Genomic DNA, 230686 nt, shown 5'->3' on the forward strand with positions numbered 1-230686 from the left:
TGCCTGTTGCCAGATTGCGTCCGTAACATTTTTTGCAGACCCCGTGACGGGCACGGCAGCTCAGCACGGAACGAATTTGCAGTTTGGTTACCCCGGCGTTCACAATTTCCTCAGCTTTGTCGGAGTCAATCAGATCGTTGCGGTTAACGATAATTTCTTTCGTTTCCGGATGACGTACGGTTTCAAAGGAATACCGTCCTTCAATACGGTCGTACAGATCCTCAATAACTTCCTTGCCATCCTGAATACGGCTGACAGTGAAGCCTTTGTCAGTGCCGCAGTCATCTTCCCGGACGATAACATCCTGTGCCACGTCAACGAGACGGCGGGTCAGGTAACCTGAGTCTGCTGTACGCAACGCTGTATCCGCCAGACCTTTACGCGCTCCGTGAGTGGAGATAAAGTACTCGAGGACTGTAAGGCCTTCACGGAAGTTCGCCTTGATCGGCAATTCGAAAATCCGTCCTGACGGCGTAGCCATCAGACCACGCATACCACCCAGCTGTGTAATCTGCGATTTGTTACCGCGCGCCTTGGAGTCAACCATGAGCATGATGGAGTTGAACCGGTCCATCGATTTCAGCAGGATGTTCGTCAGATCATCCTTAGTCTTCGACCAAATTTCAATAACACGGTCATAACGCTCATCATTGGTAATCAGACCACGGCGGTATTGATTCGCAACCACATCAACCTTGGCTTCCGACTCTTTAAGAATGGTTACCTTTTCTTCAGGCACAATAACATCCGATACGGCTACTGTTACACCGGAACGAGTGGAGTACGTGAAGCCGAGTTGCTTGATTTTATCCAAAATCATGGATGTCTTGGTTGTATGATAAATTTCAAAGCAGCGGGCAATAATCAGCCCTAAGTATTCCTTACCTACAGCACTTGCGTCCGGCAGGCTCAGAATAAGTTCGCGGATGTCCGCGCCTTTTTCATAGATAAAGTACTTCTCTGGTGTGCCTTGCAGCAGGTTAGCCTTAGTTGCTTCGTTGATATACGGGAAGCTGCTCGGATAGATTTCATTGAAGATAATCTTACCGATAGTCGTAACGAGCATTGCATTCTGCTGGGCTTCGGTGAAACATGTTTTACCGAGAGCTTTTGCAGGAATAGCTACACGTGCATGCAGGCCTGCAGTTCCACGCTGGTAAGCCGAAACTGCTTCGTTCACAGTGCGCAGAATCATGCCGGTTCCTTTTTCTTCCTTGTTGTCCATGGTCAAATAGAATGTACCAAGGACCATATCCTGGGAAGGGGTAACTACCGGTTTGCCATCCTTAGGGTTCAGGATGTTGCCTGATGCCAGCATCAGAATACGCGCTTCAGCCTGAGCTTCTGCTGACAGTGGTACGTGCACCGCCATCTGGTCACCGTCAAAGTCGGCATTGTAAGCCGTACATACGAGCGGGTGCAGACGAATGGCATGCCCTTCTACCAGAATCGGTTCAAATGCCTGAATCCCCAGTCTGTGAAGCGTAGGTGCACGGTTCAACAGAACCGGATGCTCCTTAATAACGTCTTCAAGCACATCCCAGACTTCAGGGCTTACACGTTCAACTTTACGTTTGGCACTCTTGATGTTATGGGCAAGTCCCTTGTTCACGAGCTCTTTCATGACGAACGGCTTGAACAATTCAAGCGCCATTTTCTTCGGCAGACCGCATTGGTACATTTTCAGATACGGTCCTACAACGATAACGGAACGGCCGGAATAGTCAACGCGTTTACCGAGCAGGTTCTGGCGGAAACGTCCCTGCTTACCTTTCAGCATGTGGCTGAGCGATTTGAGCGGACGGTTACCAGGACCAGTTACAGGACGGCCACGGCGGCCGTTGTCAATCAATGCATCCACGGCTTCTTGAAGCATACGTTTCTCGTTCTGCACGATAATATCAGGCGCACCGAGATCGAGCAGTCTCTTCAGACGGTTGTTCCGGTTAATTACGCGGCGATACAGATCATTAAGGTCAGACGTAGCAAAACGTCCGCCATCAAGTTGAACCATTGGACGAAGCTCTGGCGGAATAACCGGAAGCACATCCATGATCATCCAGTCAGGCTTGTTGCCGGAGTTGCGGAAAGCCTCGATTACTTCCAGGCGTTTGATCGCCCGGTTGCGGCGTTGGCCCTGAGCCGTACGCAGCTCTTCTTTGAGGAACTCCAGTTCTTTATCGATATCGATATCCTGAAGGAGTTTCTTAACAGCCTCGGCACCCATGCCGGCTTGGAATCCGTAACCGTATTTTTCACGGTAGCTGCGGTATTCTTTCTCGGACAGGAGTTGTTTCTTCTCCAGCGGTGTTTCACCTGGATCAGTTACAACATAGGATGCAAAGTAGATGATCTCTTCAAGCGATCTTGGGGACATATCGAGGGCCAGGCCCATACGGCTTGGAATCCCTTTAAAATACCAGATATGAGAAACTGGTGCTGCCAATTCAATGTGACCCATGCGTTCACGGCGAACCTTGGCACGAGTTACTTCAACGCCGCAACGGTCGCACACAACGCCTTTGTAACGTACACGTTTGTACTTGCCGCAATGACATTCCCAGTCCTTTTGCGGTCCGAAAATGCGCTCGCAGAACAAGCCCTCTTTTTCCGGTTTCAAAGTACGATAGTTAATGGTTTCCGGTTTTTTCACTTCTCCGCGGGACCAAGAGCGAATTTTTTCCGGAGAAGCAAGCCCGATCTTCATAAATTCAAAACTGTTAATGTCCAACAAGGAGCAACCCTCCTTAATCTATATCCTGATTTATTACCGCATAGGCCCTCTCTTGACGGTTAGGTCAACAGAGGGCACGGTTCAATTACATGAAATTAATCTGTATCTGACTACTCTATTCCGACTTCTGCGCCTTCCAAGTTAAGGCTCAGCTTGTCGCCTGACGTCTCGTCCTCATCGTCCAGTTCTTTCATCTCAATCTCCTGCTCATCACCGCTGAGGATTTTGACATCCATACCGAGCGACTGCAGTTCTTTGATCAATACTTTGAACGCTTCAGGCACACCAGGTTCCGGCAAATTCTCGCCTTTGACGATGGATTCATACGTCTTCACACGGCCAACCACGTCATCGGATTTCACCGTCAAGATTTCCTGCAGTGTATAGGCCGCGCCGTAAGCTTCAAGCGCCCAAACTTCCATTTCCCCGAAACGTTGTCCACCAAACTGGGCTTTACCGCCGAGAGGCTGCTGGGTAACGAGTGAGTAAGGACCTGTGGAGCGGGCATGAATCTTATCATCAACCATGTGCGCCAGCTTGATCATGTGCATGACACCGACAGTTACTTCACGTTCGAAGCGTTCGCCTGTACGTCCGTCGTACAGCACAGTCTTACCATTGCGCTGCATACCGGCTTCTTCCATCGTATCAAAGACGTCATACTCGCGTGCACCGTCAAATACCGGAGTCGCTACATGAATGCCCAGACGAAGAGCAGCCATACCAATATGAACTTCCAGCACCTGTCCGATGTTCATACGAGATGGAACGCCCAGCGGGTTCAGTACTACTTGTACCGGTGTACCATCCGGCAGGAACGGCATATCTTCCTCAGGAAGAATACGGGCAACGACACCCTTGTTACCGTGACGTCCGGCCATTTTGTCACCCTCAGAGATTTTACGTTTCTGGGCGATGTAGACACGAACCAGTTGATTCACACCTGGAGGCAGCTCATCGCCGTTCTCACGTGTGAATACTTTGACGTCAACGATAATACCATCACTACCATGCGGAACACGCAAGGAAGTATCACGAACTTCACGTGCTTTTTCCCCGAAGATTGCATGGAGCAGACGTTCTTCGGCAGTCAATTCAGTTACACCCTTAGGAGTTACCTTACCTACTAGGATGTCACCGGCATTGATTTCCGCACCAATGCGGATGATACCGCGTTCGTCCAAATTGCGCAGCGCTTCTTCGCCGACATTTGGAATATCACGGGTGATTTCTTCAGGTCCCAGCTTCGTGTCACGAGCCTCGGATTCGTATTCTTCGATATGAATCGAAGTGTATACATCTTCCTTCACCAGCTTTTCACTCAGCAGGATCGCATCCTCATAGTTGTAACCTTCCCAAGTCATGAACGCAACAACCACGTTGCGGCCCAGGGCCAATTCGCCCATTTCCGTGGAAGGACCATCCGCAAGAATGTCACCCTTCTTCACAATGTCGCCTCTTTTTGCCAGCGGACGTTGATTTATGCAGGTCCCTTGGTTCGAACGCATAAATTTGTGTAATTTATATTTAACGATATCACCTTTAACTTCTTTGCCTTCAATCATTTCAACCCGGCGCAGCCAGATCTCATTGGCAGAAGAACGTTCAATAATACCGTCATATTTGGAGACAATACATACGCCGGAGTCCTTAGCGGATTTATGCTCCATTCCTGTACCGACAAGCGGAGCCTTCGGAATCAGAAGCGGAACGGCTTGGCGCTGCATGTTAGATCCCATCAGCGCGCGGTTGGAGTCATCGTTCTCCAGGAACGGAATGAGCGCCGTAGCGACCGAGACAACCTGTTTTGGCGAAACGTCCATGTAGTCAACACGGTTACTAGGCATGGTCGTGATGTTGTCTGAATCCTTGTTGTAACGGACGATAACCATATCTTCCTTAAAGGTTCCATCTTCATCGATCTGCACATTTGCCTGCGCAACTACATAGTTGTCTTCTTCATCGGCGGTCAGATAATCGATATGCTCTGTGACCTTGCCAGTCTTCGGATCCACCCAACGGTACGGAGCTTCGATAAAGCCGTATTCATTGATGCGGGCAAAGGTGGACAAGGAGTTGATCAGACCAATGTTCGGACCTTCCGGTGTTTCGATTGGACACATACGGCCGTAGTGGCTGTGATGAACGTCTCGAACTTCAAAGCCCGCGCGTTCACGAGTCAGACCGCCGGGTCCGAGTGCAGATAGACGGCGTTTATGCGTAAGTTCTGCCAACGGGTTCGTCTGGTCCATAAACTGTGACAGCTGGGAGCTACCGAAGAACTCTTTAATGGACGCGATAACCGGGCGAATATTAATCAGGGCCTGCGGAGTAATTGCATTCGCATCCTGAATAGACATTCTCTCCCGCACTACGCGTTCCATACGGGACAGCCCGATACGGAATTGGTTCTGCAGCAGTTCACCTACGGAACGCAGACGACGGTTACCCAAGTGGTCAATGTCATCCGTGTTGCCGATACCGTGCAGCAGATTAATAAAGTAGCTGATTGAGGATATAATATCAGCCTGGGTAATATGCTTAACGGATTTGTCGATATTGCCGTTGGCAATCAGCTTGATAACCCGGCCTTCCTCGATCGGCGAAAATACATCGACCGTTTGCAGCGGGATATCTTCACTGTCCAACACTCCGCCGGTAACACGGTAGGTCTTGGCGGCGACATCCTTCTCAAAATAAGGAATCAGCTCATCAAGAAGTCTGCGGTCAACCATTTGTCCGGATTCCGCCAGAATTTCTCCAGTCGATTCATCAACCAAAGGCTGTGCCAGACGCTGGTTAAACAACCGGTTCTTAATATGCAGCTTCTTATTGATTTTGTAACGGCCTACATTGGCCAAGTCATAGCGTTTTGGATCGAAGAAACGTGCAACCAAGAGGCTCTTGGCATTATCCAGTGTCGGTGGTTCGCCCGGACGCAGACGCTCATAGATTTCAATAAGCGCCTTTTCCGTGGAGTCCGTATTGTCCTTATCCAGCGTATTGCGAATATATTCATCATTACCAAGCAGTTCCAGAATTTCAGCATCACTACCGAAACCGAGAGCACGCAGAAGCACGGTAACTGGAATTTTACGGGTCCGGTCGATTCGGACATACATGATATCCTTAGCGTCGGTCTCCAGTTCAAGCCAGGCTCCGCGGTTTGGAATTACTGTGGCGGTGTAGGTTTTTTTGCCGTTCTTATCTACTTTTGTGCTGAAATAGACGCTTGGAGAGCGAACCAACTGGCTGACAATAACCCGTTCCGCACCATTGATAATAAAAGTGCCGGTCTCCGTCATCAGCGGGAAATCTCCCATGAACACTTCCTGCTCTTTGACCTCACCGGTCTCCTTATTGATGAGCCGCACCTTCACACGCAGAGGAGCCGCATATGTCACGTCCCGCTCTTTAGCGTCGTCAACCGTATACTTCGGTTCGCCTAGGCTGTAATCAATGAACTCAAGCACCAAATTCCCTGTGAAATCCTGGATTGGCGAGATGTCCTGAAACATTTCACGCAAACCTTCCTCCAAAAACCAATCATACGATTTTTGTTGGATCTCGATCAGGTTAGGGACCTCGAGTACCTCTTTAATTCTCGCATAGCTCCGCCGAGTGCGTCGACCATACTGAACAAGATGTCCTGCCAACTTTACTCACCCCTCATGTCTACTCACTTAAAAATTGATTGCGAACCCTTGTTTGGACCCGTATAATGGAACCATAACATAAGGATTCAGCCATAAATAAAGAAAAGCCCTTATCGAAATCTTCGAAAAAAGAGCGCATCTTTTCCACGGCCAAAATACTCCTTATCCGTAGATTTGCCTAAAACGTAAGTATTATACGTCACCAAGCAACAGTTTATGCGCTATTATCTATTGACCCGGCGACCTTCGCCGTGACAGGAACATAGAGAACTGAATTCGCAAAAACTTGCCGTACGGCCTGCGCTTACCGGGCGACAATATATTACTTGACATTTCAGCAAACTAAAGACATGGAGCCTAGCTTAATACTGACATTTTATAATAATAACACTATCGACAACACATGTCAACATGTTATATATTTTTATTTCTGAGCTTTAATAATTCGATAGCCCTTATCTTTGCCCACTTCTTCTACATCCCCAAACAAACTCTCAAGCTTAGCTGCCGCCGATGGCGCTCCCTGTTTCTTCTGAATAACCACCCATAGCGTTCCGCCTTCATTCAAATGGGCGTAAGCCTCTTCAAAAATCTGATGCACGACTGCCTTGCCGGCACGGATCGGAGGGTTAGTTACAATCACATCAAACTTCTGTCCCTTCACTGCAGAGAGCACATCACTCTCCATAACAGTAACGTTGACAGTACCATTGTTTCTGGCGTTCTCGCGGGCAAGCTCTACCGCCCGGCTGTTGATATCAATCATCGTGACATGTCCCTTGGGCACCAGGTAAGCTGCACTAATCCCAATGGGGCCATATCCGCAACCCACATCAAGCACAGCCGATCCTTCCGGAATCTCCATAGCTTCAATCAGTACACGGCTGCCGTAATCAATGTCTCCCTTAGAGAACACACCGGCGTCGCTGGTAAAACGGAGGCTTTTTCCTCTCAGAACCGTCACAATGGTACGTCTGTCATGACGTGCATCCGGCTGCTGTGAGTAATAATGCTGCGACATATAATCCTCCCTTTCATTCTGCTCTTTCTAACGAGACATAACTTATACAGCAACCCCCTTGAACAAGTTCAAGGGGGTTGCTAGAAGCCGGAAGTAAGCTGAACACCTGCTCCCGGGCCAAACCATAAAGCTTATATTACTTCACTTCTACAGCTGCGCCTGCTTCTTCCAATTTCGCTTTCACAGCTTCTGCATCTTCTTTGCTTACTTTTTCTTTGATTGGTTTTGGAGCGTTGTCTACGAGGTCTTTAGCTTCTTTCAAGCCCAGGCCTGTGATTTCGCGAACGATTTTGATAACGTTGATTTTGGAAGCGCCAGCGCCTGTCAAAATTACGTCGAATTCGGATTGCTCTGCTTCTACAGCAACTGCAGCGCCTCCGCCCATTGCTACTGGAGCTGCAGCAGTTACGCCGAACTCTTCTTCGATTGCTTTAACCAGGTCGTTCAGTTCCAATACGCTCATGCCTTTAATTTCTTCCAAAATTGTTTCTTTACTCATGATTGAACCTCCATTTTATATTTAAATTTGTTTGTGTTAAAGATTATAATGCTGGAAGCAAAGGCTTACGCGCTTTGTTCTTCCTTCTCAGCGACAGCTTTAACTGCAAGCGCGAAGTTGCGCATTGGAGCTTGAAGCACGCTAAGCAGCATGGACAGCAAACCTTCGCGGGAAGGAAGCTCAGCCAGTGCTTTCAGTTGGTCCGCATCGATGACACGGCCTTCTACAACGCCACCCTTAAGTTTCAGAGCATCGTTCTTTTTAGCGAAATCGTTCAGAATCTTGGCTGCTACTACTGCGTCTGTTTCGCTGAAAGCGACCGCTGTAGGACCAGTCAGAACCGCATCGAGTTCAGTCAGTTCAGCCGCAGCTGTTGCGCGACGAACCAATGTGTTCTTCAGGACTTGAAAATCAACCCCAGCTTCACGAAGCTGCTTGCGCAGTTCAGTCACTTGGGATACATTCAATCCGCGGTAGTCCGCAACAACAGTAGAAACACTGTTCTGCAGTTTGCCAGTTACAACATCAACCGCATCCTGTTTAGCTTGGATTACTTTTGCATTTGCCAATTGTATACACCTCCTGAAAATTATGTTACGACGATTCTTTCCGGGGAATGCTCGCCGTTCCTACGCAGGCATTAGAAAAGCCTCCGCAGATTCACGAAGGCTTGATAAAACGAAAGTGGTCAGGACAGCGCCATGCACTTCTTGTTTCTATCACAACACCTCGGTAGGAAATTAAGCCCTGCGGCACCTACTGTCTACGGTAAGCATATTCAAGTTCAAGAATGATCACCTTAAAGTTCACAACTGTTACAGATTATCAAAGATGACTCTAAGAGTCAACCTTTATTTATCTGAAAGCAGTAGTATTCACACGAGCGCTTGGTCCCATAGTAGACGAAACTGCGATGCCTTTCAGGTACACACCTTTGGCAGCTGCTGGTTTCGCACGGTTAAGAGCGTCGATCAGAGCTTTAAGATTATCGTTCAATTGTTCAGCATTAAAAGACACTTTGCCGATTGGCGCGTGAATTTGGCCTGCTTTATCGAGACGGTATTCGATTTTACCGGCTTTAATTTCTTGAACAGCCTTGGTAACGTCGAAAGTAACTGTACCGGCTTTAGGGTTAGGCATGAGGCCTTTACCACCAAGCAGACGGCCAAGTTTACCGACTTCGCTCATCATATCAGGTGTAGCTACGCAGACATCGAATTCAAACCAGCCCTGTTGGATTTTGTTGATCATATCCTGATCGCCTACATAATCCGCGCCAGCAGCTTCTGCCTCTTTCGCTTTTTCACCTTTTGCAAATACAAGCACGCGTTGTGTTTTACCTGTGCCGTGAGGCAGGACGACAACACCACGAACAGCCTGATCTTGTTTACGCGGGTCTACACCCAGACGAACTGCTGCTTCAACGGTTTCGTCAAATTTGGCAGTTGCTGCCTTTTTCACAAGCTCTACAGCTTCTGAAGGCTCGTAAGTTGCTTCGCTGTTAATCAGCTTAGCAGATTCCTGGTATTTCTTACCATGTTTAGCCATGAAAATGTTCCTCCTTTGTGGTATTAGCGGAAATTCCTCCCACATATTGCGGTCATGCAAGACCGGTTCACCGAAAACATATTAGTCTTCGATTGTGATTCCCATGCTGCGGGCAGTACCTTCAACCATACGCATTGCAGCTTCGATAGATGCAGCGTTCAGGTCAGGCATTTTTGTTTCAGCGATTTCACGAACCGCTGCGCGGCCCAGCTTCGCTACTTTTTTCTTGTTTGGTTCACCGGATCCTTTTTCTACTTTTGCAGCGATGCGAAGCAGAACGGCAGCCGGAGGAGTTTTGGTGATGAAGGTAAAGGAACGGTCTTCAAATACTGTAATTTCAACCGGGATGATCAGGCCAGCCTGGTCGGCAGTACGAGCGTTGAATTCCTTACAGAATGCCATGATGTTGACACCTGCTTGACCTAACGCCGGACCTACTGGAGGCGCTGGATTCGCTTTCCCTGCAGGAATCTGCAGTTTCACCATTTTGATAACTTTTTTAGCCATGAGTGACACCTCCTTGCGTAAATAGTGGTATTCGAACGCTGTATAGCGTTCTCCCACAAGAAACCCTTGCGACTGTTATATTTTCTCCACTTGAGTGAAATCCAACTCCAGCGGGGTTTCCCGTCCAAACATGTTGACATGCACTTTAATCTTGCTCTTGTCAGCCAAAATCTCTTCCACGGAGCCCACAAAATTCGCAAAGGGACCAACCATAATACGTACGGATTCCTTGATTTCGAAATCAATCTTCGCTTTAGGTTCAACCATGCCCATATGCTTCAGAATTTGTTCAACTTCTTCCGGAAGCAGAGCGGTAGGTTTGGACCCGGAACCTGTCGAACCGACAAATCCGGTTACGCCCGGCGTATTGCGGACTACGTACCATGAATCATCAGTCTGAACCATTTCGACCAAAACATAACCAGGGTAAACTTTACGCATAACGGTTTTTTTCTTTCCGTCTTTGTTTACCAGTTCTTCTTCCATAGGAACAAGAACACGGAATATTTTGTCTTCCATGCCCATGGACTCAACGCGTTTTTCCAAATTGGCCTTAACCTTATTCTCATACCCGGAATAGGTATGAACAACATACCATCTTTTTTCCATATCAAGCCACCTGGGACCTCTCTAAATAATCGCTTCAATCACAGCGGAAATACCGATGTCCAGAACCCAGAAGTAAAGAGCGATCACTACAATTGTACCGAGAACGATCAATGTGTAGTTTTTCAATTCCTTACGGCTAGGCCAGCGAACTTTTTTGAGTTCACTCCAGCTCTCAGTGAAAAAGGAAAACAAAGACTTGAAACTACGTTTCACGCCGACTACACCTCCAAAGACTATCTGGTTTCGCGATGAGGAGTTTGCTCGTTACAGAACTTGCAAAATTTCTTCATCTCCAAGCGGTCGGGGTGATTTCGCTTGTTTTTGGTTGTCGCATAGTTTCTTTGTTTGCAACTTGTACAAGCCAAAGTGATAATTACCCGCATGATGTGCACCTCCCGAAGACGTCCTTCTAATCTTAAAATTAGAAGACGCAAATATTGATCCTAAAAAAAGCCGCGAATTTAGGCCTACCTAAAACACTTTAGCATAATGTCAACTGCTGTGTCAACGAAAGAATTCCCCATCGCATTGGGTAATTTCGGGTGCTGTAGCCTAGCAGAGCGTGTTGTCTTTGGTCTTAATTTTTCACATCAATTGCTGTCTAGTAAGACCAGAATCCATAATTGCATGAACCCTTTTCAGATCCTCAAGGAGAATCTTCCGGTATAGTCTGCTGAAACGAAAGTTTTCCTTGGTTGTGCTGCGTTCGGCATGACTTATCCATCTCTACTTAACATTATGGAGCATTTGCACTGTGTGTAAACCTGCTGTCAACGGGACAACCTGCAATTCTCTTGTCAATTCAGTTGAAAAAGGCGCAAAACACTAAAAAAGACTCGAGTCCCGAGCCTTTCCTGTACATTATATCATCAATTGTCACGCACTTCCAGATATCTTTCCAATTTACGTTTCACTCGCTGCAAGGCGTTGTCAATCGATTTCACATGCCGCTTCAAATCCTCTGCAATCTCCTGATAGGACCGTCCATCCAGATAGAGCATCAGAACCTTACGTTCCAGATCACTCAGAATTTCCGCCATCTTATCTTCCAGACCGATGAACTCCTCCTGGTTGATAATGAGCTCTTCGGGATCCAGCACCTGGGTTCCGCAAATGACATCCATCAGGGTCCGGTCGGAATCCTCATCATAGATCGGCTTGTCCAAAGAAACATAGGAATTCAGCGGAATATGCTTCTGCCGGGTAGCCGTCTTAATGGCAGTTATAATCTGTCGGGTAATACAGAGTTCCGCAAAAGCCTTGAATGAAGAAAGCTTGTCGCCCTTAAAGTCACGAATTGCCTTATATAGGCCAATCATGCCTTCCTGGACAATATCTTCACGGTCTGCCCCAATCAAAAAATATGAACGGGCCTTGGCTCGGACAAAATTACGGTACTTGTTAATCAGATGCTCCAATGCGCCACTATCGCCACCACGGAAGATCTCGACAATTTCTTCATCACTTATGAAATCATACTCGGACAGCATTATTTCCTTGAGGTCGACACTCACCAAGAATCCCCCCGGCTGCAACGCAAGACACATCGTTACTTCGCGAAATATAGGATCAGTATATATTATGTTACCTTACAACGTCAACCGCAGATTGACCAAAAACAATCTTCAATAGCATTTTATGGCATTTTAACCGAAAACGCTTCATTCTTGAGCCTTTTTACTGACGCCGCCAGTCTTCTAGACGTCTGCGGGTCTCTGGCGGCAGTTTGTCTTCCAGCGAATGCCTTGTGGAGCTGATGTTTCCGGGCTCGATCACCTTTTTGACCTGCTTCTGACTCTCTTCGATTTCAAGCCGCAGCTCCCTGGCCGACAGCCGCAATGCTCCTTGAGCAAAGATGACATGCTGCTCTACAAAATCACTGGTGGCCACGTAAATCTGCCGTCTGCGGTGACTGAACTCACCAACCAGCCGCTCAATGCATTCATCCGCCGTTTCTTTTTCCTTGGTGAAAAACACCTGCACTTTCCCCTGCACAAAAGACCTGCCCAGGCCCGGCACACGGTAAGCATCGAATACGGCAATGACGCGCAGCCCGGAAAACGCCTGATAATCTGCCAGCATATCCAGCAGCCTGTCCCGCGCTCCCTGCATTCCTGAGAGTGACAATTCGGCAAGATCGGGCCAGCCGCCAATCATGTTGTATCCATCCACAAGCAGAATATCGCGCCAGTCGGCCATAACTATCCTTGCTGATGCCGGCGGCGCAGCACCTCGTACATGATGACGCCCGCAGCGACCGAAGCATTTAACGAATTGATTTTACCGGCCATAGGCAGCTTCAGCAGAACATCGCATTTCTCCCGGATCAGACGGCCCATCCCTTTATTCTCGTTCCCGATTACCACCGCTACCGGACCTGTAAATATATCCGATGCATACAGATTCTGATCGGTATCCACGTCGGTTCCTACTACCCAGACTCCCAGCTCTTTGAGGCGGTCAATGGTCTGCCCAAGGTTGGTTACACGTGCGACGGGCACATATTCAACAGCTCCTGCAGAGGTTTTGGACACAGTTGCTGTAATCTGCGCTGACCGTCTCTTTGGAACAATAACTCCATGCACACCCGTGCAATCGGCGGTCCGCAGAATAGAACCCAGGTTATGGGGGTCTTCAATTTCGTCCAGCAAAAGCAGAAAAGGAGGTTCTCCCTTGGCTTCTGCCGCTGCCAGAATATCCGCAACCTCTGCATACGCAAAAGGTGCAGCCTGTGCAACTACCCCTTGATGCTGTACTCCGGGTGCAAGCTGGTCCAGCTTTCTTTTGTCCACATGCTGAATCACAATTCCCGCTTTGCGCGCTTCGGCAATAATGGGTGCGGTCAGATGCTTTTGCGCCGTTTCGGCGATCCAAATCTTATTGAGTGTACGGCCGGCACGAAGCGCTTCAAGCACTGAATGCTTGCCGGCCAATACTTCCTCTTCTGTTTTCAATTCTTCCATGTTCATGCCTCCTGTTCTCAAAAATATATACGGGTGCAGCCTTACTTAGGCCGATTCATCATGAATTGTATGCTGCTGTCAACAAGCTCCCGGATTCTGGCCTGCTGGCCTGTGTAATACAAATGACCGATCAGGCATTCAAAAGCAGTAGCATGCCGGTACTCCAGCACATCCGCATTCTTGGGAATGGTTCCCGATTTGGCATTTCTTCCTTGCCGGGCGACATCCTTCTCCTCATCGGTAAGCTTTGGCTCCAGATAGGCCAGGATCGTGCTTTGCGCTTTGGCCGAGACCAGCCCTGTCGCTGTTCGGTGCAAATGATTCGGGCGGAGATTCGGCAGCGAGATTAAATACTGGCGTACCGCCACTTCATAGATAGCATCTCCGGCATATGCCAATACGAGCGGAGAGAGCAGCCGGGCCGGCTTGGAGGGCTCATAGGGAAACCAGGCACTCTCCAGATTAAACGGCCCGCTCATTTCCGCCGCCACCGCATTCCTTGCGGAGTATCTTCAAGCAGAATACCCATAGCATTCAGCTGATCGCGGATCTCATCGGAGCGTCCCCAGTTTTTATTCTTGCGCGCTTCGGCCCGTTCAGCGATCAGCCTCTCCACTTCCTCGCCGGCAACCTCTTCCTCTGTCTCCGTGGTCAGGCGCAGCACTGCGTTCATCTCGGCAAAAGCCTGCAGCAGTGCCGAGAAATTTGCGGGCAGTGCTTCTGGATTCGCAAGTGTATTATTCGCAAGGCTTACCCAGTCAAACATGGCCGTAATAGCATCCGGAGTGTTGAAGTCATCCTGCATTTTGGCATGGAAGTTGGCTACAATTGCGGCCAAACGCTCCGTGATCTGTCCGCTCGCCTGGCCTGTGGCCCCTTGTGGATCAAGCTCAAGACGGTGCTTAACATTGCGCTCCGCGAGTGCGATGCGCTCCGCGCTTTTTTCTGCGGACAGCATGGATTCTTCAGTGAAATTCAGCGGATTGCGGTAGTGGGTGGAGAGCATAAAATAACGGATGGCCCCCGCTTTGAAGCGCTGGCGGATATCTTTCACCAGCAGACCGTTGCCGAGCGATTTCGACATTTTTTCGTCACCGATATTAATGAACCCGTTATGCATCCAGTAGTTGGAGAGCGGTTTGCCGGTCAATGCTTCCGTCTGGGCGCATTCGCATTCATGGTGCGGGAACTGCAGATCCTGTCCGCCGCCATGAATATCAATAGTATCGCCAAGAAATTCACGGGCCATGGCCGAGCACTCAATATGCCAGCCGGGACGGCCTTCTCCCCATGGGCTGTGCCAGTGGACTTCTCCAGGCTTAGCTGCCTTCCAGAGGACAAAATCCTCGGGTTTTTCTTTGCGTGAATCCACTTCCACCCGGATGCCGAACTGCAGCTCATCCAGATTCTGGCGGGACAGCTTACCATAATCGGCAAATTTGGCTGTGCGGTAGTAGACGTCACCGCCATTCTCATAGGCATAGCCTTTATCTTCAAGCTCCTTGATGAATTCAATAATCAGCTCCATGCTCTGAGTAACACGCGGGTTCATCGTCGCTGATTTTACGCCAAGCCCCGCAAGATCTTCCTGATAGGCAGCGATAAAAATCTCCGCAACCTCAGCTACTGTAGTCTTCATCTCCTCGGCCTTGCGGATCAGCTTGTCATCCACATCCGTGAAGTTGGTCACATAATTCACTTCGTTCCCTATTTGCTCCAGGTAATTCCGGACCATGTCAAAAACAATCACGGGTCGGGCATTTCCGATATGCATGTAGCCATATACGGTGGGTCCGCATACGTACATCTTCACCTTCCCTGATTCCTGCGGAACAAATGTTTCCTTGCTGCGTGTCATTGTGTTATAGATCTGCAAAGCCATCTTGATTCCAACCCTTTCTGCGTGCTCCCGGTTTCTCCTGAAGAATCCCGGTATGCTTAAATTTCGTAATCACCGATATACTGCTGGCTTTCCAGCCGGCGCTGCTCTTTTTTTTGCTTGTCTTCCGTACCGAGCTGCTCCCTGATCTCCTCGATCTCTTTTTGCAGGAAACGGAGGGAATCGACAAGCGGGTCCGGCATCTTGGTATGGTCGAGCCTGTCGGATACCCGTTCCCCATTGCGCTTGACCACCCGTCCGGGGTTGCCTACCACCGTACTATTGCTTGGCACCTCACGGAGAACAACCGCGTTGGAACCGATATTGCAATTATCGCCGATCTGGAACGATCCCAGTACTTTTGCACCGGAGCCAATGACAACGTTGTTGCCTACGGTCGGATGACGTTTTCCTTTTTCTTTCCCTGTTCCCCCTAGCGTAACTCCCTGATAGATAATCACATCATCACCGATTTCACAGGTCTCTCCGATTACAATACCCATTCCATGGTCAATGAACAGGCGGCTGCCGATCGTTGCCCCCGGATGAATTTCAACACCAGTCATGAATCTGCTGACCTGGGAAACGATACGCGCAAGTGTAAACCATCGCCGCTTATAAAAAGAGTGGGCTATCCGGTGTGCCCAAATCGCATGAAGTCCGGCGTAAGTGAAGACAACCTCAAACCAGCTGCGGGCTGCAGGATCGTTGTCGAATACTGCCCGAATGTCCGACTTGATATGCTTAAACATCACGGTTCCCCTCTTCTTTGGCTTCCCGCCTCCTGTTTACAGGTACGCAAGGAAGGTATTGTCTGCAGCCTGCATTCTCTCTGTGTGTATGCTGTGGGCTTTGGCTTTCATGTACAACTCTCCCCATATTTCAACAAAAAACGCCTCTGCAGCATAAAGCTGCAGAGGCGTTTAACCGCGGTTCCACTCTGCTTGGACATGGTCTATTGTACTGGCCGGCATTTCCGGCCAGTAAGCGCCCTGTGTCCCTCTTGGCGTCTGTAACGGCAACGTTCCCGGCACGGTCTAACATTCCAGGCAGGAACGCTCAACCGTGCAGCTCACAGGCGCATGTTCTGCGGCAGACAAATGAATAACTTCCAGCCTGCAAAGGAGATTCCTTAGCGGTTATTCTCTCTGGCAATTGTCTTTGTACGCGTACTTTTCCTGATCCCAGCTATTATTATTATTCTTCTATCTTAGCTAAAAGACAACGGACTGACAAGGGGTTCTCCGCTTTGTTGTCCCCGCTTAAGCCCCTTTGATCTGCGATTTCAGGCGTTCAATGACCCGGCTTCGGCCAAGCAGCACTATGGTAGCGTTCAAATCACGGCCATGCGTTTGTCCGGTTAAAGCGACACGAATCGGCATAAACAGCGCTTTGCCCTTATGCCCGGTCTCTTTTTGTACTTCCTTGATCAGAACGGCCATGTTGCCGGCAGTAAAATCATCAGTGGCTTCCACTTTGGCCAGGAAAGCGGACAGGACCTCAGGAACCTGGCCTTCGGCCAGAATCTGGGCAGCTTCCGTTTCAAGCTCTACATGGCTGCGGAAAAACAGCTCTGACAGCTCTACGATATTCGATGCCGAAGTCATTTGTTCCTGATACAGCGCAACCAGACTTTCCGCCCAAGCCTGCTGTTCCGCACCCAGCGATTCCGGCAATCTTCCGGCTTTTTGCAGATGGGGAATGGCCAAAGCCGCGATCCGCTTCGGATCGGCATGTTTGATATAGTGGTTGTTCAAATGCGCAAGCTTATTCGTATCAAATACAGCCGGACTCTTGGAGAGACGGTTTGCGGTGAAGATGGAAATCAGCTCTTCCTTGCTGAAAATCTCCTCCTCGCCTTCCGGCGACCAGCCCAGCAGCGCAATGAAGTTGAACAGTGCTTCCGGCAAATAGCCGAGCTGATCATACTGCTCGATGAACTGAATAATGGATTCGTTGCGTTTGCTCAGCTTCTTGTGGTCATCCCCGACAATCAGTGTCATATGGCCAAACAGCGGCGCTTCCCAGCCAAGGGCTTCATAAATCATCAACTGGCGGGGGGTATTGGAGATGTGGTCTTCTCCGCGCAGGACATGGCTAATTTCCATCAGATGGTCATCCACTGCCACAGCGAAATTATAGGTTGGTATTCCATCCTTCTTCACAATGACAAAGTCGCCCATTTCTTTGCTATTAAAGGAAATACTGCCCTTTACGATATCATCAAAGGTATAAGTGCGGTCCTCCGGCACACGGAAACGGATGCTTGCAATACGTCCTTCCGCTTCATACGCCTTCTGCTGCTCCCCGGTCAGATTCCGGTGCTTGCCGGAATAACGCGGAGTCTCGCCGCGCGCAGCCTGCTCTTCACGTTCCGCTTCCAGCTCTTCTTCGGTGCAGTAGCAGCGGTATGCAAGACCGCGGTCAAGCAGATCCTGCCAGTATACGCGGTACAGATCCAAACGCTCAGTCTGGCGGTAAGGCCCGTATTCGCCGCCGACATCCACGCTTTCATCCCAATCCATTCCCAGCCACTTCAAGTATTTGAGCTGGCTTTCTTCTCCCTCAGCTATGTTACGCTTTACGTCCGTATCTTCGATCCGGATAATAAATTTGCCGCCCAGATTACGGGCGAACAGATAATTGAACAATGCCGTTCTGGCATTTCCGATATGTAAATGTCCCGTAGGGCTTGGTGCGTAACGCACCCGGACTTGATCTGCCATGTCAATCCCTCCGCTTCATAATGGTTAAAATTAGGCAACGTGCAGCCATCTCAAGATGATATCACATCTTGGAGCAGACAGACAATAGATTGTGCCGCAATTCCTTCTCCTCGTCCGGTGAAGCCAAGCTGTTCAGTGGTGGTTGCTTTTACGTTCACCTTCGATGTCTCGGCACCCAGTACATTCGCGATAATCTCGGTCATTTGCGGGATATAAGGTGCCATCTTCGGTTTCTGGGCTATAATCGTGGAGTCGATATTTCCGAGCCTGTAGCCGCGCTTACGGGCAAGTGCCCACACCTGCTCCAGCAGCTTCAGACTGTCCGCATCCTTAAAGGCCGGGTCGGTATCGGGAAAATGCCTGCCGATATCGCCAAGCCCCAGCGCGCCCAGAATGGCATCGCTCACCGCGTGCAGCAGCACATCGGCATCGGAATGTCCAAGCAATCCTTTTTCATAGGGAATGGTGACACCGCCAATAATGCATGGCCTTCCTTCCACCAACTGGTGTACATCGAAACCTTGTCCTACAGCAATCATGTTTGTACCTCTCCCCTGCTTCTTTGTGTAAATTCTGCGAAATCAAGATCCTCCGGTGTGGTGATCTTAATGTTGGCGTAACTCCCCTCCACAACAGCAACCGGAATACCGCTGCGCTCCGCGAGACTGGAATCATCGGTGCCGAGAAATCCGTCACGCTCTGCCGACTCATACGCCACAAGCAGTTCGGACAGACGAAAAGTCTGCGGGGTCTGAATCGCCCACAGACTTCGCCGATCCGGGGTGGACAGCACTTTGCCTGCCTCGTCCACCTGTTTGATCGTATCTTTTACCGGTACAGCAAGCACTGAGGCACCAATCTCCTTGGCATGCTCGTAGCAGGCTGTGATTTCGTCGATCTGCACAAACGGACGGACCCCATCATGCACCATTACCCAGGTTGTCTTAAGGTGTCTCAGCCCCACATGCACAGAATGTTGGCGTTCGGAGCCCCCGGTTACTACAGATATCACTTTGTTGAGTCTGTAGGTCTTAACCCATTCCCGGCAGCGGTCCACATCTTCTTTACCCGTAACCAGTACAATCTCAGAGATCAGCGGATGCCGCTGAAATACCTCCAGGGTATGCACGATAATAGGTTTCCCCTGCAGCAGCAAGTACTGCTTGCTCTCCACAGTCCCCATTCTTGTTCCTCTGCCTGCCGCCACGATCACGGCGCCTACACTGTTTGACATTCTGCCCTTCTCCTGTCTGCACGTATACCCCCATCATAACGTGTTTGACGGTCATTTCCAACCCGCTGGAGCAGCTTTCGCAGTCCTGTAACCGTTTATTGCGCTTTTTCCATCAGTTTTGGCTTGGCAAAGATCATGCGTCCCGCTGAAGTTTGCAGCACGCTGGTTACCAGAACTTCCATAGTTGTACCGATATATTCACGTCCGCCCTCAACCACAATCATGGTTCCGTCATCCAAATAAGCAACGCCTTGCCCATGCTCCTTGCCGTCTTTGATCACTTGCACGATAATCTCTTCACCAGGGAGAACCACCGGCTTCACCGCATTGGCCAGATCATTAATATTAAGAACGGACACTCCCTGGAGTTCACATACTTTATTCAGGTTAAAATCATTGGTTACCACCTTGCCGCGCAGCACTTTTGCCAGCTTGACCAGCTTGCTGTCCACTTCGGAGATTTCTTCAAAATCACCTTCGTAGATCAGGACTTTCACATCCAGCTCTTTTTGAATTTTATTCAGGATATCCAGCCCGCGCCGTCCGCGGTTGCGTTTCAGCAGATCCGAAGAATCGGCAATATGCTGCAGCTCCTCCAGAACGAATTCCGGAATCACGATGGTCCCCTCAATAAATCCTGTTTTGCAGATATCGGCAATCCGTCCGTCAATAATGACGCTTGTATCCAGAATTTTATGTTCCTCCAACCCGCGGCCTTCCGGCTCCGGTGCTTGTCCCCAGCGGCCGGTTGTCCACAGCGAAGCCAGCTCATCTTTCTTTTCCAGCCCAATCCGCAGCCCCACATACCCGAACGTAAGCGTAGCAGCCACCTGAAGCAGTTCTCCTGCCTTTCCAAGCCAGGCCATTGCAGGATACAACAGCAGAGATAACAGAAGCCCTCCCGTAAGCCCAGCAGCACCTGCAGCCAATTCATTCATCGGTATGTGCGAATAATACTGCACCGTTTCCCGCAGTTTCGAACCTCCCCATTCCGCACATAAAGTCCCCGCAAACAAAAAAATAATGGCACCCAGCACCGCAAACAAAAGACTGCCCTGCACGGGCAAGCTGTCTCCCAGTTTATCCATTCCTGCCGGGAATCCTCTTTCTGCCGCATGGTATAGCGTATACCCTGACCAAGCTCCGCATAATGCGGCAAGCATTAAAGTTAATTTTTTCCACATAACCTTAGGCACCTCCTTTTATTCATCCAAAATGATCTGTTCCTCACCAGTATGTTCCAATTTTTGGGACGATAATCCGTGAGCCTGTTATTTTTTCTGACAAGGGACTTCAACTGCAGCAAAAAGATAACCGGAAACTTCTATTATTGGTTGAAAACAGGGGAGGGCCTGACATATAATGAACTCAATTACGAACCCAGGGGTGAATGGAAAATGAGCGCACCAAGTTTACAGGCCTTCCAGGATCAAGTCTCCGAACTGCTGCTCCGTCACCGTAGTCTTCTGGATGTAATGTCCAAAAACGGGCAGAGCAGCGCTTCCGTCAATCGTGCAGTCGTCAAAGCCATTACCGAATGCGGCTGTATCCAGCTGCACGCCAAGAAGCAGGTATTTGAACCCGGTTTGGGGCTTGAACAAGCCAAGGAGCTTGCAGGCACTCATCTTCAAGGGGAACTGTGCGAGAACTGCCGTGAGGTGGTGGCCTCGGAGCTGGGGCGTGAGCTGTTCTATATGTCTGCTCTCTGCAATTTGCTTGATATTAATATGGACGAGGTTGTAGAAAAGGAATCGCAAAAATGCGCCACACTCGGTCTGTTTAATTTCTCCTGACCTGCCTGATGCGCTCTTTTCCTCCGCTTAATTCAAAAAGGCTTCGCCATCCACTGATTCCCAGGGAACGGCAAAGCCTTTTTGTGTTGGCATATTTGTAAAACCCTAATAATAACTGTGAGCCTCTCTGCCTTGCAGCAGCGGATTATCCATTTTTGGATTGATATACTTTATCTTCTGCGCGGCGTCTGCGGCGGTGGCGGCGGCGAGCCGTCAACCGGTCGATATTTTGCTTAAATCCATACAGCGCATATAACGCAAGCAGTACAAAAATCACCTTGGAGATTTGCTCCGGAAAAATCACGGCAACCGCAACCGCGATCACAATAACTACAGGGGAGCCTACCACTGCCTTTTTGGGCAAGCCAACCTTTTTGAAATTCGGATATTTAACCGTGCTGACCATGAGATAGGACAACAACAGCGTAGCCACAATCATAAATGGAGCCGATACATCTTTATGAAAGAGCGCCAGTGTAGCCAGCACCCCGCCCGCAGCCGGAATCGGAAGCCCTACAAAATATCCCGGAATGCCGGGGCGGACATTGAAACGGGCCAAACGCAGCGCACCGAATACCGGAAAAATTGCCGTTACGGTCCAGCCTAATGCAGAATTCAAATCCTGCAAGCTTGTAATATACATGATTAGAGCCGGCGCTACTCCAAACGAAACGACATCGGATAAAGAGTCCAGCTCCTTGCCAAATTCACTTTCGCATTTCAGCGCACGCGCAACACGACCGTCCAGCCCGTCTAACAGCATAGCGATAATCACCATGATAGCGGCCATGCTCAGTTTACCGTCAAACGCCATCATGATACCAAACATTCCAAGCATTAGGTTACCAATGGTAAATAAACTCGGAATTGATTTTTGTATCATTTCTTCACCTCTGTTTTCTTACTTTGAGCCATAAAGTTTTCAATATTACGTGATTGTATGTTATTTACATTTGCCTGTCAATAAGAACTTGCTTCTGCAGCCGTTTCAGTCCGTCCTGAATATTGCGGGCACGCACTTCTCCGATGCCGTCCACCTCATCCAATTCGGCGATGCTGGCCGTCATCAGGTTGGGCAGCATTTCAAACCGTTCAACTAGATTGTGGATGATCACATTCGGCAGCCGCGGAATTTTGTTCAGCAGGCGATATCCGCGCGGCGTCACCACTTCCTCTGAAGAAATCGCCGTAGAAGAATAGCCAAGCAAACGGGCAATATGATTGTCGTCCATCAGATCATCATCGCTGGTACGCTTGAGTCCGGCGATAATTTCGCGGATTTTGTCCTCCTGCTCCTCTCTGGCATAGTCTCTGTACAGAAGCCATGCTTCTTCCTCTGTATTTCCAACCAGTTCTTCCATTTGCATACTGATTAGACGCCCTTCATTGCCAAGCTCATTGATATAGCGCTTGATCTCCATCTTAATCCGCAGCACCATTTCCACACGCTGAATCACTCCGACTACCTCAGCTACAGTAACAATCCCCTCATACTCCGAAGCCGAAAGATTAGTCAGACTCTGTGTAAGAACGGCTCTATACTTTTCCAGCGTTTGAATCGCCTGATTGGCCTTGGCCAGGATCGATCCGATTTCTTTGAGCGCATACCGGATGGAGCCCTGATAGAGCGTGATGATGTTCCGCCGCTGGGAGATGGAAACTACAAGCTTGCCTGTCTGCTTGGCAACACGCTCGGCTGTCCGGTGCCGGATGCCTGTCTCGATGGAGGAGATGGAGGAATCAGGAATCAGCTGTGTATTCGCATAGAGAATCCGCTTCAAATCCTCGCTTAATATAATCGCGCCGTCCATTTTGGCCAGCTCATATAAGTAATTGGGCGAAAAATCACAGTTAATGGAAAAACCGCCATCTACAACTTCCATCACTTCAGGACTATATCCGACAACAATAAGCGCGCCTGTCTTCGCCCGAAGCACATTCTCCAGGCCTTCCCGGAAGGGTGTTCCCGGCGCCGCCATTCTGAGCAGATCATTCATATTTTCTAATTCCTTCATTGTTCAGTGCCCCCTAATCTAACGCGACCGCTAGTGCATCTGCTACGGTGCTGACGCCAATAATCTGGATATCCTGCGGATGCTTCCAGCCTTTCATGCTTTTTTCGGGCATTATGACTCTCCGGAAGCCCAGCTTAGCAGCCTCCTTGACGCGTGTCTCCGCACGGGAAACTCCCCTTACTTCTCCAGTAAGTCCAACTTCGCCAAAAAAAACATCATAAGGCTTTGTCGATATATCACGAAAGCTGGAAGCGATACTGACGGCTACCGCCAGGTCAATGGCTGGCTCATCCAGCTTCACCCCGCCAGCAACATTGAGGTAAGCATCCTGATTCTGCAGAAACATCCCCATCCGCTTCTCGAGTACCGCAATAATAAGTGCCATTCTTTGATGATCCATTCCGGTGCACATCCGCCGCGGGGATGGGAAGTGGGTGGCGGCTACCAGCGCCTGAAGCTCGACAAGCACGGGTCTTGTTCCCTCCATACTGGCAACAACGGCTGATCCGGCTACCCCCAGCGGGCGCTCCGACAAAAAGAGCTCGGATGGATTCTCCACCTCGGTAAGCCCGATTTCCCCCATTTCAAAAATACCGATCTCATTAGTGGAACCAAACCGGTTTTTGACCGCACGCAGCAACCGGTACGTATGGTGCCGCTCACCTTCGAAATAGAGCACACAATCGACCATATGCTCCAGCATTCGCGGCCCTGCAATGGCCCCTTCTTTTGTTACATGTCCAACCAGGACCGTGGCAATTCCGCGAATTTTGGCAATCCGCATGAATCTTGTTGTACATTCCCGAACCTGCGTCACACTGCCGGGTGCGCTTGTCACTTCGGGCATAAATACGGTCTGAATAGAGTCAATGACAAGAAATTGGGGCTGGATTTGTTCAATGGCTTCTTCGATGCTCTCCATATTTGTCTCACACAGCACATACAGCTCTGCGGACAACGCCCCGAGGCGGTCTGCACGCAGCTTCGTCTGCCGGACTGATTCTTCTCCTGAAATATACAGTACACGCAATCCCTGAGTGGTTAGTGCATGGGAGGTTTGCAGCAGGAGCGTCGATTTACCGATCCCTGGATCGCCGCCTACCAGCACCAGCGAGCCGGGTACAATTCCTCCCCCAAGCACACGGTTAAGCTCACCAATGCCTGTCAGGATACGCGGCTCCTTATCACTTTCTATATTTATGATCGATTGCGCCTTTTCTTTACTCTGAAAAATCGGTGCATTCATACCTTGTGTTTTAACTACGCTTTCCGTCTCTTCCACCATGGAATTCCATGCCTGGCAGCCGGGACATTTACCGAACCACTTCGGCGATTCGTAGCCGCATTCGGTGCAGAAAAATTTCGTTTTTGGTTTAGCCATGTGTGCTCCTATCAGTCCGAACTTACTAAAATTGCGGATAATTTACTCATACTCAAAGTTTACCATTTCTGCACACTGAACGGAAGGTCACTTACGATCTACTTTTACAATCTTCCTCATTAACGTGCCTGAAATACCGCTCAATTAAACATCGGTATATAACGAGAATTATATTATATTCAAAAAAGCTCCCGCTCCTCTATACGGAGGAGCGGGAGCTTTGTTTCAAGTATGCAGTTGTTATTCGGTTCCAACCTCTTTTTCCGGAGTGACTGCCACCGGCGCTTCCACTGTGGTTACCACAAGCTCACCGCTTACTTCATCAATTTTGAGGGAATCCCCCTTTTTGATGTTGCCTTTCAGCAGCTCTTCGGAAAGACGGTCTTCGATATGCTTTTGAATGGCCCGGCGCAGTGGACGGGCACCGAATGCCGGATCATAGCCTTCTTTGGCCAGGAAGGCTTTGGCACCATCCGTCAGCACAAAGTCCACATCATATTCACGCAGCCGCTTGCGCAGTTCCTCGGACATGAGGGTGACAATTTCGGCAATATGCTTTTCATCCAGAGAGTGGAAGACGATGATTTCGTCGATACGGTTCAGGAACTCAGGACGGAAGCTCTTCTTGAGCTCTTCCATAACTTTGCCCTTCATGTTGCTGTAATCCGCACCAGCATCCTGTACAGCTGTGAATCCCAGCGTCGAATTCTTCTTGATCGCCTGTGCCCCAACGTTGGAGGTCAGAATAATCAGAGTGTTGCGGAAGTCGACTACACGGCCTTTGGAATCGGTCAAACGGCCGTCTTCCAGCACCTGCAGCAGGATATTGAATACCTCCGGATGTGCCTTCTCAATTTCGTCCAGGAGCACAACAGAATATGGCTTCCGGCGAACCTTCTCGGTCAATTGTCCGCCTTCTTCATAACCGACATACCCTGGAGGGGCACCGACCAGACGGGAAGTGGAATGCTTCTCCATATACTCGGACATATCGATACGGACAACCGCATTTTCATCACCGAACATAGCTTCGGCCAGCGCTCGGGCCAGCTCGGTTTTACCAACCCCGGTTGGTCCGAGGAAGATGAAGGAACCCATTGGACGTTTAGGGTCTTTAAGACCTGCACGCGCACGGCGCAGTGCCCGGCTGACAGCCTTCACGGCTTCGTCCTGACCAATGACACGTTCATGGAGCAGGGCCTCCATATTCAGGAGCCGGTCTGTTTCTTCTTCCTTCAGCTTGCTGACAGGAATACCTGTCCAGCTGGCAACCACTTGAGCAATATCCTCTGGCGTTACTTGGGAATCGGTACGTCCCTGTTTTTCTTTCCATTGGTTTTTGGTAGTATCCAGTTCCTCACGGATTTTCTGCTCGGTATCGCGCAGTGCAGCTGCTTTCTCGAACTCTTGGCTCTGCACAGCGGAATCCTTTTCCTTGCGGATATCGTCCAGACGCATTTCCAGTTCCTTCAGATTTGGCGGGATGGTGTAAGAGTTGAGTCTTACCTTGGAACCAGCTTCATCAATCAGGTCAATCGCCTTGTCCGGCAGAAAGCGGTCAGGAATGTAACGGTCGGAGAGCTTTACTGCCTCTACGATGGCTTCATCTGTGATCTTCACCCGGTGATGGGCTTCATAGCGGTCACGAAGACCGTAGAGAATTTGTACAGCTTCTTCCGGAGAAGGCTGATCCACCGTGATGGGCTGGAACCGGCGCTCGAGCGCTGCGTCCTTCTCAATGTATTTGCGGTATTCATCCAACGTGGTAGCACCAATGCATTGCAGCTCTCCACGGGCGAGTGCAGGCTTCAGAATGTTGGAGGCGTCAATGGCACCTTCCGCACCGCCTGCGCCGATCAGGGTGTGCAGCTCATCAATGAAGAGCACAATGTTCCCCGCCTGGCGAATCTCATCCATAATTTTTTTGAGGCGGTCTTCGAACTCGCCGCGGTATTTCGTACCGGCGACCACAGAACCCATATCAAGGGTCATTACGCGTTTGTCACGCAGAGTTTCCGGAATTTCGTTGTTAATAATCTTCTGTGCCAAACCTTCGGCGATGGCTGTTTTACCAACCCCAGGTTCACCAATCAGCACCGGATTGTTCTTGGTCCGGCGGCTGAGCACTTGAATTACACGCTCAATCTCCTTGCTGCGGCCAATGACCGGATCAAGGTTGCCGTCTTTGGCGTAAGCGGTCAAGTCACGGGCCAGACCATCCAGCGTAGGGGTGCTGACATTGGCGGGAGCACCGCTGTGGCTTGAAGTAGCTTCGCTGCTGCCCAGAAGCTGAAGAACCTGCTGGCGGGCTTTATTCAGGCTGATGCCGAGGTTATTGAGCACGCGGGCGGCTACACCCTCGCCTTCACGGATCAGTCCGAGCAGAATATGCTCTGTTCCTACATAAGTGTGGCCCAGCTTACGGGCTTCATCCATTGACAGTTCGATAACCTTTTTGGCACGAGGAGTATAGGCAATGTTTGTAGGCTGTTCTTGTCCCCGGCCGATCAGTGTCTCCACTTCGTCCTGGATTTTTTCAAGACCCAGACCCAGACCAATCAAAGCCTTGGCGGCAATGCCGTCTCCTTCACGAATCAGTCCGAGCAAAATATGTTCTGTCCCAATGTTGTTGTGTCCCAAACGAACGGCTTCTTCCTGCGCCAGTGCGAGCACCTTTTGTGCGCGTTCCGTAAATCTTCCAAACATCATATCCCCTGCACCTCCACGGATAATAAATATCTATAATTAATGTTGTGATCCCAGTGTCTCCCGGAGCAGCTTCGCCCGGTACATATCGCGTTCGGTGGCCGTCATCTCGTCTCCGAACATTTTTTGCAGAAAGCCCGGCTGTGTCTTCACATTCAGCTCGTTGAGCACTGAAATCGACGGTCCTTCCAGAATCCCAAGATCAACTCCCAGCCTTAGGTCGGAGAGCCGCTGTGCGGACTCCTTCAGCTCCATCACGGCTGCATAAGACAAAATCCCGTAGGAACGTTTGATTCTGTCCGTAATCCGCAGAGCCGAATCGGCCAGCAGGCGCTCCCGTGCATTGCGCTCATGTTCTATAATCTGGGTGACTACGCTGTGCAGATTCTCAATAATCTCATTTTCAGTCTGCCCAAGCGTAATTTGGTTGGAAATCTGAAAGATGTTCCCTACTGCTTCGCTGCCTTCACCGTAAATTCCTCTTACTGTGAGTCCCACCTGATTCACTGCGGATAAAATCCGGTTGATCTGGTGAGTCATGACAAGTGCAGGTAAATGCACCATAACCGATGCGCGAAGCCCTGTGCCCACATTTGTGGGACAGCTGGTCAAATACCCTCTTCGATCATCAAAGGCGTAATTGACCGAGCCCTCAAAGATATCATCAATGGCTGTCGCCCTTACCCAAGCCTCTCTAACCTGCAGACCAGGGAACAGGCACTGAATGCGCAGATGGTCTTCTTCATTAATCATGATGCTGACCGACTCATCCTCATTCAGGATAACCGCACCGCCCCGGGAGTCATTGGCCAGATTAGGGCTGATGAGGTGCTTCTCCACAAGCACTTTTTTGTCCAGCTCATCGAGCTCATCCAGCTTCAGCAGTTGAAAACTGCCGAAATTCGAAGCTGCTTCCCCCTGAAAAACAGGAGCAAGCTGCTTCAGCACCTCTTCCGACTGCTCTGCCGAAGCCAGTAAAGGGAAGGGAAGATGCTCCAGATTGCGGGCGATCCGCATCCGGCTGCTGATGACAATTTCGGAATGACTGCCGCCGCAGCGCATCCAGTCACTAAGGGCTTGTTCGGTAAACCGGAGACTTGACATGTCTTATCCCCCCTATATATCAAAGACTTTACTCTTGTGGCATTTCTTTTTCAAGTTTTCGGATCTGGTCCCTCAGCTCAGCTGCGGTCTCAAATTCCTCTTCTACGATACTTTGCTGGAGCTCCTGCTTCAGCTCATCAATCTTGCGTTTGCACATGATCTGCGCTCCCGCCCGTTTGGGAAGCTTGCCAACATGAGCGGTGCTGCCATGCACCCGTCTGAAGAGCGGGTCCAGCGTGCTGTCAAAGTATTTATAACAGGAGCTGCAGCCAAAACGCCCAAGCTTGCTGAACTGGGAATAAGTCATGCCGCAATTCTCACACCGCAGACCCTGTACAGTCTGGGCCGCTGCATTTTTTTCCTTGCCGGCTCCTTCCAGGTCCAAGAGACCCGACAGCAGGCTGTGGATAGAGAACCCTCCAGCCGTTCCCGGAATTAGCTCACCTTTCTCACGCGCACAGCTTTCACAAATATGAAACTCCGTCTTTTCCCCATTCACAATCTTGGTGAAATGAAGTGTCGCCGGTTTGACCCCGCATTCCTGGCAAAGCATAAGCGGTGTCCCTCCTTCAGATTTGACCATTATTTGCCCAATAAGGAGATTAGCATGGCCTTCATTAGCTTGGCACGAATCTCATCCCGGTACGGCAGATTGACCGTCAGGCATTCCCGGGAAACAGCGGCGCGCAGGAGACACGCTTCACGCTTGGTTAGAAACCGGGCCTCCTCCAGCTGATAAATCAGTCCTTCGGCGGAATTTTGATCGATATCCTTTCCTATTGTAGAATTGAGATGGGCGTACAGTGCCACATTCTGCGGGAGCTCGAAACGCTGAATCCGAATGTAGCCGCCGCCGCCGCGCTTGCTCTCAACTACATAGCCCTTTTCCAAAGTAAAACGTGTACTGATGACATAATTGATCTGAGACGGTACGCATGAGAACTGGTCCGCCAGGTCATTACGCTGAATTTCCACCGTACCTTCGGGACTTTCATGCAAAATATTCTTCAGATATTGTTCGATAATATCAGAGATATTACGCATCACTCATCCTCCAGTGTTCAAAGCTTATAGTACCTCTTACCTGTGCTTCCGTCCGGTGATGATCTCTAAGAACTTAACCCAAGTGTATTAGCCCGAATCGGGGTGAACCCAGCATTAAGCTTCCTACAGCATCTAGCCGGAGATAAACCAAAAAAGCCATTCATGAAGAGCCTGCCGCCATTGTGTTGTTGCCTTTCATCAGAGACTGATTCCGAGCTGCGTTGACTTTGACTTTCTTTGACTTTTTTCATATTATAACACATTCTCACTGAATTCCAAGGGGTTGCTTTTATTTTTTACTTTTTTGGCGTATTGTATTCCGTTCTTTCTCAACTAAGCGGCAAATTAATCGATCCGCAGGGGATTGTATTGGCTATAATTTGTAAAAAGCTCCCCCAGCTTCTTCACGAAGCCGGGAGAGCCCTACACTGCAGGATCAGAAAAAATCAAACAATGCTGTTTTAGCTTGGGGAATAACCTCTTCCAGCCAATCTAAGCCAGAAGAGCTTGCATTAAGCTGTCCGTACTTTGCCAGTTCCGCAGGCCGCTTGTAACCCAGTAGTATAACTGTGAGTGCTCCAATGGTGCAGCTCAAATCAGCAGCGGCCTTCTCACTATCCAAACGCTCAAAAGTTGCCGCCCCCTCAGCATTCACACTCCATAACCACAATCCGTTATTCCAAGGGGCCTGCTCATCTTCAATATACAGAGTCCGGCTCTCAAGGCTGTTGAGGCTCTGGAAGGTAAAATTCTCTATAAAGGTCCGCGCATTCACAATCCGTGCCATAAAGTATGGATAATTCTCCTGCGGAATCCGCGGATCCGGGAGCAAATAAGGAAGGATATCATCAGAAGGCACCAGCTTGAGCGAAGCTCCGGTAATCATCGAGTCATGGTTGGCCAGAAACGTCCACAAGCCTTGCCGCGCCTGTTCGTTCAAATAGATAAATTCATCAATGATTAGTTCGTTCTGCACTATTTTATACAGCACATAGCCTTCCGGCTCACCAAGCTCTGAGTAAAAAACACCATGATGCGTTTCCGCATCCAATACTCTATGCTTCCACCACTCCTGATCGCGCTCAAGAGTGCCATTGTATTCCGTTGCGAAGCGGCTGTACAGCCTTTCCAGTATTTCGAGAGCGGCTGAGTCCCGCTTCACCCTGCCCTGAATTTCAGTTTTTCGCGGAAATTTGTCCACAGGAATAGAGTACTTCTTATACTCACAGTAGACTTCCCAGCCGAATTTACGGTAAAAGGGGATCAAAAACGGATGCAGAAAAGACAACGTCTGTCCCGACTCATTCATCGTTTGCAGCGTATGTGATAAAAGCTTGGCCACAAGCCCCTGCCTGCGGTTCTCCGGCCATGTGGATACTCCGGCTATTCCACCCATAGGAAATACTTTGCCTTGTATGTAGACCTGAAGCGGAAGCAATGTCAATTGTGCACCCAGCACCCCGTCCTCAAAGACTCCCCATACTCTTTCCGGCCTGAACTTCTGCCTGGCTTCAACTCTGTCTTCGCCCGCAACCTTATATTTAAAAGCATATTCGGACAAGCTCAAGGCCGCTTCAAACTCCTCGGATTGCAATTGCCTGATTTCCACTTCCGCTCACCTCATCAAAGTTAGTATTAGTACTCTCTAGGTGAGTATAACAAGCAAAACGCCTCAGCGCTAATCCGCCAGAGAAATTCTAATCCCCACAAGTTATCCACAGATAAAAAACAAAACAATTCACGATCAAACGACTTTATATATCTACAAAATAGTTATCCACCATTTCCGGGACATTATCCACATAATCCACTTTTTATCCACAAAAACCGTGAATTACTAGGGTTTCCGCTTGACTCATCCACATTCTTATGTATTTAAGCTGAGAATTGGTGTATAGATTGCTTGCTGCAATTGTATCCACATGTGTGCAACTTTTCTGAAGTTGCTGAAAATTATCCACAGCTTTTCCACAACCCTGCACAACGCAAAAAAGCCACTGTCAGTAACTCAACAGTGGTCATGTGCTTGGCGGCGTCCTACTCTCCCAGGACCCTTCGGTCCAAGTACCATCGGCGCTGGAGGGCTTAACGGTCGTGTTCGGGATGGGTACGCGTGGAACCCCTCCGCTATCGCCACCAAACATGATTTTTGCGCTGATTTCACTTCCGCGTATTCGCTTCCGCAAAATATCAGTCCTTATAAAGGACATGCAGCTTAAAATCGTTCAGGTCTTGATCGCCTGAAAACTGAATCCGAAACGAATCTGCGTTTTACTTTTTTGGATAAGCCCTCGACCGATTAGTATTGGTCAGCTCCATGCATTGCTGCACTTCCACCTCCAACCTATCTACCTCGTCGTCTTCAAGGGGTCTTACTAATTGGGAAATCTCATCTTGAGGGGGGCTTCACGCTTAGATGCTTTCAGCGCTTATCCCGTCCGTACGTAGCTACCCAGCCATGCTCCTGGCGGAACAACTGGTGCACCAGCGGTACGTCCATCCCGGTCCTCTCGTACTAAGGACAGCTCCTCTCAAATTTCCTGCGCCCACGACAGATAGGGACCGAACTGTCTCACGACGTTCTGAACCCAGCTCGCGTACCGCTTTAATGGGCGAACAGCCCAACCCTTGGGACCTACTTCAGCCCCAGGATGCGATGAGCCGACATCGAGGTGCCAAACCTCCCCGTCGATGTGGACTCTTGGGGGAGATAAGCCTGTTATCCCCAGGGTAGCTTTTATCCGTTGAGCGATGGCCCTTCCATGCGGTACCACCGGATCACTAAGTCCGACTTTCGTCCCTGCTCGACTTGTAGGTCTCGCAGTCAAGCTCCCTTCTGCCTTTGCACTCTTCGAATGATTTCCAACCATTCTGAGGGAACCTTTGAACGCCTCCGTTACTCTTTAGGAGGCGACCGCCCCAGTCAAACTGCCCGCCTGACACGGTCCCCGTACCCGTTTAGGGTACCAGGTTAGAACCTAGATACGATCAGGGTGGTATCCCAACGGCGCCTCCACCGAAGCTTGCGCTCCGGCTTCTACGGCTCCCACCTATCCTGTACAGATCGTACCCAAATTCAATATCAAGCTGCAGTAAAGCTCCATGGGGTCTTTCCGTCTTGTCGCGGGTAACCTGCATCTTCACAGGTATTAAAATTTCACCGGATCTCTCGTTGAGACAGCGCCCAAGTCGTTACGCCATTCGTGCGGGTCAGAATTTACCTGACAAGGAATTTCGCTACCTTAGGACCGTTATAGTTACGGCCGCCGTTTACTGGGGCTTCGGTTCACAGCTTCGGGTTGCCCCTAACCGCTCCCCTTAACCTTCCAGCACCGGGCAGGCGTCAGCCCGTATACTTCGCCTTGCGGCTTCGCACAGACCTGTGTTTTTGCTAAACAGTCGCTTGGGCCTTTTCACTGCGGCCCCCTCGGGCTATTCACCCTACCGAGGCACCCCTTCTCCCGAAGTTACGGGGTCATTTTGCCGAGTTCCTTAACGAGAGTTCTTCCGCGCGCCTTAGAATTCTCTTCTCGCCTACCTGTGTCGGTTTGCGGTACGGGCACCTTCTCCTGGCTAGAGGCTTTTCTTGGCAGTGTGAGATCATGACCTTCGCTACTATAATTTTCGCTCCCCATCACAGCCCAGCCTTACGGTGTGCGGATTTGCCTGCACACCAGCCTCACTGCTTAGACGGACATCCATCAGTCCGCGTCACTACCCTCCTGCGTCACCCCATCGCTCATAGCGGATTACGGTGGTACAGTAATTTCAAACTGTTGTCCTTCGACTACGCCTGTCGGCCTCGCCTTAGGTCCCGACTTACCCTGAGCGGACGAGCCTTCCTCAGGAAACCTTGGGCTTTCGGCGGATCAGATTCTCACTGATCTTTTCGTTACTCATACCGGCATTCTCACTTGTGTATTCTCCAGCGCTCCTTACGGTACACCTTCAACGTATACACAACGCTCCCCTACCCCAGATACATACGTATCTAGCCATAGCTTCGGTGGTGTGTTTAGCCCCGTTACATTTTCGGCGCAGAGTCACTCGACCAGTGAGCTATTACGCACTCTTTCAATGGTGGCTGCTTCTAAGCCAACATCCTGGTTGTCTGTGCAACTCCACATCCTTTCCCACTTAACACACACTTGGGGACCTTAGCTGATGGTCTGGGCTGTTTCCCTTTTGACAATGGATCTTAGCACTCACTGTCTGACTCCCGGCAAGAAGTCCATGGCATTCGGAGTTTGACTGAGCTTGGTAACCCTTGCGGGCCCCGCACCCAATCAGTGCTCTACCTCCACGACTCCATTCACCGAGGCTAGCCCTAAAGCTATTTCGGGGAGAACCAGCTATCTCCGAGTTCGATTGGAATTTCTCCGCTACCCCCACCTCATCCCCGCATTTTTCAACATACGTGGGTTCGGGCCTCCAGTGCGTGTTACCGCACCTTCACCCTGGACAGGGGTAGATCACACGGTTTCGGGTCTACGTCCACATACTTAGTCGCCCTATTCAGACTCGCTTTCGCTGCGGCTCCGGCTTCTCACCTTAACCTTGCATGTTAAACGTAACTCGCCGGTTCATTCTACAAAAGGCACGCCATCACCCATAGATCGGGCTCTGACTTTTTGTAAGCACACGGTTTCAGGTTCTATTTCACTCCCCTTCCGGGGTGCTTTTCACCTTTCCCTCACGGTACTGTTTCACTATCGGTCGCCAGGTAGTATTTAGCCTTGGCAGATGGTCCTGCCGGATTCATACGGGGTTTCACGTGCCCCGCACTACTCGGGATCCGTCTCGGAGAGAAAGCTATTTGAGCTACAGGGCTTTTACCTCTATCGCGGGCCTTTCCAGACCTCTTCGCCTATAACTTTCCTTTGTAACTCCATGTGAGACGTCCCACAACCCCAAGGGGCAAGCCCCTTGGTTTAGGCTGTTCCGCGTTCGCTCGCCGCTACTGACGGAATCACTATTGTTTTCTCTTCCTCAGGGTACTTAGATGTTTCAGTTCCCCTGGTCTGCCTCTGCATACCCTATGTATTCAGGTATGAGTAACTGTGAATTACCACAGCTGGGTTTCCCCATTCGGACACCCCCGGATCAAAGCTTGCTTACAGCTCCCCGAGGCAGTTTCGTTGTTCGCCACGTCCTTCGTCGGCTCCTGGCGCCTAGGCATCCTCCGTGTGCTCTTATTAGCTTAACCATGCGTTTTCCCGTAGGGAAAATCGCTGTATCAACTAATAACTATTTCAACTTGCTTACACAAGTTTCAGCTAAAAGATGTTCTAAAACGCATTTTCGTTTCGGTATCCAGTTTTCAAGGATCAAGGTGCTGTTTCTTAACGGGAACCCCCGTTAATCATAGCAGACATTCTAGACATAACAAAAAAGATGAAGTTTGTTGGTGGAGCCAAGCGGGATCGAACCGCTGACCTCCTGCTTGCAAGGCAGGCGCTCTCCCAGCTGAGCTATGGCCCCGCAAATTCCATCAAAACCGAACAAATGGATACGCGTTAAGTATCCGGAAGTCAAGCTTCCGATTTGAATGTTTCCATTGCAGGAAACGATTCTCCATAGAAAGGAGGTGATCCAGCCGCACCTTCCGATACGGCTACCTTGTTACGACTTCACCCCAATCATCTACCCCACCTTCGGCGGCTGGCCCCCTTGCGGGTTACCCCACCGACTTCGGGTGTTGTAAACTCTCGTGGTGTGACGGGCGGTGTGTACAAGACCCGGGAACGTATTCACCGCGGCATGCTGATCCGCGATTACTAGCAATTCCGACTTCATGCAGGCGAGTTGCAGCCTGCAATCCGAACTGAGACCGGCTTTGCTGGGATTGGCTCCACCTCGCGGCTTCGCTTCCCGTTGTACCGGCCATTGTAGTACGTGTGTAGCCCAGGTCATAAGGGGCATGATGATTTGACGTCATCCCCACCTTCCTCCGGTTTGTCACCGGCAGTCACTCTAGAGTGCCCAGCCTTACCTGCTGGCAACTAAAGTCAAGGGTTGCGCTCGTTGCGGGACTTAACCCAACATCTCACGACACGAGCTGACGACAACCATGCACCACCTGTCTCAACTTTCCCCGAAGGGCACCTAATGCATCTCTGCTTCGTTAGTTGGATGTCAAGACCTGGTAAGGTTCTTCGCGTTGCTTCGAATTAAACCACATACTCCACTGCTTGTGCGGGTCCCCGTCAATTCCTTTGAGTTTCAGTCTTGCGACCGTACTCCCCAGGCGGAGTGCTTACTGTGTTAACTTCGGCACCAAGGGTATCGAAACCCCTAACACCTAGCACTCATCGTTTACGGCGTGGACTACCAGGGTATCTAATCCTGTTTGCTCCCCACGCTTTCGCGCCTCAGCGTCAGTTACAGCCCAGAAAGTCGCCTTCGCCACTGGTGTTCCTCCACATCTCTACGCATTTCACCGCTACACGTGGAATTCCACTTTCCTCTTCTGTACTCAAGCCACCCAGTTTCCAGTGCGACCCCAGGTTGAGCCCAAGGTTTAAACACCAGACTTAAATAGCCGCCTGCGCGCGCTTTACGCCCAATAATTCCGGACAACGCTTGCCCCCTACGTATTACCGCGGCTGCTGGCACGTAGTTAGCCGGGGCTTTCTTCTCAGGTACCGTCACTCCGGCAGCAGTTACTCTACCGGACGTTCTTCCCTGGCAACAGAGCTTTACGATCCGAAAACCTTCATCACTCACGCGGCGTTGCTCCGTCAGGCTTTCGCCCATTGCGGAAGATTCCCTACTGCTGCCTCCCGTAGGAGTCTGGGCCGTGTCTCAGTCCCAGTGTGGCCGTTCACCCTCTCAGGTCGGCTACGCATCGTCGCCTTGGTAGGCCGTTACCCCACCAACTAGCTAATGCGCCGCAGGCCCATCCTCTAGCAGCAGATTGCTCCGCCTTTCATCCCTAGCCCAGGAGGGTCAGGGAATTATCCGGTATTAGCTACCGTTTCCGGTAGTTATCCCAGTCTAGAGGGTAGGTTGCCTACGTGTTACTCACCCGTCCGCCGCTAACCTACTGGAGTGCAAGCACTCCAGTAAATCCGCTCGACTTGCATGTATTAGGCACGCCGCCAGCGTTCGTCCTGAGCCAGGATCAAACTCTCCAAATTGGTATTTAGAAAGAGCGATTGCTCATTTTGAAACTGACGATTCATTATATGAATCTTTTAAAAAATTAACGCGTTCCATTTGTTCAGTTTTCAAAGAACTTGCTCCTATCATCTCAACACTTCGTGTCAAGCACAGGAATTAGATCATATCATATTTCCTTGTAACCTGTCAACTTATTTCTTCTTCGCTCACTAATTCAGCGTCGATGCCTCATAAGCACAAGAGATAATATATCATGCCATTCTGATGTTTGCAAGCTTTTTTTATAAATAAATGAACTGGCGTATAATTCGCAAGGTTAGGACACAAATTGATTTCCATAACCAAATATTTATGGCTAAAATAAAGCTTAATGAACGCCAGTATTTTCTCACATTAATAACCAGCTCGGAAAGGAGATCTGATGAATAACAATTCTATACCGGCTACCCCAACAGTAATAAATGAAGAGAAGGATGCGCGCCATCTGCAGCAGGCTACCATATACCGTATTTTGCTGGCAGTCAGCTTTGTTCATTTATTTAATGATTCTATTCAAGCGCTGATTCCGGCAATGTTTCCTATCCTGAAGGACAACATGCTGCTTTCTTATGCTCAAGTGGGGTGGATTGCTTTTGCTCTTAATATCACTTCTTCAGTCATTCAGCCTGTTATAGGTTATGCCGCTGACCGCAAACCACGGCCTATCCTGCTTCCGCTGGGGATGTGCTGCACTTTTGCCGGAGTGTTCCTGCTTGCTTTTGCCGGTAATTATGCGCTCGTGATATTTTCAGTGATGCTCGTCGGATTCGGGTCGGCTGCGTTCCATCCAGAAGGGATGCGCGTGGCTCATATGGCTGCGGGACAGCGGAAGGGATTATCCCAATCCATCTTTCAGGTTGGCGGCAACGCCGGACAGTCCTTGGGTCCACTTTTGATGAAATGGGTATTTATCCCGTTTGGACAGGTGGGCGCGCTGGGGTTCACGGTCATTGCTGCGGCCGGCATAGCTGTTCAGGCCTATGTAGCCAAATGGTACCGGCAAATGCTGAACGAAGGATATACCTTCCGCAAAAAATCTGCTGCACGGACGATTGATCCTGCACGCAGCAGAAGCATTGTGACCGCCACTGTTATTCTGGTCTTCCTTGTATTTGTCCGTTCCTGGTACGGCGCCTCCATTGGAGGCTACTATGCCTTCTATTTAATGAAAAATTATGGGATGACAATTGATGATGCCCAGATCTATATATTTATGTACCTTGCTGCCGGTGCGGTTGGCACATTCTTTGGAGGGCCGCTTGCGGACCGCTTTGGACGGCGGAACCTGATCTTGCTCTCTATGGTGGGAACAGTCCCCTTTGCACTGGCGCTTCCTTTTGTCAATCAAGCCTGGGCGCTTGTCCTGCTGGTTATCTCGGGTTTCATCTTGTTGTCAAGCTTCTCCGTGACGGTGATCTATGCACAGATGCTATATCCGGGAAATATCGGCACGGTCTCCGGCCTGATTACCGGACTTGCTTTTGGACTCGGCGGTATCGGTTCAGTTGTCATTGGTGAGCTCATTGACCGGATTGGCATTATGACAGTGTTTGTGGCCTGTGGATTTCTCCCGTTGCTTGGCCTGCTTGCACTTTTGCTTCCCGGAGACAAAAAGCTGGAAGAATGGGCAGCTGAATAAGCTCCTGAGCGCGAACTTCAAAGCCTCTTTGTAACCTGGTCCATCCTTCTCGGCTGTTGAGAACGATGGGCTTTTTGACGATTGTAATAGGCGGCAGCGGCTGCCAAAAGAGAATTATTCAACAGCTGATTTTTGCGGTACAATTAGTTAAAAGTTGAAGGATTCGTCATAGCATTAGACCTAGAGGAGGGACAGCAATGGGGAAAGCTTTGGCTAGGCTTCGCAAAGGCTACGGAAAAAAACTGGTTTCCATTCACATGTGGAATGCTTGGCTGGTATTGTTTCTGGCCGTAAGCGGATTGCTGCTGGTTGGAGGTTTCTGGCGGGAGCTGCTTGGTGAAGGGAGAGTGTGGCTGAAGTGGGCGCATATCGCATTTGGGCTGGTGCTGCTAGTACCGGTCATTTATTATTTGCTGCTTGCAGCCAAGCACTGGAAAAGGCTGAAGGGCAAGGGCCCGCAGAAGGCCAATGTGATTTTTGTGCTGATTCTGCTGATCGGCTGGATTGTATCCGGGATTGTCCTCTGGCAGTTCAGACTTGCCGGACCGAGGGCGGCTAACAGCGCTCTGCTCATTCACGATCTGCTCACCTGGGTCGGACTTCCGGTCATCATCTACCATTCCATTACCAGAGTCAAATGGCTGAAGGAGCCCAAGAAGCGCTCCATTGTGCCGGAACCGGGTTTGGAGAGCAAGTACAAGATTATAGGTGAGAGCCAAAAGTCTGCAGCAGCACAGGAGCCTCAGCCGATGTATTCACGCCGCGGGTTCATTAAAGTTGCTGTTGGCGCAGGGCTGGCTGTTACGCTCGGCCCAACCTTCGTGCGCTGGATCGGTAGATCCCTTCAGCTTCCGGGTGCTGCCGAATATGCCGCAGGCAATGCCAATGCTCTGCTTCCCGATCCTGTACCGCTGCCCGATTCAGCGCCACCCATTGGAGGTGGAGCGGAAGGCAGCTTCCGGGTGTATACCGTTACGGATATCCCTGCGTTCGATAACAGCAACTGGTCTTTTACCATCGATGGCCTGGTTGACCAAAAGTTCACTTGGAATTGGGAGGAGTTCGTCAAGCTGCAGCGTGAGGTGCAGGTCAGCGATTTTCACTGCGTTACGGGCTGGTCGGTATATAAAAACACCTGGGAGGGGCTCCCCCTCGCAAAGCTGCTTGACATGGCCGGTGTACGCGAGCAAGCAACAATGGTAAAGTTCTATTCCGGCGATGGCGTTTACACCGATTCTCTGACGCTGGCTCAGGCGCGGATGGAGGATGTAATGGTCGCTGTGATGCATGACGGCAAACCTATACCGAACCAGCTCGGAGGCCCAGTACGCCTGGTGACCCCACAAATGTATGCCTATAAATCGGTGAAGTGGCTTAACCGGATTGAGCTCATAGAAGAGGATCATGTAGGCTACTGGGAACAACGCGGATATGACAAGGATGCCTGGCTGCCAAGTGCGAAGAGGGTATAGATTGGCAGTACATCTATCGCCTCGCGCTGGCATACACTTTGTTCATCACAGCAGAAAATAATCCGGCCGCCTTTCCACTGCCGGCGGTCATGTAGTTATCCTTATCTGTACGGTCGAATCCCATCCAGACAGCTGCTGTTAAGTCCGGGGTATAACCGGCAAACCAGAGGTCGCGGTTGGCTTTGCCGGTGACACCCGGCAGACCGGCCTGGGTCGTGCCGGTCTTCCCGGCTACCGGAAGGTTCATGCGTGCCTTTGCCCCTGTCCCGTTATTAACGACGTTACGGAGCATAACGGTCATGCTTGCTGCGGTTCTCTGCGAGATAACCTGGCGGTGTGTAGGAGTATATGTGTACAATGTTCTACCCTCTGCATCAGCAATGCTTCTTACGGTATGGGCTTCGTGGAAAATCCCTCCACTCGCGAACACACTGTAAGCCTGCGCCATCTTGAGCGGAGACACTCCGGTATGCAGTCCGCCAAGGGCAATTGACAGATTATTGTCTTCCGGCGGCAGCGCCACTCCGAGCTTGGCAGCGAAAGAACGGGCGCTGGGAATGCCCACCTGCTTAAGCAGCCAAACGGCCGGAGCATTAATGGACTGCTGCAGCGCCAGTGACATGTTGACTTGTCCCCGGTATATTCCATTCAGATTATCAGGACTATAATCTCCATACGTCTCCTTTCGGTCAGGGAGCATACTATCCGGTGTAAAACGTCCGCTCTCCAAAGCCGGTCCGTAATCAATCACCGGCTTAAAAGCAGAACCGGGCTGGCGCGCATCGATAATAGCCCGGTTAATACCGCCTAAGCTTGGCTGCCGCCCGCCAGTTAACGCCACGACATCACCGGTATGATGGTTGATTATAGCCATAGCAGCCTCCACTTGCTGCGTCGTCCCGTCCGGGGGAAAGAATTCAGGATTGCCAAAAGACTCTTCCAGCACCTGCTGGGCAGCGGGCTTCATTCCGGTCACTATGGTGTAGCCTCCTGTCCGCAATTCCTCAAGCGAATGTCCGGTCAGCCGTGAAGCTTCCTTAAGTGCAGCATCAATATAGGAATCGCCTATCCGCTTCGCCTTGGCACGCTCTACAGGTTGAAACTCCTTGTTCATCGCAGTAACCATTTCCTTATGGGTAATCAACCCCTGCTGCTGCATAATCTGCAGTACTAGGTCTCTTCTCCCCTTAGAACGCTCCCCTTCCGCCCCAGGGTTATATACAGAGGGGCCTTTGGGAATAGCCGCCAAGGCAGCAATTTGCCAGATCTCCAGTTCTTTCAGTTGAGTTATACCAAAATAATATTCCGCTGCTGACTTCACCCCATATTGACCTTGGCCCATATAAATTTGGTTCAGATACAGCTGCAAAATCTCCTTTTTCGGCAGCCGCTTCTCCAAAGCCAGTGCGATGGAGGCCTCCTTCAGCTTGCGCAGCATATTTTTATCCCTGTTCAGATAAAGATTGCGGGCAAGCTGCTGCGTGATGCTGCTGCCTCCCTCTGAGGCGCTGAGCTGCAACGTATTGTGCAGCGCAGCACGAAGGATTCCCGGGTAATCCAGTCCCTGATGGCTGTAGAACCGCTGGTCCTCGACAGCTAAAAAGGTCTTGACCAGCAATTCCGGCATCTCTTCCAGCCGGGCCGTTACCCTGTAGCCTGATTCGGGAAGCGGGATTCTACGCAGTACTGACCCATCCGATGCAAGAATTACACTGGACTCCGGGAGCTTCAGCTTTTCGGGATAGCGGCCAAGTACAGCCCCCCCGTATTGATGAACATAAACCAGCATAGCGAGCAGCAGTATTGCTAAGACTACCGCAATATCAAAAGCAGTATAAAAGACATGCTGCAGCTTTCGTACGACTCTTGCATCCAGCCTGCTCATGACCGGGCCATCAGGTTCTCCAGGAACCCTTCCATCCCTATCGCCTCTCGCTGAGCCGCTTCTATCTTAGGAACCAGCCCTTCCTCCTGTTCCCCCTCTGCGGCTTCATGGAGCAAACGCAGCAGCGTTTTTGTTCTTAATATCAGAGCCATAAGCGCTTCGCTATCCAGCACCGGCTCTTCCTGCTGCCTCATCCTATAATCGTTCATTTCCTCCAGCTCCGCAGCGGCCGGTCTATTGATTCTGCGCAGATTAGCAGCCAACTGGCCCAGTTCGCCGCCGCTGTATACTTTCAGCTCCCCAAAGGAACCCCGGCTGGACATTGCTTCTGTAGCCCGCAGCAGGCTCTTGAGATCACCGGATATTTTCTGCGAACGCAGCAGAAAGATTCCGGTAAACAGGGCAGTGAACAGCAGCACCGCAAGCGGCCTCCTGCCGATATGATTCGTCATCCAGTGCAGGAGCTGAATCCAAAAAACTGTAGATTCCGCACCATAGTGCGAATACAGCAATACAACCATCCAATACGCGGCAGCGAGCAGCATCCCGCTGAGCAGCACACTTCCTCCAAAGATATACAGATAGCCGGAGCGTACTGTATTGAATTTTTTCAAATCCATTCCCTCCTAGTCACACAGGCAATAACCACCTAATGTCAACTAGACTACCGGCCAATTCTTAAGAAGCAGCGGCCAAAATACTGAAGATTTTCTTAAGAAATCTTAGGAGAGCGGGTAACGTGTAATAAAATCTGTCCGGTACATGTCGCTTGCGGCTGAGATGACTCCCTTATGGCGTTCAACGATCCCCTTAGCAATAGCCAGGCCCAGCCCGGAGCCGCCGGTATATTGGGAACGGGAGCGCTCAGCCCGGTAAAAGCGTTCAAAAATATGGGGAAGATCGCTTTCCGCAATCCGTTCACCAAAGTTGCTGATCCGTACCACAGCTTCATCACCTTCACGGGATAAGCCGATCTCCAGTCTCTTGCCCTCCCGACCATACCTTATTGCATTGGTAATCAGATTTTCGTAAGCCCGCAGCAGTTCATAAGGAGCGGCCTGAATCCATAGCGAATCGGTCTCATCCACCAGTTCGTAGCTCATGCCTGCCCGGGCTAGCTCCGGAACCGCCTCTTCCGCCAACTGGCGCATAAAGGCCTTCAAATCCAGACGTTCCGGCACAAGCGGCAGCCCTCCGCTGCTGACACGGGTATACTCGAACAGATCATCAATGAGTTTTTGCAGAACCAATGCTTTCTGGTAGGCAATATTCACGTAATAGCGCAGTTCCGTCTCTTCCCGGCAGCGGTCCTGCTCGATATATTCAAGATAACCAAGAACGGAAGTCAGCGGGGTACGCAAATCGTGGGATACGCCTGTAATCAGCTCGTTTTTGGCAGCGACCGTCTTGCGTTCTTCCAGGAGGGAGTGCTGGAGGCGTTCTGACATGATATTGATGTTCTCCGCCAGCAGACCCAGCTCATCCGCAGTCCGGACCTCGATCCGGTGCCACTCTCCCAGCTTCGTAATTTGCTGAATGCCGCGTGTGATCTCCTCTAGATACAGAACTATTTTCCGCGTATAGATAAAAAAGAAAAACAGAAAGCTCAGAATACCGGCGGCAGTCATTACGGGCACTGAGCCAATATGATTAATGATCCATCTCAGAAGCTGTGAATACGCCGCTGACGGCGGAGAAGGGTTCAAATAGACGAGAGAGTTCACCAACCGGTAACCTCCGATTAGTAGAATAGCTCCCGAAACAACGCTAAGTATAAACGCCCATATGAATTTCCAGCGGATCGTACTTACATATTTGGCATTCAACGATTCTCACCTCAGGCTTTCAGGACGGCCTGTCCAATTTGTATCCGATTCCCCACACGGTCTGTATATAGCAGGGGCGTTTCGGGTCAAGCTCTATTTTCTCGCGGATATTGCGGATATGTACCATCACGGTATTGCCGCCATCCAGAAAAGGGTCACTCCAGACATTCGTATAAATCTGCTCCATGCTGAGTACCTGACCCTGATGTCTGGCCAGCAGCTCCAGAATAGAAAATTCCCGGGGGGTCAGCTTGATCTTACGGTTATCCACACTTACCTCATGCTTCCCAATGTCTATCACCAAATCTTCGAATATCAGTTCATTCTCACTAGGTTTCACCGGAGTATCCTTATTGAATCGATGATAGCGGCGCAGCTGGGATTTGGCCCGGGCCACCAGTTCCAGTGGATTAAACGGCTTCCCTAAGTAATCGTCGGCCCCTATACTCAGCCCGAGAATTTTGTCCATATCCGAATTTTTGGCGGACAGCATAATAATCGGCATGTTTTGTTCTTCACGGATCTCCATACAGGCGGCGATTCCATCCATTCTGGGCATCATTACATCCATAATAATCAGATCAACTGTCTCTTCTCTCAGGTAATCCAGCGCCTCCATCCCGTCATAAGCCTTGAGCAGCCGGTATCCCTCATTGCGGAAATAGATGTCCAGCAGATTTACAATCTCCTTCTCATCGTCAACCAGCAGGATTGTTTCTTGTTTCATAGGCAAGTATCCTCTCTAATCCAAAAATACCATTCTCCATTAGTTTATATTAAAGATCGATATGACAAAAAGCCCTGTATCCGATATTTTCGGGTCAGGGCTTCAGGAATGCCTTTATTTTCAACTACAACGCCTATACAAAACCTAGCTCTCCAACAGCCGGATCAGCTCTTCTTCATCTTCGATCACCTGAATGCCCAACTGCTGTGCTTTGGCCAGCTTGCTGCCTGCCTTCTCGCCGGCGATGACGAGATCGGTTTTTTTGGAGACACTGCCGGAGACTTTGGCACCCAGCGCTTCCAGACGTTCTGCCGCTTCTTCGCGGGTAAGCTTCTGCAGCGAGCCGGTCAGCACTACCGTTTTGCCGCTGAAAAAAGAATTGGTACTCACTGGACGCGGAGCCTCCGGCGCTTTCGCTTCCACCCCTAGCTCAAGCATACGGTTGATACTGGTGACCACAAAGGGATCGGCAAAAAAACCGACAATGCTCTCAGCAACAATGCCTCCAATGTCCGGAAGTCCCGATAATTCCTCGGCGGTTGCCTTCATGACCCCTTCCAGGCTGCGGTAGTGATCCGCGAGCATTCTGGTGGTTGCCTTGCCCGTGTTCGGGATACCCAGCGCAAACAGGAAAGACGCAAGATCCCGTCCTTTGCTCTCCTCTAGCGCCTTCAGCAGATTAGCCGCCTTCTTCTCTCCAAAACGTTCCAGCTTAACCAGCTGCTCAAAGGTGAGCTCGTACAAATCAGCAGGCTCGCGCACGTTGAGCTCCTCATGCAGCTGTCCCGCCGTCTTGTCACTAAAGGTTTCAATATCCATCGCATCCCTGGAGGCAAAGTGAGTAATCCGTCCGATGATCTGCGGCTTGCAATTCAGCTTATTGTTGCAGAAAAGGTGTGCGCCGCGCATTTCCAGCGGGAAACCGCAAGCCGGGCAGTCTACAGGGAAAATAATCTCCCCCCCATCACTCTCTTCTGTTACTTTGCCGAGAATTTCCGGAATGACATCATTGGAGCGGCGGATGAACACACGCGTGCCGAGGGCATGCTTGAGATTCTTCCGTTCAATATCACCAACGTTGTTCAGTGTACAATTCTGGACGGTCACGCCAGCCAGCTCAACAGCCTCAACCCGGGCCAAAGGAGTGACCTTGCCGGTGCGGCCCACATTCCAGCTTACCGATTCCAGAATTGTTGTGGTTTCTTCTGCCTCGAATTTATAAGCCACCGCCCAGCGCGGGAACTTGTCCGTATACCCCAGCACCTCGCGGATGCGGAAGTCCGTTACCTTGATAACCGCCCCATCGATCAGGTAGTCAAGACCGGAGCGGCTCTCTTCGATCTCAGCCAGCTGTTCGGTGACATCATCAAACTTATCAAAATAAGTAAGATACGGGTTGACCTTAAACCGGTTGGTCCGCAGAAAATCCATCATTTCCTGATGGTCGGAAAACTGTACACCCTCAGCATAACCTACATTATAGAAAAATGCGTTCAGTCTTCGTTCCGCCGTAGTCTTGGGGTTCAGGTTGCGCAGCGCGCCTGCTGCACCGTTGCGCGCATTCTTTAGCGGTTCCGCTGCCCTTGTATTATAGTCGGCCAGCACAGAAAGATTCATAATCCCTTCACCCTGCACCTCAATAAGGCCTTCCTTAAACGGAATCGTTAGAGGAACCGATTTGATCGTCTTCACCTGGGCAAGAATGCCTTCGCCGGTCACGCCATTGCCGCGTGTCGCTGCCTGTACCAGCGTTCCGTCACGATAGGTCAGGTTCAGGGTCAAACCGTCAAATTTCAGTTCCACCGCATAGCAGGGATCCGGGAGGGGGTTGTCCGGATTTTTGGTATTGTAATCATTCACAAGCTTCAGCACCCGTGTGTTCCAACTGCGAAGCTGTTCAATATTCTGCGCCTTATCCAGGCTCCACAGCGGGGCCAGATGCCGGTGCGGGGTGAAGCCTTTCAGCAGTTCTCCTCCTACACGCTGTGTAGGAGAATGAGGCAAAATAATGCCGCTCTCCGCTTCAAGGGCTACCAGCTTATCGTAAAGGACATCATACTCTTTGTCGCTGACCTGAGGCGCATCCAGCGTATAGTAGTGATAATTATATTGATTCAGCTCAGCTACAAGCTCTTCCATGGTGTGCATAACATCCATCCGGGAACATCCCTCCATCAAATAGTGTCCTACGGTTAGCGTGGTCCAAAAACGCATTCGTTAATCGCAGCCGAATTATTCGACTTTGGTAATGGGCGCAAAGCCCGCCAGCAGCCGTTTCACTCCCACCGGCGCCGGAAAAGCAATCTGCAGCTCCGTATCGTTGCCGCTGCCCTTCACGGACACAATGGTGCCGGTGCCCCATTTGCCGTGGGAGACCTTGTCGCCGGCCTTGAAGCCGCCCGGCTCCGCTGCCCCTGCGCCCGGAGCGCGCTGCGCGCCTCCGGTGGTCACGGTCACGCGGCTCGTACCGCCCGCTGCGGACGCCATGCTGCCGCCGAAGCCGGCGTTCCCGCCGCCTGCCGGCGCGTTCCCGGCAGCGCCGCTGCGGCTGCCGAAGTTCCCCCGGCTGCCGCTGCCAAAGCCCCTGCCGCCATAGGCACCGCCTACCTCCGCGCCGCGGCGGAAGCGGTCCGATGCCCCGCCGGTATCTTCCTTCAGCTCCTCCGGAATCTCCTCCAGGAAGCGCGACGGCGGATTCGCCGTCGTCCGCCCGAACAGTGTGCGCATCCGTGCACAGCTGAGGAACAGCTGCTTCTCCGCACGGGTAATTCCTACGTACGCCAGCCGCCGTTCTTCCTCCAGCTCATCATTGTCCTGGAAGGCCCGGCTGTGCGGGAAGACGCCCTCCTCCATCCCGATAATGAAGACGGTCGGAAACTCCAGCCCCTTGGCGCTGTGCATGGTCATCAGCACCACAGCATCGCTGCGCTCCTCTTCATCATTCACGCTGTCGATGTCTGCGATCAGCGCCAGATCAGTCAGGAAGGATACCAGCGACTTATCCTCATTGTTCTTTTCAAATTCCATGGTTACCGACAGGAATTCGTCGATATTTTCCAGACGGGAGCGGGATTCCAGGGTATTCTCATTTTGCAGCTCCAGCCGGTATTGGGACAACTCCAGAATCTTCTCCGTCAGCTCCGTTACGGACAGGAATTCCACCATCCGGTGCAGCGCCTCGATCATATCGTAGAACTCTACGAGCGTATTGCGCGTCCGTCCCGCAAAACCTAGATCGTCCACCGTCTGCAGTGCCCGGAAGATAGACACGCCCTGTGAAGCAGCGGCTGCAGCCAGCTTGCCCACCGTCGTATCCCCCAGCCCCCGCTTGGGTACATTGATAATCCGCGTCAGGCTGATATCGTCATCGGGATTAGACAGAAGACGCAGATACGCCAGCAGATCCTTAATTTCTTTGCGGTCATAGAACTTGATCCCGCCGACAATCTGGTAAGGAATATCCGATTTGATCAGGATTTCTTCTATTACACGCGACTGGGCATTGGTACGGTACAGAATGGCATGGTTCTGGTACGACTGCCCCTGCTTCACATTTTTACTGATTTCTCCAGTTACAAAATAACCCTCGTCATGCTCAGAATCGCCGCGGAATACCTTGATCTTCGCGCCTTCCGCTGAATCGGTCCACAGCTTCTTGGGCTTGCGTCCGGTATTCAGCGCAATGACGCCGTTGGCCGCGTTCAGAATATTCGAGGTTGAGCGGTAGTTCTGCTCCAGCAGAATCGTCTTCGCTTCGGGATAATCCTCTTCGAAGTTCAGAATGTTCGTGATATCCGCCCCGCGCCACCGGTAGATCGACTGGTCGCTGTCGCCGACCACACAAATGCGGTGATGGCTGTCCGCCAGCATCCGGCAGAGCATATACTGCGCCCTGTTCGTATCCTGATACTCATCGACATGGATGTATTTGAATTTCTTCTGGTAGAAATCCAGCACCTCCGGGACTTCCTTGAACAATTCAATCGTCTTCATAATCAGGTCGTCAAAATCCAGCGAGTTATTGCTTTTGAGCCGCTTCTGGTACATCTTATACACTTTGGCCACCAGGCCTTCCAGATAATCGCCGATTTTCTGCTCATATTGCGCCGGTGTAATCAGTTCATTCTTGGCGGCGCTGATCATGGCCTGGACAGCCTTAGGCTCAAACTTCTTCGTATCGATATTCAGATCCTTCATGCAGTTGCGGATGACAGACAATTGATCCGTAGAATCCAGAATGGAAAAGTTGGAGGTGAAGCCAATCCGATCGATATCTTTGCGCAAAATCCGCACACTCATTGAGTGGAAGGTGGATACCCAAATATCCCGCCCCTCCGGCCCTACCAGCTTGGACACACGGTCCTGCATTTCCCGCGCAGCCTTGTTGGTGAAGGTAATCGCCAGAATGGCCCACGGCGGCGCTTTGCGGTTCGCAATCAGCCAGGCAATGCGGTGGGTAAGCACGCGTGTCTTACCGCTGCCTGCTCCGGCCATAATAAGCAAAGGGCCTTCAGTAGTTTCTACAGCCTGACGCTGTGGAGGATTAAGCCGGCTTACGGCATCCTGTATGTTAACAAGTTGCATGTGTAACATGCTCCTTTCTAATATCACGAATTAAGCAGAAACGGCTTCGCCGTCCTTATATATTACAATTCAATCTGCGGTGTTCTCTTCACCGCTTCTACGGTAAGCAGCGCCTGCTGCAAATCCTGGTAGATCACATTGCCGACCACTACAGTATCACACAGCGCAGCAGCCTGCCCGGCTTCAGCCACCCCTGTAATGCCCCCGCCATAAAAAAGCTGGCTGTGCTCCACAGTCTCTCTTACTGTGCGCACCGTGTCCATATCGCCGAATACACCGCTATACTCCAGATAAACCACCGGCAGACTCATCAGCTTGTCCGCAATTTGTGCGTAAGCTGCTGCCCCTTCCCCGCTCAGCGAGCTGTCAGCTCCTGTAAGGCGGGCTACGGACGAATCGCCGTTCAGTACGATGTAACCTTCGGTTAGCAACTGTTCCCACGGAATCAGACTCCCATAGCGTTCAATTGCCCGGCGGTGATGGCCCAATATCCAGTCGGTATCTGGACTGTTCAGTACCATAGGAATCATATACAGATCAAAACCCGGGACCACCGCCTCTAAATCCGAGATTTCCAAGGCACAGGTCAGCCTATACTGACGCACTCTGGCTAACAAAGCAACCGTATTTTCATAAGTCACTCCGGTGGAGCCCCCGACCAGTATCGCATCCGTTCCCGACAGGCAGACCGCCTCCAGCTCACGGTCCCCTAGCTCACGGTCCGGATCCAGCTTGAATACATGCCTCCACGGCTGTATCATTTGCCGCATTTCTATCATCTTCGTCCATCCTCATTATTCAACCGACATAAGTTAAGGCACCTGTTGGCCCAGGCTAATATTTCATGCCAAAAACACTTCCGCTGCCGCAAAAGCTGTATCTCTAGTCTATGTCAGCACAGAGGGGGGTGTCAATTTAAAGAACGGAAAAATACGAACATTTTTTCGCCTTTTTCCGGGTTTTAACGAAGCCCCTTGAACGTGCTCAAATCTTCCTCGGAAACAAAGTCTGTATAGAAGCCGTCCACACCAAGGCGCGAGAGCTCCACGATTTCATTCTCCTCATTAACCGTATTCACATAGACGCGGACTCCGGCCTTTTTCAGCTTTTGCACAAAGCTCTTGGTGGCCCGGTCGGACGGCATGGTAATATCCACACCGCTCTCTTTTGCAAAATCGATTACCTGCTCATCGCTGTCCTGCGATTGGTAGAGGGTATACAGCACCTCCGGAAAAACATGGACCTTATTGATTACATCCAGCATGTCCTGACTGTAAATCTGCGGAACCACCCGTTCCAGCAAAGCCGGATCAAGGCGCTCCGCAGCCTCGGTCAGCAGCGTAAACTGCTGTGTTACCAGCTCCGGCTTAATCTCCTTCGTATCCGTAACGATATAGGCATCCGGATATGCCTGCATGAGATCAAGAATTTTCTCGATATCCAGCGGAGAATAAATGTCCAGGATAGGGCTGTTCATAAACTGGGCGTATTCCAGCACAGCGCCTTGTTTGGCGGCAGGCAGCACTGTTTGCTGTCCCAGCAGCCTGCTCATATTTTTGGACCACTCGTGGCGGGCTACCAGCTGATCATCGCTCGTAAGCATCAAATCGGCCTCAAACACACGGGTTCCCTGCTCATAATTGGCCACAAAAGCTTCAAGGGTATTTGTATACGCATGCCCATTGACGCCTCCCATAGCGTGGGCAACAATCCGGTGGGACAGAAAGCCGGATGACGGCTCTTTATCCCGGTTATCCAGTGTGATCACCAGCAGAGAGAGCAAAGCGAAGATCATGACGACTGTGGCAATAATCTTTGTGTTTTTCATAGCTGCGGTTTCCTTTCCAACACTTGGAGTAGAAACAAAAAGAAACGGCTGTGTCTTTCCCGTATTCAAGGAAGGCAACCGTTTCAGGAGTCAAGATTATTAGGAAACAACCATAAGTTCAGTAAGCATTTTTGAATCCATTGCGGATGGTCTTGAAAATAATCCGGATATCGAACAGCAGCGACCAGTTTTCGATATAGAAAATATCATGCTTGATCCGCTCTTCAATAGAGGTGTCACCACGGAGCCCGTTGCTCTGTGCCCAGCCGGTAATACCCGGACGCACATGATGCTTGACCATATATTTCGGAATTTCACCGCGGAACTGCTCCACAAAGTAGGGACGTTCCGGACGGGGACCGACTACACTCATCTGGCCAAACAGCACGTTGAAAAACTGCGGCAGCTCATCCAGGCTGGTTCTGCGGATAAAGGTACCGAACTTGGTCCGCCGGGGATCGACCGGAGTACTCCAGCCCGTATCTTCCTCCCCTTCTTGCTGCATCTTCATAGAGCGGAACTTATACATCATGAAATTGCGCCGGTTCAGTCCCACCCGCTCCTGCCTGAAAATGACCGGACCCGGAGAAGTCAGACGTACCCCCAGCGCCACGATCACCATCACAGGTGACAACATAATAATGGCGAACAGCGAGAACAGAACATCAAAAGCGCGCTTGGCCAGCTTATTGCCGGTCATATCCAGCGGAATATCACGAACATTGATCATCGGCATGCCGGCAAAATTATCAAAGTACGGGCGGGCCGGCAAATAATCGAAGAAATCGGGAATAATCAGCGTCCGCACCCCAGCCTTTTCACAGGCGGCAATAATGGCCGGATACTTCGAATGGGCATCCAGGGGAAGGGCAAGAATCACCTCGTCCACCGGCAGCATTTCCAGCATCCCGGACAGCTCATCCACAGTTCCCAGAATCGGCTTGTAGCGCTGCGCTTCAATATCATCCCACGTGTGGAAATCATCCAAAAAGCCGATGGTTTCATATCCCAGCTCCGGGTACTGCACCAGGTTGTTATAAAATCTTTTACCCAACGTACCGGCTCCTAGAATCAGGACGAACTGGCGGTTAAGACCCTTTTCGCGCAGGGACTTCAGCATTTTCTTCAGCACATAGCGGTACAGCATAATAGAAAGGACGTTAAAACCCATATATATCGCAAGGTATTGCCGGGATACGTCAATTTCCTTCAGGAAAAACATTAAGCCAAGCAGCATAAAGACAGCCATGATATGGACCTGGAAAATCTTAAGGAATTCATCGACGAAACGCTTCTTGCGCTTTGGCAGGTACAATGACAGGACAATCCCGATTAATACGGAGATCGCCCCATAGACAAAGCTCCAATACGCATAAGACTCTATAGGCAGTGTATTATACGATTCCAGTAGACCGCTTCGGAACTTAAACCACCAAGCTGCTAAAAAGGACAGTTGTATCACTAAAAAATCGGCAACCATATAGAGCTGTGTTAAAAACCTCTGGTTACGGCGAATCATAATCTCACCTCAGCATTCGATTCCGTTCTTGGACCCGCTTCTGCGGTACTTGTAAGAGTCTGCGCCGGGGACAGTGCGATCCGGGGACGGATGAGAGCATTGCGCACCAGTGAGAGCACGAACTTCACGCCCACTCCGGTATAGACCGCTCCATTTATCATACTGTTGTACCGCTTGCTATAATGCTTGCGGTGAAATAAAATCATCGCCCGATGAAACTCATAGACGATCTTGAACGGCCTGCGCCGCGCGCTGCCGCCCTTCAAATGTACGATGGATGTCTGCGGATAATAATAAATCCCCCAGCCGGCCTCTTTAATCCGGAAGCACCAGTCCAGATCCTCTCCGTACATAAAAAAGTCCTCATCCAATCCGCCCACCTGGTCAATCGTCTCCCGCCGCAGCAGCATAAACGCCCCGACCAGACAATCTACCGGATAATCCTGATCAGGATCAAGATAACCTAACTGATAGCCATTGAATCTCGGCCGGTCCGGGAACAGCTTGCTGAAGCCAAAGGCATAATAGAAGGAAGCAGATGGTGTAGGAAACCCCCGTTTGCAGGCCTTATCCAAAGAACCATCCGGCAAAATCACCTTGCAGCCCGAAGCGCCAAGATCCGGCCGGCTGTCCATAAAGGAGATCATTATCTGCAGCGTGTCCTTCCGCACTACCGTATCCGAATTCAGCAGCAGCACATACCGGCCTGAAGCGACCTCCATCCCCTGATTATTGGCACGGGCATACCCGACATTCTCAGAGTTGGCGATCAGCATCACACCGGGAAATTCCCGGCTAATCCGCTCAACCGAGTCATCCCGCGAGTTATTATCTATCAGAATAATTTCATAGACAAAATTAGATTCCGAATCATACACCGACCTCAGACAATCCATCGTCAGGCGGCATGTGTTGTAATTTAGCACAATAATACTGACATCTACACTCACTGCAATACTCTCCTGACAAATATAGTAATCTACCGACAACTATTATAACACAAAAACCTCCTTGATAGGCGTCGCCTGTTTGGGAGGTTTTTGTAGAGGTATCTGTTAAGAAACTATATATGCTAAACGCAAGATTGTACTATATAAACTGAACTTGTGACTTTTCTATTTTGGGATTAGTAGCTACTCCAGACAATGTTTGGTCTTCCTGGCCGCTAGCCGCCTCCAAACTTCCTGCTTGTCACTGCTGTTCACATTAACTTCTAAAATACTCTTCCATCTGCCTATTTATATACCGTGACTAGTCTTGCCGGCTCTAAGGCTCTTAACCTTCGCTTGAATATACTTCCGTTTTTCCTTTAGATTCCTTCTTTGTGCAAAAAATGAGCTCCAAGCTTTAATTAACTTTGGTTCTTTTAATAGCATGTATCCATGCGCTGCGACCTCGTAAGGCAGAGAATAGAGTAGGGTCGAAAACAACGTGTGCGCAGGCTCGTTTTTATAGATCATTTTATAACGGTTAATATAGGATATTCTCCGGATGAACATCGGCTTGCTGTCCCGGACCGACGTTTTCCAGCCCCGCTCATGGTAGCCGACCGCCTCTGCATCATAGTAAGCCAGCCAGCCAAATAGCTCTGCCCGCCATGCCACATCCACATCTTCCTTATACGCAAAAAAATCCGCATCAAAAAACTCGCCATTCACGCTGATATCCTCAATCATCCGCCGGGAATACATCGCAGCCGCACCAGACACTCCAAACACTATCCCTGATTCCGGCCACTGCGCAGCAGGCTCTCCCGCACCGCGGTCAAACGCCCGACGTGCCCTGTTCATCCTCAGTCCTGTACTGTCTACGAGGGAGTGGTCCGCTTTTAACAAAAGCTTGCCTGTGGCACTGCCAATCCGGGGATCGGCCTCCATCCTCGCGATCAGGAGGGAGATATAATCAGGTTCCAGCGTCAGATCCGGGTTAAGGACCAGCACATAATCTGTATCCGTAGCGGATATGGCTTGATTGTGAGCGGGGGCGAAGCCGGTGTTGGTGGGATTTTGCAAAAGAGTCATTAAAGCAAATGGTACACCCGGTTTCAGGGTCCCCTCCGCACCCGCCTCCTGCTGCTGAGATGAATGGGCTTGCGCGGCGGGTGTATCGCTGAACGCTCTCACCTTGCCCGCACAGCCATCTGCAGAGGCATTGTCTACGACGACGATCTGCTCTACGGGGTATTCCTGGGCATACACTGCCGCCAGACAATCCGCAATGTCATCGGCGCTGTTATAAGTAACGATATGTACGCTTACTGTTTTGTTGTTAATATAGTTATTCATAAGTATCCTCAGTATCCTCGAATTCCGGCTTCTAACATCCTCCTCATTATACCGAAAACACGAACAAGCGGCTACGCCGTCCTACGGGAGAATATCCCCTGATTCATTGCTACAACTCGGATGATATTTTTCATTCTCTGCGGGGGCCGAGCCTCTTCTTGAGTAATACATACGCCCACAAAAAACTCCCAACCCGCTAGTTGCGAGTCAGGAGCCTGCAGAATCATTTGTGATGGTAATTACTTCGTTCTAGCTTCAGTTACTTCAGCTCAAGCAAAAAGTCTCTCAGTCCTTCACGCCACGGACGTATATCCTGAAAGCCGTTCGTGCGGATGGCCAGGTGCTCCATTACCGAATAACGTGGACGCGGCGCCGGCCGTGGAAATTGCTCCGTCGCACATGGCTCCAGCTTTGCGGTGAACTTCAGCCCCAGGATATCCTCTGCTTCAGCGAAGATCGCCTGTGTGAACTCATACCACGTACAGGACTCCGTATTCGAGGCATGGTATACGCCATACTTCTCAGTCTGAATCAGCTCAAGCAGAAAATTGGCTAAATCAACGGTGTAAGTAGGTGAACCTTTTTGGTCATCTACTACCTGCAGCAGCGGCTTCTCCTGTCCCAGCTTCAGCATAGTTTTCACAAAGTTGTTGCCATACTTGCCATATACCCAGGAAGTACGCACAATGAAGAACTTGGAGGACAGAGACTGTACCAAGACTTCTCCGGCACGCTTTGACTTGCCGTAAATGCTCTGCGGATCTGTGTTGTCATACTCGTGATATGGCTTGGTGCCCATACCGTCAAAAACATAATCTGTACTGATGTACGCCAGCTTCGCCCCTGCCTTCTCAGCAGCAAGCGCCACATTCCGGCTTCCAGTGGCATTAATCAGGTAAGCAGCATCGATGTCTGTCTCAGCAACATCTACCGCAGTATGAGCGGCACAGTGAATGACAGCATCCGGTGCGAATCCACCAATGATCTCCACACATTGATCCAGATCAGTAATATCCATCTCCTGGCGGTCGCAGCCCAGAACCTCATGACCCTGTGCTTGAAGCAAAAGCACCAAATCCTGCCCCAACTGCCCGGCTGAGCCTGTAACAAGCACCTTCATCTTTGGCATTACAGAGAATCCCCCAGACGGCTGCCGTACTGGAGCTCAGCATATTTCTGGTATTCACCGGATTGTATGCGGGTCCACCATTCCTGGTTATTCAGATACCACTGAATCGTTTCCTTAATCCCCGTTTCAAAAGTGTGCTTAGGCTTCCAGCCCAGCTCTCTCGTGATTTTCGTTGGATCAATGCCATAGCGGCGGTCATGCCCAGGACGGTCCTGAACATAGGTAATCAGCGAATCTGGTTTGCCCAGCTCCTTCAGCACCGTGTTCACAATGTGCACATTCGTGCGCTCATTATTTCCGCCAATGTTGTACACCTCGCCATTCACACCTTCATGAATCACCAGATCAATTGCACTGCAATGGTCCTCAACATACAGCCAGTCGCGGATATTCATTCCATCACCGTAGACCGGCAGCGCCTGATCCGCCAGCGCCCGTGAAATCATCAGCGGAATCAGCTTCTCAGGGAACTGGTAGGGACCGTAGTTATTCGAGCAGCGGGTGATATTCACTGGCAGACCAAAGGTCTCATGATAAGCACGCACCAGCAGATCCCCGCCCGCCTTGCTGGCGGAATATGGACTGTTCGGAGTAAGCGGCGTTTCTTCCGTGAACAGGCCCGTCGCACCAAGCGTTCCATATACTTCATCCGTGGATACCTGGACAAACTTGGTAACGCTATATTTTTTCGCCGCATCCAAAAGCACTTGCGTCCCCAGTACATTCGTCTTCACAAACACATCCGGCTCCAAAATACTCCGGTCCACATGCGACTCCGCCGCAAAGTTGACCACCACATCAACACCTTGGCTGAACAGCGCATCCATCGCCTGTACATCAGTAATATCAGCCTTGGCAAAAGTATAATTCGGATGATTCTCAATCGACTTCAAATTCTCCAGATTGCCTGCATACGTCAAAGCATCCACATTCAAAATTTGGTAATCCGGGTGCTGCTGCAGCATGTAAATTACAAAGTTGCTGCCGATGAAGCCGGCTCCGCCGGTAACTAGCAGTTTCATGTGTGTACCCACCTTTTATTCATTGAAATATAATGCCCATAGTATCGCTATATTAATAAATGGGCTTGGTGTCCATTACTGTTCAAAATTCAGTTCCGCATCCTTCAACAGCGGATGACGCTGATCTTTATCCGACAACACCGGACCAGACGCCGGCCAATCAATGCCAAGCGCCGGATCACTCCATAATATGCCGCGGTCATTCTCAGGGGAATAATATTCGTCCACTTTGTATAAGACTTGGGTGGGGATCCAGAATCCCAACAATAAATTATAAATTTATTTTGTTATAAAAATATACATGCAAAGTTAGTATATCAATGAAATGCAGGATACACCAGAGCTTAAAAGAAAAATTATTTTTTAGTAATAAATTGCTTTATCCATCACGTTCAATTTATAACATTTACCAAACCATTTAACTTGTCAAATAAAGGAGGCCAAAGTAAGATTAAATAGAATGAGGAATAGACTTAAAATACAAGTAAATAGAATAATAATATTAGTTTTCATTAAAGAAATTTATTTCACTTCATAATTCTTATTTGATCATAGCTTTTAACGATCCCTTCTACACTTCCTATTTTACGGATGGTCTTATAAAGTTTATTGCTAAGGAAGGGTGACCAGCATCTATTGAAAACCAATATACCGAAAATCACTATAATACTATATTCAATTATACAATTACATTTAGTTGAATGTTAATATATACTTAGCAAGCAATATCTGAATAGGAAGAGAAGGAGCGATAATCTTTTGGAAAGAAAAAGTGTTACACCAATTACTTTGGCACTCGTAATCCCCTGTTTTAATGAGGAGGATGTACTACCTGAAACTATTAAACGTCTAACGCTTATTTTAGATGAGTTAGTAAAATATAAAAATATCCATAGTGACAGCAAGATTATATTTGTAGATGATGGTAGTCGTGACAAAACGTGGGGTATTATTGAGGAAGCAAATATATTCAATAAGTATGTACAGGGACTGAAATTAGCTCGAAATGCTGGTCATCAGAACGCCCTTTTAGCTGGATTGAATTATGCAAAGGATTTTTCTGATTGTGTTATCTCTATAGATGCCGACCTTCAGGACGACCTAGCTGTAATCCCCAAATTCATTGAAGAGTTTAATAATGGGAATGATATCGTTTATGGTGTTAGAAGAGGTAGGTCAACCGATACTTTTTTTAAACGGACTACTGCCCAAGGCTTCTATAAGTTAATGAATTCTATGGGAGTTAACATTATCTATAACCATGCTGACTATCGATTAATGAGCAAGCGGGTTTTAGAACATTTAGGAGAGTTCAAAGAAGTCAACCTCTTTTTAAGAGGACTCATTCCGCTTATTGGTTATAAATCTACTGAAGTATATTACGATCGAAATGAACGGTTTGCCGGAGAATCTAAATATCCTTTAAAGAAAATGTTAGCATTTGCGTTTGATGGAATAACCTCTTTTAGTGTAACTCCAATTCGTCTAATTTCTGCTATAGGCTTTTTAATGTTTCTTTTTAGTTTTTTTATGGCCATTTATATTTTAATCAATAAGTTTTTGGGCCATACGTCTTCTGGTTGGTCTTCATTAATGATATCTATATGGTTTATAGGTGGTATTCAGCTTGTTGCTTTAGGCTTTATAGGTGAGTATATAGGAAAAATTTACAGAGAAGTAAAGGCTCGTCCTAAGTATTTTATTGAGAAGTCTACTCTTAATTTGCCGGATCAAAGAAACAAAGAAATAAAGGAACTTGTAGGCACAACAAACTAATATTTTTTAAAAGACTCCCATTCTTAGGAAAGGGAGTCTTTTAAAAGTTAACAGTTTTTTGGGGAATTCTTAAAAAATAAGTTCAATATTTTTAATATTTAGTACTGAATTATCTGGAGGATCAATTCTAACTGCACTAATCTCTGTGATTGCATCTGGGATTGTACAGTATATAACATTTTCACCAGACCGAATATTTTGAGTTCCGCTTAACACTTCACTATATTCTCCATTGGGTGGAAGTAAAAAAAGTTGCAGGTTTCCTTCAATATCAGAACTGAATTCTATTTTCACGAATTTATACGACTGATTTTGGGCATGTGGTGCAGTAGGAAAGGAAAAGTAAGGATCCTCGCCTCTAGAGAAAGCACCAAGTGTTCCAGTTGTCTTCTTTGCTAATTCAACATTATGTGTGTCAAAGTTCACAGAGCTTATTGCTAGTTTATTAGACTTATATTTCTCACCAAACGGTTGTATTTCTGAAATTTTCAATAGAGGTTTTCCTGTGCTACCCGAAAAATTAACTATTATCATATCCTCTTTTAAAGCGATAGATCCCTTATGTGGCCACATCGGCATAGAGGCAGCTATCTGCTTAGCCCTCTCCTTCTGCACCTCGCTTGGAGATATGTACATATAACCCAATGATTGCATGAAGTCTCCAATTCTGAGTTGATTTCCCCCATCCCACTCAAAAAAAGAATATCCCAGTACTTCTTGTTTAATGATTCCATTCCTTATTTCTTGCTCATGTTTGCCCACATACACAACAGGAAATGGGGGGGTTTCTCCTAAATCCATATTTGTGATTGCATACCCAATTTGATTAGCAAGTTTCACATCATCTTCATACCTTTGGTAATCACTATAAAATAATTGTGCGATAGAGTTTGCTTGGTAGAAAGAGATTATACATATTACAAAAATTATAAACATTCGATATTGAACTTTTCTAACAAGCATAAACAAAAATAAACATGCAGAAGATGTAAATAAAGGCCAAACAAGGTTTCCTCTTACTGGAACAGGAGATCCCGAAATAAAGTAGATTAAGAAGGGAATCAAGCAATAACCAATTAAAGTGAAAACGAGAATGCCAGCATTTCCTCTGTCCTTATTTATCAAAAACTTAACCAAGAAATAAGCAATTAAAAAAAGACTAATAAACATACTTGGTAAAAGCATTTTCGAACCATAAATCAGTTCTCCACTCAACAATTTTGAAAACGAGGATAATAAACCTAGAATTATTTCACTGGTAGGTTTCTTACCCCACATTATGAAGTTTTCTATATATCCCGAAGAGGGTATAAAGAGTTGAACAATTTTATCTGCAATTTTATATAATGCTAAACTCACTCCTGAAACCAGTGTTATTTTAACCAAAATATAGAAATACAACTTAAGATTTAATTTAGTTTTTGATTCTTCTAAGTGTAATATATATATAATTAGTTGTATGAAACACCCGATGATAAATACAGACAGAAAAGCTTGGTATATGGAGGTTGCGAATGAAACAAAAATTACTCCAAGCAGTAAAAATAATTTACTATTATTAGAAGAGATCGCCCATCTAGAAATAAAAATTGATGCGAGAGCAATAATTATCCAGCCTATGCCTAATTCAAAACTCATCATCGAAAAACCAATATTCTCGCTTAGAGCCGGAAAAGTGAGAAAAAGCAGAATAACTATACTGCCAGGAATATATTTTCCCTCTTTTCGAGGAGTTATGCTAGAAAAAGAATATGCCCATAATATTCCGGATAAAGAAAATAATGACACAGCTAGAAATGTACTAGTTATAGAATTTGTATTCCAAAAGTTAAAAAGTGTTTTTAAGATATCTATGCCAAACCGCCCTTGATTGCTCCAATTGTACTGATCACCAAGGGTCAAAGCAATCTCTTCGTCAATCGATAGTGTAAAATGTGTCATAGAAAACCCATAAGCAAATAATGAAACAAAAACAGATATATAAACAAGAAACATGTTGTTCTTGAAAAAATGTAATATAGAAAAAAGTTCCTCTCTCATCGGACTATTTCCCGTCTTTATTTCATTCATCATTTAACTCCTTAGTGATTCATTTTATATTTGTGAATATTAAATATTCTATACAAAAATTCAGTATCCTAACATTATCTATTCCTCACTACTGGTTCTCCAATAGAAAAATCCTCTTTAATCCTTGTCAAGTGAGGACTGTAGGCAGGATCATTCTCTAATAAGTGAGACCATTTTTTCTTCATAAAATTAATCTCTTTTAAAAAACGCTCCTGCTTCTCTGGAGTATCCTCATGTCCTCTACTTTTTGATTCATAATGGTATAGTTTAACATGAGGTAACCAAAGATTTCTATATCCAGCGCTCCATACTTTTAGACAAAAATCCACGTCGTTAAAAGCTACTTGTAAGTCCTCTTCTAAGCCACCTACTGCAAGGAAGATATCTTTTTTTATCATTAAACACGCAGCAGTAACAGCCGTATAATTTGAAACGATTTTCAACCTGCGAAAGTAACCCGTATGTTCTGACGGGAAATATTTATGACTATGACCCGCAACGCCACCAATTCCCAGTATTACACCACCATGCTGTAATGTATTATCTGGATAGTACAGACAAGCTCCAACCGCTCCTATCTGAGGACGAATGGCTTGTCCTACCATTTCATCCAGCCACTCTTCTGTAATGATTTCAACATCATTGTTCAATAATAGCAATAAATCACCATCAGCCTTGGAAACACCAAAGTTATTCAAACTAGAATAATTAAAGGGGATGTCTAAAACAAACATTTTAAATCTCTCTTTTTCCAAGTCGGTCCAATATCGATACAACTCATGTACTGCCGGATCATTACTTCCGTTATCGATAATAATAATCTCAAAGTTTGAATACTTCGTTTTATTAAAAATAGAGTCTATACAATTCTTTACTATTTCGAAATTATTTTTTGAAGGAATAATAATAGAAACCTTAGGATTTCCTGTTGGTTTAAATCTTGTTAGATATACATTTGAATGATCATCAATAGACTCCACTTCGGCATCATACCCTCTTCTCTCTATCGCATCCTGCACAGCTTTTAGTCCAGCCATATGAGTATAATCTTTAGAAGAGCCACTGGAGGCCGTCGAACTTTGAATCGCCCGCCAATGATAGAGAATTTTAGGAATATGATAAATATTACTTGTGAGCTCTGAAATTCTTAACATAAGGTCAAAATCTTGACTCCCCTCATAACCGACGCGAAATCCCCCCACTTGGTCTACCAAACTTTTACGATAAAGTGATAGGTGGCAAGTATACATTTGGGATAACAATAAGTCGGGGGACCAATCCGGCTTAAAAAAGGGATCAAAACGATCGCCTTTTACAGAGAGTTTATCTTCATCGCTATAAATTATATCTGCTTCAGGGAAGCTGTTTAGTAATAATACATTTTCATACAATGCATTTAATGCTAGTTCATCATCATGATCAAGCAGAGCAATATACTCTCCTTCTGCTATTTCAAGAGCAGAGTTTGATGATTTTGAGATATGACCATTTTCATTTCTGAAAATCACTTTGATTCGCGGATCAAGTTCAACATACTCTTCTAGCACTCTCTTAATATATGTCTTGGTAGATGCATCATCAGAAATACACAATTCCCAATTAGGATAATACTGATCAATAACTGAATCAACACATTTTCTTAACCAAATTTCGTCAACATTATATACTGGGACAATGACAGATATTAATGGTTTGTAACTCAACGATTTAATTCTTTCTTTTATAACTAGCACATCTTTATCATTTAAGGCGTTATTTTCAATCCATACTTTGTAGTCATCCACACTACTACTATATTGACCAATGTTTTGTTTAGCAATTACCCATAACGCTTTCATACCTCGAATTCTATAAATCTTAATTGCTTTTCTCAATATATCTCCAGACTGTCTTACACTCAGCCCCCTTTGCGAACTATATTTCTTTATGGCACTTATAAAAACGGAAAGTCTGCTTACTTTACGAATTTTCAAATTTCCGAATGTAAAATTCACTTCTTTTTCACCAGGATCTATTCTGATTTTTTTAGTATCGTCAGCAATATAGATTAATAATTTTTTTTTATTTTTCCCTTCTGAAATCTCTCCAATTACAGCACTTCTATCCTCACTGAACCCATCCCCATTATCCCAGTAAATCTTAAGCGGGATATTCTCCTCAGAGACAGACTCCCAAAACAATTCATTCCAACCGCTAATAACAGTACCCTCCACAATAAAATAAGGGTCTGACCCCACCGAGGACCACTGCTTTTTATTACCAAACAAGTCATTTGTGGGTATCAAGTTCAATTTACTTCTAAATCCAAATGTACCGATTATTAAGTAAAAGAATTTTTTTATGCTATAAAACAAAAAGTGCACCTACTTTCTTATTATTCCCCAGTTTTATTTCCCGAAAATTTTTTTGAGCTTTGTTAAGTATATCCAACCCTTGGACGAATAAATAGCATTTAGTTCATTATTATAATTTTCATTGGATTGTTGTATCTTAATCAGTTTCTGATGTAATTCTTCTGTCTTTTCTTGATATAAAATATTAGAACGCTCGTAATTATTAATTGTAGACATCAGATCTTTATTTTCACTTTCTAATATATCTATACGTTTTGAAGATTGTTCACTGATTAGTTGCATTTCCCCCTCAATATTCTCTTCTTTTTCTTTGGCTTCCTTTAATAGTTCTCTTACTGCATGTATCTCCTTCATATTAGCCTCATCTTTTAATTTAGCTTTCGCCAATTGCTTATCAAAATGTCCTATTGCAGAAATAAGAGCCTCTTCTTTTGATAAAGAAATAAGATCGAAACTTAAACTTTTCACGGATAATTGTGAAGCAAAATTCAATATAACAAATGGGTCGTCGTTAAAAAAAACAAATGTATCTTCAAATCTCAAATTCCAGTTTCCATTCATTGAGAATTCTTCCATAGAAATAAGATCACCATGGGTAGCCGTTAAACGAATGTTATTAATTTCGAATGTCCCCGTATAATTTGAAGGATCTATTCGTAGCGCTTTGATCATACCAGGCTCAAATTCTATATTAATATGCTGTCTATTATTTTGCAGTTCAACTTTAATACTGTTTAATTCTGAGTAACCATTTCCTTCATCCATAAAAATCTGCACAAAATCTTTTGGCGCATTATCATCCTCACTAATATTAAGATTAGCTAGCACATAAAAACGTTCTTCTAAAATCTCCAGCATAAAAGAATGCTGTTTTCTGAGTTGCTCATTCGTTTCAATTGAGGGGAGTGAGATTAAATCTCTTTTTGTAGTGCCAATACAAATCTTCCTATACGAATTGTCCACAAAATCATTATCGAACATGTATTGATTATAGAATCTATCTATTTCATTTCTGTATATACCTAATCTGGAATTTTGTGCAGCAATAAAATGGATTGTCATCATTTTTTCCCATATTTCCAAACTCCCGTGGCTCATTATCGTATAGTTGATGCCTCTCGAATCCAAATAAGCTGAAAGTTTTTTCAAATCTGGCAATCCATTAACCATATGTTCTTCCAACCAGATGAAATCCTTATTGAAAATAGACTTGTAAACAGCATTTACTCTTCTTTCTGCTTCAACAACTTCACTTGAATGAAAAGGGGCAGTAATCACAAAAAATTCAGAACTCACTCTGTGAATTTCACTTATAAACTTCTCTCGATTTTCTTCAGCAATATGCTCAAACACATCCAGTGCAACAACAATATCATAATATCCATCTGAAAAACCCATTGCTGTTGCATCCCCTAAAATATACTTAGGATTGTCCTTTAAACTATCTGGCAGTTGGATATCAAGATAAGTTATTTGATCAAGTGGCAAAAATTTCTCCAAATTCTGATGTTCATTAGCTCCTACTTCTAAAATGTTGAATGTCTGACCACTACTTCTCAAAGAGTTAATTATATTTGTAACGTTGTTATACCGTTGATATTGATCAAAGAGAATATCAATCATTTGAGCACCTCCCAGTTATGCTTAATGTATACTAACCCTTCGGAAAAATACTTATTGGTGATAACAAAAGATACTGCATTTTCTTTATAATGAATATTAACAATTCCTTCGTTGTTAAAAAGTCCTACATCTAAACAAAATGTACCCCCAAGTAGAGGGAGTTGAGGTATACAATAATTCACTTTATGTCTGCCCAATCTATTTGGTATAGAAACTTTTTCCAAAAATGTATTAGGACCAAATATATAATCACGGTTCGGAGTATAAATAGCCGCACCTAATAATAAATCTTCTATTATCTCTTCGTAGATCTCATATTCTATCTCTACTATTACTTCTTCAAATGTCCTAAATGAAGTTTTATTAATTTTAACATCCGTGATAAGTCCTAACACATCTGGATTCGCGGGCAAAACAAAATCCGAATCCATTTGAAGAACAGCCTCTGGTAATTGATTTTCAATTTCCCTTTCCGCTATTTCCACATCGTTTCTCATGAAGTCTTCGTATAAGTCTACGATTTCACTAGAGTCGCCTTGAGCTGCAACCTTTCCATCTTTAATCCAAACAGCTTTATTACAAAATCTTTTAACTTGTTCAGATGCATGCGATACAAACAGTATAGTTGTTCCACTTTTTTTCAATTCTTTCATTTTATCTATACATTTTGTCTGAAACCTGGTATCTCCTACAGCTAATGCTTCGTCAACTATTAATATATCAGGTTCAACGTTTATAGAAACTGCAAATGCCAGTCTTGCAAACATCCCGCTGGAGTAGAGCTTGACTGGCTGATCAATAAAATTACCTATATCTGCAAACTCTATAACTGAATCTATTTTTTCTTCCATTTTCTCTCTGCTATATCCCATCATAAGTCCATTTAGGTAAATATTTTCTTTACCTGTATATTCAGGGTTAAATCCTGCTCCTAACTCTAGAATAGCTGATATTTTACCGTCAATATTTACGGTCCCGCTGGTAGGAGTTAACACCCCTGTAATTATCTTTAATAAAGTAGATTTGCCTGATCCATTCCTCCCTAATATCCCAATGGCATCTCCCTTTTCCACAGAAAGTGTTATTCCATTTAACGCAACAAATTCTTTATGATAGTTTTTTTTAAAAGGATGTATTGCTTCTTTAAATCGATCTGCAGGTTTATTGTAAAGTTTATAACTCTTAACTATATTATTAATTTCAATTATTCTGTCCATTAATTAACACTCCTATAGCACATCAGAAAAATGCGGTTTTAGTTTCTTAAATGTTTTAAGACCTACAGTAAACATCACGAGACAAAACAACCAGAAGTAAGCCGTCTGATATGGACGATTGAAAAACAAAATATGATCGACCAAAGAGTCTCTATAACCCTGGACGATATAATACATTGGATTCAGTTTGAAAATTCTAGCCCAAGTGTCAGAGAGCATACTTACAGACCATCCAATAGGCGTAAACCAAAACCCCATTTGAAGTATAACCGCAATAATTTGATTCAAGTCTCTAAAGAATAGAAAAATAGCTGAAGTAAAAAAAGATATAGAAACAGCAAGTACAACTAAACATACCAAATAGTATAATAATTGAAAACTAAATAACGTTGGGAAACGGCCATAACCCGCATACACGATAAAGATAAAAACAATAAAAAATAATTGAACAAAAAACGCAGACATTATTTTGACAAGAGGTAATAATTCGATCTTAAATACTACTTTTTTCACAAGATAGCTGTATTCAGTAAATACATTCGTTGCACTCGAAAGAGCGTCGGAGAAGAAAAACCATGGAATGATACCCGCGATAAACCAGATAATAAATGGAACATCCCCAACATCACCATTTCGGAGTCCAATCTGAAATACGAACCAGTAGGTGGCTATAGTCAACAAAGGGTTAATGAATCCCCATAAAATACCTAGATAAGAAGAAGCATATTTTGTTTTGAAGTCGTTTTTCGCTAAATTTAATATTAACTCTCTATTCCTCATAAAATCTTTTATTAATCGTAATGAATCTTTGATATATCTGAGTATAAAATAAACGGAAATTGCAGTTAAAAAAGCCAGAGTTAAAGCAGTTCCATTAAAGCTCCATTTAGATTTCAATTGGGCTTCTTGTATGAATTTATTTGCATCAAAAAATAGAAATGGATCATTGCCAGTTGATTGTAACGAAATTCGTGCCACTTTATCGTCAATAATCTTCATTGACAATTGATTGAACGTTGGATTAGCCTTATCCAAATTTACCTTTACATCCGTATTTCTGCGAATAAAAATCTCTTTAATATCAACCTGATTTTTTGCGCTACCAGTATCAAGTCTAATATAACGGCTCTGTTCAGGAATCAGAAATTTTAAATTTTTCCAACTTTGAGTATTGTTGTAACTTATAGTACTGGAATTCTCTTCTTTCCATTCATTATTAGTGTTTGAAAAAAAGAGTTGGAACTTGATAGGAACGTCCGCTCTTACTTTCATTTGAACATACGTCTTGACGTTTTCTTTAGAGTATAGGTTTATAAAGTGATAGGACATCATCAAAACAATAATTGAACAAATTAACAACAGAATGCGCTTTACTGCTTTCATTTTAGTACTTCTCCTAACTACTGATTAGTCTTAATTTAGTTATAACTTAGTATTAGACCACCAAGTCAAATAACATTCTTTCATTTTATTTTTATGTATTCAGCAATTCAAGTGGGATTAATTGACGAAATGGCTGATTCATTAATCAAACACATTCTAAATTATCCCCTCCTAATAACAAAAACAAGTTAATGTTATCACACAAAGCGATTGGTTTACAGTAGCTTGTCCCATAGCGTTTACAGATATGTAAAAATATCTTCGTAAAAATTCTATAAGGAACTTAAGATATAAAGACTTTTTCTGTTTGAGAACAGTATTACTGAGTAAAAATGGACAGGCTGCAATAATTCAGAGTAAAATGAGTATAGTTTTCTATAGCGACACCGTCCACATAAACAGCATCAGTCATTATATCATTACTCAGAATAAAGGGAGAGTTGGAATAAAACAATGAAGGGCATTATCTTAGCGGGTGGCAGTGGAACTAGACTGTACCCCTTAACCATGGTCACCAGCAAGCAGTTACTTCCAATTTACGACAAGCCTATGATTTATTATCCTTTGTCTACCTTAATGTTAGCAGGCATTAAAGAAATCCTTATTATCTCTACTCCCGAGGATACCCCTAGATTTTCCAATTTACTCGGGGATGGATCACAGTTTGGAATTACACTGGAATATATTATTCAACCTAACCCAGACGGTTTGGCACAAGCCTTTATTTTAGGTGAATCTTTCATTGGTGATGATTCGGTAGCAATGATTCTCGGAGACAATATTTATTATGGAAACGGAATTCGTAAAATGTTACAGCGTGCTTCCAGCAAGGATGCGGGCGCAACTGTATTCGGCTATCATGTACAAGATCCGGAGCGGTTTGGCGTGGTTGAGTTTAATGAGGAGGGCAAGGTACTCAGTGTAGAGGAGAAACCAAATAAGCCTAAATCAAACTATGCCGTGACAGGTTTATACTTTTACGATAATCGTGTAGTGGAAATCGCCAAAAACGTAAAGCCATCCATTCGTGGGGAACTTGAAATCACTTCAATAAATGAAGCCTATCTCGAACTTGGGGAGTTGGATGTTGAACTTCTTGGCCGCGGTTTCACTTGGCTAGATACGGGAACACATCAGAGTTTAGTTGACGCCACCAACTTTGTAAGAACGATAGAAGATCACCAAGGGATTAAGATTGCAGCCCTTGAAGAGATTGCATATATTAATGGATGGATCACTAAAGAACATCTATGGGATTGCGGGCAAAAATTGAGTAAAACGGGCTATGGGCAATATCTTATGAAAGTAGCCACTGGCAAGATTCAATACTAATTACAGAAAGTGTGAGAACAATGAAATTCACTGAAACTGAGTTGAAAGATGTGTGGGTAATCGAACCACAAGTTTTCGGAGATCACCGGGGTTGGTTTATGGAGACTTACAGTGAAACCAAGTTTAATGATCAAGGCATTTCGCTTAATTTTGTACAGGACAATCAATCCTTCTCGGAAACAAAAGGAACGCTTCGCGGACTACATTATCAGCTAAATCCAAAAGCACAAAGCAAGCTCGTCCGCTGCACTAAAGGAGCTATTTTTGATGTCGCTGTGGATATTCGCAAGGGGAGTCCTAACTATGGGCAATGGTTTGGCATCGAACTGTCCGCTGATAATAAAAAGCAGCTTCTTATCCCTAAGGGCTTCGCTCATGGTTTTATGACTTTAACCGAAAATGTAGAGGTACAGTATAAGTGTGATGAGCTGTATGCTCCAGAGTGTGACGGAGGAATTCTGTGGAACGATCCTTCGATAGGAATTAAGTGGCCTATTGAAGTTGTGCCAGTGTTATCCGCAAAAGATGAAACAGCACCGCTTTTAAAGGATGCAAATTTAAACTTCACATATTAATTACACTATATAAAATGCTATGATTTCCAATGAAATTGGCCTAAGAACTCATTGTTTCTAATGAAACAGTAAGTTTTTAGGCCAAATATATTTACAAGCTTATATGCATCTCTTTCTCTACATATTACCTAAGGTTAATATGTGGTCGTGCACCCTTCGCGTATGTTAAAATATCGACGTACCTACAAGAAAAGGAGATTAAAACGTGTCGAAACCAGTATACGGTAAAAATGCTGTACAGTCGAGAAATGTTGAAAAGATATCCAGCCCGGTGTGGGCGTTGGTTGTTGCTTTAATTGTGTTTTTAGTATGGACCCCATTTCAGGTTGGATTGTTTAATGGGCAGCAGATCGACTATGAAAAGCCGATTTATGTGTCTTCTCTGCTTAGCGGCCTGCTGCTGCTGGTCTGGATCGGCTTGTACTATAAGAAGTTCAAGCTGGAGGAACAGCGCGACGTGCTCGCTGTGGCTTCGCTGCTGCTGCCGATAACGTATGCTCTGTCGCTATTTGGCGCTGCTTCGCATTATATGGCGATGAACATTCTCTTTATTCAGAGTATGTATATTGCAGTATTCATTATAGCGTTATATTTGCTGAAGCAAAAGCAACTAAATGTTGTCATTCAAAATGCCGTATTGGCCATTGCGTATTTTATCGTGGGCTTTGGCTTGCTGAACTGGCTGGGCGCCTGGAAATTCGCCGGTGGACTGGTTGGCTGGTTCTCCGATACGGTGAGCGGCGGTAAATATTTGGATGCGGTTATGACCGACTCCAACGGACTGCGGCTGACCTCGATTTTTCAATATGCGAATACATATGCAGCTTTCCTGATGGCTTTTCTGTTCGTAGCTGTCTTTGCACTGGTTCGCTCCAAAAAATGGTACGGGACGCTGACTCACGGATTTATGCTCGTACCGATCATTGTTTCCTTGCTGCTGACCTTGTCCCGCGGGGGATTAGTTATGCTGCCTGTAGTCTTTGTATTGCTCCTGCTGTCTCTGAAGCCTGTGAAGCAGATTCTTTGGATTATTCATCTAGGTATTGCCGGCCTAGCCTCGCTTGCGATTGCAAGCCCGGTGACCAATCTTGGGACTGAACTGAGCACGGCCTTTACATCTTCCGCTGCTTTTAAAGGCTGGGCTTATCTGCTGGGTGCCTCCGCCATTGTTGCCGCGTGTGGGTGGGTAATCCAGCGTTTTGTGGCACCTTGGCTGCAAAATAAACTGGAGGGCTGGGAATCGCGCAAGCTTGCAGGGCTGTGGCTCCCCCTCCTCTCCGTTGTACTGGTCGCCGTAGTCGCATTTTTGCTGATCGGGACAAGTGCACGCTCTATTCTTCCCGCTAATATGGAGACACGGCTGGAGAATATTAACTTCAAGCAGCACAGTGTACTGGAACGTATTACTTTTTATAAAGATGCTATGAAAGTCGTAAAAGATTATCCCATTATTGGTGCCGGGGGTGGAGGCTGGGCTTCGCTCTATGAGCACTACCAGGACTATCCGTATACAAGCCGCCAGGCGCATAATTTCTTCCTGCAATATTTGATCGAAGTCGGAATTGTCGGATTTGTTGTCTTCATGGGCTTTATCGGCTACATTTTCTATAAATACATTCGTGGTTACCTTAAACGGGACAAAGATGAATTTGATAATGGATTTATTTTCTACATCATTGCTTTGTCGGTTCTTGTTCACAGCATACTGGACTTTAATCTCAGTTACGCCTTTATGGGAATTCTGGTGTTTATCGGCCTTGCCGGAATGGGGGCCGCCATGGACAGCAAACCGCTGCGCCGGAACTGGAATAAGCCAGGTATACGTTACAGTTACCTTGCAGTCCTGGCTATCGGTATCATCTTCATGTTCTTCCTGTCGGTCAGTGCGGTCGGCTCAAGCAATTCTGTAATGAAAGCCAAGCGGCTGATCGGTGTCAGCCAGTCCTATGAGGAGCTCAAGGCACCTTTGATGGCAACTCTAAAAGGCCGCCCTTACCATCCGGAAGCAGCGGCATATCTCGCTTCTATGGATCATCAGGTTTTTAATCAAACTAAAGATGAGCAGTACTTGAACGAAGCGTTCAGCGTACTGAAACGTGCGCTCAAGGACGAACCAAATAATAAAATTTTGCTCACTCTACTCGCTTCCTCGTATGATTTGAAGGGTCAAAATGATCTAGCATTCGCTGTCTATCGTGATAACGCAGATAAGTTCAATTGGGACATTGAATGGTACGAATCTCTGATCAGCCGCTCCCAGGCGTTAGCACGTGCGGCAAATGCCGAAAAAGATGAAGCCAAAAAGCAGGAGTACCTGACCACTGGTCTGGATGCCTATAAACATGTAACGGATGGTGTAGAACATCTGAAAACTCTGCCTCCAGAGCAGCTGCAGGGCCGGCCGTTCTCGGTGACACCAACGATTGCCCTGAACGCCGGTAAAATGCAGCAGATGGCCGGACAAAATGAGGAGGCCGCTGCAACCCTCAAGCTTGGACTTGGTGATGCTTATGCGGATGTCGTAAACAGTGGAACCCTATGGGATACAAACTGGTACAGCTCGCTCATTGCCCGCTCTTATGATCTGGCTCAGCAGGCCTTTACCCAGCAGGATGCCAACAGTAAAACAACTTACCTTAATGTCGGTCTTAGCGCTTATAATCAGGTGCAGGCTGACTTACAGGTCCAATCGCTTGCCATTCCTCCGGCAATTGCGCTGAACGCAGGCAGAATCCAGCTGATGTCCGGCCAGATGCAAGCCGCTTCAGAGACCTTAAAGCTTGGCCTGAGCGAAGATTATAAGGATGCCACTAACCGTGAGATGGCCCGCTGGTATCTGGCAGCCCTGAAAAAGGCTGGTGCTGCTCAGGATCAGGCAGTTTATGACAAGCTGATTGCCGCAGATCCTGCGGAAGCTGCTCAAATTGATAGTATTGTAAATACTCAGTACCAATAAATAGGATGGTAAACAAAAAACGGTGTCGTCCTCTGAAGGATGGCACCGTTTTGCGAGAGATAAGGAATATATGATTACATCCGTGCAGTGATTCAATGGCTGGTAAAAAAGAGCGCCTTGCTGACTGTGTTCAGCAGGGCGCTCTTTTATGGCTCGCATTACCTTAGCTACTTCGGCACTTTCTGCGTTTCGCTGTTGATCACCTCTTTGAGGTAGTCAAGCAGGCCTTCCTTGAGTTCCTCATGCTGCAGGGCATAATGAATGGTCGTCTGGATAAAGCCCATTTTCTCGCCGACGTCATGGCGTTTGCCTTCGAAATCATAAGCAATAATGCGTTCCACTTCACTTAAGCGCGAGATGGCATCGGTCAGCTGAATTTCCCCGCCAACGCCTACCTGTTGTTCCTCCAGCATATCAAAAATACGCGGGGTCAGAATATACCGCCCCAGGATCGCGAGGTTGGACGGCGCTTCCTCTCTCTTTGGCTTCTCTACCAGCCGGTTGGCCTTATATACCCGCTCAGCCAGTTCCGTACCATCTACCAGACCGTAGCGGGAGACTTCCTCCCAAGGCACCTGCTGGACTCCGACAATAGACGACTTGTATTGGTCGTATATTTCAATCATCTGCTTAAGACATGGCTTATCTGCTTGGACAATATCATCCCCTAGCAGTACAGCAAAAGGCTCATTGCCGATGAATTTACGGGCACACCAGATCGCGTGTCCCAGACCTCTTGGTTCCTTTTGGCGGATGTAGTGGATGTCGGCCATTTCGGAGGATTTGCGCACAGACTCCAGGAGCTCCCATTTCTGCTTCTCCGCCAGATTAAATTCCAGCTCAAAGGAATTGTCGAAATGGTCTTCGATCGCCCGTTTGCCTTTCCCCGTTACGATGATGATATCCTCAATGCCGGAAGCAACGGCCTCCTCAACAATATATTGGATGGTAGGCTTGTCTACGATCGGGAGCATTTCTTTGGGCATGGCTTTGGTAGCAGGCAGAAAGCGTGTACCCAAACCAGCCGCGGGTATAATAGCCTTACGGATCTTCATGACAGGACTCCTTCAATAATCTTCTCTCATTTTCATTCTAGCACTAAAGGAAAATGGTATATTTACTTTAATTATAGCAGTTTTAGTTTGATTTTGGCAGTAAGGTTATTGGAGAAAGCATTCCTATATTACGAAAAAGAGCCAGTGAACTGAGAGCTTGTTTATAATCTCTTCAGTACACTGGCTTGAATAATTTGGGTTTAGCTATAGGCAACCTAGAAACTGAACCTGAGATTGTTCAATTCGGGCTCAGACGCATCTGCAGGATGAAAATCCGAACCTCCGGCTGCTATAGCGTTGTGGTCTGATTGGAACTTTACCGCAGAAGCAGGATACAGCTTACTGATGGGGATATTATCCAATACGGTTTCCGGCTTACTTTGCATTTACCAGTTGTCCGCGAGTCACTCCAAGCTGGTTGGTGGCCTTCAGGCTTTTCCATACCTGCGTCCCGGAAATCTCTCCGCGTAGTGCACGGCTGTAAAGGCTAATGACCTCTGCGACCTGTTCCGGGGTTTCTTCCAAAAACTCGACGCGGAATGAGCCCACGCCCAGCTCCCGGAAGTTGTTGAGGTATTCCGCGCCAGACTGTTCGACCGCGTTGTAGACGGTATTGCGGCAGCCTTCGTCTACACGGACAGGGTGAGCCATTCCGATACGGTCCTGCAGGGACGCGCGCTGCTCCTCGCAGGGGCGACCGCAGTTCGTATAATCTGTGCCTTCGCTCATGAAGGTGCAGTAGACGCAGTGTTCTGTGTGGAACATCGGCAGATGCTGATGAATCACGACCTCTATACGCGAGGTATCGCTGTGCTCCAGCAGATCGACCATCTGCTGGATGTTCAGGTCGTAGGACGGTGTAATTCTGTCACAACCCGCTTCCAGGAACAGATCCACTGCCCGGTGGTTCGCGATATTCAGAGAGAAGTCGCCGATCAGGCGCGGATGCACGGCATCCGGCTGCTCCATGCGGCGCTTCAGGTAGTAATAGAGCGCACCTGTATTACGCACCAGGACAGCATCCGGCTGCAGGCGCAGGATGTTGGCATGGTAGCCGTTCTCGCCGGGCATATGGATGCGCGGCGTGGCCAGCGCTATGCTGGCCCCCGCAGCCCGTACAGCGTCCACCGCTGCCGGGAACTGCTTGATGAATTCGAAGTCGGCGTAAATGTTCGTTACGCCGGCTTCGAGGGCAGCCTGCACCTGCGGCAGGCTGCGGCACAGCGCGGTAAGCTCCGCTTCACCGCGCGGCCCTGCGGCGCCCCTGCGGGAGGCGCCGCCGTAGACCTCTACCTCCCGTTTTACGTAGACGGGAGGTTTGGGGCGCTCGCCCGCAAGCAGCTCCACCGCCTGGCGGCGGATGCTGTTCAACTCGCGCATAGGCACGATCACGTCGCCTTCCAGATGCGACTCCAGGGCCTCCAGCTGGAACACGGTCCCGCCCAGGCGGCCGAATTGCTCCTCCAGCAGGGCGGCATCCATCGGACGCTTCTGCGCGGTTTCCAGCAGCAGCTCCGAATCCACACGGACGGTGACGTTCTTCTGAACATCCGTCCACCAGGTGGCCAGCGGCTCACCGGCGCGGCCCGCTACCTTCACCTGCACCGGGAAGACCCGGTAGGGCTTCTCGGTCTCGTAGGTCTGGCGCAGCGCCTTGTCCAGCGCCGGGTCATTGGTCTTCCAGATGCGGTCGCCGACATGCAGGCGGCGCAGGTCTACATCACTCCGGCCGGGCACAATGTCGATGATCCAGCCTTCTCCGGCCTCGCCCTCAAGCTTCACACCTTTGCGGCGCAGATCGTAGACGCGGCCGCCTTCTTCCCTCTTCGTCGGATCGCCGGCATCAAATACAATGCCGTCCCCGCGCTTCAGCGGAGCATGAATACGGCATACGACACCATCGCGCAAAATCTGTTCGACGGTCCCCATATAGACTCCCCGGCTTTTCGGGAAAGTGCCGTCAACCAGCTTTTTATTATTCGTCCCTTCGAGGAACCCGTGCGTGAAGCCGCGGGAAAAGCTCTGCTGCAGCTCGCGGATATCTTCCTTAGAGGTCGGCGACCAGTTCCCGTCAAAATACCGGTCAATCGCCTTACGGTACTTGCCAACCACGTTAGCTACATATTCCGGACTTTTGAGGCGGCCTTCAATTTTGAAGGAAGTTACCCCCGCCTCGATCAGCTCCGGCATCAGGTCAATCGCCGCCAGATCCTTAGGGGACAGGAGATAGGTGACATCGCCCATCGGCTTGACTTCACCATCCACCATCAGGTCATACGGCAGACGGCAGGCCTGCGCACATTCCCCCCGGTTGGCGGAGCGTCCGCCCCACATTTCCGAGGTCAGACACTGGCCAGAATAGGAGACACACAACGCGCCATGCACAAAAACCTCCATCGGCAGCCGTGCCTGCTCTCCGATCGTACGGATCTGCTTCAGGTTATTCTCGCGGCCAAGCACTACGCGCTCCAGCCCCCAAGGCTTCGTGAACTCCACTGCTTCCGGTGAAGTAATCGTCATTTGCGTAGAACCGTGGATCGGGAAGTCCGGCGAGATCTCACGGATCATTTTAACCAGCCCCAAATCCTGGACTATCACTCCATCCACACCCGCATCCACACAGGCGTCGATTAGCTCCTTAGCCTCTGCCAGCTCATTTTCAAACACCAGTATATTAAAGGTCAGGAACCCCTTCACACCATAGCTGTGCAGAAACGCCATAATCTCCGGCAGCTCGTCCATGCGGAAATTGTTCGCTCTCGCCCGCGCATTAAACTTCTCTACGCCAAAAAAGACAGCGTCCGCCCCGTTCGCCACCGCCGCACGCATGCAGTCCCAGTCACCTGCCGGAGCCAGCAGCTCCACGTCTTCTCTGCGTATTCCTTGCTCGTTCATTTATATCCTCCCAAACCGCCTTGCCGGCGGGTCATTTACAGCTTTATAACTTATTAATTGTATCAAATATCACATCTGCGCGCCATTGATTTGCCAAGATTTATATGGATCACTGTGCCAAATCGGCCGGACACCGGATTGTGGACACTATGCCTCAGGATATTTAGGAGGGGGTTATAAGTGTTGTATAAAATGCAGCAATTCAGCAGATTTCGGACCTTAAAATAAGGATTGTTGTATAAAAGACATTATTTATCTGGATTCATTGTAAGTAGCAGGATAATATCTTGTATTTCATGCAACAATCTATTAAAGACAACCTAATTTAACAGTCAAAGTTGTAAAACATGCAATATTTTATAAGAGTTCTCTACGACCACACCTCTGGAAAATCCTCAACCGGCTCATAGTAGCAAATATACGTATTTTTAAGCACCGGGCGCAGCATTCCTTTATCGGCCATCCCTTGCAGCCATTTTCGCGCCGTCCGAAAGTTCACATGATATTGGATCATGATATCTTTGGGACGAATCCCCTTCCCTGTGCACCAAGCCATTCTTAGCACTTCTCTTTCCAGTGGAGAGGTTGAAGACCCGGATGCGTTTCTGATTAATGTAGGTCCGATGACCATTTGCAGCAGCATGCGGCAAACTTCTGGACGCTTTTGTACATCGTCGAAGGAAAAGTGGATAATTCTCCATCCCATGCATGCAAGAAATGTATCCCGGTTCAAAGAATAACTGAACTTCTCTCTGTCCATGTCTTTAACATGACTCTGATAACCGTCACATTCCAGTCCGAATTTCCCGTAAGGCGGAAGGAATGCAAAATCGAGAAATTGTGATTTTCGGTTCCAATCGTACACCTCATACTCTGGATGCAGATGATCCAGGTTCCCGAACAACGGCCACCACATTTTGCAGCAGTAACTTCTCTGCATACTGGTGCCCTCTAGCCAGACGCCCCCGCCGTTCACCTGTTCGTACGCTTAAATGGCGCTCTATAAACGCTTCATGCTCTTTTTCAAAAACCCCGCCCAATCGTATCTCCTCCTTTATAGCAAAAAAAGAACGCCCCAAACTGCCAAAAATGGCAATGGGACGTTCTTCGTCTGGCCCTATTATACATCTGCACAGAGAAGGGCAGCAATGGTTTATAAAGCGGGCCTATTAAGAGCGGCTTAAGAATAGAATTTAGCTAGCGTGACCCGTAGAGAATAGCTGCCGCTACAAGGATTCATTGATTCACAGAGGAGATTCTTAAGTTTATATTCACACATGCAGCTAACACTATAACCAGATCGAAACTTAGATTCGGAATGACAATTCTGGCAGGTTCACCAAGTACAGTAACGTCTGGAACCTGATTTCTGAAGAGTGTAATTTGCTTCAACTGGTTCGTAACCTCACCCTAACAGTTCCCTCTACTCGTCTCCCGCAAGCCGGAACGACTTCAGCGTCTTATCCAGATCCGCCTGCTGTACAGAAGTGGCATTGGCGTCATTCAGGGTTGCGGTCAGGGTATAGACCAGATCATTTTTGCCAAAAACGATTTGCTGCGTTTGTACAGGGATGCCGCCCTTCGTCTGGCGGACGGTCAGCAGGGTGGCAGGAACTCCGGCAAAGGCGGTTTCCTCTACCTTGATGAGCTGCGGGCCTTTAGGGTCATTTTTGCTGTTCTTGTAATAGCTCTGCAGCAAACCTACGGCATAGTCCACTGAACCCTCCGGGCTTGCATTGATCAGGAAACGACCGCCGGTGAAGCGGTACTCCACGGTCTGGGTCTCAAAAACATCCTGGTAAGGTGTCCACAGCCGTGGAATGTCGATGCTGTAACCGTAGGTTTTGGAGCTTTTGGTTACAGCCTGGCTGCGGAGCGCTGGATAATCCTCCGTCGCCAGCTTGCCGAAATTCTCCTTGACCCGGTCAAAATCAATATCTATCGAGCTTAAGATCGTCTGGAACCTCGCCTTATCCTCGTCCTGCCCCGCCGCAGCCAGATATTCCGCGTAGTAGCGGTACCCGGATTTTTGCAGCAGGATCTGGTATTTGGTGCTCCAGCCGCTTCCTGGATTCAGCCTTGTCTCTTTCACGAGCGCCGGTTCACCGGAAACCTCCTTCTTCACTGTCTCCTGTATGGCGTAGGCATCCGTCACATAGGTATCTTTAATCTGCGAATCCAGATCTTTGCTCCAGCTCTCCAGCGTAGATCCTGACGGGGCAGAAGTAACCTTTACCCGCAGATAGCTTCCTTCTGCACTCTCGTAGTTCAGGTGCTGGTCATCCATACTCCAATCCGCAGGCACCTGCAGCGATAAGCCATAATCATCGTTGTAGCCCTCGCGCAATCCGTTTATAACTGTCGAAAGGTCGCGGATGCTTTTATCGCCGGCCTTGAATGAAGGGCGGAATGAGTTCAGCAGTGAAGCATATTTGTTCAAATCCTTGTAATTGGCTGCCGTATCGTCGGTCAGATACAGTTCATACAATATTCCGCTGCTATAATATTGCCTTCCTTCCCACAAAACACCGCTGGTGTCCTTACTGACAATACGCGCGTAAGGCACTGCCGCATCCGGAAAAGCCGTCCGGTCCAGAACGGTCTCTCCGCCTTCTTCCGCCTCACGGACCAGCCTGTCCAGCAGTTCTTCCGGATCGGCGGCTTTTTCGAGCGGTGAGGCATGAACCTCCAGATAATACTGATTCTCTGCACTCGTAAAGGTGGCTACACTTTCATTGCCGCCACTGTCACCGACCACAAGACCCGGCGGATAGTTCAGGCTCCAGTGATAGTAGCTGTTGCCTATCCGTGTTTTGCCGACATCGCTGTCAATGCCGCCGGTTTCCGGCGTGTCTTGTTCACTCGCTGAAGAGGCCAGTGTCACCAGCAGCCCACCGCCGCTGAGCGGAGAGATACGTGCTCCCAGCACTCCGGCCACAAAACGCAGCGGCACCAGCAGTGTTCCATCCACCATACGCGGCGGAACAGGCAGTGTGACCTTGACTCCATCCTTCCAGGCAGTAGTGCTGCCAATGGTCATCGCCCCGGTATGGGGTCCGTACATTACTTTAACCACATCGTCCCCTTCAAGGGAGACCGTGCTGCCGAAGGCTTTTTTGAATACACCCAGCGGGACGAGCACTACTCCGTTATCCTCGATGGGCTTTTGAATCACAGCCTTCTCACCGTTAACGGTTGCAGCGGTGCTCCCGGCCTTGAGGCTCAACTGCAGCAGCTTCGGCTCCGCTGTCTGCGCCTGTGCCTGTACTTCCCGGATAGGCAGCCATGCCAGCAGCAGCAGCACGGCCAGCAATGTGCAAAGCCCGCACCGCAACATTCTGCTAACTGTGATCTGTGATTCCGCCACCGGGGATCTGTTATTCCTCTGTATGTGCCTCAGCATCTCCATCTCCCTCCGCTTCCACTCCGCCGATCAGCGGGTCACCCTGCCCGAGCACCAGCTTGCGGGTTACAATATCCCCGCCACTCTGCATCAGGAGCTTTACAGCCGCACCCGGTTTGTAGCCTTTGAACCATTCGTTGATATCCACCAGCGACGCAACCCGGTGACCGTCAATCGCGTACAGCACGTCGCCTGCGGCAATCCCCGCCTTTTCCGCTTCCGCAGACACTACCTTTGTTACAGTCAGCGGGTCCTGTGCAGGCAGCCCGACAATCGCCGACCAGCTCTCCTCCAGCTCCAGGCCCAGACTGGGGCGTTTCACCTCTCCGTATTTGAACAGCTGATTCATGATGTACTGTACCGTATCCGCCGGAATGGAGAAGCCCATATTTTCCACGCCAACCGCGGCGTATTTCAGGCTGTTCACCCCCAGCACCTCTCCCTTCATGCTGACCAGCGGACCGCCGCTGTTCCCGGGATTAATCGCCGTATCGCTCTGGATCAGCCTGTAGGCGGCGTCTACCGCACGGTCCAGTCCGCTCACCACGCCTACTGTAGCCGAGTTCCGCAATGAAAAAGAGATGGGTGTCCCAATCGCAATCACCTTTTCTCCAACCTGAATCTTATTTGTTGCACTGGCAAACCTGGCCGGCTTCAGGGATTTGGCATTGATTTTGAGCAAAGCCAGATCACTGACCTCATCCAGATAGGAGGCGGTGATGCTGTAGCTTTTAGCTTCTGATGTTACCACGACTGCGTTCTGCAGCCCTTTTATGACATGGGCATTAGTAATAATCCAGCCGTCTGCTTTGACTACAATGCCAGAGCCATGGGTCAGATTGTACCGGTCATCCGGTCCACTGCTGGGATCACCCGTATATTTGCCTATAATGCCCACCACTGAGGGGGACACTGCCTTAATAATCTGCGGTACGGCATCGGCTGTGCCCGCTGCATTCTTTTTGCTGATGGCTGCTGCCGCGGCCACCTGCCGGATAGTCCCGTCATTAAAACTCATAACTCCACCCGCAGCCGGACTGCTGTCCGGAAATGCCGCTGCAAGCGCTGAAGGTGTACCGCCTCCCGCCCCGCACAGCAGCACCCCGCACAGCAGCAAGCCAAGGCTCTTTTTATACATCCGTTTCCCCCACTTCATCCGCCTTCACCGGCCCTCTCCCTATCTCAAAACACTAATAGATGCTTAATCCACTCCTGCACAATGATAAAAAGACGCCTTCAGCCACACAAGGGGCGGTAAAGGTGTCTTTTGGGAATTTCCGACTCTGCAATTGTCTTCTGCCTGTACCAGGGCTGATTATAATCTTTCCTAGCTTAACCAGTTCATCACCATCGCGTAGTCCGAAACCACGAATACCAGCAGGCTCACGACTCCAAAAGCAATGGCGAATTTGTTCTTCTGGGGTGCCCGCAGCAAGCGGATTACTCCAATAAAGATCAGAATGGTGAACAAAATCATAAATACATCGAAGGTATGAAATTTAGACGGCTCTTGCACGGCAGCTTCAGCAAGCAGCATGGCATTACCTCCCCGAGAGTATTGTCAAGCAAGTTCATCTATTCCATATCTCCCTCTATGTTATCGCTACCATTTCAGTGACGCAATAGAAAATGCTTAAAAAATTATGTATTTGTCACAAAAATATTTTCCGGGGTGAAAATTATGCTGCACAACAGCAATGGGAGATCTTCACTTGCGTGTGTGCATCCTTTGTCAAAGAGCGTGCTTATATAATTATTTAACGAAAATATCTCTCTTTGAATCTTATGGTGGACATGCTCTGCATATGCCTGTTCGAACTATCAGCAAGTTCTTATTTATTAATAAACAATCGTTATACCCATTGCCACAACCCTCACTGCCTGTGACTCCTGACCTGTGTTACCATCGGGCTTATGAACTTATACAGAAAGGATGCTGAATATGGCTTACGAACCGTTATGGAGCGCTGCTCCCGAAAAACTTAGCAAGTTCGAATTCGTCAAACTGCAGAAGGACGGGCTGGATGTGATCCGCACCATTATTGAAAAATATGCTTTGGAGGGCTACAGCTCCATTCCAGCCGATGATCTGGATCTGTTCAAGTGGGCCGGGGTATATCAGCAAAAGCCGCGTGAAGGACATTTTATGATGCGTGTGCGCATCAATACAGGCATTATGACCTCAGACCAGGCCAGAACACTGGCTGAAATCGCCAGACGGTACGGCCGGAATCTAATCGATGTAACTACACGGCAGGCTATCCAGTTCCATTGGCTGACGGTTGAGCATCTGCCGGATATTTTCAAGCGGCTTGAAGCCGCAGGGCTGTATTCCTTCGAAGCGTGCGGCGACTGTCCACGGACCATTGTCGGCAACCCGCTGGCAGGGATTGATAAGGATGAACTGTTTGATACCACAGAGATAGTCGGGCAGTTAAATGATTTTTTCATGCTGAACCGCGATTTCTCCAACCTGCCGCGTAAATTCAAAATATCTGTATCCGCCAGCAGGTACAATAATGCGCAAGCAGAAATTAACGATCTGGCTTATACACCCGCGGTAAAAGTCATTGATGGCGTACTAACCCAAGGGTTCCATCTGATGGTGGGCGGCGGACTCTCGGCCAAACCTCATCTGGCGCAAAAGCTGGATGTCTTCGTGAAGCCGGAAGAAGCGCTTAATGTAGCTGCCGGGGTGGTTACCCTGTTCCGTGATTACGGCTACCGGGAGAAACGCCACCATGCCCGTCTAAAATTTCTCGTCGCCGACTGGGGTGCCGAGAAATTCAAATCGAAGCTGATTGAAGCCGTAGGCGGGCTGCCATCCCGCGGAGAAGACCAGACGGTTGGCTGGCAGGCCGCTTATTTTGACGGAGTGCATCCCCAGGTCCAGGAAGGTCTCAGCTACGTAGGCCTGAATGTTCCAGTCGGCCGGATGACCAGCGATGAGCTGGAGCAGTTGGCCGGGCTGGCCGAGCAGTACGGCGAAGGCAAACTCCGCACTACAATGACCCAAAACATCATCATCAGCGGGGTGCCGGATGATAAGCTGGAAGCTCTACTGGAAGCACCGGTGCTGCAGCGTCTGTCGCCAAACGCCAGAAACTTCATCAGCCGCACCGTCGCCTGCACCGGCAATGAATTCTGCAACCTGGCCCTCGTGGAGACCAAGCAGCGTGCGGTCAGTGTTGCAGCATATTTGGATGAGCATGTCCGCCTGAATGAGAAGCTGCGCATTCATTTCATTGGCTGTCCCAATGCCTGCGGGCAAAAGCAGGTTGCCGATATCGGTCTGCAAGGCACGCTGATCAAGACACCGGAAGGCATGACCGATGCATTCGATATCGCAGTAGGCGGGACGCTTGGCTGCGGAGACCGCGGTCCTGCCGCCGAATTCGCCCGCCCGCTGAAGGGCAGGGTAAAGGGCGACCGGGTAGGCCCGGTTCTGAAGCAGCTCATTACCTTCTACACAGAGCAGCGGCAGGAACAGGAGAACTTCCATGCGTTTACGAACCGGGTTGGTGTGCCAGTCCTACAAGAACAGCTTACTGCTATTTTGGAAGCTGAACTGTGATTCTATTATCTGGATAAGACAAACCGTATAGACCGTGTGAGTTGAACCGGAGAACTTCAAAAACTTCGGGAACGCAATGAGACTCATCAGGAAATGAAGCTAAGTGGAAAAAGTAAAACTAATGAACTGAAATCCTGGCTACAAAAGGCTTTAGTTGGATTTTGTCCACCTAATTTATGTATATTCGTCCCATACCGCCGCTTTCAGCCGAATTAGTGATACTTTTTCCCACATAGACTACTCTACAAGCCGAATGAGCCCGATTAAGTTACCTTTTTCCCACTAAGGATGACTTGCTCTATTAGTTCAATAATAATATGTAAAAAAGGCCGTGGAGCATTGCCACGGCCTTTTTGGTTCTTCGAAAAGCAGGAGCAGTCCTGCTCTGCTCCATATGCTGTCCGCTTATCCGATGGTTGAAGTCTGCAGCTCCAGGGCTTTGGTCCGCTCCGTATCGCGGATCAATACGGGCTTCAGGTATTTCCCGGTGTAGGATTCCTCCACCTCGATAATCTTCTCGGGTGTCCCCGTAGCAAGCACAGTACCTCCACCGCTTCCGCCTTCAGGCCCCATATCAATGATATAGTCGGCAGTCTTGATCACATCGAGATTATGCTCAATGACGAGTACGGATTCCCCGGAGTCCACCAAACGATGCAGCACCTCAAGCAGCCGCCCGATGTCATCCACATGCAGCCCTGTTGTCGGCTCGTCCAGAATGTACAGCGTCTTGCCGGTACTGCGGCGGTACAGCTCGGACGCCAGCTTCACGCGCTGCGCCTCGCCGCCGGACAAGGTTGTTCCCGGCTGGCCGATATTGATGTAACCCAATCCAACATCCAGCAGGGTCTGCATCTTGCGGTGAATCTTCGGAATATTCTTGAAGAATTCAGTAGCATCTTCTACGGTCATCTCCAGCACATCAGAGATACTTTTCCCTTTATACTTCACTTCCAGTGTTTCGCGGTTATACCGCTTGCCTTTGCAGACCTCGCAAGGAACATAGACATCCGGCAGGAAGTGCATTTCTATCTTGATAATCCCATCGCCACGGCAAGCTTCACAGCGGCCGCCTTTGACATTGAAGCTGAAGCGGCCTTTCTGGAAGCCGCGCACCTTGGCTTCGTTGGTCTTGGAAAACAGGTCGCGGATATCGTCGAATACACCGGTGTAGGTGGCCGGATTGGAACGCGGAGTCCGCCCGATTGGCGACTGGTCGATATCAATGACTTTGTCCAGATTTTCCAGCCCGCGGATTTCCTTGTGCTGACCCGGGCGGACTTTCACCGCTTTGTTCAGCTGCCGGGCCAGACTCTTGTAGAGGATCTCATTCACGAGCGATGATTTGCCGGAACCCGACACCCCGGTTACTGCTGTAAAGACACCAAGCGGAATTTTGACGTTCACATTCTTCAGATTGTTCTCCTTGGCGCCGCGGATTTCGATCCAGCGGTCATCCGTAGCACGCCGTTTGGCAGTAACCGGAATGAACTTGCGACCGCTCAGGTACTCCCCGGTCAAGGAATTCGGGTCATTCATGATCTCCTTTGGAGTCCCCTGGGCCATGACTTGACCGCCGTGAATCCCCGCACCCGGACCAATATCAATGATATAGTCGGCAGCCATCATCGTATCCTCATCATGTTCGACCACAATCAGGGTGTTGCCCAGATCGCGCATATGCCCAAGGGTTGAGATCAGCCGATCATTATCCCGCTGATGCAGACCGATACTCGGTTCATCGAGAATATACAGCACTCCCATCAAGCTGGAGCCAATTTGAGTCGCCAGCCTGATCCGCTGCGCCTCACCACCGGAGAGCGAGCCGGCCGCACGGCTAAGCGTCAGATAATTCAGCCCCACGTTGACCAGGAAGCCCAGACGGCTGCTGATTTCTTTGAGGATCAGGTGGGCAATGGCCGTTTCCTTCTCACTCAGGGCCATGTTGTCGAAGAACTGGAGGCAGTCCCCAATCGATAAATCAGTGACATCGGCAACATTACGGTCGTTGACCGTTACAGCGAGAATTTCCTTCTTCAATCTTTTGCCTTTGCACACATGGCAGGGTTTGGCGCTCATGAAGCCTTCAATGAATTCGCGGATGCCATCGGAGGCTGTCTCACGGTAACGCCGTTCCAGATTGGGGATAATCCCCTCAAAGGCAACGAGCGCATCCTTCCGCTGGCCGAAGTCATTCTCATACCGGAAGCGGATCTTCTCGCTGCCTGTACCGTTCAGCAGCTTATTCATATGCTCTGGCGACAGACTGCTCACGGGAACATTCTGCGGAATTTTGAAATGCTCGCACACCGATTTCAGGAATTGCGGGTAGTAGTTCGACGTGCTGCCTGTCCAAGCCAGAAAAGCACCCTCTTCAATGCTTTTCCCCTGATCCGGGATCAAAAGGTCGGGATCGACCACCATCTTCATACCAAGCCCGTCGCATTCCGGGCAAGCTCCGAAGGGGCTGTTGAACGAGAACATGCGCGGTGCAAGCTCTTCGATGCTGAACCCGCATACCGGACAGGCAAAGCTCGAACTGAACAGCAGTTCCTCCTGGCCGATGATGTCAACCAGAATTTGCCCGCCGGAAAGCTTCAGCGCGGTCTCCAGAGAGTCGGTCAGCCGCGTCTGAACATCATCCTTGATCACAATCCGGTCGACTACAACCTCAATGGTATGCTTCTTGTTCTTCTCCAGCACGATATCCTCAGTCACTTCACGCAGCTCACCATCCACGCGCACACGGACAAAACCCTGTTTCGAGATATCGCTGAACAGTCCCTTGTGCTCCCCCTTACGGCCAGAGATCACCGGCGCCAGAATCTGCAGCCGGGTTTTCTCGGGATACTGCATGATCCGGTCCACCATCTGCTCAACAGTCTGGGAGGTGATTTCGATGCCATGGTCCGGGCAGTGCGGATGCCCGATCCGGGCAAACAGCAGCCGCAGATAGTCATAAATTTCTGTCACCGTGCCCACGGTCGAACGCGGGTTGCGGCTTGTTGTCTTCTGGTCGATGGATATTGCCGGGGATAACCCGTCGATGGAATCTACATCCGGCTTCTCCATCTGCCCGAGGAATTGTCTGGCATAGGCCGACAGGGACTCTACATAACGGCGCTGTCCTTCAGCGTAGATCGTATCGAACGCCAGCGACGATTTGCCGGAGCCGCTAAGTCCCGTCAGCACGACGAAGCGGTCACGCGGAATCGTTACGTCAATGTTCTTGAGATTGTGCGCTCGCGCACCTTTGATTACAATATTTTCGTTCGCCAACGGTACCTCTCCTTTATAGAAGCCTATTTCAAAGCTAATTCAAAATATTTTCGATCCCTCCCAAACCCTCCCTTAGCCAAGGGAGGGCCCCAAGGGTTGCACCCTCTGGACACCCGCAAGGCTGCTGGCGAGGGAGCTTGGAAGGAGTGGACCTAGCTGCGGTGAAGGTAGGAGCGCTTATCCCTATCGGGACCGCTGAAATGTAGGCGCTCCAGGAAAACCGCTGTCCCTTCGGGATGCGCAAACACCTCAACTGCGGGCTGTCCCTTCGGGATGCGCAAAGTGCCTCAACTGCAGGCTCCCTTCGGGATACGCAAAACGCCTCAACTGCGGGCTGTCCCTTCGGGATGCGCACATGCGACCATATATTTATTTAAAAAGAACGGCCGGGACAGCGCCGTCCTGTACTTGCGGATAAACCAAGAGGGTGGTTAGCGGAGCATTACTCGGCCCGCAGCTCCAGAAGTGCATCGCGCAGCTCGGCGGCGCGCTCGAATTGCAGGTTCTTGGCAGCATCCTTCATCTCAGCCTCCAGACGCTGCATCAGGCTTTGGCGGTCCTTCTTGCTCATCTTGCCGCCCACGCCGGTGAGATACTCAGCCTTGGATTCGGCAACTTTCGTCGCCTCGATGATATCGCGCACTTTCTTGTTGATCGTAGTTGGGGTGATGCCATGCTTCTCGTTGTAGGCAATCTGCGTTTCCCGGCGGCGCTGGGTTTCGGTCATAGCTTTTTCCATGGAATCTGTGATACGGTCACCATACATAATTACACGGCCGCCAGAGTTGCGGGCCGCACGGCCGATGGTCTGAATCAGCGAACGCTCCGAGCGGAGAAAGCCCTCTTTGTCGGCATCCAGAATCGCAACCAGGGATACTTCGGGCAAATCAAGTCCTTCCCGCAAGAGATTGATTCCCACGAGAACATGGAAGGTACCAAGCCGGAGGTCACGCAGAATCGCCATGCGTTCCAGCGTCTTGATGTCGGAGTGCATATAGCGTACCTTGATGCCGATTTCCTTGAAATAATCGGTCAGGTCCTCGGACATTTTTTTCGTCAGGGTCGTAACCAGCACACGCTCGTCACGCTCCACCCGGTCACGGATTTCGCTGATCAGATCATCTATCTGCCCCTCTGTCGGACGCACCTCAATAATCGGGTCCAAAAGACCGGTAGGACGTATGATCTGCTCAACCATAGTGTCGCAGTGTTCCATTTCATAAGGACCCGGTGTGGCTGACACATATACGATCTGATTCACCTTGTCTTCGAATTCTTCAAACTGCAGCGGCCGGTTGTCAAGCGCGGACGGCAGGCGGAAGCCATGCTCCACGAGAACGGTCTTGCGCGCCCGGTCGCCGTTATACATCGCGCGGATCTGCGGCAATGTTACATGGGATTCGTCGATTACAATCAGCATGTCATCAGGGAAATAATCCATAAGTGTATACGGTGTTGCTCCAGGCTCACGGAAGGTAAGCGGTCCGGAATAGTTCTCGATACCGGAACAAAACCCGACTTCCTTCATCATCTCGATATCGTAGCGGGTACGCTGCTCCAGCCGCTGGGCCTCCAGCAGCTTGCCGGCGTCCCGGAGTACGGCCAGCCGTTCTTCCAGTTCCCGCTCAATATTGACAAGAGCCACGCGCATCGTTTCCTCTTGGGTAACAAAGTGGGAGGCCGGAAAAATCGCCACATGGTCGCGTTCCCCGATCAATTCTCCGGTCAACACGTCAATTTCTGTAATGCGCTCGATCTCATCACCGAACAGCTCTACACGGATGGCATGCTCGCCCTGGGAGGCCGGGAAGATCTCTACCACATCACCGCGCACACGAAACGTGCCCCGCACAAAGTTAATGTCGTTGCGCTGATACTGGATGTCCACGAGCCGGCTCAGTATCTGGTTCCGCGGCTTCTCCATCCCCACCCGCAGCGACAGCAGCAGGCTTCCATATTCCTTCGGCGAGCCGAGGCCGTAAATACAGGAGACGCTGGCGACAATAATAACGTCACGCCGTTCGAACAAGGAACTGGTCGCGGAGTGGCGCAGCTTATCTATTTCTTCATTTATGCTAGAATCTTTCTCGATGTAGGTGTCCGAGGAGGGAATATATGCCTCTGGCTGGTAGTAATCGTAGTAGCTGACGAAGTAGTCTACAGAATTGCTGGGAAAAAACTCCTTGAACTCGCTCGCCAGTTGGGCGGCCAGCGTCTTGTTGTGCGCAATAACCAGCGTAGGCCGGTTCAGCTTGGAAATCATTTGTGCGATGGTAAAGGTCTTCCCTGTACCTGTCGCTCCCAGCAGCGTCTGGTGCTTCTTGCCCTGCCGGATGCCGTCCACTAATTCTTGTATGGCATGAGGCTGATCGCCCTGGGGTGTATACTCGGACTCCAATTGAAAAGTCTGCGTACTGACGACAATATCATTCATTTGCCCGTCTCCCCTCTATCGTCTAAAATATATGAATATATTATAATTGTGGCCCGATGATTCTCTCTCCATACCGCTCTGAAATATATGGAAGATAAGAATACTTGTTCCCGTTTATTATACAGTGTTGCCCAGATTCATGCAAACCATAATATATAGAAATTTAAGGAGCTTGAACTCATGGATATTACTTCAATTATCGGCCTGCTGGCCGGTCTTGCTGCGCTTATCGGCGGCTTTTTTTGGGAAGGCGGAAGCCTGTCCGGGCTGCTCCAGCTGAACGCAGCGCTTATTGTATTCGGAGGTACGCTTGCCGCCGTAATGATCAGCTTCCCGGCGTCCAGGCTGCGTTCCGTGCCAGCGGCGCTGAAGCTGGCTTTTGGAAGACATGCTGACACTACGGAGGAACAGGCAGAGGAGCTGATCTCCTTGGCAGCCGTGACCAGACGCAGCGGTGTACTTGCCCTGGAGAAACGGGCCGAAGAGCATCCCGACCCCTTTACCAGCGAGGGCCTTATGCTTATTGTTGACGGTACAGATCCCGGGCAGGTCCGGCAGATTCTGGAGCTGGAGATGGACGCCAAGGAGCTGAAGTACGAAGGTTATGCCAAAATATTTGAAGCTGCAGGCGGTTATGCGCCCACCATGGGCATCATCGGCACAGTCATGGGGCTGATCCGCGTGCTCAGCAATCTTACCGACCCCTCCAATTTGGGAGCATCGATTGCAGTCGCTTTTACGGCAACGCTTTATGGTGTAGCCAGTGCTAATCTAATATTTTTACCCATTGCCTCCAAAATCAAATCCCGCTGCCAAAGTGAACTGGGTTCGATGGAAATGCTCATGGTAGGCATTCTTGCCCTGCAGAACGGGGATCATCCCCAGCTTGTGCGCAAAAAGCTCCGTTCCTTCCTGAACCGGTCCGCTGGAGAACACAGCACCAACCATACAAGAGGCCTGTCATGAGACAGAGAAACCGGAGAAAACCCCGCACAGGAGGCCGGGAAAGCCGGGACCGCTGGATGATCACCTATGCGGATCTTATTACGCTGCTGCTGATTTTTTTCGTGATTTTGTATGCCATGAGCAGTCTGGACACACAGAAATTTAATATTGTGACCGGTTCTTTATCGGACACCTTTAAAAGTGGAAATCCGGTGCTGGAGGGGGGCAACGGCGTGCTGGAGGGTCAAAAAGGAATCGAGTCCGAGGGAACAGGCAAGGGGCAGAATGGCGGAACCGGAGGCGGTGCTCAATCCGGTGTGAATCAGGAGCAGCAGAATGGAGGCGGAACCCCGTCCGGTCCTCCTCCAGAAGGCACACAGCCAACGGCACGTGAACAGGCCTTCCGCGATCAGGAAGCAAAACTGGCTGCGCTGATGGGCGTCATTACCCAATATGTCGAAGACAATAATCTGGGCGACCAGATCTTTGTGGCGGACAAGCCGCAGGGTATCGCAATTACGCTGAGCGACCGCTATCTGTTTGATGTCGGCAGAGCCGAGCTCAAGGCGCCTGCCTTTCCCGCGCTGCGGCAGCTGTCCGGCCTGTTCCGCGGGATTGGAGCGACAATCAGCATCGAAGGCCATACGGACGATACCCCCGTAACGGCAGGCTCACGTTATAATGACAACTGGGAGTTATCCGGTGCCCGCGCCCTTTCAGTGCTGCGCTTCTTTTTAGATAAAGAGGGGCTCAGCCCCAGTAAGTTTCAGTATGCCGGATATGCCGATACCCGTCCTGCCGTCAGTAATTCCACCCCGGAAGGCCGGCAGAAAAACCGCCGCGTTGAGATTACAGTCCTGCGGCAGCTCCAGGAAGAAGAGTAGCTTCACCTGTCAACTGCAGGAGCTCAGCAGGACTTCCCTCTCTCAGTATTCCACATTAAAATATCACAAAAAGACAGACCTCACACATTAGTAACACTTAATGTGATGGGAAAGGCCTGCCTTTTTTGTGTGCCGGAAAACTGCTGTCTTCCGGGTATTTATTCTCCAATTAATTCGCGGTAAGCTGCCGCATCTAGCAGGCCGGATGCCGCTTCCGCAAACTCTCCACTGATTTCCAGTTCAAAAATCCATCCGCCGCTATATGGCTGATCGTTAATCAGTTCCGGGCTGGCTTCCAGTGTGTCATTGATTTTGGTCACAGTTCCCGATACCGGGGAATAGAGCTCCGACACCGTCTTGACGGATTCGATGCTGCCCACGCTGTCTCCTGCGGAGATGGCTGCACCAACCTCAGGAAATTCCACAAATACGATATCGCCAAGCAAATGCTGGGCATGATCCGTAATCCCGATACGCACTACGCGCCCTTCACCCTGCTGTGCCCATTCGTGCTCTTCGCTGTACAGCAGGTTGTCTAGCACTTCACTCATTCTTAAGCCGCCTCTTTTCCAAATTTGGAGTTGTAAAATTAGTTATAGACTAAGTTATCGCGCCGCTCAATGTCAATATTACTGACAGGAAAATAAAATTTGTCATCTTTTTGACGTTTTTTTGTTGACAGCGGAGTTGTATACCCGGTTTAATGGAGTCAGTAGAAAACAATACGGTTTGCGAATGATGGCATAGGGAGAGACTGCCTCACAGGAGGGCAGCGCCGAAGGAGTAAGCCCGGGAGGGTGAATCTCTCAGGCAAAAGGACCTTTGCCGGACGCATCTCTGGAGAGCTATCCGGACCTGCCTGGCAGCGTCACGGATCACCAACGGGGAAACCTGCTCGCTGGATAGCAGGGTAACTCTCAGGTACAAAGGACAGAGCGAAGGACTTATATGCGGGTTGTGCATATTTGTCTTTCGCCTGTCCTTTTTCGCGTGTAATCAGACAAGGGAGTGAGCAGATGGAAGCTTTGAAAAGAACGCCTTTTTATGATCTCTACTCCGCCTATGCGGAGTCCAGATGTATTGATTTCGGCGGCTGGGAGCTGCCGGTGCAGTTCACGGGAATCGTAAAGGAGCATGAGGCCGTCCGCCAGCAGGCCGGACTGTTCGATGTATCGCATATGGGTGAATTCATGGTCAGCGGCAGCGGTTCGGAAGCCTTCCTGCAGCAGATGACCACGAACGATGTCAGCCGTCTTCAGGATGGCGGTGCTCAATACACGCTGATGCTCTACCCGACCGGCGGAGTTGTTGATGATCTCCTGGTCTACCACCTCGGGGAAGAGCGTTACATGCTGGTCGTCAACGCCTCCAATATCGACAAGGATTTTGAGTGGCTGCAGGAGCATCTTACAGATGAATTCAGCGGAGTGACGCTGAAAAATGTCTCGGATGAGACACTGCTGCTCGCACTGCAGGGACCACTTGCCGAGACGATCCTGGCCGAAGTGACCTCAGCCCCTCTCGCTGAGCTTGCCCCCTTCCACTTCATCGAACGCGCTGTAGTCTGCGGTGTAGAGGTCCTGCTCTCCCGTACCGGATATACCGGGGAAGACGGATTCGAGCTGTACGCCCCGGTGGACACAGCGGCTGCGCTGTGGAACGGCCTGCTTGCCGCAGGTGCCCCGTACGGCTTGACCCCCGCCGGGCTTGGCGCACGCGATACGCTGCGTTTCGAAGCAAAGCTGCCGCTGTACGGCCAGGAGCTGTCGGCGGATATTACGCCGCTGGAAGCCGGAGTCCAGTTCTTCGTGAAGTTGGACAAAGCCGGTTTCATCGGCAGAGACGCGCTGCTGAAGCAAAAGGAATCCGGACTGCCCCGCCGCCTCGTGGGCCTCGAAATGATTGACCGCGGCATTCCGCGCTCTCATTATCCGGTCTATGCGGGTGGAGTCAAGATCGGGGAGGTCACCACAGGCACACAGTCCCCGACACTGAAACGCAATTTGGGCCTTGCCCTATTGGATGCTGCCTATACAGAAATTGGAACAGAGGTTTATGTGGAGATCCGCGGCAAGCAGCTTAAGGCGGCCGTGGTCAAAGCGCCATTTTATAAAAAGAGCCAAGGAGTGAAGCCGCAATGAAGCACCGTTATCTGCCGATGACCGAACAAGACCGCAAGGAGATGATGGAAGCTGTCGGGATTCAGTCCGTGGAGAAGCTGTTCGCCGATATCCCGCAGTCCGTCCGCTATCAGGGAACGATGCCGATGTCAGAGGCACTGGATGAATACGCATTGCTGCGCCATATGAAAGAGCTGTCCGACCGCAATGCCAGCTTCGACACCCACGCCAGCTTCCTCGGCGCAGGGCTGTATGACCACCATATCCCCGTGGTCATTAATCATGTCATTTCCCGCTCGGAATTCTATACGGCATACACGCCTTACCAGCCGGAGATCAGCCAGGGAGAGCTGCAGGCAATCTTCGAATTTCAGTCCTATATCTGTGAGCTGACCGGCATGAAGGTCGCCAATGCCAGTATGTACGATGGCGCGACCGCCTTCGCGGAAGCCGCGGTGCTTGCAGCCGGAGCGACGAAACGCAAAAAACTGGTCGTTTCCCGGACGGTACATCCGGAAGCACGCCAGGTGCTGCGCACCTCTGCGGGTGCATGGGGCCTGGATGTTATAGAAATAGACTACAAAGACGGCGTAACAGATCAGGCGAAGCTCGCCGCCGCGATTGACGGCGACACGGCTGCCGTGCTGGTGCAGTCGCCGAACTTCTTCGGCGCTGTAGAAGACCTGGGCGCCATTGAGCCGCTGATCCATGCCTTCAAAGGCCTGCTCGTGGTCAGCGCCAACCCGCTGGCTCTCGGCATCCTCGAAACGCCGGGCAAGCTTGGCGCTGACATCGTAGTCGGCGATGCCCAACCGCTCGGCATTCCGGCTTCACTCGGCGGACCAACCTGCGGCTTCTTTGCCGTAGCCGAGCCGCTCATGCGCCGTATGCCGGGCCGGATTGTCGGCCAGACTGTTGACCGCAACGGCAAGCGCGGCTTCGTGCTTACGCTTCAGGCCCGCGAGCAGCATATCCGCCGTGAGAAAGCCACTTCGAACATCTGCTCCAACCAGGCGCTGCTGGCACTGTGCGCTTCCGTATATCTGTCCGTCATGGGCAAAGAGGGCATGCGTGAGGTTGGAGAGCTGAATATCCGCAAGAGCCATTACGCAGCCGGCAAGCTCGGGGAACTGGCCGGTGCCGCCCTGGCGTTCACCGCACCGTTCTTCAATGAATTTGTCCTGAAGCTGCCGGAAGGCGCAAGCGTCAGCGAGATCAATGCCAAGCTGCTGAAGCAGGGCTACCTCGGCGGCTATGATCTGGGCCGGGATTATCCCGAGCTGGCCGGACATATGCTGGTTGCCGTGACCGAGAAACGAAGCAAAACGGAAATTGACCAATTTAGAGGCGCACTGGAGGGATGTATATGAAACCGGAACAAAGTCTGATCTTCGAGCTAAGCCGTCCCGGCCGCTCGGCCTATTCCCTGCCGCAGTGCGATGTTCCGCAGGAAGAAAGCATCGATACGCTGATTCCGGCAGGATTGCTGCGCAGCGAGCCGGTAGTCTTGCCTGAGGTATCGGAAGTGGATGTAATCCGCCACTATACCGCGCTTTCCCGCCGCAACTTCGGCGTCGACAACGGCTTTTATCCGCTCGGCTCCTGCACGATGAAATACAATCCGAAGATTAATGAAGATGTTGCCCGCTTCCCCGGCCTGGCCAAGATTCACCCGTACCAGCCGGAAGAGAGCATCCAGGGTGCACTCGAACTGATGCATACTCTGCAAAAGGATTTGGCTGCCCTGACCGGCATGGATGCCGTGTCCCTGCAGCCAGCCGCCGGGGCCCATGGTGAATGGACCGGGCTAATGATGATCCGGGCCTACCATGAGAGCCGCGGTGAAACCCGCTCCAAGGTCATCGTGCCCGATTCCTCGCACGGCACGAACCCTGCCAGCGCCTCTGCGGCCGGACTGGAGACGGTAACGATCCCTTCCAACGATAAAGGGATGGTTGATCTGGCGGCTCTGAAAGCAGCTGTCGGCAGCGACACGGCTGCCCTGATGCTGACCAACCCGAGCACCCTCGGATTGTTCGAGACGCAAATCGTGGAGATCGCCCGGATTGTACACGAAGCCGGAGGCCTGCTCTATTACGATGGAGCGAACTCCAATGCAATCATGGGCATTACCCGCCCCGGCGACATGGGCTTTGACGTCGTGCATTTGAATCTGCATAAAACCATGAGCACCCCGCACGGCGGCGGCGGTCCGGGTGCCGGACCGGTAGGTGTAAAAGCGAAGCTTATTCCGTTCCTGCCACAGCCGACGGTGGTCCAAAACGAAGACAGCAGCTACTCGCTGAACTACGGCGGCCCGGAATCCATCGGCCGCGTCAAAGCCTTTTACGGCAATTTCGGCATCCTGGTCCGTGCCTACGCTTATATCCGCACCTATGGGCCGGATGGACTGCGCGAGGTGTCCGAGAACGCTGTGCTGAACGCCAATTATATGATGCACCGGCTCGCACCGTATTTTGAAATCCCGTATCCGGGGATCTGCAAGCATGAATTTGTCATGTCCGGCAGAAACCTTAAGCAGTACGGTGTGCGCACACTGGATGTCGCCAAAAGGCTGCTGGACTTCGGCTACCACCCGCCAACCGTGTACTTCCCGCTAACGGTAGAAGAGTGCATGATGATCGAGCCTACCGAAACCGAAAGCAAAGAAACGCTTGACGGCTTCATTGAAACGATGATTCAGATCGTGAAGGAAGCCCGGGAAACACCGGAAATCGTCATTAATGCCCCGCATACGACGGAGATCAGCCGTCTCGACGAGACCCAGGCAGCACGCAAGCCGGTGCTGAACTGCTCCTGCGGCTAAGCTTCCGGGATTACAATCAGCAACGCAGATACGTCTTCCTTCCGTAAGAAACGTACCGCAGCAACACTTACAGCGGCTAATCCCAAAGTCATTCCCGACTTTTTGCGGATTAGCCTTTTTTCGTTTACAATAGCTTCTTGGCAAATTGGGAACGGTCACTTACATTCATTTTAATATAAATGCTCTTCACGACATTGCGTACGGAGCCCTCGCTGATGCCCAGCGTGTTGGAGATATGCAGCGCGCTTTTGTCGGAGAGCCACAGTGAAGCGACCTCCTTCTCTCTCCCGGTCAGCTTGTATTTGTCCAGCACCTTTCCCCGTCTGAATTGCTGCAGACCCGCATTGTTAGCCATTCGTTTATATGCTACATTCTCCGCTAACTGCTGTACGAAAGGAATCGCAAATTCAATATGCTGGCCCGCATCAAAAGAAATATCCACATACCCCTGCGTGCCGCCGTCCAGAATGAGCGGTGCACAGACACAATTCCAGCTCTGGAACACAGCGTCCGTATGCTCCTTTCCCCGCACCACTCCTATGCGGTTCATCTCCATAGCCAGCGAAACTGCATTCAAGCCCGAATACCGCTTGGAGAGATTAACGCCTTCTCTCAGCCCGGCACAGTCCATATTCTCCTGAAGACTCCCCGAAGAGCAGATCAGGTCGAGAATCTTCCCTTCTTCATCAGTCAGAAACACCACATAAGGAATCGGAATGAACCGGCTGATGTCCACCATCTCGGCTCTCATGGATGCCACCATGGCCGCACTATAGATCGCTTTGCTTTCTTTTACAGAGGGAACCTGTAAGGACTGGAGCGGACTATGTAGATCTGAAGCATTCGTTTGACGAAAGTATGCCGCTTGAGCTGCTGGAAGGTCCTCCACCGAACACCACATTTTCATCCCGGAATTGAAGGTTGTCAATACAAACGCCTCCTTTTTCTTTTATTAATCCGGCACCCTTGTGATCAAATTCACTACTTATAATTCATCTGCGTTGGTTACAACTATTCCCTTATCTCTACAACTCACAAATTGTAACCTTCTATACTATTAAATATATCATAGGATATTTATTGGACAATGAACAGTGGGCTAATCTTACGAATAAGAGTTGAAAAAATATCTTTTATTGGAATAAGAGCAGTGCGGAGATCTCCGCACTGCTCTTATAGTAGGATGATTAAGTTAGCTCTGCCCCACGAACTGCTTATGCCGCAGCCGAAGTCTTCTCTTGTGTCCGTTCCTTAGCGGATTTACGGAAGTACAGCAGCTCATAGATGGCCGGTACAACCACCAGCGTCAGCAGTGTAGCTGCGGTCAAACCGCCGATAACTACAATTGCGAGGCTCTGGGAGACAATGCTGCCCTGCTCGGAATGCCCGAACAACAGCGGCAGCATGGCGCAGATGGTCGCGATGGCCGTCATCAGTATCGGACGGAGCCGGGTTCCGGCGGCCTCGATAATCGACCCGCGTACGCTCATATGCTCTTCATTCTGTTTGATGCGGTCGATCAGCACAATCGCATTGGTAACGACGATACCGATCAGCATCAAGGCTCCGAACAAGGCCGTGAAGTCGGGAGTTACACCGGAGATAATCAATGCTACCACGGCTCCAATGGCCGCAAGCGGCAAGGAGAACATAATGGCCAGCGGTGCGCGCAGTGTTTTGAAGGTCAGAACCATGATCAGATAGACGAGACCGATCGAGATGAGCGCTGTCATGCCGAGGTCATTGAAGTCTCCGGCTTGCTGTGCCGAGGCTCCGCCTGCAAATAATGTTACCCCTGCGGGCAGGGTAATGCTGTCCGTTTGTTTTTTGATATCTGCGCCAATGGCCGACACTTTCTTCGGATCGGCTTCGGCGGTAATGCGCACATAAGGCTTGCCGTCTTTATGGTAGAGCATGGCTGGCTGGTCGGTGACCTCAAGGGTAGCCAATGTTGAGAGCGGCTGAGGACCCCCGGCAGTCATAATCATGATCTTCTCCAGATCCTTCTGCTCCTTCGGCTGCAGCACAGGCTCCAATACCACTCTGGCAGGCGAGCCGTCCAGTTCTATTTGCCCCAACGGAACCGGATTCAGCATCGCCGCCAGCTGCATGGAAATTTCCTGCGCATTAGCTGCAGCCGGATTCACCCTGAATGCGAACACCGGCTTGGTATCCTCCATGTTGCTGGTGACCTTTTGTACTCCGTCTACTGTTTTCACTTTGGCAGCTACGGCTTGGGCCACTGAATTAATAGACTTCAGGTCATCTCCAACGATATCTACATATTCACTGGTCGAGCCGCCACCCATCATGCTGGACTCATTTGCAGTCAGTGTTGCACCCGCATAGGATTTCTGCATTCCGCGAACCTGGTCCAGGAATACCTGCGCATCGGCATCCTTTTTCATCATCACGGTGTAATCCACCTGGGTCAGCGATGTCACACTCCCCCATTGTGCCGAGTCGGCGCTGTTGCCGGTCATCATAATCACGGTTTCGGCCTGCGGCTGTTTCATTAGTTCGGCTTCCAGCTGTTTGCCCTTCTCCAGCACTTCTTTTACCGGAACGTTATTGGGGTAAACCAGTTGCACGGTAACATTGCTGGCATCTGAAGCATCCAGCGCCCCCTTGGGCATGGTAACATAGGCGGCAACGGAGCCTACCAGCAGCACCAGACCCAGCGTCAGCGTAACCCACTTATGGCGCAGGTTCCATTCCAGAAAATGGCCAAACCGTCTGGACGGCCCATGCTCCTTCAGGGAAGAGCTGCGCAGCAGCCAGGAGCTTAACAGCGGAACCACGGTCAGCGCCACTACCAGTGAAGTCAACAGCGAGTAAGTTACTGTCAGCGCAAACGGAAGCAGGAACGCCTGCAGGCTTCCATTCAGCAGACCCATCGGCAGGAATACAGCAACCGTAGCTATAGTCGATGTAGTGATTGCCCTTGCGACCTCGCGGGTAGCACTGATAATCATGTGAACGGAGAAGGACTCCTTCTGCATTCTGCGGTGAATGTTCTCAATGACGACAATGCTGTCATCGACCAGCCGCCCGACTGCGACGGCCACACCGCCAAGCGTTACAATATTCAAGGTAATGCCGGACACGTCCAACAAATAAAGTGTAACTGCCAGCGACAGCGGAATCGATACCGCAGTAATCAAGGTGGCGCGCACATTGCGCAGGAAGATAAGAATGACGATGGTTGCAAACAAAGCCCCGAGCAGCACTTCACGCATCATGCTGTTGACGGAGGTGACGACCATATCCGAAGTACTGAAGATGACGGCGACCTCCGCATTTTTGACCGACCGGGTCAGATCTTTCGCAACTTCACGCACCTTGTCGCCTACATCGACTGCATTGGCACTCGCTTCCTTCGTAATGACAGCGAACAACACATCCTTGCCGTTCGAACGGCTGACGCTCTCCTGATCAGTCGCCGCTTCAACAGCAGCTATATTCTGCAAAGTAACACCGGGTGCGACCGGCAGCTTTTTCAGCGTATCCAAGCTGTCAATCGAGGAAACCACATTCACATTCCCCGTCTGTCCGCCAATGGTCTGCTCTCCGATCGAGGCAGATACGCTTCGACCCTGCAGCAGTCCCAGCACCTGGGCTGTTGCTACGCCCTTTGCAGCCATCGCCTGTGGATTAAGCTTCACGTTGACTTGCGGAGTTGTCTTCCCGTACAGGGCTACATTTGCGACTCCGTCGATTTTTTGCAGCTCGGGAATGATGGTCTCCTCGGCAAGCTTCAGATTGTCCTTGGTGATCCCTTCATCGAAGGCTATCGTGAGCTGTGAGATCGGAATCATCGAGGTGTTCAACTGCACGATGAACGGGTCCATGACCCCTTCGGGGAAATGCAGCGCGCCGACCGCCTTCTCCACCTCCTGTGCCGCATCCTTCATATTGGTTTTGCCGTCAAAATAAATATCCACCTTCGCATAGCCATCTCCGGAAGTGGACATTTGCTCGGTTTTGCCTTTCACAGCTGAAGTAGCCGCCTCAATCGGCTTCGTCACATTCGCCTCCATGGAGTGCGCATCCTGGCCCGGGCCGAGCACCGTAACGGTAACCTGAGGATTATCGGCCTCCGGCATAAACTCCATTGGCAGGGAGGTATAGCTAAGGACGCCCACGACAAGCGCCATGACAACCAGAAGTCCTACTGCCCCCTTGTTGCTGAATGACCACTTTGTTAACCATGTCATTTCTCTTTTCCCCTTTCATTCATCTAAAATAGGTTTTTGTATGTCTGATGCTTATGTATAGCTCACTTAGCTAAGTGTAGGGCCAGAAGGCTGTCTCCAAAACCGCCCGGCGATGGGTTTCACTCTCGGCCTACAGACCGGGGATTTCTCCGTCCTGAGACAGAGCAGTCTGGTGCAGCGTTAAATTTACACAGTACAAAAAAGCCCTTCTTCCGTGGAAGAAGAGCTTAATAAGAAAGCCGAAGGGTTGTTCACTAAATAACCTTACTCCAGATAAAACACCTCACGCAGGGGCAGCAAGTCTAAGCGCTAATCCCCGCCTCATTCGGACGGAGAATGGCCGAGCCAATCGCCAGCAGAACCGCGGCCATAAGTCCCAGAACGGCAAAGGGCAGCCATAGCTCATTCCAGCCTCCACCGGCTGCAGCGATATCCACCGCTTGAATGGCCCATTTCTGCGGCACGAAGTTGGCCGCTTTTTGCATATAGTCCGGCATCACCGAGATCGGCCAGAAGCAGCCGCCCAGCATGCAGGTCGGCGTAAGAATAAGGGCATTCAGCATACCTGCGTTGCCCGGATTGCGGACCAGCCCCGCCACCGTGCTGGCAATCCCCATGGATACAAGCATAAAAGCTGCCAGGACAAGGAAGTACAGGTACATTGGAACCTCATAATCATAACGCAGCACCCATTTTCCGAGCGTCAGCACAACGGCAATCTGGAGGATGCCCACCATACAGCTGCCCAAAAAATTGCCCAGTGCAATTTCGTAAGAACGGACCGGGGCGCTGAACATCCGCATCATCGTCCGCCCCTTGCGGTCGTCCATAATCAGGGAGACGGTGCTTGTTACCAGCCCCATGAGGAACATGAGTGTCAGTCCTGTAATGACGCCAAGGGTTTCCCTGGGATACAGATCATAATCGGTACGCGTACTTCCGACATTATGCTGCTCCGCCTGCTTCAGAATCGCGCCAAGCTTAGCCTCTGCACCGCCGGCTCCCCCGTTAACCGCGTTAACGGTCCGGGCAGTTTCCAGCATTTCACCCGCAATGGTGTTCACTTTCATTTTGACCAAAATTGAGGTTTCTGACGCTCTAAGCTCATATATGCTCAGCTCAGGCTGCTGTCCATGGGCAAGCCGGGCGGTATACTCCGCCGGAACTGATATTCCTGCAGCGCCTTCCTGCTGAATAACACCTTCTTTCAGTGCCGCTTCATCACTGCGGGCAACCAGCTTGTAATCGCCGGTATTCTCTAGTTCAGCAAGTAAATGCCGCCCCGCTGCGCCAGTGTCCATATTGCTGTACAATACAGTCGGCTTGTCGCCCTCCACCCCTCCGGTAACCGAAATAATAGCGGCGATGACAATACTCGGCAGCAAAATATACGTAATCATGCCTCTGCGGGACGCGATCGTCCGCTTGACCATATTCCAGGCAATCGCCAGTATCTTATTCATGGTAGCCCACCTTCCAATATGAGAGAATCGCTCCGCAGAGCATCACCAGACAGATGACCGATATCATGAGCAGATTCGGCGTAAGCTGCGGCAGCCCCGAATGCAGCATCATACGGATGATCGCCTGCTGCACCCAGTGGTTAATGGTAAAAGCACCTATGGTATTTACCCAGGAATCCGGAAGGGGAGCCATTCCTCCACTGATAAAGGTCATACATACCGTAATTACACTAATGATGCTTCTTGCGCTTGCTGCCGTTTTGCTGAACATGGAGACCACAATGGACAGCGTCATGGAGGCGATAATCATCAGCAGACAGAACAGCAGCAGAAGCCCCGGGCGGTTGCCCCAGTAAACGCCGAACAACCAATCGGTGAGCAGAATAATCGCCAGGCATTGAATGATGGATACAATCCCTACACCGAGCATTTTGCCGATGAACAGCTCCGAGGCTTTGACCGGCATCGAATTGATCCGGTGGAGAGTATGGTTATCCTTTTCGCTGAAAAGGGAGGTGGTGACTGTCATTCCGCTGTAGAGCAGAAACATCAGCAGCATGGATGCCGCATAGAATTGGGAAGCCGTATAGGTTCTGCCCCCGTTATTAAGATCGCCCAGCTTGACCGCTTCACGGTCCACTGCAGCTGAAGCCTCCACCGCCAGCGCCTGCGGCCCAAGTGCCGCCACTGCCGCCTGCTTATAATTCATGGTGTCCAGGAAATTGTCAAAAGCCGTTCCTGCCACCAGATTGTCCGTACGGTCCTTGCCAAGAATAAATTCGAGCTGCGCTTTACCGCCCTGCTGCACCTCGCTGTCGAAGCCGTCTGGAACAATAACCGCATAGCTGTACTTGCCGGTGCGCAGTCCACTTTCCGCTGCCTGGCGGCTCTCTGCATCCTGTGGAACAATCACCTTCTGAATGTCGGGAAGCTTCAGAAAAGCGGCAATCATAGCCGACTGCCCTTCACCTGCAGGATTAACTACCGCCACCCGTACAGGTTCTATCTTCGTTGCACTTTTGACACCGACCACCCCGGACAGCGAGGCTCCCAGAAGAAAGATCAGCACCAGCGGCAGCAAAAACATATTCAACAGCATCGAGCGTGAGCGGAACAATCTGCGCAGCTCGTACATCATAATCGTCCAAATGTTCATTTCAGCCCTCTCCCTTCTCTAGTCCCGCAAGGTCCGTCCGGTAAGGCTGAGAAACAGGGTCTCCAGATCCGGCTCTTCAATATTCAGGGAAGCAATAACCCCTTCATGCTTGGCAAAAATAAATAAAATGTCCTGCAGCTCACTTTGCGAGGAGGGTAAATACAGTTCTACTGTATCTTCATTCAGCTCGACGCGGCTTATCCGTGGATGCTGGCCCAGCTCTTGGATCAAGGCTGGCGTAATATGGGCGGCCTTTACAACAATCTTTTCTTCATGGGCGACCCGCTCCCGCAGCTCGTGTTCGGTTCCGCAGGCAATGATGTGGCCTTTGTCCATAATCGCTACCCGGTCGCATATAGCCGCTACTTCCTCCATATAGTGGCTCGTATAGATGACTGTTGAACCCAGCTTGTTCAGTGCCTTTACCGATTCCAGAATATGATTGCGCGACTGGGGATCAATTCCCACGGTTGGCTCATCCATAATAATCAGCTTGGGGCGGTGCATGATCGCACAGGCGATGTTCAGCCTTCTTTTCATTCCGCCGGAAAAGGTGGACGGTTTATCCTTTGCCCGGTCACTAAGTCCGGTGAAGGCCAGCGCTTCCTCGACCCGTTCCTTCAACAGCTTGCCGCGTAGTCCGTATAGCTTGCCGAAAAAGCTCACATTTTCAGTTGCGGTCATATTCTCATATAAGGCAAGCTCCTGGGGAACGAGGCCAATGCGTTTTTTGACCTCAAGCGGCTTGCTCAAGACCGACAGTCCGTCAATCACGATATCGCCGCCATCAGCCTTCAGCAAGCCGCAGATCATACTGATGGTGGTGCTTTTTCCCGCACCGTTCGGGCCGAGCAGGCCGAAGATCTCTCCTTCCTGAATGCTGAAATTCACGTGATCTACCGTCAGTTTTTGGTCATACCGTTTCACCACATCGCTTAGGACTGCAAATGCCATCTTTCATCTCTCCTGTTCCTGTATGCTTCTATGGATTTATTGTAGCGTAAGATGGAGGGTGCAGAAGGTACGAAAGGTCATGAATGGGAGGTGACTTAAGTCATCTCCTGAATCAGCAGGTTCTTATGCTAAGATAAACATAACAATCTTATAAAGGATGACCTCCATTTGAACAGAGAAATGAACGTCCTGCGCTATGCGCTTATTATCATCCCTGCCCTGATGTCCATCTATCTCTATGACTACGCCGACTATGAGCTGTTTACTCTCCATTTCCTTCTGCTGCTGCTGGTTGTCGCTCTTGGCGGGCGGCTGCCGGGTCCTTTCCGTATGCTGGCCTGCGCCATTGAGCTGCTTTATACGGCCTGGCTGTGCCAGCATTATGGAGATCTGCTGATTTTTCCGGCCGTTTCGGCACTGTTGTATTACTCCCGACTGGAGAACAGGCCTGTAGTGTTTGTCTTCTTCGCTATTCATGCAGCGGCGCTAAATGTGGCGTTAAGCAGCGCAGAGCCCCGGGTCCGGGTGATTATGAACCTTACCTTTTTGCTTTCCGCTGTGCTGAACAAGCTGCTTATGCGCGCAGGGCGCGGGAGAGTGGACACGCTATTCCTCTATGACGAGCTGCGCAAAAAGCATTTTGAGCTGGAGGAAGCCCGCAGCAGCCTGCTCCAATTCACCGCCCAGATCGAAGTGGCCGCCCAAGCTGAGGAAAGGGTACGGATTGCCCGTCAGCTGCATGACGATATCGGCCACCGCCTGATCCGGGTCAAAATGATGACTGAGGCCGCCATCCACACACTGCCTCATTCACCGGAGACAGGGATGGACATGATGAATCAGATCCGGGACCAGCTGGCGGCGAGTATGGACGATATGCGTGCTGCGGTTCGGCGGATCAACTATGGCTCGCAGCTTGAAGGGGCTTATGCGCTGGACCGGCTGCTGGAGGAGCTGGGCCGGGATACCGGCATTGAAACCTCCTACCAGATCTATGGCATACCGTATCCCCTGTATCCCAGCGTACGGGTCACCCTCTACAAAAACGCCCAGGAGGCTCTTACCAATGCTCTCCGCCATGGTCAAGCCACGGCTGTATGGATCAAAGTCTCGTTCAGCGAGCAGGAGGTGGCCATGGAGGTAGGCAATAACGGACAGCGCCCGAAAGAAAACCCCCTGCTGAAACTCAGGGGCAAAGGAGGGATGGGCCTGCAGGGAATGGCTGAGCGGGTCCATTTGGTCGGCGGAACGCTGGAGCTCCAGCTGGAGCCGGAGTTCGCTGTGATTACCAGGATTGCCTTGCACAGTCAGTCTGACAAACTTCCCCTGTAAAATGTTCTGCCGCATAATTGCATAAGGGGTATTCACCAGGAGATCTAAAAGTTCAACTTTACAGCAAAAGGAGACAGGCCTGACATGATTAAAGTAGTTATCGTTGACGACGATTCATTTATCCGCGAAAGCCTTAAGGTACTGGTTGCACTGGACCCGGAGATTGAAGTGGCGGGCTCCGCTGGCGATGGCCGTGAAGCTCTGGCCCTGCTGAAGCAGCTGCCTCATGCCGATGTGGTGCTGATGGATATCCGGATGCCGAACTGCGACGGTGTCGAGGGTACCAAATCCATCAAAGAAGCCTTCCCCGGTATCTCTGTGCTGATGCTGACGACCTTCGACGACGACGAATACATTATCGAAGCGCTGCGGAACGGGGCGAGCGGGTATTTGCTGAAGAATATTCCGCCGGACCGGATTATCCAAGGGATCAAAACGGTGCATGAAGGCAATCTGCTCATCCATCCCGACATCGCCCGCAAGCTGGCCGGTTTTCTGCAGCCAGCTGCGCCCCCGAAAGAGACGATGCCCAAGACTTTGGAGGCGTACGGGCTGACCAAAGCTGAGCTGGCCGTGGTATCCTTGATCGCTGAAGGCCATACCAATAAAGAAATCGCTGCCGAACTCTTTTTAAGTGAAGGCACGGTCAAAAATTACATCACCGAGATCCTCAGCAAGCTCGGCCTGCGGGACCGGACACAAATTGCCATTCTTTTTTGGAAGAATCTGCGGGAACAAGGAAATTGAGGTTTGTGGCGGTGAGACTACCTGCTTGCGAGCCTAGCTGCTTGCGAACCTAACCTACTACACAGGTAGAACTTGATATCTTAATGGGTAGGAGTGCGGAGAGGAAATACTTATGGAGCGGTAGCATCCGCCTAAAAGCTTTCCGGAGGAAAAGCTTGGATCGGAAGCTAGGCAGTCTACGGATTCCAACCGCGAACGGCAGTACAATTGAAGGAAATCTGGAGCTGGGAGCGGCCGGATGCCCACACATTCCCCGCAGTTGCGGCCAACCCCAATATGGGAATCTAAAGTTCAACTTTTGTAAGGAATCCCCCTATATGAGTTCAACTGGAGAACTTGAAAGCTTTGGGAGCGCAATGAGACCTATATGAAACTAAATCTAAGTGGAAAAAGTAAAACTACTTTGCTGAAACCCTGGCTACAGCAGGTTTTAGTTGGATTTTGTACACCTAATTCATACCTATTCACCCCATACGGCCGTTTTCAGCCGAATTAGTAATACTTTTTCCAACATAGAGTACTCCATAAGTCGAATGAGCTTGATTTAGTGATACTTTTTCCAACATAGGCTACTCCATAAGCTGAATGAGCCCGATTACTGAACCTTTTTCCCACTAGGATGACTAGGTCCGTTCAAATTTTTTTAGTTCAATCTATAAAACAAGTGGATATACACTCGGAGCTTACGGGGCCCGGATTGTTGTACATAGTGCAGGAAAATTACTATTTTGGCGTGCTTGGAGCGTATATTGTTGTACATAGTGCAGGAAAATTACTATTTGGCGTGCTTGGTGCGTATATTGTTGTTCATAGTGCAGGAAAATTACTATTTGGCGTGCTTGGTGCGTATATTGTTGTACATAGTGCAGGAGAATTACTATTTTGGCGTGCTTGGAGCGTAAATTGTTGTATAATATGCAGGATTCACGCCCACTTTAAGTGGCTAGATTCGTATGTAGAGGCTGGAGTTCATTCCGGTTCCTCAGCAGGAACATCACTAGGTTCCTCTTCTATGACATCTGCAGGAATGCGGACAGGAGATCCGTTAATAGGGCAGATCGGGTCGTTCCTTAAGCTAAACGGACTCATTTAAATGACATAACTCCCCTCGTTTTGGGCTTCAAAGAGTGATATAACGGCCCCTGAGCCCGCATAGCCAGGAAAGCAGGTTTTTTCATGAAATAAGGTCACCTCAGTCCAACTATATGCTGCGGATGAATCCCAGTGTGTCTGCACTGCGGAGCTTTCAAGTAATCCACCATTCTTTGTTTTCTATAATTCCCATACAGTAAAAAAGCCTGTGCTCCCTGAATACCAGGAGAACACAGGCTTTTGGCTTAGGCTGAATGTCATAAATTCCCATATATGGCGTGGGTGGTCGTTCCAATCATTTGCAGGGGCTCTGTCCAGTATTCTGAGCCGCAAAACTCTGTCCATACTAGACTCCGGTTGATTCCTTCTTGGGCTCCGCAGCCGCGTCCTTGGCCCGGCCCAGTCCGCCGGACGGAAGGCTCCGGCGGCTCGCCCCGGTCTTCATCGCGATAATGCTGAAGATACTGGAGGACTTGGCTTCTGCGGTGACTGAACCATCCGGCTCCGGCACCAGAATGATGCCGAGCTGATGGTGGTCGCCATCATAGATCGCGCGCTGGAGGTATTTGCTCTCACCTGCGCGGTTCTGCACCTCCAGCTTGCAGAAGGCGGGATTCATGCGCAGCGCCTCATGCAGCTGCGCGGCATCGGTCAACAGGACCCCGTTGACCTTCAGCAGGATCTCGCCCGGCAGGATACCCAGCTCCTGCGCGGGGCTGTCCGGCAGCACGGCCAGCACCTTGCGGCCGGCTGCGGGATGCACGAAGACGGGGCTTAGACTGCGCTCCTCCAGAGCGCTGTACCAGCCCAATGCTTCGTGCAGCAGCACTGCGGCGAGCGCCGCGAGCACGGTCAGCGGGCTCCACCAGGCGGCAAGCCCGCTTAGAGCCAGCAGGACGATGCTGTACAGCAGCAGCCGTCCTGCTGCGCGGGCGCTCTTCCGCCCGGGCAGCAGGCCCTGGGTCATCTCGCTGAAGCCGATGATGACCGGCAGGGACACCAGGCCCAGTCCGCCGCCCAGCAGCGGGTGCCAGGGCAGATCGCCGATTCCTGCGCCCGAAGGAATCAGCAGGAACAGCGGGAGCGGCCAGAACGCCTCCAGCTGATAGCCGCCGACCACCTTGCCGCGCTTGCCTTTGAGAAAGAGCGGCGTAGCCAGTCTGGCGCCCTGCCAGCGCGCCAGCAACGCCTCGGCCAGATGCAGCAGGGCGGCCAGCACCAGCAGGGCAGGAATATCCATCTCCCGCAGCGCGGTGGCGATAGTTCCGGCCAGCCCGCTCTGCAGCGTGTCCGGAAAGAACGAAAGAACAAATTGTAGGATGCCAAGTAACCCTATGGAGTAGGCAAAACACAAATAACGCACACGAAACAGCATAAGCACCAAACTGACAACCCAAATGCAGGCTACCGCCGTACCGGTCAGCGATATTCCCAGAGCCACAGCTGCCAGAGAAACGACCAGGCCCGCGACCAGGCCGCTCCATACCGTACGCCAGGTCTCGCGGCCCCAGCTGTGCAGCTTCACATGAATGAATTTCCGTTCCAGCGCCACCTGCCTCCGGTAGTAGAGAGCAATAAACAAAATAGCAATATAGTAATAGGGCTGAATCAGCAGATGTACGACTGCTGTGCCCCAGCTAGTAAGCAGTTCCGGCATTCCATTCAAACCGTTCGTCACACTCCTTTTAAGTCCGGGTAGTGTTGATCTGCAGCAATGCACCTACAGCCAAGCAGAAACGGCTTCGCCGTTCTTATAAAGCAGCCCATGCTTCCAGAAACAGCAATACATATTATCGCTTTCAGGTGCCGTTACAGCAAGAAATAGCAAACTCATTCATAACGGGAAACATATTAATTCAAATATGTTTAGAAAAAAAGAAGGCTGAAATCAGCCTTCTTACTTTTTCGACAACGACGCCTGAATTTCCTTCTGAACCTCGGCAATTCCCCTATTGAGCTGATTGTCGTTAACCGGGTTCTGGATGGCCTTGATTAACGCCAGCTCCAACGCTTCGGCGGTCTTGGCATCAACGATGCCTGTTGCCTGCAGCTTGGATGCACTCTGGAATTTTTTCACCGCATCTTTTGTCGCGGTATCGAAATACCCGTCCTTGCGGCCCGGTTTGTAGCCCAGACCGTCCAGCATGGTCTGTGCACTTTTGACATCCGCGTTGTTCATGTTGTATTTCAGAGATACGCTTTTGTTAATCGGCGCTACGGAGAAATAATCCGGCTGGGCCACCGCGATATCCGGCTTGATGCCCTTGCCGTGAATCCATGTGCCGTTTGGCGTCAGCCATTTGGCAATCGTAATCTTCAGCAGGCTGCCGTCGCCGAGCTGCTTGTCGAAGCTCGTCTGGACTGTGCCTTTGCCGAAGGAATTTTCTCCGATGAGCTTGGCTCCTGCAGATTGCTGCAGGGCTCCGGCCAGAATCTCCGAGGCGCTTGCGCTGCCTTTATTCATCAGCACAACGACCGGATATTTTTTGCTAGAACCCTTGGAAGGGCTGACTTCCGGCTTCTTGCCCTTTTCCTCCACCTGCACAATGGTCTTGCCTGCCGGCACGAACTGTTCAGCCATATCAATCACCACCGGCAGTACGCCGCCCGGATCGTTGCGGACATCAATGACGAGGCCCTTCATGCCCTGCTTCTCCAGCTTGCCTAGCTCTTCCTTGAAACGCTCTGCGGTATTCATGGAGAACTGGGTAACCTCGATAACACCTACGCCATCCTTTTCGAGCTTGGCATAGACAGTTTCCAGCTTCACATCATCGCGGGTGAGCACGTATTCAAGCGGTTCCGCCGCTCCGGTACGCTGAATCTTGAGTGTAGCCTTGCTCCCCTTCGGTCCGCGGATCTTAGCAACCGCATCATTCAGCTCCATGCCTTCGAGCGTTTCACCGTTTACTGACAGAATCACGTCTTTGGCCTTGAGTCCTGCCTTTTCGGCCGGTGAGCCTTTGATTGGGGAGACGATAACCACCTTGCCGTTCTCAGAGGAGACCTCAGCCCCGATTCCCGAGAAAGAGCCTTCAATACTTTCCTCAAATTTCTCAGCCGTTTCCTTGCCCATATAATTTGAATAAGGATCGCCCAGCGCTTCCATCATTCCGTTAACGGCACCGTCGATTAGCTTCGTCCGGTCTACCTTTTCGTAGTAATAGCCTTCTATGAGGCTCAGCGTGGTTCCAAGCTTCTGCGACTCCTTCTCCTGCAGGCCGCCAGGCGGCACAACCGCTGCCGCAGCACTTTCACCCGCAGCCCGTCCGAATATATCCGCATAGCCGGTGACGCCCAAGGTCAGCAGGCTTCCGCACAGCAAGGCAGCGACTATCATAAAAGCCGCTGTGCTTTTCTTCAACATGATGTTCCCACCGTCCCTTCTTGTCCAGTCATGATGCTGAGGACACGCCCGTTCTGCGAAGAACGGTATCTCTTCCAGTATATGCCGTAAATCAAATTAATATTTATAATATAATTTTTCAAGTCCATCTATGACGCCCGGAGCCTCACAGATAAGGCATCGGATCAACCGGTTTGCCGTCGATCCGCACTTCAAAGTGCAGATGCGGACCGGTGACGCGTCCGGTTGCACCCGATTCAGCAATGGTCTGACCGCGGGATACCCGGTCGCCCACACTAACCTTAATGCCACCCTCGCGGATATGGCCATAAAGCGTCCATACCCCGCCGCCATGGTCAATCACTACCGTATATCCATAGCCGCTCCACCATTCAGCCACAATGACCGTACCCGAATCGGCAGCATGAATGCTTGTCCCTTGCGGAACGGCAAAGTCCGTACCCGTATGCATCTTGCCTACTTCACCGGTCACCGGATGGGTCCGTACCCCGTATGGGGAAGAAATCCGTGCGGATCCCACAGGAAGCAGGAATGGCCCATTCCCGCCCGCATATTCAGAGTAGCTTGAACTGCTGTCCGAGTTGGAGCCGGAGCTTGAACTGCTGCTGGCAGCCCGGGCTTTCGCTGCCGCAGCAGCGGCTGCCGCTCTGCGCGCCGCTTCGGCTTTGGCTGCCGCTGCTTTGCGTGCGGCTTCTTCTGCTTTGATCTGGTCCTTCTTGTTCTCGAGCGCGGAGCGCTCGCTGGCCAGCTGCACCAGCTTAGCATCCTGCTCTTCCGTGAGGCCATCGGTCTCCTGGATTTCCTTATCGTAGTAGGCGATCAGCTCCTGCTTCTCCGCCTCCTTCTCCTTCAGCGTACTCCGCTGGGACTCCAGATCCGTATACAGCTGCTTGGCCTGGGCATATTGCCCTTCAAGCTCCTGCTTCTTGGCAATAACCGTCTGCTTGTCCAGCTTGTGCTGAACGAGCAGGTCCTGATCCTGGTCTACAATCATCTTGAGGGAATCCGCCCGGTCCAGGAAATCGGAAAAACTGGTGGATGAGAGCAATACATCCAAATAGGAAACCGCACCGTCGGTATACATCAGGCGGACCCGGGACTCCAGCAGCTTCTCACGGGAAGCCACACGTGCTTCCGCCTCATCCAGTTCGGTTGCCGTAATATTCAGCGATTTCTCGGTACTGGCGATTTTGCCGGAAATATCAGTCATTTTGCCTTTGACCTGACTAATTTGATCCAGAACGTACTGAAGATTGAGATTCGTTTTATTCAAATAATGCTTGGCTTCCTGGTTCCGTGAAGCGGCCTTGTCCTGCACGGCTTTGGCAGCCTGAACCTCCTGCTGCAACTGTTTCAGCTGCTTGTCGATTTCTGCAACCGTAGTTTTTTTGGCATATCCGTCAGAGGGTTGGAATAGTGTGACAGCCAGCAGCACAGCGGCCAGCCCGGCGGCAATCTTCTTCAACTCGCACTCCCCGTCCTTTGTCTTGTATGATGATCGTCCTGCAATCGGATAATGGGCTATACTCTGAGGAACTTGCGGATCGATACGGTACTTCCCCATACACCGATCAGCACACCCAGGCTAACAAGCAGCCCGCAGAGCAGAACCCAGATATCCTGAAACGGAATCAGCTGCAGCCCCAGCATCGGATCTCCCTGGACAGAGGACACGAGACTGCTGTAGCCTGCATAGAGCGCCCCCGAGGTAACCAGTGAGCCGATCAGCCCAATCAGCGCTCCTTCAATAAAGAAGGGCCAGCGGATAAAATAATTCGTCGCACCCACCAGCTTCATAATGCCAATCTCCTTGCGGCGGGCAAGTATCGTCACCCGGATCGTATTGGAGATCAGGAACATCGACATGAGCGCCAATCCCGCTACAAAAATAAACCCGATGTTGCGTACTGCCTTCGTTACCTTGAAGAGTGTCTCCACCGAGCCTTTGCCATAATTCACTTTGTAAATCGGTTTCTCTTCATGAGACTTGTTAAGCGCTTCTATCTTCTCCGCCACAAACGGAACCGTCGTAGGCTGAATGACCTCCACGAGCAGCTTATCCGGCAGCGGGTTATTATCCTTATCAAAGCCTTCGAGCAGCTCGGCGGCATCCGGCCCCATATCCTCACGGAATTCCTTCAGCCCCTGCTCTTTGGAGATGAATTCCACCTTGCTGACCTCCGGCATGCTGCCGATTTCATTTTCCAGCGTTTCACGCATCTTCTGATCGGTATTCAGTGTCAGATGCACGTTGATCTGCACCTGGCTGTCCGCCTTGTCGGCAATAGCGTTGACATTAAGCACAAGCAATATAAAGACACCAAGCACGAATAGGGAGACGACAATGGAAGTGATGGAAGCCACCGACATCCAGCCGTTGCGGAATACGTTTTTGAAGCCTTCCCGCACATGCCGCAAGAAGGTTTTAAAACTCATAACCATATTCTCCTCTCACTTGGTCTCTGACAATATTTCCGTTCTCGATAGCCAATACCCGCTTGCGCATTTTATTGACGATATCCCTGTTGTGAGTCGCCATTACAATGGTTGTCCCGCGAAAATTAATTTCGTCCAGCAGCTGCATGATTCCCCACGAGGTTTCAGGGTCCAGGTTGCCGGTAGGCTCGTCCGCAATAATGACAGAAGGGTTATTGACAATCGCCCGGGCGATGGCAATCCGCTGCTGCTCCCCGCCGGACAGCTGAGAGGGCTCACGGTTCGCTTTGCTGCGCAGGCCCACTAATTCGAGCACTTCAGGAACACGCTTCTTAATCACTTTCTTCGGAGCTTCGATAACCTCCATCGCAAAAGCGACATTCTCATAGGCCGTAAGCTTCGGCAGCAGGCGGAAATCCTGAAAGACCACCCCGATATTGCGGCGGACATAGGGGATTTTGCGCGGCTTCAGCTTGCCTATATTGAACCCGCCTACCGAAATTTGTCCTTTGGTGGGCGTTTCTTCTCTATAAATTAATTTCATGAACGTTGATTTACCGGCGCCGGACGGACCGACGACATAGACGAATTCATTGCGGTCAATCTTGACGGATACACCCTGGAGCGCATGGGTTCCGTTCGGATAGGTCTTCCACACATCCTGCATTTCAATCACTTCATCACTTCCCGATTCTGACATATTCCGCTGCAAACCGCGGAAGCTTCCATAAACTGCATGAATACCGCAGGCGTATCTATTGTAACAAATCCGTAACCGCTTGAGTACCCGAAAGTTTTAACGATATCGCACATATACATAAAAAGCATCTTAAAAACCCGGAAAAGAACCTCAGTACCGCCGCTAGCATCTACATTGTGGAAATTCAAAAATAACCGGCCTGTTACCGGTTCTACCTATTTATATCGGCTGGAAAAGCCATTCATTAAGTCTATAATTCCTGGCCTGCGCCCAGTCCGCGCAAATCCGCCCAACTGAAGGAGATCTTTCATGAAAAACATCCATGCCGCCCTCATTGCCCTGATCGGCCTGATTCTGGCCGGCTCCCTAGTAGCCGGAGGACTTCATTTATATGGCAGTCAGCAGACAATCCCCTCAAAAACCCTTGTCGCCGGCTGGGACGTCGGGGGCATGGAGATAGGCGAAGTACGTGCGGAACTGGCCACCAGACTGCAAGCGCTCGGAGCGGTCCCTTTGGTGCTGAAAGCAGATCCTGACGCCGGGCTCACTGTTACGCTGAGGCAGGCAGGTATGACATATGAGGCAGAGAAATTTCTGCAGGGACTGAATACACTCACTGAAGACGGGCTGCTGGAACGGGTGCGCGCACGCTGGAGCTTCCCCCGCAGCTGGGAGTTCGGGGCACATCTGGATCTTGCACAGCTCCAGAAAAGTCTTAGTCCAGACTGGGAAAAAGAAACCTTTGGCGTCCCCGTAGACGCCGTAAGGCGGATCACCGCAGATGACCGTGTAGTGTATACGCCTGAGAAAACCTCCTATGAGGTAGACTGGCGTGCATTGGAGCTTACCCTGCAGGCGGCGGTCCCCCTGTCACTCCGCAATGCCGACAGCCTTAAGGACAAACGGATCATCCTTGAAGTTCCGCTCAGCATCCGGCAGCCGGAGGTCACGCTGAAAACCCTGAAGGAACAAGGCATTGAACGGAAAATCTCCCAATTCAGCACCTCCCTCGGGGCAAGCGGCCCCGGACGCACCTTCAATGTCCAGGCTGCCGCCGAGGCCGTCAACGGCACCCTTCTGCCTCCGGGTGCAGTCTTCGATTACGGCAAAGCTATTCAAAAGGCCCAGGCTGACACCGGCTTCCGGGAAGCACCGGTTATTGTCAACGGCAGGCTGCAGCCTGGGGTGGGCGGAGGAATCTGCCAGGTATCCAGCACGCTGTACAACGCTGCCCTGCGTTCAGGCCTCGAAATCGTGGAGCGGCGCAACCATTCCCTACCGGTTAACTATCTGCCGAAGGGACAGGATGCCACCTTCTCGGAAGGCAACATCAACTTCCGCTTCCGCAACAACACCGGCAAATCTCTGATTATCCATGCCGCCGTCCAGGGCCGCACCTTAACCGTGAAGCTGTTCGGCACGTTCCCGAAGAACGTGACCTTCCAGGTCCAGTCCCGGACGGTGGAGCTGCTTGCACCCGCCGACAAGTATGTGAGCGACCCTTCACTCCCGCGCGGAGGTACACGGGTTATCCAGAACGGAAAAACCGGCTATATCGTTGAAACCTACATCACCCGGCTCGTTGACGGCAAAGCCGTTGAGAAGAAGCTGCTCTCCCGGGACACCTATTACGCGCAAAAACGCATCATCGCCATCAACCGGGGCGGTATGGGCAAGTCCATCCAGCCTGATTCCCGCAGGCAGCCTCTGGTAGAGGACGGAGTGCGGGGTTGATTTAACTATTGCGCATGGCGGCTTCCCTTCAGCACGCTCCACTCCTGCAGGCATCAAAAAGACGGTCAGGACATCCAAGTCCTGCCGTCTTTTTGACATGAATATTAACGGGAGCGTCAGCTTCCCGCCCCTGGTTTACATTGCGCTTACTTCGGCATAAGCCCTTTACGATGGAGCAGTATCCTTGAGGCACAACGGCAACAGAAAGGATGAACTGCATTGAGCACAATTGTATCAAATCAATTATCCGCCTGGCTCCGCATCATTCCACCCTTCCCCGCTGCGTCCCCCTGCGCATTCCTCGCCGGCTTCTTTTGGATTCCCACTCAGTTTGCTCCGCCCCAACTCCTGCTCTTCCGCCTACCATCCCTCTGCCAGCCTCAGCCCGCTGTTAGAACAGCGTATCCGGAGACATATCAATTCTCCAATATCCGCTCACTTTCTTCAGCTTCACCACTACGCTTTGGTTCGTCCCCTGGTCCGGTACACTTAACTCAAATACAGCAGTGGCCGCAGTCTTCGAGACCATACGCGCTGTTGCCTTATCATACTGCATTGAGTTGCCTATATCGGTATTCACTTGTGCCATTCTACCGTTCTGCTCCAAAAACTGTGTCTGTACATAAAACGCAGCGGCATTGTGCGTGTAGGCGCGTTTGACGTAACTCATCAGCTGCTGCTTGCTCCCAATATCACTGGAGAGATAACGGTATTCCGTTCCTTTATATTGAAACGTTTCTGGTTGGTACGTTACGCCTCCACGACTGGTATATGTATACAGCTTCTTGGCGTGAACCAGGAGCGGGATCACACTCTTCACCGTCAGATTGTTAATCGTTGCCGGACCTTCCTTGCCCGGCGCGGATACCGCCACCGACTTTACACCTTCAATCCCGAAAGATGGCGAAGCCGCGAACGCTCCGCTCCCCGCTGATACCAGACCCAGTGAAAGAGCGAGGGAGCTGAGCAGCACTTTTTTATTCATTATCAATTCCTCCTTATAATTGTGCGATAAGTACTCTATAACTTACTGCAGCTTGTAAGCTAAAATACCCAATTCACTATAGGGTCAAAACAGGATTGCGGCAGGATAAGAATAAAAAGCTCCGCTTCCCCACAAAACATGGAGAGAACACGAAGTTTACCGCTTCCAAGGAGTTGGATAACTTACTTATCATTCTAAAGATTTTTACAATTTATATCTGTTTTATCCTGTGCTATGATTTGGGCTGAAGGGAAAGGAGATAAAAATATGGCTTTGATTGAGTGCAGATTTTATTCGGATGTCCTGGGACTAAGCACCTCCATGACGGTGATTTTGCCGCAACAGACTACTACGCAAATTGGCATGAACAATGTTACTAAGGGAACACTGCATCCGACACTCTATCTGCTGCACGGCCTCTCGGATGACGACTCCATCTGGCTCCGCCGCACTTCCATTGAGCGCTATGTGGCACAAATGGGGATTGCAGTGGTGATGCCGCAGGTGCACCGGGGCTTTTATACGGATATGGCCGAGGGAGGCCGGTACTGGACCTTTATCAGTGAAGAGCTGCCCGCGCTGGCCCGTTCATTCTTCCCCCTGTCCCCCAAACGTGAGGATACCTTTGTGGCCGGGCTGTCGATGGGCGGCTATGGGGCGGTCAAGCTGGGACTGCGCAAGCCTGAGGCCTTTGCGGCGGCGGCAAGCCTGTCGGGAGCGCTCGATATGGCGCATCATTTCCTGAACCCGGAGGACCCAACTAAGAAGTCCCTAGAGTACGAACGGATTTTTGGCAAACAGAGTATTGAGGACACTCCCGATGACCTGCTATACCTGCTGAAAGAGGTAGACCGCTCCAAGGGCCCTAAGCCGCTTCTCTACCAGTGCTGCGGAACTGAGGATTTCCTCTATGAAGACAACCAAGCCTTCCGCAGGGCCTGCGCCAAGACGTCGCTGTCCTTAACCTACGAGGAAGGTCCGGGCGATCATGAATGGGGTTATTGGGATACCAAAATCCGTGATGTACTGGCCTGGCTGCCTCTGGGTAAATAAGGTCCGACCTACCTAAGCTGTAACCGCAAGCTTAAAGCGGAGGCGCAACAAGCTAGGATGGACACTCAACAAGCTAAGATGGACGCTCAGCAAGCAATGTGGACACACATCAAGCTAAGATGGACACACAGCAAGCTAAAATGGACGCTCAGCAAGCTAATCCAGACACGCAGCAAGCTAAGATGGACGCTCAGCAAGCTAATCCAGATACGCAGCAAGCTAAGATGGACGCACAGCAAGCTAATTCCTGAAAGAACTTAGCTTGCTGTGGAATCTTCCATACTCCGATTCGCCCGATTACGCAGAATTCAAAGGTACGTTTCTACTTGGCGCTTCTTAAGCTGATTAGGTGGAAAAAGTATCATTAATTTGCTTGAGCATCAAGCAACCCGGCTGGTTAAGTGGAAAAAGTCGCACTAAATCAGCCCATTTCGCTCCACATGAGGGAATACCCCTGAATTAAGTTTCCTTTTTCCACTTAATCCCTGCAAATGTTGATTTCTAAGGAGTTTAAGTTTCCTTTTTCCACTTCAGTGCTTCAACAACGGCAGTTCTGCTGTTGCCACATTCGTCCGTTAGACTAGTCAAACTAAAAGATTCTTTTCTCCAACTAATACCCGCCTTCTACAACCGAAGAAAGGCCATGATTTTCCATGTAATAAAAAACTGTCCTCCTCACATCTAGTGATGCGGTGAAAGACAGTCTTTTGTTGATTTCAGCAATCATCTCGGCAATCTATCCAGAATTTATCCAGCGATCTGTCCAGCGATCTGTCCTAGCCAATCCGCCTCTTTTACCGGATAGTATTTACATGCTGCGCAATCCACTCACTGGCATTGTTCAAAGCTGCCTCTGCCCGTTCAATCGCTGCCTTGACCTGCACCGTAGCGGTACCGCCATAGACGTTGCGGGCGTTCACCACAGCCTCCGGCTGCAGCACAGCGTAAATTTGGTCATCGAACAGCGGAGAGAACTGCTTGAACTCCTCCAGCGTCAGATCCAGCAGGAATTTACCTTCGTTAATGCAGTACAGCACTGTCTTGCCGATGACCTCATGCGCCTGGCGGAAAGGCAGACCTTTGCCTACCAGGAAGTCAGCGATATCAGTTGCATTGGAAAAGTCCGTGTTGACGGCTTCACGCATCCGGCTCTTGTTCACCTTCATTGTAGAAATCATTGGCGCAAACAGCTGGAGTGCCCCTGTAAGGGTGGCTACAGTGTCGAACATGCCCTCTTTGTCTTCCTGCATATCTTTGTTGTATGCCAGCGGCAGGGACTTGAGCACCGTCAGCAGCCCGATCAGGTTGCCGTAGACACGGCCCGTCTTGCCACGCACCAGCTCCGGCACATCCGGGTTCTTCTTCTGCGGCATAATGCTGCTGCCTGTGCAGAAGGCATCATCCAGCTCAACGAAGCTGAACTCCGTGCTGCTCCACAGCACCAGTTCTTCACTCAGCCGGGACAGGTGAGTCATCACCAGTGCCGCGTTGGACAGAAATTCGACGATGAAATCCCGGTCGCTGACCGCATCCAAACTGTTCTCATAGACACTATCGAACCCGAGCTGCTCTGCTACAAAATGACGGTCGATCGGGAAGGTGGTTCCCGCAAGCGCCCCTGCTCCCAGCGGCAGCACGTTAATCCGCTTGTAGCTGTCCGTCAGGCGTTCCGCATCACGGCGGAACATGGACACGTAAGCCAGCAGATGGTGGGCGAACAGGATCGGCTGGGCACGCTGCAGATGTGTGTAGCCGGGAACGATCGTCTCGACATTGTCCTTGGCCTGGCCTATCAGCGCTTCCTGCAGCTCATGCAGCAGAGCTACCAGTTCGACCACCCGATTGCGCAAATACAGATGCATGTCGGTAGCCACCTGGTCGTTGCGGCTGCGTCCGGTGTGCAGCTTGCCGCCGACCGGGCCGATCTCCTCGATCAGATTTTTTTCAATATTCATATGAATATCTTCATCTGCCACGGAAAAAACAATCTCCCCCGCACGGACTTTGTCGAGCACCTTGTTCAGTCCGTTCTTGATCGTCTCTACATCCTCCTGCGGCAGGATGCCGCATTTGCCCAGCATTGTGACATGGGCCAGACTTCCCTGCACATCCTCTTCAGCAAGTAGCTTATCGAATCCGATGGAGGCCGTATATTCCTCCACCAGTTTGTTCGTTCCTTTGGTAAAACGTCCGCCCCACAGCTTGCTCACCTGTTGTATCCTCCTCTATTGACGTTAGAAGGGCCGCCCCTGTCCTGACGGGAGGAACGGCCTTCGGCTGTCTGGTTATGTTTGCCTTATCTACATCAGTTGAACTCTAGATTTTCATATTAAGGGTCTGGTCGTAACTATGGGGAATGTTTGGACTTCCAGCCGCTGCCCTTCTGCAGATTTCATACCGCTGTTAACGGAGGAAATCCGCAGACAAAGGCGGTCGCTATCGCTCCTAGAGTTCCTAACTTCCCCTCCGTACTTCTACCTTTTTTATGTTTTCTAAGTTCAACTTATCTATAGGCCTCATGCTTATCTATTGGTTCGATTCTGCCACGCCAGCCGATACCTTCAAACGGAGGGCGTTCAGACGGATAAAGCCTGTAGCATCCCCTTGATCATAAGCCTGGGTAGGATCTGCTTCCATCGTTGCGATGTCCGGATTGTACAGGCTGACCGGAGATTTAACGCCGGCCCCGATGATGTTGCCTTTGTACAGCTTCACGCGTACAGTGCCGGTGACGTTCTTCTGGCTCTCCTTCACCAGCGCCTGCAGCGCAAGGCGTTCAGGCGCGAACCAGAAGCCGTTGTACACGAGTGTACTGTAGCGGGTAATCAGGCTGTCGCGCAGATTCATCACTTCGCGGTCCATCGTGATGGACTCCATTTTGCGGTGGGCGGTGAACAGGATGGTTCCGCCTGGGGTTTCGTACACGCCGCGGCTCTTCATGCCGACAAATCGGTTCTCCACCATATCCACGCGTCCAATGCCATGCTTGCCGCCCAGCTCATTCAGCTTCTCCATGACCTGCAGCGGAGATAGCGGCTCACCATTCAGTGCGACACAATCTCCCTTGAGGAATTCCAGCTCCAGGTATTCCGGCTGATCCGGGGCATCCTCCGGCGCGCTGCTGAGGAGGAACATTCCCTTGTTCTCCGGTGCGCTTGGATCGAACCACGGATCTTCCAGCACGCCGCTCTCATAGCTGATGTGCAGCAGGTTGCGGTCCATCGAATATGGCTTAGCCGCCGAGGCCTGAACCGGAATGCCGTTCGTTTCCGCATAGGCGATCATTTCCGCCCGGCCGGGGAACTGGCTGCGGAACTCTTCGAGCCGCCAAGGCGCAATCACCTTGATGCTTGGCGACAAGGCCGCTGCGTTCAGTTCGAAGCGCACCTGGTCATTTCCTTTGCCGGTCGCGCCGTGGGCAATAGCCGTTGCTCCTTCAGCGATGGCGATGTCCACCATACGCTTCGCAATCAGCGGACGGGCAATGCTTGTGCCAAGCAGGTATTGACCCTCATACAAAGCGCCCGATTGGAACATCGGGTAGATGAAGTCACTCGCGAATTCATCGCGAAGATCATCGATGTAGACCTTCGACGCGCCGGTTGCGAGGGCTTTTTCCTCCAGGCCATCCAATTCTTCCTTCTGGCCGATATCGGCTGTAAAAGCAATAATCTCCGCATCATAGGTTTCTTTCAGCCATTTCAGAATGACCGAGGTATCCAGCCCGCCGGAGTAGGCGAGCACAATTTTTTCTTTTGGCATGGGGGTGCAACTTCCTTTCGTGTGGGGGGGTATAAGATTCGCTAAAGTGCGCTTATAGAAATCCAGTGCCCGGACGCAACTGCGTGAAATGTTTGGACTTTCGGCCGCTGTTGTCTCCAGATTTCTTGATTGTACCGCTGTTCGCGGTTGAAATCCGGGAGACAAAGGCGGACGCATTCGCTCCTACAGTTCCAAACTTTCACTCCGTTGCTACGCACCGGAATTCTAACGTTCCGTACTTAAGTTCATCTTATATAGTGTTTTATATAATATAAGACCAAGCAAGAGCCTTGCCTGATTTGCACGGTCAATCCTGATTTACTCCAGATCGCTGAATACTCTGAACTCTTAGCTATAGCTTAGCCCGTGAATACGGTCCTTAGCCCATCAATGCCGCCATCAGCGCTTTCTGCGCATGCAGGCGGTTCTCGGCCTGGTCGAAGATGACCGAATTCGGACCGTCGATCACGCCGGTGCTGACCTCTTCCTCACGGTGAGCCGGCAGGCAGTGCAGGAACAGGTAGTCGCTCTTCGCGCCTTTGACCAGCTCCTCGTTGACCTGGTAATCCTTGAATGCGGCCTCACGCGCCAGCTGCTCGGCCTCGAAGCCCATGCTTGCCCAGACATCCGTATAGATCACATCCGCGTCCTGTACGGCTTCCTGCGGGCTGCGGGTAACCACGATCACCGATCCGGTCTCCTTGGCAATCTCACGCGCTTCCGCAACGACAGCCTCATCCGGCTCATAGCCTTCCGGTCCGGCAATGGACACATGCACGCCTAGCTTGGCACCGCCGATCAGCAGAGAATGCGCCATGTTATTGCCATCGCCGATATAAGCCAGCTTCAGGCCCTTTAGCTTGCCTTTGTGCTCGTAGACGGTCTGATAATCAGCCAGCACCTGGCACGGATGGGCCAGATCGCTCAGTCCGTTGATGACAGGCACCGAAGCATAACGGGCCAGGTCCTCTACTTTGTCATGGCCGAAGGTACGGATCATGATGCCGTCCAGATAACGCGACATGACCTGCGCCGTATCGCCCACGGTTTCGCCGCGTCCGAGCTGAATGTCATTTTTGCTCAGGAACAGCGCATGGCCGCCGAGCTGGTACATGCCCACTTCGAACGACACGCGTGTGCGGGTCGAGGATTTTTCAAAAATAAGCCCAATCGTCTTGCCCTTCAACGGCTGGTAGACCTCACCGCTCTTTTGCTTCCGCTTCAGCTCAATCGCCAAATCAATCAAATACGTGATCTCTTCCGGGCTGTAGTCGTTCAGCTCCAGCAAATCACGGCCTTTGAGCTGCTGCGCGATATGTTGTGCACCGCTTTTCACTTCCTGGCTCATGAACCTGCCTCCCACTTTCCATTGTTAGCATAAGTATGAATGAGTTCCGAAAGGATGTCCACCGCCTGGTGAATCTCATCGGCGCTTACGTACAGGTTAGGCAGCAGCCGAATGACGTTAGGTCCGGCCTGGACGAACAGCAGCCCGCGCTTCTGTCCGGCCAGTACGATCTCTCCTACCGGTGCCGCGCATTCGATCCCGATGAGCAGGCCTTTGCCGCGGATTTCCTTCACAAACGGCGTATCCGCCAGCTTGTCGCCCAGCAGTCCTTTCAGGTACTCGCCCATGTCGGCGGCACGCTGCGCCAGATTATCTTCCAGCATCGTTTCGATCGTCGCTTCCATTACCGCTGCAGCCAGCGGCGTTCCGCCGAAGGTCGTCGCATGGCTGCCTGGACTGAACGCCTCACGCAGGTATCCTTTGCCCAGCATGACGCCTGCCGGAAAACCGCTGGCGATGCCTTTGGCCAAGGTAAAGATATCCGGCTCAATGCCGTAATGCTGATGAGCGAACAGCTTGCCTGTGCGTCCCATGCCGGTCTGCACTTCATCTACGATCAGCAGCAAACCATGCTCCTTGCACAGGGCCACAACCGCATCCAGGAACTCCTGCTGTACCTCCAGCACGCCGCCTTCGGCCAGAACCATTTCCAGCATAACCGCTGCGGTATTCCCGGAGATTGCAGCCTTCAGCGCCGGAAGATCATGCAGCGGCACGGTCTTGAAGCCTGCCGGAAGCGGCAGGAAGCCTTCTTTTACCTTTTGCTGTCCGGTAGCCGTCAGTGTGGCCAATGTACGTCCATGAAAGGACTGCTCGAACGTGATCACTTCATAACGTCCCGTTCCCTTCACCTTCTGGTGATAACGGCGCGCCAGCTTGATGGCCGCTTCATTCGCCTCAGCCCCGCTGTTGCAAAAGAACACCTGGTCCGCACAGCTGTTCGCTGTAAGCAGCGCAGCCACACGGTCCTGTCCAGGAATGTGGAACAGGTTCGAGACATGCCAGAGCGTATCAATCTGTTCCTTCAGCTTCGCGCCAACCTTCTCAGGCGCGTGTCCCAGACTCGTTACAGCCAGACCGCACATGAAATCAAGATACTTGTTGCCCTGATCATCCCATACCCAGCTGCCCTTGCCCTTGACCAGACTGATGTCATATCTGGCGTAGGACGGGAATACCGCACCCAGCTTGGCAGGAGCAGCCTCCTGAACCTCCGTTTCTGCTGAACGGCCCTGCGGCGCCCCTGTCAAAGAATCTTTTTCCGCTTGTGTAAGCTCACTCATTCTTAGTCACTCTCCCACCATGCTGCTTCCGGTATTCCCGTCAGCGCTTGTTATTATATAAGATGAACTTTATTTTACATTGTGGGATATGGTCGTAACTGCAGGAAATATTTGGACTCCCAGCCGCTGTTGTCGTAAGAATTTCTTGAATGGAACCGCCTTAGCGGTTGAAATCCGGTGACTGATTATGCTTCCGAAGCGAGCTTTCCTACGGAAAACTTTCAGGCGGACGCATTCGCTCTGTAAGTATCCAAACTTCCCCTCCGCACTTCTTCCCTTTTATGACTATTTAAAGTTCATCTTATATAGTTATGAACGAATAATCCGTGTTCCGAGTTCTTCACCCTGCAGCACCCGGCTGAGTACCCGCGGCTCCTTGCCGTCAACAATTACGACTTCGGACACATTGCCCTGGATACAATCGATCGCTGCACGAACTTTTGGAATCATTCCGCCATAAATTTCGCCATTCTCTATTAAGTCTTCAATCTGCCCTACCGTCACAGACGGAAGCACGGTTTTGCGGCCGTCCAGGGTGCGCATAATGCCCGGTACATCAGTGACAACAATCATTTGAGGCGACCCGGTAAAAGAAGCCACTGCACCCGCCGCCGTATCCGCATTAATGTTGTAACGCTGTCCTCCTGCATCTACACCGATCGGCGCAATTACAGGGATATATCCCATCGCCAGAACTCCCCGGACAATCTCTGCGTTGACCCCGGTCACTTCACCGACCAGCCCCACTTCACTGCTATTGGCAACCAGCCGGGCCGTAATCAGCCGCCCATCCACACCGGATAAGCCGAGCGCCTGACCGCCGCTGCCTTGAATCCTTCGGACAATCGCCTTGTTGATGCTCCCTGCCAGCGTCATTTCCACAACATCCAGCACTTCCTCGGTCGTCACCCGCAAGCCGTTCACAAAGCTGCTCTCAATGCCAAGCTTCTCCAGATTGCCGGAAATCGCCGGCCCGCCGCCATGTACAATGACAGGCTGGGCACCGCTCCGCTGCAGCTCCCGCAAATCGTCAAAAAAGGAATCCGGAAGCGCCGCCAGCGTACTGCCGCCACATTTCATCACGAACAGCCCGCCACCCTTATGATTCTCTACAGTCATAGTGTAGTTATCCCCCCAGTAAGCTGAGCCCCAGCTTTGAATCAGGTACGGTATGCAGCATTAATGCGCACATAATCATACGTCAGATCGCAGCCCCAGGCGGTAGCCTTGCCTTCTCCATCAGCTAAAGCTACGGTAATCCGCACAGTATCACTTTTTTGCAAATAATGCAGGGCCTTCTCTTCATCAAAAGCTACCGGACGTGAATGCCTGAGCACCTCGATCCCGCCCAGTGAGATATCCACCCGTTCCGGGGATACCGGCACTCCTGCGCGCCCTACTGCCGCAATAATTCTGCCCCAGTTGGCATCTGCACCAAAAATCGCCGACTTCACAAGGCTGGAGCCGATCACTGTCTTGGCAATCGCTGCTGCAGCCTCATCGTGCACTGCACCGTCAATCTGCACTTCAATCAGCTTCGTCGCTCCTTCGCCGTCACGGGCAATCGCCATAGCCAGACTCTTGCAGACATGCGTGAATGCAGCGGCAAAAGCCTCCCAGTCCGCATGCAGCCGCGTCAGCTTTTCATTCCCGGCCAGCCCGCTCGCCATCGTGACCAACATATCATTGGTGCTTGTATCTCCATCTACCGTAATCATATTAAAAGTGGTGTTGGTCGCGGTACGCAGCAGACCGAGCAGATCCCCGCCGTCAATCACAGCATCCGTGGTCATGAAGCCCAGCATGGTCGCCATATTGGGATGAATCATTCCCGAGCCTTTAGCAGCTCCGGCAATGGTAACTTCCACTTCACCGGCCTTTACTTTGACGCAGCATTCTTTTTTGACCAGATCTGTTGTTAAAATAGCCTGGCAGAACGCCTCCGCTCCGGCGGCTCCTCCGTCCAGCTTCTCAGGCAGTCCGGCAATGCCGCTGCGCACACGGTCCATCTTCAGCAGCTCACCGATTACACCGGTAGAAGCAACCGCAACATCCAGCTCATTCACACCAAGCTCGCGGGCAGCGGCAGCACGCATTTCATAGGCATCGGCTTCGCCCTGTTCGCCGGTACAGGCATTGGCATTTCCGCTGTTCACGATGACCGCCTGCAGCGTCCCGTTCGCCAGACTCTCCCGCGTCACCTTCAGCGGTGCAGCCTGGAATACATTCGTTGTATATACCGCAGCTGCTGTCGCCGGCACCTCGCAGAGAATCGCCGCCAGGTCGTTGCGCTCCGTTTTTTTGAGTCCGCAGTGCAGTCCGCCAGCCGTAAACCCCTTAGGGGTTGTAACACTTCCGCCCTCAATGACGGTAAAAACCTGTTTCTCACTCATTATATTGTTGACCGCTGAAGCTTAAGGATACACAGGTGTGTAACCAAGACCGCGGGTTTCCTCCCATCCCATCATCAAATTCAGGTTCTGAATCGCCTGCCCTGCCGCACCTTTAACAATATTGTCAATGACAGATACAATCGTTACCCGGCCTGTACGGGCGTCTGTGGCAAAACCGATATCACAATAGTTGGAACCGCTGACCTCTTTGGTGGCTGGAAGCACACCCGCATTACGAATCCGCACATAGGGACGTCCTGCATAATACTTGCGGTATAAGTCCACAAAATCCTGCTCGCTGTACCCGCCGCTCATCCCGGCGTACATCGTGCTCATAATTCCCCGCGTCATCGGTACCAGATGCGTAGTGAACGTAACCGTCACTTTTTCTCCGGCAATCTCCGTCAGGGTCTGCTCAATCTCAGGGATGTGCTGGTGCTTGTTGACCTTGTAGGCTTTGAAATTCTCGTTGATCTCGGCGTAATGGACCGTTAGACCCGTTCCCCGCCCTGCGCCGGATACACCCGATTTGGCATCAATAATAATGCTGTCAGGTTTAATCCAGCCAGCCTGCAGCGCAGGGACCAAGCCCAGCAGTGTAGCTGTAGGATAACAACCCGGATTCGAGACAAAATCCACTCCAGCCGCACGCTCCCCGAATACCTCGCATAATCCGTATACAGCCTGCTGCAGATACGCTTCAGGCGGGGCCGGATGCTTATACCACTGCTCATATTCCGCACCGTCCTTCAGCCGGAAGTCACCGGACAGATCAACCACCTTCAGTCCTGCCTCCAGCAGCTGCGGCACCAGCTTGGCACTTACCCCCGAAGGCGTTGCTGTAAACACCACATCCGCCCTCCCGGCGATCTCCGCCGCGTCCACTCCATCCAGATTGCGCTGCACAATCCCCGTTAAATGCGGAAAACCCTCCTCTATAGGCGCCCCGGCGCTTGAAGAAGAAATCACTGAAGTAATCTCTATATCAGGGTGGCCCTGCAGCAGCCTGATCAGCTCCACGCCCCCATATCCCGTTGATCCCACAATTGCCGCTCTCAGCTTACCAGTCACCGTCATCCCCGCTTCCTGCTTTCATGAATAAATGAATACCGCTCTTGGAAATATGTATTATTATACGACTGAATTAATATAAATACAACATGTAACGTCAAGTTTATTGAAATCCGGCTCAAGTTCTCCTATGGCGGAATCACTCTCCCTATCCTATCCGTTTCAGGCTTATTCGGTCCAGATCCTCGAAGCATTTTACGCCAAAAAAAGAAGCAGCCCCCTAAGGAGACTGCACCTCTCTTTTGAACCCTTCGCCCAGTACTTCATGCGCCTCCGTGATAATCACGAACGCTCCCGGGTCAACGGAACGCACTATTGCCTTCAGCCGGGTGATCTCATTTTGGCCTACGACCACCATAAGTACCGTACGGCTATCACCCGTATACCCGCCTTGCGCGTTCAGCTTGGTCAAGCCCCGGTCAAGGTCGTTCAAGATCGCCTGTGAGATCTCTTCCGTCTGGTCGGAAATGATATACGCCACCTTCGTTGTGCTGAAGCCCACCTCCAGCGCGTTGATCACCTTGCCTGTTACAAACAAGCCGATCAAGGCATACATCGCCTGTTCCATGCCCAGCACAAAAGCAGCCAGCGTAATCACCGTACCATCCAGCAGCACGACAGACAGCGAGAAGCTGAACCCCGTAATCTTCTGAATGATCTGTGCCAAAATCGTCAAACCGCCCGTAGACCCGCGTCCGCGGAATACCAGCCCCAGCCCCAGCCCGACCCCAATCCCTCCATAAATGGAGGCAAGCAGCGGATTTGTGGTTGGAACCGGACCATCCTTCGTTAAAAAGATAAACAGCGGCAGCACAAAGCTCCCCAGCAGAGAGCGGAGACCATATTGCTTGCCGAGGAATACCACCCCCAGGATAAAGAGGGGAATATTCAGCGCCCACTGGGTGAAAGCCGGTTCAGCCCCCAGCCAGGCCTCCGCGAGTACGGATAAGCCGGACACCCCTCCGGAAGCGATTCTGTTCGGCAGGAAAAACAGATTGAAAGCCAGCCCCGTAATCAGCGAGCCCAGCAGAATCAGCAGAATATCCACCGTATGGCGCAAGGGTCCATTGAGTGGAATAAGCGGGGGTTTATTACGTGAATTTATTTTTTGCATGCAGGTTGTTGTCTCCTTAACAATATACTTGAAGCCTAGACTTCCTAATCTTCTCAAAAAAATTCCTACACCTCCGAAGACGCGTAGGAATTATCATGATGCCCTTATTCAGCTTCCGTCTTAATCTGGCTGCGCAAATATCCATCGATAAAAGCGTCCAGATCGCCGTCCATCACCGCCCCGACATTTCCGGTTTCCACGGAAGTACGGTGATCCTTTACCATGCTATAGGGATGGAATACATAGGAGCGGATCTGGCTGCCCCAAGCAATATCGGATTGCTCTCCGCGGATTTCATCAAGCTGCTGCTGCTGCTCTACCAGCTTGCGCTCATACAGCTTGGAACGCAGCATCTTCATCGCCTGTTCCCGGTTCTTAATCTGAGACCGCTCATTCTGGCAGGTGACTACCACGCCGGTAGGCAAGTGAGTGATGCGCACCGCAGAGTCGGTTGTATTAATATGCTGACCGCCCGCGCCGCTGGCCCGATACGTATCAATCTTCAAGTCCTCTGTCCGAATATCCACCTCTACATCATCCGCAATTTCGGGTACGACATCGCAGGATACGAAGGAGGTATGACGTCTTCCGGAAGCATCAAATGGAGAGATGCGCACCAGCCGGTGTACTCCTTTTTCCGCCTTCAGGTAGCCATAGACATTATAGCCTTTGATCAGCAAAGTAACACTCTTGATCCCGGCTTCGTCACCTGGTAAATAATCCAGGACTTCTACCTTGAAGCCGCGTTTCTCTGCCCAGCGGGTGTACATGCGCAGCAGCATTTGCCCCCAGTCCTGGGACTCCGTTCCGCCTGCACCGGGATGCAGCTCCAGAATCGCATTGAGCTTGTCATAAGGCTGGTTGAGCAGCAGCTGCAGCTCGAATTCATCAACCTTGCCGCTTATACTGCGGATGGTCTCGGCCACCTCTGCCGCCAGCTCCGCATCGCCTTCCTCATCCGCCAGCTCTGTCATCATCGCCGCATCGTCATAATCCTGCTGCAGCTTCTCGTACTGATCTACGGATGATTTCACCGCATTCATCTCGGCAATCACACCTTGCGCTTTTTCGGGATCATCCCAGAACCCTGGCGCGGCCATCTTCTCTTCAAAGTTCGAGATCATTTCCTGCTTAAGGTCTAAGTCAAAGAGACCCCCTAAGGTCTGTTAGTTTCTTGCCTATTTCACGCAGGTCCTGCTTAACATTAGCATCGATCATGTGGAGTCACTTCACCTTTCAAAATAAAATATGCGCCGGGGCGGCTTATTGGACATTGGTCATATAGTTGATCGGTACGCTAACGCGAGGATGTTCTTTTTAACACTCGTTTTCGGTGATGGCCGTAACTGCGGGGAATGTTTGGACTTCCGGCCGCTGTTGTCTGCAGATTTCTTTGATTGAACCGCAATTTGCGGTTGAAATCCGCAGACAAAGGCGGACGCGTTCGCTCCTACAGTTCCAAACTTCCCCTCCGTTACTTCCACCTGAATCCAGAGGTTTCAAGAACTACATCTTCCGCTTCGCCCAGGAAACAACATAACTTCCAAAATCCAAAAAAGCAGCCGGGCCGCAAACGGGGAATCCCCCGGGCCCAGCCGCTTTTTATTGTCATTATAACCCTCGAACTCTGGGACAATTCCCAAAGTAGAAACACAGTGCTGTAAACAGTTATAGCTATCGCGGGCTGATGCTTACTCACTGGCTCACTGAAGCTAAGGGCAAATCCTTAAACCAGGTAGGCCTGTTTATGCTTAAGCGTTCTGGCCGTGGCAGTTCTTGTACTTCTTGCCGCTGCCGCAAGGGCAAGGATCGTTGCGGCCAATCGCAGCCTGAACATGCACCGGCTGCTTCTCGGCAGGTTCACCATTGGTGGAGATTTTGTTCTCCTCCACTACGGATTGCCGTTCCTGGTTGGTTTCAATATGCGCCTTCATAATATAGGTCGCAACTTCTTCCTGAATGGTGGCAGTCATGGCATTGAACATTTCAAAGCCTTCAAACTGATATTCGCGGAGCGGGTCCGTACCGCCATACGCGCGCAGGTGAATCCCTTGACGAAGCTGATCCATCGCATCAATATGATCCATCCATTTGCTGTCTACGGAGCGAAGCACGATAACCTTCTCGAATTCACGCACCAGCTCAGAGCCAAGTCGTTCTTCACGGGCTGCGTATTTCTCCAGCACAAGGTTAAAGATGTATTCGATGATCTCCTCAACTTCCTTGCCCCACAGATCGTCGCGGGTCAACTGGCCTTCCTCCAAAAGCTTGCTGTTCACATAATCAGCAACCTCCTGCAGCTCCCAGTTCTCCGGAATATCGTCACTGCAATGGGCATGAACAATACGGTCAATAACCGGCTTGATCATTTCAATCACAATGTCTTTGATATTGTCAGACTCCAGAATCTCGCGGCGCTGCTTGTAGATAATCTCACGCTGCTGATTCATGACGTCATCATATTGAAGGACGACTTTACGGATATCGAAGTTGTTGCCTTCGACACGTTTTTGGGCGGATTCTACAGCGCGCGTAATCATGCGGCTCTCAATCGGCTGATCCTCTTCAAAACCAAGACGGTCCATCATGTTCAGCACGTTGTCTGCACCAAAACGCTTCATCAGTTCGTCACCGAGCGACAGGTAGAACTGGGTGGAACCCGGATCGCCTTGACGTCCCGCGCGTCCGCGCAGCTGATTGTCAATCCGGCGCGATTCATGGCGTTCTGTACCAATAATATGCAGACCTCCAAGATCTGTCACACCTTCACCCAATACGATATCCGTACCGCGTCCCGCCATATTCGTAGCAATGGTTACTGTTCCCGGCTGGCCGGCATGCGAGATAATCTCTGCTTCCGCCGCATGGTGCTTCGCATTCAGCACCTGGTGTCTGACACCTTTGCGTTTCAGCATCTCGGATACACGTTCCGAATTTTCAATGGATACCGTACCTACCAGTACAGGCTGATTCTTCTTGTGGCGCTCCACAATTTCCTCTACAACCGCGTTAAACTTGCCGTTTTCGCTTTTGTATACAACGTCTGGCATATCCACACGCTGGTTCGGCTTATTGGTTGGCACCTGCAGAACTTCAAGACCATAAATCTTCTTGAACTCTTCTTCTTCAGTCTTCGCGGTACCCGTCATGCCGCCCAGCTTGCGGTACATCCGGAAGTAGTTCTGGAATGTGATTGTGGCCAGGGTCATGCTCTCGTTCTGCACCTGAATTTCTTCTTTGGCTTCAATAGCCTGGTGCAATCCATCACTGTAGCGGCGCCCAGCCATCAAACGGCCGGTGAATTCATCGACAATAACAACCTCGTCCTCATTCACTACGTAGTCAACGTCGCGGCGCATAATTACGTTCGCCTTGAGCGCTTGAACAATGTGATGATTCAAAGTTACATTGGCATGGTCATACAGGTTTTCAACGCCAAAAGCGCGTTCTGCCGTAGCCACACCCTTTTCAGTCAAAGCCACGGATTTCACTTTAATATCAACTGTATAATCTTCTTCAGCCGTAAGTCTCTTCACGAAACGGTCTGCTGCATAGTATAATTCCGTCGATTTCTCAGCCTGTCCGGAGATAATAAGAGGAGTCCGCGCTTCATCAATCAGAATGGAGTCAACTTCATCAATGATACAGAAATAGAGCGGGCGCTGAACCATTTGCTCTTTATAGAGCACCATGTTGTCGCGCAGGTAGTCAAAACCGAATTCATTATTAGTACCATAAGTAATATCGCAGGCATAAGCTTCTTGTTTATCAGCATGGTCCATGCCGTTCAGGTTCACCCCAACCGTCATGCCCAGAAAGTTATAGATTTGTCCCATCTGCGCGCTGTCGCGCTGAGCCAGATAGTCATTGACCGTTACAACATGCACACCTTTGCCGAGCAATGCGTTCAGGTAGACTGGCAAAGTCCCTACCAGCGTCTTGCCTTCACCTGTCTTCATCTCGGAGATCCGGCCTTCATGCAGCGCCATACCTCCAACCAATTGAACGTCAAAATGCCGCATGCCCAGCGTCCGTTTGGAAGCTTCGCGTACGGTTGCAAATGCCTCGGGAAGAAGTTCCTCCAAGGTTTCGCCCTTCTCAATCCGGGCACGGAATTCAGCAGTCTTGGCTTTCAATTCTTCATCGGAAAGCGATACAAAGTCAGGCTCCAACCCATTAATTACATCGACCGTCTTCATCAGACGTTTGACATCACGTTCGTTGGTGTCGCCGAATATTTTTTTTACAAGTCCTAGCATGGTTAACCCCTTTCATGCAACACAGATGGTGGAACCGAGCCCATCCTCACTAATATTGAAAGGGCCATATAAGATTTCGATTCCGCTGCTTCATAAATTGTAACAGTTTGTAAGACAAGCCGCAATACAAGCAGCCCCAACCTTATTTTTCAAGTAATCCCTCTTTGGCCAAAGTGCCGCTAAATTGTCATAGTCACACCACATATATACGAACAAGAGCCCTATTCGCTTGAAGCGAATAGGGGCTCGGTTAATTTTCTACGTGAGTCTGAAGCAAACCGCCTATCCCAAGTCCTGGCCGGGCTTCATGCACCGGACCTAGTCTTGTTCAATCAGACCGTATTTGCCGTCATTGCGTTTGTAAACAACGCTGACTTCAGAAGTGTCGATATTGGAGAACACGAAGAAATTATGTCCAACCATGTTCATTTGCAGGATCGCTTCTTCTACGTCCATCGGCTTCAAAGTGAAGCGCTTGTTCCGCACAACCTCCAAATCATCGTAATCCTGTTCCTCTACAGCAACGCTGCTTGGTGCGCCTTCCACAAAGAGTGTCTTCAGGCTTCCTTCCTGGCGGAATTTACGATTGAGCTTGGTCTTATGTTTGCGGATTTGGCGTTCCAGCTTGTCCACCACGGCATCGATGGATGCGTACATATCGTCGCTACGGTCCTCCGCACGAAGCGTTACACCTGCCAGCGGGATTGTTACTTCCACCGTATGAAGGCCGCGGACAACGCCAAGCGTCACATATCCTTCTGAGGTAGGGGGTGCATCGAAATACTTCTCAAGTCTGCTGAGCTTCTTATCAACATAGTCTCTCAAAGCGTCGGTCACTTCAATTTGTTGACCTCGAATGCTGAATTGCATGGGCACTCCTCCTTTGTTTACATAGCTATTATACCAAATTGTCAGGGCTAAGTAAAAAACAAATCATGACAGTCTTTACATCCACCTAACAAAAGGTGTCACTCTATGCCCGAGCAGGGGAAAGGGATGCTTCTGCCTGTAAAAAAATCCGGAAAGAGCTGCAAACAGCCCCTTCCGGACAAAAGTTCAAGCTATTTAACTCTACTGCCAAAAAGTGTTGGGCTTCAAGTCTTCTCTCCAAGCATAATCAAAAAATTATTTCGTATGAATCCGTATGACTTCGACAGAGGACCATGTAGTGCCATGTCCGCTAACCAAGTAAACCTTGTAACCGGTAGCCGCTGTAAGACCGCTTAGTGTATGAGTATGACCTACACCAGGCTGCGTGGAAATAGTGCCTTTTAATGCAGAGGACAACAGTGTCCCGGCACTATCCTTGCCTTCTGCCACTTGAGTGGCTGTAGGGGCTGCTGCATTATCCTTCAGCACAACATATCTAACCTCTTGAGCTGTCCCGCCTGCCTTGCCGTATTTGACATACACATCAGCCGTCACAGTACTGATATTTCCGGGCTGTGCCACAACAATGGCATTCGTACCAGCCGGTGCGGTTTTCAACCGGACAGTAGCTACAGAAGACCAGTTGCCGTAGCTGTCTGCAACCGTGACATAAGTAGCGTATTCCGTATTAGCCGTCAGTCCATACACCGTGAAGGACACGGTAGTACCTGCCGTAGTCGCTGTAGTTCCATGATGAACGCCTGCCGTTCCGGCAGCAATTTGTCCATTCTTCACCTGCTGCGCACTTGGTGCAGCTACATTGATGGCATATGGCGCAACTACATAATACACAGCACCTGTTACATTAGGCGTCAAGTAGACGTCCGCAGTCACAGAGCCAACGTGTCCATACGCAGCGCTGGTTACTGTCGGTGTAATGAAACCGCCACCGCCGCCGCCGGAACCGCCACCAGATCCTCCGCCAGGAGCTTTGGTTGGTACCGGTGTTGGGCTAGTTGTCGGAGCCGGTGAAGTTGTTGGCTTAGGAGTTGGAGTATGTGTTGGAGTTACCCCAGGAGCCGAAGGCTTCTGAGCCACCGAATTGCTGATAATTCCAACAGCCTCTGCCCGGGTTAATGCCCTCTTGGGACCGAAAGTTCCATCCGGATAACCTTTGATGACTTTCTTGTCGGCCGCTGCCGCAATAGCTCCACGGCTCCAGGCCGCAAACTGGCTGCTGTCCTTAAACTTGGCTGTAGACGCCTTAGTGTTCAGCTTCAAAATCTTGGCTGCAATAACAGCAGCCTCTTGCCGTGTAAGCGAAGCGTTGGGACGGAAGGTATTGTTCTCATACCCGCCGATGTATCCGGCTTTTACCGCTTTGGCAACTTCACTGTAGTACCAGTTCGATTTCTTGAGGTCCTTGAAGCTGATTGTTGCCGTATCCGTATAACCGAACAGGCGGTTAACCAAAGCCACATACTCTGCACGTGTAATGGCTTTATTGGGCTTAACAGTACCGTCCTGGTACCCTCCCAGATAACCTTTATCCAGCCAGGCCTGCAATTGCTTTTGTGCCCAGTGCCCTTGAATATCCTTGGGTACCGGCGCGGCTGATACACTGCCGAGTGAACCTAACAGCATGCTGATTCCCAGCAGTCCGGTCACAAGACCACGCCACTTCTTTTTCATTTTGCTGTTCATCCTCCTAGAGTAAAGTGTATTGTGCGTCGAGGCAAGACAAAAAGCTCAACGTATTCTATTACCCAGATAATGTGAAAAAGTTGCGTTTCATGAAAAAATTTATAGAAATACAAAAAATAAACATCGAATGTTCCTAAAGATTAGCATTGTGTGGGTATCCGTTTGGGATTTGCGAACTGTTGCAGCCTTTAATATCCCTACAGCCGGATAGTTCCCATAAAACATATGCCTCTTAATCCAGTTTGTTCCATTGCCGATATATATATCTATAGGGTTACAGAATCTGTACGCTCTTCTTAATCGTTCAAAAATTTTCAGGAGGTATTACTTTATGAGAATTACGTCTCAAATCCCGTACCAAACCCTTACTAGCAGTACTCCGCAGCTTAATACAGCAGCGCAAAAATCCGCTGCTCAGTGGCACAAAGCAGATTCGTCCGGTGTCATCACCTATGACCAGGTCGAAATCAGTGAGAAAGGTCGACAGCTGGCAGCTGATGCCATTCAATCACATCCAGCAAAATATTATGGAACCGCAGAAATCAACGAAGCGCTGACCCACGCTCTGGAAGGAGAACCTGCAGAAGTTGCTGATGCTGTATACGGTATAATAGAATCCAACTTCATCGTAGATGGAAACGTAAATGATGATGATGAGAAACGGAAGGCACTGCTCGAAATGGGAATGTCACAGTCCAAATATATTGCAGAACATTATATGGATGGAGAGCAAGCGGACAAGTTCCTAAAGACAATGAATACAATAGCAGCTGTCGCTACTACCCGGTCTATCGATCCGGTAACAGGGGACATCCGTTATAACTTGCCGTCGAGCCGTCCGGCAGGCGCTCCAGACGATTATATAAATCCATCCGAATTAATGAAACAAGCGGACCCGGAAACGTACAGCCGATTCAAGAACGACATTTCCCTCGGAGGCAACGGACTGGATATACTTCTTGATTTCGCGAAAAAGATTCCCCAACATCCGGAGTGGGCAGAACAATACAAGGAACAAACTGCACAGAATGATCAGCTACTGAAAAATACACATATTCAGAACCGGTTCGACGCTGCAGACACCAGCTCTCCTGCGGCATTTCTGGAGAGCATGCAAAGTATTTTGGCTGATTCATCCCTGAAGGATGATGCTTATCTTCAAAATATGCATGAATTCTATAAAACCCTCGGCATCGTTAAATCGTGAGGTCAGGCCTCCATTGAGCAGCAGAGGTTAAAAAAATGCTAAATATGCGGCAAACCAAGTATGGGAGAACCGACACTTTTTCATTCTGCTTTTAATCTTCCTGAGTGTTTGCTGAGCATGGGCATAGACTTGCTGTATCACTCCTAAGCACCTTTCCCGTTCAGAAGCCATAAACCTAAGCAAAATGAAAGTACACCGAGGCAAGAAAGAAACCCCAACGTTTCATTACCCAAATATTAGGACTTTTTAACGTTTTCCCGTAAAATAATTTTACAAATGCCAAATTCCAGCTTAAATTCGCCACACTCAAGTTGATTTTTTGTAAAAAAGTCACAAAAAAGACCCTGGAGAAAATCTCCAGGGTCTATGCTAGCGTTGTCTCAATTGCTAACCATCTACCATATATGTAGGTCGGCTGCGCCGGATGATTATAATTTGATGACGTTAGCTGCTTGGGGTCCGCGTGCACCTTCAACGATGTCGAACTCTACGGATTGGCCTTCATCCAATGTTTTGAAACCATCAGTTTGAATCGCGGAGAAGTGTACGAATACGTCGCCACCATCGGCAGTTTCGATGAAACCATAACCTTTTTCTGCGTTAAACCATTTAACTTTACCTTCCATTGACTAAACATTCCCTTCGTCATCAGATGAACGTGAGTCTTGCTCACAAATCGACTATACCACCGCAGCTTCTCCATTGTCAATTGGAAAAGAAAATGTTTACTTTCAATAAATTACCACCAAAATATTAACTTATCTTTTTCAACATTATTCTACAAAAGACTCATATTGAAAACCACAATAACATAGTTTATTGTAACTTAACCCACTATTAATCTATTGAATCAGCGAGTACGAGTAAAGGAAAACTTTTTTTAAAAAGACTCATTTCAAATATAAAAATAACATCTTTTTCAAGAAAATCTTTTGGATACCTTCACAATGGCCGCTACTACATCATCAACATCACTATTGCTCATTTTTGGGAATAAAGGCAACGTTATTGCAGTTTCATAATAATGCTCTGCATTTTCACATAATCCCGGCTGATAGCCCATTTTTTTATAAAAGGGTTGGAGATACACTGGAATATAATGTACATTAACACCGATTCCTTCTGCACGAAGTGCTTCAAACCACTCCCGACGGCTTCCTTGAGAACATGTAGGTTCAATACGTATAACGTAGAGATGCCAGCTCGATTCCGCTTTAGGATGCTGTATCGGAATTATAACTCCTGGTATATTACTCAGCCGTTCATTGTACATTGATACAATCTCACGCCTTCTTGCAATGAAATCATCCAATTTATCCATCTGACTTACACCTAGTGCAGCTTGCAAATCCGTCATTCTATAATTATATCCCAGCTCCTGCATTTCATAGTACCAGGGCCCGTCATTCTTAGTCAGTTCTCCTGGAATCTTAGTCACCCCATGGCTGCGAAATAGCATAAGCTTGCGATAATATTCTTCATTATCGGTTGTGATAATGCCCCCTTCTCCTGTTGTTACATGCTTAACAGGATGGAAGCTAAACATTGTCATATCCGCCCATGAACCTATCTTTCGCCCCCCGAAACTAGCTCCAAGAGAATGGGCTGCATCTTGAATGAGCACCAGTTGCCGATCACGGGCAAGCATGGAAATCCGATCAATTTCTACAGGCTGTCCCGTGAAGTCTACAGCGATAATCGCCTTTGTCCGTTCTGTAATTTTCAATTCTATCATTGCTGGATCCAAGTTATACGTGTTCATGTCAATATCAGCAAACACCGGGGTCCCGCCCTGGTAGAGCACACAATTACTACTGGCCAAAAAAGTAATGGGTGTAGTAATCACTTCATCCTCTTCCCCGATCCCAGCAGCAAAACAAGCTCCATGAAGCGCAGCAGTTCCATTGGTGAAAGCAACAGCGTACTTAGCTCCTACGTACGCAGCAACCTTATTCTCAAATGCTTCGATAGCTGGCCCTTGGGTGATCATATCTCCCTTAAGTACTTCTACAACGGCTTCAATATCCTGTTCGTCAATCCATTGCTGTCCATACGGCAACATTGTTGAGCGAACAGGATTGGTAGAAAATGCATTAGATTTATCAGACATTAAGTCTCCCCCCCTTGAACTTCGTTATTTTAGTCAAGACCTCCAGACTTAATCCATTCGGTAGTACGCGCAATTCCTTCTTCCAAACTAATTTCCGGCTCCCAATTCAGCAGAAGCTTGGCCTTCGAGGAATTACATAGTAACTTCTGAATTTCACTCTGGGGATGAATATGTTCTATATGCTTAATTCGCGTTGAATCACCAGCAATAAGCAGTGCCAAATCATTAATTGCAATATCCCGTCCTAGTCCAGCATTTACAATCTCACCGTTTACTGTATCCGAGAAACCTGCCGCTGTTACAAACTTAGCACAGTCCTCTACATACAAAAGATCACGAGTTTGCGTGCCTTCTCCATAAATATTAAGATCCTTACCACTCAATTGGTTTTTAATAAAGATTGCAACTACTCCGCCTTCTCCACCTGTCTTTTGGAAGGGGCCGTACGTATTGAACGGACGGATAACTACAGTTGGCAGATCATAAGCATAATAATAGGAAAGGACCATATTCTCTGCAGCAACCTTTGCGCCTGCATAAGGGGAGGCTGGCTTTGTCGGGTGCAACTCCGTTATACCCTCTTCATCGCTGCAACGATCGTATACCATGCAAGTGCTCATAAATACCAATTTAGTACGATATTTACGGCATTGCTCCAGAATATTAAATGTACCTACAGTGTCGTTATTAAATGTGGTGGATGGATTATCAATGGAATCCTGTACATTAATTGAAGCACCCAAATGGTAGCATACTTCAAAATTGTTTTCGCTAAACAAATGACTTAAAAGTGCCACATCTAGGATTGTTCCATTGATAAATTGATGTAGACACGGATGTTCGCGGAATTCCTCAATATTTTCTTCTCGTCCATTAGATAGGTCATCTATAATCCATAAGTGATGCCCTTCGTCCAATAACCTCTTTGCAACCCAACGACCGATAAAACCGGCTCCTCCAGTTAGTAAAATATTTATTATCCCCACTCCTTTAGATTTACATGGTACCTAATAAGCTTAACTAATTGTTAAATTACAGGTTTTTGTTTTATGTGTGCATTAATCTCGGATACCTCGGGAGAATTCAAAAGATACTGAATCACTTCTGCGGAGCTTATTGTTTTGTTATCCACAAACTTTTCTGCTATCAATTGGCAAACCTCATAATCCTCAGGGGTATCCACTGTTATTCTTAATTGAGGGTGTTCTAAATATTTAGGTAACTTTAATGAGACACAGGTGAAACTTTCTTTGTATTCGTAGGCATAATAAGTGACATGTTCGCGATGCCTAGACTCAGTTCCTTTAAGATTAACCTTTTCCAATGCCTGTAAGGAAATTACTTCAACAGCCAACCCACGGGGTATCTGCCCCTCATATAACAATATATCGGATGGATTAGTTACCATAGCTTCAATCATCAAACTGGCTAACTCATAATCTACGAATGGGCAGTCAGCAGTTACTCGCAAGATATAATCGGCTTTATATTTTTGAGCACATACATAGTACCGTTCTAATACATCCTCTTCCGAACCACGAAAACAACTCACACTATTTAATTCACACCAATTTTCAATATCATCATCCTGTTTCAAAATTGACGTAGCTACTACGACTTGCGAAACTTTTTGAATCTTTTGGCAACGAGTAACTACGTAATCAAGAATACAAGTATCACCAAGCGGCATTAACACCTTGCCTGGAAGACGGGTAGATCCCATACGAGCTTGAATAATGGCAACAAAGTTCATCATGCACCCCAACTTTTAGTATACTAGATTAAATCCCAAGTTATTGGTGTCCCTTTTGGGATATCTACCGCAGCAGTTCTATCCATTACCATATCTAAAAATTTTGGCGGGAGGCCATAACCAGGCCTAATTATTTTTATATTCCCCATACTAATCTTCTCACCGCTTTTTATATTTTCAGATGCATAAATAGATCTTCTTAATTTCCGCGAATCCCTTTCACTTTCGGTAGCACCATAGGAAATCCGACCTATCGACTGCCATGCCTTTACAGTTTCTTCAACTAAACTTTTCATTTCGTGAGGTTCCATAGAAAAAGCAGAATCCACACCGCCCTCTGCTCTTGATAATGTAAAATGTTTCTCGATTACGGTTGCCCCCAGAACAACGCTTGCTATCGATACTCCAATTCCTAAAGTGTGATCGGACAATCCTACTTCACAATTAAATAGCTGTTTCATATGCGGGATGGTTGCAAGATTTGAATTAGTAGGCTCTGCAGGGTAAGTACTAGTACATTTTAATAGTACCAGTTGTTCACACCCTGACTCTCTAAGAGTCTGTACTGCCTCATCCAATTCAGCAGCAGACGCCATACCTGTGGACATAATTATAGGTTTACCAGTAGCAGCCACCTTTTTAATTAAGGGAAGATGTGTATTCTCAAAAGATGCAATCTTATATGCAGGTACCTCTAACGTTTCTAAAAAATCCACTGCTGACTCATCAAAAGGTGAACTAAAGACAATGAGACCTAATTCTTTACACTTTTTAAAGATCTCTGAATGCCATTCCCACGGGGTGTATGCTTGTTTATACAAATTGTATAATGAATTCCCTTTCCATAAGCTTTTCTCCTCACTAATCATAAAGTCTGAGGAATCAACATTAAGTGTCATTGTATCAGCAGTATACGTTTGCAACTTAATAGCGTCCACTCCTGTTTTTGCAGCAGCCTCTACAATGGCCAACGCTCGATCCAAAGATTGATTATGATTTCCAGACATCTCAGCGATGATAAATGGTCTAAATCCCTTCCCAATTGCTCTGCCATCTATAATTATATTCATGTCATCTTTCCTCATCTTCTAACCTTCTTCTTCAAACAATTTTTTTTGCATCTTTATGAATTGATTATCGTTGCTACATTGTTTATAACCTGCTTTTAAAAATACCCTTATTGAAGCTGTATTCTCTGATCTTATCAGGGCTTGTAAAGTATGGATCCTGCGATCCCACTTTATTACTGTAGTTTCAAGCTCTCTTAATATTTTCAGAGCATTCCCTTTATTTCGATGCTCCTTTGCCACATTTAGACTAACAATAGCACTATCGCCATCTTTATCCAGTCTCACCACTGCAATCTTAAATTCTCCATCCCAAGCAATCATCAATTTTCTATTTAACATTGATTTACTTTGTTCTACCCATTTAACATGCTCACTATAGGGTATCTCATCAGTATGAACTGAATTGGACCTTGATTCAGCATCATTCCGGCATTCCCACATCCATAAAATTTCATTTTGCCCTACATCTCGTAGCACAAGGAAATTCTGCCTCATGCTTAATAGATCCACTACCCTAGATACCCCCTTACCATCAACTATCATCCTAGCTTTTTGTCTAGCAGTTTGAAGCCACGATTTTGAATGAATTATACTTTCAAATGTCTGTCTAATATCTTCCTTTGTTACAAATTGATGAAAGTCTAAATACTTATCTATATCCATTAAATGACCTTGCTGAGCATTTTTCAATTGGTTATCCGCTACAGCTATGACTATTCCGGGCAAACCCAGACAATATCTTTCCCAGGTCATACTTCCACCTGCGCAGATAGCCAAATCACAAGAAGCCATTTCTAATGCAACTGAGCTTGGTTGGATTAAGAATTGCAATTTACTATTTTTCTCATATAAATTTGTTAGTTCCTTTATATGAGGATTCGTCCTTCCTAAAATAACTTTAACGTTCCTAATATCGTTCAGACAGGGTTCCAACGCTCTGAGCGTCTTTAGTGTTTCATTCGTAGGATCCGTTCCGCCAAAACAAACCAAAACATTCTGTATATGTTCTCCGTTATTATTATTTATAGTTTGACTCACATCGGAAAACTCTCTCCTAAGTAAAGCATACGACGGGCCTAAGAGCTTTATTGCTGATTTAGGAATTAACCTGTTGTATTCAATCTCCTTAGTTTTGTCTAGCCCAGAATCCAGTAAAATATTACAATCATGAACTCTATCAGCTAGATCATCAATGACCAAAATATTACTAAACAAGCTTCTAAGGTGAGATTCAAACCTGTAATCTAGAGAATAATGATCTATAATTAACCAATCTTCTTTTGTTAGTCTATAGTCCTTATTGATAAGTTGGATAATAAACTCTGATTCCAAAGCACTTCCCAACGGGAATGAGGTTTCAATGTGGATAATCGAGCAACCTTGCGTAACAATTAATTCAGAAACAAATGGGTTAAGTTCTCTACTGATGAATATCACTTCATGCTTTTGTTCAATAAGTCCTGAACTTAATGCTAGACATCTCATCACATGTCCTATACCTAATTTCTCCGATGCATCTGCACGAATAAAATACTTCATCAAATAACTTCCTTTGATTTATTATTCTGTTCCATGTAGCTGTATAAAAACACTATAAACGCATCATTTATTACCTTACATTATTTGTTCTGTAATCAACCAATCTTTTATTTGATCTTTATCAATAATCTGCGCTTCATTAGGAAAAGGTTTCTCTAAGACTTTATCATACTCTCTCCAGTGGCCAAAATTATTCATCCCATGCTGTGGAATAATGTACATATCCTTTGTCTCATAAGCGATAACCGCTTCATCATCTGTCATCAGTTCTTCAAACCTTTTTTCCCCTGGACGAAGTCCTATTACATCAATAATAATTTCTTCGATAATTCCATTTCTCATTTTAGCGTCTTCTATAAGAACTTCAGCTAGTTCACCTATTTTTATTAGTGGCATTTTTAACACAAATACTTCTCCACCTAAGGCCATCCCATTAGCTTTTAGTATAAGTTCAATAGCTTGGGAAGGAGTCATCATGTACCTTAACATATTTGGATCAGTCAGTGTAATCATACGTTTTTCGGATATTTGTTTCTTAAATAAAGGAATAACAGATCCTCTGGAACCCATTACATTTCCAAAGCGTACAGATGAAAATATTGTAGACTTTGCTCCTTTATGATACTCTGTAGCCGAAATTAAGCGCTCTGCTGTTAATTTAGTGGCACCATAAGTATTGGTGGGAGAAATCGCTTTATCTGTACTTATAAACAATACCTTCTTCACTTTGTTTTCGATTGCCGCTTGAATAACATTCTGTGTCCCTATTACATTTGTCTGCACTGCTTCGAAAGGATTGTATTCACATGCAGGAACATGTTTCATGGCTGCACAATGAAATACATAATCGATATCCTCCATGGCTCTGTTAAGACGTTGCTGATCTCTGACATCTCCAATTAAGAATCTCAAATTCTCTGAATCACTTTTGAAATCTATACCCATTTCATATTGTTTGTGTTCGTCCCGGCTAAAAACACGTATAACTTTGGGATTTTCCAATAATAACCTTTGTATTAAATGGCGGCCTATCGTACCTGTTCCACCAGTTACTAATATCCTCTTTCCATTATAAAGTCCCTCTTCCAAGTTATCTGCCCCCTTGTACTTTATCGCTTAATGCTTCAATTCTTCGCAAGGATTCTATAAATACTTCTTCCAGGAAGGGAATTTCACTTTCAATTTGATTAACCAGTGTTCCAAGATACTTATCAATAAGATTACATTTTCGCACTAAGTTTTTCTCCAATATAATGGAGGGTAATTCCCTATCGTATTCCTGCAATTCTATCGGCAATAATGTCTCAATCAATGCTTCAAACCAAGGGCGGTTTACAATTCCACCCCATACTTGCTCAATTTTCACAATTTTCCGCTGACATTTAAGAGGATTAGTACGACTTAGTTCTCTTATATCACTAAATAATTTTTTGAGTATTTTGAAATCCTTAATAATTTCAGAAAAATCACGTACGGTTGAAGAAATTCTGTTTTCTACTTTTTCAAGAGCTTCATTATATTCAGCAAACTCTTTTTTATCAATTAAATTTTCAATTGCTCTTTGATCTATAATTTCTTCAGCTAATAACTCATATACTTGCTCAATTGGTTTCCACAAAGTACCTTCAATTACAGCGCCATTACGAGTAGAGTTTATGAATTCTATATCAGGAAAAGATGAAATAAGCTTCTCCAACCCGTCCTTCATGGACATAAAAGCTGAACTAGTAGCATTGTAATTTCCTTGAACACTTAATAGCTTGTGATCAGAATTTTCCACCATTGCATTTAGTATATTAAGTTCACTATGACCAACACCATCAGCATAATACTTTTTATTCGGGAAGGAGAGATCCTGCCCCATCATGACAATTCTTTTGACCCCTAACCATACTGCCGCTTGTATAGCAGTTCCAGTCACTGTTGAGGTTGGTATGATCTCAGCCTCATCGGCTTCTATACCCATATAGTATTGTGCAACTTCATCATTTTTAACGATAGCGTGAATCTTGTGTTTATCTTTTTTATCTGAAATTCCATAATAAGATGATGAAACAAAAAGAAAGGGAGCTTTTAAAGCAGCAGGATCCGCAAAAACTTTGTTATTAATGACTCCGCCATCTAAAAGAGTAGCTAAATGGGGGGCTATTCCATTCTTGACTAATGCCTGAATACTCGAGCCAGCAGATATAATTAACGCGTGGGGTTTGATTCGCTTTACCCATTCAATATCCGCTTGCAAAGATGGGCCTGAAGCAATGATAACAGCTGTAGCATTTTCATATTCTTTATAGAATTCTTTAATACTTGGCGAAGACAGCATTCCAGCCATATGATACATACTGTTTCGGATCCAATCCCTACGAAACAAATTTCGTGTAAGTTTGTTTGAATCAAACGTTTCAGAGTACTCTTCAAATTTCTTTTTTATATCTTGGAGAGAATCCGCGGTGTGCTCCAGGTAATGTCTTAACGCTACAAAGGCCATATCTTTACGCATGTGTGTAGAAAGAGAATGAAACAGAGCTATTAACTGTGATTTACCAACCGCTAAAAAATATAGATTTGGATGCTCCAATATCAGCGTTAAATCCATCGTTTTCAAACTATCATGGAAATTTTCTTCATTTGGTTCGTATACAAATAATAAACGATCTGGATACATTTCCACTAAATCAGCTATGCTAATCCCCTGACCAAATCCATACAAAAGAATAATGTTTAGGTCACCTACCGAACCTCTTACTGCTTCCAACCAATTCTCATCTTTTTCAACTGGTTCAAAATACTTAATTAATTCAATATCTTGCTCTTCTATATTAGATACTTTATCAGCAACATGAGGAAAACGTAGTCGTAACACTGCCTGATTCTGTTGAAAATATGACACGGCGATACCACCATTCCGGATTGATTTATATTGTATATATCGGACTTTATCCCATAAGAATGAACCTCTTAAAAATGAAAACCCTCAACCAAAAAATGGTTGAGGGTTTTCATTTTTGTCCTTACTTACGATGATCTATGAATAGACTGTCTATTGAAAAAGATTGTTTATACGCATTTTGTTGAACACGAACGGTACTAAGGTTCTGAAGCCATTCTCCAGCTTCATTCTTCAATTCATACATTCTGTCCACAATAACTTGCTCATCTTTAAGCATTTGTTCAATTATTTGTTTATCATTAGAAGAAATCAATGATAGATAGGGCTTCATGGCACTTACAATCTCTTCTCTCCGTTCTACAAATGACACTAATTCGTCCGTGTCCATTGCAGAAATATCACTTATTGCTTGCGCCGATATCCTTTGTAACTCTGTAAAGAGTAATTGGAAATGTTTATCTTCCATCTTGCACCGTATTTAATCCCTGTGACTTGCTGGCCTCAAACCAAGCTTCCCTAAGATCTATTAAATATTCTAAAACTTCTTCAGTCTGCGTATTTTGCTTATTTACATTTGCCTCAATCAATCTATGTTGCATATATTCGTACACTTTAAGCAAATCATTTGAAATAGGGTAATTATGATCCAAAGCTGAGATCAATTCATTAATAATAGCCTGTGCCTTGCAAAGGTTATTATTAGCTTTCTCATAATCCTTTTGTGAAATGCCATCTATGCCTAACCTCACAAAACGAATAGCACCATCATAAAGCATGATTAACAGTTTTGGCTTAGATGCCGTCTGTGCCTGGGCTTGTTGATATTTTTGATACGGCGAGTTAATCAAATTTCCTCCCCCTTATTACTAAGAGCTTATTAGGCTTGATGATATATTATTGTACTTACTTATGGCCGTTTCCATTGCTGTAAACTTTTTGTAATAGTTCGTTTCCCTCATTGTTAATTTAGCTGTAAGTTCGCTTATCCTTTTATCCAAGCTAGTCAGTGTTTCCCCCATCGTACTAGTACTCATAAAAGATGCTGTTAAATCAGAGCTAAACCTAGATGTACCTGCAGTTTCAGCTAATTTAACAAGTGTTGAATTAGAGATTTTCTTCATGCGCGCTAATATTCCATCATCTGATGTATATGTGTTATTTAATGATGAAATCGAATAATTTTTCCCCAGAAAATTATTAATTATATCTGGATTTTCTTCTAATGCTGTTTTCAGCTTATCCGTATTCAGACTTAGTTTACCTTTAGTTTCATAAGTTCCCGTTGTTATGCCCAACTGCGTAAAATCTATTTTTGAACCATCAGCTAGCTGAACTCCTTCTACCATTGCTGTTCGCATGCTTGCGATAGCTGAGGTTAAAATACTATCATTTTTGAGCATTCCGCTCTTTGCCTTAGAGTCCCAAAGCTCAGCTTCGGAATCGGACATATCCTTTCTTTGTTCAGTAGTAAGAGGTGTGTACTTGGTATAACGCTCCTCACTAACTTTGCTATTCATTAAGGTCAAAACCTCATTATATGCATCCACAAAACCTTTTACAGCAGACACAAGTGTATCTACGTCTTTGTTCACTTCAATTTTAGTAGAGACCCCTCCACTGCCGCTATTAAGCGTCAGTTGAACGCCATTCATAGTAAAGCTGTTAGTCGAGCGGGTAATGTCCATGCCATTAACATTAAGCTTAGCATCTGCCCCTCCACTTAAAAATGAGCTATCCAACTTTAATGCTGTAAATACTGCTGCTCCAGCTCCATCTAACTTAATAGCATTGCCCTGTGCCCCAGTGCTCTTGCTTGTTATAGATACTTGACCAGTTGCAGAATCATACAGAGCAGATACACCAGCAGTTGTACTGTCATTGATCTTATTTACAAAAGAGCTTAAAGTCTCCGTCTGGGGATCTATTTCGATACTGGCGCCACCAATTGTAACTGCAACTTTGGCAGTACTATTGGAATCAATACCAGAACCCGTAATTGCTGATAGTTTTACATTTCCCCAATCAGTGGTTGTTGCATCACTTTTGGTAGGGGGAGCTGAGGAGGTTATTCTAGCAGCCGTAGCCAATGAAGTAACTGTGACCTCAAGGGAACCACTTGCTGAGGGTGTAGCAGTAGCACTAACAGAAGTTGTATTACCTGTCGTAGTAGCTTTTTGTGCACTGAGAGAGCTGCTTTTACTTAACGTATCTAGCTTATCTTGTAGAAATGAAACCAGTTTAACACTGGTTTGACGGTAGTTATCACGCTTCCACTCCATCAGCTGTTTTTGTTGGTTTAATTTATTGAGGGGTACACTTTCTGCTGTCATTAATTTTTTTACTATAGAGTCAATATCCATCCCCGAAGCTAATCCGCTAATTCTTGTTACCATAAAGCGCCTCCTTATACTTTTTTATCAACAATTATTCCTGTTATCTCCATCATCCGTGCTGCTAAATCCAGAATTTTTTCTGGTGGCACTTCGCGTATTAACTCGCCTGTCTCCTTGTTAAGTACTTTGATCATAATGGCATGCGTTTTTTCATGTACGGAGATCTCCAGTGACTTCTGCGGCCCTTGGATGGCATCAATTGCCTTTTGCAGTTCTGCAACTACTTGTTCATGTGACTTTTGGCTATCCCCTGTACTCACAGATTGGGTTGTCTTCTGTGCCATAGATGATGCCGGGTCATCACTCATAACAACATCTTTTTTTCCAAAACCCGGATGTTGTACCTGTGCACCTACTCCTGAACTGGCAGAAATCCATGAGTCCATATCTAATCCCTCGCTTGTCGCTAGATTATCTACATAATATTGTCCGGTTAGAAATCCCAAGCTGTTACTTTATATATCGGTCAACCTGTTGAAATGTTTATGGAATAACAAAAAAAAGACCCTGCAAATGCAGGATCTTTGAATGAAATGCTTAAAGTAAAAATTAACGAAGCAGGGACAATACGCCCTGTGGAGCGGAGTTAGCTTGAGCCAGCATAGATTGGGATGCTTGCAGCAAGATGTTGTTCTTGGAGAGAGCAACCATTTCCTTAGCCATATCAGTATCACGGATACGGGATTCGGAGGCTGTCAAGTTCTCAACAGTAGTCCCCAGGTTGTTGGAAGTGTATTCCAGACGGTTTTGTACAGCACCGAGGTTAGCCCGTTGAGTTGCAACTTTTTCAATAGCAACACTTACGTTAGTGAGTGTAGTTGCAGAGTCAAGGCCAGTAAAGCCACCTGTTGCTACACCAGTAATGGCAATTTTAAAGGTACTGTCATCAGCCTGAACACTAACATTGGAAGTAATCTTGATTCCGTTGAATGTAGTTTTCGACATGATGTTATCAATTTGCGAACCTAATTGATTCAATTCAGCATTGATATTAGATTTATCGCCAGCACCATAAGTACCATTGAGTTTTTGTACATTCAATTCTTTCATACGAGTCAGCATGGAGGAAACTTCGTTCATTGCACCTTCAGCTGTTTGAGCGAATGAGATACCGTCTTGAACGTTACGTTGTGCTTGTTCCAAACCGCGGATTTGACCACGCATTTTTTCGGAGATGGAGAGACCAGCAGCATCGTCAGCTGCACGGTTGATTTTCAAACCTGAAGACAATTTCTCCATGTTCTTACTTGCTGCAGCATTGTTCAGCCCCATGTTACGGTGTGTGTTAAAAGCCGGTAGATTGTGATTGATAATCATTTGATATTTCCTCCCTGAAATGGTTTTATCCCACATCCATGTGGTATTAGCGTCTTCACAGGTCGGCCGCCCTGAAGAATTACCGCTCTACATTATATATCGACCTAACGGGTAGCATTGTTTATAGTCAATATCGTTTTTTTCTTTGACTTTAGTAATTTTTTTTAATTATTATTTATTTGTTCCATTGAGATCCAATATAACATTCTTTATTCTTTCCAAATCCATAGCTGCATTTTGATTATTCTTTTGTATAGCCTCAAATATTTCTTTCCGGTAAATATCAACTTCTTTAGGGGCGGAAATTCCCAGCTTAATCACATCCCCCTCAACAGACAAGACCGTAATAACTATATCATTTCCAATTACAATGGATTCGCCTTTTTTTCGTGTAAGCACCAGCATTAGGAATCACCACCTTCCTCAACTGCTTCAGAGCTAGACCAAAGAGGATGTTTAGTAGTATATATGGTATTCTGTAAGACGATTTGTTTAGCTTTAAAAGATTCAACATTAAAGATAAGAGGGGCTAGCAAATTAATCGTTATCTTCTCTCGCTCACTATGCCATGTCACAATACAACGCACTGCTACTTGTTCGCGATTGTTGACTTCTATATCTAACATCGTATCGTCGGGTAGAGAAAATTCGTAATCGGGTATAAAATCAAATGGATTAACCGTAATAAAACTAATCTCTGGTTGGTCTACAGCGCTTAATAAGCTGAATACCTCGTTGTGCTCCTGAAGTAAAAACTCTTTCAGCTGATCAAAACCCGGCAAGCCTTTTGGAAATGAATATATGGGTGCTATTGTTAAATTTGCTTTCTCCTGATGTACATGGTCTGCTGTCATTCTCTCATCCTCCTTGGGATATTAACAAAAGAAGCTATGGACTGCTTTGTCCATAGCTTCTCATTTCGGTTTCAAAGAATCAAGCCTAGCGCATAAAATCCATTAATGAAGGCTGTAATATTTGGGCAGAAGACTTTAAAGCAGCCTCATAAATGGTCTGAGCCGTTGTTGACTTAATTAATACTTCGGCAATATCTGCATCCTCTACTTTGGACTGCAGCGTAGTTAGATTTAAATTGCGGTCACCTAACCGGGCCTGGACCAATTCCACTCGATTTGTCCTCGCTCCCACTTCAGACAGGGCAGACTGCATTTTATTAGTTCTGGAGTCCATATTAGCGGTTTGTGCAGCTACTTTTGATGTATCACCGCTTGCAAGCGCAGCTATTAAATCATCCATTACTTTAAAAACGTTATCAGTATCCGTAGATTTCCCAAAAAAATCGCTACCTGGAGTATTTACTTGGAATGTAGATTGATCACCAATGGCATATTTAACTGAACCATCATCCGTATCAATTTGAGAAAAACTCGTTACTGTACCCGATAACTCATATGGAACCTTATCATAATTTTGACCATTAAAAATATATTTCCCTCTTATTTGGGCATTACCTATATTGCCCATTTGTTCTTTTAATTGTTGAATTTCCAACTTAATTGCATCTCGGCCGGATTGAGGCAGTGTCCCATTAGATCCTTGTATCGTTAATTCTTTCATCCGTTTCATCACATTTGTTGCCTGCTGCATGGTTGTATCCGTAAAATCAAGCCAGCTAACAGCAGCATCGGCATTCGTCTGAAACTGCTCATTGGAAGCAAGCTCCGCTCTGTAACGGAGTGAGTATGTCACACCAACCGGGTCATCGGAAGGTTTATTGATCTTACGTCCGGTGGAGGCCTGATTGGCCAAGTCACTTCTAACACTGTTATTTCTGTTCAGATTGCTGAGCGTCTGCATGCTCATCATCCCTTGGGTTACCCGAATAGACATGGATTCCCCTCCTTCCTCAGATTAGAGGCCTACACGGCCTGTTCCGTTAATTAGTTTGTTTAGAAGCTCGTCAAATGTGGTCATAAATCTGGAAGCTGCGCTGTAAGCATGCTGAAATTTGATCAGATCAGTCATTTCCTCATCCAGCGATACACCACTAACCGAAGCTCTGTTCAATTCTACTTGCTCTGTCAGCTGTTCGGCATTTTTCGCCTGACGTTCGGCTTCCTGCGTCTGGACACCTAGTTGTCCGACTATAGAGCTGAAATAATCATCCATGGTACCTGGTGTGGATAAAGCAGCACCAAAATCAAATTTGGCTGTCTTTAGTCCCGCCATGGCCAATGCCATATCATTATTCCCAATAACAACCTTCTCATTGGCAGTACCCGCGCCGGTTACACGCATTGAGGTAGAGATTTGGTTAGGGTCAGCAGCAATCAACGGGTTAAGTGTAATATTGCCCGCTGTAATAGCTCCGCTATCTTTAGAAGTGAAAAGCGCAAGTCCCTTCTGCGGTGTTGCGCCGCTAACAGTGTAACCTAATTGCAGCAGCCCGTTAATTCCTTTGACGGTTACTTTGGTGTCTGCTGTTATGGTCCGGTTATTATTCGCATTCGAATATGTAACAGGTGTGCCGTTAGCTCCGGTATTCAGGACAGTTCCTTCAGGTAAAACTGTTCCGGCTGGTAACGTTATTTCAATGTCGCCATTAGCAAGTGTATTGGCAAGTTGGTTCATCTGATTCTTATAATCGGTTACGTATTTATCCCGGGACATAAACATGCCATAGACTTCTCCGCCGGTAAGTGCCCCTCCGTCGTATGCGGCCTTTAATCCGTCCGCCGTTACTGCGGTTACCTGATCACCAGTCACAACCAATTGACCGCCCAATGTCACTTGGTAGCCGTCACTGAGCTGTGTAACCTGAACATTGGCAAGCTTGGAGAGCTTATCGATGGCCAAGTCCCGCTGGTCCCGGAGATCGTTAGGATTATCACCCAAACCCTCAAGCTTGGTAATGTTGTTATTAAGATCTCCCACTGTTTGCAAAAGCGAGTTGATCTCTGTGGTTTTTAGAGAAATATTGCTGGTCAGGTCAGTGGTCAGAGCATCCAATTGCGTGCTGACTTGATTCATAGCATCTGTAAGCGCCTGTGTTGTTTCTTTGACGATTTTGCGGTTGGTAATATTCTCGGGATCCTGACTCAGGTCAGACCAGGCATTCCAGAAATTATCCAGAACCTTGCGGATACCGGTATCTGATGGTTCATTCACAATAGATTCAAGCTTTTGCAAGGTGTCGAATCTGACATCCCAGTTGCCTGAATTTGAGCTTTCATTGCGGTATTGGTCATCCAGAAAACTCTGTCTCACCCGTTCAATCGACGTGAAATCGACCCCCGTGCCCATTTGTCCGGCTGCTGTAGAACGCAAAAATCCATAGGCTTCCATAGGAAGAGAGGCCTGCATCTTCACGACTTGTTTTGAATAACCTTCTGTATTGACATTAGCAATGTTATGACCTGCCGTGTTTAATGCAGCCGTTTGGGTGTTCAGGCTTCGTTTGGCGGTTTCTATACTATGAAATGTTGAAGTCATCTTTTACTCCTCCAAAATTAGGCCCGAGAATCAAAAAGTCCGGAGCGTTGCACTCCAGCTGTTTTTCCCGCCGGGTGATGATAAGTCGCTTCTGTCTCTGAATAATAAGACATGCTTTCAATAGAAAAGTCTATATAGGAGAGTGCCTGTTCAAGAAGCTGTTGATTCAGCGTATTGGCTTCCTTCAGCCGCTGCAATGTACCGGATAGCTTACGCTGCATATGAAATAACTTTTGTTTCTCTTCAGGATCAAATACAAGCCTGGACAACTCAGTCAGATTCAAATTCAGGTTGGAACGTATTCCCACCCCCTGCAAAAAAGCATATGCCGCTTGCATACGTTCTTCCTCTAACTGCTCAATCAGCTTCATGTGCTTAGACTCTTTATTGAGAAGTTGAATAAGATAATCTACTTGGTTTGTCTTAATAGCATCTTTCTTAAGAGCGGCCAATTCCAACATCTGCAAATGCGCTTCGTCCAGCCGCTCTAGTGCTTCCAGCAAGGTTGTCAATGTCATGGATGGATTCACCTAATTCTCGGAGGATTGCTTGAAGTAGGGGGCGAGTGTGGCTGCGAGCTTAGCTGCATCGACTTGGTAGGTGCCTGCGGAAACTTGCTGTTTCAAGCTTTCAATCTTGCTCGCGCGTTCAGCGTCAACTTCTCCGCTTTTCTGCGCCTGTAATAGCTTTATCGCTTCATCAGAGATCGAAACTTCATCCTTGCGTGTGCTTTTCTTTAGTTGTTCCTGTCTTTGCGCTTCCGCATTGCGTTGATACGGATTAATTGCATTAATACGTCCGGTCTCGTTAATTTTCATAACTTCCACCTTCCTTCTGATATAAAAAAGCCGATAATCTTTACTAAGTTTATCGGCTGCATTTGAAACATTCTTTATAGCTGCAAGCGTTCTTTTCTGGAATTTATTAATCCCGGTGCTTGTCGACGGCCCTATATGCGCCCTCGCCCGGCCTTTTAGAGGTCTCTGCCGCAGCGCTTTCCTTGACCGCATTTGAGATATCCTTCCGCAACCGGCTGCGGCAGCTGTCGCACATATGACCATCCCGGATCAGGGTTCCACAGACTTCACAAGGGTACATCATATTCGGCGCATTCGCTATAGAAATTCGGCCTTCACGAATAAAACGGGTGATTTCCTTAATCGGAATCTCCGTTGCATCGGACAGCTCCTGAATATTAGTGCCTCTATTTTCACGCAAATAATTTACACAGATTTCATATTGATGTTCCAAATCCTTAATACAGGGCTGGCACAGTTCCATGATGTTTTTGACGTATAACCGGCCGCACCGTGGGCAATTGTCTAGATTCATTTCAGCAGCGGCTCCCTTCCATACATTTTGTGCAGCGTATAAAGTTCTTATGCTCCTAGATTACATGATTGCTGAAGTTTCGTCTATCATTAGTATCGGTTATAAAAGCGCTATGTTTATATTAGTTTTACAAATATATACTGAATGCCTATGGAGAATACTGAAGATCTAAGATCGGGCCCAGGTCAGGCTGTAGATTTCTGCAGTATAGCCAAAACTGGCGGCGAACAATGTAATGGTTTCCGCACAAGCACGGATGGTGCTTCCTGTAGTGTAAATATCATCAATGATGATGATCTGCAAAGGCGGCGGCTGCATCTGCCGTCCGGATGCTTCAAGCCAATTGGCAAACTGTGAGCCAACTGCTGAATCAGGGTTGACTGCAAACGCATGCTTCATATCCGCCAGCCGTTCGGCCCGGGTTTTGAAGCTCTGTTTGCCGGTATGATGGGTGCGGACCAGCAGCGGCAGCTGCGGAACCCCTCTGCGACGGGACAAGACGTCTGCAAGCCGCTCCGCCTGATTGAATCCGCGTTCAGCAAGCCGGGAAGCACTGACGGGAACCGGGACCAGCAGATCGGCTTGCCATAGGCGGTTGCGTTTGCTTTTTATAGCAGGATTTAAGTGATCTCGCTGCTTAGAGCCTCCATCACGCGGCGTCGGCCCCCGCTCTGCTTGGAGGATCGTATATGCCTCATCCAGCATCAGTCCAAGCAAAGGGCTCAGCCGCTCGTTGCCGCGATATTTATACTGCCCCAGAATTTCACGCATCCCGCTGGTGTAGGCTACAGCACTGCGGTTGCAGACAATCTGGGCAGGTCCGCTGCTGCGGCTGCAATCGGGACAGCCCACATGGCGGCCGCATTTGGGGCAGCGCGGATGGTGAATCCAGGGGATTGAAGCTTGGCAGCTCTTGCAGACTCCCGGGAGCGCTGAGGAAGCTCGACTTTTTTTACCGCATATGAGACAGTCCATAGTGGACGGAGCCAGCAGGGACCGGGCTACTCTGCTCCATGTTCCTCTCAACCTCATAAACTCACTTCCTTGCGTATGTATCCCTGTGTACGGGCAATCGTATTCATCGTTCGAATCTGCGCGGCCGCACCCCGTTGAGATTTCGTCCATTGCGGAGAGAAGAATAGAACAGTCCCGGCTGGATCTTCCGTGGAGCGCCCGGCTCTTCCGGCCATCTGCACCAGCGAAGCTTCGTCAAAGAGGCTGCTGTCGGCATCCAGAATCAACACATCACTGCGGGGTACGGTAACTCCCCTTTCAAGTATGGTGGTGGTGACGAGAAGCGAGATTGACCGGCTGCGGAAAGCCGCAACCTTCTCGGTTCTTGCCGGGTCCTGAGAGGAGGTCCCCTCTATTGCAGCTTCTGGAAAGCTCTGGCGGAGAAGGTCCAGCAATCTTTCGATGTGGGCTATCCGCGACACAAAGAGAAAGATTTGTGCCTCACGGGCAAAGGATTTGCGAAGTGCATGCAGCAGCTTCTTAGGCAGAATCCCGCGCTTCAAGCAAATGTTGAGCGGAGGCACTTGCAAATGCTGCGGCACCGGCAAGGGATGCCCATGGAAGCGGACAGGCACCCTGGCATGCGGCAGCTTGCCGGACCGGGCCAAACGCTGCAGCTCTTCCGGAGGTGTAGCCGACAGGTAGATGAACGATCCTCCCGGTTTGCAGGCATGCTCCGCCGCAAATGCCAGCATGGGATCGTTATGATAAGGATAGGCGTCGAGCTCGTCGATGATGACGAGGTCGAAGCTCTGGTGGAAGCGCAGCAGCTGATGGGTGGTGGCCAGGGTCAGCCGGCCAGAGGTCCAGCGGTCTGCGCTGCCGCCGTACAGCACGGCGAGTGTCTCCGCCGGGAATGCCCGTGCGAGCCGCGGCGCCAGCTCCAGCACAACGTCGCGCCGCGGCGTTGCGACGAGTGCGTGGCCTCCGGCAGCGAGCACTGCCTCCAGGAGCGGGAACGTGATCTCCGTTTTCCCCGCTCCCGTGACGGCCCAGAGCAGGAACCGCTCTGGGCTGGATACGGCGGAGCGCTGGCGCGGCTCCGCCAGGAACCCCAGCGCAGCGCCGGCGGCTCCCGCCTGCGCCGCGCTTAGCCCCCACCGGCGTGCCGCCACGGCGGGGGAGCCCCCGGCCGTGCACCGCACGGCCGGAGAAGCCGCGCTGCGCACGGCCGGAGAAGCCGCGCTGCGCAGCAGCAGCGCGCAAGCCCGGCTGCGCCCGAGTGCGAGGCAGGCCTCGCAATAGGCGCAGCCCGCAAGGCCGCACGCGGCGCAGGCCGTGCGGCCCGTGGCGGCGCTGCCGCAGCGCAGGCAGCGCACTCCCGCGCGGCGGGCGGCAGCGCCGCGCCAGGGCAGGTGCAGCTGCGGCAGGCGAAGCGCCGCAGCGTGCAGGAAGCGGCCGGCGAGGGCAGGGAGCCGGCCGCCAGGGAGGCGTGCGGAGGCGCCGCGCGCCGTACAGCAGCCTCCTGCGCTGCGAAGCGCAGGAGCTTTACCCACAGCGGCCTCCAGTCTCAGCCGCCCCTGCAGCTGGGCAAGCTGAGCCGCAGCACGCCACTGTCCAGCCAGCCCGGGAAGCCGTTCCGCAAGGAGTGCTTCCACTTCAGGTTCCAGCAGCGAGCGGCCCTCCAGCACTTTCACCATTAGTTCCGCCTCAGCTCCAAGAGCCAGGTGTCTTCCGCCTCCTTCAGCGTCTATCACCGGCCTGTACTTTTCTGCCTTCATATATGCCTTCCCATGTTGCACAGCGGTAACCTCCGGTGCATTAACCAGCGTACAGACAGAAACCCCTTGGTATAATCTCTCCTCGCCCCAGTCTCCGCCTGCATCACGTTCCTCTGCAATCTCTCTCTTAAGAACCTCTGCCATATATTTTTTCCAATCTTCTACCTGCCATTGCCACCCCCGCAGGGATGAACTCCAGCTCTCCCTCAGCTTCACAGCCCAACCCAGGGGGAGTACAGAGGAGAGGATCACCAGCTTGTCCACAGCCCTGGTATTCCAGCCCTCCCGTTCTTCTCCAGTCCCGCTCCACCATAATCTGTCTACATTCATATCGAGTGAAACTCGTATCTCCCAGCCCCCGCTAAGCTCTACTGCGTATACTGCTGCCTGCAATCGTTCCGCCTCCTAAAAATATTGGTAGCCTAATTTCTTTGAATCAGCTTGGGCAAAACCAGCATCGAATACCAAACTTAAGTCGCACCATCCTCCAGAGGATTCCACTCCACAACTCGTCTCTTGAACTTCCGGCTGAATCATAACCGAAGAAAATAATCACACTAATGGGTAGCTATGAATCGGGGCTTACACGACTGTATATGTTGTACAATATGCAAAAACTGTATCAGTTTGGTGTGCTCAAGCAACTTATTGTTGTACAGTCCGCAAGATTTTTGTTAATTTGGCGTGCTCAGGACACAGAGTGTTGTATAACATACAAAATCTTCGCCAATTGGTTCTTCTTATCGCACACATTATTGTATTACGTGCAAGATTTTTGAAGATTAACGGCAACCAGAAAAACCCCAGCTTACTTAAGCTGCTTTATTTGGATTTATACATTTTCTAGAATTTCGCAATTTCCCAAAATACAAAAAGCACACTCCCCCAAATTTGGAGAGTGTGCTTCACCCGTTCCTTGCATTGCCTGCATATGATATGATTATTCGCCTCGCTTTGATCTGCATCCCTTGCTCCACGGCATTTGCAGAAAAGACAGCGGAACAGCTTGCCCCGATTCTCTTAAATCCACTATGATGCCTGGCTGAAGCTTACGGTCTGATTCCAAAAAGCTGATAGGTACAGCCGGGGCAAATTCCAGTGCAGAACCACCAAGGGCAAGCCGTAAGGCTACATCCATCGTTGCATCACTCGACCCGTCATCCATTAAGGTTACCTGAAGCCTCTTTCCGCTCAGCAAAGCATGGAAGGTCAGCGCTCGGATATACCACTCCACCACATATTCATGATTACGGGTGATAAGAATGTAATGAAGCCGTTTGCCAGACTGGCTGCGCTGCCGGGATTGCTCCCCCTTGTGCAGAATATGAACCAGTAATACTGCAATAACATAGATGGCCGCAATCCATATTAACTGGGCTACCATGGAGATACACCTCCTCTTATACCGACACTATATGCCGATGATAAAAGGTCGGTGACTGCCCAGAGCAGACTGGCGTCTGCCTTCCCGCCCCATACTATACGGTTCCAAACATTCAGCCTGCACGTGTACAGCCAGGTTGCTTTTCATCCTTACAGGTATAACTCAAACAATACTCTGACTGCAGCAGAGCAGCTGCAATCATTATATGTAATATTCAAAAAAACAGCGGCGTATTAGAGGGTTACCCACCCATACTTAATCGAATTAATGACAGCCTGCGTACGATCGTCAACCTCCATTTTTTGCAGGATGCTGCTAACATGGTTTTTGACGGTTTTTTCGCTGATAAAGAGATATTCTCCAATCATCTTGTTGCTCTTGCCCTCCGCCATCAGCCGCAGTACCTCCGCTTCACGCCGGGTCAGGGGATTGTTGTCACCAGCGACAAATTTGACGCCAGCCTCTTTAACCGCGGTTTCTGCAATAGCTCCTGTCTCATTGAGATACGTCATGCGGCGCAGCTGGTTAATCAGCTTCCCGGTGACCTTCGGATGAATGAAGGCATGTCCTTCACAGACAGAACGGATAGCATTGATCAGCGATTCCGCCTCCATATCCTTCAGCAGGTATCCATTGGCCCCCTTGCGCAGTGTTTCAAACACATAGCTCTCATCATCATGAATCGATAAAATAATCACTTTGACATCCGGGAACATTTCCCGCAGCTTTTGCGTAGCTTCCACACCATTTTCAATCGGCATGTTGATGTCCATCAGTACGATATCCGGTTTGTTTTCATTGCAAAATTCAAGCACCTGGATACCGTCACCGCATTCTCCAATAACCTCAATATCTTCCTCCATATTCAAAATCCGCTTAAGCCCTTCACGAAACAACTGATGATCATCGGCCAAAAGAACTTTAATGGGCGATTTGCCAGTATTCTGGTTTTCCATCACATTACTCCTTTCCTTTTTCCACATTCGTTGGAATGTGAATTACGATTGTTGTGCCTTGATTCTCGGCTGACAGGATCTCCATTCTTCCTTCGAGCAGTTCCACGCGTTCCCGCATGCCGACCAGCCCAAAGCTTTCGCGGTTTGCCTGTTCACTGGTTTTTTTTACATTGAAGCCCAACCCGTTATCCTTCACGACAATTTTGATCAGCTGTGCCTGATAGGTGATTTCCACCAATACGTAACTTGGAAAAGCATGCTTGGCCGCATTCGACAACGCTTCCTGCACCAGACGGTATACTGCTGCCTCCATGGCTGATGACAGCCTGTGCTCCTTGCCCCTCGTTTCAAAGGAGGTACGGATTTTCGTCTTTTCCTCGTAATCATGCACGTATTTCCTAAGTGTCGGAATCAGTCCCAAATCGTCGAGCGCCATCGGGCGAAGATTAAAGATCACCTTCCGCATTTCTTCCAGACTGTATCTTACCTGCCCTTTCAAGTCTAGTACTTCGTCTTGCACCAACCCAAATTCCTGCTTTACCAGCATTCTTTCTACAATTTCCGTCCTTAGGACTAGATTCGCCAGCATTTGAGCAGGACCGTCATGAATTTCCCGGGCAATTCTCTTCCGTTCCTCTTCCTGAGCCAGGATTATTTTTAGTCCGATCATCTGTCTGTTTTTCGCAGATTCGACAATTCTAGTCACTTGTCCTAGTTCTCCGGATAGATATTCCAAAACAACGCTCATTTGCGAACCGATGGATTCAGCGCGCTCTACCGAATTTTCGACACTGCGGACACGCATCTGCAGTTCATCGCGCCTGCTTCGAAGATAGACCTCCCGCTCCCTCGTCATCATGAGTTCTAGCTGAAGTTCTGTTGCTTTCTCATAAGCGACCCGGATATCCTTCTCGGAGTAGCGGACAAAATCCCGGCTGACCTCCGTCAGCCGGATCCGGGAGCGGTGGTACTGAAGCTCCAGCTTGTCTACCTTTTGTAATGTTTCATCCGTTTCTTCCATAACCCGCTGCAGTTCTTTGGTGAGTGCAACAAGCTCATCCCGTGCAACCTGCAATATTTCAAATATCTGATACTTGCTGCTCTCCATCACGTCGATGGTATTCTTAATGACGCGATCTATCGCATCGGCTTGAAATTCCACGGATGCTTGCCCCATTTCTATCGGATCGTATTAAAGGCTTTCCTTTAATATTACCATATCACGATTCGATAGTTACGGTCTTCGTTTTCTGTTCCCATTTTACGGTTAATCCCAGCTGTTCCGAGACCAGTCTTAGCGGTACTAAAGTCCTGCCCTGTAGGATTAAAGGCGCTACTTCAGCAGTTTTGCGTTTACCATTCAATACAAATTCCTTTTTGTTAACCGTCAGGTCAAGTGCCTTGGCTCCACGGAGCACCATAATTTTCTTGGTGTTTTTATCCCATGCCGCACTGCCGCCAAAGGCATCCAAAACGACTTTAATCGGCACATAGGTGCTTGCATCTTTGACAATTGGAGCCACATCGATCGCCTTCTTTGCGCCGTTGACCGTTATGGACTTGGAGCCGATACTCATTGCAGCGGTTCCCTTTGGAAGTCCGGCTTCACTGGAGAGCGAAGGCATTACGAAAGATATATTGTCAAAAGCAACCGTACCTGTCTTGGCCCGCTCATCCTGGCCTTCTTCCACATTGACCACATACAGGCGCTTCAGCGCTGCCGGGAATTTGATGCCCGAACCTGACAGATCAATATTGAGGCTCTTCCAGCCGTTCCAGTCGATTACTTTGGCGAGATCGATATAGGATATGGCTCCGCTTCCGTCAACGACCTCAGCCCGGAGCCAGTTAAGACTCATATCCCCCTTCACATCAAGCGACATGGATGTTGCCGCAGCAGGAATGTTTTTGCCGCTGGTTCCATTAAGCTGGGCATAAGCGTACATCTTACCGCTGCCGGCTGTCATATCATAGCTGAGTGACAGCACTTTGGAGCCAGCTCTTTCTGCAGTGCCGGCCGCAACTCCAGCTGTTCCTGTCACGCTGTTAACATTGGATGTAAATGCAATAGGATAGCTTACATTTTCGAAATTCTCCCATGGGGTAGCTGCAGCGGCCGATAGTACAACTGCTGTGCTGAATCCGTCATAACGGGCGATAGCATAACCTGTCGTCACTCCAGGGTCTACCGAATCGACCGTCAATTTGCCGTCCTGCACACTGCCCTTAAAGCCGATAAGCTCCCATTTCAAGGATGCAGGTGGAACGGTAAGCGAGGCTCCATTTTCTGCCACAGCTGTCACCGGCACCGATACTGATGCTCCTGGGGTAAGCGGTGCTGTAGCTGTCCCCACCGTCAGGCTGGATAAATTCTCACCACCCAGTACCGTAACCTCCGTCGAGGCACTGGCTGCGCCGCTGGCAGCCTTTATTGTCGCTGTACCGGCTTTGACTGCGGTGGCTTCCCCGCCGTTTACAGTTACGCTTCCGTTACTTGCAGTCCACGAAGGGTTGCCGGATGCTACATCAATTGGATTGTAGTAAGTATCATAACCTTTTAATGAGTATGTTGCCTTTTGCCCGATCAGCAGTACTGTGCTGCCGCTAATCTTAATCCCTTTCACTTCCCCCTTGGGAGCCGAGGTATAGACACCCAGGCCATTGACGACACTGCGCTGCTCGGTGCCATATTCGGTATTGAAGGTAAGTGTGGTGGAAGTTTCCGCAAGCGGCCGGTCTACCATCGTTGTAGAGCCGCCTCCGTCCAGATTCATGCCTTTCCAGACACCGATGTTCGACATGAAGTTTTGCAGTTCAGTCAGCGACATGCCTGCGCTGTTGGCATTATCCTCCACTGCAATCACGTACACATACTGTCCACTCTGCGAATAACCCAGTGCTGTACGGGCGCGGAAGCCGCCGATACTGGAAGTCGAACGGGAAAAGGAGGTCGCCTTCCCATCGTTCACCAGAATGGTATGTCCTCCGATCATCATCTGCAGGCTGGCCGGATCAAGCTCCTGCTGCGTGGATTTGGACTTCAGGGTGTACGCACTGCTGAGCTTTTGCCCTACAGCAAGATGGTTTTTCACAAACTGTGCCCCAAGTCCGTGTGTCCGTAAGATGTAGGCTCCTTTTGGAACAGCCATGGACAAGGCCTTATCTGCTGAAATCTGGGTGATGATATCATTCTCTACAAGCACCTCTGTAGGTGTAGTGGAGCTGTTCTTAGGACGCTCCAGCGCAGTCCAGGCATCTGTATAGATGTAAGCCGCATTGGCATGACTATACGTAGAGCTGCCGTCCTCGGGGCTGTATGCCCCCTTATTGATGCCTGCCAGCGGAAACTGCGCTCCGTCCTCTGCAGTAAGCAGCCCCTCGAACGAATACTGGTCGATTACGGGCTTGCGGTCCTTGGTCACAGCAAAGGCGTACATTCCGTTAAGCTGCGAAGGTGTAGATACTACAACCCCGCCGGATACCTGTCCCCCGATAGGGGCACCTTCACCGCCTGTATTGAAATAGTCACCGTTTACTGCGGCTACCGCTCCTGTCTCCGCAGCCATACCGCCGGTACTTTGCCGTGTAGTTAATTTGCCGCCTTTGCCGGTCATTACATCCAGGGATACGTAAGGATTGTTTAGATCTACGCGAATCACATCTGCCAGACCGGTTGCCGTTTTCCCGGAACGGACCGTTGTGAATTTATACTTCATCATAATAGCCCCTGAGGTAATGACCTCTTCACCCAGCTTGGTTACGTTCAAGGAGGATGCTGCTTGGGCAACAGAGGCCGATCCCTGAGCCCATTGCGGCAGCCCCTCATTGCCCAGGACAGGCATGATCCACAACACACCGGCTAATGAGGCAGCAATCCATTTTTTAGCCGGCAGCTTTTTCATTCCCCGTAGCTGTTCCTCGTTCTTCTTCCCCATGAAAACTTCATTCATTTCAGCGTAACTCTCCCATCTCCATTATCAAATATAAACGTCTTTCAAAGGCAGGCACCACGTTCCTAGTTTCCTGCTATACCTTTAATAGACTGATTTCGAGAGGAAAAGTTGCGAATATTGCTAGACTGGGTCCAATTTGTCAGCTGACTAAAACGGTTCCTGGAATGCAAAAAGGCCCCGTATCCACGGGGCCTCCGTACAACATGACTCTCTTTACAAATATCCGGCCATGGTAAGCATCCGCTGCAGCATAACTGCAGCTTGGGCGCGTGTGGCATTCCCCTGAGGCTGGAATTCAGTGGTAGTCATCCCCAGGATAATCCCTTGCTGCACAGCCTTCGCAACAAATTCAGCAGCTTGGTTCTGAATCTTGGAGCGGTCTTTAAATGCTGCCAATGCGGTAGCAGAAGTTCCATTTAGAGTTATCGGATGTCCGGTATACTCCATAGCCCGGATAATCATAATCGCCAGCTGCTCGCGGGTGATATTATCATTGGGGCGGAATGTCGCATCCGTATTTCCGGTAATCACTCCCGCTTTGGCAGCCGCACCAATATAATCGCCAGTTTGGGTGGAAGGCTGCACATCTCTAAACCGCTGTGCCGTCTCACGGTTGCCAAGCAGCCCCAGCCCGCGGCTTAGCATGACCGCAAATTCTGCACGGGTAATCTTCTGTTCAGGCTTGAAGGTGCTGCCATAGCTGCTGTCGATTATATTCTTGGCGGCAAGCTGTGACACAATAGATTTGCTCCAATGGCTATTCATATCAGTAAAGCTCCGGGTCGAGAGGAATGTGCCCACGACCTGGTTGCCTACAGTACTGGCTGTAACCACTGTATAACTGCCAGCCGAACTCAGCTTGGTAGGGAGATAAGCGGCATCATAGTAGGCAAGATCCAGCCGGGCCGCCGAAACTTGCTCACTATTCAGCGTAGCTGTCGTACGGACTGCGTACTCTGCTGGTACGCTCAGCGCGGTAGTGTTGGCATAATTGCTGCTCACCACTGCGCTCAAGCGGATATCCATAAGTCCAGTGACGGTCTGAAGCCCCTGCGACTGAAGCTTCTGCTCAAACGGTGTAAAGGTTCCGGCAGGGACCTTTTCCAGCCGCAGTACAAGCGAAATGTTTTTGCTGTCTGAAATCAAAGTCGCGGCAAGACTGTTCATGTTCACGTCATTCAGCGCGAGACGGTACAAATGGTCGCCATAACGTAAAAGGAAAGTAGCCTTACTGTCACGGTTAACTGCATCCAGCAGCGGTTTGAGCGGCACACTCACATAAGCTGACTGATCGGTTGAAGGCACCTCAAATGCTAATGTAGAAGTACCCTGTTTGTATACATAATCATAGCTGGCAGCCAGGCGGTCAGCGGTCAGGTTGTATCTTTTTACCGATTGGCTGTATACAGAACGATCATCTGCTGCTGTAGAGGAATCACTTTTGAGCAAAGGATATTCTTTTCCGAACTCACTTGCTGCAAGTGTCCCCAGGTATGAGGGACGGCCAGCTGTCGAGGAATTTCCTGCCACCCCCGTCTGATTCTGTACCGAGAGCGCGGTAAAGGGAGTTAAGAGATTCCCGCTTTGATCCGAGATCGTCCCTGAACCAGACATGTAGGACAAATCAACCGTTTGACCGCTCTTCACGACACTGGATAACATCAATTTAAGCGAATTGCCAGAGATATAGTAGGATTGTATACCAATAGTGCTGCCGTCAAATCTGACCCCGAATTGGTTGGCGTTCAGCGCTGATGAGGCTTGCATGGTTTTGCTGAATGTTACTAGCAGTTCGTCGCCCGTTATTGTTGCTGAACTAATATCTGAAACTGTGGTTCCCGAAATGTTTACGGGCTGCTGATTCAAATAGGGAGCGCGGTTACCGTTAAGATCGATGATCCCTGAAGTCCCCGGTACATATGAAACTGTAGTCGGCTGATTAACCGCCAGCGCACTCTGGAGCGTCAAGGTAACTTGATTGCCGCCAGCGGCTACTGCCGTAACGTAGTTAGGTTTACTGCCTACCAGAACGGAAAACTGGCTGATCATTGGGAGACTGCTTGAGGATAACCCCTCGTTATACGTCAGTATGATTTTGTTGCCGGAACCTGCCGCATTCTGAAATCCCGGAGGCACATTATCAGCACTGTTGCGGATATAAAAATCACTAAAATTTGCTACATTTTGTCCGTTCGTATCCACTACGGGATAAGAGCCCGCAGTATAGGACACCCGGATAACCTGGGTGTTCGTTGCAGCGTTATCTAAACTTAAATTTATCTTTGCGCCACTGGATGATATAGCGTTTACCCCAAGCGAATAACCATCTGCATAAACGTTGAACTGGCTGTAGGCATTGGGATTGACTGCTTGCAGAGCATCATTAAAATTCAGCAAAACAGTTTTTCCGGTAAGAGTCCCGTCTTTTATAGTAGTCAGCGCAGACTGGACTCCGTTCACTACCTGATACTGTGAAAAGGTACTGGCATTATTACCGCTCAAATCCTGAATGGGGCGCAGCCCGCCTGAATAACTGACCTTGATAACCTGGCCTACAGTGACCCCTGTATTTAACGTGATATAGATACTATCTCCTTGAATGGAAATACCGTCAATAGCGCGCTTCTCATCATTAACGGTAACTGCAAAGCTGGATGGCAGCAGCGCTGCCTCTGTTTTCAGCGCCTCGTCATATTTCAGACGGATCGTGCGGTTATTCTCTACTTGGGCCGACTTAAGCACGGGAGCAGTCTTGTCCAGAGAATAGGTCTGAAAGCTCCAGGCATTTTTGCCGCTTAGTCCACTGTAGATCACTTGGCTGTTGTTGGCATCCACAAAAGCGCCATTCGCAATATCCAAGTAGTACGTCGTATTATTGTCAAATGCTGCAGCGGGAGTTACAATGAACTCTTTGGCTGAGGCGCCCGCTGAGAGGGTGGATTCCAGCTTTGTTCCATCCCCTTTATATAGGATTACCGGACCGGCTACCTTATTATTAAGAACAACATTCCGGTTAAAGGTAATTTTGATCGCCGGATTTAGACTTACCGATTCGCTGCGGTCTGCCGGAGAAAGGGCCTCGATGCCAAACCCCTTGACTTCACTTGTGGTATAACTCCATGTAAGCGGACCTGAAGCCGGAAATAAATTTCCATCCTGATCATGAAAAGCTCCCTGCGGCACAGTAACGGTATACATAGTTTTTTCCAGCAGAGGATTTGCTTCTGAGGCCGCGTCTATTGTAATTGTCGGCGTACCGCCTCCGGTAACCGCTGTAGAGTTGACGTTAAAATATCTTGGCCCCCCCGAACTGTTAACCGGTGCAAGCGAGATCACTCCCGCATTCGGCATCATCGGACGGTCAAAACCTAGCAGAAGATCACTAGTAGGATTTACTCCAGTAGAACCCCCGGCAGGAGAAACGTTGGCGCCTGCTCCAGTGCTTTTGGCTGTGAAGCTCCATATGCTGCCGCTGGAGACCCCGGAGAATGTCCGGTTCTCATCATCTTTTAGCGCATAGTTATCAATCAACACATAATATGTACTCCCTGGGGTTAGCTTACTGGCCAATGTCATACTTACAGCAGTGGTAGTCCCATCCGTCTGCACATTAACATTAGGTTCTCCATCCTTGAATTTGAACTCCTGAACAAGCGTGTTATCTGCTGAAGAGATAAGCTTGGCAGACCCTCCGCCTTTTTGCAGTTTTTTATCCAGTTTGAAGCTCAGCTGATTTAGTGTTGCCGAATCTACCCGCGAGTTGTTCACCGGCGAAAACTCCGTTATCGATACTCCCTGACTTGCTTCCGGAGAAGTGGTAAATTCCCAGGATACCGCGGATGACTCAGCTCCTGATCCGTCTTTGAACAATCCTTTAGGGAGCGATACGGTATAGCTCTTGTTAGGCTCTAACGGCTTGTCAGCCCCCCATCTGATTTCATAGTAATTGGAGCTGCCGACTAGACCCAAAGTGCCAACAGATACAGTGACAAAGGGATTCCCAGCCTGAGTTATCGTGATATCCCCGTTCTGGGGATTTACCACACGGTCAAAGCTCAATTTGATCGAGGAACCTAGGCTGATATTTTTCTCTCCTGCGGCCGGCGAAGTTGCTGACATTCCAAATTCACCCGCAGCATAGACTGCCGGTGTTCCAAGTCCAAGTGTTGGGGAGACAGTCCCCAATAGCAAATCTCCTGCCAGAATGAGTGCTGCCCATATGGTAATTTTTCTTTTCATGTGGTGATAGACTCCTCTCAAGCCAAACTTTCGTTTTTACATATATTCTTATATTTCGGTTAAAAGGCTTCCAAAGTTTAGAAGGCGTCCCAGGCGAAACAAGGTAAATAGGAATCACTGAATTTTCGGGCACACAAAAAAACCCGCAGCAGCTGGCTCCAATGATCGAAGCGCTGTCCTGCGGGCCTGCATATAATAAGGAAGAAATTCTTATAAAACCTACAATAGCTTATAATCCGGCCTGGCCCCTCAGCATTTCAGCTTTATCCACGCGCTCCCAAGGAAGATCAACATCCGTCCGTCCAAAATGACCATAAGCTGCAGTTTGTCTATAGAGTGGTTTGCGCAGATCCAGCATTGAGATAATACCGGCTGGACGTAGATCAAAATTGCTGCTGATCAGCTCAGCCAGCTTTTCTTCACTAATTTTGCCTGTTCCGTATGTATCTACATTAATCGAGACAGGGTTAGCTACACCAATCGCATACGCCAATTGAATCTCGCATTTGTCAGCAAGCCCGGCAGCCACTAGATTCTTAGCCACATAACGCGCTGCATAAGCGGCGGAACGGTCGACTTTGGTTGGATCTTTACCTGAAAAAGCTCCGCCTCCGTGACGGGCATACCCGCCATAGGTATCGACAATGATTTTGCGCCCGGTTAGACCGGCGTCTCCTTGCGGACCGCCAATGACGAAACGGCCAGTAGGGTTAATGAAATATTTAGTGTTCTCGTCAAGCAGCTCAGAAGGTACCACCGGCAAAATTACATATTCCTTAATGTCCGCCTGAATTTGTTCAAGTGAGATTTCTTCGGCATGCTGGGTAGAGACAACTATCGTATCCACGCGCACCGGTCTTTCATTATCATATTCAATAGTGACCTGGGTTTTGCCGTCCGGACGCAAATAATTAAGCGTTCCATCCTTGCGCACCTCAGAGAGGCGGCGGGCAATACGATGAGACAAGGCAATAGGCAGCGGCATTAATTCAGGCGTTTCATTTGTCGCAAAACCAAACATCAGCCCTTGGTCACCCGCACCAATATTCGCCGTTTCCTCGGCAACCTGTGCAGGGTCACGATTTTCCAATGCAGCGTTTACACCTTGTGCGATATCAGCCGATTGCTCATTCAGCGAGGTCAGCACTGCACAGGTATTATAGTCAAAACCATATTTTGCGCGGGTATAACCAATCTCTTTGAGTGTATTGCGCACAATTGCCGGGATATCTACATATTCCGACTTGGTGCTGATTTCCCCTATGACCAACACCAGACCAGTGGCAACAGCTACTTCACAGGCTACACGGGCATTGGGATCATTAGCCAAAAACGCATCAAGGACTGCATCGGATATCTGATCGCAGATCTTATCGGGATGCCCTTCTGTTACGGACTCTGAAGTAAACAAATGACGTCCTTTAATAGACAATACAACAACCTCCCATATTGTTAGTCTGACACTGTATAAGGGGATGCTTCAACGGCTGCCAGAACAGATGAATTTTGTAATGATAGAACTAGCAGATCCGCTTCCAACTAGAATTAATCCATTCCCCAGACTCAATAATCATAGTTGATATTGTCAGATAAGTTCAAAAAATGAACCTTTTCCGATTGGAAAAGGTTTATGGCTTTCCACAAAAGTCATATTATCTTATTTACCGGATGGTGTCAATTCAACCCATTCTTATTTAAAAAGAGACTGTTCGGCCTGCTTCACAAGCCTCTTGGTAATTTCCCCTCCAACAGATCCATTGTCCCGGGAAGTGAGATGTCCCAGATACGGAGAACCATACCCCATCGAGCTGCCTGTTACCCCAAACTCAGAAGCAAATTCAGTATCAGCCCCTCCGCCATAAGAAGCACCATATAAACCAAACTCAGAAGCAATCTCGTACTGCATTTGTTTCAGCATTGCCCGGCTTTCCGGTACCACAGTGCGATTATTACGTGCCATGTCTATTGCACCTCCTGAAGATTTTAAGAATACAGGAGTATTGTGTGCCGGGGTTGCTGCATTCAGTCGTATCAATCTTTGTTAACAGTGGTAATGAGTGCCGCTCAGGTATGATTTTTGCTTAAACAGGCAACATTATTATAGAAGCAGGTCATGTCGGATCATATGATAAACGATTATTTTAATGTATATCCACCACGAACCAGTACGACAAGTCCTAACTTCTGACCATCTTGTACATTGATCCCCCGCCCATCGCGAGGAAAAGATAATAGATGATTCATGGGAGCAGCTTGTCCATTGGCCAGATCCTTGCCATCAGTCAAATCAGCTACACCATTAGCCGCCTCCGAAAAAATCACGGCTTTGCCTGCACGTACAATAAATTCAGCACCGGCAGATCCCATTAAAGTCTGTCCTGGTTTGACATCTACAATCACAGCTTCGTTACTGTTGGCAGGAGCAGATGTCTGCGGACTTGATGATGAAGTGGCCGTTGGTGCCGGGGATGCGGTAGCAGTGGCTACTGGAGGGCTCGTTGCAGCTGTTCCGCCCCCTAATGCTTTCTGAATCTGTTGATCTACATAACTCTTGGTGACAACCGGATCATCTGCTGTACCTGGCTGATTCCCTACACTTGCACCTTCAGCTGTAAGATTCATCAGTGATCCCGCCCATACTGCTCCACCCAACAAGACCACTGCCATCGTTACTTTCATTGCTGATTTCATTGCTTTCCTCCTTCAGGGATGGAAAATGATTAAAAAAAAGAATAGCCTCCGAAGAGGCTATTCTTTGCTTCGGTAATACACGAGGAACAGTATTATTTACCGGATACTTCAGTACCAGTAGTAACTTTGTTATTCTCGATGTCAGTGAAGTCTGCAGTGTCTTTAACCTTAACTGTAATTACGTTAATGTTGTTAGCGTTAAGGTCTTGAGCACCGGAAGATGCAGTAGCATCAATGTCCTTCTTATTGAATGTAACATACCATTTATCGGTGCTATTACCAACCTTATCAAAGGTCATAGGTTTGATTGGGGTATTGTTAATGCTGAACAGCAAATCATCTGCTGTAATATTTTTAACATTCTCAGAGAAGGTTACAATCAGAACTGCCGAGTCAGTAGACGATACAGCAGCAGAGGTGAGCTTAGGAGCTACAGTGTCAAACAGTTTGATGGCTACTTCATTGTGAGCTTCAACTCCATTACCAGCAGTATCGGCCACACCATTAGCCAAGAACTTGTAGTCCTTAGTTTCACTGATTGAAGACTTCGGAATCCGGATTTGTGCAACTCTTGTAGTAGCATTGTCAGCAGCTGCTTTAAGTGTAACGTAAGCAGTTGTAGGCAACGCTTTGCTGTCCATTGTGTAGCTGTTGCGATCAGTCAGGGAAGCAATACTTACTCCTGAATTGTCACTTACAGTTACTTCAATGATATACTCAGTAGAATCATTTGGACCGTATACGATGCTGGTAACTTTAGGTCTGTCGGAATCGGAAGAAGTAGTGCTTCCTGTAATCGCAACAGTTGTTGCAACCAGCTTATTCTTGGCAAAGCTTGCATCAGTTACCAGACCTTCTGGCAGACGCAGAGTGTGTGCACCCACAACACCAGCCGGTGTAGCATAAGTCAAAGATTTACCATCTTTGGATCTTACAACTGGGTTAGAGTTGAGCGAAGTACCAACACCTGTGGAATCTTTAATCAATGTAAGGCCAGACACACCAGCTACAGGGTTCACTTCTTCGGAGAACTTGACAACCAGTCCGCTGCCGCTCTTGTAAGTGATACTTGTTACGGTTGGAGCCACAGTGTCTTTAGTGAAGGTAATAGGTTGAGTCACTGCAGTACCCAGGTTGTTGCCAACGGTATCACGAACAGTTGCACCGAATACGATGCTACCTGTGAAAGTACCAGTGGATGGCAACGATCCAAGTGGGCTATCCAGTTTGAACGTTTTAGTGTCGCTTGTAGTGTTGATTTTGAATACCCCGATGCTCACTCCGTTGGCATCCAGCAAACGAACATTACCCACCAGTGAATTGTAATCCACTGCTTTGTTGAATACAACTTCAACAGCCTTGTCACCAATTGCAGTAACTTTTGTAACAACCGGTGCTTGAACATCAGAAGTTACTGTTACAGTTGTTTTAACTGGGTTTGGTGTAGCCAGGTTACCAGCGTAATCCGAGAGGTTAGTCAAGGACACATCATAAGACGTTCCGCTGTTCAGCGTGCCAGCAGTCAGTGTCACTTCATCCAATGGCTGGTAAGTGTCGCGAGTTACACTTGCAGCTGCACCGTTCACGTATGCAATCAATCCAGCTGTTTTAACTGGCTCGCTCAGCTTAACGTATACTTTATTTGTAGTTGTTTTTGCAACAGCAGATACAGAAACTACTGTTGGTGCAACAGTATCAGCAACAGGAAGCAGTTGAGTGAAAGCAGGGATTGCTTCACCAGCAGTTGTTCTGATTGTGTCGTTGATTACTACTGTGTAGTTACCTTTCAGGAAAGTATTTCCATCCAGGGAAATTGTAGCTTGAGTAGCGTCATCGCTGATAACAACCTTAGCGTCTTTAGCTACATCAACTGTTTTGCCAACTTCAGTTACTTTAACTACGCCTTCGATCAGGGTGTTAGTTTCAACCAAAGTTTCAGGGTCGATAGCGCGGTTGAATTTAACTACAACTTGCTTAGCGTTTGGAGCTGTTACGGAAACAACCTTAGGCGCTTGCAGTGTTACTTTTGCAGTGTAGTCTTTTTCAAGGTGCTTGAAGTTGATTGTAGTTTCAACGCCTGCTACCAGAGCAGTTGTCAGATCAACGTTTGCAGTTGTTTTATCAGAGAATGTCACAACTACTTTGGTTGGGCTTACTGCTTCTGCAGAAGTTACAGTCAATGTAGGAGCTACAGTCTTTTGGTCAACTGCATAAGCAGTTTCTACTACCAAAGAGCGAGTAGCGTTACCTTTGAAGTTGGTGGTTTGTGCAACCAGACCAGCGTTGATAACTGCTTGAGCATAGCCTTTAGCCCATGCGGATGCGGAGTTATCAGTTGTAGCAGGTTGTTCCAGCTTCAGAGCGCGGAACAATACAGCCGCTACTTCTTGAACCGTTACTTTACCGTTGTAGTTGAAGAGACCTTTAACAGTATCCTGACCTTGCATATAACCAGCTGCAGTTACAGCTTCGATGTAAGGCACTGCCCAGTTCTTCGCTGTGTAACCTTTGTCTTTGTAAGACAATTTGCCAGTTACTTCAGTAAGACCAAACAATTTAGTAACGATCTTAGCGAATTCAGCGCGAGTCAGATCTTTTTCAAGATGTGCTTGACCGTCTGGGTAGCCGTTAAGGATACCTTTTGCTGCCAAAGCATCAAATTTTGCTTGTGGAGTTGTTGCAGTTTCACCAAACGCTACAGAGGCAAACATCGAGAATGCCATTGCTGTAGATAATGCTACGGATAAAATTTTCTTCATAACCTTTTTTTCTCCTCCTTGGACGTTCATGAACTGAGATTCTTCTTTAGTTGGGTAGCTCATGTCACTCATTAGCCGATGCACCCCCTTTCCCGAGTTGAGCATATTAAGTATAAATAATGTCTGTGACGGGTATCACAGAAACTTGTAACCAGCTTCAAGGCATAGTAATACTAGATTCCTAATTCTACCTAAGTATTATACAATGTGCCTCAAGTCACGTAAAGCTAATTTTTCCATTTGGCGGTGTTATTCAATATTATGATGATTAACAATGCCTTGTGTAAGTGACTCTACATCTTAAACGCAAGAGTTTCTAGAAAGTTGCGCTTTGTTCAAAAAAAAAATTTAAAATCCTTTTACGGCTGGCCCTGTCCCAATTAGAAGAGACAATATGTATGTTCTACTAACTATTGTTAATGATGGGTCGCTACGGGAACCAGTATAGCATACAGACTTTCCAAACGTCATTAAGCAATATTTGTTAAGTAAATAAACATAATCATCCATTTTCAAACCAGTTCATCTAATAGTTCTTATGGACAAAACAAAAAGCGCCGTTTCCGGCGCTTTTATCTAAAGTCTAACGTATCTTCATGGATAGTTGTATCAGCTCCTGGCGTTTCTCAGGACTTGAATTGACATTCTCGTACATAGCATCTATTGCACCACGGTTCTCCCGGTAGGTCTTCTCATGTTTGATCGTGGTATGCGACCATTCAATTAAAGCATTCTCTGCAGTTACAAGATCATTGTATGCATCATGGAACCCGGTAGTCTGTACAAGCTCTTCCATAACCTCCTGCGTGATCTCCTGAAGTGCCCGTTTTGCAGCGATCTCCTTTTCCATTACCTTTGCTCTATTCTCAAACGAATTCTTTGCTTTCATGTAATCCAGCTGTGCTTTTGATAAAATCGGTTTCATCGATGGCTTTCACCTTTCAGAAAATATTATTTTCTAAGTTATTGTAACGTAAAATGGTGCAGATTACAAAGTTTATGTCGATGACTTTGTAAATTAATTACAAACAACAGGTCCGCGAACAGCATTCGCGGACCTGTTGTTCTTTTGATTAGCTTAATTAAAGGTTTTTGGGAAGATGTTTGTACTCTTCTTCAAAAGTGCTACAGCAATCTTTCCGGCTTCCGCTCTAGTCAGTTTCCCCTTTGGATTAAAATTATATACCGGCTTGGTTTGACCTGTAATAGTTACGGCGCTACCTTCCATGATTTTGGCTTTGGATACCGCATCAATCGCTGGTTTCGAATAAAAATCCATACTTCCCGTATCCACAAATGACTTGGTGAGGGTGGCTAGCAGTTTGGCATCGTTAGTAGCCATTTTCAGCTTCAAAGCTCTGGCAATCATGACAGCAGCCTGCTCTCTTGTCAGTGGCTGATCCGGGCCGAAGAACCCATCACTTAGGCCGGTGACAATCCCTGCTCTAGCCGCAGTCTCGATATGTTTGAAATCCCATGTCGTTGACACCGCCTCAGGCACGATATCAAAGAAAGTCTGCTGATTATTATTATAGTTCAGAGGAATATCCAGCCCTTTTACCAGCAATGTGGCAAATTCACCGCGTGTCGTTGTATCATCAGCACCAAATTGGTCGAATCTCAGATTTTCCATAATCCCTTTGGAGTACAGTCCGTTAAGAATGTTTCTTGCCCATGGATGGTTAGTGATATCTGTGTATCCACGACGCAGCTTCATTACTGTATAATACCCAAACTGGTCAAAAGGCACTGTGATTGTATGTTTCTTAGTATCCACTTCACCGCCAATGTTCTCCCACTGTCCTGAGTCGGTATACCGGAACACGGTGATTGTCGACCCCACTTCATCCACAATGCTTGAATTGAAGGTTAATGTGAGTTTTCCCCGCTGAGAAGGAACAATTTTTCGTTCGGCTTCAATTTGTGTGAAGTTTCCTTCTATGGAGTATGGAGCAATACCATTAGTGGCTGGTTTATATAGAGCATTGCCTTGGGTTCCTTTTTCACCAAGTCCGCCGCTCAGCCAATAAATATCTGAAACCCGGGAGAAATTATTGGTTTCTACTGTTGAGTTAAACCGCAACACTAAGTCAGAGGGAATCAACAATGTACCGAGGCCACCAGGAGTACGGGCATCAGCATCCACATTAATAGTGTTGCCATAATCATTTTTACGTTCAACAACACCATCTACAGGATCTGCGATACCGAACAGCAGCTTGGTGTCAGGATAGTACTTCGCAGCTCCAGAGGTGGTAAAGCCCTTCATTAATGTTCCTTTTGGGAACGTGAGCTCAAGCCCTTTGTTAAACACACTATATTTAGCAGCAACTTTCTCAGCCATAAATTGCGTGTCCACCTGAACAGCACTTGCATAGTAAACAGTAATAGTATCATTTAAGGTTGAATTAGCCCGTACGATTTGAATTTTGATTGAAGTAGCTTTGTCTGGTTTTAATCCCACATAATCTAACGTGAACCGGTTCGGCAGGTCAGTGCGTTTCACTGCTTCAAACTTGTTGATTACAACTTTAGTAGCACCTTCAGCCTCAATATCAAAACGGACAAAATTCTTATTAACAACGATTTGTTTTCCTACAGTGGCAACTGGAGATAAGATCCGGTATGGAGAAACTTCACGTACTACTTCCATGCGCTGATTCGTGCGTGCGCCAGTTTCATTAATCAGCTCCAGATTATATACAATACTGCCTGCAGTTTCAGCGGGAATATCCAAAATCCGCAGGATAAAGTCTTTGCTGCTGCCTACAAAATCATAGTAGTAAGTCTTTCCTTTATACACAAAATTTTGTGATACCTTTTGGATTGAAGTATCACCCAGTACTGCGTTATCTAATGAAAGAAACAGATCTGATCCCTGATATAGATTAAGCTTGTTTGCAGCTCCGCCTCTAAGAACCAAGTCATAGCTGGTCTGGCTTGTAAAAAACTTGTCGTCCTTGAACGTGAATTCCGCAGTTAATCCAAGGATATCGTTAAGCTCTTTGTCGGTGTAAGCCTTAATGTCTGTATGCGAGAACGCTGCTCTGCCTTTGGATAGCTTGGGATGAAATTGCGACAGGTTGGAGACATTGGTATCTACAATATAGAATTTCAGTTCTTTACGTATTTCTCTTTTGTTGCTTGCATTGTCCATGGAGGTCCCGGTGAATACAAGTTTGTTTTCTCCGTATACCAGTGGCCCTGAAGCTGATATGGTTAAATCAAAGGAGAAAGTCGATTTATTCATCGGATTAAAATCAAGATTGCTAACCTCTGTCGATTTCAGCTTATCGTTTGAAATACCGTTGACAAAAAATTGTGCGTTGCTGATGTTCTCAAATCCGATATATTCACCTGAGACTTTCAAAATATTAGAACTATTAGCCGAGCTAAACGTATAAGTCTGACCATCATTTAAGTTGGCAACGTAAATGTAATTCTTGGATACATAGGAAATGTCTGCATTATAGAAGGATTGCGATCCTGAATATTGAAATTTCACTTTCTGTTGTCCATTGGAGAATCCAACTACCTTATATATGACCTCATTATCTGACAGTCCTGTAACATTGGTCTGTTTCTCCAACGTAAGCGAAGCGCCCAAAGGGAGATAGGAAGCCAGTAAAGCCTTAGCAGCATCAGGTTTAGCACTCGACTTAACCAGAATGTAGAAATCTGATTTCTCAACCTGAGCACCGTTCAAAGCCAGCTTGGAAAGTCCGGTACTAGCAATTGCTTCACCATTATATCCAGACAAATAGTACATTTCGGTTATAACATTTTCACCTGATAAAAATTTGTAGTTTTCTTTTACAGACGTACTATACGTTCCGTATTTAATTCCGACGGTTACGCTGGACGATCCTGCTGTGAGTGTGAATGGTGCCGTTGTCTTGAAGGCAATCAGCCGGTATTGAGGGGTTACGCCATCCGGAGCCGGAATTACAGTCTCATTCTGTGGTGTAGTACCCGGAACCTCAGAGACGGTACCATCAGCTGCAACATCATAAGACTGAAGCACATTCACTGAAACCACTGTATCGTTAATCTTCACTTCATGGTCATCATTGAAGGACTTGGTACTAGCATTATATGGCAAAAGCACTTGCCCCATAATAGTAGCAGTGGTGTCTGTTGCAGTAAGCGTAGGGACATTATCAAGTATATTGTACGCTTTATTACCGTGAACAATTTTCAGATCGGTAAAAGGCTTGTTGGTGTCAAAATAATAAACCGAGCGTTTGATTGATATAGAGTCCGCTGCATTCTGCACAACGATGTCCAGCGTGTTCTCTCCGGACTTCAATGTTAATGCCGGCGTAAAAAAGGTGCCGTCCTCAAGGAGAGAGGTCTGCATCGCGGAACCACCGTTGAGCGATACGCTGACTTTAGTAGCATTCGTCACTTTACCCTGGAGGGTAATCTGCTGATTCGGTACAACAACCTTTGTACCTTCATTTAAGTTAATGGCAGCAGGGCCTCCTCCAAGCACTTGCAGCGAAGTGACATATGGAACCTTATCATACAGAACATAAAACGATTCAGAGCGCTGCAATGTCCCCTGCATCCCTGAGAAGGTGATTTTATTAAATCCTGTGAACAAGGTAAGTCCGCTCGCAACAAACCGGTTATCCGGGTTAGTAGTGTCGGTAGTTACTGCACCCGTAGTGGAATGTGTATCATCTGTCACCCATTTGTCTCCACTCTGCGTCATCTGTTGTACAGTAACCTTCATTGTAGAGGCTGTTACCTGTGCGTAAGTACCTGAAATGGAAAAGTTGGGAGCACTTGTCTTATACACGGTACTTCTTGTAATAGAATCCTTGACATCCATTTGAAGTGCCGCCGTATTCCGCAGCGTGAGATCATCCGGACTGAAATAGGTCGTAGACGCGGTTGCCGCCGCGGCCTGCGGCGTGTATTTGCCTGGGAACATGGAAACGATTAGAGCCGCCAGCAGCAGCCAAACGAATGGTCTCTTAAAGCGTAACATGTGTATATCTCTCCTTTGAGTTATGTTCTCATTATTCCTCACTTTGTTCTTTATCGGTCAAAGAGAGGGGATTTTTTAGGAATATCACAAAAAAGCTCACCCTTTTGTAGGATGAGCCTTGTCAGATAAGGAAGATAATTGCATGACGCAAACAGATGCACTTTATGATTTGGAGCCGCGTTCCGGGTTAGCCTTTACCCGCATTCTTAGCAGAAAATCAATCAACGGACGTTTGGTCTTGCTGATAACACCGGTGATTTCTGCGCCGATCTGCAGGAAGAAGAGCATTACACAAATTACGACGAAGGTCACCCAGTTGGCTTCATAGAGAGACGCAGATGTCTGGATTACAGCCAATATTCCAAAGAAACCGGCAATGCCATATATAATCAATACCGTCTGACGGTGGCTGAAGCCAAGCTCGCGCAGACAGTGATGCAGATGGCCTTTGTCCGGGGCAAAGATTGGTTTCTTCTGCAGCTTCCGGCGGACAATGGCAAAAAACGTATCCGACAGCGGAACTCCGATAATTAAGAGTGGTGTGATAAAGGAAACTACAGCAATTTGCTTAAAGCCCAGCAAGGCAAGCAGCGCAAGGCAGAAGCCCAAAAACAGCGAACCTGTATCACCCATGAAAATTTTGGCGGGATGAAAGTTGAAGAACAGGAAACCCAGGATGCTGCCAAGCAGCAGCAGGCAAAGCAAGGCAACCATGGTATTGCCCATCAAAAATGCCATGACAGCAATCGTAGCAATCGCAATACCGGATACTCCGGCAGCAAGCCCGTCCAACCCGTCAATCAGGTTAACGGCATTCGTAACCCCGACAATCCAGAAGATCGTCAGCGGAATGGCAATCCAGCTTTCCAATGAGGAATACGTATTATTAAATGGAATGTTTACAAAATCAACGGTAATTCCGAATCCGAAAACAACGATGCACGCTGCGGCAATCTGGCCCAACAGCTTCACCTTCGCCGAAAGCTCAAACCGGTCATCCAGTGCACCGATAAGAACGATCAGTCCGCCGCCCGAAAGCAGCGCTTTGATGAAACTTACCTCCCGCGGAGTAAAATCATAAGGAATAATCGGCAATACGGCAAGCAGGCCTAACACAAACGCCAGAAAAATACCTAGTCCGCCGAGGCGGGGCATAATCTTAGTGTGCACTTTACGGGCATTCGGCACATCTGTGGCACCAATTTTAATCGCAAATTTCTTCACGAATGGTGTCAACAGCAGTGCAAGTCCCATGCACACAACGAATCCGGCGATGTATATGATTAACATTTGATCAGTCGACCCCCATTTCTCTACCGCATTGAATTATACGCTGAACGTAAAACAAATTCCAATTCCGTTTTTAGGCTGTTGCACGGATTTTTACGGTGAATAACGTCGTTTTGCTATACTTTTGTTACTTTATCTTTCTCACGCAGCACTTTTACTGCGAATTTCGGCAGCGCAAGCATTCTTTTGTAGCGGGTAGGCTCCTTAAGAAGACGGTATAACCACTCTGCACGGAGTTTCTGGAAAGCTTTTGGCGCTCTGCGGCTCTTGCCTGAGATCACATCAAAGCTCCCGCCGACACCCATCATTACCGGAATGTTCAGCCGGGATTTGTATTTGGCGATCCAAGGCTCCTGACTATCAGCTCCTCTGGCAACAAAAAGCAGGTCTGGCTGAGCTTCGATAATTCCATTCACAATCTCCTCGTCCGCTTCCGGCCCGAAAAAACCGTCATGATATCCCGCTATAATGATACCGGCATACTGAGATTGTAACCGGGAGGCGGTCTCGCGAATCACCTCAGGCGTAGACCCCAGCAAATATACCCTCCATTTATAGCTTTCGCCCTGGCGCAGCAATTCATGTAGCAAATCAAAACCAGCAACACGTTCAGCAACAGGCTGTTGGCAATATTCGGCAGCCCATACAACCCCTGTTCCGTCAGGAACCACCAGTTCGGCTGATTTCATGATCTCCATATAAGCCGGATTGTCCAGGGCGGTCATCACCATGATCGGATTGGCTGTAATGACCTGATGCGGCTCACGCCTTTGGACCGCCTCGGTCAAATAGGAAACCGTGGCTTTCATATCGATTTTGGATACCCGGATGCCGAAAATCGGCACCGTGGGGATCACACTTTCTGCTTTCACGTATCTATCACCCTTTACGGCGGAAATATTCAATAATTTGCCGGGCTGGCGCTTCAGCCTCCTGGACCAACGAAGCAATCAACGGCTCGCGCTCACGCTTCCATTCATCCCCTGACTTCAAAAGCTGAAGCACTTCGGCAGCAAGCCTGCCGCTGTCCAGTGAGGACGTAACCCCGATAGGCTGGCAGCCCACCCGCTCCAGAAAATGGTCAATCTTCGGATCATAAGAGATTCCGATGAGCGGCACCCGTCTTCCTGCGGCATAAATCAGGCTGTGCAGCCGCATTCCGATCAAGACGTCACATGCCCCTACCTCCCGCAGCATCTGCTGCGGATGTTCAGCGTCCTCACAAAGGCTGATTACTCCTCCGTTCTGCGAAATTTCCTTCTCCAGCTTCTGCATGATATAACGTGAGGCTTCATGGTCAGAAGGATGATGAAATGGCAGAAAACGCAGATGAAGCGGAGTTTGAGCGCTTGCCTTCAGCAAACCTTCTGCGACAGCATCCAGTTCCCCCCGGGATTGCTCCCAGAAGCGAACAGAAACCCCTACCGTCGGAAGTTCAGACCGAGACAACGGATTTTTTTGAAGAGGTAATACGCTTCCTGCTTCCGTCCTGCCTCCCTGGCTGTCCTCTGGAAGACTTAATCCCATAACCGGGTCGGGTACCACTTCAATCTTATTTTTGCCCAGCCCCATGGATTGCAGCAGGTCGCGCGACTGCTCATCCCTTACAGAGATATAGCTGCATTTGCGGAAAACGGCTTTGATCAAGGGGTGAAAAAGCTTGCGGTTAACCGGTCCAATACCTTGAGCATAGATAAAAGTCGGCTTGCCCATCCATTGAGCCAGCTTAATGATGCCCAGGTAATAGGGGATGGATTTGCTCCCGGTCACATCCTGAAGCAGGCTGCCTCCCCCGCTGATCAAACCGGCACTTTCTGAGATAGCCCTCCGCACTTCGCTAAGTTTCATCCGGTGTACAGCCTTCACTCCATAGGCCGCTGCCGTGCTTTCCGGATCTATTGACAGCACCACAGGCTCAATGGCTGTTCCTGTTGCCAGCGAATGCTTCTGCAGCGCATTTAGAATGGACTGCAGCACTGCCTCATCTCCGCTGTTCCGGAAACCGTAATAACCGGAGATAATTATTTTTTGAGAAGCGGCGACCATCGTCTCCAACACCCCTCTGCAAGCTGCCATACCCCTACCGCAATCAGCCCGATAATCAGACCAAGACCCAGTCCCAGCAAACCACGGACCAGCGAGATCAGAACCGGAGAGTGGATATGGGCAAAGGTATCTACCATTGAAAGCTGCCCGATTACGGCGATGATCATGATAAATGCGGCATTCCGGTATTTATAGGCCATAAAGGCACCCAATATAAATAGCGGATGAGCCAGCAGGAATTCTTTGTTGCGCGGCCGGACCCCCACTGTATTTTCCAAAAAAGTGCGGAGAATTTTTTCCGGTCCGCTCACACTGCCGCTGTTGCCGGTCCGGCTCAAATAATACATCCCTACAATCCCCAGAACACCGGCTGCAATGACCCAAGCCAACGTAATGGGTGTCCGCAGGAGTTTGCCTGTTTTGCTAAGGACAAACTCTCCACGATAGAGCAGTACGTATACAGCAATCAGTGCAATAGGTGCTAAATGCAGCAGACTGACACCGCGGAACTGGTTAAGGACCAGACTGTAGGTGATATTGTTCAGAAGCGCAATCACAAACGGTACAGCGCTCAGCGAAATTAACGCTGTTTTGACGTAAAGCACGAGACTGTGAGCCAGGCGGCGCTGCGGAGTCATAACCACATAGGTCAAGGAATTCGCCCGTAGCGGCGGACCCTTCTCATTTATTTTGCGTATCGCCAGTATCGTTGCCACTGTTGGTGCGCTGATGGCTACTGCGAGTGCCAGGGCCTGCTCGAACAGCTGCGGCTTAATCAGCATCAGTCCGGCGCTTCCTATTAGACCAAGCACCCAGGCAGGCAGCGTAAGCCATGGAATAAAGTAAGAGACCAAAAGGGCCACCATGGCTACAGCACCGATGACTGCAATTAATTTAAAATAACGCTGGAAAGAAGAATCCGCAACATCAAACGCAGTGGCTTGCCCCAAGGTGAAGCCGTTACTCTCAATTTTCTCTACCGCACCCCCAGGCTCGCTGAGGCTGGTGATCAGATTTTCCAGAGTATCCTTAATCTGCGCCTTTGACGTGTCCCGCGACGGAATGGTGTTGAGATAGATCATGCGAATGTTGCGGTCTTTCGTTGCCAGGGCAAAGCGGTCCGCTATCGTTTCCGGAGGAAGGGCGGAATCACCTTCACTGAGCGAGTACAGCCGGGTTACATTGTAATCCAGCAGATAAGCTAATTTATTGAATCCTTTTTGCTGTGCTTTGATATTCTCAATGGCGGCAATCCCTATTCCGCGTTCCTTAAGAAGATTGGAAAAAGCTGTAATGCTGTTCAAATCAGCATCATCATTAAACCCTTTAACAGACTCCCCTTCAAAAAGCAGACGTTTGACTCCAAGCTCCTGATAGCGGTCAAGCAGCTTGGTAACGGCAGCCTCATTGTAAGGCAGAGAATCTACAAGACGGGGTACAATGTTAAACCCTTTGCTATGCAGCATCTCCAGGGTGAACGGGTCAGGCTGCATCGGCTTCAGCGTAGCATCCTCCAGCGGAGTTTTGACAATCAGCCCTTGTTGCCCGCGGAAACTCCAGTTTTCGGTCGCTATATCCAGGCTGCTGAAAGTATCACGGATTATGGGCGCGAGAGCTTCACTGTTCTCCGGACTGGTGAAGAGGACGTATGTATAGTTCTCATTCTCCGGAATTACGGTATCCGTCAGATTGGCAATATCTGCCGCTCCCCAAATCATCAGCCGGCGGGCCTTGCGGTAATCCTCCAGCGTGTTTTCATAAATAGCCATGCTGCCTACGCCGGCAGATTTTAAGAGATCAAGCTGCTCTGAAATATAATCCTGCGGGTTCGCCCGGTAGCTGGCCGCTTCCACCAGGTCACGGTAATCAAAAACAAATTCAACCGTTTTGGAAGATTTCTCCGTCTGCAGGCGGTCATAGACGACAGGCAATGCGGCAAGCACACCAATCACCACAACTATCCATAACCATTTTCGTGAAGCGATGTTCCAACGTTGCCATTTCTGCTGCACTTCAAAGTACCTCCTCTTTCACTTAAAGCCTTCTCAAGGCTAATTTCAAGCAGAAACGGATGCGCGTCCATAGAGGAGCAGTATCCGTTTCGCTTAAATCCTGTATCTTCTATTATTTATTTCCCGTCAACGCGTGACATAACCTGCTGCGTGAGCGTGGCAACCTTGTCTTTGGCGTTCTGCAGCGATTCTCCGCGCACTGCAAAATACACTTTGATCTTCGGTTCAGTCCCCGATGGGCGCAAGCAGAACCAGGAACCGTCAGACAGCAGATATTTCAGCACATTTTCCTTAGGGAGTCCGTTCAGCCCCAGCGAATAATCCAGAACCTCGGTTACTGCTGCACCGGCAATCTCCTGCGGAGGATTGCTGCGCCAGTCATTCATAATCCCCTGAATCTGCGCCACACCGTCCTTGCCCTTCAACGTGCGGGATTCCAGACTTTCCAGGAAATAGCCGAACTGCTCATACAGCTCCTGAAGCACATCGTACAGCGTTTTCCCTTGGGCTTTGTAATAGGCTCCAGCTTCAGCAATCAGCATGGAAGCAAGCACGGCATCCTTGTCACGGGCATAATTCCCGGCAAGGTAGCCATAGCTCTCTTCATAACCAAACAGGAAGGTGTATTCACCGGACTGCTGGAACTGGGTCATTTTTTCACCGATATATTTGAACCCTGTAAGCGTGTTGAATACGGTAGCACCATAATACTCGGCAACAGCTGCACCCATTTCACTGGTTACAATGGTTTTGACGACGGCACCATTGCTTGGCAGCTTGCCCTGCTCCTGCAGGCGGCTCAAGTAGTAATGGATCATTAGTGCTCCGGACTGATTGCCAGAGAGAACAACGAACTTGCCTTCGTTGTCGCGGACTACGGCACCCATGCGGTCTGCATCGGGGTCCGTACCAATCAGCAGATCGGCACCCAGCTCCTCTCCCAGCTTGATTGCAAGGGTGAAGGCTTCCCGCTCTTCAGGATTTGGCGATTTCACGGTAGAGAATTCTGAATCGGGCAATTCCTGCTCCGGTACTACATGCACCTGGGTAAAGCCGATTTTGTTCAAAACGCTGCGGACGGGAAGATTGCCTGTCCCGTGAAGCGGTGTATAGACAATTTTGAAATCACGTCCCAGCGTAGATGTGATTTCGTCGCGGGCAACGCTCACAGCCGCTACTGTATCGGTGAATGCCTCATCTTCCTGCTCGCCCAGCCAATGCAGGAGTCCTCCAGCTTCGGCCTCTTCCTGGGACATCCGTTTTACGCCATTGAAGGAATCCACCTCCATGATGTAGGAGATGACTTGTTCAGCTTCATGCGGAACAAGCTGCCCGCCTTCAGCATTGTACACCTTGTAGCCATTGTACTCCGGAGGGTTATGGCTTGCAGTAATCACTACACCCCCGGTAGCCTTCAGATGACGGACCGTAAAAGACAGCTGCGGCGTGGAGCGCAGAGACGGGAACAGATGGGCTTCAATCCCGTTTCCGGCCAATACCAGTGCAGCCTCAAGGGTGAACTCCGGCGAAAAGCGGCGGGAGTCATGCGCAATGACGACAGAAGGTCTGCCTTCACCGGTATGCTGTTCAAGGATATAATTCGCAAAGCCTTGAGTCGCTCTGCCCACCGTATACCGGTTAATCCGGTTGCTGCCTGCTCCTATAACCCCGCGCAAGCCCCCTGTGCCGAACTCCAAATCTCTGTAAAAACGCTCTTCCAGCTCCTGTGGCTCATTAGCCAGAAGATTCAGTTCCGCCTTTGTGTTCTCGTCAACCGACGGGTCCTGCAGCCAACGTGACAGTGTTTCTGCGGCTTTGGGGCTTAATTGAGTCATATCAAATCTCTCCTTCTCCATCTATAATATATGATTTTATAACAGGTTCTAGCTGAGCGCGAACATAATTTCCCCGGAAGCGACCACCTTGCCCTCTACCTTCGCGGTTGCCTGCCCTTTGCCAATACTGCCCTTTAGGCGGGTAATTTCCACTTCAAGCACGAGCGTGTCTCCCGGAACCACCTGACCACGGAACCGGAAGCCGTCTAAGCCTGCCAAAAAACCGATTTTCCCCTTGTTGGCTTCAACTCCAAGTATGGCAACAGCGCCAACCTGAGCCAGTGCTTCGGTGATCAGAACACCCGGCATTACGGGATATCCCGGAAAATGGCCGACAAAAAACGGCTCATTCACGGTTACATTCTTGATGCCGACGGCCCGCTTGCCCATTTCTATTTCGGTAATTTTGTCCACCAGCAGAAATGGAGGCCGATGGGGGATTATTTCTTGGATTTCATTGATATTCAACATGGATACAAAGCTCCCTTCGCATATAAACCGCACCCTGGTAATCTGTCTGCCACTGCAGCATTTTAGTTTTATTTCCGGCCATCCTGCATAAATATGGACAGCTTCGGCAAAAACTATAATATCCTTCACCACCTGCAGCAGTGGAGGTTGAGATAAGGGGCTTTCTCCACCGCATAAGGCAACATGGCGGAGAGGGCCCTTTTTGCTCTCAGGGGCCTCCATCATTATACATTTTCCAGTATAAAAAAGAAAACTCCCCTGTACAACAAGGGAGTTCTAATATGAACAGTTATGGCGCAAACACCAAATCATACACATGCTTCCATGTACTCCAGTGAAGCACATCGCTGAATTCTTTTTTGCCCAGAACGACATACCCGGCAACCATGCCACCGCACAGTGCTGCCACCAGCAGCACTGGAATCAGAAACCACTGAACGATCGTCCATTTGGAAATTCCGCGCCGCCGTACGGGCTGATGCTGTTCCGCTTCATGAGTTGCTTCCGGCTTACTGTTGTTCTGACGAGCCATTCCTTCACCTACCCGCGCATGTTATTAGCCAGGCCGAGCATCTGATCGCTTGAGGAGAGTGCCCGGGCGGCAAGCTGATAAGTGCGTTGAATTTGCATCATTTCTGTGATTTCCTTGCTTAAATCCACATTCGATTGCTCCAGGTATCCGGCCCGGACGCCAATAGTAGAGGGCTCACCCGCTGCCTTGAAAGCCTGCTGAGCCGTGACTCCGTTACCAAGCACATAGAAATTGCCGTCTACTGCCTGCAGCGCACTCTTGCTTAAGGGCTCCACAATCATAATAGCTTCCCCTCGCCGTGCAGGCGCATTCTCAGCCGTCTTCGTCCATACCTGTCCGCTCTCATCAATGGCGGCACTTACGTCTGTGGGAACGGTCAGAGGTTTGCCTTGCTTGTTCAGCACTGGATTCCCTGTATTATCCACCAGCATCATCTTATCCGGATTTGCACTGTCCGGAACAAAGTGGAAATCCCCTTGGCGTGTATAAGCGGTAGCTCCGTTCACCTGAACGCCAAACAATCCGTTACCTTGAATGGCCAAATCCGTCGGATTTCCCGTCTCCTTAAGAGGGCCTTCCTCCCAGTTGGTTGTCACCGTGGGTACACGGACCCCAAAGCCGATATTAAAACCGAGCGGTGTGCTGCGGCCCGGCTGATCATAATCCTTGGACTGCTGCTGGACACGGGTCAGCACATCCTCAAAGGAGCCTTCCTTGCTCTTATAGCCATCGGTATACATATTGGCGACATTGTCGGCTATAATATCCAGACGCTGCTGGAGACTGGACATAGAGACGGCTGCGCCTATCGTTGAGTTGTTCATACGTTACCCCTCCTGTCCTATATTCTGCCGACTTCGTTTACAGCCTTCTGCAAACTGCTGTCATAAAACTGGATAACCTTCTGATTCGCTTCATACGCCCGGTAAGCCGCATTCATATCCACGGTCACCTTGGTTGCATCAACATTGGAATTTTCCAGATATCCCTGCCGCACCTGCAGATTGTCCGTCCCATTGGCGAAACGGATATCCGCGTTGTCCACATCGTCGGCGTGAAATACACCGTTACCGTCACGAACCAGTTCCTGGGGTCTTGTAACCACACTGATGCCTAATCGGGTTCCTGAAGGACGTCCTGTTGCAGGATTCAACAGGTTACCCTGTCCGTCTACTTTAAGTTTGTCCTGCGGACCTGTCAAGATAAGCGGGTTGCCGTTGCTGTCAAGCACCTTGAATCCGCCTGCGCTGAGCACTTCTCCCGCCGCGTTTACTGTGAAGCTGCCGTTGCGGGTATATAGTTGATTACCATCATTATCCTGAACCGTAAAAAAAGCCTGCGGCCGGTAGATTACCTCGCCATCAGGAGTAATATACTTGCCAGAGCCGTCAAAGTTAATATTGGCACCCGTCGCCGGGTCTGCTACCTGCAGATCTGTGGATAATGCAAAATCCACCGGCTTGCCGCTTTCAATAAGATCTCCCTGCAGATATTGGGAAACGGACTGTTCCGCAAATACCCCTGTATTCATTCGGCCTACTGGCTTTACCGTTCCGCCGCTCATTGCAGAAATGAGCACCTCGGGAAAAGCATGGCTGACGCTGTCTACCTGCTTGTACCCCGTTGTATTCAGATTGGCAATGTTCTGCGTTGCTGTATCATGTCTTCGCTGCTGCGTTACCATTCCGGCAGCCGCCGTATATAATCCTCTAAGCATGAGGGTAATCCCCTTCCTGATTGAGCTGTTAACTTATATTATCGGCAGGCTAGAATTTTTTCTTAACATTCTTGTCCAAATGATCGAGCATAATTCCGGTTCCTTTAACTACACAATGCATCGGGTCCTCCGCCACCCAGACCGGAACGTGCAGCTCCTCAGAGAGCAGCTCGTCCAGTCCGTTAAGCAGTGCGCCCCCGCCGGTCAATACGACCCCCCGGTCGATAATGTCCGCTGACAACTCCGGCGGTGTGCGTTCCAGCACCGATTTGGCCGCAGCCACGATGGAGGAAACCGGATCCCACAGCGCTTCTTTTACCTCACCTGAAGAAATAGTCAGCGTCTGGGGAAGCCCGCTTACCATATCGCGGCCGCGGATATCCATTTCGGACTTCATTCCGTCCGGACGGACCGATCCGATATTCAGCTTAATATCCTCTGCCGTACGCTCGCCGATCAATAGCTTGTACTTCTGTTTAATATATCTTAAAATGGCCTCGTCGAACTTGTCCCCCGCAATTTTGATCGAGGAGGCGGTAACGACGTCGCCCATGGACAGTACGGCTACATCCGTCGTTCCGCCGCCGATATCGACGACCATATTTCCACTTGGCTGATAAATGTCCATGCCCGCGCCTATCGCTGCAGCTTTGGGCTCTTCTTCCATAAAAACTTCCTTGGCCCCGCTGCGTTCAGCCGCTTCCCGGATTGATTTCTGCTCAACTGAAGTAATATTTGTGGGGGCGCAGATCAAAATACGGGGCCTTGCATACCACGAACGGCCGCCTACGCGGTCAATAAAATACTTCAGCATCATTTCCGTAATCGCAAAATCTGCAATGACTCCATCCCTAAGAGGACGGATCGTCGTAATATTTCCCGGTGTACGGCCTACCATCCGACGCGCCTGTTCGCCTACAGCAAGGACTTTCTTCGTATCACTTTCGAGCGTGACCACGGAGGGTTCATCCAGAACGACTCCCCTTCCCTTGACATGTATGAGCACATTGGCCGTGCCGAGATCGATTCCGATATCCTTGCTAAGCATAATGAAAGAGCCCCCAAAGTGTTATTTTAAAATAAAAGAAAGTATAAGTTTTACCTATACCTTAAACCATCTATTTCTCACTGGAACGGTTACCGTGCTTATATGGACGGAGCAGCCGTTACCTCTTAAATGAGTAAAATAGTTAGTTAGTCCCAAATTTAAAAATACCATACTTTAGGGGATGGATACAATGAAATAAAACTGAATTATTCCTTAAATTCCGAAAATCTTATGGCTTTGAGGCCACGGCGACCTCACGCTTTTTTCCTGTTGTTTTTTTATATTTAATTTTTGTGGCTTCTCCCCCCCGAAGATGGCGAATCGATTTGTGATATTCGAGAATGTGCTTCACCTGATCGGCCAGATCAGGGTTGATCTCGGGCAACCGCTCCGTTAAATCTTTATGCACCGTGCTTTTAGAAACGCCAAATTCCTTGGCTATGGTCCGGACCGTATGCCTGGTTTCCACGATGCAGCGTCCGATTTTAATCGTCCGTTCCTTGATGTAATCGTGCACGCTCCCGCCTCCCAACTGTGGATAGTTTGGTACATTATATGAGGGGCGGGCCTATATATTCGCGCTTTCAGGACGTGACAAGCTTCTGAAGGCTCATTTTATTTCCTGGACAACCTAAAATACCCTTCCGGGCAATGAAATGAGGAACAAAACGGATACACTGTATTTCACTGTAGTTCACTGGATGATGTAGCTGTAGTGAATTTCAATTTAGCGTTTGCCCGAAGCCCCCTTCGTGAATCCGGCGGCAATTCCAAGTGGAAAAAAGATCATTGATTTGCCCAGCACACGGATCTCCACGGCCTAAGTTGGAAAAAGGATCACTAATTCAGCTCATTTCGCTCCTGAAGGGGTAAAATAGAGCAATGAAGTTTCCTTTTTCCACTTAAATCTCCCATTTATTGATTTAGAGGAGAAATAAGTTCCTTTTTTCCAACTAGCGATTGTTCACCTGCTTCCTAAAAAACTAAAAAACAGGAGGCTCGGCAGCCTCCTGCTAAATTCTCAGCTTAGCGCTGCGGCAGTAAATCGGAAGGGTTGACCGGCTTGCCATCCTCGTACACTTCAAAGTGCACATGGTTGCCAAGATTCTTCTCGATTTCACTGCGGCCAGCGGTTGCCAGCATGTCGCCTTGCTTCACTTCATCGCCCTGTTTCACCTTGGTGTCACCGAGGCTTTGGTATACGGTCTTCAAATTGCCTGGGCTTGTGATCTCAACAACCTTGCCGAATACCGGAACATCTTCAACCCGCGTAACCTCACCACTGAGTGCAGCTTTGACATCAAAAGGCTGATTGTCTTCACGGGCAATGTCGATACCTGCGTTAGGCACGAAGGTGTCATTATACTGCACCATGGCTGCCACATGATTCTCTTCGGTCCCATTCTCATCATAGAATGGCTTAACTACTTCTACATCAGCCGGGTTGGCTACCGGCCAGACCAGGCTTTCGGCCGAGGCAACCACTTCGAGTGCTGCAGGGTCATCTTTGGCTGCTCCTGCTCCTGCCTCAGTCCCTGTACCTGCAGCTTCCTGAGAAACGACGGCGGCGGTGTCCGGATTCAGCGGCTTCTGGCCTGCGTCCTGATAGACCCACACCAAGGTTAGTATAATTGCCGCTGCCGCCGTGTAGACTGCCGGGAATACCCAGCGTTTAGATAACATTCTGTTCCATGAAGAAGGCTTAGCGCCTGAATCTCCCTGCTTGTTTTTGAGAGATTCATCATGGTTTTCCTTGTTTTTGTCTTGTTCATTCATATGTTTATCACCTCAGTAACCAGTGTTACCGGGCGCTTCGCTTTTATACGTATCTTGCAAGTTATTTTTTCAGAAGAGTTGAGACTTGGTTAAAAGAGATGCCGCTGTAATAGTGTTTGAGAATTTGTGTAGCGGTACTCCCCTGCTTGGCCATGCCGTTGGCCCCCCACTGGCTCATGCCGACCCCGTGGCCGTTTCCATAGGTTGTAATCAGAACCTTGTTCCCCTTCCGCTTCCAGGTGAACTGGCTGGAACGCAGCCCCAGCTTCTCCCGCACCTCCCTTCCGGTGTACACCGTACCGCCGATGGATATTTTTTGCACCCGGTGTCCGGCTGTCAGGGACAGTACCTCTGCAGGCAGCCCAGAGGCGAAGGAAGAGGAAATGGGCTTCGCTAGTGCAGAAGCTGCAAGATCTCTGGAAGCCGGAAGTGCCGCGTCCGAAATCCCCAGCTTCTGTATCAGTTCAGCATTCGAGAACGTATAGGTCACCGCCAGATTCGGCGTAATTTCCTGATCCCATGGACTTGCCACACTTCGCAGGTAAGGTACAGCCGCATTCCAGTAATCCTCCGAATTTTCGGTATAGCCTCCGCTGGAGGCAAAGAAGGATGCCGTGATTGGCTGTCCCTGGTAAGTCATAACCACCCCGCGCGTTTCCAGAACCGCGCGGCGGACCTTGGCCAGCTCGGCGCTCTTGCCGCCGCGCGTCCACTTCCGTTCCAGCGTGGTCCGGGAGACGTAAGCCTGATGGCTTACCGTATCCGTCACATCCGCACCCGGAACGGGTACGCCGCTGTGGTCGCCGGCCTGCAGGCGGCGCACAATGAAGGTGCGCGCCGCGACGGCTTGAGCTTTGAGCGCTTCCAGCTCAAAGCTCGGCGGCATCTCGGCCGCAACCACGCCGCTGACGTAGTCCTCCAGCGGCAAGGTCTCAATTTGTCCGCTATGCGACAAATAGACGGAAACCCTCGGCTGCGGAGCTTCCTTCGCAGCCGGTGCCGGCGGCGCCGGGGAGGCCGTAGCCTGAGGCACGGCCGGCGGCGCCGGTTGTCCCCCGCGCAGCGGGACAACCGCCAGCGGCAGCAGCAGCCCCGCCAGCAGGGGCGCTGCGAGCCAGGCGGCGGGGACGAGCCGCCTGGTCCGGGACTTCGCGCGCCGCACGGGCGCGAAGCGGCGCGGCTGTTTCATTCTGCGCTGCAGCAGGTAGCGGTAATCTTTCATCTCTATGTCTCCTTCCCTCAGTCACCGTTGATTCTTATAGATATGAGTTTCGGGCAACTGCTAGAACGCTATTCTGAGAGAAAGAGCAAGCTAAAAAGGCCTTACCGCATCAGCGGCAAGACCTTTCAGTGTTTTGTTGTTATACCCAGGTTGGCTGAATCTGAAAGCGGGGCTTAACCTCTTCGCTTTTGAAAGATTCGCTTCGGGCTGTCTCTGGTTTGAGAACCTCTTCCTTCACTGCCGAAGCAGTTGCATCCGATTCTTCCATGGAAATCCGCCATATGTCCGCACCAAGTCCCGACAGCTTCTCAGCCAAATTTACGTAACCGCGGTCAATGTGATGAGTCCCGCTGACTTCTGTTGTGCCTTCGGCAACAAGGCCTGCCAAAATCAGCGCAGCACCTGCACGCAAATCAGTAGCGCACACTTTGGCGCCAACCAGTTCAGCATTGCCGGTTACGATAGCGGAACGGCCTTCAATTTTGATCTCCGCGTTCATATTGTGGAATTCATCCACATGCATGAAGCGGTTCTCAAATACCGTCTCTGTTACCACGCTGGTACCTTCAGAACGAAGCAATAATGCCATCATCTGGGATTGCATATCGGTAGGGAAGCCCGGATAAGGCAGTGTCTTCAAATCCACAGCCTTGAGCGGTTTGTCGCTGATTACGCGGACCCCATTCTCATCCGGAATAATCGTAACACCCATCTCTTCCATCTTGGCGATAACCGGGCCGAGATGGTCTGCGATCGCGCCTTCCACATAGACATCACCGCCTGTTATTGCCGCAGCGGCCATATAGGTGCCTGCCTCAATCCGGTCAGGAATTACATGGTGCTTCACGCCATGCAGGCGTTCCACGCCTTCAATGCGTATCACTCCGGTCCCTGCGCCGCGCACGACCCCGCCCATACCGTTCAGGTAATTAGCCAAGTCGACAATTTCCGGTTCCTTTGCCGCATTCTCAATTACAGTTACGCCTTCGGCGAGTGCTGCCGCCATCATTATGTTTTCGGTCGCTCCTACGCTGGCCACATCCAGATAAACCTTGGCTCCGCGCAGCCGTCCGTTTGTTTTCGCTTCAATGTATCCCTGACCCAGACTAATTTCCGCGCCAAGCGCTTCAAAACCTTTCAGATGCTGGTCAATCGGTCTTGTTCCGATGGCGCAGCCGCCAGGTAAAGAAATACGCGTATGACCCAGTCGGGACAAAAGAGGGCCCATCACCAAAAAAGAAGCCCGCATTTTACGCACCCATTCGTATGGTGCCTCATAGGAAGTAATGCTTCTGGCATCTACCTCGATCACATCGTTCTGGTATGTAACACCCGCACCCAGAGATTCCAGCACTTTGCTGATGGTCATTACATCGTCTAGCGGAGGTGCGTCCACAATGACGCTGACTCCTTCTTCTGCCAATAGAGAGGCGGCTATGATCGGTAGTACGGAATTTTTTGCGCCGCTAACTTTCACGCTCCCGGTCAATCTGTTGCCACCGCGGACGATAAATTTGCTCATTACGGTTTCCCTCCGCGTCCATTATTTCTGAAATTATTTCTGATATTCATGCTCAGGGTATTATGCATTTCTTACCATTGCCTGACCTGCGCCCGAGGTGCGGGCACGCTCCTTAAACATCAGTGTTGACATAATAAAACCTTATTATTCGACACGTTTTTTACTCCTTAAGGCCTAAGACTGATATAACCAAAGCGGACTTTCTTAAAACATGTTGCGGATCTGCCCGCTCCAGCCCAGATAATCCAGCAGGAACCCAGCCACGAAGTGGCCCAGTACAATTGCCAGCAATAGATGCAGCAGTCTTCCCTGAGGGCTCTTGGGATATCTTATGACCAAATCGAGCTTAAGGTTCTGAAGTGCCCACCAAGATATTGCAACACAAAATAAAGAAACGATCATTGAAACCAAACCGCTGGTGCCGATCGAGCTTGACAACTCATCATAGAACCTTTGATCCATGTTAGCCCCGCCCCCCGTGTATTAAGTTACTCGGAAATCGACTCTTATATCATACTTGCGCAGGGGAAAAGAATCCAGTACTTTTACAAACTTTTAAACATTTCAGGCCATGTGAGGGTAGATGGTGGCATATTATTTACTTTTTCAAGCAGAAATGGCATCGCGGTTCCTTTATTTATCCTTATATCTGAAAAAAACGGCCAAGCCCCAGGCTTGACCGTACAGCTATTATTGTTGTCCTTTTCCGGTGGACACTTTGATCCGTGTAACGGCGCGCTGAAGCGCCAGCTCCGCACGGCGGTGGTCAATTTCGTCCTGTTTGCTGCGGGTCTGAAGGCGGCGCTGAGCCCGTTCCTTCGCCGCTTCGGCACGTTCAACATCGATTTCCGTAGGCAGCTCGGCACTTTCGGCCAGAACTGTCACCTTGTCTTTATGCACTTCCACGAACCCGCCATGAACAGCGATAGTGACTGTAGCACCATCCGTTTTTATGAACATCGGAGCAACCTGAAGTGGAGTCACAAGCGGAATGTGTCCCGGCAAAATACCCAGATCGCCATCGGCTCCCTTTACCGTCAGGCTGTTAACCTGCTTGGAGAAAACGAGATGCTCCGGCGTGACAATTTCCAACAGAAAGGTATTCACTTTCATTCCTCCTCAGAGCTTTACGAAATAAAGCTCGCATCGAAAGCATTATCCATAATTCAGGGTTACATCGATTTCGCTTTTTCAACCGCTTCTTCGATCGTTCCGACAAACAGGAACGCTGCTTCGGGAAGATCATCATGCTTGCCTTCCAGAATCTCTTTGAAGCTGCGCACGGTTTCTTTGATTGGCACGTATTTGCCTTTGAAGCCAGTGAATTGCTCGGCGACGTGGAAAGGCTGCGACAGGAAGCGCTCAACCTTACGGGCACGGGCTACAATGACCTTATCTTCTTCACTCAGCTCATCCATACCCAGGATGGCAATAATGTCTTGAAGCTCAGTATAACGCTGCAGCAGCTGCTTAACGCCCTGTGCCACGTTGTAGTGCTCTTCGCCGACAATTTCCGGAGCGAGGATACGCGAGCTGGAAGCCAGCGGGTCAACGGCAGGGAAGATACCTTTTTCGGAGATTTTACGCTCCAGGTTGGTAGTTGCATCCAAGTGGGCAAATGCCGTTGCCGGAGCAGGGTCAGTGTAGTCATCCGCCGGCACGTAAATAGCCTGGATTGAGGTAACTGAACCTTTTTTGGTGGAAGTGATCCGCTCTTGCAGCTGGCCCATTTCCGTTGCCAGTGTAGGCTGGTAACCTACGGCAGAAGGCATGCGGCCAAGGAGTGCGGAGACTTCGGAACCCGCTTGGGTAAAGCGGAATATGTTATCGATAAAGAGCAGCGTGTCGCGGCCTTCCACATCGCGGAAATACTCCGCCATGGTCAGTCCGGTCAAGGCTACACGAAGGCGTGCGCCCGGCGGCTCATTCATTTGTCCAAATACCATTGCCGTTTTCTTGATAACGCCGGAATCGGTCATTTCGTGATAGAGGTCATTACCTTCACGGGTCCGTTCGCCAACACCTGCGAATACGGAGATCCCGCCATGTTCCTGTGCGATATTGTTGATCAGTTCCTGAATCGTTACGGTTTTACCTACACCGGCGCCGCCGAAAAGACCGATTTTACCGCCTTTGGCGTATGGGGCGAGAAGGTCGATAACCTTGATCCCGGTTTCCAGAATCTCCGCTTGTGTCGACAATTCATCAAATGTCGGAGCCAGGCGGTGAATCGGGTTTCTGTCCGCAACAACTTCAGCACCGTTATCAATCGGATTGCCCAGCACGTTGAACACACGTCCAAGAGTTGCATCCCCCACCGGAACCGAAATTGGTCCTCCCTGGTCAAGTGCTTCCAAGCCGCGAACCAGACCGTCTGTGGAAGACATGGCGATACAACGCACCAGATTATCACCCAGGTGATTGGAAACCTCCAGGGTCAAATCAATGGCGCTGCCGTTTGCCAGGCTGGTTACAATCTTGATAGCGTTGAAAATCTCGGGCAACTGGCCGCGTTCAAATTCAATATCGACAACCGGACCCATAATGCTTACAACGCGTCCTTTGTTCATCTTAATATTTCCCTCCTCGAAAGCTGTTGCATTAAGAAGAAATCACCGCGCCGCATAAGCGACGAACAACATTCGCATGTACGGCACCCGTTTCTTATGAAAAATATAAGCCGAAGACATGGCTTCGCTTATATCCTAAGATTGCGCGTTCGCTCCGGCCACGATCTCGGTAATTTCCTGCGTAATGGCCGCCTGACGGGCACGGTTATACGTAAGGGTAAGGTTCCCGATCATTTTGGACGCGTTCTTCGTTGCGCTGCCCATTGCTGTCATTTTCGCACCCAGCTCGCTGGCCTTGCCATCCAGAATAGCGCTGTAAATCAGTGTTTCTGCATACTTAGGAAGCAGTACTTCAAGTACACCTTCTGCTGAAGGCTCATATTCATACGCTGCATGCAAGCCTTCTGCCTTTTTCTCCTGATGCTCCACAGGTTCCATAGGCAGCAATCGGTCTACCGTAGGCACCTGGCTGATTGCATTCACGAAACGGTTATAGCAGAGATACAGTTCGTCGTAGACGCCTGTTTCGAACTGCTGTACCGCCGAGTAGGCAATCGACTTGATGTCGGCAAACTTCGGTGTATCGGAGAGCTCAGTAATTTCCTCCACAATCGGATATTCACGGCGGCGCAGAAAGTCACGGCCTTTACGGCCAATAACGAACAACGCATATTCGTCCTTGGACTTATGGCGCTCTGCGAGCAGCATTGTCACTTTCCGCAGAATATTAGCGTTGTATCCGCCTGCGAGCCCTCTGTCGGAGGTTACAATCAAATACGCGGTTTTCTTCACGGGACGGCTGACCAGCATCGGATGCGTTGCACCCTGAGAACCGGCAGCGATACTGGCTACGACCTCTTTCAGCTTCTCTGAATACGGACGGGCCGCTTCTGCCTTCTCCTGGGCTTTGCGCAGCTTGGAGGCGGCGACCATCTCCATGGCTTTAGTGATCTGTCTGGTGTTCTGAACGCTCTTGATTTGACGTTTAATATCACGCATGCTTCTTGCCATGATTTCACCACCTTAGAGCTTTGACGAAGTCAAAGCTAACTTCGAAAGCATAATCTGAGCTTTGACGAATTCAAGCTAACTTCGTAAGCATATACCAGAGCTTTGGCTAGGCCAAAGCCCGATTTAGAGCAATAGTAGAGTTACAGCAGGACTTAGCTGGTCGCGAAACCTCTTTTGAACTTCTCGATAGCTTCTTTAAGAGCAGTTTCGTTATCAGCCGTCAAATCCTTGGTATCGGTGATAGACTTGGCAATTGCAGCAGCATTGCTGTCCATATAAGCCAGGAATTCCTTTTCAAACCGTTTTACGTCTTTGACAGGAATATCGTCCAAGTGGCCTTTGACAGCGGTATACAAGCTGATTACCTGATGCTCAACCGATAACGGCTGGTTCACGCCCTGTTTCAGAATTTCCATCATACGCGCACCACGGTTCAGACGGGCTTGTGTAGATTTATCCAGATCGGAACCAAACTGGGAGAACGCCTGAAGTTCGCGGTATTGGGCCAAATCCAGGCGAAGTGAGCCGGCAACCTTCTTCATCGCTTTGATCTGAGCCGAACCACCGACACGGGATACAGAAATCCCTACGTTGATCGCCGGACGTTGGCCGGAGTAGAACAGATCGGATTCCAGGAAGATTTGACCGTCTGTAATCGAAATTACGTTCGTCGGAATGTAAGCCGATACGTCAGAAGCCTGTGTTTCGATAAATGGCAGCGCGGTTAATGAACCACCACCAAGCTCATCGCTAAGCTTAGCCGCACGTTCCAGCAGACGGGAGTGCAGATAGAATACGTCACCAGGGAATGCTTCACGGCCCGGTGGACGGCGGAGCAGCAGTGACAATTCGCGGTAAGCGGACGCTTGCTTCGAAAGGTCATCATAGATGACAAGGACATGTTCGCCTTTGTACATGAAGTATTCGCCCATTGCACAGCCTGCGTATGGGGCGATATACAATAACGGGGACGGCTCGGAAGCCGATGCGGTTACTACGATTGTATATTCCAGCGCGCCGTGGCGGCGAAGGGTTTCAACAACCTGCGCTACGGTGGATTGTTTTTGGCCGATGGCAACATAGATACACTTCATGCCATTGCCTTTTTGGTTAATAATCGCATCAATCGCGATGGCTGTTTTACCCGTTTGACGGTCACCGATGATCAGCTCGCGTTGTCCGCGGCCGATTGGTACCATCGCGTCAATGGCCTTAAGACCTGTCTGCATCGGTTCATGCACCGATTTACGGTCGATAACGCCAGGTGCATTATTTTCCACCGGACGGAATTCAGTTGTTGCAATCGGGCCTTTGCCGTCCAGAGGCTGACCCAGCGCGTTCACTACGCGGCCGAGCATTGCTTCACCCACGGGAACCTGCATAATTTGTCCTGTACGTTTTACTTGATCGCCTTCACGAATCTCCGTGTACTCACCCAGGATAACAACACCGACGTTGCTTTCTTCCAGGTTGAGTGCCATGCCCACTACTCCGTTGGAGAACTCCAGCAGTTCCCCTGCCATCGCGTTTTCCAGACCGTAGACACGGGCGATACCGTCGCCGACTTGAATGACGGTGCCGATTTCGGCCACTTCGATATCGGCTTTATATTGCTCAATTTGACTTTTGATCAAACTGCTGATCTCTTCAGGTCTAATGCTCAATATCCTCACCCCTATCTTCTATGCTTATCATTAAAAGATTTCTCAAGACGCGTAAGTTTGCCGGACAGGCTGCCGTCATAGAGCGTATCGCCAATTATGACCTTGAGTCCGCCAAGCAGGCTCTTATCAACTACATTTGTGATACGGATATTCCGGCCCGACAAACGGCCGAATTCTTCGGCAACCTGCGTTTGCTCGCTGCTGCTGAGCAAATAGGTTGAATAGACGGTGGCATCTGCCAGACCAAGACTATCTCCTTCAATCTTGATATAGCTGTTCAGCAGATCCGGAAGGATATCCATTCTGCCACGCTTCATCAGAATTTCCAGAGTGTTGATAACCGCCCCCGACAGCTTGCCTTCCAACGCTTTTTTCAGCACGGCAAGCTTGTTTTCGCCGGTAATCCGCGGAGAGCTGATAAATCTCTGCAGCTCTGCATCCGAATTCAGCGCAGAAACCAGGCTTTTCAGATCCTCTTCAATTTCCATGATCTGCCGTTCTTCAAAAGCAACCTCGAACAATGCCTTCGCATATCTTTTGGCGACTATCGTATCCTGACTCATGACCGGCCTCCAACCTCTTTGAGGTATTGGTCAACAAGCGCTTCCTGCGCAGGATCGGAGCTGACTTCCTTTTGGAGCAACTTGGACGCAATTTTGACCGATGCCGCACCAAGCTCACCGCGCAATTCCTCAACCGCCTTATTCTTCTCGTTCTGGATATCACGAACTGCTTCATCCTTGATCCGTGAAGCTTCGACCTTAGCCTGATCAATCAGCTGTTCAGTTTGCTTGCTGCTGGTTTGTCTGGACTGTTCAATGATCTCAAGTGCTTCTTTACGGGCAGTTTGAAGCGCCTGTTTCTGCTCTTCAACATAAGAAACTGCCTGTTCGCGGGTCTGAGCAGCTTCATTCATCTGCTGCAGTACGAGTTCGCGGCGTTTCTCCATAACGGAGAACAACGGTCCGAAAGCGTACTTGTTCAGCAAAAAGTATAAAATCCCGAAGGCAATAATTGCCAGCACGGAAGACTCCCATACAAAAGACAATGTTAGACACTCCTTTCTGTTGCACGTTCATATCTTAGGTCTTTTCTAAAAAGAAGGCGCGGAGGGCTGTGGCCTTCCCCGCCAAACATGTGTAATTAATTAAGCTCCAACATAGAACATGAACGCAAGTACTACACCGATGATCGGCAGGGCTTCTACCAGAGCGACCCCGATGAACATTGTGGTTTGCAGTGTGGATTTAGCTTCCGGCTGGCGAGCGATGCCTTCTACTGTTTTACTTACAATCAGACCATTACCGATACCGGCGCCAAGCGCTCCCAAACCTACTGCAATTGCAGCTGCCAAATAAGCCATAACTCCCATTGTGTAAATCCTCCTCAAAGATATGTTTTAGTGTGTATTATCAGCCAGACTCGAAAGTAATTTCCGCCTTGGCATAAATCTTGTTTCTTACAATTCCCGCGTTTAGTGCTCGTCATGGGTTTCAAGCATTTGTGAGAAATACACCATGGTCAGCATTACGAAGATAAAAGCCTGGATGGTACCGATGAATATACTGAATCCTTGCCATACAATCAGGCCAAGTACAGAAGCGATCCAGCCCCCTACCCCAAGCGCAGCCAATTTGAGGATAACGGATATCAGCACCTCGCCGGCAAAGATATTACCGAAAAGACGCATCCCGTGTGTCAGCAGCTTAGATACCTGCTCAATCAAATTGATCGGGAAAAAGAACGGGTAAGGTTCAAAATAGTGTTTGAAATAGTTTTTGGTGTTGCGCGTCATACCCACAATATGGGTCATCAGGAAAATCATAACTGCAAGTCCCATTGCTACCGCAGGGTCTGCTGTTGGAGATTTCCACCACGCCACTCCTACTTCAGGTTCCTCGTGGGAGTCGGATTTCACCGTTCCCGCTTCAGCATCAGCATGGAGTTTGTCCAGTTCTTTGGTTACCGAAACAATTTCCTTCCCGAACACCTTGGCATGCTCTGCATCGTGATAATCCGTGACAATCCCTAACGGAAGCCCGAGGAGGTTGCCGACAAACAAAAACATGATCAGCGCCATACCGAGAGAAAGGAACGGTTTGCCTTTTTTGAGATCCATGGTACTTGAAATCAGGCCTTGAACGAATTCAACTGCCCATTCCAGGAAGTTTTGCAGTTTGCCGGGATTCTCGACCGATAGGTTACGCGTTGCCAGAAGCGCGAGCACAAAAACAATGGTACAGGTCACTAATAGCATCAGCACGATCGAAAGGTCGATATGTAAACCGCCCAGCATAATAATTGGTGATTTATGCATTTTTTCTCACCCCTTTCTCCAATGTAACCTTTAACTTTCTCTACGCGAAAACCCAATTCCTATTATAATAAGAAGAATTGGAGCCAAGAGCAAACTGCCTGCCACCGCAATCATATTAAAAACCTGCGGTGCTTTAAAGGCTACCATTACCCCCAAGAGACTAAGCGCAGCACGAGTCAGATACCCCAGGCTTACACGCCTCTTGCCTTCACCCGCCATGGTATCTGCCACTTGCCGGACTTTGTAGCCCAGGTAGGTCACATTAATGCATCCAATGGCTCCGCCAAGCGCCATGCCGAAGCCTATACTCCGGAAATCCGGAAATATGCCCGCAGCCAGAACGCATAGAACCACGAAGCAAAGTGTTGCCAATGCCAATACCTTGCGGTATCGAGACAGATCATCCATCACTTTCCTCCATGAAAGCTTTAATAATGAAGATGACACCTGTGATCCCGCACAACACACCCACAATGACTCCGAGTGCCACCCCGAGACCGGAGCTGTTCCATTTATCGTCCAGCCATGCTCCCAAGAAATAACCGCCCAGTGTAAAGGCGGCCAAATTGATCCCGACAGCGCTGACAAGACTCACGGCTTTGAGCGCGTGACCCGTCTGTTTATGCGGTTCTGCAGGCTTGTTAGGCCCCTTCATTTCAACACATCCTTAGAAGTCCCATTCATTTTACTGAATGTTACAAGAGTTTGTCAATCCAGCGCAAATCATGGCTTTTTCGGATGAAAGTATGAAAATAATCACAGCAAAAGATTCCAAAACCATATAAACCGTACAGTTTTACTGTATGTTGATTTTGGTGCATTCAGAATATCGATTTCAAGCTACTTTGTTCATTTTGTGAACATTCTGTGAAACTCTTCCGGACGGTCTTGAATTACACCGAAATGGTGCAAAATCGCATTGACAATTCTTTCGGAGGCTTTGCCGTCTCCATACGGGTTGGCGGCCCGGCTCATGGACTGATACAGCTCCTGATCAGTCAATAAAGCATGTGTCCGTTGATACACCTTCTCCTCGTCCGTGCCCACAAGCTCCAGTGTTCCGGCTTCGATCCCTTCCGGGCGCTCGGTCGTATCACGCAGCACAAGCACGGGAACTCCAAAGGAGGGAGCTTCCTCCTGCAGGCCGCCGGAATCGGTCAATATCAGGTGGGTATGCGGATAAAAATTATGCAGGTCAACGACATCCAGCGGATCAATCAGCTTGATTCTCGGATGTCCGCCAAGTATCTCATGCGCCGGTTCCTTGACTGCCGGACTCGGATGCACAGGATAGACTATAGCTACATCTTCAAATTCATCAGCGATTCTTTTGACAGCACGGAAAATATGACGGTGCGGTTCGCCTTGAGATTCTCTGCGGTGCGCCGTCATTAAAATAAGTCGTTTTCCTGAAGCAAAATCCAGTACAGGATGCCGGTAGTCCGGCTGTACGGTATATTGAAACACATCAGTTACGGTGTTGCCTGTGATATAAATACTTGATTCTTTTTTGTTCTCGTGTCTCAGATTGCCCGCTGACCAGTCGGTCGGAGAAAAGTGCAGATCTGCAAGAACCCCCGTCAATTGACGGTTCATTTCCTCGGGATACGGAGACAGCTTGTTCCAGGTCCTGAGTCCTGCCTCTACATGGCCTACCTGAATTTGCTGCAGGAAAGAAGCGTAGCTGGCTAGGAAGGTGGTAAGTGTATCCCCATGCACCAGCACCAGGTCTGGCTTCGCTTCCCGAAGCACCGGCTCCAGTCCCTCCAGCACCCGGATCGTAATTTCATTCAGCGTCTGGCGGTCTTTCATTACATCCAGATCATAGTCAGGAGTAATCTTGAATACTTCAAGCACCTGATCCAGCAGTTCCCGGTGCTGCGCTGTTACGCAAACAACGGATTCAATATGCTCGGGATGCTTGGCAAGCTCCAGGACCAAAGGCGCCATTTTGATCGCCTCGGGGCGCACTCCGAAAATCGTCATCACTTTAATTTTGGACATAACCCCTACCCTCTCTTCAAAAATCTTCATTATTGTTCGGTCTGCTTTGTTTGTTCTATAGTACTACTACTTAATTGAAATTCATTTGGTTCCATACAACCGGTCACCGGCATCCCCGAGTCCAGGGACGATATATCCGTGCTCATTCAGATGATCATCCAGCGCAGCAACATAGATATCTACATCCGGGTGGGCGGCTTGTACAGCAGCAACACCTTCCGGAGCGGCAATCAGGTTCATCATCTTGATCTGGGTGCATCCGCGGTTCTTCAGCGAGGTAATTGCGGCAATGGCAGAGCCGCCTGTAGCCAGCATCGGGTCAATCACAATCAATTCGCGTTCCTGGACATCTGTAGGAAGCTTGATATAATATTCGACCGGCTGAAGAGTTTCCGGATCACGGAACAATCCAACATGCCCTACCTTGGCTGCAGGAAGCAGCTTCAGCACGCCTTCTAGCATCCCCAGTCCTGCACGCAGAATCGGAATCAGACCCAGCATTCTTCCGGAGATCACTTTGCTCTGTGTCTCTGCTACCGGCGTCTGCACTGTGATAGTCTCCAGCGGGATGTCCCGCGTAATCTCATATGCCATAAGTGTAGCGACTTCATCAACATGCTCTCTGAACTCTTTCGTATTCGTCCGCACATCGCGAATAAATGTTAATTTGTGCTGAATCAAAGGATGATCGCAAATCACCAATTTTCCCATTCTTGTCCCTCCGGTAATTGTAAGTCTTATTTATAGCCGTAGTAAGCGCTTTTGCTTCTCCCATGGCTAAATCCTGTCTATTATATCATCACCCGGGGTGTATTTCACCTACGAAGGACTGGTTCTGCAGACGCAAATCCGTCTATTGCCAGGTTGAATCTGCAAAGGGTCCAGATCTTTCTCCTTTAATTCAATGATTAACGCGGCTTAGTTTGTGCCATTTTGCTCATTTAATACTTTTCACATTTCTTTCACTATTATTGTTGAAATTTTCATGAACTTTCATAAATATTTCATGAGGATTTTCGACAAATTTATAGCTTTAAATGTGAACATTGTGCAACAAGTAGGCTGGTCTTCGCAAAAAAGCCTCCGCAATACCAGAAATTCCGGTATTGCAGAGGCTATTGATGTCAGGGCTGAAGCTGTCTTCCTTAGTATTGCAAACCCGGATAAATCGGATACTGCTCAGTAAGTGCGGCTACTTCACGGGCAGCCTCGGCGAGTTTCCCTTCATCTTTAGGATTCTTCAATACACTGGCGATGATGCGGCCGATGGTAACCATCGCCTGCTCGTTCATTCCTCGCGAAGTGACTGCAGGTGTACCGATACGGATACCGCTTGTTACAAACGGGCTGGTTGGATCAAACGGAATAGCGTTCTTGTTCACTGTAATACCGATCGAATCAAGAACCTTCTCCGCATCCTTGCCTGTAATATTCAAGTTACGGGTATCGAGCAGCATCAAATGGTTGTCCGTACCGCCGGATACAATGTTAACCCCTTCACCAATCAGTGTCTCTGCCAGCACTTTGGCGTTCTTCACCACATTTTCGGCATAGGTTTTGAATGAAGGCTGAAGAGCTTCACCAAAGGAAACGGCTTTGGAAGCAATCACGTGCATTAACGGTCCGCCCTGGGAGCCGGGGAATACGGCCTTGTCAATCGCCGCCGCCCAAGGCTGTCTGCAGAGAATCATGCCTCCGCGGGGGCCGCGCAGCGTTTTGTGTGTGGTTGTTGTAACAAAATGTGCATGCGGCACGGGGCTCGGATGAAGGCCTGCAGCGACCAGTCCGGCGATATGTGCCATATCTACCATGAACAAGGCGCCTACATCATTCGCAATCGAACCGAGGGCTTCAAAATCAATCGTTCGTGGATACGCGCTTGCTCCGGCTACGATCAATTTTGGACGGTGTTTGAAGGCTGCCTTGCGCACTTCATCATAATCAATCAGGAACGTATCCTCCTGCACGCCATACGCCACAAAATTATACAGCAATCCGGAGGCATTCACCGGGCTGCCGTGCGTCAGATGGCCGCCGTGTGCCAGGTTCATCCCGAGGACAGTGTCGCCGGGATTCAGCGCGGCAAGATAAACCGCCATATTGGCCTGGGCACCGGAATGCGGCTGCACATTGGCATGATCGGCACCGAAGAGCTGCTTGGCACGGTCACGGGCCAGATTCTCCACGATATCCACATCTTCACAACCGCCATAATACCGTTTGCCGGGATACCCTTCGGCATATTTGTTCGTGAGCACAGAACCCATCGCTTCCATTACAGCTTCGCTGACGATATTCTCCGAGGCAATAAGCTCAATGTTAGCACGCTGACGGCTCAGCTCCAGTCCCATCGCTTCCAGTACTGCCGGGTCACTCTTACGCAATTGTTCCATGATTCTTATTTCCTCCCTAGTGCTCTTTAGTTTATGTTGCTTGTGTGAAGACAAACTATAATCAGCAGCATTCCGTCAACCAACTTCGTTTCCTTAGTCGCAGGTCCGTGATCCGCTGGTCTCCGGATTACGGTATACCGCACGTTCCCCGCCGATGAGCGGAGGTCGGCTCCAGGCCGCATTCACCCGGGCGGAGCCAATGTAGCGCAGGCTTGGCCGAAAAGGGACGGCTACCCGGCGCAAATGCATGCCGATCAGCGTCTCGCCGATATCGATGCCGGCATGTGCCTCCACCGTTTCGGCTAGCACAGGATCAGCCATCGAGCGGTACGCAGCGGCAGCCATTGAACCGCCGGCTCCCGGTATCGGCACCGCCGACACTTCCCTGAGTCCCAGCTTATCCAGCAGTGAGCGTTCCATAACCAGCGAACGGTTCAAGTGCTCGCAGCACTGGTATACCGGATGAAATCCCCGTTCCTCCGCGACTTGCACAATTCCCTCCAACAGCTGCTGTGCCACCTCAAGCGCGCCGCCGGTGCCAATACGGACCCCGGCCACCTCACTTGTACTTGCCCCAACAACCAGAATCTTACCGGGCCCCAGCTTCCCGGCTTCTGACAGCTCGCGCACCACAGCAGCGGTTGCAGCCGTTAAAGACAGCTCCGCTCCTGCCGGTTGATCCGCATCCCCGGCTGCATTGCCGGATACCGGATTCACCCGTGAGTCCTGTTTCATGATATGATCCATCACTTAAGCCTCCCTCAAGCAAGTAGAAACGGTTTTGTGGTCCCTTTTTAAGGACGGTACCGTTTCAGTGAGAAATATAAGGATGATTTACAAACGACACCTACAAATCCTTATATTTCATTGGAAAAATGAGCCTAACCGTATGCTGTATTTTAAACAAAAAAGAGCAGTCCGCAGGTGGCTGCGGATGTGCTCTTTTGCCCAGGCGACCGGCCGTTTATTCCAGTGCTCCATCGTGGTTTGATCCACACTTGTCGCCAGTTACACTGGAACCGGGTAATATTTATTTCATCTTAAAGGAACGGCCGCGAAAAATCAACCATCTTTACAAACGGCGTAAGGACTCCAGCTTATCCAGAAGACTGTACAGCGCTGTACGGATCTCGGCTGCGGCAAGCTCATAATCTTCCCGCGGACCTCCGAAGGGATCGGAAATATCAAAGCTTGGAATCCGCTGACGGATTTCAATGATCCGCTGCAGATCGGCCGATTTCGGCTCTGCACCCAGCGCAAGGCTAAGCTCGGCATCGGCATAGAGGCTATCCAGCTCACGGATATCTGCGTTCACGGTTTCTTCATCGTAGACGTATTCTTTTAGCGTATAAGTTTTCGCAACGGCATCAGGGAAATATTGCAGCAAGTGGCGTTTGTGTCCCCCTGTGAGGGTCAGCACCAGATCCGCCCAGGCTACTGTCTCTGCATTTAGCTGCGTGGACAGGATATGATCATGAATTCCTTCGTCCCGCAGAATCGCTGCGGCATGTCTGGACATGGAAGTTCCGGAAATGGCGGAGACGCCTGCAGACCGCACTTCCACGTCAATTCCCCGCTCCTTCGCAAGTTTCCGGAGAAGCCCCTCTGCCATAGGACTACGGCATGTATTCCCTGTGCAGACGAATAAAATATGCAGCATACTTTCCACCTCCATGAAAAAAATAAACTTAAATTTTTGTTGTGCCGTTATTGTATCAGAAGATGAACAGTAAGCCAAACGCAAGCAGAATCCCGCCGCCCAGCGCCTCTCCGTAACCGCCTAATCCACGGCTGACTCTCCGGCCCAGCAGCAGGCCCGAAATAGACATCAGACCGCCGCAGGCTCCAAAAGCAAGCACGGTTAATGCTATGCTATTCACAAACATCCCCAAGGAAACCCCTACGGAGAAGGAATCTACACTCACACTGAGCGAAATCAGCAGCATCCCCCAGAATGTCCGGTGATTGACAGGCTCACGGCGGGAATGATCCGCCCGGAAGGAGTTGAACACCATATGTCCACCCAGCAGCACAAGCAGCCCTCCGGCGGCATAAGTAGTAACTTGTCCAAGCAAATGCCCGACATAGCTCCCCGTAAACAAGCCAAGCAGCGGCATCAGCACATGAAAAAAAGCAATCAGAAGACTGAGCTGCAGCACATGCAAAAGACGGATGCCCTTCATCCCGATGCCTACACCGAGTGAAAAAGCATCCATCCCCAGTGCGATTGCCATAATGGCAATCGTTACAATCTGGCCCCAGCCAGCATATACTCCCCCCATGTCCATGCCCATACCCCCAAAGTCCGAAAGTCTTGTACCACCACCATATGCGGACAAGGGTGGATTCATGACTGGGCATGGAAGGCAAGGGAACAGAGAAGTTCCCGCTTAAAGATCGAACTGGTGATTATTCTAGCAGACCCGGGGTGCGACAGCGAAGACTGGCGGGGTCAGCCTGCGTCGATGACGGTACCTCCGGAGGCTTTCATCAGCCGGTTCATGATTGCGGCACCGAGGCCGGTATCCGGGCAGGCCTCGGCCAGAATATAGGTCGCTCCCGCTTCATCGAAGCGCCGCAGCGCGGCATACAGGGAGCGTGCCCCTTCCTCCGGCGAGGCCAGCGAGCCGAGGGAAACGATGCAGGCGGCCGCCCCGGCGGGATACAGGGCCTTATGCTCCTCAAAGAGGAGCAGGCCCGTAATCTCGCCGGCGCGCTGCGCCGCCTGCAGCAGGCCCGCGGCGGCTTCCGCCACGCCCCGCGCGGAAGCCCCGCGCACTACGCCAAGCGCTCCGCGCGGGGCGTAATGCGTGTACTTCATGCCCGGCGCGCGCGGCGCCGGGCTGCTGTCCCCGGCGGCCTGCGCCGCGCCGGGGGACTGGGCGGAAGCCGCCGCAGGCGCTTCCGCAGGTTCCGTGGACATGCCGCCAGACCCGGCGGCATCGTCCACGGCAGCAGCCGGAGCCGCAGCGACGGCTCCGGGACCGAGCACCGCCGCGAGCTGCTCGGCGGTGATGCCGCCGGGACGGAGCACCAGGGCCGTCCCGTCCGGCTGCACCTGCACGACGGTCGACTCCAGGCCGACACCGGCCGCGCCGCCGTCAAGCACCCCGCCGATGTATCCGGCGAGGTCTTCCAGCACATGGGCGGCCAGCGTAGGACTCGGCCGCCCGGAGCGGTTGGCGCTGGGCGCGGCCACCGGACAGCCCGCCGCGCGGATCAGCGCCAGCGCGAGCGGATGGTCCGGCATACGCACGCCCACCGTGTCCAGCCCAGCCGTTACCAGCGGAGACAGTACACCGGGCCGGACAGGCAGCACGACGGTCAGCGGGCCCGGCCAAAAAGCGTCGATCAACGCCGCCGCAGAAGGGTGCACCTCTGTCACCAACCCCTCCAGATCGCTCCGCCGGGCAATATGCACAATGAGCGGATTGTCGGAAGGCCGGCCCTTGGCGGCAAAGACTGCTTCTACCGCAGCTGTGCTGCCGGCATCCGCCCCCAGCCCGTACACCGTCTCCGTCGGGAACGCGACAGTGCTTCCTTCACGCAGCAGAGCTGCTGCCTCTGCAATGGCTTGCCGGTCCGCTTCGCTCTGCGGATAAGGTCCGGAGTCCACACCAGGTTCCTCTGCCGATGACAGCTTCCAGTACCGGGTGGAATCTATTTGGCCGCTGCGGCGCTGGACCGCAAACGAAGAATCTTTGGTCATTCACATCACAAGCTTTCATAGAAATTTCAACAAAAGCGGCCCCACCAGGTGGCGCCGCAGGTAATCCGCTTCAATGCACATTCTATCGTAACATAGCCCGTTATAGATTCATAGAAGCTCAGCTGAACAATCCGCTGATCCAGCTCCAGATATTCTGCAGCAGCTCCAGGAAGAAAAATTTCACTTTCGGCGTTTCCGCTTCCCCGCTTGCCCCATCGGCTGCAGTAGTATCAGAAGGTGTGGCAACCGCTCCCTTCACCGCCGCGTTCACTTGGGCATTCTCTCCGGCTGCAGCAGCCGGGACGGTTCGGGCCTTGGCCGCGGCAGGCGCTGCCGCATCTCCTGATCCTGCATCGATAAAACACAGCGGAGGGAACAGCACGCACCACCAGTTCTGCCCCCGTCCTGCACCCAGTGTGACCCGTACCGCTTCATATTCTCCGGCCGGATAGACAGTGCCTCCGTACATTTTGGTCGGGAAGGGAACGACGCCCAGCTCAACTGTATAGCCATAGTCAATCCCCCGCTCTTTCAGTTCCCCGGCCACCAGCGCATTCAGTTCCGGCAAATGGCTCCGGATCAATTTCCGGGCCTGCTCCAAACTCTGCGGATCTTCCAGCTGGGCCACCCACTGGTTCATCTGTTCGACTATACTATCGCGGATCTGGCGTTTGGCCAGCTGATCACCCGCCGCATCCGAGTTCGCCAGAATGCGCAGCCGTATCGAATCCTGCGGAATCGACACCTCCGCTACGGCGGCATCGGTTTTTTGCCCTTCCCAGGCCATCATGAGGATCATAAAAAAACAAATTAAAATGGCAGTATACTTAAAAGTTACCCGCAAGGAATCCTGTCTTCCAGCCTTGAACTGTTCCATCTCCAGCAGCCCCTCTCCCTCAAAAACTCTTATGCCCCTAGTATGTCCAGGGATGAGAGACTGCAAACCTATTAAACTATTCATTTATTCACTTCAGAAATACACTGCAGGCGCAGGGAGATCTTCCTCCACATCCCGTCCATACAGCAGCACACTCATGGCAATCCCCATACTGGCCATATTAATCACGATAGAGGTCCCGCCATAACTAATGAACGGAAGCGTAATGCCGGTCAGCGGCATGAGGCCGATATACGCCCCGATGTTCTCAAAAATCTGGTACAGCAGCATCGCCACAATCCCAATAATCAGAAAAGGTCCTGCACGTTCCTGGCATTCCAGAGCGATCATGATCATCCGGTGAATCAGAATAAAAAACAGCAGCAGGAGCAATGCCGCCCCTACGAAACCAAACTCTTCGGCAATCTGTGCAAATATCGCATCCGTATACAGCACCGGTATTTTACCAGACTGGACTGAGCCGCCCTTCATATATCCTTCTCCGCTGAGCCCACCCGAGGCAATGGCTATCTTGGCATTCCGCGTCTGATAGCTGTCGTCGCTGCTGGCCAGCTCCGGGACCAGCCAGGGGTCGAAGCGGGCCACAAAGTGCTTGCGGCCAATGGTCTCGCTGAGGAAATTTGTCATCTGCTCATGATAGTTGATATAGCTGTAAATAAAACCGAATATTGCGCCGCCAAAAATAATCAGACCGATCAGGGCATGGGACCATTTCATCCGGCCAATCCACAGCAGACCGACCAGAATGACCATGTAGCTCAGCGCATTGCCCAGATCGTTCTGGATAATGACGATTGCAAACGGCAGCAGCGCCACCAGACTGAGCGGCACAACATCACGCCAGAACAGAAGCTCACCTTTGTTTTTGCGGACCAGCAGCGCAGCGAGCGCAAGAATCAGGATCAGCTTGAACAGCTCCGCCGGCTGAAGGCTTAACCCTCCGACTTCAAGCCATCCCCGCGCCCCGTTTTTCACTTTGCCTACAAAGCTGACCACGACCAGTATCCCAACACCCATTATATAAATATAGTGTGCATATTTAACCAGAAGCCGGTAATCAAACAGGGACAGCCCAAAAAAGGCAACGAAGCCCACCCCGTACCACTTTATCATCTGGATGTGCAATCCATCGTCTTTTCGCCCGTGGGTGACGCTGTATATCGATAAAATACTGATAGCCATCAGCATAAGCAGCACAACGACGATGACGCCATCTATCTTTTTGAATCTCTGCAGCATGGAACAGACCCCTAACTATGTCCGGATTTAGGCTTGCCCGCTACGCATGCATTTAGAGCGAACATAGAGCGAACATTTAGAGCGAAGCCGTTGATTTCCATTTTAAAGCAAGGCACAGGGTAAATACAATTTTTTTACAACTGTCCACAAAATCCCTGGGTTTGGACACCCGCTGCCTAACAACAAAAAACCGCCGGCCCATCAATAGATGGGCTCAGCGGTTCGGGTTAACTGTGATTGAACTATCCCTGCTTGGCCGGGGAGGTGTAGACCGATGGACTCGGCAGATCCTCTTCCACTTCCTGACCGTGCAGGCGCACACTCATAACCAAGCCGATACTGGCCATATTAATCATGAGCGAAGTTCCCCCATAGCTGATGAAGGGCAGTGTAATGCCGGTCAGCGGCATCAAGCCGATAAATGCGCCGATATTTTCAAATATCTGATAGAGCATCATGGCAACAATTCCGACGATCAGGAAAGGCCCTCCCCTATCCTTGCTCTCCAGTGCAATCAGAATCATCCGGTGAATCAGTATAAAGTAGAGCAGCAGCACCAGCGCCGAGCCTACGAAGCCAAACTCCTCAGCGATCTGCACAAAGATGGAATCCGAATAGGTGTAAGGCACCCGGTCCGTCTGCACGGAGCTGCCCTCCATGTATCCTTCGCCGCTCATCCCACCCGAGGCGATGGCCAGCTTCGCATTTTTGGTATGATAGCTCGCCTTGGCCGTCGCTTCGTCAGGGACCAGCCAGGGATCAAACCGCTCCACCCAGTGTGAACGGCCGATGTCTGTAAGAAAATCTTTGATTTCATCGTGGTAGTGAATGTAGCTTATTATCCCCCCCGCTGCGATACCGCCTATAACCAGCAGTCCAATCAGCGCATGGGTAAACTTGATATTGCCGATCCACAGCAATCCGACCAGGATGACGATATAGGAAAGGGCGTTGCCCAGGTCATTTTGACTGATGACAATCAGGAACGGCAGCAGGGTAAGCAGTCCCAAAGGAACTACATCACTCCAGAACAGCAGCCTGTTTTTGTGCTTGCGCACCAGTACGGCTGCCAGGAACAGAATCAATATCAGCTTGAACAGCTCCGCTGGCTGCAGACTGAAGCCTCCGAATTTAATCCAGCCCTGGGCTCCGTTCTGCTCCTTGCCGATAAAACTGACCAGCACCAGAATCCCAATTCCCGTAACATAAATGTACAGCGCGTACTTTACGAGCAGCCGATAATCCACAAAGGTCAATCCTATAAAAGCGATGATGCCCAGCACATAGAACTTAATCATCCGCAGATGCGCCCCATCCAGCTTATCCCGTCCATGCGTGACGCTGTATATGGAAAAAATACTGACGACCATCAACAGCAGTAAAATGATTACGATGACGCCGTCGATCTTTTTAATCTTCTGAAGCATATTCTGTCTCCTTACTCTGTACTGGGTCTTCTGAAATTCCTGTCTATGCTGAAGTCCCGTCAATTTCATTGTAAAGGAAGGGGCATCAAAAATACAATTCCATACGAAAACGGTTCTGCTCCGCCGCGCGGATGTCCGCTCATACCGGTCCAGTTCATAGCAGCACGCAGTATATCCGGTAATAGGTAACTCGAATGCCTTACTTATGCTCACTCACTTAGTAGTTAAAGGTGGAAAAAGTAGAACTAAATCAGCGGTTATCGGCCTCAGCATCATCATTAGTGGGAAAAAGTAGAACTAATCCGGCTGTTTTGAGTAACTTGCCTTGATTTCTTTCGAATTAAGTGGAGAAATTCCCACTAACTATCAATTTGGGCGTGCCTCCCGCTGGACAGGTGGAGAAATCCCACTTCGTTTCAGAAGTTCATGCTCCGGACAGCAGTTATGCCCCAAACAGGAGCTCATGCCCCGAATTTCCTTCATACAGGGAATGCCGCTGCTCTAACGCGCTATGCCCAACACATGGCGGGGAATCCCCGCGAGATCGTCAATGGTGATGATCTCGCTCCAATGTCCTGCTGCCCGCAGCAGCCCGGCCACCTGCTCGGCCTGTCCTTGGCCGAGCTCGAAGCCGACCAGGCGCGGGGGGGCGGGCAGCAGCGGCAGCTGCTCGATCATGCGGCGGTACGGGTCCAGCCCGTCATCGCCGCCATCCAGCGCGGTGCGCGGCTCATGGTCGCGCACTTCGCGCTGCAGCCCGGCGATATCCCCGCCGGGAATATACGGCGGGTTGGAGACGAGAATATCCGTCTCCATCCCCGCAAACGGCTCGAGCAGATCGCCGAGCCGCAGGTCCACTGCCGTGCCGTGCCGCTGCGCATTGCGCCCGGCCACGGCCAGCGCGCCGGGCGAGATGTCGCCGGCGCAGACCCGCCACGCCGGCGCTTCCGCCGCCAGCGTGACGGAGATCGCACCGCTGCCGGCGCCGATGTCGACGGCGGTCAGCGGACGGGGCGCAACCGAGCCGTCCGGCCACAGCTCCGCGCCGTACTTCAGAATCGCCTCGACGAGCAGCTCCGTCTCGGGCCGGGGGATGAGCACAGCGGGCGTTACCTCAAATACCCGCCCGTAGAATTCCTGCTCGCCGATGATATACTGCACCGGCTCACCGGCCGCCCGGCGGGTGACCCCGGCTTCCCAAGCCGCCCGCGCTTCTGCCGGAAAAGGATCAGCCAGGGCCGTATAATAGGCCGCCCCGGACAAGCCCAGCACATGCTCCAGCAGAAGCTGGCTGCTACGCTGCGGCTCATTGCATCCGGATTTGTCCAAAAAAGAAGAAGCCTCCGCAAAGGCTTCCCGGATGCTTTGCACGTCAGGCATGACATAAGAGTCGTGTTTCAAAGCATTATTCTCCTTTTTCCATCAATTCCGCTTGCTCCGCAATCGACAGGGCCGAGATAATTTCCGTAATATCACCGTTCATGACCTGATCCAGACGGTGCAGCGTCAGGCCGATACGATGGTCGGTCACACGGCTCTGCGGGAAGTTATAGGTGCGGATACGCTCACTGCGGTCACCTGTGCCGACCTTGCTCTTGCGTTCTCCGGCATATTTCGCTTCCTCTTCCTGGCGCTTCATGTCCGAGATCCGGGCGCGCAGCACCTGCAGGGCTTTCTCTTTGTTGGAGTTCTGAGACTTGCCGTCCTGGCAGGTGGCCACGATGCCCGTTGGCACGTGAGTTACCCGAACCGCGGATTTGGTCGTATTAACTGACTGTCCGCCCGCTCCGCTGGAGCAGAAGGTATCTACGCGGATATCTTTGTCGAGAATTTCAATTTCGAACTCTTCCGCTTCCGGCATGACCGATACGGTAGAAGTCGAGGTATGAATACGTCCTCCGGATTCTGTGGTCGGGATACGCTGCACGCGGTGTGCGCCGCTTTCGAATTTCATTTTGCTGTACGCGCCGCGCCCGTTGATCATGAAGATAACCTCTTTGAAGCCGCCGAGGTCGTTCGTATTAACATCCATCAGCTCCACGCGCCACCCCTGGGTATCTGCATAACGGGTGTACATCCGGTACAGATCTGATGCGAACAATGCCGCTTCATCCCCACCGGCTGCACCGCGGATTTCCACGATCACGTTTTTGTCATCGTTAGGGTCCTTCGGCAGCAGCAGGAGGCGGATTTTTTCCTCCAGCGCAGTCTGGCGCGAGGAGAGGTCTTCAATCTCCATCTTGACCATTTCTTTCATTTCATCATCAAGCTTTTCGCCCTGCATCATCTTAGCGGCTTCAAGCTCTTCCATTACATTTTTATATTCGGCATACGCCTCAAAGGCGGGCTGCAAATCGGATTGTTCTTTGGAATAGTCCCTCAGTTTCTTACTGTCGCTTGCAACATCCGGGTCACAAAGCAGTTCACTGAGTTTCTCATAGCGGTCCGCCAGGGATTGCAATCGGTCCAACAAGGGAATTCACCTCTCCTGATTCAATTTCAGATTCAATATGGAAACTTTAAATTGTTGATACAATAAAAATAGATATACGACTTTATATTATACCACCGAACCCGCCGATTGGCTACAGTGCCCTATGCACAGCTCTGTATATTTTGCAGAGCCGGTGAAACTCCACTCCTTATAATGTGATCCGGCAGGAAAGTTATTCATAACACGGAGGTTCGCACTGAAATAAATGGAAGCGGGGAACAAAAGTTTAATCGGATAATAGAACAAAACGGCTACGCCGCCCTTGACTAGATAACGTCACTGTCTCGGATTTCAATTTAGCGTTGTCTGGAAGACCCTTCGGAAGACCCTTCATGAATCGTGCTGCCATTCCAAGTGGAAAAAGGATCACTAATTGGCCCCAGCACACCGATCTCCGCAGCCTAAGTTGGAAAAAGGATCACTAATCTAGCTCATTTCGCTCCCGAATGGGTACAACTCACCCATTAAGTTCCCTTTTTCCAACTAAATCCCTCATTTGTTGATTTGGAGGGGAAATAAGCTCCCTTTTTCCAACTAGCGGTCGTTCACCTGCTTCTCCGCCAGCCCGGGTTAGAAAAAGGCTGTCGAATCCGGCTGATGTCCACCCCAATTCGCTGAATTCACGTCTACTTATCCCCAACTTAACAGTATAACGGCTTCTGAGTCCGAAACACCAGAAAAGCAGACTTTTTCGCAAACCCAGGTCTTCTGTGTCTGAAGCCGCCAGGGAAACAGGTATTGTTTGGCATTACTTAATTTCCAAAACGATAAAAAAAGTCATCCAGCCCTGTAGAAACTCTACTCTGGATGACTTCTGTTATTTCGTACATGCTCTGAATGACTTCTGCTATTTCATACCTACTCTGGATGACTCTCCACCCATATTTGGCCGGTGATACGGCCTATACGTTGAAACGGAAATGCATGACATCGCCGTCCTGCACCAGATATTCCTTGCCTTCCAGACGCAGCTGTCCGCGTTCCTTGGCCCCGTTCATCGAACCGGCTGCCAGCAGATCGGCATAAGCAACAACCTCTGCACGAATGAAGCCGCGTTCGAAGTCCGTATGAATGACACCGGCTGCACCAGGTGCTTTGGTTCCTTTACGGATGGTCCAAGCACGAACCTCCTGCACACCTGCAGTGAAGTAAGTGTAGAGACCCAGCAGCCTATAGGCTGCCTTAATCAGACGGTTCAGACCGGATTCCTGCAGGCCCAGCTCTTCCAGGAACATCGCTTTGTCTTCGCCTTCCAGTTCGGCAATCTCTGCTTCCACCTTGGCACTGATTGGCACCACTTCGGCATTCTCGGCAACGGCAAACTCACGGACCTGCTGAACGTAAGGGTTCTCGTCGGCAGTCGCCACTTCATCTTCACCCACGTTAGCCGCATACAGCACTGGCTTCAGGGTCAACAGATGAAGATCGCGCACAATCAGACGTTCATCATCGGTCAATTCTACGCTGCGCGCGGGTTTGTCTTCGTACAGAGCTTCCTTGATGCGCTCCAGCACTTCTACTTCCTGGGCGTATTTCTTATCGCCGCCCTTGATGTTTTTGCGGGAACGTTCGATGCGCTTCTCCAGGCTCTCCAGATCGGCAAGAATCAGCTCCAGGTTAATCGTCTGAATGTCACTGACCGGGTTCACTTTGCCATCGACATGGGTAACGTTCTCATCCACGAAGCAGCGTACCACATGAACAATCGCATCCACTTCACGGATATGGGCCAGGAACTTGTTGCCCAGGCCTTCACCCTTGCTCGCACCGCGTACCAGACCGGCAATATCCACGAATTCAAAGGCAGTCGGAACCGTCTTGTTCGGCTGCACCAGCTCTGTCAGCTTATCCAAGCGCTCATCCGGCACTTCCACAACACCCACGTTCGGGTCAATAGTGCAAAAAGGATAGTTGGCGGATTCTGCTCCCGCCTGTGTAATTGCATTGAACAATGTGGATTTTCCCACGTTGGGAAGTCCTACAATACCTGCTTTCAAAGCCATTTATATGACAACTCCTATTTTCGGTTGGATTGATCACCGCATAATTTCCAGGCTCGATCTAAACCATTATATATTAGAACAAAACCGCCAGCAACAGCAGATATCCAGCCTTTGCCGGGTTGAACAGCCGCCTATGCTAGAGTTCTTTCGACATGGTGATATCGGTGACGGCAAAACCCGCTTTTTTGTAAAGCTCAAAAGCCCGGTTGTTCTGGCCGAACACATGCAGGCCGATTCGGGTTATATTCAGTTTGCGGGCTTCCTCATCCAGCGCAAGCAGCGTCTGCTTGCCGTATCCTTTTCCCTGAAACGCTTCGAAAACATAAAAATCATAAATAAATGCTTCACGCCCGTTGCGCCCCTCGCTCACGTTGAACCAGATATATCCGGCCTGGGTATCGGACTCCGTCTCTACTATGGAATAGAGATAAGCCCCTTCCGTGTTGAGCCCCTCGGGTAAAAACCGGGTCATCTCATCTTGGGACAGCTGCATGGCCGTTTCTACATCCCAGGAACCGGCTTTGATTTTGTCCTCCGCATAATCCCGGGCGGATTGGCTTAAAAAAAATTGAAATGTGGTTTCGTCCATTTGGACCAGTCTAATCATGGTTTTGTGCCCTTCCTTATTCCTTATTCTCTAATCATGTCAACGTCTTATCAGGCGGTGAGTCCCGCGGAGCGCCGCCAGATCCGGGGCGCCGATGCCGAACATCGCAGTCCGCAGCTCCAGCTCCACCTGGGCCAGCGCTTGATCCAGCGCTTCCTCGGATTCTACAGCCGGACCCAGCAGATTCCGCCCGAAGCCGGCCAGATCCGCACCGAGCGCCAATGCCTTCGCGGCATCCACACCGTGCCGCAGCCCGCCGCTGCCGATCAGTGCACCGCGCTTCGAGGCCGCCCGCACCTCTGCAATGCACTCCGCGGTGGGAATTCCCCAATCCGCGAAGGCCTCTGCGGCAGCCCGCCGGACCGGATCACTGCTGCGGAATTTCTCAACTTGGCTCCAGGAGGTGCCGCCAGCACCCGCCACATCGACAAAGGCTACCCCGGCACTGTACAGCCGTAACGCCGTTTCTCCATCAATGCCCCAACCGACCTCTTTGACACCAACAGGAATTTCCAGCTCTCTGCACACGCGCTCGATCCGGGTTAACAAGTCAGCAAACCCGGTATTGCCCTCAGGCTGAAAAACCTCCTGAATCCCGTTCAGATGCAGGACCAGCCAATCCGCACCCGCGATCTCTACCGCCCGGCGGCATTCTGCCACGCCAAAGCCGTAAGACAATTGCACCGCTCCGATATTGGCGATGACGGGAATGCCCGGAGCCTTATCGCGGACCCGGAAAGTAGCCGCCAGCTCGGACCGCTCGACTGCCGCCCGTATGGAGCCTACCCCGAGCGCCCAGCCCCGGCGTTCGGCGGCCTCCGCCAGCCTGGCATTAATCGCGCCGGTAGCAGCACTGCCGCCGGTCATCGAGCTGATCAGCAGCGGCGTGCGCAGCTCACGCTCCAGGAAGACCGTCCGCAGGGAAATGTCATCGTAATTCAGCTCGGGGAGCGCATTATGGCGGAAGCGGTAATGCTCAAAGCCAGCTGTAATGCCGCTGGCCCCAACCTCCTCGTTCAAGCACAGCCTTACATGTTCAATCTTGCGTTCCCCCGTCGTGGAGGAAGGCAACAGGGACTGATGCCCGGCAGGTTTTGCCGTTTGCGGGGCTATGCTTGTTGTCTTTGATTTTTTATGCGGTGACTCATCCTGCGGTATCTGGCCCATGCTGTCATCCCCCGTTCCTAATGATCTATGTTTACCCGCATGAGATTTTCACATCAAAAGGTTTGAAACCTTATCTGGTCTGTAAGTTGGAATTGTATTGATTGCCTGCCGGCACGCTTCATTATAGCATATCCGCATCCCACCACCACGCCCGGCAATTTACGGGCCAATGTGTCTGCTGTTCCAGGTGTGATGAACACATGGAAGTAACGGTTATATTTCCATGTCCCGTCATCAGACATTCCTACTGCTTCAGTTTCCCTCTGCGGGTGTTAAATAGTTGGATACTCTGTCGGAGCATACTTATAGTGCAAGTTTACTCCGCATCACATTCAGGAGGAACCCATGAATCCATATCACTTCACCGCTCCGCCTGAGACAACGAAATCTACTGATGTCAACGGTCAGGACCTGTCTCTGTTTCACCGGAAAAAACGTTCGCACCACCGGCGCCGCAAATGGATCATATGGATGATTGGACTCCTTATGCTCTGGCTGGCCGGGGTGATGATCTACCAGACCCATAAGCCCCTTCCAGCAGGGCTTTCCTATGAGAGTCCTGTCTATACAGCGGACCGCATTGATTTTTGGCATGATCTTACCTATCAGGTCCCGGGCGGGACCCAGCAGCACGAAGAGCAGATTTTGCCCCGTATTCTGGAGATAATTGCTGAATCCCGGCAATTTTTGGTGATCGATCTGTTCCTGTTCAATAATTACACCCATAAAGACCAGCAGTTTCCTGCGGTAAGCCAGGAGCTGGCCGATAAGCTCGTCGCGCAGCAGGCGGCCTATCCCGATATGGAGATCGTCTTCATCACAGATGAAGTGAATACGAATTACGGATCTGCTCCAAATCCGCTCCTGGAACAAATGAAAGCGGCCGGAATCAAGGTAATCCTGACCGATGTAGATCCGCTGCGCGACTCAACTCCTGTCTACTCCGCCGTGTGGCGGACTTTCATCCAGTGGTTCGGGCAGTCCGGAGAAGGTTGGATTCCCAATCTGATGGCTAGCGGCGGACCGGACATTACCGCCCGCTCTTATCTGAAGCTGCTGAATGTTAAAGCCAATCACCGCAAAGTGGTGGTCAGCGAAAAAACCGCTTTGATCTCTTCGGGCAATGTGCATGATGCCAGTGCTTACCACTCCAACATCGCACTGGAAGTGCAAGGCCCCATCATCGCGGATATTCTGGAAACTGAGCAGGCTGCGGTCAATCTGTCTGCTGCAGGTCCGATCCTCAGCAGGCTGCCCGAATTCCCCAAAGAGAACATCGCACAGTCGGGAAACCCGCTGGAGATGCGCTATCTAACCGAGGGCAAGATCTATAAATATGCGCTTCAAGGCATCCGCTCCGCCGGACAGGGCGATACACTATGGATGGGCATGTTCTATCTGGCTGACGACAGGATTCTGGATGAGCTGGTGAAGGCATCCGCACGCGGTGCCGGCATCCGGCTCTTGATGGACCCGAACCAAAACGCCTTCGGGCGGGATAAAACTGGTATTCCCAACCGTCCGGCAGCCATGGAACTGAATAAGCGTACAGGCGGAAAGATTGCCATCCGCTGGTATAACACCGGCAAGGAGCAGTTCCATGCTAAGCTGATGTTCATCGCCAAGGCCAGCGGACCATCAATCATTCTGGGCGGCTCGACCAATTTCACTGCGCGCAATCTGGATGATTATAATCTTGAAAATAATCTCTGGGTTGCTGTGCCGAAGAATCAGCCGCTTTATGCGGAAATGGAAAGCTACTTCAACCGGCTGTGGAATAACAAGGATGCACAATACAGCCTGCCGTTTGAAGCCTACCAAAGTGATGTGACCTGGATAAAATATATCCTGTTCCGGATGCAGAAAAGTCTGGGCTTTACTACCTTTTAAGGTGAAAGAAGCGCGTTTGGCTCACAAGGATGGTTTATTGGATGGCCTAGTGACCACAGTAACAAAACAAGTTACATCTTCCTCCCCAATGCAAAAGACCCCCGGACTGCTATGCGCAGCATGGTCCGGCGGTCTCTTCTGATAAATCCCCTAGTCAAGCGGGCTCTAAATACACGATTGGCAGCCGTATGGCCCCCACAGCTCCGGTCTTACTACAGCAGCGGAGACATCAGCCTTGCCGCCGATTCCAGCACCCGCTCCAGCAGCCGTTTATTCATAAACGTCTCATGCACAATCTGACGGGTCGACAGCAGGTCGCGTTCAAAGTCGGCCACAATCCGGGAGACACTTTCCGTCTGCAGCAGCAGTGCATTGACCTCAAAATTCAAATGGAAGCTTCGCATGTCCATGTTCGCTGTGCCTATTGTTGCAATTTCACCGTCGGTGATCAGCAGCTTGGAGTGGATGAAGCCTTTCTCATACTCATAAATCTTCACACCGGAATCCAGCAGCGCCGGGAAATAGGAGTGCGAAGCCAGAAAAGGAAGCCATTTATCCGGTTTGGCCGGGAACAGCAGCCGCACATCCAGCCCGGACATCGCGGCTACCCTCAGCGCGGTTAAGATATCTTCATCCGGGATAAAGTATGGGGTAGCGATCCAGACCGACTTTTCCGCCGAGGTGATCATTGAGAAGAAAATATTCTTCAGCGCACGGCGCTCGTTATCCGGTCCGCTGGCGATAATCTGCACCGCCCCGTCGCCATTCGTGAACCGCAGCTGCGGGGAGAGGTAATCCTGCTCGAGAATTTTTTCACCGGTCGTGTGCATCCAGTCCTGCAGGAAAATAATCTGCATCGTCCGCACTGCTTCACCCCGGAGCAGCATATGGGTATCCCGCCAGAATCCGTAGGTCTTGCTGCGGCTGAGATATTCATCGCCGACATTCAGCCCGCCCATAAAGCCGACATCTCCGTCAATCACGACGATTTTGCGGTGATTCCGGTAGTTGACCCGGCTGGAGAAAAAGGAAGTGGAATTACCGTAGGCCGCCACCTGAACTCCGGCATCGCTTAACTCCTTCAGAAAAGCGCGGGACAGCTGGATGCTTCCCACCGCGTCATACATAAATCTGACGGTAACACCCGCACGGGCTTTTTCAATCAGAATCTGCTGAATGCGGGTCCCGATATGATCAGCCCGGAAAATATAGTATTCCATATGGATATGGTGCTGCGCCTGACGCAGCTCCAGCAGAAGTGTGCCGAACGTTTCCTCACCATTGGTCAGGATGCGTGTCTCGGAATTGAATGAAACCGGGGTTCGTGCCAGTCTCTGCGACAAGCCCAGCAGCTTCTGGCGGGTGGTGTCAAAGATTGACCAGTCCTGATGCATACGCAGAGCATCATTCTCAATCCGCTCATAGGCCATCTGGTCACGTTGAGCTTTTTTATCATATTTGCGCCGTTTAAACACGTTCTGTCCGAACAGGAAATAAAGAATAAGTCCCACCACCGGAATCAAGGCCAGCAGCAGAATCCATGACATCGTAGTGGAGGGATTACGGTTCTCCATAAAAATACCGAGGCCAATGGAAATGACAGTCAATGTAGAAAAAACACTGACAATGGTCCCGACGGTGCTGCCCAACAAGCCGAAGCCAAAGTAATAAAATGCCAATAAAGCTGCAATAATGACTATAGCTTGCAATCCTCTTCTCATAGATAACCTACCTTCTCTTTCTGCCTTTCATCACTAAAATGACACATTTATATATTACATGAAGAATCTATTTCTTCCTAGCTAGTATCCGCCGCAAAACTTAATTTACAACAATAATGTAACCTGTTGACCGCCTTCAACGTAGCTACATTTGTAATGGCCTCCGTTCTATACTATAATCGGTTCGACTAAGGAGTCAATTACAGAACTCTCAAGTCAGAGAGGAGTCGCTTTCTTTGGCAGCTGATAAAACTACGAATAAAAAGGAGCAAATCATCAAAACAGCCATGCAGCTATTCGCTGTGAAAGGCTCGTCCTCCACTTCGATGCAGGAGATTGCCGAGTTATGCGGGATGTCCAAGGGCAGTCTCTATCTGGTGTTCAAATCCAAGGAGGAGCTGGAACGCAGCATTTATATATATTGCTTTCGCATGATCCGCGATCCCTTGCAGCAGGAAGAACAGAACAGTTCAGGAACGCCGCGCGAGAAGCTGCGCAACCAGGTTGAGATTCTGCTTCATCATGTGTATGAGCTGCGTGAATTTTTCCAGCGGCAATTCCAGGAACTGGCCGGAAAAGGAATGACAGATGCTCCCGAATGGCTGCGCAAGATTAATGGTCCTTTGCTGAAGTGGAGCCAGAACAAGCTGGAGACCCTATATGGAAAGGAGATCATGCCTTATACAGGAGAATTGTTCCTGCTCGGGCATGGAATGATTCATTCCTATATCTGGCTGCTGTTCAACCACGACTCTTTCGTTTCCATTCCGCGTCTTGCCAACCATCTGGTGGATGTATTGGACATCGTGGTAGCAGGTCTCCACGCCGGCCGGCCGGCTCCCCTGTTCTCATCCGTAGCCCTGGAGAGCTGGATGGAGAATTATGAAGGCAGCAGCCACCGTAATCCTTTGCAGCTCCTCAAAGAAATGAAGGAACGGTTACATGCCGGCCCGGGTGTTGACCCGCACAGTACGGAGGATGCCTTGGAATCGATAGCCATTCTGGAAAGCGAAATACTCATGCCTCATCCGCGCAAGGCGATTATCCAGGGGATGATCGGCAACCTCCAGAGCTATCCTGCGGTTCATCCGCAGCTGGAGGATCTGAAGAAGCTATGTTCGTTTCACATGCAGGGTGTATGCGGTTTTCATGAACCAGGCATATAGCGGCAGCAGAGAGAGAGAAAGACGGATAGGCAGTACATGCAGATTTTATACTGGAGGCGTTCCCTACGGAAGGCCCGAGAGGAGCAGAAACGTAACTTATGAAAAGCCTCATTAACTTTTCGCTCAGAAACAAATTCGCTATTTGGCTTCTGACCATCATTATCGTGTTCGCCGGTTTATACAGCGGCCTGACCATGAAGCAGGAAACACTGCCTAATATCAGCATCCCTTATCTCAGTATTACAACCATTTACCCGGGGGCCGCACCTGAGGGCGTGGTGAACGATGTCAGCAAGCCGCTGGAGCAGAAGCTCCGCAATGTGGACGGCGTGAAGACATTGACCTCTAGCTCGCTCGAAAATGCCTCTAGCATCACCATTGAATTTGATTATGGCACAAATCTGGATAATGCTACGGCAGCTGTGCGTGAGGCGCTGAATGAAGTTACCCTCCCGGATAATGTGCAGAAACCGCAGATTTCCCGGTTCAGCCTGAGCTCCCTGCCGGTCATTTCACTCAGCTTGTCCGACAACAGCTCCTCCGACCTGGAGAGCCTGACCCGCATCGCCGAGAATGATATCCGTCCGGCCCTGGAAGATATTGAAGGTGTGGCCTCCGTGCAGATTGCCGGACAATATGTCAAAGAAGTTACGCTCAAGTTCAACCAGGACAAGCTGAAACAGTATGGGCTGACCGAGGATACTATTAAAGGAATCGTTCAAGGCTCTTCCCTGCGCGTGCCGCTTGGGCTCTTCACAATGGAGGAGTCGCAGAAAGCCGTTGTAGTGGACGGCAATGTCACTACCGTTGATGATCTGAAAAACCTGAGCATTCCAGTTGTGCCATCCGGCGCACCGGGTACGGGTGCAGGTGGCGGAGCTTCGGCACGCGCAGGCACGCCTGCAGGTACGGGTGCCGCTGGCGGAGCTGGAGCAACGGGTGCAGCCGGGAATGCCGCTGGCAGTCCAGCCGGCGGAGCAGCTATGACCGGACTGCCAACCGTCAAGCTGGGAGAGCTGGCCAATATCGAGGTTACAGGGAAATCGGAGTCCATATCCCGCACCAACGGCAAGGAATCCATCGGGATTCAGATCGTAAAAGCCAATGATGCCAACACAGTAGATGTGGTTAACAGCGTCAAGGACAAGACGGATGAACTGAAGAAGCAATACAAATCGATGGATCTTACGGTTCTGCTGGACCAAGGAAAGCCGATTGAAGATTCCGTAAACACCATGCTGTCCAAGGCTGCCTTTGGCGCCCTGTTCGCCGTGCTGATCATTCTGCTCTTCCTGCGGAATATCCGCTCGACAATTATTTCCATCATCTCTATTCCATTGTCGCTGCTGATTGCGGTCCTCTGCCTGCGCCAGATGGACATTACCTTAAATATGATGACCCTGGGAGCAATGACCGTCGCCATTGGGCGTGTCGTGGATGACTCGATTGTCGTCATTGAGAATATCTTCCGGCGGCTGACCCTGTCCGGGGAGAAGCTGCGCGGACGGGAGCTCATCAGCGCGGCAACACGTGAAATGTTCGTGCCGATCATGTCCTCTACTATCGTTACCATTGCTGTATTCCTGCCGCTCGCTTTTGTCAGCGGTATGGTGGGCGAGCTGTTCCTGCCTTTTGCCCTCACGATGGTATTCGCTCTGCTGGCTTCACTGGTAGTGGCCATTACCCTGGTGCCCGCACTCGCACATACGCTGTTCCGCAACGGCCTGAAGAAAGGCAAGAACAGCCACAGCGAGAAGCCGGGCAAAATGGCTGCCGGCTATCAGAAGATTCTGAACTGGTCTCTCTCCCATAAGCTGATTACCTTCGGCGTTGCCGTGCTTCTGCTGGTGGGCAGCTTGTTCCTGATCAAACCCATCGGTGTCAGCTTCATGCCTTCCCAGGAAGAGAAGAACGTAATGCTCACCTTCTCCCCGAAGGCTGGACAGACGCTGGAAGACGTCAAGGAGCAGGGACTGAAAGCCGAGAAATATATCCTGGCCCAAAAGCATTTGGATAACATGCAGTATTCGATTGGCGGCAGCAGCCCGTTCGGTATGGGCTCCGGCAATTCGGGCCTGTTCTATGTAACCTATGACAGTGATACTCCTAACTTCGATACAGTCAAAGAAAACCTGATTAAAGGACTGACCAAAGAGGTGCCTGATGGGGTCTGGGGCGATATGTCCGGCATGTCAGGCGGTGGCCTTGGCGGCAATACGCTGACCGTGAACATTTTTGGCGACAGTCTGGATCAGCTTAAGCCGGTAGCCGACGAAATTGCCGGCATCGTCCAGGCTGACACCGGTAACTTCAAAGATGGAAAGACCAGTCTCTCCGAAGCCTATGATCAATACACCATCGTCGCCGATCAGGCGAAGCTCAGTTCCCTCGGCCTTACCGCCGGACAAATTGCCATGAAGCTTAGTCCCGCCGGTACCCGCCCAGTGCTGACTGAGGTAGCGATGGACGGTAAGAACTATAATGTCTACATTGAAACCGACAAGGACATGTACAGCAGCATTCAGGAAATGGAAAAGGCTACACTGACCTCCCCGCTGGGCATTACGGTGCCAATTGGTGAGGTAGCCAAGATTGAGAACGGGACTTCGCCAGACACCATTACCCGCGAAGACGGTAAAATGAAGGTCGATGTCACCGCCGAGATTATCTCAAATGATGTGAACAGTGCTTCGAACAGCGTCAAGGAAAAAATCGACGCGCTCGATCTGCCGGATGGGGTGACCGTCACCTTCGGCGGTGTAACCGAGCAGATTAACGATACGTTCGGACAGCTTGGAATTGCCATGGCGGCTGCCATTGCCATCGTGTACTTCGTGCTCGTGGTTACCTTCGGCGGCGGTCTGGCCCCGTTCGCGATCCTGTTCTCTCTGCCGTTCACCGTCATCGGTGCACTGGTTGCCCTGCTGCTGGCAGGAGAAACACTCAATGTCTCTGCGCTCATGGGCGCACTGATGCTGATCGGGATCGTTGTCACCAATGCGATTGTCTTGATCGACCGTGTAATCCACAAGGAAAAAGAAGGGATGTCTACACGCCAAGCCCTGCTTGAAGCCGGAGCGACCCGTTTGCGTCCGATCCTGATGACCGCACTGGCGACCATCGGCGCCTTGCTGCCGCTCGTAACCGGTCTCGAAAACAGCGCCGGCATCATCTCCAAGGGCCTCGGAGTAACAGTTATCGGCGGTCTTGTCAGCTCCACTCTGCTGACCCTGGTTGTCGTGCCGGTAGTGTATGAGTTCCTGATGAAATTCCGCAGCAAAAAGGTGTATGAATAAGGGGCTTAATGGCCAATTGAAATAATAAAAAAACAAGGCGCTCTTCCTTATGTGGAAGGGTGCCTTGTTTTTGGAGAAATGTTATATCCTACCTATGATTATTCATGGTATAGTCACACAAGCAATGGAAAGGCTTATATGGGCGGTCGGCTAATCTCCTTGAGGGGAGGTGAGGCCATGGAGGTCTATCAAGCGTTGTCCCTGATGTTCATGTTCGGCATGTTCATCATAGCACTGCTAAACTACCTCAAAAAGAAATAGACCGCCCTGCCCAAAGGAAACGGTCTATCTCTGTCCATAAACACCTTTTAAGCCACCGCCCTTAAAAGCGGCTGTTGCACCGGAGAACCGTGTTAGCGCACGGTTCTCTTTATTTTACGCTTGTTCTGGCTCTATTATAACATGCTGATGCTGATCCTGTATTTCAATCGCTCACGCTAGATAATTGCCAGCCCAGCTCCGTTTACGCCATTGCCGACGCGCTGCTCTCCAGCGAAGTCTTCCAGGCCCGCAGCATCAGCAGGTCCTGCGGCAGGAATTCCTCCAGCATATGGCTGAGGCCAAGATAGAGCGGACTATCCGTGGCAGCATTCAGACGTTCGCAGAACTGCGGCGTCCATCTCAGCAGATGCTCTTCCAGGAAACGTTCCTGAATCTCCAGCAGCTCCATGGCACTGCGGATCGAGAAGCTGTTGTACAGCATACGCTCATGCAGCACTGCCATGAATTCCAGTTCAATGGAAATATGGTCATCGGCTTCACCGCCGCATTTCTTGAAGACAATCCCCGCCGACGCATACACATCGGAGAGCACGTTGCAGAATTCTTCCTCACGGCCCAGTTCTGCTGCTTCACGTGCTACAATAGTGCTGGCTGCACGTTCATTCATCAGGCGCATGTATTCCCGGTTTTCCCGCTCGCAGATCTGTGGGAGCGCCGAAGGCTCCTGGCTGCACAGGTACCGTTTCAATTCACGTCCGCCTTCCGTCATATCCGCTGCGACACCAAGCTTGCGGTTTCGAATCCACTGGGCGACCAGCGACAGGCTAGGCTTTCGCCCATAAAAATCCACTAATAGCTGATATATTAATCCCCGGCTTTCCAGCCAACGGCTGAATGCCTCCGGCACGACGAGCGATGGAACAGTTGGTATAGTCATTTTGCAAATCCTCCCTATTGGTTTGCCGGGCGCTTATCGCCTATCTCTTACAAGGCGCGCGTTATCCGGTCTAATCATAGCTGTGCTCTTCGCAAAAGTGAGTGGAATGTAAACTGATATTACTTCCGCACCTAGATTATATCGGAAAAGTGAAACGCTTTCGGTGAGCATTCTATGACCATTCCCCGAAATTGTCGCACTTCTGTCAAAATTGGCCTTTGCCATTTCGGTTTCGTCACATATTATTTAGGTTGTCTTGTTTCTATTCCTTGTACCTGTGGTCACCCTCTTCCAATTAATCTACGGTACACTGCCACAGCCATGTCGCATTGACGTGGCTGCCAACATTCTTTAAAATTTAAAATAAATACATGCTGAAGGGAGCACAACATGGAACCCTTGACGGACCCTTTTGGACGACTGCATGATTACATGCGCATATCGGTTACAGACCGCTGCAACCTGCGCTGCATTTATTGTATGCCTGCGGAAGGAATGCAATTCCAGCCCCAGGACGAGATTATGAGCTACGAGGAAATTACAGCTGTGGTGGAAGCACTCGCCCCTCTGGGGCTAAGCAAAATCCGTCTGACCGGAGGTGAGCCCCTGGTACGCAAGGATCTGGACAAGCTTGTCTCCATGATTGCCGCGATCCCGGGCATTGAGGATATCTCCCTTACCACCAACGGCCTGATGCTTCCCGCCAAAGCCGCCCTGCTCAAGCAGGCGGGTTTGTCACGGGTGAACATCAGCCTGGATTCCCTGCGCCAGGACCGCTTTGCCATGATCACCCGTGGCGGGGAAGTCGCCAAAGTGCTGAAGGGAATCGAAGCTGCGGAGGCGGCGGGCCTCTCCCCGATCAAGCTCAATGTTGTGCTCATGAAGGGCATCAACGATGATGAGATCAAGGATTTCATCTCGCTGACCCTGAACAGCCCGCTAAATGTGCGGTTCATTGAATATATGCCCATTGGCAGCGCAAGCGATGCCTGGCGCCAGACGTATCTGCCGCTGGAAACCGTAGTTGAAGCCTGCCATGAAGCAGGCTGGGCTACGGAAGAGGCGGACATGCCGTCCGGCAACGGCCCTTCACAGAACCAGCGGGTGGTTGGTGCGCGCGGAACCTTCGGGCTGATCCATCCCGTCAGCGAGCATTTCTGCGACAACTGCAACCGGCTGCGCCTTACGGCAGACGGGCATATCAAGGCCTGCCTCTACTGGGCGGACGAATACAATGTGCGTCCTCTGACCAGCGATCCCGCAGCCGTGCAGGCCTTATTCCGCAAAGCCTTGGGCAACAAGCCGCATAACCACGAAATGGCACTCGCCCTCGAACGTAAAGCGCAGAGCCATACCCCAACCGTGCGGCGCATGTCGCAGATCGGGGGCTAGATGCATAAACGGCAGGGCCATCCATATAGGGATCGCGCTGCCGTTTATTGGATATAACATCATTATGCTCAGCCTGAGTTTCTTGCTTGTGCGCTGCATGACACCATAGATTGTTCGCCCTCAGCCCCCGGCGCCTTCCGGACTCAGATGACCCTATTATGCGAAATGAGGCTCATTTTTTTACGATGATGTGGACTCAGAAGGCCTTGTATCAAGAAAAATAGCCCAAACTCACGCGCGATAAGCCAATTAACGGATTCTGTGTCCGCATAGATAGAAAAGTACCCTGTTTTTGCAAAATAACGCTTCTCCTGTCCGTATAAAACTGCCATCAGCTTATTCAGCATTAACTTCACCCTATGCCTGCTAAATATTGATCTCAAAATCCACCGATATCGTGCCTTTAATCACATTGCGCTCATGATCCACTTCAGCAGAAAGGTCTACGCTGCGCATGGCGATTTCATTGGCCCCAAAGCGCCTGCGCGCTAAATAATAGGTAGCCAGTTCGCTGCGGAACCGGGCGTGGTGATCATCGGTGACGTGTTTATCGCGTTTGGTAAATATACCCGAGTATCTGCGATAAGGAATATACGATGAAAAGCGCTTCAAAATGTGGTCCACATCCCAATGATAACGGTTAGCTGTCTCTACAATCTTATACAAGGCTGTAAAAATCTCATTTTCTCTTTTTGAGACGAAGTCGACATACTCTTCCAACACTTCTTTTTGTCCATCCATCAAGCGATTTAAATAAGTATTAGCTGTCCCCCATTCCTTAAATTGGGCAACAATTCGATTTACCTCCTCTCCTTCCTCCCGTATCCAGCTTCCATCTGTGTAAAGTGGCACAAGTTCTATAGCAGTTTTGTAATCTCCGCGTTCCTCATAGGTACATGAACGCATAAGTTGTGCGTATAGGATATAAAAATATAACGGCCTTTCTAATGCAGCGTTATTGTTATTCTTATGGTTTGCCCGACTGCGTAAATTATATTGAATAGAAGCGAGTCGGTGCAATTCCTGCGTCAGTTCCTCTGCTTTCTCCCAATGATGTAGTGAATAATATACATGTACCAATTTCTTTATAGCATCCAACTGATAGGCCTCATCCAGCCGATTCACATAGTTTTCAAATAAAGTAGCCTCTATCAAGTTCTGTTGAGGGTCATCTCCCAAAGAAATCATAAACAAACGGTACTGACAAAGCGCCAGCCGCTCCGAATGCTGATACTTCTCGCTGGCTGCCACATTCTCATATATGATTGCAGCGGCCTGATGCTTATCCTGCTGGAAAAGTTCTTCCGCCAGATCAAACAACAGTGGCGCATAGACCAGATTGTCCAGCAGACCATGGACCAGCCGCTCAATGCAATCCAGACGTTCAAGATGTGCAGAACGCAGAATAAAAGGCCGCAGCCGCCGCCAAGTTGGTGCCGAATCATACAAACATTCATCTACATATTTACTGTAGAAATAGTCCTCTGCCAGTCCCATAGTCCGGGTAATTCGTTCCAAGTGGCTCATAGCCATCGCCTGCCGGCCTTTCATGATTCGGCTGAGAGTCCCGGAATGAATACCGCTGAGAGCAGCAAACCTGTTAATTGACAAACCCTCTTGTGTTAAGTACGCCCATAGCTCATCCCGAATTGTGACTGTATGCTCCAAGTCCATACCACCTTTATTCGTACTTATAATCAGGACACAATATCCTTTATTTGAAGTTACATAGTGAAAAATGCCACTTAAGCGGGCGGGCGTCTCTCTTGCATAGGAATATTACTGTAATTGTTCAGCAACTTGTCCAATTCTACCGATTGCCGAAGCAACTTAGGATGGCTGAAACCACCATACTGCATTTGCATCTGATGAAGTTTCCGTCTTGCCCGCTCAATACGAATTCTAATGAATACAGCATTATCCATATCAGTTTCGCCTCCTTATGCAATATTTTAGATAATTATGTAAAATTATATCGTAATAATATGGTTGCAGCGCCCTAACAATTTACAGTGGTAAAGGATTCGCAAAGGGGCTACTATAAAAAAGACGCCCCTGTTAACAGGAACGTCGTTG

177 protein-coding genes, 1 tRNA gene, 3 rRNA genes, 2 pseudogenes, 2 riboswitches and 1 other annotated feature (1 of these 186 only partly in view) are annotated in these 230686 nt (G+C 49.5%); of the genes and pseudogenes, 23 read left to right on the plus strand and 160 right to left on the minus strand.

Going from position 1 to position 230686, the window contains the following annotated elements; all coding sequences use genetic code 11:
• From rpoC to PGRAT_RS28105, 20 genes are all read right to left on the minus strand, one after another.
• Nucleotides 1-2734, minus strand: the 5' portion of a protein-coding gene (gene rpoC / locus PGRAT_RS28015) for a DNA-directed RNA polymerase subunit beta' (protein ID WP_025706595.1). 878 nt of this gene lie to the left of the window's left edge; only the first 2734 of its 3612 coding nucleotides appear in the window; its start codon is at nucleotides 2732-2734; the stop codon falls past the left edge of the window.
• Between the two features lie 110 nt (nucleotides 2735-2844).
• Nucleotides 2845-6390: a DNA-directed RNA polymerase subunit beta gene (gene rpoB, locus PGRAT_RS28020; RefSeq protein ID WP_025706596.1), complete on the minus strand. Its 3546-nt coding sequence runs from the start codon at nucleotides 6388-6390 to the stop codon at nucleotides 2845-2847.
• A gap of 424 nt (nucleotides 6391-6814) precedes the next feature.
• Nucleotides 6815-7411 (minus strand): class I SAM-dependent methyltransferase, encoded by a 597-nt coding sequence (locus PGRAT_RS28025; protein ID WP_025706597.1) that lies wholly within the window; start codon nucleotides 7409-7411, stop codon nucleotides 6815-6817.
• A gap of 136 nt (nucleotides 7412-7547) precedes the next feature.
• The gene (rplL, locus tag PGRAT_RS28030) at nucleotides 7548-7910 is read right to left on the minus strand and encodes a 50S ribosomal protein L7/L12 (RefSeq protein WP_025706598.1); all 363 of its coding nucleotides are present in this window, start codon (nucleotides 7908-7910) and stop codon (nucleotides 7548-7550) included.
• 65 nt (nucleotides 7911-7975) lie between these two features.
• Nucleotides 7976-8479, minus strand: coding sequence for a 50S ribosomal protein L10 (gene rplJ, locus PGRAT_RS28035; protein WP_025706599.1), 504 nt, complete (start codon nucleotides 8477-8479; stop codon nucleotides 7976-7978).
• Nucleotides 8480-8543: 64 nt separating this feature from the next.
• Nucleotides 8544-8697, minus strand: a sequence feature (ribosomal protein L10 leader region).
• A 68-nt stretch (nucleotides 8698-8765) separates the two neighbouring features.
• A complete protein-coding gene (gene rplA, locus PGRAT_RS28040; RefSeq protein ID WP_020427082.1) occupies nucleotides 8766-9458 on the minus strand; it encodes a 50S ribosomal protein L1 in 693 nt (230 codons plus the stop codon).
• A gap of 81 nt (nucleotides 9459-9539) precedes the next feature.
• On the minus strand, nucleotides 9540-9965 hold the full coding sequence (gene rplK / locus PGRAT_RS28045; protein WP_020427083.1) for a 50S ribosomal protein L11: 426 nt from the start codon (nucleotides 9963-9965) through the stop codon (nucleotides 9540-9542).
• A 75-nt stretch (nucleotides 9966-10040) separates the two neighbouring features.
• Nucleotides 10041-10574, minus strand: coding sequence for a transcription termination/antitermination protein NusG (nusG, locus tag PGRAT_RS28050; protein ID WP_020427084.1), 534 nt, complete (start codon nucleotides 10572-10574; stop codon nucleotides 10041-10043).
• Nucleotides 10575-10595: 21 nt separating this feature from the next.
• Nucleotides 10596-10787: a preprotein translocase subunit SecE gene (secE, locus tag PGRAT_RS28055; protein ID WP_020427085.1), complete on the minus strand. Its 192-nt coding sequence runs from the start codon at nucleotides 10785-10787 to the stop codon at nucleotides 10596-10598.
• Nucleotides 10788-10807: 20 nt separating this feature from the next.
• Complete coding sequence (gene rpmG / locus PGRAT_RS32860) at nucleotides 10808-10957, minus strand: 50S ribosomal protein L33 (protein WP_074086515.1); 150 nt, start codon at nucleotides 10955-10957, stop codon at nucleotides 10808-10810.
• A gap of 486 nt (nucleotides 10958-11443) precedes the next feature.
• Nucleotides 11444-12088, minus strand: coding sequence for an RNA polymerase sporulation sigma factor SigH (sigH, locus tag PGRAT_RS28060; RefSeq protein WP_019908203.1), 645 nt, complete (start codon nucleotides 12086-12088; stop codon nucleotides 11444-11446).
• A 163-nt stretch (nucleotides 12089-12251) separates the two neighbouring features.
• A complete protein-coding gene (locus tag PGRAT_RS28065; RefSeq protein WP_025706600.1) occupies nucleotides 12252-12773 on the minus strand; it encodes an NYN domain-containing protein in 522 nt (173 codons plus the stop codon).
• Nucleotides 12774-12775: 2 nt separating this feature from the next.
• On the minus strand, nucleotides 12776-13537 hold the full coding sequence (rlmB, locus tag PGRAT_RS28070; protein ID WP_025706601.1) for a 23S rRNA (guanosine(2251)-2'-O)-methyltransferase RlmB: 762 nt from the start codon (nucleotides 13535-13537) through the stop codon (nucleotides 12776-12778).
• A gap of 41 nt (nucleotides 13538-13578) precedes the next feature.
• Entirely contained in the window at nucleotides 13579-14016 is a 438-nt protein-coding gene (locus tag PGRAT_RS28075) for a Mini-ribonuclease 3 (RefSeq protein WP_025706602.1), read from the minus strand.
• A complete protein-coding gene (gene cysS, locus PGRAT_RS28080) occupies nucleotides 14013-15419 on the minus strand; it encodes a cysteine--tRNA ligase (protein WP_025706603.1) in 1407 nt (468 codons plus the stop codon). Before cysS ends, PGRAT_RS28075 begins: the two co-directional genes overlap by 4 nt.
• Before the next feature lie 56 nt (nucleotides 15420-15475).
• Nucleotides 15476-16168 (minus strand): serine O-acetyltransferase, encoded by a 693-nt coding sequence (gene cysE / locus PGRAT_RS28085; RefSeq protein ID WP_020427091.1) that lies wholly within the window; start codon nucleotides 16166-16168, stop codon nucleotides 15476-15478.
• A gap of 510 nt (nucleotides 16169-16678) precedes the next feature.
• Entirely contained in the window at nucleotides 16679-18142 is a 1464-nt protein-coding gene (gene gltX, locus PGRAT_RS28090; protein WP_025706604.1) for a glutamate--tRNA ligase, read from the minus strand.
• A gap of 50 nt (nucleotides 18143-18192) precedes the next feature.
• Nucleotides 18193-18681, minus strand: a complete 489-nt coding sequence (gene ispF / locus PGRAT_RS28095) for a 2-C-methyl-D-erythritol 2,4-cyclodiphosphate synthase (protein ID WP_025706605.1) — start codon at nucleotides 18679-18681, stop codon at nucleotides 18193-18195.
• Entirely contained in the window at nucleotides 18678-19376 is a 699-nt protein-coding gene (gene ispD, locus PGRAT_RS28100) for a 2-C-methyl-D-erythritol 4-phosphate cytidylyltransferase (RefSeq protein ID WP_025706606.1), read from the minus strand. Before ispD ends, ispF begins: the two co-directional genes overlap by 4 nt.
• Before the next feature lie 95 nt (nucleotides 19377-19471).
• Nucleotides 19472-20560 carry a PIN/TRAM domain-containing protein gene (locus tag PGRAT_RS28105; protein ID WP_025706607.1) on the minus strand — a complete coding sequence of 363 codons (1089 nt, stop codon included), beginning with the start codon at nucleotides 20558-20560 and terminating at the stop codon, nucleotides 19472-19474.
• 213 nt (nucleotides 20561-20773) lie between these two features.
• Between PGRAT_RS28105 and PGRAT_RS28110 the strand changes: the two genes are divergently transcribed.
• The gene (locus PGRAT_RS28110; RefSeq protein WP_025706608.1) at nucleotides 20774-21169 is read left to right on the plus strand and encodes a nucleoside triphosphate pyrophosphohydrolase family protein; all 396 of its coding nucleotides are present in this window, start codon (nucleotides 20774-20776) and stop codon (nucleotides 21167-21169) included.
• 145 nt (nucleotides 21170-21314) lie between these two features.
• On the opposite strand, the gene pssA is transcribed toward PGRAT_RS28110, so the two are convergent.
• The 12 genes from pssA to PGRAT_RS28170 form a co-directional block, all read right to left on the minus strand.
• Nucleotides 21315-22052 carry a CDP-diacylglycerol--serine O-phosphatidyltransferase gene (gene pssA / locus PGRAT_RS28115; RefSeq protein WP_025707273.1) on the minus strand — a complete coding sequence of 246 codons (738 nt, stop codon included), beginning with the start codon at nucleotides 22050-22052 and terminating at the stop codon, nucleotides 21315-21317.
• 64 nt (nucleotides 22053-22116) lie between these two features.
• Nucleotides 22117-23184 (minus strand): DNA integrity scanning diadenylate cyclase DisA, encoded by a 1068-nt coding sequence (gene disA, locus PGRAT_RS28120; RefSeq protein WP_020427098.1) that lies wholly within the window; start codon nucleotides 23182-23184, stop codon nucleotides 22117-22119.
• Between the two features lie 13 nt (nucleotides 23185-23197).
• Nucleotides 23198-24565, minus strand: a complete 1368-nt coding sequence (radA, locus tag PGRAT_RS28125) for a DNA repair protein RadA (RefSeq protein ID WP_025707274.1) — start codon at nucleotides 24563-24565, stop codon at nucleotides 23198-23200.
• A 240-nt stretch (nucleotides 24566-24805) separates the two neighbouring features.
• Nucleotides 24806-27274, minus strand: a complete 2469-nt coding sequence (gene clpC / locus PGRAT_RS28130) for an ATP-dependent protease ATP-binding subunit ClpC (RefSeq protein ID WP_025707275.1) — start codon at nucleotides 27272-27274, stop codon at nucleotides 24806-24808.
• 36 nt (nucleotides 27275-27310) lie between these two features.
• Nucleotides 27311-28375 carry a protein-arginine kinase McsB gene (mcsB, locus tag PGRAT_RS28135; RefSeq protein ID WP_025707276.1) on the minus strand — a complete coding sequence of 355 codons (1065 nt, stop codon included), beginning with the start codon at nucleotides 28373-28375 and terminating at the stop codon, nucleotides 27311-27313.
• A 28-nt stretch (nucleotides 28376-28403) separates the two neighbouring features.
• Nucleotides 28404-28928: a protein-arginine kinase activator protein McsA gene (gene mcsA / locus PGRAT_RS28140; RefSeq protein ID WP_025707277.1), complete on the minus strand. Its 525-nt coding sequence runs from the start codon at nucleotides 28926-28928 to the stop codon at nucleotides 28404-28406.
• 29 nt (nucleotides 28929-28957) lie between these two features.
• Complete coding sequence (locus PGRAT_RS28145) at nucleotides 28958-29419, minus strand: CtsR family transcriptional regulator (protein ID WP_025707278.1); 462 nt, start codon at nucleotides 29417-29419, stop codon at nucleotides 28958-28960.
• A gap of 436 nt (nucleotides 29420-29855) precedes the next feature.
• The gene (locus PGRAT_RS28150) at nucleotides 29856-31028 is read right to left on the minus strand and encodes a GNAT family N-acetyltransferase (protein WP_025707279.1); all 1173 of its coding nucleotides are present in this window, start codon (nucleotides 31026-31028) and stop codon (nucleotides 29856-29858) included.
• Nucleotides 31029-31443: 415 nt separating this feature from the next.
• A 5S ribosomal RNA gene (gene rrf / locus PGRAT_RS28155) occupies nucleotides 31444-31560 on the minus strand.
• A 138-nt stretch (nucleotides 31561-31698) separates the two neighbouring features.
• Nucleotides 31699-34625 (minus strand): 23S ribosomal RNA (locus tag PGRAT_RS28160).
• A gap of 199 nt (nucleotides 34626-34824) precedes the next feature.
• Nucleotides 34825-34900, minus strand: a tRNA-Ala gene (locus PGRAT_RS28165).
• Between the two features lie 99 nt (nucleotides 34901-34999).
• Nucleotides 35000-36558, minus strand: a 16S ribosomal RNA gene (locus tag PGRAT_RS28170).
• The 16S, 23S and 5S rRNA genes sit together here with 1 tRNA gene alongside, the layout of an rRNA operon.
• A gap of 404 nt (nucleotides 36559-36962) precedes the next feature.
• On the opposite strand from PGRAT_RS28170, the gene PGRAT_RS28175 reads away from it, so the two are divergent.
• Together PGRAT_RS28175 and PGRAT_RS28180 are read left to right on the plus strand one after the other, a co-directional pair.
• On the plus strand, nucleotides 36963-38219 hold the full coding sequence (locus PGRAT_RS28175; protein ID WP_025707446.1) for an MFS transporter: 1257 nt from the start codon (nucleotides 36963-36965) through the stop codon (nucleotides 38217-38219).
• Nucleotides 38220-38416: 197 nt separating this feature from the next.
• Nucleotides 38417-39691 carry a molybdopterin-dependent oxidoreductase gene (locus PGRAT_RS28180; RefSeq protein WP_025707445.1) on the plus strand — a complete coding sequence of 425 codons (1275 nt, stop codon included), beginning with the start codon at nucleotides 38417-38419 and terminating at the stop codon, nucleotides 39689-39691.
• 13 nt (nucleotides 39692-39704) lie between these two features.
• On the opposite strand, the gene PGRAT_RS28185 is transcribed toward PGRAT_RS28180, so the two are convergent.
• The 14 genes and pseudogenes from PGRAT_RS28185 to PGRAT_RS32865 form a co-directional block, all read right to left on the minus strand.
• On the minus strand, nucleotides 39705-41576 hold the full coding sequence (locus PGRAT_RS28185) for a transglycosylase domain-containing protein (protein ID WP_025707444.1): 1872 nt from the start codon (nucleotides 41574-41576) through the stop codon (nucleotides 39705-39707).
• Nucleotides 41573-42190, minus strand: a complete 618-nt coding sequence (locus PGRAT_RS28190; protein ID WP_025707443.1) for a hypothetical protein — start codon at nucleotides 42188-42190, stop codon at nucleotides 41573-41575. Before PGRAT_RS28190 ends, PGRAT_RS28185 begins: the two co-directional genes overlap by 4 nt.
• A 108-nt stretch (nucleotides 42191-42298) precedes the next feature.
• A complete protein-coding gene (locus PGRAT_RS28195; RefSeq protein WP_025707442.1) occupies nucleotides 42299-43402 on the minus strand; it encodes a sensor histidine kinase in 1104 nt (367 codons plus the stop codon).
• Between the two features lie 19 nt (nucleotides 43403-43421).
• Nucleotides 43422-44129, minus strand: a complete 708-nt coding sequence (locus PGRAT_RS28200; RefSeq protein ID WP_025707441.1) for a response regulator transcription factor — start codon at nucleotides 44127-44129, stop codon at nucleotides 43422-43424.
• 144 nt (nucleotides 44130-44273) lie between these two features.
• Nucleotides 44274-46286, minus strand: coding sequence for an NAD-dependent DNA ligase LigA (gene ligA / locus PGRAT_RS28205; RefSeq protein WP_025707440.1), 2013 nt, complete (start codon nucleotides 46284-46286; stop codon nucleotides 44274-44276).
• A 75-nt stretch (nucleotides 46287-46361) separates the two neighbouring features.
• Entirely contained in the window at nucleotides 46362-48713 is a 2352-nt protein-coding gene (pcrA, locus tag PGRAT_RS28210; protein ID WP_042267530.1) for a DNA helicase PcrA, read from the minus strand.
• Between the two features lie 62 nt (nucleotides 48714-48775).
• Nucleotides 48776-49483 (minus strand): heptaprenylglyceryl phosphate synthase, encoded by a 708-nt coding sequence (gene pcrB, locus PGRAT_RS28215; protein WP_025707547.1) that lies wholly within the window; start codon nucleotides 49481-49483, stop codon nucleotides 48776-48778.
• A 191-nt stretch (nucleotides 49484-49674) separates the two neighbouring features.
• Entirely contained in the window at nucleotides 49675-50541 is an 867-nt protein-coding gene (locus PGRAT_RS28220) for a phosphatidylinositol-specific phospholipase C/glycerophosphodiester phosphodiesterase family protein (protein ID WP_025707546.1), read from the minus strand.
• A 118-nt stretch (nucleotides 50542-50659) separates the two neighbouring features.
• Nucleotides 50660-52060: an undecaprenyl-phosphate glucose phosphotransferase gene (locus PGRAT_RS28225; RefSeq protein ID WP_025707545.1), complete on the minus strand. Its 1401-nt coding sequence runs from the start codon at nucleotides 52058-52060 to the stop codon at nucleotides 50660-50662.
• Entirely contained in the window at nucleotides 52057-53010 is a 954-nt protein-coding gene (locus tag PGRAT_RS28230) for a glycosyltransferase family 2 protein (protein WP_025707544.1), read from the minus strand. Before PGRAT_RS28230 ends, PGRAT_RS28225 begins: the two co-directional genes overlap by 4 nt.
• Before the next feature lie 288 nt (nucleotides 53011-53298).
• The gene (locus PGRAT_RS28235) at nucleotides 53299-54345 is read right to left on the minus strand and encodes a glycosyltransferase family 2 protein (protein ID WP_025707543.1); all 1047 of its coding nucleotides are present in this window, start codon (nucleotides 54343-54345) and stop codon (nucleotides 53299-53301) included.
• 259 nt (nucleotides 54346-54604) lie between these two features.
• A complete protein-coding gene (gene rfbD, locus PGRAT_RS28240) occupies nucleotides 54605-55465 on the minus strand; it encodes a dTDP-4-dehydrorhamnose reductase (protein WP_025707542.1) in 861 nt (286 codons plus the stop codon).
• An 8-nt stretch (nucleotides 55466-55473) separates the two neighbouring features.
• Complete coding sequence (gene rfbB, locus PGRAT_RS28245) at nucleotides 55474-56496, minus strand: dTDP-glucose 4,6-dehydratase (RefSeq protein ID WP_025707541.1); 1023 nt, start codon at nucleotides 56494-56496, stop codon at nucleotides 55474-55476.
• A 75-nt stretch (nucleotides 56497-56571) separates the two neighbouring features.
• Nucleotides 56572-56742, minus strand: a pseudogene (locus PGRAT_RS32865) (dTDP-4-dehydrorhamnose 3,5-epimerase family protein); the annotation flags it as partial.
• Nucleotides 56743-57255: 513 nt separating this feature from the next.
• On the opposite strand from PGRAT_RS32865, the gene PGRAT_RS28250 reads away from it, so the two are divergent.
• Nucleotides 57256-58272: a glycosyltransferase family 2 protein gene (locus PGRAT_RS28250; RefSeq protein WP_025707540.1), complete on the plus strand. Its 1017-nt coding sequence runs from the start codon at nucleotides 57256-57258 to the stop codon at nucleotides 58270-58272.
• A gap of 69 nt (nucleotides 58273-58341) precedes the next feature.
• Here the strand turns inward: PGRAT_RS28250 and PGRAT_RS28255 are convergent, their stop codons facing one another.
• From PGRAT_RS28255 to PGRAT_RS34125, 5 genes are all read right to left on the minus strand, one after another.
• The gene (locus PGRAT_RS28255; RefSeq protein ID WP_025707539.1) at nucleotides 58342-60342 is read right to left on the minus strand and encodes a glucosyltransferase domain-containing protein; all 2001 of its coding nucleotides are present in this window, start codon (nucleotides 60340-60342) and stop codon (nucleotides 58342-58344) included.
• Between the two features lie 74 nt (nucleotides 60343-60416).
• A complete protein-coding gene (locus PGRAT_RS28260) occupies nucleotides 60417-62705 on the minus strand; it encodes a glycosyltransferase family 2 protein (protein WP_425311807.1) in 2289 nt (762 codons plus the stop codon).
• Between the two features lie 24 nt (nucleotides 62706-62729).
• Nucleotides 62730-64319, minus strand: coding sequence for a class I SAM-dependent methyltransferase (locus PGRAT_RS28265; protein WP_025707537.1), 1590 nt, complete (start codon nucleotides 64317-64319; stop codon nucleotides 62730-62732).
• Nucleotides 64316-65536, minus strand: coding sequence for an ABC transporter ATP-binding protein (locus tag PGRAT_RS28270; protein ID WP_025707536.1), 1221 nt, complete (start codon nucleotides 65534-65536; stop codon nucleotides 64316-64318). The genes PGRAT_RS28265 and PGRAT_RS28270 overlap by 4 nt, the downstream gene beginning before the upstream one ends.
• 12 nt (nucleotides 65537-65548) lie before the next feature.
• The gene (locus tag PGRAT_RS34125; protein WP_036706072.1) at nucleotides 65549-66919 is read right to left on the minus strand and encodes an ABC transporter permease; all 1371 of its coding nucleotides are present in this window, start codon (nucleotides 66917-66919) and stop codon (nucleotides 65549-65551) included.
• A 453-nt stretch (nucleotides 66920-67372) separates the two neighbouring features.
• On the opposite strand from PGRAT_RS34125, the gene rfbA reads away from it, so the two are divergent.
• From rfbA to PGRAT_RS28290, 3 genes are all read left to right on the plus strand, one after another.
• Nucleotides 67373-68251, plus strand: coding sequence for a glucose-1-phosphate thymidylyltransferase RfbA (rfbA, locus tag PGRAT_RS28280; protein ID WP_025707534.1), 879 nt, complete (start codon nucleotides 67373-67375; stop codon nucleotides 68249-68251).
• Between the two features lie 20 nt (nucleotides 68252-68271).
• The gene (rfbC, locus tag PGRAT_RS28285) at nucleotides 68272-68826 is read left to right on the plus strand and encodes a dTDP-4-dehydrorhamnose 3,5-epimerase (protein ID WP_025707533.1); all 555 of its coding nucleotides are present in this window, start codon (nucleotides 68272-68274) and stop codon (nucleotides 68824-68826) included.
• Nucleotides 68827-69031: 205 nt separating this feature from the next.
• Nucleotides 69032-71782: an O-antigen ligase family protein gene (locus tag PGRAT_RS28290; protein ID WP_025707532.1), complete on the plus strand. Its 2751-nt coding sequence runs from the start codon at nucleotides 69032-69034 to the stop codon at nucleotides 71780-71782.
• A 167-nt stretch (nucleotides 71783-71949) separates the two neighbouring features.
• Here the strand turns inward: PGRAT_RS28290 and galU are convergent, their stop codons facing one another.
• The 6 genes and pseudogenes from galU to PGRAT_RS28320 all read right to left on the minus strand — a co-directional run bounded on the left by galU (nucleotide 71950) and on the right by PGRAT_RS28320 (nucleotide 80672).
• Nucleotides 71950-72837 carry a UTP--glucose-1-phosphate uridylyltransferase GalU gene (galU, locus tag PGRAT_RS28295; protein WP_025707531.1) on the minus strand — a complete coding sequence of 296 codons (888 nt, stop codon included), beginning with the start codon at nucleotides 72835-72837 and terminating at the stop codon, nucleotides 71950-71952.
• A gap of 375 nt (nucleotides 72838-73212) precedes the next feature.
• Nucleotides 73213-75732 carry a U32 family peptidase gene (locus PGRAT_RS28300; protein WP_025707530.1) on the minus strand — a complete coding sequence of 840 codons (2520 nt, stop codon included), beginning with the start codon at nucleotides 75730-75732 and terminating at the stop codon, nucleotides 73213-73215.
• 370 nt (nucleotides 75733-76102) lie between these two features.
• A pseudogene (locus PGRAT_RS31340) lies at nucleotides 76103-76736 on the minus strand (PDDEXK family nuclease).
• 419 nt (nucleotides 76737-77155) lie between these two features.
• Nucleotides 77156-79135 (minus strand): stalk domain-containing protein, encoded by a 1980-nt coding sequence (locus PGRAT_RS28310; RefSeq protein WP_052415740.1) that lies wholly within the window; start codon nucleotides 79133-79135, stop codon nucleotides 77156-77158.
• Nucleotides 79110-80273, minus strand: coding sequence for a S1C family serine protease (locus tag PGRAT_RS28315; protein ID WP_238326863.1), 1164 nt, complete (start codon nucleotides 80271-80273; stop codon nucleotides 79110-79112). Before PGRAT_RS28315 ends, PGRAT_RS28310 begins: the two co-directional genes overlap by 26 nt.
• Before the next feature lie 189 nt (nucleotides 80274-80462).
• Complete coding sequence (locus tag PGRAT_RS28320) at nucleotides 80463-80672, minus strand: hypothetical protein (protein ID WP_020426461.1); 210 nt, start codon at nucleotides 80670-80672, stop codon at nucleotides 80463-80465.
• 405 nt (nucleotides 80673-81077) lie between these two features.
• On the opposite strand from PGRAT_RS28320, the gene PGRAT_RS28325 reads away from it, so the two are divergent.
• Nucleotides 81078-82709 (plus strand): nitrite/sulfite reductase, encoded by a 1632-nt coding sequence (locus PGRAT_RS28325; protein ID WP_025707360.1) that lies wholly within the window; start codon nucleotides 81078-81080, stop codon nucleotides 82707-82709.
• A gap of 405 nt (nucleotides 82710-83114) precedes the next feature.
• Here PGRAT_RS28325 and uvrA read toward each other — a convergent pair whose 3' ends face one another.
• Complete coding sequence (gene uvrA, locus PGRAT_RS28330; RefSeq protein WP_025707359.1) at nucleotides 83115-85988, minus strand: excinuclease ABC subunit UvrA; 2874 nt, start codon at nucleotides 85986-85988, stop codon at nucleotides 83115-83117.
• Nucleotides 85989-86430: 442 nt separating this feature from the next.
• The gene (gene uvrB, locus PGRAT_RS28335; protein ID WP_042267535.1) at nucleotides 86431-88422 is read right to left on the minus strand and encodes an excinuclease ABC subunit UvrB; all 1992 of its coding nucleotides are present in this window, start codon (nucleotides 88420-88422) and stop codon (nucleotides 86431-86433) included.
• A 180-nt stretch (nucleotides 88423-88602) separates the two neighbouring features.
• Here uvrB and PGRAT_RS28340 point away from each other — a divergent pair, with 180 nt between their 5' ends.
• Together PGRAT_RS28340 and PGRAT_RS28345 are read left to right on the plus strand one after the other, a co-directional pair.
• A complete protein-coding gene (locus tag PGRAT_RS28340; RefSeq protein ID WP_025708335.1) occupies nucleotides 88603-89388 on the plus strand; it encodes a flagellar motor protein in 786 nt (261 codons plus the stop codon).
• Nucleotides 89385-90251 (plus strand): flagellar motor protein MotB, encoded by an 867-nt coding sequence (locus PGRAT_RS28345; RefSeq protein ID WP_025708334.1) that lies wholly within the window; start codon nucleotides 89385-89387, stop codon nucleotides 90249-90251. The genes PGRAT_RS28340 and PGRAT_RS28345 overlap by 4 nt, the downstream gene beginning before the upstream one ends.
• A gap of 158 nt (nucleotides 90252-90409) precedes the next feature.
• Here the strand turns inward: PGRAT_RS28345 and gcvH are convergent, their stop codons facing one another.
• Complete coding sequence (gcvH, locus tag PGRAT_RS28350; protein WP_020426454.1) at nucleotides 90410-90802, minus strand: glycine cleavage system protein GcvH; 393 nt, start codon at nucleotides 90800-90802, stop codon at nucleotides 90410-90412.
• 184 nt (nucleotides 90803-90986) lie between these two features.
• A riboswitch (glycine riboswitch) is annotated at nucleotides 90987-91083 on the plus strand.
• A gap of 184 nt (nucleotides 91084-91267) precedes the next feature.
• Here gcvH and gcvT point away from each other — a divergent pair.
• Genes gcvT through gcvPB form a run of 3 tightly spaced genes read left to right on the plus strand, consistent with a single transcriptional unit; the run spans nucleotide 91268 to nucleotide 95198 of the window.
• Nucleotides 91268-92392 (plus strand): glycine cleavage system aminomethyltransferase GcvT, encoded by a 1125-nt coding sequence (gcvT, locus tag PGRAT_RS28355; protein ID WP_025708333.1) that lies wholly within the window; start codon nucleotides 91268-91270, stop codon nucleotides 92390-92392.
• Nucleotides 92389-93741, plus strand: coding sequence for an aminomethyl-transferring glycine dehydrogenase subunit GcvPA (gene gcvPA, locus PGRAT_RS28360; protein WP_042267538.1), 1353 nt, complete (start codon nucleotides 92389-92391; stop codon nucleotides 93739-93741). Before gcvT ends, gcvPA begins: the two co-directional genes overlap by 4 nt.
• Complete coding sequence (gene gcvPB, locus PGRAT_RS28365; protein WP_025703058.1) at nucleotides 93738-95198, plus strand: aminomethyl-transferring glycine dehydrogenase subunit GcvPB; 1461 nt, start codon at nucleotides 93738-93740, stop codon at nucleotides 95196-95198. Before gcvPA ends, gcvPB begins: the two co-directional genes overlap by 4 nt.
• A gap of 124 nt (nucleotides 95199-95322) precedes the next feature.
• On the opposite strand, the gene PGRAT_RS28370 is transcribed toward gcvPB, so the two are convergent.
• The 5 genes from PGRAT_RS28370 to PGRAT_RS28390 form a co-directional block, all read right to left on the minus strand.
• Nucleotides 95323-96126, minus strand: a complete 804-nt coding sequence (locus PGRAT_RS28370) for a helix-turn-helix transcriptional regulator (protein WP_025703056.1) — start codon at nucleotides 96124-96126, stop codon at nucleotides 95323-95325.
• A 286-nt stretch (nucleotides 96127-96412) separates the two neighbouring features.
• Entirely contained in the window at nucleotides 96413-99415 is a 3003-nt protein-coding gene (locus PGRAT_RS28375; RefSeq protein ID WP_025703054.1) for an efflux RND transporter permease subunit, read from the minus strand.
• A gap of 302 nt (nucleotides 99416-99717) precedes the next feature.
• Nucleotides 99718-100878 (minus strand): ABC transporter permease, encoded by a 1161-nt coding sequence (locus PGRAT_RS28380; RefSeq protein WP_042267540.1) that lies wholly within the window; start codon nucleotides 100876-100878, stop codon nucleotides 99718-99720.
• Nucleotides 100871-102034 (minus strand): ABC transporter permease, encoded by a 1164-nt coding sequence (locus PGRAT_RS28385; protein WP_025707262.1) that lies wholly within the window; start codon nucleotides 102032-102034, stop codon nucleotides 100871-100873. The genes PGRAT_RS28380 and PGRAT_RS28385 overlap by 8 nt, the downstream gene beginning before the upstream one ends.
• A gap of 18 nt (nucleotides 102035-102052) precedes the next feature.
• Complete coding sequence (locus tag PGRAT_RS28390) at nucleotides 102053-102988, minus strand: ABC transporter ATP-binding protein (RefSeq protein ID WP_025707261.1); 936 nt, start codon at nucleotides 102986-102988, stop codon at nucleotides 102053-102055.
• A 168-nt stretch (nucleotides 102989-103156) separates the two neighbouring features.
• Here PGRAT_RS28390 and PGRAT_RS31345 point away from each other — a divergent pair, with 168 nt between their 5' ends.
• Both PGRAT_RS31345 and PGRAT_RS28400 read left to right on the plus strand, forming a co-directional pair.
• A complete protein-coding gene (locus PGRAT_RS31345) occupies nucleotides 103157-104320 on the plus strand; it encodes a sensor histidine kinase (RefSeq protein ID WP_052415741.1) in 1164 nt (387 codons plus the stop codon).
• Between the two features lie 84 nt (nucleotides 104321-104404).
• Entirely contained in the window at nucleotides 104405-105067 is a 663-nt protein-coding gene (locus PGRAT_RS28400) for a response regulator transcription factor (RefSeq protein WP_025708187.1), read from the plus strand.
• Between the two features lie 1438 nt (nucleotides 105068-106505).
• Here PGRAT_RS28400 and PGRAT_RS28405 read toward each other — a convergent pair.
• From PGRAT_RS28405 to ftsE, 5 genes are all read right to left on the minus strand, one after another.
• Nucleotides 106506-107825, minus strand: coding sequence for a PDZ domain-containing protein (locus PGRAT_RS28405; protein WP_025708186.1), 1320 nt, complete (start codon nucleotides 107823-107825; stop codon nucleotides 106506-106508).
• 231 nt (nucleotides 107826-108056) lie between these two features.
• Nucleotides 108057-109526 (minus strand): S41 family peptidase, encoded by a 1470-nt coding sequence (locus PGRAT_RS28410; RefSeq protein WP_025708185.1) that lies wholly within the window; start codon nucleotides 109524-109526, stop codon nucleotides 108057-108059.
• A 145-nt stretch (nucleotides 109527-109671) separates the two neighbouring features.
• Nucleotides 109672-110991, minus strand: coding sequence for a murein hydrolase activator EnvC family protein (locus PGRAT_RS28415; RefSeq protein WP_042267542.1), 1320 nt, complete (start codon nucleotides 110989-110991; stop codon nucleotides 109672-109674).
• 56 nt (nucleotides 110992-111047) lie between these two features.
• A complete protein-coding gene (gene ftsX / locus PGRAT_RS28420) occupies nucleotides 111048-111962 on the minus strand; it encodes a permease-like cell division protein FtsX (protein ID WP_025706544.1) in 915 nt (304 codons plus the stop codon).
• Nucleotides 111952-112638: a cell division ATP-binding protein FtsE gene (gene ftsE / locus PGRAT_RS28425; RefSeq protein WP_025706543.1), complete on the minus strand. Its 687-nt coding sequence runs from the start codon at nucleotides 112636-112638 to the stop codon at nucleotides 111952-111954. The genes ftsX and ftsE overlap by 11 nt, the downstream gene beginning before the upstream one ends.
• Before the next feature lie 333 nt (nucleotides 112639-112971).
• Here ftsE and PGRAT_RS28435 point away from each other — a divergent pair, with 333 nt between their 5' ends.
• Nucleotides 112972-114396: a VanW family protein gene (locus tag PGRAT_RS28435; protein ID WP_025706541.1), complete on the plus strand. Its 1425-nt coding sequence runs from the start codon at nucleotides 112972-112974 to the stop codon at nucleotides 114394-114396.
• 391 nt (nucleotides 114397-114787) lie between these two features.
• Here PGRAT_RS28435 and PGRAT_RS28440 read toward each other — a convergent pair whose 3' ends face one another.
• Nucleotides 114788-115381 carry a DL-endopeptidase inhibitor IseA family protein gene (locus PGRAT_RS28440; protein ID WP_025706540.1) on the minus strand — a complete coding sequence of 198 codons (594 nt, stop codon included), beginning with the start codon at nucleotides 115379-115381 and terminating at the stop codon, nucleotides 114788-114790.
• A 267-nt stretch (nucleotides 115382-115648) separates the two neighbouring features.
• On the opposite strand from PGRAT_RS28440, the gene PGRAT_RS28445 reads away from it, so the two are divergent.
• Nucleotides 115649-116434 carry an alpha/beta hydrolase gene (locus PGRAT_RS28445; protein WP_025706539.1) on the plus strand — a complete coding sequence of 262 codons (786 nt, stop codon included), beginning with the start codon at nucleotides 115649-115651 and terminating at the stop codon, nucleotides 116432-116434.
• A gap of 794 nt (nucleotides 116435-117228) precedes the next feature.
• Here the strand turns inward: PGRAT_RS28445 and argH are convergent.
• The 12 genes from argH to PGRAT_RS31980 all read right to left on the minus strand — a co-directional run bounded on the left by argH (nucleotide 117229) and on the right by PGRAT_RS31980 (nucleotide 134226).
• Nucleotides 117229-118644 (minus strand): argininosuccinate lyase, encoded by a 1416-nt coding sequence (argH, locus tag PGRAT_RS28455; protein WP_025706537.1) that lies wholly within the window; start codon nucleotides 118642-118644, stop codon nucleotides 117229-117231.
• Between the two features lie 316 nt (nucleotides 118645-118960).
• Nucleotides 118961-120196 (minus strand): argininosuccinate synthase, encoded by a 1236-nt coding sequence (locus tag PGRAT_RS28460; RefSeq protein ID WP_025706536.1) that lies wholly within the window; start codon nucleotides 120194-120196, stop codon nucleotides 118961-118963.
• 379 nt (nucleotides 120197-120575) lie between these two features.
• A complete protein-coding gene (gene argF, locus PGRAT_RS28465) occupies nucleotides 120576-121544 on the minus strand; it encodes an ornithine carbamoyltransferase (RefSeq protein ID WP_025706535.1) in 969 nt (322 codons plus the stop codon).
• Entirely contained in the window at nucleotides 121541-122827 is a 1287-nt protein-coding gene (locus tag PGRAT_RS28470; RefSeq protein WP_025706534.1) for an aspartate aminotransferase family protein, read from the minus strand. The genes argF and PGRAT_RS28470 overlap by 4 nt, the downstream gene beginning before the upstream one ends.
• Nucleotides 122828-123136: 309 nt before the next feature.
• Nucleotides 123137-123946 carry an acetylglutamate kinase gene (gene argB / locus PGRAT_RS28475; protein ID WP_025707336.1) on the minus strand — a complete coding sequence of 270 codons (810 nt, stop codon included), beginning with the start codon at nucleotides 123944-123946 and terminating at the stop codon, nucleotides 123137-123139.
• A 41-nt stretch (nucleotides 123947-123987) separates the two neighbouring features.
• On the minus strand, nucleotides 123988-125220 hold the full coding sequence (argJ, locus tag PGRAT_RS28480; RefSeq protein ID WP_025707335.1) for a bifunctional glutamate N-acetyltransferase/amino-acid acetyltransferase ArgJ: 1233 nt from the start codon (nucleotides 125218-125220) through the stop codon (nucleotides 123988-123990).
• A 21-nt stretch (nucleotides 125221-125241) separates the two neighbouring features.
• Complete coding sequence (gene argC / locus PGRAT_RS28485) at nucleotides 125242-126297, minus strand: N-acetyl-gamma-glutamyl-phosphate reductase (protein WP_036706022.1); 1056 nt, start codon at nucleotides 126295-126297, stop codon at nucleotides 125242-125244.
• A gap of 214 nt (nucleotides 126298-126511) precedes the next feature.
• Nucleotides 126512-127405: a YitT family protein gene (locus tag PGRAT_RS28490; protein ID WP_025707333.1), complete on the minus strand. Its 894-nt coding sequence runs from the start codon at nucleotides 127403-127405 to the stop codon at nucleotides 126512-126514.
• Between the two features lie 104 nt (nucleotides 127406-127509).
• Nucleotides 127510-128623 (minus strand): peptide chain release factor 2 gene (gene prfB, locus PGRAT_RS28495; protein ID WP_155990490.1). Its coding sequence is split into 2 segments (ribosomal slippage): nucleotides 127510-128550 and nucleotides 128552-128623, totalling 1113 coding nucleotides; the frame shifts between segments, so codons are not numbered across the junction.
• A 533-nt stretch (nucleotides 128624-129156) separates the two neighbouring features.
• Nucleotides 129157-131664, minus strand: a complete 2508-nt coding sequence (gene secA, locus PGRAT_RS28500; RefSeq protein ID WP_025707331.1) for a preprotein translocase subunit SecA — start codon at nucleotides 131662-131664, stop codon at nucleotides 129157-129159.
• 318 nt (nucleotides 131665-131982) lie between these two features.
• Nucleotides 131983-132534, minus strand: coding sequence for a ribosome hibernation-promoting factor, HPF/YfiA family (hpf, locus tag PGRAT_RS28505; protein WP_020431975.1), 552 nt, complete (start codon nucleotides 132532-132534; stop codon nucleotides 131983-131985).
• Between the two features lie 255 nt (nucleotides 132535-132789).
• Nucleotides 132790-134226: an S-layer homology domain-containing protein gene (locus tag PGRAT_RS31980; protein ID WP_025707330.1), complete on the minus strand. Its 1437-nt coding sequence runs from the start codon at nucleotides 134224-134226 to the stop codon at nucleotides 132790-132792.
• Nucleotides 134227-134569: 343 nt separating this feature from the next.
• Between PGRAT_RS31980 and PGRAT_RS28515 the strand changes: the two genes are divergently transcribed.
• Entirely contained in the window at nucleotides 134570-135445 is an 876-nt protein-coding gene (locus PGRAT_RS28515) for a hypothetical protein (RefSeq protein ID WP_025707329.1), read from the plus strand.
• 428 nt (nucleotides 135446-135873) lie between these two features.
• Here PGRAT_RS28515 and PGRAT_RS28520 read toward each other — a convergent pair whose 3' ends face one another.
• The 73 genes from PGRAT_RS28520 to fni all read right to left on the minus strand — a co-directional run bounded on the left by PGRAT_RS28520 (nucleotide 135874) and on the right by fni (nucleotide 217986).
• Nucleotides 135874-136071, minus strand: a complete 198-nt coding sequence (locus PGRAT_RS28520; protein WP_019915069.1) for a cold shock domain-containing protein — start codon at nucleotides 136069-136071, stop codon at nucleotides 135874-135876.
• Nucleotides 136072-136364: 293 nt separating this feature from the next.
• The gene (gene pseC, locus PGRAT_RS28525; RefSeq protein ID WP_025707328.1) at nucleotides 136365-137555 is read right to left on the minus strand and encodes a UDP-4-amino-4,6-dideoxy-N-acetyl-beta-L-altrosamine transaminase; all 1191 of its coding nucleotides are present in this window, start codon (nucleotides 137553-137555) and stop codon (nucleotides 136365-136367) included.
• A gap of 29 nt (nucleotides 137556-137584) precedes the next feature.
• A complete protein-coding gene (locus PGRAT_RS28530; protein ID WP_025707327.1) occupies nucleotides 137585-138532 on the minus strand; it encodes a GDP-mannose 4,6-dehydratase in 948 nt (315 codons plus the stop codon).
• Between the two features lie 50 nt (nucleotides 138533-138582).
• Nucleotides 138583-139308: a cytidylyltransferase domain-containing protein gene (locus PGRAT_RS28535; protein WP_025707326.1), complete on the minus strand. Its 726-nt coding sequence runs from the start codon at nucleotides 139306-139308 to the stop codon at nucleotides 138583-138585.
• A 23-nt stretch (nucleotides 139309-139331) separates the two neighbouring features.
• The gene (pseI, locus tag PGRAT_RS28540; protein WP_025707325.1) at nucleotides 139332-140378 is read right to left on the minus strand and encodes a pseudaminic acid synthase; all 1047 of its coding nucleotides are present in this window, start codon (nucleotides 140376-140378) and stop codon (nucleotides 139332-139334) included.
• A gap of 18 nt (nucleotides 140379-140396) precedes the next feature.
• Complete coding sequence (gene pseG / locus PGRAT_RS28545; protein WP_025707324.1) at nucleotides 140397-141917, minus strand: UDP-2,4-diacetamido-2,4,6-trideoxy-beta-L-altropyranose hydrolase; 1521 nt, start codon at nucleotides 141915-141917, stop codon at nucleotides 140397-140399.
• Nucleotides 141918-141992: 75 nt separating this feature from the next.
• Nucleotides 141993-143006 carry a UDP-N-acetylglucosamine 4,6-dehydratase family protein gene (locus PGRAT_RS28550; RefSeq protein WP_025707323.1) on the minus strand — a complete coding sequence of 338 codons (1014 nt, stop codon included), beginning with the start codon at nucleotides 143004-143006 and terminating at the stop codon, nucleotides 141993-141995.
• Nucleotide 143007: 1 nt separating this feature from the next.
• The gene (locus tag PGRAT_RS28555; RefSeq protein ID WP_025707322.1) at nucleotides 143008-144807 is read right to left on the minus strand and encodes a motility associated factor glycosyltransferase family protein; all 1800 of its coding nucleotides are present in this window, start codon (nucleotides 144805-144807) and stop codon (nucleotides 143008-143010) included.
• A gap of 121 nt (nucleotides 144808-144928) precedes the next feature.
• A complete protein-coding gene (gene fliT, locus PGRAT_RS28560) occupies nucleotides 144929-145273 on the minus strand; it encodes a flagellar protein FliT (protein ID WP_025707321.1) in 345 nt (114 codons plus the stop codon).
• A complete protein-coding gene (fliS, locus tag PGRAT_RS28565; RefSeq protein WP_025707320.1) occupies nucleotides 145263-145655 on the minus strand; it encodes a flagellar export chaperone FliS in 393 nt (130 codons plus the stop codon). Before fliS ends, fliT begins: the two co-directional genes overlap by 11 nt.
• Before the next feature lie 18 nt (nucleotides 145656-145673).
• A complete protein-coding gene (gene fliD / locus PGRAT_RS28570; RefSeq protein ID WP_025707319.1) occupies nucleotides 145674-147200 on the minus strand; it encodes a flagellar filament capping protein FliD in 1527 nt (508 codons plus the stop codon).
• A gap of 11 nt (nucleotides 147201-147211) precedes the next feature.
• On the minus strand, nucleotides 147212-147586 hold the full coding sequence (locus PGRAT_RS28575; protein WP_025707318.1) for a flagellar protein FlaG: 375 nt from the start codon (nucleotides 147584-147586) through the stop codon (nucleotides 147212-147214).
• A gap of 163 nt (nucleotides 147587-147749) precedes the next feature.
• Nucleotides 147750-148517 (minus strand): flagellin N-terminal helical domain-containing protein, encoded by a 768-nt coding sequence (locus tag PGRAT_RS28580; protein ID WP_025707317.1) that lies wholly within the window; start codon nucleotides 148515-148517, stop codon nucleotides 147750-147752.
• A gap of 171 nt (nucleotides 148518-148688) precedes the next feature.
• Nucleotides 148689-148922, minus strand: a complete 234-nt coding sequence (gene csrA / locus PGRAT_RS28585; RefSeq protein ID WP_025707316.1) for a carbon storage regulator CsrA — start codon at nucleotides 148920-148922, stop codon at nucleotides 148689-148691.
• Entirely contained in the window at nucleotides 148922-149371 is a 450-nt protein-coding gene (gene fliW, locus PGRAT_RS28590; RefSeq protein WP_025707315.1) for a flagellar assembly protein FliW, read from the minus strand. The genes csrA and fliW overlap by 1 nt, the downstream gene beginning before the upstream one ends.
• Before the next feature lie 85 nt (nucleotides 149372-149456).
• Entirely contained in the window at nucleotides 149457-150365 is a 909-nt protein-coding gene (gene flgL, locus PGRAT_RS28595) for a flagellar hook-associated protein FlgL (RefSeq protein ID WP_025707314.1), read from the minus strand.
• Nucleotides 150366-150386: 21 nt separating this feature from the next.
• Complete coding sequence (gene flgK, locus PGRAT_RS28600; RefSeq protein WP_025707313.1) at nucleotides 150387-151967, minus strand: flagellar hook-associated protein FlgK; 1581 nt, start codon at nucleotides 151965-151967, stop codon at nucleotides 150387-150389.
• 17 nt (nucleotides 151968-151984) lie between these two features.
• Entirely contained in the window at nucleotides 151985-152485 is a 501-nt protein-coding gene (locus PGRAT_RS28605; RefSeq protein ID WP_025707312.1) for a flagellar protein FlgN, read from the minus strand.
• Between the two features lie 12 nt (nucleotides 152486-152497).
• Nucleotides 152498-152785, minus strand: coding sequence for a flagellar biosynthesis anti-sigma factor FlgM (gene flgM, locus PGRAT_RS28610; protein ID WP_025707311.1), 288 nt, complete (start codon nucleotides 152783-152785; stop codon nucleotides 152498-152500).
• A 106-nt stretch (nucleotides 152786-152891) separates the two neighbouring features.
• Nucleotides 152892-153299 carry a TIGR03826 family flagellar region protein gene (locus PGRAT_RS28615; RefSeq protein ID WP_025707310.1) on the minus strand — a complete coding sequence of 136 codons (408 nt, stop codon included), beginning with the start codon at nucleotides 153297-153299 and terminating at the stop codon, nucleotides 152892-152894.
• A gap of 168 nt (nucleotides 153300-153467) precedes the next feature.
• Nucleotides 153468-154331 carry a ComFC family protein gene (locus PGRAT_RS28620; protein ID WP_051424771.1) on the minus strand — a complete coding sequence of 288 codons (864 nt, stop codon included), beginning with the start codon at nucleotides 154329-154331 and terminating at the stop codon, nucleotides 153468-153470.
• Nucleotides 154328-156427, minus strand: coding sequence for an ATP-dependent helicase ComFA (locus PGRAT_RS28625; protein ID WP_042267551.1), 2100 nt, complete (start codon nucleotides 156425-156427; stop codon nucleotides 154328-154330). Before PGRAT_RS28625 ends, PGRAT_RS28620 begins: the two co-directional genes overlap by 4 nt.
• Before the next feature lie 547 nt (nucleotides 156428-156974).
• Entirely contained in the window at nucleotides 156975-157418 is a 444-nt protein-coding gene (locus tag PGRAT_RS28630) for a hypothetical protein (protein WP_025703626.1), read from the minus strand.
• A gap of 233 nt (nucleotides 157419-157651) precedes the next feature.
• A complete protein-coding gene (locus PGRAT_RS28635; protein ID WP_025703625.1) occupies nucleotides 157652-158374 on the minus strand; it encodes a response regulator in 723 nt (240 codons plus the stop codon).
• Nucleotides 158375-158378: 4 nt separating this feature from the next.
• Nucleotides 158379-159536, minus strand: coding sequence for a sensor histidine kinase (locus PGRAT_RS28640; protein ID WP_025703624.1), 1158 nt, complete (start codon nucleotides 159534-159536; stop codon nucleotides 158379-158381).
• 58 nt (nucleotides 159537-159594) lie between these two features.
• Nucleotides 159595-162324 (minus strand): stalk domain-containing protein, encoded by a 2730-nt coding sequence (locus tag PGRAT_RS28645; protein ID WP_081758584.1) that lies wholly within the window; start codon nucleotides 162322-162324, stop codon nucleotides 159595-159597.
• 216 nt (nucleotides 162325-162540) lie between these two features.
• Nucleotides 162541-166566: an Ig-like domain-containing protein gene (locus tag PGRAT_RS28650; RefSeq protein WP_042267555.1), complete on the minus strand. Its 4026-nt coding sequence runs from the start codon at nucleotides 166564-166566 to the stop codon at nucleotides 162541-162543.
• A 229-nt stretch (nucleotides 166567-166795) separates the two neighbouring features.
• Nucleotides 166796-167998, minus strand: coding sequence for a methionine adenosyltransferase (gene metK, locus PGRAT_RS28655; protein ID WP_025704049.1), 1203 nt, complete (start codon nucleotides 167996-167998; stop codon nucleotides 166796-166798).
• A gap of 258 nt (nucleotides 167999-168256) precedes the next feature.
• Nucleotides 168257-168526, minus strand: coding sequence for an alpha/beta-type small acid-soluble spore protein (locus PGRAT_RS28660; RefSeq protein ID WP_025704048.1), 270 nt, complete (start codon nucleotides 168524-168526; stop codon nucleotides 168257-168259).
• Nucleotides 168527-168702: 176 nt separating this feature from the next.
• A complete protein-coding gene (locus PGRAT_RS28665; protein ID WP_025704047.1) occupies nucleotides 168703-169257 on the minus strand; it encodes a hypothetical protein in 555 nt (184 codons plus the stop codon).
• A 92-nt stretch (nucleotides 169258-169349) separates the two neighbouring features.
• Nucleotides 169350-172088, minus strand: a complete 2739-nt coding sequence (locus tag PGRAT_RS28670) for an S-layer homology domain-containing protein (RefSeq protein ID WP_025704046.1) — start codon at nucleotides 172086-172088, stop codon at nucleotides 169350-169352.
• Between the two features lie 511 nt (nucleotides 172089-172599).
• On the minus strand, nucleotides 172600-172941 hold the full coding sequence (locus tag PGRAT_RS28675) for a hypothetical protein (protein WP_025704045.1): 342 nt from the start codon (nucleotides 172939-172941) through the stop codon (nucleotides 172600-172602).
• 153 nt (nucleotides 172942-173094) lie between these two features.
• Nucleotides 173095-177012 (minus strand): S-layer homology domain-containing protein, encoded by a 3918-nt coding sequence (locus PGRAT_RS28680; protein WP_025704044.1) that lies wholly within the window; start codon nucleotides 177010-177012, stop codon nucleotides 173095-173097.
• Between the two features lie 162 nt (nucleotides 177013-177174).
• Nucleotides 177175-178302 carry a glycosyltransferase family 4 protein gene (locus PGRAT_RS28685; protein WP_025704043.1) on the minus strand — a complete coding sequence of 376 codons (1128 nt, stop codon included), beginning with the start codon at nucleotides 178300-178302 and terminating at the stop codon, nucleotides 177175-177177.
• A gap of 116 nt (nucleotides 178303-178418) precedes the next feature.
• Entirely contained in the window at nucleotides 178419-179174 is a 756-nt protein-coding gene (locus PGRAT_RS28690) for a WecB/TagA/CpsF family glycosyltransferase (protein ID WP_025704042.1), read from the minus strand.
• A 7-nt stretch (nucleotides 179175-179181) separates the two neighbouring features.
• Entirely contained in the window at nucleotides 179182-180348 is a 1167-nt protein-coding gene (gene csaB / locus PGRAT_RS28695; protein ID WP_025704041.1) for a polysaccharide pyruvyl transferase CsaB, read from the minus strand.
• Nucleotides 180324-182360: a DUF5693 family protein gene (locus PGRAT_RS28700; RefSeq protein ID WP_025704040.1), complete on the minus strand. Its 2037-nt coding sequence runs from the start codon at nucleotides 182358-182360 to the stop codon at nucleotides 180324-180326. The genes csaB and PGRAT_RS28700 overlap by 25 nt, the downstream gene beginning before the upstream one ends.
• Before the next feature lie 116 nt (nucleotides 182361-182476).
• Nucleotides 182477-184195: a phospho-sugar mutase gene (locus PGRAT_RS28705; protein WP_025704039.1), complete on the minus strand. Its 1719-nt coding sequence runs from the start codon at nucleotides 184193-184195 to the stop codon at nucleotides 182477-182479.
• A gap of 48 nt (nucleotides 184196-184243) precedes the next feature.
• Nucleotides 184244-184666, minus strand: a complete 423-nt coding sequence (gene fabZ, locus PGRAT_RS28710) for a 3-hydroxyacyl-ACP dehydratase FabZ (protein ID WP_025704038.1) — start codon at nucleotides 184664-184666, stop codon at nucleotides 184244-184246.
• 289 nt (nucleotides 184667-184955) lie between these two features.
• Nucleotides 184956-185198 (minus strand): DNA-directed RNA polymerase subunit beta, encoded by a 243-nt coding sequence (locus tag PGRAT_RS28715; protein ID WP_025704037.1) that lies wholly within the window; start codon nucleotides 185196-185198, stop codon nucleotides 184956-184958.
• A gap of 8 nt (nucleotides 185199-185206) precedes the next feature.
• The gene (locus PGRAT_RS28720) at nucleotides 185207-186022 is read right to left on the minus strand and encodes a flagellar hook-basal body protein (protein ID WP_025704036.1); all 816 of its coding nucleotides are present in this window, start codon (nucleotides 186020-186022) and stop codon (nucleotides 185207-185209) included.
• Nucleotides 186023-186039: 17 nt separating this feature from the next.
• Nucleotides 186040-186915, minus strand: coding sequence for a flagellar hook-basal body protein (locus tag PGRAT_RS28725; RefSeq protein WP_025704035.1), 876 nt, complete (start codon nucleotides 186913-186915; stop codon nucleotides 186040-186042).
• A gap of 49 nt (nucleotides 186916-186964) precedes the next feature.
• Complete coding sequence (gene mreB / locus PGRAT_RS28730) at nucleotides 186965-187963, minus strand: rod shape-determining protein (protein WP_042267561.1); 999 nt, start codon at nucleotides 187961-187963, stop codon at nucleotides 186965-186967.
• A gap of 229 nt (nucleotides 187964-188192) precedes the next feature.
• A complete protein-coding gene (gene spoIIID / locus PGRAT_RS28735; RefSeq protein ID WP_019915029.1) occupies nucleotides 188193-188480 on the minus strand; it encodes a sporulation transcriptional regulator SpoIIID in 288 nt (95 codons plus the stop codon).
• 509 nt (nucleotides 188481-188989) lie between these two features.
• The gene (locus PGRAT_RS28740) at nucleotides 188990-189739 is read right to left on the minus strand and encodes a M23 family metallopeptidase (protein WP_025705046.1); all 750 of its coding nucleotides are present in this window, start codon (nucleotides 189737-189739) and stop codon (nucleotides 188990-188992) included.
• 61 nt (nucleotides 189740-189800) lie between these two features.
• Nucleotides 189801-190961 (minus strand): stage II sporulation protein D, encoded by a 1161-nt coding sequence (gene spoIID, locus PGRAT_RS28745; protein WP_042267563.1) that lies wholly within the window; start codon nucleotides 190959-190961, stop codon nucleotides 189801-189803.
• 139 nt (nucleotides 190962-191100) lie between these two features.
• Nucleotides 191101-192483: a UDP-N-acetylglucosamine 1-carboxyvinyltransferase gene (gene murA / locus PGRAT_RS28750; RefSeq protein ID WP_025709076.1), complete on the minus strand. Its 1383-nt coding sequence runs from the start codon at nucleotides 192481-192483 to the stop codon at nucleotides 191101-191103.
• A 204-nt stretch (nucleotides 192484-192687) separates the two neighbouring features.
• Nucleotides 192688-192945, minus strand: coding sequence for a DUF1146 family protein (locus tag PGRAT_RS28755; protein ID WP_025709075.1), 258 nt, complete (start codon nucleotides 192943-192945; stop codon nucleotides 192688-192690).
• Between the two features lie 228 nt (nucleotides 192946-193173).
• Nucleotides 193174-193590: a F0F1 ATP synthase subunit epsilon gene (locus PGRAT_RS28760; protein WP_025709074.1), complete on the minus strand. Its 417-nt coding sequence runs from the start codon at nucleotides 193588-193590 to the stop codon at nucleotides 193174-193176.
• 65 nt (nucleotides 193591-193655) lie between these two features.
• Nucleotides 193656-195053 (minus strand): F0F1 ATP synthase subunit beta, encoded by a 1398-nt coding sequence (gene atpD / locus PGRAT_RS28765; RefSeq protein WP_025709073.1) that lies wholly within the window; start codon nucleotides 195051-195053, stop codon nucleotides 193656-193658.
• A 135-nt stretch (nucleotides 195054-195188) separates the two neighbouring features.
• On the minus strand, nucleotides 195189-196064 hold the full coding sequence (atpG, locus tag PGRAT_RS28770; RefSeq protein WP_025709072.1) for an ATP synthase F1 subunit gamma: 876 nt from the start codon (nucleotides 196062-196064) through the stop codon (nucleotides 195189-195191).
• A 152-nt stretch (nucleotides 196065-196216) separates the two neighbouring features.
• The gene (gene atpA / locus PGRAT_RS28775) at nucleotides 196217-197728 is read right to left on the minus strand and encodes a F0F1 ATP synthase subunit alpha (RefSeq protein ID WP_025709071.1); all 1512 of its coding nucleotides are present in this window, start codon (nucleotides 197726-197728) and stop codon (nucleotides 196217-196219) included.
• Between the two features lie 11 nt (nucleotides 197729-197739).
• On the minus strand, nucleotides 197740-198291 hold the full coding sequence (locus tag PGRAT_RS28780) for a F0F1 ATP synthase subunit delta (RefSeq protein WP_025709070.1): 552 nt from the start codon (nucleotides 198289-198291) through the stop codon (nucleotides 197740-197742).
• Nucleotides 198288-198776 (minus strand): F0F1 ATP synthase subunit B, encoded by a 489-nt coding sequence (gene atpF, locus PGRAT_RS28785; RefSeq protein ID WP_025709068.1) that lies wholly within the window; start codon nucleotides 198774-198776, stop codon nucleotides 198288-198290. Before atpF ends, PGRAT_RS28780 begins: the two co-directional genes overlap by 4 nt.
• A 99-nt stretch (nucleotides 198777-198875) precedes the next feature.
• On the minus strand, nucleotides 198876-199100 hold the full coding sequence (atpE, locus tag PGRAT_RS28790) for a F0F1 ATP synthase subunit C (protein ID WP_025709067.1): 225 nt from the start codon (nucleotides 199098-199100) through the stop codon (nucleotides 198876-198878).
• Between the two features lie 102 nt (nucleotides 199101-199202).
• Nucleotides 199203-200045 (minus strand): F0F1 ATP synthase subunit A, encoded by an 843-nt coding sequence (atpB, locus tag PGRAT_RS28795; protein WP_025709066.1) that lies wholly within the window; start codon nucleotides 200043-200045, stop codon nucleotides 199203-199205.
• 30 nt (nucleotides 200046-200075) lie between these two features.
• Entirely contained in the window at nucleotides 200076-200453 is a 378-nt protein-coding gene (locus tag PGRAT_RS28800) for an ATP synthase subunit I (RefSeq protein WP_025709065.1), read from the minus strand.
• A complete protein-coding gene (locus tag PGRAT_RS28805; protein WP_025709064.1) occupies nucleotides 200446-200700 on the minus strand; it encodes an AtpZ/AtpI family protein in 255 nt (84 codons plus the stop codon). Before PGRAT_RS28805 ends, PGRAT_RS28800 begins: the two co-directional genes overlap by 8 nt.
• A gap of 194 nt (nucleotides 200701-200894) precedes the next feature.
• Complete coding sequence (gene wecB, locus PGRAT_RS28810) at nucleotides 200895-202049, minus strand: non-hydrolyzing UDP-N-acetylglucosamine 2-epimerase (protein ID WP_020426094.1); 1155 nt, start codon at nucleotides 202047-202049, stop codon at nucleotides 200895-200897.
• Nucleotides 202050-202130: 81 nt separating this feature from the next.
• Nucleotides 202131-202760 (minus strand): uracil phosphoribosyltransferase, encoded by a 630-nt coding sequence (upp, locus tag PGRAT_RS28815; protein WP_020426095.1) that lies wholly within the window; start codon nucleotides 202758-202760, stop codon nucleotides 202131-202133.
• 434 nt (nucleotides 202761-203194) lie between these two features.
• Nucleotides 203195-204445 (minus strand): serine hydroxymethyltransferase, encoded by a 1251-nt coding sequence (locus PGRAT_RS28820; protein WP_025709062.1) that lies wholly within the window; start codon nucleotides 204443-204445, stop codon nucleotides 203195-203197.
• Between the two features lie 90 nt (nucleotides 204446-204535).
• Nucleotides 204536-205189 carry a TIGR01440 family protein gene (locus PGRAT_RS28825; protein WP_081954774.1) on the minus strand — a complete coding sequence of 218 codons (654 nt, stop codon included), beginning with the start codon at nucleotides 205187-205189 and terminating at the stop codon, nucleotides 204536-204538.
• A 192-nt stretch (nucleotides 205190-205381) separates the two neighbouring features.
• A riboswitch (ZMP/ZTP riboswitch) is annotated at nucleotides 205382-205464 on the minus strand.
• A gap of 50 nt (nucleotides 205465-205514) precedes the next feature.
• The gene (locus PGRAT_RS28830) at nucleotides 205515-206102 is read right to left on the minus strand and encodes a low molecular weight protein arginine phosphatase (protein ID WP_025703635.1); all 588 of its coding nucleotides are present in this window, start codon (nucleotides 206100-206102) and stop codon (nucleotides 205515-205517) included.
• 55 nt (nucleotides 206103-206157) lie between these two features.
• Nucleotides 206158-206730 carry a manganese efflux pump MntP gene (locus PGRAT_RS28835; protein ID WP_155990302.1) on the minus strand — a complete coding sequence of 191 codons (573 nt, stop codon included), beginning with the start codon at nucleotides 206728-206730 and terminating at the stop codon, nucleotides 206158-206160.
• A gap of 164 nt (nucleotides 206731-206894) precedes the next feature.
• Nucleotides 206895-208151 (minus strand): L-threonylcarbamoyladenylate synthase, encoded by a 1257-nt coding sequence (locus PGRAT_RS28840; RefSeq protein WP_081954775.1) that lies wholly within the window; start codon nucleotides 208149-208151, stop codon nucleotides 206895-206897.
• 118 nt (nucleotides 208152-208269) lie between these two features.
• On the minus strand, nucleotides 208270-209028 hold the full coding sequence (gene spoIIR, locus PGRAT_RS28845; protein ID WP_042267566.1) for a stage II sporulation protein R: 759 nt from the start codon (nucleotides 209026-209028) through the stop codon (nucleotides 208270-208272).
• Between the two features lie 93 nt (nucleotides 209029-209121).
• Nucleotides 209122-210288: an FtsW/RodA/SpoVE family cell cycle protein gene (locus tag PGRAT_RS28850; protein ID WP_025704010.1), complete on the minus strand. Its 1167-nt coding sequence runs from the start codon at nucleotides 210286-210288 to the stop codon at nucleotides 209122-209124.
• A gap of 242 nt (nucleotides 210289-210530) precedes the next feature.
• Complete coding sequence (locus tag PGRAT_RS28855) at nucleotides 210531-211715, minus strand: FtsW/RodA/SpoVE family cell cycle protein (protein ID WP_025704011.1); 1185 nt, start codon at nucleotides 211713-211715, stop codon at nucleotides 210531-210533.
• A 501-nt stretch (nucleotides 211716-212216) separates the two neighbouring features.
• Nucleotides 212217-213116, minus strand: a complete 900-nt coding sequence (gene prmC / locus PGRAT_RS28860) for a peptide chain release factor N(5)-glutamine methyltransferase (RefSeq protein ID WP_425311809.1) — start codon at nucleotides 213114-213116, stop codon at nucleotides 212217-212219.
• 4 nt (nucleotides 213117-213120) lie between these two features.
• Nucleotides 213121-214188, minus strand: coding sequence for a peptide chain release factor 1 (gene prfA, locus PGRAT_RS28865; protein WP_025704027.1), 1068 nt, complete (start codon nucleotides 214186-214188; stop codon nucleotides 213121-213123).
• A 923-nt stretch (nucleotides 214189-215111) separates the two neighbouring features.
• Entirely contained in the window at nucleotides 215112-216212 is a 1101-nt protein-coding gene (ychF, locus tag PGRAT_RS28870) for a redox-regulated ATPase YchF (protein ID WP_025704026.1), read from the minus strand.
• A 136-nt stretch (nucleotides 216213-216348) separates the two neighbouring features.
• The gene (locus tag PGRAT_RS28875) at nucleotides 216349-216819 is read right to left on the minus strand and encodes a GNAT family N-acetyltransferase (protein WP_238326749.1); all 471 of its coding nucleotides are present in this window, start codon (nucleotides 216817-216819) and stop codon (nucleotides 216349-216351) included.
• A 39-nt stretch (nucleotides 216820-216858) separates the two neighbouring features.
• Nucleotides 216859-217986 (minus strand): type 2 isopentenyl-diphosphate Delta-isomerase, encoded by a 1128-nt coding sequence (gene fni, locus PGRAT_RS28880; protein ID WP_081954776.1) that lies wholly within the window; start codon nucleotides 217984-217986, stop codon nucleotides 216859-216861.
• A 345-nt stretch (nucleotides 217987-218331) separates the two neighbouring features.
• On the opposite strand from fni, the gene PGRAT_RS28885 reads away from it, so the two are divergent.
• On the plus strand, nucleotides 218332-219876 hold the full coding sequence (locus PGRAT_RS28885) for a phospholipase D family protein (protein WP_025708405.1): 1545 nt from the start codon (nucleotides 218332-218334) through the stop codon (nucleotides 219874-219876).
• 212 nt (nucleotides 219877-220088) lie between these two features.
• On the opposite strand, the gene cls is transcribed toward PGRAT_RS28885, so the two are convergent.
• The gene (gene cls, locus PGRAT_RS28890) at nucleotides 220089-221597 is read right to left on the minus strand and encodes a cardiolipin synthase (RefSeq protein ID WP_025708404.1); all 1509 of its coding nucleotides are present in this window, start codon (nucleotides 221595-221597) and stop codon (nucleotides 220089-220091) included.
• 236 nt (nucleotides 221598-221833) lie between these two features.
• Between cls and PGRAT_RS28895 the strand changes: the two genes are divergently transcribed.
• The 3 genes from PGRAT_RS28895 to PGRAT_RS34740 all read left to right on the plus strand — a co-directional run bounded on the left by PGRAT_RS28895 (nucleotide 221834) and on the right by PGRAT_RS34740 (nucleotide 226320).
• Nucleotides 221834-222763 carry a TetR/AcrR family transcriptional regulator gene (locus PGRAT_RS28895; protein ID WP_025708403.1) on the plus strand — a complete coding sequence of 310 codons (930 nt, stop codon included), beginning with the start codon at nucleotides 221834-221836 and terminating at the stop codon, nucleotides 222761-222763.
• Nucleotides 222764-222861: 98 nt separating this feature from the next.
• Complete coding sequence (locus PGRAT_RS28900; protein ID WP_042267569.1) at nucleotides 222862-226059, plus strand: efflux RND transporter permease subunit; 3198 nt, start codon at nucleotides 222862-222864, stop codon at nucleotides 226057-226059.
• Nucleotides 226060-226236: 177 nt separating this feature from the next.
• A complete protein-coding gene (locus PGRAT_RS34740; protein ID WP_219214875.1) occupies nucleotides 226237-226320 on the plus strand; it encodes a putative holin-like toxin in 84 nt (27 codons plus the stop codon).
• A gap of 202 nt (nucleotides 226321-226522) precedes the next feature.
• Here PGRAT_RS34740 and PGRAT_RS28905 read toward each other — a convergent pair whose 3' ends face one another.
• Nucleotides 226523-227218, minus strand: a complete 696-nt coding sequence (locus PGRAT_RS28905) for a TorD/DmsD family molecular chaperone (protein ID WP_025703411.1) — start codon at nucleotides 227216-227218, stop codon at nucleotides 226523-226525.
• A 390-nt stretch (nucleotides 227219-227608) separates the two neighbouring features.
• Here PGRAT_RS28905 and moaA point away from each other — a divergent pair, with 390 nt between their 5' ends.
• Nucleotides 227609-228610: a GTP 3',8-cyclase MoaA gene (gene moaA, locus PGRAT_RS28910; protein WP_025703410.1), complete on the plus strand. Its 1002-nt coding sequence runs from the start codon at nucleotides 227609-227611 to the stop codon at nucleotides 228608-228610.
• A gap of 366 nt (nucleotides 228611-228976) precedes the next feature.
• On the opposite strand, the gene PGRAT_RS31350 is transcribed toward moaA, so the two are convergent.
• Together PGRAT_RS31350 and PGRAT_RS28920 are read right to left on the minus strand one after the other, a co-directional pair.
• Nucleotides 228977-230278 (minus strand): helix-turn-helix domain-containing protein, encoded by a 1302-nt coding sequence (locus PGRAT_RS31350; RefSeq protein ID WP_025703408.1) that lies wholly within the window; start codon nucleotides 230276-230278, stop codon nucleotides 228977-228979.
• A gap of 77 nt (nucleotides 230279-230355) precedes the next feature.
• Nucleotides 230356-230535, minus strand: coding sequence for an aspartyl-phosphate phosphatase Spo0E family protein (locus PGRAT_RS28920; protein WP_025703407.1), 180 nt, complete (start codon nucleotides 230533-230535; stop codon nucleotides 230356-230358).
• Nucleotides 230536-230686: the final 151 nt, after the last annotated feature.

This window comes from Paenibacillus graminis, assembly GCF_000758705.1.
Lineage (GTDB): Bacteria > Bacillota > Bacilli > Paenibacillales > Paenibacillaceae > Paenibacillus_AQ > Paenibacillus_AQ graminis.

What these genes read in the sequence shown, in the direction of transcription:
- PGRAT_RS28025 (WP_025706597.1), bottom strand. Translation starts at nt 7,411, where the DNA reads ATGTCGCAGCATTATTACTCACAGCAGCCGGATGCACGTCATGACAGA.
- rplL (WP_025706598.1), bottom strand. Translation starts at nt 7,910, where the DNA reads ATGAGTAAAGAAACAATTTTGGAAGAAATTAAAGGCATGAGCGTATTG.
- rplA (WP_020427082.1), bottom strand. Translation starts at nt 9,458, where the DNA reads ATGGCTAAACATGGTAAGAAATACCAGGAATCTGCTAAGCTGATTAAC.
- rplK (WP_020427083.1), bottom strand. Translation starts at nt 9,965, where the DNA reads ATGGCTAAAAAAGTTATCAAAATGGTGAAACTGCAGATTCCTGCAGGG.
- nusG (WP_020427084.1), bottom strand. Translation starts at nt 10,574, where the DNA reads ATGGAAAAAAGATGGTATGTTGTTCATACCTATTCCGGGTATGAGAAT.
- rpmG (WP_074086515.1), bottom strand. Translation starts at nt 10,957, where the DNA reads ATGCGGGTAATTATCACTTTGGCTTGTACAAGTTGCAAACAAAGAAAC.
- PGRAT_RS28065 (WP_025706600.1), bottom strand. Translation starts at nt 12,773, where the DNA reads ATGGCCGACTGGCGCGATATTCTGCTTGTGGATGGATACAACATGATT.
- rlmB (WP_025706601.1), bottom strand. Translation starts at nt 13,537, where the DNA reads ATGGAAGAATTGAAAACAGAAGAGGAAGTATTGGCCGGCAAGCATTCA.
- PGRAT_RS28075 (WP_025706602.1), bottom strand. Translation starts at nt 14,016, where the DNA reads ATGAGCGGGCCGTTTAATCTGGAGAGTGCCTGGTTTCCCTATGAGCCC.
- cysS (WP_025706603.1), bottom strand. Translation starts at nt 15,419, where the DNA reads ATGGCTTTGCAGATCTATAACACAATGACACGCAGCAAGGAAACATTT.
- cysE (WP_020427091.1), bottom strand. Translation starts at nt 16,168, where the DNA reads ATGTTTAAGCATATCAAGTCGGACATTCGGGCAGTATTCGACAACGAT.
- gltX (WP_025706604.1), bottom strand. Translation starts at nt 18,142, where the DNA reads ATGGCAGATCAAGTCCGGGTGCGTTACGCACCAAGCCCTACGGGACAT.
- ispF (WP_025706605.1), bottom strand. Translation starts at nt 18,681, where the DNA reads ATGATTGCTGTAGGACAAGGTTTCGATGTACACCAGTTGGTGGAAGGA.
- ispD (WP_025706606.1), bottom strand. Translation starts at nt 19,376, where the DNA reads ATGTCAAACAGTGTAGGCGCCGTGATCGTGGCGGCAGGCAGAGGAACA.
- PGRAT_RS28105 (WP_025706607.1), bottom strand. Translation starts at nt 20,560, where the DNA reads ATGTGGAAAAAATTAACTTTAATGCTTGCCGCATTATGCGGAGCTTGG.
- PGRAT_RS28110 (WP_025706608.1), top strand. Translation starts at nt 20,774, where the DNA reads ATGAGCGCACCAAGTTTACAGGCCTTCCAGGATCAAGTCTCCGAACTG.
- pssA (WP_025707273.1), bottom strand. Translation starts at nt 22,052, where the DNA reads ATGATACAAAAATCAATTCCGAGTTTATTTACCATTGGTAACCTAATG.
- disA (WP_020427098.1), bottom strand. Translation starts at nt 23,184, where the DNA reads ATGAAGGAATTAGAAAATATGAATGATCTGCTCAGAATGGCGGCGCCG.
- radA (WP_025707274.1), bottom strand. Translation starts at nt 24,565, where the DNA reads ATGGCTAAACCAAAAACGAAATTTTTCTGCACCGAATGCGGCTACGAA.
- clpC (WP_025707275.1), bottom strand. Translation starts at nt 27,274, where the DNA reads ATGATGTTTGGAAGATTTACGGAACGCGCACAAAAGGTGCTCGCACTG.
- mcsB (WP_025707276.1), bottom strand. Translation starts at nt 28,375, where the DNA reads ATGTCAAGTCTCCGGTTTACCGAACAAGCCCTTAGTGACTGGATGCGC.
- mcsA (WP_025707277.1), bottom strand. Translation starts at nt 28,928, where the DNA reads ATGCTTTGCCAGGAATGCGGGGTCAAACCGGCGACACTTCATTTCACC.
- PGRAT_RS28145 (WP_025707278.1), bottom strand. Translation starts at nt 29,419, where the DNA reads ATGCGTAATATCTCTGATATTATCGAACAATATCTGAAGAATATTTTG.
- PGRAT_RS28175 (WP_025707446.1), top strand. Translation starts at nt 36,963, where the DNA reads ATGAATAACAATTCTATACCGGCTACCCCAACAGTAATAAATGAAGAG.
- PGRAT_RS28180 (WP_025707445.1), top strand. Translation starts at nt 38,417, where the DNA reads ATGGGGAAAGCTTTGGCTAGGCTTCGCAAAGGCTACGGAAAAAAACTG.
- PGRAT_RS28185 (WP_025707444.1), bottom strand. Translation starts at nt 41,576, where the DNA reads ATGAGCAGGCTGGATGCAAGAGTCGTACGAAAGCTGCAGCATGTCTTT.
- PGRAT_RS28200 (WP_025707441.1), bottom strand. Translation starts at nt 44,129, where the DNA reads ATGAAACAAGAAACAATCCTGCTGGTTGACGATGAGAAGGAGATTGTA.
- ligA (WP_025707440.1), bottom strand. Translation starts at nt 46,286, where the DNA reads ATGGATGTTATGCACACCATGGAAGAGCTTGTAGCTGAGCTGAATCAA.
- pcrA (WP_042267530.1), bottom strand. Translation starts at nt 48,713, where the DNA reads ATGCAACTTGTTAACATACAGGATGCCGTAAGCCGGCTTAATCCTCCA.
- pcrB (WP_025707547.1), bottom strand. Translation starts at nt 49,483, where the DNA reads ATGCGGCAAATGATACAGCCGTGGAGGCATGTATTCAAGCTGGATCCG.
- PGRAT_RS28220 (WP_025707546.1), bottom strand. Translation starts at nt 50,541, where the DNA reads ATGAAAAACACAAAGATTATTGCCACAGTCGTCATGATCTTCGCTTTG.
- PGRAT_RS28225 (WP_025707545.1), bottom strand. Translation starts at nt 52,060, where the DNA reads ATGATTCGCCGTAACCAGAGGTTTTTAACACAGCTCTATATGGTTGCC.
- PGRAT_RS28235 (WP_025707543.1), bottom strand. Translation starts at nt 54,345, where the DNA reads ATGAATAACTATATTAACAACAAAACAGTAAGCGTACATATCGTTACT.
- rfbD (WP_025707542.1), bottom strand. Translation starts at nt 55,465, where the DNA reads ATGAAGGTGCTTGTTACAGGCTCAGCCGGGCAGTTGGGGCAGGATTTG.
- rfbB (WP_025707541.1), bottom strand. Translation starts at nt 56,496, where the DNA reads ATGAAACTGCTAGTTACCGGCGGAGCCGGCTTCATCGGCAGCAACTTT.
- PGRAT_RS28255 (WP_025707539.1), bottom strand. Translation starts at nt 60,342, where the DNA reads ATGAATGAAATAAAGACGGGAAATAGTCCGATGAGAGAGGAACTTTTT.
- PGRAT_RS28265 (WP_025707537.1), bottom strand. Translation starts at nt 64,319, where the DNA reads ATGATTGATATTCTCTTTGATCAATATCAACGGTATAACAACGTTACA.
- PGRAT_RS28270 (WP_025707536.1), bottom strand. Translation starts at nt 65,536, where the DNA reads ATGGACAGAATAATTGAAATTAATAATATAGTTAAGAGTTATAAACTT.
- PGRAT_RS34125 (WP_036706072.1), bottom strand. Translation starts at nt 66,919, where the DNA reads ATGAAAGCAGTAAAGCGCATTCTGTTGTTAATTTGTTCAATTATTGTT.
- rfbA (WP_025707534.1), top strand. Translation starts at nt 67,373, where the DNA reads ATGAAGGGCATTATCTTAGCGGGTGGCAGTGGAACTAGACTGTACCCC.
- rfbC (WP_025707533.1), top strand. Translation starts at nt 68,272, where the DNA reads ATGAAATTCACTGAAACTGAGTTGAAAGATGTGTGGGTAATCGAACCA.
- galU (WP_025707531.1), bottom strand. Translation starts at nt 72,837, where the DNA reads ATGAAGATCCGTAAGGCTATTATACCCGCGGCTGGTTTGGGTACACGC.
- PGRAT_RS28300 (WP_025707530.1), bottom strand. Translation starts at nt 75,732, where the DNA reads ATGAACGAGCAAGGAATACGCAGAGAAGACGTGGAGCTGCTGGCTCCG.
- PGRAT_RS28310 (WP_052415740.1), bottom strand. Translation starts at nt 79,135, where the DNA reads ATGCTGAGGCACATACAGAGGAATAACAGATCCCCGGTGGCGGAATCA.
- PGRAT_RS28315 (WP_238326863.1), bottom strand. Translation starts at nt 80,273, where the DNA reads ATGTATAAAAAGAGCCTTGGCTTGCTGCTGTGCGGGGTGCTGCTGTGC.
- PGRAT_RS28320 (WP_020426461.1), bottom strand. Translation starts at nt 80,672, where the DNA reads ATGCTGCTTGCTGAAGCTGCCGTGCAAGAGCCGTCTAAATTTCATACC.
- PGRAT_RS28325 (WP_025707360.1), top strand. Translation starts at nt 81,078, where the DNA reads ATGGCTTACGAACCGTTATGGAGCGCTGCTCCCGAAAAACTTAGCAAG.
- uvrB (WP_042267535.1), bottom strand. Translation starts at nt 88,422, where the DNA reads ATGAATGATATTGTCGTCAGTACGCAGACTTTTCAATTGGAGTCCGAG.
- PGRAT_RS28340 (WP_025708335.1), top strand. Translation starts at nt 88,603, where the DNA reads ATGGATATTACTTCAATTATCGGCCTGCTGGCCGGTCTTGCTGCGCTT.
- PGRAT_RS28345 (WP_025708334.1), top strand. Translation starts at nt 89,385, where the DNA reads ATGAGACAGAGAAACCGGAGAAAACCCCGCACAGGAGGCCGGGAAAGC.
- gcvH (WP_020426454.1), bottom strand. Translation starts at nt 90,802, where the DNA reads ATGAGTGAAGTGCTAGACAACCTGCTGTACAGCGAAGAGCACGAATGG.
- gcvT (WP_025708333.1), top strand. Translation starts at nt 91,268, where the DNA reads ATGGAAGCTTTGAAAAGAACGCCTTTTTATGATCTCTACTCCGCCTAT.
- gcvPA (WP_042267538.1), top strand. Translation starts at nt 92,389, where the DNA reads ATGAAGCACCGTTATCTGCCGATGACCGAACAAGACCGCAAGGAGATG.
- gcvPB (WP_025703058.1), top strand. Translation starts at nt 93,738, where the DNA reads ATGAAACCGGAACAAAGTCTGATCTTCGAGCTAAGCCGTCCCGGCCGC.
- PGRAT_RS28375 (WP_025703054.1), bottom strand. Translation starts at nt 99,415, where the DNA reads ATGACATGGTTAACAAAGTGGTCATTCAGCAACAAGGGGGCAGTAGGA.
- PGRAT_RS28380 (WP_042267540.1), bottom strand. Translation starts at nt 100,878, where the DNA reads ATGAATAAGATACTGGCGATTGCCTGGAATATGGTCAAGCGGACGATC.
- PGRAT_RS28385 (WP_025707262.1), bottom strand. Translation starts at nt 102,034, where the DNA reads ATGAACATTTGGACGATTATGATGTACGAGCTGCGCAGATTGTTCCGC.
- PGRAT_RS28390 (WP_025707261.1), bottom strand. Translation starts at nt 102,988, where the DNA reads ATGGCATTTGCAGTCCTAAGCGATGTGGTGAAACGGTATGACCAAAAA.
- PGRAT_RS28400 (WP_025708187.1), top strand. Translation starts at nt 104,405, where the DNA reads ATGATTAAAGTAGTTATCGTTGACGACGATTCATTTATCCGCGAAAGC.
- PGRAT_RS28410 (WP_025708185.1), bottom strand. Translation starts at nt 109,526, where the DNA reads ATGTTGAAGAAAAGCACAGCGGCTTTTATGATAGTCGCTGCCTTGCTG.
- ftsX (WP_025706544.1), bottom strand. Translation starts at nt 111,962, where the DNA reads ATGAGTTTTAAAACCTTCTTGCGGCATGTGCGGGAAGGCTTCAAAAAC.
- PGRAT_RS28435 (WP_025706541.1), top strand. Translation starts at nt 112,972, where the DNA reads ATGAAAAACATCCATGCCGCCCTCATTGCCCTGATCGGCCTGATTCTG.
- PGRAT_RS28440 (WP_025706540.1), bottom strand. Translation starts at nt 115,381, where the DNA reads ATGAATAAAAAAGTGCTGCTCAGCTCCCTCGCTCTTTCACTGGGTCTG.
- PGRAT_RS28445 (WP_025706539.1), top strand. Translation starts at nt 115,649, where the DNA reads ATGGCTTTGATTGAGTGCAGATTTTATTCGGATGTCCTGGGACTAAGC.
- PGRAT_RS28460 (WP_025706536.1), bottom strand. Translation starts at nt 120,196, where the DNA reads ATGCCAAAAGAAAAAATTGTGCTCGCCTACTCCGGCGGGCTGGATACC.
- argF (WP_025706535.1), bottom strand. Translation starts at nt 121,544, where the DNA reads ATGAGCCAGGAAGTGAAAAGCGGTGCACAACATATCGCGCAGCAGCTC.
- PGRAT_RS28470 (WP_025706534.1), bottom strand. Translation starts at nt 122,827, where the DNA reads ATGAGTGAGCTTACACAAGCGGAAAAAGATTCTTTGACAGGGGCGCCG.
- argB (WP_025707336.1), bottom strand. Translation starts at nt 123,946, where the DNA reads ATGACTGTAGAGAATCATAAGGGTGGCGGGCTGTTCGTGATGAAATGT.
- argJ (WP_025707335.1), bottom strand. Translation starts at nt 125,220, where the DNA reads ATGAGTGAGAAACAGGTTTTTACCGTCATTGAGGGCGGAAGTGTTACA.
- argC (WP_036706022.1), bottom strand. Translation starts at nt 126,297, where the DNA reads ATGACGGTGACTGGTAAGCTGAGAGCGGCAATTGTGGGATCAACGGGA.
- PGRAT_RS28490 (WP_025707333.1), bottom strand. Translation starts at nt 127,405, where the DNA reads ATGCAAAAAATAAATTCACGTAATAAACCCCCGCTTATTCCACTCAAT.
- secA (WP_025707331.1), bottom strand. Translation starts at nt 131,664, where the DNA reads ATGCTAGGACTTGTAAAAAAAATATTCGGCGACACCAACGAACGTGAT.
- hpf (WP_020431975.1), bottom strand. Translation starts at nt 132,534, where the DNA reads ATGCAATTCAGCATTCGAGGTCAACAAATTGAAGTGACCGACGCTTTG.
- PGRAT_RS31980 (WP_025707330.1), bottom strand. Translation starts at nt 134,226, where the DNA reads ATGAAAAAGAAGTGGCGTGGTCTTGTGACCGGACTGCTGGGAATCAGC.
- PGRAT_RS28515 (WP_025707329.1), top strand. Translation starts at nt 134,570, where the DNA reads ATGAGAATTACGTCTCAAATCCCGTACCAAACCCTTACTAGCAGTACT.
- PGRAT_RS28520 (WP_019915069.1), bottom strand. Translation starts at nt 136,071, where the DNA reads ATGGAAGGTAAAGTTAAATGGTTTAACGCAGAAAAAGGTTATGGTTTC.
- pseC (WP_025707328.1), bottom strand. Translation starts at nt 137,555, where the DNA reads ATGTCTGATAAATCTAATGCATTTTCTACCAATCCTGTTCGCTCAACA.
- PGRAT_RS28535 (WP_025707326.1), bottom strand. Translation starts at nt 139,308, where the DNA reads ATGAACTTTGTTGCCATTATTCAAGCTCGTATGGGATCTACCCGTCTT.
- pseI (WP_025707325.1), bottom strand. Translation starts at nt 140,378, where the DNA reads ATGAATATAATTATAGATGGCAGAGCAATTGGGAAGGGATTTAGACCA.
- pseG (WP_025707324.1), bottom strand. Translation starts at nt 141,917, where the DNA reads ATGAAGTATTTTATTCGTGCAGATGCATCGGAGAAATTAGGTATAGGA.
- fliT (WP_025707321.1), bottom strand. Translation starts at nt 145,273, where the DNA reads ATGGAAGATAAACATTTCCAATTACTCTTTACAGAGTTACAAAGGATA.
- fliD (WP_025707319.1), bottom strand. Translation starts at nt 147,200, where the DNA reads ATGGTAACAAGAATTAGCGGATTAGCTTCGGGGATGGATATTGACTCT.
- PGRAT_RS28575 (WP_025707318.1), bottom strand. Translation starts at nt 147,586, where the DNA reads ATGGACTCATGGATTTCTGCCAGTTCAGGAGTAGGTGCACAGGTACAA.
- PGRAT_RS28580 (WP_025707317.1), bottom strand. Translation starts at nt 148,517, where the DNA reads ATGATTATCAATCACAATCTACCGGCTTTTAACACACACCGTAACATG.
- csrA (WP_025707316.1), bottom strand. Translation starts at nt 148,922, where the DNA reads ATGCTGGTGCTTACACGAAAAAAAGGCGAATCCATTGTAATTGGAAAT.
- fliW (WP_025707315.1), bottom strand. Translation starts at nt 149,371, where the DNA reads ATGACAGCAGACCATGTACATCAGGAGAAAGCAAATTTAACAATAGCA.
- flgL (WP_025707314.1), bottom strand. Translation starts at nt 150,365, where the DNA reads ATGTCTATTCGGGTAACCCAAGGGATGATGAGCATGCAGACGCTCAGC.
- flgK (WP_025707313.1), bottom strand. Translation starts at nt 151,967, where the DNA reads ATGACTTCAACATTTCATAGTATAGAAACCGCCAAACGAAGCCTGAAC.
- PGRAT_RS28605 (WP_025707312.1), bottom strand. Translation starts at nt 152,485, where the DNA reads ATGACATTGACAACCTTGCTGGAAGCACTAGAGCGGCTGGACGAAGCG.
- flgM (WP_025707311.1), bottom strand. Translation starts at nt 152,785, where the DNA reads ATGAAAATTAACGAGACCGGACGTATTAATGCAATTAATCCGTATCAA.
- PGRAT_RS28615 (WP_025707310.1), bottom strand. Translation starts at nt 153,299, where the DNA reads ATGAATCTAGACAATTGCCCACGGTGCGGCCGGTTATACGTCAAAAAC.
- PGRAT_RS28620 (WP_051424771.1), bottom strand. Translation starts at nt 154,331, where the DNA reads ATGAGGTTGAGAGGAACATGGAGCAGAGTAGCCCGGTCCCTGCTGGCT.
- PGRAT_RS28630 (WP_025703626.1), bottom strand. Translation starts at nt 157,418, where the DNA reads ATGGTAGCCCAGTTAATATGGATTGCGGCCATCTATGTTATTGCAGTA.
- PGRAT_RS28635 (WP_025703625.1), bottom strand. Translation starts at nt 158,374, where the DNA reads ATGGAAAACCAGAATACTGGCAAATCGCCCATTAAAGTTCTTTTGGCC.
- PGRAT_RS28645 (WP_081758584.1), bottom strand. Translation starts at nt 162,324, where the DNA reads ATGAATGAAGTTTTCATGGGGAAGAAGAACGAGGAACAGCTACGGGGA.
- PGRAT_RS28650 (WP_042267555.1), bottom strand. Translation starts at nt 166,566, where the DNA reads ATGAAAAGAAAAATTACCATATGGGCAGCACTCATTCTGGCAGGAGAT.
- PGRAT_RS28660 (WP_025704048.1), bottom strand. Translation starts at nt 168,526, where the DNA reads ATGGCACGTAATAATCGCACTGTGGTACCGGAAAGCCGGGCAATGCTG.
- PGRAT_RS28665 (WP_025704047.1), bottom strand. Translation starts at nt 169,257, where the DNA reads ATGAAATCAGCAATGAAAGTAACGATGGCAGTGGTCTTGTTGGGTGGA.
- PGRAT_RS28670 (WP_025704046.1), bottom strand. Translation starts at nt 172,088, where the DNA reads ATGAGTGACATGAGCTACCCAACTAAAGAAGAATCTCAGTTCATGAAC.
- PGRAT_RS28675 (WP_025704045.1), bottom strand. Translation starts at nt 172,941, where the DNA reads ATGAAACCGATTTTATCAAAAGCACAGCTGGATTACATGAAAGCAAAG.
- PGRAT_RS28680 (WP_025704044.1), bottom strand. Translation starts at nt 177,012, where the DNA reads ATGTTACGCTTTAAGAGACCATTCGTTTGGCTGCTGCTGGCGGCTCTA.
- PGRAT_RS28685 (WP_025704043.1), bottom strand. Translation starts at nt 178,302, where the DNA reads ATGTTAATCATATACATCGCCGGATTCGTTGTGTGCATGGGACTTGCA.
- csaB (WP_025704041.1), bottom strand. Translation starts at nt 180,348, where the DNA reads ATGGTCGCCGCTTCTCAAAAAATAATTATCTCCGGTTATTACGGTTTC.
- PGRAT_RS28705 (WP_025704039.1), bottom strand. Translation starts at nt 184,195, where the DNA reads ATGACTCAATTAAGCCCCAAAGCCGCAGAAACACTGTCACGTTGGCTG.
- fabZ (WP_025704038.1), bottom strand. Translation starts at nt 184,666, where the DNA reads ATGTTGAATATCAATGAAATCCAAGAAATAATCCCCCATCGGCCTCCA.
- PGRAT_RS28715 (WP_025704037.1), bottom strand. Translation starts at nt 185,198, where the DNA reads ATGGCTCGTCAGAACAACAGTAAGCCGGAAGCAACTCATGAAGCGGAA.
- PGRAT_RS28720 (WP_025704036.1), bottom strand. Translation starts at nt 186,022, where the DNA reads ATGAACAACTCAACGATAGGCGCAGCCGTCTCTATGTCCAGTCTCCAG.
- PGRAT_RS28725 (WP_025704035.1), bottom strand. Translation starts at nt 186,915, where the DNA reads ATGCTTAGAGGATTATATACGGCGGCTGCCGGAATGGTAACGCAGCAG.
- mreB (WP_042267561.1), bottom strand. Translation starts at nt 187,963, where the DNA reads ATGCTTAGCAAGGATATCGGAATCGATCTCGGCACGGCCAATGTGCTC.
- PGRAT_RS28740 (WP_025705046.1), bottom strand. Translation starts at nt 189,739, where the DNA reads ATGAATGAACAAGACAAAAACAAGGAAAACCATGATGAATCTCTCAAA.
- spoIID (WP_042267563.1), bottom strand. Translation starts at nt 190,961, where the DNA reads ATGAAAGATTACCGCTACCTGCTGCAGCGCAGAATGAAACAGCCGCGC.
- murA (WP_025709076.1), bottom strand. Translation starts at nt 192,483, where the DNA reads ATGAGCAAATTTATCGTCCGCGGTGGCAACAGATTGACCGGGAGCGTG.
- PGRAT_RS28755 (WP_025709075.1), bottom strand. Translation starts at nt 192,945, where the DNA reads ATGGATCAAAGGTTCTATGATGAGTTGTCAAGCTCGATCGGCACCAGC.
- atpD (WP_025709073.1), bottom strand. Translation starts at nt 195,053, where the DNA reads ATGAACAAAGGACGCGTTGTAAGCATTATGGGTCCGGTTGTCGATATT.
- atpG (WP_025709072.1), bottom strand. Translation starts at nt 196,064, where the DNA reads ATGGCAAGAAGCATGCGTGATATTAAACGTCAAATCAAGAGCGTTCAG.
- PGRAT_RS28780 (WP_025709070.1), bottom strand. Translation starts at nt 198,291, where the DNA reads ATGAGTCAGGATACGATAGTCGCCAAAAGATATGCGAAGGCATTGTTC.
- atpE (WP_025709067.1), bottom strand. Translation starts at nt 199,100, where the DNA reads ATGGGAGTTATGGCTTATTTGGCAGCTGCAATTGCAGTAGGTTTGGGA.
- atpB (WP_025709066.1), bottom strand. Translation starts at nt 200,045, where the DNA reads ATGCATAAATCACCAATTATTATGCTGGGCGGTTTACATATCGACCTT.
- PGRAT_RS28800 (WP_025709065.1), bottom strand. Translation starts at nt 200,453, where the DNA reads ATGGATGATCTGTCTCGATACCGCAAGGTATTGGCATTGGCAACACTT.
- PGRAT_RS28805 (WP_025709064.1), bottom strand. Translation starts at nt 200,700, where the DNA reads ATGAAGGGGCCTAACAAGCCTGCAGAACCGCATAAACAGACGGGTCAC.
- wecB (WP_020426094.1), bottom strand. Translation starts at nt 202,049, where the DNA reads ATGTCCAAAATTAAAGTGATGACGATTTTCGGAGTGCGCCCCGAGGCG.
- upp (WP_020426095.1), bottom strand. Translation starts at nt 202,760, where the DNA reads ATGGGAAAATTGGTGATTTGCGATCATCCTTTGATTCAGCACAAATTA.
- PGRAT_RS28825 (WP_081954774.1), bottom strand. Translation starts at nt 205,189, where the DNA reads ATGGATCATATCATGAAACAGGACTCACGGGTGAATCCGGTATCCGGC.
- PGRAT_RS28830 (WP_025703635.1), bottom strand. Translation starts at nt 206,102, where the DNA reads ATGCTGCATATTTTATTCGTCTGCACAGGGAATACATGCCGTAGTCCT.
- PGRAT_RS28835 (WP_155990302.1), bottom strand. Translation starts at nt 206,730, where the DNA reads ATGGACATGGGGGGAGTATATGCTGGCTGGGGCCAGATTGTAACGATT.
- PGRAT_RS28840 (WP_081954775.1), bottom strand. Translation starts at nt 208,151, where the DNA reads ATGACCAAAGATTCTTCGTTTGCGGTCCAGCGCCGCAGCGGCCAAATA.
- spoIIR (WP_042267566.1), bottom strand. Translation starts at nt 209,028, where the DNA reads ATGGAACAGTTCAAGGCTGGAAGACAGGATTCCTTGCGGGTAACTTTT.
- PGRAT_RS28850 (WP_025704010.1), bottom strand. Translation starts at nt 210,288, where the DNA reads ATGCTGCAGAGATTCAAAAAGATAGATGGCGTCATCGTCGTTGTGCTG.
- PGRAT_RS28855 (WP_025704011.1), bottom strand. Translation starts at nt 211,715, where the DNA reads ATGCTTCAGAAGATTAAAAAGATCGACGGCGTCATCGTAATCATTTTA.
- ychF (WP_025704026.1), bottom strand. Translation starts at nt 216,212, where the DNA reads ATGGCTTTGAAAGCAGGTATTGTAGGACTTCCCAACGTGGGAAAATCC.
- PGRAT_RS28875 (WP_238326749.1), bottom strand. Translation starts at nt 216,819, where the DNA reads ATGATTAGACTGGTCCAAATGGACGAAACCACATTTCAATTTTTTTTA.
- fni (WP_081954776.1), bottom strand. Translation starts at nt 217,986, where the DNA reads ATGGGCCAGATACCGCAGGATGAGTCACCGCATAAAAAATCAAAGACA.
- PGRAT_RS28885 (WP_025708405.1), top strand. Translation starts at nt 218,332, where the DNA reads ATGAATCCATATCACTTCACCGCTCCGCCTGAGACAACGAAATCTACT.
- cls (WP_025708404.1), bottom strand. Translation starts at nt 221,597, where the DNA reads ATGAGAAGAGGATTGCAAGCTATAGTCATTATTGCAGCTTTATTGGCA.
- PGRAT_RS28900 (WP_042267569.1), top strand. Translation starts at nt 222,862, where the DNA reads ATGAAAAGCCTCATTAACTTTTCGCTCAGAAACAAATTCGCTATTTGG.
- PGRAT_RS34740 (WP_219214875.1), top strand. Translation starts at nt 226,237, where the DNA reads ATGGAGGTCTATCAAGCGTTGTCCCTGATGTTCATGTTCGGCATGTTC.
- PGRAT_RS28905 (WP_025703411.1), bottom strand. Translation starts at nt 227,218, where the DNA reads ATGACTATACCAACTGTTCCATCGCTCGTCGTGCCGGAGGCATTCAGC.
- moaA (WP_025703410.1), top strand. Translation starts at nt 227,609, where the DNA reads ATGGAACCCTTGACGGACCCTTTTGGACGACTGCATGATTACATGCGC.
- PGRAT_RS28920 (WP_025703407.1), bottom strand. Translation starts at nt 230,535, where the DNA reads ATGGATAATGCTGTATTCATTAGAATTCGTATTGAGCGGGCAAGACGG.